Genomic DNA, 230,686 nt, shown 5'->3' with positions numbered 1-230,686 from the left:
GCCTCGTCGAAGAAGATGAACTGCTCCATCGGGCTCAGTCCGCGCCCGCCGTACTCCTTGGGCCAGCCCACGCCGAGCCAGCCGTCCGTGCCGAGGCGGCGGATGGTTTCGCGGTAGAAGCGCTTCTGCACGGCCGGGTCGGCGTACCGGGCGTAGGAGTGGTCGGGCACCAACTCGGCGAAGTAGCCGCGCAGTTCGGTGCGCAATCGCTGTTGCTCTGGCGTGTACTCGAGATGCACGGCGCCTCCTGGCTCCCACTGACTGAGCTGGTTCTCCCGGGCTGGTCGGCGCACACGGTAGAACGCGTTGCAGAAATTGGGAATGCCGGTGACGCTTTCACACTGGTCGGACCTGAGGCCGAGCGTCGCTCAACGCAGCGTGGCGACGAAGTCCGCACACTCCTGGGCGCATTCACGGCAGGCCTTCACCGCGTTCTCCGCCCCGGCGTACTCCTCGAAGACACGTGCGCTTTCCAGGCAGACCGTCCGGCACCACTCCACCTGGGCGCGGATGCCGGCCTCGTCCTGCTGAAGCTGCTCGGACAGCACACGGCAGGTCGCGTCACAGACCTCCGCGCACAAGATGCCCTCGCGCCGGATGAGTTGCTCTTCCTTCGGCCCGTCCGGATCCATGCAGCTCGCGCGCAGCGCGCAGGCCCGGGCGCATTCGGTACAGGCCTGGGCGCAGGCGAAGCGGGCCTCCAGAAACCGGAAGAGCTCCCGTTGGGATGTCGTTGTCGTCACAACACGCGGGTAGCCGAAGAGAATCGCGTCAAACCCGGCAGCGGAGAGGTACTGCGGTTGGGACCTGCCCCGCCGGGATCGGCCGGACAGGTCCTAGGTCGTGTCCGCAAAGTGGGTTGGTCGTTGGTCTGTTCGTGGTGCGTCGTCATGAGTTGACTGATGAGTCGTGGGCGGTGATCGGGCCGTTGCTCGCTCCGCCGCGGATGGGCCGTCCGGTGCGGGACCGCCGTCAGGTGGTCAACGGCATCCTGTGGAAGCTGTCGACCGGGGCGGCCTGGCGGGACCTGCCCGAACGGTACGGGCCGTGGAAAACGGTCTACGAACGCTTCCGCCGCTGGTCCGCCGACGGCACATGGGACCGGCTGCTGGCTCACGTCCAGCAGCATTCCGACGCCGTCGGCGCGGTCGACTGGACGATCGTGTGCCTGGACTCCACGACCGTGCGGGCCCACCAGCACGCCGCCGGGGCCCGAAAAGGGGGCCGTGGCCGGGCGAGGCGATCGGCCGTTCCCGCGGCGGACTGACCACGAAGATCCACCTGGCCTGCGACGGCCGGGGCCGGCCGCTGGCCTTCACCCTCACCGGCGGGAACGTCAACGACTGCACCCAGTTCGAAGCAGTGATGGCCCGGATCCGGGTGCCGGGATGCGGGCCGGGGCGACCCCGGACCCGGCCCGAGCGGGTCGCCGCCGACAAGGGCTACTCGTCCACGAAGATCCGCACCTACCTGCGCCGACGCGGGATCAAGGCAGCGATCCCGGAACGCATCGACCAGATCAACGGCCGCATCCGCCGCGGCGAGAGCCTCTGCCGCCTCGACAAAGCGGCCTACCGGCGCCGCAACCTCGTCGAACGCTGCTTCAACAAGCTCAAGCACAACAAAGCCCTCGCCACCCGCTACGACAAACGCGCCCGCCACTACCAAGCCCTGGTCACCATCGCCTGCCTACGACTCTGGCTCCCCTGACATTGCGGACACGACCTAGGCGTCCGCCGCCTCCTGCGAGATCCGCTCGAACTGCGCCCCCATCGCCTCGGCGAGCGCGTGGGCCGCCGACAGCGGACGGACCATGACCATCAGGTCGTCGATCCTGCCGTCCTCGTCGAAGTGCAGGAAGTCGCAGCCGGTGATCTCCTTGTCGCCCACCTTGGCCTCGAAGACCAGCGCGTGGTCGCGGCCACCCGGGTCGCCGAATTCGCGTACGTAGCGGAAGTCGGTGAACACACGGGAGACGCCGCGCAGGATGGCCCCCGTGATCGCCTTGCCCGGGTAGGGCTTGAAGACCACGGGACTGGTGAACACGACGTCGTCGGCCAGCATGTCCTCGATCGCCGCTATGTCGCCGGCCTCCACAGCCTTGCGGAAGGGGTGCATCACGCCCACCTTTCATACTCAACTAATTGATTAGGTGCGGAACAGATTAGTCGCGGGGATGGGCGACGTCTAGCCTGGGGGCATGGCATTGCGCAACGCGGTCATGGCCGCGCTTCTGGAGGGCGAGGCGTCGGGGTACGACCTCGCCAAGGGGTTCGACGCGTCGGTGGCCAACTTCTGGATGGCGACCCCGCAGCAGCTGTACCGCGAGCTCGACCGCATGGAGTCCGAGGGGCTCATCGAGGCCCGGCTCGTACGGCAGGAGCGCCGGCCGAACAAGCGGGTCTTCTCCCTCACCGAGGCGGGCCGCAGCGCCCTGCGCGACTTCACCGCCGAGTTCCCGAAGCCCACGGCCATCCGGGACGAGCTGCTGGTCAAGGTCCAGGCCGTCGACTCGGGGGACGAGGAGGCCGTACGGGCGGCCATCGCCGAGCGGCTCGAGTGGGCGCGCGCCAAGCTGGCCCGTTACGAGCGGTTGCGCGACCGCCTCCTCGACGGGCGCACCGAGGACGAGTTCCTGGCGGGCAGCGAGCGCGTCGGCCCGTATCTCACGCTGATGCGAGGACGCTCCTTCGAGGAGGAGAACATCCGGTGGGGCGAACGGGCCCTGCGCGTTCTGGAACAGCGCGCATCGGTGCGGCAGCAGGCCGGGCCACTGGATGTCCTATGACCCCCGGCGGGTTCCCTATTGGTCCCCCGGCTCCGAGCGGCATAGCGTCGAGGACATCGCCGCCCTGACGACACGAATACAGGACGATCTGGATGCAGACCGTCGGAGCGTGCGAGTGAAGCAGTTCGGATTCCCCGCCCATGCCCGTCAGGGCCGCACCCCCCGGAGACACGCACCATGTCGAAGATCCTTTTCGTGCTGACCGGCGCCGACCACTGGACGCTCGCCGACGGCACCCAGCACCCGACCGGCTTCTGGGCCGAGGAGGCCGTCGCCCCGTACGAGGCGTTCAAGGCCGCGGGCCACGAGGTCGTCGTCGCCACGCCGGCCGGCGTCGTGCCGACCATGGACAGGGCGAGCCTCGCGCCCGAGTTCAACGGCGGGCAGGAGGGCGCCGACAGGATCGAGAAGGCGGTCGCGTCGATCGACGAGCTCCACAAGCCCGTCAAGCTGGAGGAAGTGGACCTGGACGGCTATGCCGCGGTCTTCTACCCGGGCGGCCACGGTCCGATGGAGGACCTCGCGGTCGACGCCGAGTCCGGCCGGCTTCTCACCCGCGCACTGGAGTCGGGCAAGCCGCTCGGTGTGGTGTGCCACGGCCCGGCGGCGCTGCTCGCAGCCACCGGCCCGGACGGCGCCAACGCCTTCGCGGGCTACCGGCTCACGGGCTTCACCAACACCGAGGAGACGCAGGCCGGGTTCGCCGACAAGGCCAAGTGGCTGCTCCAGGACCGTCTTGTCGAGGCGGGCGCCGATTTCCAGGAGGGCGAGCCGTGGGCCCCGTTCGTAGTCGTGGACCGCAACCTGGTCACGGGCCAGAACCCGGCGTCCTCCGCCCCGCTCGCTGCCGAACTGCTGAAGAAGCTGGCCTGAGCGACGGGCGGCGACCGGCTCGACGAGGCCCTGGAGGCCGCCGGCCCGTTCGTCGGGTCGCCGCCCGCGTCCGAGGTCAGGCCGTCTCAGGCCCCTCGTCGAAGCTGGCGAAGTAGGCGGCCGCCATGTCTTCGTCGGCGTGCCCCTGGGCGGCGGCACGGGCGAAGCGTTCAGCGGAGGCTGCGGCCACGTCGAGGCGCACACCGTTCTGCTCGCCGGCCTCGACGATCAGGCGGGCGTCTTTGGCGGCGGTGGACACGGCGAAGGCGGCCGGCGTCAGCTGGTCGTTGAGGATGAGGCCGGCCTTCGCACGCAGGTAGCCCATGTCGAGCGGGCCACCCTCGATGGCGTCGAAGAAGCTCTGCGGGTCCACTCCGAGGGCCTTGGACAGGGCGAGGACCTCGCCGACCGCGTTGGTGGCCGCGAGGACCCAGCTGTTGGCGACGAGCTTGAGGCGGGTGGCGCTGCCCGCCGCGCCGTCCTCGCCGGTCCACACGGTGCGGGCGCCGACCGCGTCGAACACCGGCGTCACGGCGTCCCGGTCCTGGCTCGGCCCCGCGGCCAGGACGAGCAACTGCCCGGCCTCCGCGGGCTGCCGGGTGCCGAGCACCGGGGCGTCGTAGAAGACCAGCTCGTTCTCGCGGGCGAAGTCGGCCAGCTCGCCGACGGCCTCGATCCCGGCGGTCGTCGACTGCACCCACGCAGTACCGGGGCGCAGTGAAGGCGCGGCCTGCCGCATCACGTCCAGGACGGCTGCGCCGTCGTACAGGATGGTGAGGACGACACCGGCGCCCTGGACCGCCTCGGCGGGGGTGTCGGCGACGTACACGCCGTCGGCGGCCAGCGGCTCGGCCTTGTCCCGGCTGCGGTTCCAGGCCCGGACGGTGTGCCCGGCGCGAGCGAGGTTGCGGGCCATCGCGGCCCCCATGATCCCGGTGCCCAGGACACTGACAGTGAGCTTGTCGGTCATGTCATCAACTTCCTGATCCATGTGGTGCGGTGGTTGCTGCCGTGCCGTGACGGTCGTGCCGGAAAGAGACGTTACGACTTGGCGGCGGCGCCGACGACTCCGTCGAGCCAGGCCGACACGGGGATTGATCCCGGGGCACAGGGCCACGCTGCCACGGCCTGAGAGCGGCGGCCGAATGGCCGGCCCGGACACGCCACCGACTCGCCCCCCTGAACCGCTCGGCATCGAAGCCCGGCGTCACTTACGCGGCGTGGCCCACCCGAACAGAACACTTGCCTAAGTCAATCAACCCACTTATGGTTGAGTGAGTTAAGCAAATCCGCTCCCCCGACCGGAGGCTCCGCCATGCCCGACGCCCTTGCCCGATCCGCCGAGGTCGGAGGTTCCGCCCCGGCGAAGTCGAACGCCGTGGTGGCGGTACTGGCCCTCGCCGGGATCGTCGTCTCGCTGATGCAGACCCTGGTCATCCCGATCGTCCCGGAGCTGCCGAAACTCCTCGACGCCTCGGCGTCGAACACCATCTGGGCGGTCACCGCCACACTGCTCGCCGCCTCCGTCGCCACGCCGGTCGTCGGCCGCCTCGGGGACATGTTCGGCAAGCGCCGCATGCTCCTGGTCAGCATCGTCCTGCTGGTGGCCGGTTCGGTCGTCTGCGCGCTGAGCGACTCCCTGGTCCCGATGATCGTCGGACGGACCCTGCAGGGCCTGGCCGCAGCTGTCGTGCCGCTCGGCATCAGCGTCATGCGCGACGTGCTGCCCGCCGAGCGGCTCACCAGCTCCACCGCCCTGATGAGCGCCTCACTGGGAGTGGGCGGCGCCCTGGGTCTGCCCTCCGCCGCCTTCATCGCCGACCGCTTCGACTGGCACATCCTGTTCTGGACCTCGGCCGCCCTCGGCGCCGTCGCCTTCGCACTCGTCCTGGCCATCGTGCCCGAGTCGAAGGTGCGCGCCGGCGGCCGCTTCGACCTGATCGGTGCCATCGGCCTGTCGACCGCCCTGGTCTCCCTGCTGCTGGCCGTCTCCAAGGGCTCCGACTGGGGCTGGACCAGCGGCACCGTCCTTGGACTGTTCGCCACCGCGGTCCTCGTACTGCTGGCATGGGGCGTGTTCGAGCTGCGTACCGCCCAGCCGCTGATGGACCTTCGCACCCTCGCCCGCCGTCAGGTGCTCTTCACCAACCTCGCCTCGGTGGCGTTCGGCTTCTCGATGTTCGCGATGTCCCTGGTCCTGCCGCAGTTGCTCCAGCTGCCCGAACAGACGGGCTACGGCCTCGGCAGGTCCATGCTGACCGTCGGCCTGGTCCTGGCTCCGCAGGGCCTGGTGATGATGGCGATGGCTCCGCTGTCCGCCGCGATCTCCAAGACCAGGGGCCCGAAGATCACCCTGATGACGGGCGCGGTCATCGTCGCCGCCGGCTACGGCCTGAACATCCTCCTGATGTCCGAGGTCTGGCACCTCGTTCTGGTCTCCTGCATCATCGGCGCCGGTGTCGGCTTCGCCTACGGCGCGATGCCCGCACTCATCATGGGCGCCGTGCCCGCCACCGAGACGGCCGCCGCGAACAGCCTCAACACCCTGATGCGGTCCATCGGTACCTCTTTCGCCAGTGCACTCGCCGGCGTCATCCTGGCGCAGATGACCACCGATTTCGGCACCACCGCCCTGCCCTCGGAGAACGGTTTCAGGACAGTCATGGCCGTCGGCGCCGGTGCCGCCCTCCTCGCCCTCCTCCTCGCTTCCTTCCTCCCGCGTCAGCGCGCCGCCGCCGCGCAGGAGTCGTCCCCCGCCGCAGGTTCGGACGGCGAGCAGGCCGAAACCGCGCAGGTGTCCGAGGCGAAGGCGTAACATCCCGCGCCGGGTGCCTGCCCGACACCGACCGCCTGGCGGTCGCCGGCCCGCCCACGCGGGAGGCGACCGCCAGGCGCCCGTGCACCCGTACCGTTCCACCCGCTTCACCCGTTCCACCAGCGACCATTGGGGAGTCATCGATGACGCCAGCCACGTCACCCGAGCCGGCAGACGGTTCCACCCAGCCCATAGTGCGTACCTCCGCCGGTGCGGTGCGCGGGCGCCGGGAAGGCAGCCTGACCGTCTTCCGTGGCATCCCGTTCGCTCAACCGCCGGTGGGAGAGGCGCGGTTCCAGGCGCCGCGCCCCACCCGCCCCTGGGACGGAACACGGGACGCGTTCGCCTTCGGCCCGCCGCCCCCGCAGGAGTCGGGGTTCCAGGGCCGCGACCTGTTGCTGAACTCGCCCACGGGCGACGACTGGCTGACGGTCAACGTCTGGACCCCGGCCCCGGACCCTGCCGCCCTCCGCCCGGTGATGGTGTGGATCTACGGCGGCGCCTACAAGCTCGGCCACTCGGGCAGCCCCGGCTACGACGCCAGGCACATCGCCCGCGACGGCGACGTGGTCGTGGTCACCCTCAACTACCGTGTCGGCATGGAGGGGTTCGCCCGCATGGACGGGGCGCCCGCCAACCGCGGCCTGCTCGACCAGGTCGCGGCCCTGGAATGGGTACGGGAGAACATCACGGCGTTCGGCGGCGACCCCGGTCAGGTCACCGTCTTCGGCGAGTCGGCCGGAGCCGGATCGGTCGCCTCGCTGCTGGCCATGCCGAGCGCGGCGGGACTGTTCCGGCGGGCCATCGCGCAGAGCGTGCCCGGCACGTACTTCTCGGACGAGCTGGCCCACGACATCGCGGCCGCCCTCGCCGCGGAGGTGGGCCTGCGTCCGACGGTCGCCGACCTGTCCACGGTGGACCCACGCCAACTGCCCGCCGCAGGAGAGGCGTTGAGCGCCAAGATGCGCCAGTACGAGGATCGGTGGGGGCAGGTCGTCCCCACGCAGACCCCCTTCTCCCCCGTCGTCGACGGCGAGGTCCTGCCGACCACCCCCTGGCAGGCGCTGGCGGCCGGCGCGGCACGGGACGTGGAGCTGATCGCCGGGCACAACAAGGACGAGTTCCGGCTGTTCCTCGCCCTCGGCGGACAGCTCGGGAAGATCAGCGACGAGCAAGCGGCGGCGGCACTGCGCATGTTCGGGCCCGGACCGGACGGCGAGCAGGCCTACCGTGCCGCCTTCCCGGACGCCTCCCCCAGCGACCTGTACGAACGGGTCCAGACCGACTGGCTGTTCAACATGCCCTCGCTGCACCTGGCCGAGGCCCAGACAGCCGGCGGCGGCCGCGCGCACGTGTACGAACTGACCTGGCCGGCCCCGGGCAACGGCGGTGCCCTGGGCGCCTGTCACGGCCTGGACATTCCGCTGCTGTTCGGCACGTTCGACGCCGACATCGGCGCCCTGCTGTTCGCCAGCTCCGAACCCTCACCCGAGGCCGAGGCGTTGTCGTCCCGCTTCCGCGCGGCCTGGACCGCGTTCGCCAGGACGGGCGACCCGGGCTGGCCCTCGTACGACACCGAGCGGCGACTCGTCCAGGTCCTAGACGCGGACCCGCACGTCACCGCCTACCCGGAGGAAACCTCCCGTCGCCTCTGGCAGGACCACACCTTCCTCGCCATGCCGCTGATCAACTGATGGCGGACGGAACGAGACCGCGCGATACGCACTACGTGGTGTGATGAAGACGTGAGCCGTGCCGCAGAAGAGACCAACCGACGCATGCTTCGGGCACGGGATGCGATGGACGGCGCCTACGCGCAGCCACTGGACGTCCCGGCCCTGGCCCGGATCGCCCATGTGTCGGAGGCACACTTCACGCGCACCTTCCGGGCCACGTTCGGCGAGACGCCGCACCGCTACCTGCAGCGGCGCCGCGTCGAGCGGGCGATGTTCCTGCTGCGGGAGACCGATCGCAGCGTGACGGACATCTGCTTCCAGGTCGGCTTCGGCAGCCCGGGAACCTTCAGCCGCACGTTCCGCGACATCGTCGGCCGGTCACCGAGGACGTACCGCAAGGAAAAGGAAACGGCGGCCGCCACCGGCGTACCGACGTGCTTCACGATGGCGTGGACGCGGCCGACCGACTGACCGTGCGCACGGCCGGTACCGTCCGTCGAAAGAGCAGTTTTGGATAAGTTTTCGTCCGGCCTGCCCAGTAGCGTGATGCACATGTTCACCGCGATCACACACTCACAGATTTACGTCCTCGACCAGGACGAGGCTCTCGACTTCTACGTCGGCAAGCTTGGCCTGGAGGTCAGCGCCGACGTCGACATGGGCTTCATGCGCTGGCTGACCGTCAGCGTCCCCGGTCACCCGGAGCGCCAGATCCTGCTGGAGAAGCCGGGCCCTCCGGCGATGCCCGAGGAGACGGCGCAGCAGGTCCGCGAGCTGGTCACCAAGGGTGCGATGGGCGGCTCACTCATCTTCAGCACGGACGACTGCCGCAAGACGTACGAGACTCTGCTCGGCCGGGGCGTCGAGTTCACCGAGGAGCCCACCGAGCGTCCGTACGGAACCGACTGTGGCCTCCGCGACCCCTTCGGCAACAGCATCCGTTTCACCCAGCCGAAGGCCTGAGGGCGGTCCCCACCCCTCGGGATGGGTTGAACGGCAATGGGCCGACCGTCCGGGCCGCACGCCCACGGTTGGCCCATTGGGGCGGATCCGTCAGGCGGAGGGTCCGACTTCGACAGCCGCCTCGGCGTGCGTGACGAAGTCGTCGACCAGCCGATGGAAGAGCGTGGCGAGCTGCCGCAGGTCCTCGGACGACCAGTCCGCGAGAGCCACTTGCATGCCCCGGCGGCTCACCTCTCGTATGCGCTCGGCCGCTGCCAGTCCGACGTCGGTGAGCTGGATGAGATGCGCACGGCTGTCGTCGAGATCCTGGATGCGGATCACGTAACCGTCCTTTTCCAGCTGCCGTAGCTGCCGGCTGACGTGGGAGGCTTCCACGGACAGCCGGACCGCCAGCACCCCGGGCCGTACCGGCTCGCTCTCGGCGATGCTTCGCAGGATCGCGGCCGCGGCCCGGTCCAGGTTCAGCCCGGCCACTGCCATCAGACGCTCGTGCTGCCGGGCCCGGCCGGCCAGGTACGCGACGCGGGTGAGGGCCTGCTCGATCGCGATCACGTCGGTCGAGACAGGCGCTGCGGGTGGCGGTGTGGACATGAGCCCACGGTAACAGATACTTGCCTTAGTTAAGCAATCTCGCTATGGCGGCGCCGGTCGCCGATGCGCAGGTTTCGCTGGAGCCTTCGGTGCGCCAGGCGTCGGGGACGGTCACGGTCACCTTCGTCGAGGTCTTGTCCGGCCCGGCTCCGGCGGCTGTGCAGATCAGTTGGGTGAGGGCCGTTTCGGTCAGGCGCCTGGTGCCCACAGGGAGTTCGACCGTCACCCGCCCGCCGTCCGTCCCTACCGTGGCGTCCCCCGTCAGCCGCGGAAGCTCGGTGGTCATGCCCCTACGGCGCTCCGTGACGTCCGGCCCCTCCAACACCGCCTCCACGGCCGTCTCGACGCCGACCGGACCGATGACGACCTGACGATGGACGGCGACCACGGCGCCTTCGCTGACGAAGTAGAGGAGCTGGGCGGGCCGGATGCCGGTCGCGGGCTCCCCGGTCTCCACCACACCGGTCTCGGGGATGCCGCAGGAGGAGAGCAGGAGGGCGGTCGCGAACAACAGCGCGGGCCGCGACGACCGGAGTGCAGGGCTCATGACTCCCCCTGTTTCAGGGACTGTCGCGGAGGCTGTCGCAGGGGTATCTCGACCGTGAAGACGGCGCCGCCCTCCGCCCGGTTCGCCGCGCGGACCGTACCCCCGTGCAGGTGGACGTTCTCTGCCGTGATCGAGAGTCCGAGGCCGCTGCCCTCTGTTCTGGTCCGGGCGGTGTCCGACTTGTAGAAGCGGTCGAAGACGTGCGGCAGGACGTCGGCGGGAATGCCCGGCCCGCTGTCCAGCACCTCGATGACCGCCCACCCCGTTTCGTACGCGTCCGGCGAATCCCTTACGTGCAGGCGCAGTTGTACGGGCTGTGCCCCGTGCCGGAGCGCGTTGCCAACCAGGTTCGCGACGACCACGTCGAGGCGGCGCGGGTCGACCCGGCCGCGCAGTTCGCCGGGCTCGGGGAGCCGGGTGTCCACCGAGTCCAGCCAGGCGCGGGAGGCGAGGGTGCGCCGAAGGGACTCGGCGAGGTCGAGGTCGTCCAGTTGCAGGCCTGCCGCGCCCGCGTCGAAGCGGGAGATCTCCATCAGGTCGTCCACCAGGCGGGCCAGCTTCACGGTTTCCCCGCTGATGAGCCGTACGGCCGTGGCGGTGTCCGTGGCGAGGCGGGCCGCGTCCTCGTCGAGGATGTCGGTGACCGCCGACATCGCGGCCAGCGGGGTGCGCAGCTCGTGCGACACGTCCGCGACGAAGCGGCGGGCGCGGGCCTCCATGCGGCGCAGCTCGGCCACGGACTCCTCCAGCGCGGCGGCGGTCTCATTGAACGTGTGTGACAGGTCGGCGAGTTCGTCGGAGCCGTTGACGGCCAGCCGGGTGTCCAGGTGGCCCTCGGCGATGCGGCGGGTGGCGCGGCGCAGCTCCCGTACCGGGCGCAGCACGCCCCGGGCGGCCAGCAGGGCGAGCAGCACGGCCAGGCCCAGCGCGGGCACGACGGCTCGTCCGATGGCGGTGACCAGGGCGTCGACGTACCCCTGTTCGCCGGTCTGCGGCACCGTCAGGAAGACCGCGATCCCGGACGCCGGGTGCTCACTGGGGGTCTCGAAGGTGACCGGCATGCCGACGACGAGCGATGAGTGGCCGTCCGTCGACACCCGCTGGAAGACGGCGGCGCGGCGGGAGCCCACGGCCGACCGCATCGCGGACGTGAGCTCGGTGAACCCGTCCTCGGGCGTGGAAGTGCCGCGCAGCTCGCGATAGGTGGCCAGTACGCGCCAGTTCTGCCCCGGCTCCGCGCGGGCCACCTCCGTGGCAGCCCACTCCAGATCGGCCTGGCTCGGGGGGTAGGTGATGCCCGCGGAAATGGCGTTGACGTGATACCGGAGGCGCTTGATCACTGCGTCCTGGCTCTGTTGGAGCACTCCGGTACGGGCCTCCCGGAAGGTCAGGGCGCCTGTCGTCAGGGTGGCGACGGCTGCGACGAGCACGAACGCCACGAGCAACCGGCCACGCAGACCGCGCAGCAGTGGCTTCACCGGGACTGGAACCGGTAGCCGAAGCCGCGCACGGTCTGGACGTAGCGCGGCTGCCCCGCCGGCTCGCCCATCTTGGTGCGCAGCCGCTTGACGCAGGCGTCCACCAGCCGTGAGTCGCCGTGGTAGCTGTGCTCCCAGACTGCTTCCAGCAACTGCTGCCGGGAGAACACCTGGCCGGGCGAGGCCGAGAGCGTCAGCAGGAGCCGCAGTTCGGAAGGGGCGAGGGAGACCGGCACGCCCTGCCGGGTGACGGTCAACCCGGCCCGGTCTATGGCGAGTTCGCCGCGCTCGCCATGGGCCTCGATCTTGGGTATGCCGCCGTCGGCGGGCGCGCCGTCGACGCGACGCAGGACCGCACGGATGCGGGCCTCCAGCACACGTGCCTGAACCGGCTTCACGACGTAGTCGTCCGCTCCAGCCTCCAGTCCGACCACGATGTCGATGTCGTCGCCCCGGGCGGTCGCCATGATGATCGGCACCTGGTCCTCGATACGGATCCTGCGGCACACCTCAAGGCCGCTCATACCGGGCAGCATCAGATCGAGCACGACGACGTCCGGCCGGAACGACCGCAACAGGGCCAGTCCGTCCTCACCGGTCCCGGCGGCACCGACCTCGTGCCCCTGGCGGCGCAGCGCGAGCAGGACGCCCTCCCGTACGGCGCGGTCGTCTTCGATGAGCAGGACACGTGGCATGTGATCAGTATCCGTACGGCTCAAGGGGCTTGAGGCGGGGAAGGCGTCCGACCGGGGAACTGTTACGGGACGATCACATTGCCCAGTCACGGCGGTTGACGTCGACGCCTCCGGCACCAGCGATCGGGCGTTATGTTTTCGTTACCCTCCGGGCCAGGTCCCATCACATGGCGCACACAGCCTTGGCGGCCATGACCACGACCGCTCAGCGTGCGAAGCCTTCGACCTCGCGATCCCACCGTCGTCGCAGAGGCCCCGCGCACGCCGGCGGCCACGGCCGGAAGCGGAAAGGGCCCCTGTGGGGAGGCCTGGCCGCGCTCGCCGTGTTCGCCTCCGCCACCGCCCTGGCCGTGAACTGGACGTCACCCGCGGCCTCCGGAACCGACGACCGCCCCGCTGCCGCCGCAAAGCCCTCACGGCCGACGCCGGACCGGACCGTGAAGCCGAGCGGCACCGAGGGCAGCGAGAAGGCCGGCACGAAGCCCAGCGGGACGGACGCCACAACTCCGAAGCCGCCCCCTCCCTCCCCCTCCGTCTCCTCCTCGCCCTCCATCCCGTCCTCGGGTCCCGGCACGTTCACCACCGCCGGAGGTGGCAGCGAGACCGTGGGGAAGGGCAGCCGGCTGCTGCGCTACGAGGTCGTCGTCGAGGACGGCCTCACGCAATCGGCCTCCGATGTCGCCCAGCAGGTGGAGGGCATACTCGCCGACGCGCGCGGCTGGACGGCCGACGGCGAGTCCGCGTTCCGGCGTGTCTCCGGCGGTACGCCCGACTTCGTCGTACGGCTCGCCACGCCGGGCACGGTGGACGAGATCTGCGGCAAGTACGGGCTGGACACCGGCGGCGAGGTCAACTGCAGCGTGGGCAAGGACGTTGTGGTCAACCTCAGGCGGTGGCTGCTGGCGACTCCGGTGTACGCCGACGACGTGGACGCCTACCGGGCGCTGATCATCAACCACGAGGTCGGCCACTTTCTCGGTCACGGCCATGTGACCTGCCCAGGCGCGGGCAAGCCGGCTCCGGCGATGATGCAGCAGATCAAGGGAATGCACGGCTGCACCCCCAACGTCTGGCCGTACGACACCAAGGGACGGCTCATCACCGGACCTGCCGTGTCGTGACCGGCCGAGGTCGGCGACAGCAGGACGAGGCAGGGGCAGATCGTGTTCGCGGGGATGACCAAGGCCTAAGGCAACCGCATGGTGATCGATCACGGTGCCATCGGCGGAAGGCGGCTGGAGACGACGTACAGCCACCTTTCGTCCATACAAGTCGGCACCGGGCAGAGTGGCGAAGCCGGCACCGTGATCGGGTTCGTCCGCTCGACCGGTCTGTCGACCGGGCCGCACCTGCACTTCGAGGTGCTCTTCGACGGGACGTACACCGACCCGGTGCCGTGGCCGGCCCTCGGCCCCTGACCGCGGACGGCGGTCAGCGACTTCGGGTTGCGCCGCGCCGACGTTGTTCGGGCTGTGCCGGGAACGGGGCGAAGGTGTCTTCCTCGTCCTCCAATGGCGCCAGCTCGACGGTGTAGCGCGGCTGCAGGAACAGATCGTGGTACTGCGGCGTGTCGGGCGAGCCTTCTGCGTTGTCTATGGGCTGCGCGGGATCGCGGTGGGAAGAGGAAGCGGGCATGCACAACCATCCGGAGTCGAGGGCCACGCGGATTCAAAGCGGAGCTGTCGACCGGTGGATACCGGTACCTGCTTGCCCCGTGCGCGACAGGCCTATTAGATCGTATTGGCGGTGGAAGGACGGCAGCGCACGCTGCGGAGAGTCGGTACTCGTACGACACCGGTGACGAAAGCCCGTGTCAGCTCCCCCACGACGGCGAAGGCAAGGGACAGATTGACCGACCGTATCCGGCTTTTTCACACCGACCTCGGTGTGAGCCCCGCACCCGCCCTGCTGCTCGTGCACGGCTGGGGCGGCGACGGGCGGGAGTGGTCGCCGCATGCCGAGACGCTGGCCGACCGGTTCCGGGTCGTCGTGCCCGACCTGCGCGGGCACGGCCGTTCCGAAGTGCCGCTGACCGGCAACACTCCGGTGGAGATGGCCGATGACCTGGCCGCCCTCACCGAAGCGCTCGGTACGGGGCCGGTGATCGCCGTGGGGCACTCCATGGGAGGCCAGGTCGTCAACCTGCTCGCCGTCCGGCACCCGCACGCCGTACGCTCCGTCATCGCGCTCGATCCGGCCCACGGGGCGCACGGCGCGGAAGTCGACGGAATCCCGGCCCGCCTCGCCGACTACCGCGAGAACGGTTCCCGCGCCGCGGCCGCCTTCGTCGCCGGGGCCTTCGGGCCCGACGCCCCGCGCGGGCTGCGGACCGCCCACATCCGCACCGTGCTCGGCACCCCGGATCACGTCATCGCCCAGGCGTACGCCGGTATGTACACCGATTCCGGAGCGGTCGGTGTCCGCCCGCACAGCGAGGCGTATCTGCGCGAACGCACCCAGCGTGCGCTCACCGTGTGGACGTCGGCCTCGGCCGCCGCCTGGGAGCGCGGCACCCTGCATGTGCCGGGCTCCCGCGTCGACCACTGGCCCGGCACCGGGCACTATCTGCACGAGGAACGCCTCGACGAAACCATCCGGCTCATCCGGGACTGGGCCACGGAGACCGTCGGCCTGTCGTGACTACGCGCACGGCCGGCCCGGATAGTCGTCGGTCTCGTGTACGCCCGCCTCGCGCATCCTGCGCAGAACCTCGTGCAGGACCGGCTCACCGCCAATGTCCACCGGGCAGTTGATCTCCCTGTCGAAGACCAGGGTCTCCCCCGCCGTGTTCCAGAGGACCCAGCGATGCCGAAGCATGTCGTCCTCCCAGAGGTGCGCGTAGCTCTCCACAACGGCCGCCTTCCTGGTCACGACACCGGCCTCCCGGTCTCGCGGCCGTCGACATAAGTCGCCGCCACCTCGATGTCTCCGATGCGCGAGGTTTCGACGCGCCGGGGGTCGTCGCCGAGCACGACCAGGTCGGCGAACTTGCCCGGAGTGAGGCTTCCCAGGTTGTCCTCCCAGTGGCAGGCGAACGCACCGGCGACCGTGTAGGCGCGCAGGGCCTCGTCGACGGTGACGCCCTCGTCCGGGCCGATCACCTGGCCGGACTCGGAGGCTCGCTCGGCCATGAACTGGATCGCTCGCAGCGGGGATCCGTCCGTGACAGGGCGGTCGGAGCTGCCCACCAGCGTGATGCCGTGGTCCAGGAACGCCCGGCCACGGTAGAGCCACGAGGCCCACTCCTCGCCCATGATCGCCGCGTAGTCGTCGCCGAAGTAGCGCAGGAAGCTGGGCTGGACCACCGCACTGATGCCGAGTCGCGCGAAGCGGGGGAGCTGGTCGGGGCGGATCAGGCCGGCGTGCTCGATGCGGTGCCGGGCGCCGGGGCGCGGCCGGAGGCGCTGGGCCCGTTCCAGGGCGTCCAGGGCGATGTCGGCCGCACGGTCGCCGATCGCGTGGACGGCGAGCTGCCACCCGGCGAGGTGCCCGTCCACGATCATGTCCGCGAGCTTGTCCGGGTCGTCCTGCAACTGGCCCGTGTGGTCCAGCCCTTCGTACGGACTGCTGAGCGCGGCGGTCCGGGCCATCATGCCGCCGTCGGTGTAGATCTTCAGCGCGCCCACGGACAGCCGGTCGTCGCCGAACCCGGTGCGCAGGCCGAGGTCGAGGGCCCGGGGAATGCCGTCGGACTCGTGCGCGGCGACCGGGCGCAGCCGGTCCGCGGACACCATGAGCTGCACGCGCAGCGGCAACAGGCCCTTTTCGCGGGCCAGTTGGTAGGCGCCGAGCTCAACGGGGCTGTGGCCGAAGAGGGCTCCGCCGATGCCTGCCTCGGCGCAGGCGGTGACGCCCTCGGCCAGGCAGGTGCGGGCGGCCCGTCCGATCGCCTCGGCCAACTCCTCCTGGGAGTACGGGAGGCGCAGTGCGCGGGCGGCCCCCATGGCGCCTTCGGCGAGGAAGCCCTTGTCGTGCGCGATGTCGGCGGGGAGCAGATCGAGAACGGCGGAGTTGACGACACAGCCGTGTCCGGAGTCGTGCATCACGAACAGCCTGTGCCCGTGGCTGACCTTGTCCAGTTCGGCGGCGGTGAGATGGCGCCCCAGGGCCCGCTGGTCGTAGCCGGCGATGCTCACCCAGGTGCCGGGCGAGCTCTTCCGGGCGACGGCCTCCTCCACGATGGCGAGCACGTCGTCGATCCGCGTGCACCCCCCGATGCTCGGGGTGTTCTGCTTGAACCCGGTCCAGGCCAGGTGGACATGGGCGTCGATGAACCCGGGCAGCACGGTGGCGCCCTGCAGGTCGATCACCTCCCGGGCGGGCAGAGAGGTCACGGCCTCGTCGAGGCCCACGATCCGGCCCTGCCAGATGCCCAGGTCGTGGGCGACCGGGTGGTCCGGGTCCATGGTGAGGAAGCGGGCGTTCGTCAGTCTGGTGCTGAGCAACAGCGGTGTCCCCCCAAGGGAGTTGACCGGCCCGGTCGCGAAGCGAATCGGCCGCGTCCTCGGGTCAGCCCTCCATGGACGCCGTGAGGGACCGGGGGCGCAGATCGGTCCAGCTGGCCTCGACGAAGTCCAGGCATGCCTCTCGGGTGTTCTCGTTGAAGACGATCGTCCACCCCCCGGGCACCTCGGCGAAGGACGGCCAGAGTGAGTGCTGGCCCTCCTCGTTCACCAGGACCAGGAAACGGCCTTCGGTGTCGTCGAACGGGTTGGTGCTCATGTTTCATTGCCTCCTCGGGGCCGAGGAATACCGTGATTAGGTTAGGCTCGCCTAATTAGAAGGAGCTTAGCCTTTCCCCCTTCTCTCTCACAAGGAGACGTTCATGCGTCCCGTCTCCGGCCGCGCGGCCGATATGGAGAACGTCTTCGTCGACTTCGGAATGTCCGGAGACCCTGGCTCCGAGGAGTTCTGGGCGGCGGCGGGGACACCCGCGTCGAAACCTGCCGACGACGGCGGCTGGTCGACCCTGTTCCTGTGGCGCGGGTCTCCGGCGAGTATCGAGTTCGAGAGCTGGTCGGATCCGGTGCCCATGCACCGATGGGGCGACACTGACTGCTGGTACGCCGAGGTGCGCATGCCCGCGCGGCTACGGGTGACGTACCAGTTCCTGGCGGGCGACGCGGCGTACGCCGACCCGTTCAACCCGGTCGGTGCGGGCGGTGACCGGTCCATCGCCGCGACCCCGGACGCACCGGCCCAGCCGCACTGGCCCGTCGTCGGCGCTTCCGACGTGCTGCCCGTCCCGGACACCCGGCTCCGCTGGAGCAGCGAACGGCTCGGCGGGCGGCGCACCGTGCGAGTCCACCCGGCGGGCGGCGGCGGACCGGTGGTCCTGCTGCTCGACGGGGACGACTGGCTGTATCTGCACCCGGCGACGACCGCGTTCGACTCGGCCGTCGCCAGTGGCGAGATGCCCCCGGTCACCCTCGTCTTCCTTCCGACCAGGGACAGGCAGGCCGAGTTCGGGTGCAGGCCCGAGCTGTGGGAGGCGGTCCGGGACGAACTCCTGCCGCTGGCCGCGGAATCCGGCGTACGCGCCGACCTCGACCGGCTGGTGGTCGCCGGGCAGAGTCTCGGCGGGCTGAGCGCGGTGTACGCGGCGCTGGAGTTTCCGGACCTGGTGTCCCGCGTCGCCTGCCAGTCGGGGTCGTTCTGGTGGACGCCCGACGCCATGGGCCTGGCGGACCCGTTGGGCGGCCCGCTCGGCGGATCCATCGCCGCGCGATTGCGGGACCGTGGTCCCGAACTGTCCGGGCTGCGGGTCGCGTTCGACGTGGGTGAACACGAGACGCGGATGCTGCCGCACTGTGAGCCGGTCGAGGCCTTGGCCGCGCAGGCGGGCGCGGCCGTGCGCGTCTCGCGTTCGGCCTCCGGCCATGACCGGGCGGGGTGGCGGCATGCCCTGCTCAGGGATGTGGCCTGGGCGCTGGGCGCTCCGCGAGGAGCAGCGTGATTGTCTGCGGGCCCGGTGGGGGCTGGTCGCGCAGTTCCCCGCGCCCCTGACGGGGCGCGTCTCGCCCGGGCCGCTCAGCAGTTCACCGCGCCACCGCCGAGCAGTAAGCCTCGTCCTTGGCCAGGAGGTTGCGGTGGGTGTCCTCGGCTGTGATGACGCCTTCGTTCAGTACGAGGACCCGGTCGGCGGCGTCCAGGAGGGCCGGGCTGCTGGTGAGGACGAGGGTGGTGCGGCCTCGGCGCAGCTTCGCGATGTTGCGCGCGATGAGCTGTTCGGTGACCGCGTCGACGGCTGTTGTCGGGTCGCGCAGGACCAGGACATCGGTGTCGGCGGCCAGGGCGCGGGCCAGGGACAGCCGTTGGCGCTGGCCCCCGGAAAGGTTCGCGCCGCGGTCGCGGACGCCGTAGTCGAGTCCTTCGCGATGGAGGGCGACGACGTCGGTGAGCATGGACGCCTCGACGGCCTCGGGGACCGTCCTGCTGGTGCCGGACGGGTCGATGTTCGTACGGAGGGTGCCCGCGAAGATCTCCCCGTCGTAGGGGTTCACCAGGAGGTGTTCGCGGACCGCCTCGATCGACAGGTCCGCGAGCTCCTGCCCGCTGACCCGTACCACTCCCTCGTACGCGTCGGGCGGCACGTTCATGGCGAGGATCGACGCCAGGTCGGCCGCCGCGCGCGGCTGGTAGGCGGCGATCGCCACGAACTCGCCGGCGGACACCCGGAACTTCACCTTGCGCAGGGACCCGTACCGGACGCAGTCGATCTCGAGGTCCCCGCCGGCGACCGGGAGTTGCGTCCCCGGGGTCGCGACCTGCGGCGCGGACAGCACCAGCGCCATCCGCTGGGCCGAAGCCCGCGCGATCATCACGTACTTCGGCATCTCCGAGAAGAGTTTCAGCGGTTCCATGATGAACTGCGCGAGGCCTACGGCCATGACGAGTTCCCCGATGGTGATCTGGCCGTCGAACGCCAGCCAGCCCGCCGTCAGGGTCACCGCCACGGCGAGGACGGCGTTGAGGGCCAGCGCGGTGCCCGCGTACACGCCGTTCACCTTGGCGACGGTGATCGACTGGTGCTTCGCCTCCGTGCTGACCTTCCGGTAGGACCGGAACGCCGCGTGGTTGCCGCCGAAGCCGTGCAGCGGGCGCAGGCCGATGATCAGGTCGGCGACCTTCGCGCCGGCCCGCGCCACTCGGGCCTGCTGTTCCTGGGTGCTGGCGCCGATCCGCTTGGACATCACGCTCAGGATCGACAGGATCGCGACGGTACCCACGATCACCAGCAGGCCGAGCCGGATGTCGGCCAGGCCCAGCGCGACCGCCGCGACCAGCACCGCGACCAGTGAGCTGATCAGCAGCGGCACCACCTCGATGATGTCGGCGGTCTGGTCGGCGTCCTCGGTGGCGATGGTCAGCACCTCGCCGGACTTGAGGTCGACGTCCCTGGCCACCGGCTGGAGCCCGCATTCCGCGACCCGCACCCGCCAGCGGTGCGCCTCGGTCGTGTTGGCCTTCTGCAGGACGCGCATCCCGAACCGCCACGACAGCGACACGGTCGTGATGATCACGGCCAGCCCTGCGATCGACAGGGCGAGCGAGCCGAGGCTCCGGTCCTGCAGCGTGTGCTCGACGATCAGGCCGAGCGCGATCGGGAAGGCGGTCTCACCCGCCTGGTACAGGCCCATGAGGACGGTGCCCGAGACCATGGCGCCGACATTGCGACGCAGTGCGGTCCGGAGGATGTCGGACCCCGGTCGGGGCCGCTGCGTGTCAGGAGTTGTCATCGAGGTGGCGGGCAATCGCTTCCGGGGTTCGCAGGGTGAGCAGTTCACGGATCGTGATCACAGGACCGTACTCCCGGCGGAGCAGCCCGATCAGCCGCACCGCCAGCATGGAGTGCCCTCCGAGGGACACGAAGTCGCTCACCGCGCTCACCTCGTCGTCGTCCAGGTCCAGTGCCTCGGCGAAGAACTCGCACACCAGGGTCTCGGTCTCGGTCTCCGGGCCGCGCTCCCCCGCCGTGGTCAGTGCGCCCAGCGGCTTGGCCTCCGGCAACGCCTTCGTATCAGCCTTCCCGTTCACTGTCAGCGGGATGCTGTCGACCTGGGCGTAGTGCGTCGGGCGCAGGAAGTCCGGCAGCCCGGCGCCCACTTCGGCGGCGACCGCCGCCAGGTCGGAGCCGTCGAGGACGAGGTAGGCGGCCAGCCGGTACGCGCCGTCGACGCCGGGGTCGGGCTGGGCGACCGCGGCGATGAACCGCACCGCCGGGTGCGCCGCGAACGCGGCCTCGACCTCGCCGAGTTCGACCCGGTGCCCGCGAATCTTGACCTGCTGGTCGGTGCGGCCCAGGTACATCAGGTTCCCGTCGGGCCGCCGGAGCACCAGGTCCCCGGTGCGGTACATGCGCTCGCCGGGTTCGCCGAACGGGCAGGCAACGAAGCGGTGCGCGGTCTGCGCGGACTGTCCGAGGTAGCCGCGCGCGATGCCGATGCCCGACACGTACAGCTCGCCGGGAACTCCGTCCGGAAGCGGGCGCAGCCACGGATCCAGTACGTACACGTCGGTGTTGTCGATCGCCACGCCCACCACCGGGTCCTGGCACTCGAAGGTACCGACGCCGAGGGTGTTGATGGTGTACTCGGTGGGCCCGTACAGGTTGTAGCCGACCGTCCCCTCGGTCTCGGCGAGCCGCTGCCACAGCGTCGGGGTGACGGCCTCGCCGCCCAGTAGCACCAGTGCCGGCCGCCGTGCCGGGTTGTCCAACAGGCCCTCGGCGACCAGCTGTTGCGCGTAGGTCGGGGTCACGTTGATGACGTCGATCCCGTATTCGAGGCAGTACTCGACCAACCGGGGTGCGTCACGCCGCAGTTCCTCGTCGCAGATGTGCACCTCGTGGCCGTCGGCGAGCCACAGCAGTTCCTCCCAGGACATGTCGAACGCGAACGACACGGTGTGCGCGATCCGGAAGACCCGGTGCTCGTGCTCGGCCAACACCGGCTCGAAGATGCGGCGCTGATGGTTGATCAGCATGTTGGTGAGCCCGGCGTACTCGGTCACCACGCCCTTGGGCTTCCCGGTCGATCCGGAGGTGTAGATCGTGTACGCGGGGTGCCGCAGGCGGTTCGGGTCGTCCGGCGCGAACGTCACGAACGGCTCGGCCTCGGGCAGGGGTTGGTCCAGCTCGATCAGGTCGCCGGTCAGCCGGGGCGAGACGGCGGTCACGGTGAGGATCACGTCCGGTCGGGCGTCCGCGACGATCGCGGCGATCCGCTCGTCCGGATGGTCCAGCTCCAGCGGCACGTACGCCGCGCCGGTGCGCAGTACGGCGAACAGCGCCACGATCGAGTCGAGGGAGCGCGGGACCGCGAGAGCCACTGTCTTCTCGGGGCCGATGCCACGCCGGGCGAGCACACCGGCCACCGCGCGGCTGCGGTCCCGGAGTTGGGCGAAGGTCATGGTCGAGCCGTGGGCGACGAGCGCCACCCGCTGCGGGTCGCGGTCCGCCGCCCGGTCGAACCGGTCGACGACGGTGTCCGTGCCGACGTCCGTGCGTTCGCTTGGCTCGGGCTCCGTCCCCAGCCCCCGCAGCGCGCCCACCGGCCCGGTCGCCCGTGCCAGGTCTTCGAGCACGCTCAGGTAGTCGTCGAGGAGACTACGGGCGCTGCCGGTGTCCTCGTCGCGGAACTCCAGCTTGACCGTGAGCCGTTCGCCGGGCGTGACGACCCACGTGAACGGATAGTGGGTGGAGTCGTCGGCCTTCACCGAGGTGATGCCGTGCCTGGCGTTCATCTCGGCGAACGCGTCCATGTCCAGGAAGTTCTGGAGCACGAACAGGTTGTCGAACAGGGTGTCGTGCCCACTGGCCCGCTGGATCTCGCCGAGGCCGAGGTGCTCGTGCTCCATCGCCTCGACCCTGGCGGTCTGCACGCCCGACAGGTACTCGCGGACCGTGTCGTCCGGCCGGGCCCGCGTCCACATGGGCACGGTGTTGAGCAGTACGCCGACGATGTCGGAAAGACCCTCGCCCTCCCGGCCGGATACGGTCACGCCGAACACGGCGTCACTGCGGCCGGTGTGTGCGCCGAGGAGGAGGCCGAACGCGCCTGTCAGTACCGAGTTCAGCGTGACGCCGTGCACCCTGGCCGCTTCCCGCAGCAGTTCCGACTGTTCGGCGGTCAGCGTGTGTACGAGCGCCCGCGGCAGGTCGTCCGACAGGGACGGCGCCACTCCGGCGAGCAGCGTCGGGCCCGGGAGGCCGGTCAGGTGTTCCGCCCAGAAGCGTTCCGATACGGCGGAATCCTTGGCGTCGAGTGTCCGGGCGTAGTCCTCGAAGCTCGGCGTGGCGGGGGCAGGAGCCGGGGGCTCGCCCTCGACGACGGCCTGATAGGCGTCGAACAAGTCCCGCAGCATGATCTCGCGGGACCAGCCGTCCCACAGCAGCAGGTGGTAGCTCAGCAGCAGACCGTCGCGGCCGTCGGGCAGGCGCACCACGGTCAGCCGGATCAGTGGCGGTTCACCCGGGTCGAATCCCGTGTCGCGGTCCCGGGCACGCAGGGCTTCGACTTCCGCTTCCGTTTCCAGACCGATCGTGCGGACATCGACCCGCCGGCCCGCTTTGAGGGTCTGTACCGGGTTTCCGTCGTCGTCGGTGGTGAAGCCGGCGCCGACGACCGGATGCCGCGCGATCACGTGCGCCATCGCCTCGGCCAGCGCGTCGGCGTCCAGACGCCGGTCGAAGGTGAAGTAGTTCTGCGCGACGTAGTGTCCGGCCGAGCCCGCCATCTGGGCCTGGAAGAACAGGCCCCGCTGGAGCGGGGTGACCGGTGCCGTGCGCTCGGCCGTCGCGGAGGCGTCCGCGATGCGTTCCAGTGCGCTCAGCCAGTGCTCGGTGATCTCGTCGGGGATGCCTTCGGCGAGGGTGAAGTCCGCGTGCAGGCTTCCGGTGGCCGCGTCGGTCCACGCGTTGACCTCGACGGCGTACGGGCTGCCCTGATCGCCGCCTGCGAGGTGCAGCGCCTGGGACTCGCTGCCCCGGCCGAGGTAGTTGAACAGCACCTGCGGGCGGGCGTTCAGCAGGGGGGCCGTCTGCGGGTTGAGGTACCTGAGCCTGCCGTAGCCGACGTGCCCGCGCTCGTCCGGCTGGCGTTCGGCGACCTCGCGCGCCGCCGCGACGGGGTCGGTGTGCGCCGTGAGCCGCACGGGCGCGATGGCGGTGAACCAGCCGACCGTACGGGTGTAGTCGTGGTGTTCCCGCACCGGGACCCGGCCGTGCCGCTCCAGCTCGATCGCGAGATCGGTGGGCGATTGCTGAATGTGTGTCAGCGCGGTTCGCAGCGCTCCGCACAGCAACTCGGTGAGACCGACGCCTAGTGCGACGGGTGCGGTGCGCGTCACGCGGTCGCTCACTTCGGGCGCGAGCACGACAGTGGTCTCGCGCAGTCCCTCGGCCGAAGGCAGCCCCTCGACCGCGGGCAGCAGCGCGGGCGCCTGGAGCGTGGTGATCCAGTGCCCGAGGTCGTCGATCGCGTGGGTGGACTGGATCGCCAGTGCTTCGGCGTACTCGGCATAGGACGTGGTCGGCGGTGCCAAGGTCGCCCCGCGCATGGCGGCGGCCAGGTCGTCGAGGAGGACCAGCCAGGACACCGAGTCGACGACGAGGTGGTGCACGGTGACCACCAGGGTCCGGCTCGCCGCGAGCCACGTGAACGCGATGACTTCCCCGGATTCGGGATCGAGCCGTCCGGCGGCTTCGTTCGCCGCGATCGTTGCGTCAGTCGTCGAATCGGTCGTCGCGCCGGCCGCTTCCGTCCGTACGACCGTGACCTCGCGGACGGGTTCCGTACGCAGTGCCCACACCCCGTGCTCGACACGCAGCCGGAGCCGGAGGACCGGGTGCGCGGCCACGACGGCGTTCGCGGCGCGCTGCGCATCGGTAAACCCGGTTCCCTCGGGGGCCACCAGCGCCCTGGCCTGGGCGAACCAGGCGAGCGATCCGCCCAGTTCGCGCTGACGCAGGATGATCGGCGTCGGCGTCAGCGGGCCGTCCTCACGGTGGGCCGGCGCGGGCGTGACGGCCTGCGGCGTGCGCGTGCCCAGGTGTTCGGCGAGCGCGCGCGGAGTCCTGAACAGGAATACGTCCCGTGGCGCGATCGGCAGGCCCAGCGCCCTGGCCCGGTTGATCACGGTGATGGCGACAATGCTGTCGCCTCCGGCCCTGAAGAAGTCGGTGTCGGCATCGACATCGGTGCCGGGCAGCGCCGCAGCAAAGATGTCGACGAGACCGACGAGCACGGACCCAGTCGCCGCACTCGTGAAGTCCGGTGCGGTATCGCGCCCCGTAAGGGGCGCGGGGAACTGCGCGACCAGCCCCCACCGGCCCGCAGGCACATCACCCTGCTCCCAGCGGAGCGCATTCGCCCGCGAGGTCAGCGCCTTCCGGTCCAACTTGCCGTTGACCGTCAACGGCAGCGCGTCGACCGGCAGCACCCGCCCGGGCACCATGTGCGCGGGCAGCTTCGCGGACAGGAGGCCGGCGAAGTCGCCGCGTACCCGGCCCACGACGTGCGCGACCAGATGGTCGCCACTGTCCGCCACGGTGACGGCCACATCGACCACGCCGCCGAGTTCCCTGATCGCAGACTCCACCTCACCCAACTCGATCCGGAATCCCTTGAGTTGGACCTGATCGTCGGCGCGCCCTGTGAACTCCAGCTCACCGTCGAGCGTACGGCGGGCGAGGTCGCCCGTGTGGTACATGCGTGAGCCGTCGCCCACGAAGGGGTTCGCCACGAAGCGTGCCGCGGTGAGCCCGGGCCTGCCCAGGTAGCCGAGCGACACCTGGTCGCCGGCCACGTAGATGGCACCCACTCGGCCCGGCGGCACCGGCCGGAGCTGGTCGTCGAGCAGGTGGATGACCAGTCCGGGAATCGGGCCGCCGATCGGGCTGACGTCGTCGCCGAGGTCGAAGTCCGCGTCGGTCAGCACCCGGTGGGTGACGTGGACCGTCGTCTCGGTGATGCCGTACATGTTGACCAGCTCGGGCGAACGGGTGCCGTGCCGCTCGACCCAGCCGCGCAGCCGCCCGAGATCCAGCGCTTCGCCTCCGAAGACGATCCGGCGCAGCGCGGTGACCGGCTCGCCGGCATGCCGGTCGGCCTCGATGAACTGGTAGAACGCCGACGGGGTCTGGTTGAGCACGGTCACTCCGCGCTCGCGGACCAGCCGGTGGAAGTCGACCGGGGAGCGCGTCAACCCGTACTCCGGCACCAGCAGTTCACCGCCGTGCGCCAGCGCGCCCCACAGCTCCCAGACCGCGAAGTCGAAGGAGAAGGAGTGGAACTGGACCCACACGTCGTGCGGGCCGAAGTCCATGTCGGGCCGGGTGTTCGCGAGCAGTGTCACCACGCTGGAGTGCGGGACGACGACACCCTTGGGCCTGCCGGTCGATCCGGACGTGTAGATCACGTACGCGGGGTCGTGCGGGCCGACCTCGGGCTCGGTGGTGTCCAGCGGCAGTTCGTCCCCCTGCACGAGCACGCGGGCCGGCACGCCTGCTCTGGCCAGCAGTTCCGTGAAGCGGTCCCGCTGCGCACGGTCCACGAGCACGACCTGCGGGGCGGCGTCGGCGAGGAGGTACTCCAGCCGTTCGTCCGGGTACGCCAGGTCCAGCGGCACGTAGGCGCCGCCCGCGGTGACGATCGCGACAAGGGCGACGACCTGTTCGAGGGAAGCGGGGATGGCTACGGCGACCCGTTTGCCCGGTCCGACACCGGCCGCGCGCAGGGCCGAGGCCAACTCGCTCTTAGCGTCCGCCAGTTCGCCGTAGGTCAGTGACCGGGTACCGCCGTCGAGAGCACATTGGGTGACGGCGGTGGCTGCGGGGTCGCGATTCGCAGCAGCGTCGAACAGCCCGCCCAAGGTCGTCGGGGTGACCCGCACGGGAGACCGGTCGCCCTCGGGCACCTGGTCGTCGACCAGAGCCACCAGGTCGACGACCAGGGCCTCCGGCCGGGTGAGCAGGCAGGTGAGGTTCCGGGTGAACGTGCGCAGGATCTCCTGGGCCCTTGCCTCCCCCAGCAGTTCGCCGTCGTAGATCAGGTTGAAGCGCGGACGGCCGTCGACCGCGCGCTCCACCACCAGCGTCAACGGGTAGTGCGGGGCGCCTTCGTTCACGATGCCGCATATGACCAGCGTGTCGTCGGGCCCCCGCAGGGCGTCCAGATCGGTCGCGACGTCGAACACCACCAGGGTGTCGAACAGCGGGCCGGCACCGGCCCTGCGGCCGATCCTCGCCAGTGAGACATGCTGGTGCGGCAGTACCGCGCTCTGGTGTTCCCGTACCGAGGCGAGCAGTTCGCGCGCCGTGGTGGTACCGGCCCACCGGGCGCGCACGGGGATCGTGTTGATGAACAGACCCACCATGTGCTCGATGCCGGGCACCTCCGCGTCGCGCCCGGACACGGTGGAACCGAACACCACGTCGCTGCCGTGCAGGATGCCGCCGAGGGTCATCGCCCAGGCGCTGTGCACTGCCACGCTCAGCGGCACACCGGCCGACCGGACGGCCGCGTCGATGCCGTCCCCGGGCTCCACGGCGGTGTCGGCGAACCGGTCGGACGGGGTGTGCCCCTCGGCGACCAGAGAGGGGCCGGGCAGTTCCGCGAGCTGATCGCGCCAAACCCGGTCGCTCTCGTCGTCGTCGCGTTCGGCTAGCCAGCGCACGTAGTCGGGGAAGCCGCCGGTCGCGTACACGGTCCCCGGTGCGTGGTACTCGGTCAGCAGCGCGCGGAGCATCGGCGGCACCGACCAGCCGTCGGCGATGATGTGGTGCACGGTCTGCACCAGGACGTTCCGGCCGGAGCCCGCGCGGATGAGCGTGTACCGCATCAGCGGTCCGGTGGCCAGGTCGAACCCGGCGCGGCGGTCCCGCTCGGCGTGGTCGCGTATCTCGTCCTCGGTGATGCCGGGACGGTCCAGGACGGTGAAGGGCGCCTCCACTCCGCTCTCCAGTACGGAGACCACACGGCCGTCGGTGAGGGCAACGAACCGCGCGGCCAGGTTGGGGTACAGCGTGAGCAGCCGGGTGGCGGCCGCCGCGAGCCGGCCGGCGTCCACCTCGCCGTCCAGCGTGAGCAGTTGCTGCTCGACGTAGGCACCCGCCGAGTCGTCGTCGAAGACCGAGTGGAAGTACAGGCCCTCCTGCAGTGGGGTCAACGGCAGGATGTCCCGCAGCGCCGGGCCGTCCAGGACATCGACATCGGCCTGGGTGAGCGGCACCAGGCCGAAGTCACTGGGAGAGTGGCCGCCGTGGTCGAGCGCGGCGAGGGCGGCCAGGGCGCCCCGGAAGTACTCGCCGACGGTCGCGATGTCCTCGTCGGTGAACATCCCGTCGGGCCAGGAGATGGTGGTGACCAGTTCGTACTCGCCGGTCGAGGCGGGTTCGGCGATCGCGTTGAACTCCAGGGCGCGCGGCAGGCGCATCCTCGGGTCGCGCTTCTCGCCCAACTGCCCAGTGGTACCGGCGAGTTGCCAGTCCCCGGATGCGCCCGCATCGAAGCGGCCCAGGTAGTTGAACAGCACCTGCGGTGCGGGCGCGTCGAACTCCGTGTGGGTCAGGTACCGCAGGGCACCGTAGGAGACGCCGTTGTCCGGCACCCGGGCGAGGTCTTCCTTGACCGCCTTGAGCGCGGCGGCGAGGTACGCGGGTGCGGTGAAGTCCCCCGCCGCGCCGGGGTCCACGGTCACCGGGAACAGAGTGGTGAACCAGCCCACGGTCCGCGACAGTTCCGGCTCGAAGCCGGCGGTGCCCGCCACGAACTGTCCTTCGCGGCCGTGGCCCTCGAGTTCGATGTGGGCGAACGTCTGGTGCTGCCCGAGGTCGCGGCGCCACCGGGCGAGGGCGACGGCGAGCGCGGTCAGCAGTACGTCGTTGACGCCCGCGTGGAACTTCGCGGGAATCTCGCCCAGCAGCGCGGCCGTGACATCGGGGCCGACCGAGACGGTCCGTACCCGCTCCCCCGCGACGGTGTCGGCTTCGGACAGCGCACGCCTGCCCAACGGCCCGTCCGCGCCTGGCAGCGGACGCCAGAAGTAGGCGCTCTCCGCGTCGAACGCCGCGCGCTCCAGCAACTGCGTCCAACGCCGGAACGACGTGCCCACCGGGAGCAACTCGATCGGCGCGCCCGAGGCGAACTGCCGCCAGGCCGTGGCCAGGTCCTCCATCAGGACCCGCCAGGACACGCCGTCGACCACCACATGGTGGACGGCCACGACCAGCTGCCGTGCTTCGCGGCGCCAGACGGCACGCAGCATGACGCCGCCCGCCGGGTCCAGCCCGTCGGTGGCGAGCGCGACGCACTCGTCGAGCGGTCGGTCGCTCTCCTGCCACCCCGCGGGAGCCTGCTCCGTCTCCGGGATGTCGAAGCTCCAACGGTCGCCGCGCACCAGCTTTGCGCGCAGCATGTCGTGCCGCCCGAGCACGGCGGAGAGGATCGCGTCGAGAGCGTCTGCGGTCAGCTCCGCAGGGGCGTTCAGCACCACCGACTGCACGAAGCCGTCGATCGCGTCCGTGGTCTCGCCGAGCCACTGCACAATGGGCGATCCCACGACGGAACCGGTCGCGACATCGCCGTGGTCCACCGTGGAGACGTCTTCACGGCTCGCCACCGCCGCCAGCGCCCCCACCACGGTGTTGCTGAAGATCTGCCGCGTCGTGACGTAGAGACCCGCATCGCGCAGCGCGCTCAGCAGCGAGATCACCAGAATGCTGTCTCCGCCGAGTTGGAAGAAGTCCTGGTCGACACCGACCTCGTCCAGCTGCAGCAGCGCCGCGATCGCCGCGCACACCACGCGCTCGTTCTCGGTGCTGGGCGGGACGATCGAGCCCGTCCCGACGGCGGGCTCCGGCAGCGCGTTCCGGTCGAGCTTGCCGTTCGCGGTGAGCGGGAACTCCGTCATCACGACGATGTGGGCGGGCACCATGTACTCCACCATGTGCTCGGCGGCCCACGCCTTGACCTCGACCGCCCGCAGGGCCTCGCTGCCGGTTGCCGGGATCACGTACCCGACGAGGTAGGTGCCGCCCGCCGCGTTCTTCTTCGCGACGACGCATGTGTGCCGTACGCCGGGATGCTCGGCGAGACCGACCTCGACATCCTCGATCTCCAGCCGCATCCCGCGGATCTTGACCTGGTTGTCGGCCCGGCCGAGGAAGTCCAGCGACCCGTCCGGGGCGAACCGCGCGAGGTCGCCGGTCCGGTAGAGCCTGGACCCGTCACCGGCGAAGGGGTTGGCGACGAACCGGGACGCCGTCAGGCCGGGCGCGTTGACGTAGCCGCGCCCCAGGAGGAACCCGCCCACGTACAGCTCGCCGCCGACTCCGACCGGGACCGGCCGCAGCTCGTCGTCCAGCACGTACAACTGGGTGTTGGGGTTGGCCTTGCCGATCGAGGTCGACAGGCGTTCCGCCGCACCCCGGTAGATGACGTGCGAGACACCGATCGTCGTCTCGGCCGGGCCGTAGCCGTGGTACATCGGGATGTCGAGCCGGGTGCGGAACCGCTCGTACAGCTCCGGGGTCAGCACCTCGCCGCCGCACCACACGTGCCGCAGGCTGTCCAACTGCCCGGAGTCGCCCGCGATCTCGAGGAGCACGTCCAGCATGGACGACACCAAGTACGTGAAGGTGACGCGCTGTTCGGCGATCACGCTGAGCAGGTGGTGGGGGTCGCGTTCGCCGCCGGGCCGCAGGACCACGAGTCTGCCGCCGCACACCAGTGGCAGGAAGATCTCGTTGACGGAGATGTCGAAGGACAACGGCGCCTTGAACAGTGACGCGTCGTCGTGGCCGAAGCCCAGGATCTCGTCGACCTGCCACAGCAGGCGCTCGCTGATCGCTTCGTGCCGGATCATCGCGCCCTTGGGACGGCCGGTCGAACCGGAGGTGAAGATCACGTACGCCAGGGCGTTGCCGAGGACGGTGACCCCGGTCTCCTCGACGGGGTAGGAACCGAACCGCCAGTCGCCGAGGTCGACGGCCACGGCTTCCGGTTCACCCGAGTCGTGCTCGCCCGAGTCGTTGAGCTGCAGCACGACCCCGGCGTCCTCGATGACGACGGCTCGGCGGGCGGCGGGCCACTGCGGATCGAGCGGCACGAACGCGCACCCCGCCTGGAGCACGGCGAGCAGGCCGATCACCATGTCGGCGGAGCGGCCCAGCGAGATGCCGACGGCCTGTTCGGCGGTGAGTCCGCGTTCGATCAGATGGTGGGCCAACTGGCTGGACCGCTCGGCTGCCTGACGGTAGGTCAGGGACCGGTGCTCGTCGACGATGGCGACGGCGTCCGGCCTGTTCCGCGCCTGCTCACGGAACATCTCCACGATGGTCGGGCGGACCCGGTCGGCGCCGGTGTCGTTCCACTCGCTCAGGGCCGCGAGCCGCGCCGCCACGCTGGACGGGCCGACGGTGCCGATGGGCCGGTCCGGGAAGTCGGCCAGGTCGTCCAGTGCGAGTTGCGCATCGGCCGGCCCGATGTCCGCCGGGACGGCGATGCTCCGGCCGTCCGCGCCGACCTCCCAACTGCCGGGCCCGGCACCGCCGTTGTCGATCCAGCCGAGGACGTCGGCGAACAGAGTGCCGGGCTTGAGGTCGATGCCGTCGGGGCCCTGGCCCGTCGCCCAGTACGACAGCGCGATGGCGCACGCTTCGGTGATGGTCCGGTCGGAATAGTCGCCGGTCCGCCGGCGCACGTCGGTCAATCGTGTGGGGGAAAGTTGTACGAGACGAGCGCTCGGTTCCATCATCGAAGACTCAGCACCCTTTCACAGACTGAAAGTTAGCCTAACCTAAGTTAGGTTTGCCTAACTGCCCTCTCGCCAGGCCCGCCACAGCCGCGCGTACCGGCCGCCCAGAGCCACCAACTCCTCGTGGGTTCCCTGCTCCACCACGCGTCCCGCGTCGAGCACGGCGATCCGGTCCGCCGCCATCGCCTGGGTCAGCCGGTGCGCCACGAACAACGTGGTCCGGCCCGAGCACGCGGCCCGCACGGCCCGCTCCAGTTCGGCGGCGCCCTCACTGCCCGCCTCCGCGGTCGACTCGTCGAGCACCACCACCGGCGACCGGCCCAACGCCAGCCGGGCCAGGGCGATCTGGGCGACCTTGGTGACGTCCAATCGCTCGCCGCCCTCGCCGACCATGGTGCTCAGCCCGTCGGGCAGCGCATCGACCCACCCGTCGGCGCCGACGGTGCGCAACGCCTCCATCAGCTCCGCGTCGGTCGCCTCCGGCGCGGCCAGCCGCAGGTCGTCGGCGAGCGGCCCGGCGAACACATGCGTCTCCTGCGTCAGGATGCTCACCAGGGCCCGGGCTCCGGCCTCGTCCAGGCCGGCGAGGTCGGTCGACCCGACGCGTACCGACCCGGCCTGTGGGGTTCCGATGCCGGCGATCAGCGCGGCCAGGGTCGACTTGCCCGCGCCCGTCGCGCCCACCAGCGCGAGCGATCCGCCGGCCGGGATCGTCAGGTCGACGTCCCACAGGACCGGCTCCTCGGTGTCGGGATAACGGAACGTCAGCCCCTCCACCGTCACCGGGTACGACACGGCGTCCGCCGACGCGACGGCCGAGTCGCCCACCAGCCGGTCCTCCGCGTCCTCCCCCAGCACTCCGACCAGCCTGGTCAGGCTCGCGCCCGACTTCTGCGCCTCGTCGAAGGTGAACATGATGGCCCCGAGCGGGGTGAACAGCCGGTGGAACATCAGCGGGGCCGCCGACACCTCGCCCAGGGTGGCGGCGTCGGCCTCCAGCAGGGCGTACCCCACCACGAGGATCAGGACCAGGCCGATGAACTCGGCGCGGTTCTCCCTGCCGACGAACCGGCCGAAGAACCGGAACACCTCGATGCCGAGATCGCGCACCCGCCACGACTCACGGGTGACCTTCTCGCGGAAGGCGTCCTCGAGACGGTACGCACGGACGGTGTCTATCCCGTTCAGACCGCTGATCAGCGCCTGCGCACGGTCGGCCTGGGCCACCCGCTGCTTCCGGTAGAGCGGGGCGGACCTGGGGAGATACCAACGCAGGGCCAGCCCGTACGCGGGCAGCGCACCGGCGCCCGCCAGGCCGAGCCGCCAGTCGAGGCCGAACATGCCGACCGTGGCGATGAAGACCAGGACTCCCGCCGAGAACACCGTGGGGATGGCCGTTCGGATGCCCCTGGACAGCACGGCCACGTCGTCACCGACCCGGGACAGCACGTCTCCCCGGCCGACCTGTTCGATCCGTGCGCTCGGCATACCCAGTACCGCCCGGACGGCGCCTTCCCGGAGCCGCGCGAGCAGATCCGCGCCCAACCGTCCGATCAGGTAGGTCGACACCGCGGTGGCTGCCGCGCCGAGCAGCGCGGCGGCCACCATCAACGCCCCGACCGTGACCAGGACCGAGCGCGGTTCGCCCTCGACCACTCCGTCGACCACCCGGCCGAGCAGCAGCACCGGGAGTACCTGGAGCGCCGCGCCGGCCACCGTGGTGAACACGGTGGCCGCCGTCAGCCCCGGCACCTCACGGCAGTGCGCCGCGACCCACCGGGACGCCTCGCGTCCGGAAGCCGTACGCAGGACCGCCGGGGCGACGCCCGTGTCCGTGCCGCTCACACCCGGGCCATGGCAGGCCGGGCACAGGTCGCGTCGATCAACATCTTTAGCCGGCCGCCGACTTGACGAGCTCGTCGATCGCGTACGGCATGGACAGCAGGGTGCCCTGGGAGATGGCCGCGCCGATCGCCGGGCCCTCACTGTCGAGCAGGTACGACACCTTGCCGTTCTTGACGGCGTCCAGGTTGGTGAACAGCTTGAACTTCTTCAGCGCGTCCGTGTCCGCCTTGTCGTTGATGACGAAGATGCGGTCGACGTCCACCAGGTCGACGCGCTCGGGAGAGAGCTTGGTGTAGAAGCTGCCGTCCGCGATCTTGTCGATCTCGGTCTGGTACTTGAAGCCGATCCCCGTCAGCAGCCGTCCGCGGACGTCGGTGGAGGTGAACGGCGCCACCGAGTCCTCGTACCAGGACAGCCCCACGGCGGTCTGGCTCGCGAACTCGGGGTGCGCCGCCTTGGCGGCGTCGAGCTGGTCCTGGATGCCCTGCACCATCTTCTCGCCCTCCTCAGCCTTGCCGAGTGCCTTGGCGATGTGCAGCGCGTTGTCCTGCCAGGGCGCGCTGAACAGCTCCTTCTCGGTCTTGGTGCGGCCCACCGTCGGGGCGATCTGGGAGAGCTTGTCGTAGGCGGCCTGGTCGACCTCGGAGTAGACCGCGATGATCAGGTCCGGCCGCAGGGCGGCGATCTTCTCGTAGTTGGGGCCGGAGTCACCGTTGCTCATGATGACCTCGGGCTTGGTGTCGCCCCACTGGTCCTTCACCCAGGGCCACTGGGTGTTGATGTCGGGGCTCTGGCCCGCGGGGTTGGGGTACTGGTCCACCATGCCGACCGGCTTGATGCCGAAGGCCAGGACGGTCTGGTCGTCCGTGTAGCCGACGGTGACGACCCGCTCGGGAGCCTTGGTGACCTTCGTGGATCCGAACGCGTGCTCCACCGTGACCGGGAAGACGCCGGCCGCGGTGGTGGACGAGGGCTTGTCACTCGTCTCGTCCGCGGAGTCCGAACCGCATCCCGCGAGGAGACCGACACCGAGGGCCACGGCGGACAGTACCGCCGCCAGCCGCCGCGAGGACTTCATCAGCTTTGTTCGATGGAGCTGCATCCGGAAATCCCTTGCTCTCGCGCCGTCCACTGCGCCCTTTCCTGAGGGCAGGCAAACCTTATCGCCCCAAGTGAGGCTAGCCTAGCCTTACTTGCGCCTGAACTTGTGTTTTATCTGTGCCCCGACTGATCGAGCTGGACGTGCGCGCGGCCGATCGGCACGACGAGCGGCCGGTCGCCCACCGGATCGTCAATCACCTTGGCCCGCAGCCCGAAAGCCTCGTGCAGCAGCTCGGCGGTGATCACGTCACGCGGATGCCCCTGCGCCAGGATCGACCCCTCCCTCATCACGATGAGGTTGTCGCTGTAGCGCGTGGCCAGATTGAGGTCGTGCAGCACCATGACCACGGTGCACCCCGACTCGTGCAGGTCGTCCACCAGGTCGAGCACGTCGATCGCGTGCGCCAGGTCCAGGTAGGTGGTCGGCTCGTCGAGCAGGAGCAGGTCGGTTCCCTGAGCCAGGGTCATCGAGATCCAGACGCGCTGGCGCTGCCCGCCCGACAGCGAGTCGACCGGGCGGTCGGCCAGATCGGACACCCCGGTCATGGCCAGCGCGCGCTCCACGACGGCCGCGTCGTCAGAGGACCACTGCCGCAGCCAACTCTGGTGCGGATGGCGCCCCCTGGCGACCAGGTCGGACACCGTCAGCCCCTCCGGCGCGACCGGCGCCTGCGGCAACAGGCCGAGCTTCTTCGCCACGTCCCTGGTCTTGAGCTTGACGATGTCGTCGCCGTCCAGGACCACCGTCCCCTTGGCCGGCTTGAGCAGCCGCGACAGGGTCCGCAACAGGGTTGATTTCCCACAGCCGTTGGGGCCGATGATCGTGGTGATCACCCCGGGCGGGATCGCCACATCGAGATCGTCGATGACCATCCGGCCGCCGTACCCGACCGTGACCCCCCTGGCTGCCAGCCGTGAGACGCCTTGGGCCACGGACTCGATCTCGGTGACGTTCTGAGCGACCACAGGGCCCCCTCGTATTTAGGTGTGCCTAACCTTTTTAGCAGCCAACAGCTATCTGAGGTTCGCCCGCACCAACAGATAGACGAGGAAGGGACCGCCGATCGCCGCGGTCACCACGCCGACAGGGAGAGTGATGGGCAGGGCTGTGCGCGCGACCAGGTCCGCACCGATCAGCAGCAGCGCTCCCACCAGTCCGGAGGCCACCATCGGCGGTGTGGGGCACCGCGCCAGACGCATCGCCACCTGCGGCGCCACCAGCGCGACGAACGGCACCGGGCCCGCGGCGCCCACCGCCACACCGGCGAGCAGTACCGCGCACAGCAGCAGGACCGCCCGCACCATCGTGTACCGGACGCCCAGGCCCGCGGCGACCTCGTCGCCGAAGTGCATCGGCTTGAACTGGAACGCGACGCAGGACACGACGACCAAGAGGACGAGGGTGCACCAGAACGCCACCCGGACCTCGTCCCACGACCGGCCGTCCAGTGAGCCGACCAGCCACGCCTGGGCCCGGGCCACGTCCCTGATGTCGGCCGTGACGAGCAGCCAGGTCGTGATCGCCTCCATCACGGCGCTCACCGAGATGCCGATGAGGATGAGCCGGAAGCCGTCGATCCCGCGCCGCCACGCCAGGAAGTACACCAGCAGACCCGTGCCGAGACCGCCGGCCAGCGCCGCGGCGGACAGGCCCACGGAGTTGACGATCGCCGCTGCGGTCCCGCCCGACACCGTCACCAGGAACACCGCGACCGCGCTGGCTCCCCCGGTGACCCCCAGAATGTCCGGACTGGCCAGCGCATTGCGCGCGATGGACTGCGTGATCGCCCCGGACACCCCCAGCGCGATCCCCACGATGAGCCCGGCCAGGGCACGCGGCATCCGCAGATCCATGATCACGAACTCGTCGACCCGCTCGCCCTGGCCCAGGATCGTGGAGATGACCTGGGGCAGGGCGATGGGGAAGTCCCCGACGCCGATGGACACGCAGAACATCAGGAAGGTCGCCGCCGCCAGCAGCAGCGTGACGAACACGATCCAGGGCCGCCACACGAACGACACGTGGCCGAGCCGCACGCCCGGCGCCACCGATGGCTTCAAGTCCGTCCCGTTCATGCGTTCTTGAACTTTCCGCGCCACACCAGTACCGCGAAGAACGGGGCACCGAGGAGAGCGACGACGACACCCGCGTCCAACTCACCCGGCCGTACCACCAGGCGCCCCACGATGTCGCAGACCAGCAGGATTATGGCGCCGAGCAGACCCGCGTACGGCACCAGCCAGCGATAGTCCGGCCCGGTCAGATAGCGGGCCACGTGGGCCACCATGAGCCCGAGAAACGCGATGGGGCCGCACGCCGCCGTCGTCGCGCCCGCCAGCAGGGTGATGGCGACGATGCCGATGGTCCGGCTCAGCGCGAGGTTCACGCCCAGTCCCCGTGCCACGTCGTCCCCCAGGTTGAGCAGGTTGATGGCGGGCAGCGTGGTCAGCGCCAGCAGCAACCCGGCGGCGATGAACGCGGTCACCGGCCAGATGACGTCGAATCCGACGCCGGCCACGGATCCCGCGTTCCAGAACCGCAGCGCGTTCAGCGACGCCTGGTCCGACAGCGCGACCGCCGTGGTCATCGCCGCGAGGAACACCGCGATCCCCTGCCCGGCAAGGGCGAGCGTCAACGGGTTGCCGGCCCCTCGGCCGATGCTCGCGAGACCGAACACGACGACACCGGCGACCGCCGCCCCAAGGAAGGCGAACCAGACGTACTGGAACGGGTTGGAGAACCCGAACACGGCGATCACGGAAACCACGGCGAACGAGGCGCCCGCGTTCACCCCCAGCAAGCCCGTGTCCGCGATCGGGTTGCGGGTGTATCCCTGGATCAGCGCCCCGCCGACCCCCAGCGCGATGCCCGCCACGATCGCGAGCACCGTCCGGGGCACCCGCACGGTCTGCACGATGAGCCTGATCTCGGTGAGCCGCTGGTCCGAGTCCTGCGGTCCCGCGAACAACCCGTGCCACACCTCGCCGGGGCTCAACGCGCGCGCACCGACAGCCAACGACACCGCCCCCGCGGTCACGAGGATCGCCACAAGCATGCCCAAACCCACAACCCGCCTACGACGGGCCTCTGTTGTGCCCCTGGGCGCGAGGCGCTCAACTGCAGTCATGCCCATGTCGACGTACGTTATCCCTTTGGTTTCACGGGGTTGCACAGGGCTGCCGCGCCCGCCCGGTGCGGTGCACCGGGCGGAGCGCGGCGGTGTGGGGGGTGAACCGGTGAGCGGCCTAGCCGGCGGTGCTGCCGGTTCCGTCGGCGACCATCCGGGCCTCGTCGGATGCGGGCTTGAGGCCCCGGTCGAGGAGCGAGTCCAGGATCTCGCCGACCCTGATGGCGGTGTTGGACAGCAGAGACGACGTGATGCCGTGCGTGTGCTCCGTGCCGCCCTGCAGGTAGATGCCGCAGCGCAGGTCGGGATCCGTCGTGATGCGGTAGTCACGTTCGACGCGGACGCGGCCCTCGTCGTCGCGGAGGCAGCGGTCCGCGACCTCGCCAAGAAGGCCGAGGGAGTCTGCCTGGCTGTAGCCGGTGGCGAAGACCACGATGTCCGCGTCCAGGAGAGTCTCCTCGCCGGTGACGAGGGACTTCACGGTGGCACGGACCATGTCCGGCCTCTCCTTGACGTCGGCCAGCCGGGACACGTTGAGGAAGCGCAGCCGCTCGGTGCCGAGCACCTTCTCCTGGTACATCTGCCGGTACAGGTCGTCGATCAAGTCGATGTCCACCACGGAGTAGTTGGTGCTGCCGTGGTAGTCCATCAGCCGGCGCTTGACGTCCTCGGGCGCGGCGAAGTATTCGTCGACCGCCCCGGGGTCGAAGATCCGGTTGGCGAAGCTGCTGTCGTCGGCGGGGCTGTAGCCGTAGCGGGAGAAGACCGCGCAGACCTCGGCCCGGGGGAAGCGGCGGTGCAGGTAGGCGACGTTCTCGGCGGCGCTCTGCCCGGCGCCCACGACGACGAACCGGTCGGGCGAACTGCCCTCCAACCCGTCGACCTTCGCCAGGAGTTCGGAGCTGTGCCAGACGCGGTCGCCGCGCTCCACGCCCTCCGGCATGAGGGGACGCAGCCCGGTGCCGAAGACGAGGTTGCGGGCCCGGTGGACCGCGAGCCCCTCCGCCGACCGGACCGTCACGTCCAGGTACTCCACGACTCCGTCACGGACGAAAGGCGTGACCCCGACGACCTCATGACCGTAGGAGACCATGTCGTCGACCTTGGCCGCGGCCCACTCGAAGTAGTCGTGGAACTCCACCCGCAGCGGGAAGAGGCTCTTGTGGTTGATGAAGTCGATCAGCCGTCCCTTGCTCTTCAGGTAGCAGAGGAAGCTGAACTCGCTGGCCGGGTTCCGGAGCGTCACCAGATCCTTGAGAAAGGACACCTGCATGGTCGCGTCGTCGATCAGCATGCCGCGGTGCCAGCCGAAGCGCGGCTGCTGCTCGAAGAATTGAGCGGTGATCGCCTCCTGCCTGCCGGCGCGTGCGTTGTGCTCGCTGAGTGCGATCGCCATGGCCACGTTGGACGGGCCGAAGCCGATGCCGATGAGGTCATGGACCAGTGGTGCGCCACCAGGTAGAACCTGCGACATGTCACTCCCATTGTGCGGGGCAGTCGCCTGCCAGGCGTGGGGGAAAGTGCGAAATGCGGGCACGCCGACAGAGCGGCTCACCTACAACTTAGGTGAGCCTAAGCTAATCCTGTGAAGGTGTCGATAGGGCACGTCGAGTGCCGGACGGACATCAAGGCCCGCCAACTGGGGCGCTATGTACAGCCGTTGTAAACTAAGGTAAGCCTTGCTTTACTGACCGCTGGTCAGCCCCCTGCTTCGAGGAGGAACCCCATGCGGGTCGTCATGTTCGGTTACCAGACCTGGGGGCACCGCACCCTGCAAGCTCTCCTGGACTCCGAACACGACGTGGTGCTTGTCGTGACGCACCCCAAGAGCGAGCACGCGTACGAGAAGATCTGGAGCGACTCGGTGGCCGACCTCGCCGAGGAGCACGGCGTCCCGGTGCTGATCCGCAACCGCCCTGACGACGACGAGCTGTTCGAGCGCCTCAAGGAGGCCGACCCGGACATCATCGTGGCCAACAACTGGCGTACGTGGATTCCCCCGCGCATCTTCGACCTGCCGCGCCGGGGCACACTCAACGTGCACGACTCGCTGCTGCCGAAGTACGCCGGCTTCTCCCCGCTGATCTGGGCCCTGATCAACGGCGAGTCCGAAGTGGGCGTCACCGCGCACATGATGAACGACGAACTCGACGCCGGCGACATCGTCCGGCAGGAGGCGGTACCGGTCGGACCGACGGACACCACCACCGACCTCTTCCACAAGACCGTCGACCTCATCGCCCCGGTCACCGTCGGCGCACTGGCACTCATCGCCGCCGGCCAGACGGAGTTCACCAAGCAGGACCGCTCCCAGGCGAGCTTCTTCCACAAGCGGGCCGCCGAGGACATCCGCATCGACTGGACCTGGCCGGCCCAGGACCTGGAGCGCCTGGTCCGCGCCCAGTCCGAGCCGTACCCCAGCGCCTTCACCTTCCACAAGGGCAAGCGACTCGAGGTCCTCGCCGCCGTGGTGTCCCAGGCCCGCTACGGCGGTACGCCCGGCCGTATCTTCTACCGCGAGGGAGACGGCGTCGTGATCGTCGCCGGAGCCGACGCGCGCACCGGCCGCAACCACGGCCTGGCCATCACACGCGTACGGACCGAGGACGGCCGGGAGCTGTCCGCGACGGAGTACTTCACCTCCATGGGCGGATATCTGACCAGCCGTCCCTGACGGGCCGGGCCCACCGCGGTCCCGCGGTGCGGGAGCGCTCAGGAGCAGGCGCCCTTGAAGACGTCGACCTGGCCCGCACTGCTGTTGGCCACCGCGATGTCGCGTACACCGTCACCGTCGAGGTCGGCAGCCGCCGCGTCATAGGCGCCGGTCGCGGAGAGCTCGGCGAGCTGGGTGAGTTCGCCGGTCTCCGAGCCCTGGAAGAGGGTGACGGAGTTGCCCTTGAGGGACGAGACGAGGACGTCCGTGATGCCGTCTCCGTCCAGGTCGGCGGTGCCGACGGCGACGGGCAGGCTCGGTGTCGTGTACTCGGCAGCCGTCTCGAAGGTCCCGTCTCCCTCACCGAGCAGGACGTCCAGGGTGTTGGAGCCGTTGCTGACGGTGGCAAGATCGGTCGTGCCGTCGCCGTCGAAGTCGCCGTGGGCCAGGGAGTACAGCCGGGAGGCGGTGGCATACCCGGTGGCGGATCCGAGACCGCCCGTGCCCTCGCCGAGCAGGACACTCACCCCGTCGCTGCCGACACTGGCCGTGGCCACGTCCGCCGCTCCGTCGCCGTCGAAGTCGGCGACCACGATTCCGTGCGGCTGACTGCCCGTCGCGGTGTCGCCCTGGTCGTCGAAGGTGCCGTCGCCGTTGCCGAGCAGGACGCGTACGGCGTTCGGGCCCTGTTCGGCGACGACCAGGTCCGCATTGCCGTCGCCGTCCAGGTCACCCGCAGCCAGGGCACGCGGCGCCTCGCCCACCTCCAGAGCCGTAGCCGCTCCGAAGCTGCCGTCCCCGTTGTTCAGCAGGATGCTGACCTGTGCGCCTCCGAAGTCGGCTGTGGCGAGGTCGGGGTGCCCGTCGCCGTCGAAGTCGGCGACGACCGTCTGGTAAGGATGGGTGCCGACGGCGTATGTGCTGCCGGTGGAGAACGTCCCGTCGCCCTCTCCGGGCAGGACCGTCACCGAGTCGGCGTCGAGGTTGGCGGCCACGATGTCCGTCGTACCGTCCCCGTCGACGTCCGCGAAGACGAGGTGACGGGTGTTGGTCGAGGCCGTCGCGGACGTGTCGAGCCGACTGTAGGAAAGGCTTCCGTCGCAGTCGCCACTGGTGGCGGAGGCCGGTCCCCCGGCGCCCAAGCAGGTCAGGGCGAGCCCGGTGGCACCCACCACGGCGACACGGTACGTACGAGCGTGCTTCTTGCGGTTCATGCGGCTCCTTGGGCTTGCGGATGACTACGGATGGACGGCTCGTACGACTACGACTGGTCGGCCGCGACGCGGATGCCGACCGTGGGATATCCCCCGCTGCCGTCGCGGCCCTCGCCGCGGTAGCTCGTGGTGCAGCTTCTGCCGGTCGCGTACCAGGAGCCGCCGCGTACGGCGTTGACCTCCTGCCCGGCCTCGGCGCCGTTGGTGGCCGTGATGATGCTGGAGGTCCACTCGAAGCAGTTGCCGGCCATGTCGTAGGCGCCGTAGGAGCTGACTCCGTCGGGATACGCGCCGACGGACGAGGTGTTGCCGCCGCTCGCGGTCAGCTCGTCGAAGACGTCGGTGTAGACGAACCCGGTCCAGGTGGAGTGGTCGATCCACCCGGTCACCCCGCCGGTCGAGGTGACGGCGATGATGTCGGAGATGGGCTCGCTCTCGCCGTACCGGGTGGAGTTCTCGTTGTTGTACGTCGCCTCGGTGGAGCCGTGGTTGGCCAGGTAGTAGGCCGCGCACACGGCGTTGTAGTTGTAGTTGCTGGTGAGCGTTCCGGAGGTGTAGGTCGTCCCGGCGGCGTTGCCCCACGGGTAGGTGTACGCCTCGGGGCCGCGCGCGGCGTTCTCCCACTCGGCCTCGGTGGGTATCCGGAAGGTCCAGCCGTCCGCCTGGCCGGTGAGCCAGTCGCAGTAGGCCTCCGCGTCCTCCAACGAGACGTGCAGGACGGGGTGTTCACCCTTCCCGGACGGGTAGTCGGCACCGTCCCAGTACGACGGTGCCGAGCGCGATGAGTCGTCGAGGAACGACTTGTACTGGGCGTTGGAGACCTCGTACGCGCCGAGCCAGTACGGGGAGTCGACGGCGGAGGCCTCGCCCGCGCCGTGGTTGTTGGACAGGTCGGCGGCGAAGACGAAGGACGGGTCGGCGGGGACTTCGACGAGCGTCTGCCCGGCGGCGGTCGTGATCGCCGAGGCCTCCGAAGACGAACTCGCCGAGGCGCGCAGCACAAGTGCGGTACCGAGCAGCCCCGCCGCGCCCGCGCCGCCGAGTGCGAGCAACTTCCTTCTGCTGAAACGGGGTTGACGCATAGGTGTACCGGTCATGAGGTGACCTTCGGGGAGAGGGAAGAAGAGGGAGTGGGGCCGACCGCGCGGCGGGGGGGTGCCGCGCGGCCGGCTGTCGGACATCGGAGGGATGGGGCGGAGGGACTCAGTCCGCGCTGACTCCGATGGTGAGCGTCGCGGCGTAGCCGTCGGAGACGGAGCTGCCCAGGGCGGTGAGGGTCAGCAGACCGGACGAGGCGCCGCCGCCGTCGTAGACGGTGTCGTCGTCGAGCGAGGTCTCCTTGGTGGTGTTGGAGGAGTACGGCGACAGCTGCTGGACCTGGGTGTTGATGGTGGCGTCGAAGAAGAGCTGGCCGGTGTGGATGATCTCGCCGCCGGTGTACGAGTCGTCGGTGAGCGTGACGTCGGTGTGGACCCGCAGGTGGACGTGGACGGCGCGGGAGATGTAGTGACCGGGCCATATCGAGGTGATCGAGGCCTGGCCGTTGGAGTCGGTGATCTGCCCGCCGCGCAGGAAGGTGCCGTCGTCGTCCTCCGAGTGGCCGTTGCGTCCGACGAATCCGGAGTACTCGCCCAGCGTGTCGGCGTGCCAGATCTCGACCAGCGCGCCCTCCAACGGGGCGCAGCTGTTGGCCTCGTCGACGACGGTGAAGGTGTACTCCACCGGAACGCCCGACTTGCCCTCGGTGATGTCGGTGCGCACCAGGGCGCCTTCCAGCGCGTACGGCCCTTCGGTGACCTCGGCGGTCAGCGAGCAGACACTGCTGGACGCGGCGGCGGTCGCTGTCGCCGAGGCCGAACGGGTCGGCCGGGCCGCCGCGGCGGCCCGGCTCTCGGGGGTCGCGGACGCCGTCGCCGCGAGGCCGAGCCCGGCGACGGCCGCGACCGCTCCGCCCACGGCGATGACACGACGGCGGTGCACGGTGTCGGAGGCATGGTGCATCTCTTGGTCCTGCGGCTCCGCAGGTGAGTTGTTCGCCATGGACGCGGGAACGTAGGAGCGTCCTCTATGACCCAGGTGTCACTTGACTGTCATTTCGATGTGTGCGCCCTCGCGCCATTCCTTTTCCGGTCATCCTCAGCAGACTGTCGACAGTTGAGCCGATGAATGACGTCAGAACTCTTGACCGGGCTCTTGTGTCGACACTAGGAAGGTGGTGGGGCACTTCCCGGCCTCGTACGACGCCCTCGGACAAGGAGGTCAAACGTGACCGGCAGGCTCCACGGCAAGGTCGCTCTCGTCACCGGCGCGGGCGCCGGGATCGGTCAGGGGTGCGCGCTGCTCTTCGCCGAGCAGGGCGCGACCGTCGTCGGCTGCGACATCGATCCCGTCGCGGCCGAGCACACCCGGAAACTGGCCCACGACAGTGGGCTGGATGTCGCGGTGCTCGCACCGCTCGACATGGCCGAGCCCGCCGACGCCAGGCGGTTCGCGGATGAGGCGTACGTCCGGCACGGGCGCGTCGACGTCCTGGTGACCGCGGGCGCCATCGCCCCGCACATGGCTCCCGCCTCCGGCATGGACTTCGAAACCCAGTGGACGCCGACCCTGCGGGGTGAGGTCGACGTGGCCTTCCTGCCGGTGCAGGCCGCCTGGCCGCACCTGGAGGCGTCCGGCGGCGGCTCGATCGTCAACTTCGCCTCGGTGAACGCCTTCCGGGGCAGCGGGAACTTCGGCATGGTCGCACACTGCGCCGGGAAGTCAGCCGTCCTCGGACTGACCCGCCAGCTCGCCGTGGAGGGCGGCCCGCTGAGCATCCGGGCGAACACCATCTCGCCCGGCATGGTGCGCACTCCCGCGACCGAGTCCGCCGGGGCCCACGAGGGCGCGGCACAAGAGGCGCTCCTCGCCCGAATTCCGCTGGGCCGGGTCGGCAGGCCCGAGGACATCGCCTGGTGTGCGGTCTATCTGGCGTCCGACGAATCGGCCTGGGTCACGGGCGGCAACTTCCCCGTGGACGGCGGAGTGCTCGCCAAGTGACCATCCCGAGACGCCTGTACGTCAGGACGCAGCCCGGCGTCTGCGCGTGGGCTTGCGGGTCCGGGCGGCATCCTGTTCCAACTGCTCCTCCACCGCCCGCAGCGCGCGGACCGTCGCCCCCGCGATCAGGGCCGAGGCCAGCTCCCCGTCGCGCTCCTCGCAGGCCTGCAGCAGCCGTTCCTGGTCGTCGATGCTGTAGGCGAGGCGGCCGGCGCGGGTCAGGCTCAGATGCCGCAGCATCAGGGTGCGCAGCGCCAGCGAGTCCAGGATCTGTTTCAGCGTGGCATTGCCGACGATCTCGGTCATCCGCTCCTGGAGCTGCACATGGCTCCAGAAGTACGCGTCCACGTCACCGTCGTCCGCCAGTGTCCGCATCCGCTCGACGCGGCTGCGCAGCCCGGCCAGTTCCTCGTCGGTGGCCCGGTCGACCAGCAGCCCGGCGAGCATGGACAGGAGTTGGCGCCGGACCTGGTAGATGTCCCGGATGTCCTGCAAGGACGGCGCTGCGACCCGGGGTCGACGGCGCGCCTTCATCTCGACGAGGCCTTCCTGCTCCAGGAGCATCAGCGCCTCGCGCACGGGAGTGCGGCTCGTGTCGAACCGCCGTGACAGATCCACGCTGTTGAGGTCCTGACCGGGTTCGAGGCGCCCCTCGATGATCCCGGCACCGACCCATTCGGCGATCTGCGCGACGAGCGGTTCACGCCGGTCCCGAAGCCGCAGGAGAAGCCCGAGTACGGGGTGCGTGTCCTGATCGGTCATGCGGCGAATCTCCCTGTCCGGCCCGCGCTCGCTGGTCTGGTCCATACGCACAGGCAATCCAACGGTGTCGACACTATCTCACTCGTTGGCCGAAACATGACCCGGTTCACCGTGACCTGTCGACAGCCACTCACAGTTCAGGAGGAACGATGCGAAGCGAACGAATCACAACCACCCCCGGTACGGGGCCGAGTCGACGCGCCGTCGTAGGCGGCGCGGCACTGGCCGCGCTCGCGGTGGCGGGCGCCGGCTCCGGCACTGCCGAGGCTGCCTTGGCTGCCGCTCAGGAAGATGCGTGGCAGCCGGTTCCCGTTCCCGATCAGGTGCCGGTGACGGAGTATCAGGTCCCCGTCCCGGGGGACGGGAGCCTGTGGTGCTGGGACACCGGCGGCAGCGGGGAGGCAATCGTACTGTTGCACCCCGGTTCGGGCAGCGGCGAGAGCTGGCCGTACCAACAGCCGGTGCTGGCGCGTGCGGGGTTCAGGGTGATCGGCTACTCGCGGCGCGGGGCGTACGGCTCGGTGGCCGGGACGAAGACCGCAGCGGACACCGCTTCCGGGGACCTCAACACCCTCGCCGACCATCTCGGCCTGGGCCGCTTCCACCTCTCCGGCTCGGCGGCCGGCGGCCCCGTCGCCCTGGACTACGCCCTCTCGTATCCGGACCGGCTGCGCAGCCTCACCGTCTCCGGCAGCATCATGGGCATCCAGGACGCCGAGTACCAGGAACTGACCTCCGCGCTGCAGCCCGACCCGTTCGGTGACATGCCCGTCGACTTCAAGGAGTTGGGGCCCTCGTACCGCGGCGGCGACCGGGACGGCGTCGCGGCCTGGCTGGCGATCAACGCCCGGGCCAGGACCGCCGACGCGTTCGCGCAGTCGCTCGCGCATGAGATCACCTGGGCGGCTCTGGAGACGCTGACCCTGCCCGTCCAACTCATCACCGGGGACGCCGACTTGTACAGTCCGCCCTCCGTGATGCGCCTCAACGCCGGGCACCTGAGCGACTGCGAGACGCACGTCGTCCGCGAGGCGGGCCACAACCCGCACTGGGAACAGCCCGCCGCCTGGAACCGGCTGCTGCTCACCTTCGTGAAGCGGCACGGCCGCAGGCGTTAGATCTCCAGGGCGACCAGGAAGCGGGACACCATGTTGTACGCGGCTGCGGTGGCGGTCAGTTCCACCAGTTCCGGCTCGCTGAAGTCGGCCCGCAGGGCGTCGAACAGTTCCTCCGGGACGTGAACGTCGCGGGTCATCGCGTCGGTGTACGCGATGACCCGCCGCTGCCGTGCGTCGAGCCGCGGGTGCGCGGCGGCGTGCTCCTCGCGCACCGCCGTGAGCTGGGCGTCGTCGAGACCGGCGCGGCGGGCCTCGGGCTCGTGCGCGGTCCACTCGTACGCGGCCCTGTTGAGGACGGCGACCCGCAGGATCACGAGTTCCCGGATGTCGGCGGGCAGGGCGATGCGCTGTCGGATCGCACCGAGCAGGCTGTTCCAGCCGTCGGCCAGCTGCGGGCTGTGCAGCAGCATGCGGTCGAGCGGGTGCAGCGCGCCGCCGCGCCGCTCGCGGATGCGCGCGGCGATCTCGCCGGCGCCGTCGGTCTCCGGCAGTCGTGCCATGTAGCGTTCCTTTCGAGAAGGCATCCCAAGGGGGCTGCTGTCACAGTGGGCGAGGGATCCGCGCCAGGAGCCGCATCGCCTCCAGCCGGTCGAGGACGCCCGCCTCGACGGTGTCGCCGAACACCATCACCTCAGCGCCGGTGAAAGCCGGCCATGCCGGCAACCCGCCCCCGTTCGGGTCCCCCGTACCGGCGAAGCGGGCCCAGGCGTCCGCCATCGTGCGCGCCAGTTCGCGGTCCGTTTCGCTCCAGGGCCAGGCACGCTGGTCCAAGTTGTCGAGCACATAGGGGAGTTCGGCGGTGTGGTGGACGCCGTAGTCCGGCAGGCCGTCGGGTGGGGGCGCCAGGTCGAGCCGGGGTGGGAGCGGTGGGGTGCGGGCGAAGCGGTACATCCACGTGCGGGCCGATTCCCGGTGAGCGTTCGCCCACTGCCACACGGGGTGAACGAAGCGACTCTCTCCGGTGAACTGCCGTGCGGTACGCCGGGCTTGGTCGATATTCCGTACGGGGTACACCTCGTCGGAGCCGGGCTCCACCGGAAGTCTCCGCAGGGCGTCCAGCGAGTTGTACACGGATCCCTCGTCGAGGTTGGTGCCCACGAGCAGCGGTACGGCGTGCTGTCGCCCGGCCGCAAAGACCTCGTCGGTGGTCTCGGTCAGCACGCGGCCGTCGACGATCGGACCGAAGTGTCCCTTCAGGATCAGTTCCACCCCGCCGAGACGCCGCAGTCCGGCGATGCTCCGGTCCCCGAACTCCTCCGCCCAGCGCAGCCCTTGTTTCTGCGCAGCGGCCTGGTCCGGCAGCGGCCCTTCGGCGCGCCCGACGCCCGAGGCGCTCTGGCCGATGGCCGCGCGGAAGAGGGGCCAGGCCGCCGTCGACGCCATGAGGTGGCAGATGTGCGCGGCGCCGGCGGAGTTGCCCGCGAGGGTCACCCGGTCGGGGTCGCCGCCGAAGGCCGCAATGTTCTCGCGGACCCACGTGAGGGCGGCGACGATGTCGAGGAGCCCGTAGTTGCCGGCTGCGCCGAGGTCGTCCTCGGCGGCCAGTTCGGGGTGGGCGAGGAAGCCGAGTGCGCCGAGCCGGTGGTTGAGGGTGACGACCACGAGGCCGCGACGGGCCATCTCGCGACCGTCGTGGACATCCTGGCCGCCGTGCCCGTAACGATTGCCGCCGCCGTGGATCCACACCATCACCGGCAGCCCCGCCGACGGCTCAGGCGTCCACACATTCAGGTAGAGGCAGTCCTCGCTCATCACCAGGGCCCGCCGGTCGGCGAAGTTGGTGTGGTACATGATCGAGTCGCGGGGCGGCTGCGGCTGGAGGGGGGCGGGGCCGAAGTAGTACGCGCTTCGCTCGCCGTCCCACGCGGGGGCCGGCCGGGGCGGCCGCCAGCGCAGCTCGCCGACCGGCGGCTCCGCGAAGGGGATGCCTCGGAAGACTGCCACTCCGGCGTCCCACTCCCCCACGAGCCGTCCGGAGTTCGTACGGGTCCGGATCACCGGGCCGCCTTGTGCAACACGCCGTCCTTCATGATCGCCACCAGCCGGTGGCGGTCCTGGAGGATGCGGATGTCGGACAGGGGGTCACCGTCGACGAGCACGAGATCGGCGAGGAACCCCGGCCGGATCAGGCCGAGTTCGTCCTCCATCCCCATGATCTGGCCGCCGTACTGAGTCGCGGCCCGCAGAGCTTGTGCGGGGGTGAAGCCGAACCAGTCGACGAAGAGTTCGAGGTCATGGAGGTTGCGGCCTACGGGGTTCCAGGCGAAGCCGTAGTCGCCGCCGGGGACGACCCGCACCCCGCGCCGGACGAGTTCGGGCACGACCTGGCGTACGGCCTTCGCGGTTGCCTCGACCTCCATGCCGGGCTCGGGTTCGCTGTCGGCCTCGTACAGGTTGGCGTGGATGATGCCGGGGGTCGGCGCGACGAAGATCCGGTCGCGGGCGGCCTCCAGGAGGTCGAGTGCCTCCTCGTCGGCGAAGGTGCAGTGGTAGACGGCGCGTATGCCGTGGCGTACGGCCATCTTGATGGACTCGGCTGCGTGTGCGTGCGCGGTGAGCCAGACGCCACGCCACTGGGCGGCGAGGGACGCGGCGGCCACCTCCTCCTCCGTGAACTGCACGATCCGCGAGGTTCCCTGGACCACCGCGCTCTCGCCGGAGAGCGACAACTTGACGATGTCGACGCCCAGTACGGCCATGCTCTCGACGAAACGGGAGACCGACTCCGGGTCGGAGGCGCGGCCGGCGGTGCCCGGGAAGTCGTACACGCCGGGCTCGACCATGCCGGCGCTGCCCTCCCAGGACGCGGCCTTGAGGCGCGGCCCCGGCATCCAGCCCTCGGCGAACGCCTTGCGGGCCGCGGTCTCCGTACGGGGCAGCCGGTTGCCTCCCGAGTACGCGCTGGTGATGCCGTGGTCGAGCAGAACGCGGCCGGCGTGCGCCACGAGCAGGGCCTTCTCCTCCTCCGGTTCGTCCCGGCGCAGGGACCGGTGCTCGACCGTGGAGCCGAAGCCCAGGTGCGCATGGGCGTCGATCAGGCCGGGGATGAGGGTGCCGCCGCCTCCGTCGATCACGCGGGCCGCCCGCCGCTGGTCGGCGGGGATGTTGTCGGCCACGGCGGCGATCCGGTTGCCCTCGACGAGGACCTCCGCGGGCAGGGGATCGCGTCCGGTGCCGTCGAAGACCCGGACGTCGGTGAAGAGGGTGGGGGTCATGGCGTCCTCCGGAAATGGTGCCGCATCTCGCCGACTCCGCCGATACGGCTGACCAGTTCGTCGTCGGGGGTCAGAAAACGCTGCGGCACGCGGCGGTTGCCGACACCCGCCGGTGTGCCGGTGAAGATCAGGTCGCCGGGCAGGAGCGTGCAGAAGTCGCTGAGATAGGAGACGAGTCGGGGTATCGGGAAGATCATGTTGCCGGTGCGGTCGTGCTGCACGGCCTGTCCCGACAGTTCGCAGGTCAACTCCAGGTCGTCCCGGTCCGGGACCTCGTCGAGGCTGACCAGCGCGGGCCCGATCGGGCCGAACCCGGGGTAGGACTTGCCAAGCGAGAACTGGGCCGGTCGGCCCGCGAGTTGGCTGATCCGCTCGGACAGGTCCTGGCCGACGGTGAGCGCCACGACCGGATCCCAGCCCTTCTCCACCGGTACACGATGGGCCTCTCGGCCGATGACGGCGACCAGCTCCAGTTCCCAGTCGACGTGTCCTGGTGGCAGCTCGATCGTGGCGTACGGGCCGGTGAGACAGGTCGGGAACTTGGTGAAGACCAGAGGCGCGGCCGGTTCCTCGTATCCCGCCTCCGCCGTGTGGGGGCGGTAGTTGAGGGCGACGGCGAAGATCTGGCGGGGGGCCCGGACGGGGGCCTCCAGGTCGGCCTCGTCGTACGGGCGCGCGAGCGAGGGGTCGGCTCCCGGCGCCCAGGCGGCGAGGTCGTCCCACTGCTCGAAGAGATCACCCGTGAAACGGCCCTCACTGGCGGCGGCCACATCGATGGCGCCTTCCGGAGTCAACAGCACGGTACGACCGGCGAGTTGTGCGATTCGCATACCGGATCAGACCCACTGCTCGGCGGGCGGTTCCGGAGTCCCGTACGCGTCCTGCCAGGACACCACCGGGTTGCGCAGGACACCCAGGCCCTCGATCTCGGCCTCGACGACGTCACCGGGGCGGAGATAGTTCGCGAAGGGGTCCGCGGTGCTCGCCGCGACCCCGGCGATGGTGCCGGTGGTGATGATGTCGCCGGCGCTGTAGATCTGCGGCGAGTGGTAGGCGACCAGTTGCGGGATCGACACCGACATGCGGGAGGTGTTGGACTTCTGGCGTACGTCGCCGTTGACGCGCAGCTCCATGTCCAGGTTGTGCGGGTCGTCGATCTCGTCCGCGGTGACGATGTAGGGGCCGATGGGGCAGAACGTGTCGATGCCCTTGGAGAAGGAGAACACCCCCGACTCCATCTCCTTGCGCTGGATGTCGCGTGCGGTGATGTCGTTGAAGACCAGGTATCCGGCGATGTGTTCCGCGGCCTGCTCGGCGGAGAAGAACTTGCCGGGTCTGCCGATGACGACGGCGAGTTCGAGCTCGTAGTCCATCTCCCGGGTGAGGTTCGCGGGATACACGACCGGCTCTTCCGGACCGATGATCGCGTCCACGTTCTGGAAGAAGACGATGCCCTTGTTGACCGGGTGGGACCAGTCGACACGGACCAGGTCCTCGTGGTGCTCCCGGAAGTTGCCCGCCGTGTGGAAGAACTTCTTCGGCACGATCGGAGCGCGCAGGCGCACCTCGGCGAGCGGGAACGTCCGTCCCGTCTCGCCCACTTGCCCCTCGCGGTCGAAGAACGCGCGAGTCGACGGGACATCGAGTTCCACAACGGTCTCGCCGTCGAGACGACCCACGAGCCCCTCGTCGAACGTCACCAGCTTCATCAGAACCACTCCTAACTGTCGACAGTCAGCCTGCCCAGCACGCCATTCAACGTCAAGAGTCGCGCAAAGTGTGGACACAAATCACAGCCGTGGCTTACGGTCCGGACATGCGGACGACATGGAAATTCGCCGGTACGCGTGCCTTGGTCGCGGGTGCCGGAGGGATCGGCGCGGCGGTGAGCACGGCGCTTGCGGAGGCAGGCGCAACGGTGCTCGTCCTCGACGTCGATGAGACCAAGTTGGGCAAGCTCCCCCAGGGAACAGGCGCGGGCTCGGTGAACGGCCTCACCGCCGACCTCACTTCGGCCGCCGCCTGCCGTACGGCCGTCGACAGATCCGTACAACTACTGGGCGGCCTCGATGTGTTCGTGCACGCGGTCGGTGTCAATGACCGCAGGCCGGTCCTCGACACACCCGACGAGGTGTGGGAGCGGCTGCTCGCCGTCAACCTCAACAGCGCGTTCTGGCTGGGCCGCGCCGTCGGCGCGGTCATGGTTCCGGCCGGTCACGGGCGGATCGTCTTCCTGTCGTCCGTGTCCGGGGTGCTCGCACACAAGGACCATGCGCCGTACGCGGCCACCAAGGGCGGCGTCAACCAGCTCATGCGGGTGATGGCACGCGAATGGGCCGCCGACGGAGTCACCGTCAACGCCGTGGCGCCCGGCTACACCGAGACCGACCTCACGCGCGCCTATCTCGCCGAGCCCGGCAGGCGCACGGCCATGGAGGCGCTCGTACCGGCCGGGCGACTCGGCCGGCCCGACGACCTGACGGGGCCGGTCCTCTTCCTCTCCTCCGACGCGTCCGCGTTCGTCACCGGGCAGGTGCTGTACGCCGACGGCGGGCGGACTCTCGTATGACCTGCGCAGCACCGAACCTTCTGCTCACTCGAACGGAGATCCCATGACTGCCGTCCCCGAACGCTTCACCGGCAAGACCGTCCTCGTCACCGGAGCCGGCACCGGATTCGGCGCCGAGATCGCGGTGCGGGCCGCGCGGGAGGGCGCCGATGTCGCGATCCACTACCGCAGTTCGCGCGAGGGTGCCGAGGCCACGGCGGAGCGCGTCACGGCGCTCGGCCGCAAGGCCGTCGTCGTACAGGCCGACATCTCCGAGCACGCGCAGATCCAGCGCCTGGCCGACGAGGTGTGGGCGCACTTCGGCCGACTGGACGTGGCCGTCAACAACGTCGGCGATGTGGCCCGCGAGCAGATGTCCTGGCGGGACATCACGGAGGAGTCCATCGACCACGTCCTCGCCGTCGACATCAAGGGCACGCTGCTGTGCACCCATGAGTTCGGCGCGCGGATGCTGAAGCAGGAGGGCGGCGGCGCCATCGTCAACATCGGCTCCACGGTGGTGGTGCGTGGCAGCGCCCGCGCCCCGCAGTACGCGGCGGCCAAGTACGGCATCATCGGCCTGACCAAGTCGTACGCGCATGCCTTCGCGCCCGACGTCCGCGTGAACGTCTTCGCGCCGGGCTTCATCGAGACGAAGGCCACCCTCGGCCGCGAGGACTGGCGGAGCGGGCGAGGTGAGCAGCTGCGCGCGGCCACACCGATGGGGCGCATTCCGGGTCCGGAGCAGCTCGCGGGCACGGCCCTCTTCCTCGCCACGGAGGATGCGCAGCACATCACCGGTGGGTTCCTTGTCGCGGACGGCGGTTACAACATGATCGGAGCGTAGGCGCTCCGCTTGGGGGCGCGGGTTTTCGGCTGCGGGTCGGTGGGGGCTGGTCGCGCAGCTCCCCGCGCCCCTTACGGGCGGGCGCTCCTGCCCCTCCCAATAAATACTCCGGCCCCCGGGATTCGGTTCGCATCCACCCGGGGGCCGGTCTTTCTTGCTGTCTCGCTACGCCACAGTCAGCGTGAGCGACCCGGTGTAGGTCGTGCCCGGGGTGATGGCCGTTGCCGTGCCATCCACCGTCAGGGTTACGGTCCTGCCCGCCGGGGCGGTGACGGAGGCGCCGGAGCCGATGGTCAGCGCGCTGAGGTAGGAGGTGCCGGCGACCGTCCAAGTGGCGCCGTTCTTCAGGGTCACGATGACACCGTTGTTGACCACCGCCTGGGCGGTGTTGGTCACCTCACCGATCTCCCGGTACTCGGCCACGGTGATGGTGGAGACGCTGTGCTTGGTGGCGGACGCGGAGATGACACCCTCGACGGTGGAGGCGTCGAAGGTGAGCACCAGGTTCTGGCCCTGCAGGTTCGCGTTGCCGCCGCCCCGGACTGAGTTGTAGAAGTCGCCCTTCAAGGAGATGTCCGTGAACGTGGCGGCCGAGTCCGCCGTCTGGGCGCTGGTGGTGACCCAGGTCGACGACTTGGCGGGACTGCCGGTGGGCTCCGTGTAACTGCCGATCGTCTCGCTGCTCCACGGCTTGCCCGACACCTGGACACTGCTGGGCCGGTCGGTATCCATCAGTTGGAAGATGACCCCGTTGCCGGCCTCGATCGTGGCGCCGTCGGAACCGTCCACGGAGACGGTCGCCGCGGAGGCCTTCGAGAGGAAGGTGGTCTTCCCCGTCCTGACCCGGGTCCCGCCGTCGATGGTCACGGCCGAGGCGCCGTACCACATGAAGCCGAAGCGCCCGGAAGTGAGGTCGTTGGACTGCACGGGCAGTGCGGCCAGCTCCCGGCTGGTCAGCCCGAGTTCCAGACCCGTGTTCAGCTCGGCGACCGCCGCCTTGGTGCTGTCGCCGTAGTGGACGGTCCCGCTCCAGGTGATCAGCACGTAGTCGCCGACGTCGTAGCGCGAGCCGAGGATGTGCTCGGTCACATTGCCGATGGCGTACGACCCGTAGCCGACCCCGCCCGTGTTGGCGATCTCGCTGTTGATGACGGTCAGCGTGCAGTTGCTGCCGCCGTCGACGGACAGCGCGCCCCAGTTCTCGGACGAGACCCGGGAGTTGATGTAGCTGGCCCTGGTGTTGGCGCCCAGCAGGTTGGTGGTCCGGACGTTGCCCGACAGGCCGAGCATCCAGGGCACAGTGATCATGTACTTGGTGTCGCCGGTGCCGGAGGCGGGGTACTCGTCGGGCACGGTGCCGTCGGCGCAGTGGAGCGTGGAGTTCTTGACGATGACATTGGCGGTGGCGTCCGCGACGACGGCGGTACGGACCACGCCCTGGTTGCTGATGGTCGCGCCGTTGACGACGAGGGTGGTGCCTTCCCCGGTGCCCTGGACGGAGGCGCCGTATCCGATGAAGTCGTTGCGGCCGTTGCCGACGAAGGCGATCTTGGGGTTGGTGAGGGCGTAGCTGCCGCCGCCGGTGACGTAGACGCCGTTGAACGCCTCGCCGTTCGAGGCGAGGCGGATGCCGGTCGCGGCGGAGTCGGTGGCGCAACCGCCGCGTACGTTCGCGAGGACGGACTTCGCCTTGTCGACGCCGTCGGAATCCACGTAGATGGCTTGGCGGAAGGGGAAGGTGAGAGTGCTGAACGCGAGCTTGTTGGACTCGGCCACGGTGATGACGACATCGCCCCGGTAGGTACCGGCGGCGATCGCGGTCGCCGCTCCGCCGTAGCCGTCGGTCAGCAGCGCCAGCTCGCTGCCGGTCTCCACGCTGTTGACGGTCAGGCTCAGGTTGTAGCCGTCGGGGGCCGCGAGGACGCCGCCCTCCTCAATGGTGAGGGAACTGAGTTTGGTGGTCGCGGTGACCTCGACGGTCTCCCCGGAGCCGACGGTGAGCGTCGCACGTGTGGTGGCGGCGCGGGCGGCGGTCGGGATGGCGAGGGCCGGGGCGAAAGCCGCGGCCACTGCCACCAGCAGGGCGCGGGGACGGGCTCTGAAGGTGACTTCACGCTCGGCGAGGGACTTCTTGTGATCCACCGTGAACTTCCTTGTCTTCAGGTGTTTTCGGGCAGGGGGGAGTTGTGGCTGTGCAGGGTTGAGGTGTTTTCGGGCAGGGTTGAGCGGCGGAGTGGGACGGTGGCGAAGGGGCGCCTGCCTCAGGCGCGGTCGATGAGTTCGATGAGGTTTCCGTACGGATCGGACACGAACGCCATCCGGGCGCCGGGGCGCGGAGCCGGGCGCGGGCTCATCCGCACGCCCGCTCCGGCCACGACGAGTCGGTCGAACGCGGCGTCGACCTCGGCCGGGGTGTCGACGCGCAGGCAGAGGTGGCCGAAGCCGAGCGTGGCCGCGGCTTCCAGCGGGGTGTCGGCGGCGAGTCCCGGCGCGGCGTCCGGGCGGTGGAGCAACTCGAGCCGCCATCCGCTGTCATGACGGAGCATCACTCCGCGCAACTCCGTGCCCGGGACGGCGAACGCATGCTCCTCGGTGAGGTCCAGGGCCGCGCGGTACCACCTGGTCGCGGCTGTCAACTCCGGCACGGAAAGGCCCACATGGTCGAGGCGCACGGTCAGACCACCCCCGTACGATCCGCCTTGACGGCTGTGTCCGGCGTGGCTGCCGGGTCCGGCGTGGCTCCCGTATCCGGGGCGCGCTCCCCGCGGATCCGGGCCAGCACCCGGGTGCGCAGCTCGGTGAACCGGGGATCGGCCCGGGTCGACAGCTGATCGCGCTCGCTCCCGAGGGGAATGGTCAGCGTGTCGAGGACGGCGGTCGGCTTCCCCCCGAGGACGATCACCCGGTCGCCGAGGTACACCGCCTCGTCAATGTCGTGCGTGACCACGACGACCGTGATGCCGAGGCGCCGGCGCAGCTCCAGCGTCAAGTCCTCCAGATCGAAGCGGGATTGGGCGTCCACCGAGCCGAATGGTTCGTCCATCAGCAGGACCGGGGCGTCGTAGGCGAGTCCGCGCGCGATGGCCACCCGCTGCTGCATGCCGCCGGAGAGCTGCCAGGGGTACTTGTCGGCGACGTCGGGCAGGCCGACCGCGGCAAGGCACTCCAGGGCGCGCCGCTTGCGCTCGGCACGCCGTACGCCCCTGCCCTGCAGCGGGAACGCCACGTTGTCCCAGACCCGAAGCCAGGGCAGCAGCGAACCGCGGTAGTCCTGGGAGACCACGGCGATGTCCGCGTGCGGCTCGGTCAGCGGCTGTTCTCCGTAGCGCACCGTTCCCGATGTCGGGCGGGTCAGCCCGGCGAGGCAGCGCAGCAGGGTCGTCTTGCCCGCGCCGGAGGGGCCGACCACGCACACCGACTCCCCCGGGTCCACGCGCAGGGTCAGTCCGTCGAGGACCCGGTGTTCCTGCGAGCCCTGTCCGAAGCTCATTCGGAGGTCTTCGACATACAGGCTGGATCCGCGTGTCATACGACGACTCCGTTGCTCTTCTCGATGGTGTCGATGCTCTCGATGGTCGCGGTCTTCGCCGGACGGGCCCGTGGCGCGCGTTGGTGGTACCAGCCGAGAAGGAGGTGCTCGCACAGCAGGAGGAGCACGCTCAGCCCGTATCCGAGGATGCCGATCAGGATGGTGCCGGCCCAGGTCTCGGCGACGTGGAAGCTCGATCCGCTCTGCAGGATGAAATTGCCGAGTCCGTCGGGCGATCCGTAGATCTCGCTGACCACCATGAGGACGACGGCTATGGACAGTGCGACCCGGATACCGGCCAGGATCTGCGGCAGCGCCCCGGGCAGGATCACCCGGCGCAGGCGCAGCCGCCACGGGATGCGGTAGCCGCGCGCGGTCTCGTGCACGGCCGGGCTGATGGCCCGCACCCCGCTGACGGTGTTGAGGAGGATGGGCCACACCGAGCCGAGGAAGATCAGGAAGACCTTCGGGCCCGAGCCGATTCCCAGGGTGAGGATGATGACGGGCACGAAGCCCACGGTCGGTGTCGCGCGGGCGAAGTCGAGCAGCGGGCCCGTCGCGAGGCGCAGGGTGCGGATCTCTCCGATGACCAGCCCCGCGCCCACCCCCACCACGATGGCGAGGGCCAGCCCGAGCACGATGTTGCGCAGGCTGAACAGCAGGTCGCCGAAGAGGCCGCCGTGCGCGAGCTCCGTCCACAGGACGTCCAGGACTTCGGTCAGCGGCGGGAAGTAGAAGCTGGTGCTGCCCGCTGTCGACACGATCAGGACGGCGAACACCACTACAGGGAGCCACAATTGACGCAGTATCGGTTTCCAGGGCACAGGTCACTCACCTCCCGCGAGGGCGGGCGGACGCCAGCGCAGCAGCCGGTGTTCTGCGAACTGCGCGAGCAGCGTGATGGTGTGGCCGATGGCGCCCGCGGTGAGGATGCAGGCGTAGGCCCGTGCCGACGCCCCCGCCTGCTGCGACTCCATGATCATGTGTCCGATGCCGGGGAGCGTGGTGAGCACCTCGACGCCGATGGCCACGAGCACGGAGGTGGTCGCCGCGAGCCGTAGCCCGGTCATGATGGACGGCGCCGCACCGGGCAGGATCACGCGCCGAAAACGCAGCAGGCGCGGGATGCGGTAGCCGTGCACGGTCTCGCGGATCGACGGGGGGACGCTCTGTGCCCCGTACTGGGCCTGCAACAGCACCGGGAAGACGCATGCGATGAAAACGACCGTGGCCTTCATGCCCGGCGTCGAGCCGAGCACCAGCAGGAAGACCGGCAGCAGGGCGATGACGGGGAAGGAGCGCAGGATCTCCATGAGCAGCCGGGAGGACTCCTCGGCCGCCGCGTACACCCCGGTCACCAGTCCCACCGGGATGCCGACGGCGACCGCCACCACCAACCCGGTGACCGCGCCGCGCAGAGTCTCACCGACCGCCTGCCAGAACGCGCCGCTCCCCGCGAGCTGCCAGAAGGCGACGGCGACAGCACGTGGGCCCGGCAGGGCCGTCGAACTGACCAGCCCCGCCGCGGCGATCAGCGCCCACAGCGCCAACACGGCGGCCAGCGCGCCGAGTTGAAGCAGTCGGACCCGCGCCATCGTGCTACTCCTCACTGGAGGTCGTGGTCGGCGCCTGGTCCCAGTACAGGGCTTCGTCCGTGGGCTCCTTGTCCAGCAGCTTGAACTCGTTCATCTTCGTGATGACCGTCCGCATGACGGTGGTGTTGAGCTGGGTGTCGTAGTACGCGGTCTCCTGCTTGTCGATGAAGGCGGCGTCCAGCTGGGTGTACTTCTTGTCGATCGCCCGTACCGCGTCGGGGTTTTCGTTGGCGTAGGTGATCGCCTTGCCGACGGCGTCGATGAACTTCTTCGCCGTGGCGCCGTTCCCGGCGAGGTACTCCTGGCTGGAGAACAGCAATCCCTGGACCATGCCCGGCAGTTCGTTCATGCCCTTGCCGATGACGTTCAGCTTGTCGCTCGTCCTGGCGGCGGCGAAGAACGCGCCGAAGGAGTACACGGCGTCGGTCTTGCCGGAGGTCACGGCGTCTGTGAGTGAAGTGGTGGGCAGGGCGACGAACTTGACCTTGGCCGGGTCGCCGCCGTCCTTCTGGACCAGGTACTCGACGATGAACTGGATGGTGCCGCCCAGGGCCGAGAGCCCGACCGTCTTGCCCTCCAGGTCCGAGAAGGTCGTGATGGCGCTGCTCTTCTTGACCAGCAGCCCGTCCGTGGGGTCGGTCTTCGTCGTCGCGGACTGCAAACCGGTGACGATACGGAGCGGCATGTCCTGGGCCGCGCCCTTGAGGAAGCCCGAGCTGTCCGTCATGGCGAACTGGGCCTCGCCGTTGAGGACGGACGGCGCGTTCTGCGAGGTGTCCTGTGCACCCGCCTTGATGGTGACGTCCAGTCCCGCGTCCTTGAAGTAGCCCTGCTGCTGGGCGATGTAGAGCGGCTCGAAGATGGCGCCGTTGGAACGCAGGACGGTGACCTTGGCCTTGCCGTCGGCGGTCTTCGCCTCGTTGGTGGAGTCACCGCCGCAAGCGGTGGCGGTGAGGGACAGGGCAGCGGTCAACGCCGTGAGGGCGAGGACGGTACGGCGCCGCGGGTTTCTCGAAGTCTCCATGTAACGGTTCTCCTTCAGGGCGGGCTTCAGTGCGTCCGGGCGGGTGCCGCGGCGGCGTAGGCGGTGGTGGATTCCCCGGCGGTCATGTACGTCCGGAACAGTCCGTCGGGGTCGTACTCGGCCCGGATCTCCTCCAGGCGTGCGGCGTTGCTCGGGCTGAGCCCGTGGTCGAAGCGGTCGGCGAGGTTGTTGTCGGAGAACTGCAGCCCCTTCGACAGGTGCTGGATCGCGGCGAGTTCACCGTGTGCCCACCGCTCGTGGGCGAGGTCCTCGGCCGGGTCGGTCCAGCCCGCGTTGGGCGAGAGGTACACCTTGGCCTGGCTGGACCAGCAGGCGTCGGCGCGCTCCGGATGGTGACCCCAGAGCATCCACAGCACATGGCTGGTGGTGTCCGGGATGGAGTCGAACAGCGGCCCGGCCGCGGCCAGGATCCTCTCCACAGGACCGTCGGCCCAGATCCCGTCGAGCGCCCAGCGCATCCCTGCCGGGGTGAGCCGGTCGGCGGCGTCGTACAGCTCCGCCATGGTCGTGTCCTGGGCGACCACCGCACGGACGGCCCGGTCCCGGAAGGGCGCGTCCTCCAGTGGGGCGAGCAGGTTGTCGCCCGTCTCGGAGAAGGCGGTCGCCGTGATGGAGACCGTCTTGCGGTGCGGCCCCGGCGCGCTGTGCCCTCCTGGGGGCAATCCCCCGGACCCCCACCCCACCTTCGCCGAGAACTCGACCGCGGGCGAAAGGCTTTCGAGCGTGTCGTACGCCCAGGCCAGCACCTCGTCGCGCAGTTCGAGCGGATAGCTGTGCACGGTCCGCAGGATGCGGCGTGGTCGCTCGTGGAGGCGGAGGTGGAAGCGGGTGACCACGCCGAAGAAGCCGGGCCCGCTCCCCCGCGCCGCCCACAGCAGCTCGGGGTGCGAGGCGTCGGTGGCGTGTACCAGGGTGCCGTCGGCCAGCACCACGTCGATCGCCTCGATGCTCAGGCAGGCGGGGCCGAGCCGGCGCGAGTTCCAGCCGTAGCCGCCGCCGAGGACGAACCCGCCGATCCCGACCGTCGGTGCGTGTCCGGTAGGGAAGAACAGGCCGTGCGGCTCCACGGCTTCCACCAGCGCGGGCCCCTTGGCGGCGGGCTGTACGGCCGCGGTACGGGCCACCGGGTCGACGGATATCTCCTGCAGCCTCGAGAGGTCGAGGAGCATTCCGCCGTCCCGCACTCCGTTGCCCACCCAGCTGTGGCCGCCGGAACGGATACCGATGATCAGCCCCTCACGGCGGGCCAGGCGTACGGCCGCCACGACGTCCTGCTCGTTCTCGGCGAGCACGATGACGTCCGGGTGGCGGGCGGGCTTGCGTTCGTTCCAGACGGCGTCGAGGCGAACCTGTTCGTATGCCTCGTCACCGCGCCGGATGAGGCTGCCCTGAGACAACTCAAGCATGGCCGTTCTCCTCACGCGGGGTTCGAGTCGGGACACTACTGTCGACACTTTCGGCCTTCAAGGGGTGTGACAATGAAATGCCTGCCATCTCTGCCGACACTAGCGAGTTGACGGGAAGTCGAAGAGGTCCGCCGGGTTGTGGACCATCAGCCGCCGCAAGTGCCCGGGGTCGGGGGCGATCCGCTCGATGAGATCCACGAGCAACCCGTCGTCCGGTGCGTCACCGGTGATGTTCACGTGCGGATAGTCGGTCCCCCACAGCACCCGCTCGGGCGCGTACGCGACGAGGGAGGCAGCCAGCTCGACGGCGTCGGTGTACGGCGGCCCCTGCCGGGAGACCCGGTCGACCCCGCTGACCTTCAGCCACACGTCCCCGGTGTCGAGGAGGGCGCGCAGGCTGCGCAGAGCGGGGCTGTCCCGTCCGGCGGCAAGGTCGACGCGCCCGATGTGGTCGACCACCGCCCTGCCGGGCAGCGCACGCACGAGGTCCTCCAGCACGGTGATCTCCTCACCCCTGACATGGAGTTGGGCCGCCCAGCCGAGCCCGTCGACGCGCTCGAGGACCGAGTCGATCTCGGCACGGGTGGGCGGAGTCCGCAGATGGGGCAGGAAATTGAGGCGGAAGGCCCGCACCCCGGCTCGGTGCAACTCCTCGATCTCGGCCCGTGTCGTCGACTCGCCGATCAGCGCCACCCCGCGCAGCCGGCCGCCGCCGGACTTCAGCGCGTCCAAGAGCACGCGAGGGTCGTGGCCGTGGCACGAGGACTGCACGATCACGGCCCGGGTCAGTCCCAAGTGGGCATGCACGGCGAAGAGTTGCTCCTTCGGCGCGTCGACTGGGGTGAAGGTGCGGTCCGGGTCGTACGGGAAGACGTCGGCCGGGCCGAAGATGTGGCAGTGGGCGTCACAACTGTCCGGCGGGAGCGCGAGCGTGGGCGTGCGGGGCGCCGGGTGCGGGGGCGGGCAGCCGGGCGAGGGCGTCAACTCGGGTGCTCGGACGGCGTGCCGGGTCGCCGAGGGCTCAGTCACAGCGTGCCGTCATTCCGCCGTCGACGACGATTTCCGTGCCGGTGACGAAGCGGGCCTCGTCGGAGGCGAGGAACAGGGCGGCGTACGCCGTGTCGCGGCCGTCACCCATGAAACCGAGCGGGATGCGGGCCTGCCGCTGCGCGAGCAGCTTCGCCACATCGCCGCCGGCCCGCTGCCCGGCGAGACGGGCCTCGACCATCGGGGTGTGCAGCTGTCCGGGGACGACGGTGTTCACCCGGATTCCGTCGGGGGCGAACTCGACGGCGGTCACCCGGGACAGCTGGATGACGGCCGCCTTGGCCGCCGCGTAGCCGACCTGGGCGGCGCCGGTCCAGCGCAGCCCGGACGCCGAAGCGGTGTTGACGATCGCCCCGCCGCCGCCGCGCCGCATCACCGGAATGACGTGCTTGCAGGCGAGAAAGGCGCTGGTGAGATTGGTGCGCAGTTGGCCGTCCCAGTCCTCCAGGCTCAGTTCGACGGCGCCGCCCGCACGCGAGCCGCCGACATTGTTGACCAGGATGTCGATCCGCCCCGCCCGCTGCTCGCACTCGGCGAAGAAGTCCTGGACGGCGGCGGGTTCGGTGACGTCGAGGACCGCGGTGTGCGCGGTGCCGCCCTCGTTCCGGATCTGCTGTGCGGTCAGCTCCAGGGACTCCTTGTCCCTGTCGGTCAGGAAGACGGTGGCGCCTTCCCGGGCGAAGATCACGGCGGTGGCGCGGCCGTTGCCCCAGCCGGGGCCGACGCTGCCGGCGCCGCTGATGACGGCGATCCGGCCGGCCAGCCGGCCGGGGGGCCGCGGATCGGGCGCGTCTTGGGTCACGGGGATCTCCCTCGGTCGGAGCAGGTCGGATCACTGGGACAGGCCTCGCAACCGGCAGGTGAGGCACCGGTCGTCGAGCGGCCGGCGGATGAGCCGCCAACCGCGGAAGCCGACGGGCAAGCCGCCGGGCCTGTCGACAGTCTTAGCCAGGTGTCGACAGAAAGTAAACATCTAGGCATTCGAAGCAGCTCTATTGCCTTTAGTGTCGACAGGCGGCTTGGATGGAGTCTGAGGACGAGTACCAGAGCCACGCCCGGAGGACGTCCATGGAGAAGCCGCCCGTGTTCAGCGCCGAGGAAGTCGCCCGGTTCCGCGAGGAGTTGGGGGCGCGGCGCGCTCCCGGCGCGTACGAACCCGGTCGCTGGTCGGTCAGTCCGCTCAACCGGCGTCCGGACGTGGTGGGTTCACTGCCGCGGACCGTACGGCTGCGGGACGCGACCCTGCGCTCGGTCGAGACCCTGCCGGGTGTCGTGGCGTCCGTCGAGGCGAAGGAGGCGTATCTGCGCCGGCTGGTCGGCACCGGAGTGGCCGAGGTCGTCACGGCCGGGATCGCCGGCCGTGACGACAGCGCGCTCAAGGCCGAGGTGGACCTGGTGAAGAGCGAGAACCCTCAGTGCCGGGTCGTGTGTCCGCTGATGCGCTCGACGGACGACATCGACCGTGCGGCCGAGGCGGGTTACGACGCCGTACAGGTATGGGTGCAGGGCTTCGGCGAGACGTCGCTCGTCTACCAGCCCGCGATCTACGGTCAGGCGTGGCGTGGCGAGGACTGGCGCACCCCGCAGACGCCACGCGGCCGGACCGACGTACTCGCCCGCGCGGCCCGGCTGATCCGCCACGCACGCACCCGCGGCCTCGATGTGATCGTCCCGCTGCTGATGGTCTCCTACCTCACGGAGGAGGTCCACGAGGAGTCGGTCGCCGTGCTGGCCGAGGCGGGCGCCACCGAACTCACCCTGTTCGACGGGCCCGGCGCCATGAGCCCGGAGGCATACGCACATCTGGTCCGTCGGACGCGGGAGTTGGCCCCGGATGTCGAGGTCGGACTGCACCCGCACAACACGTTCGGCCTGGCAGTCGGTTGCGCGGTGGCCGCCGTGCGGGCCGGCGCGGCGGTCGTCGAGCTGTCGGTCAACGGCTACTGCGGTGGTCCCGGCAATGCCGACCTCGCCGCCACGGCCGTCGCCTTCGAGGCCCTCTACGGCGTCCGGACCGGGATCAGGACCGAGCGGCTGACCGAACTCGCCCGCGCGGGCGAGACCCTGACGGGCTATCAGCCGGCCTGGAATCACCCGGTGACCGGCACGCACGCCTTCTGCTGGGGCGGCATGGACCTCATCACCCAGGAGACGGAGGTCGACCCCCTCCTGCACAACTGCTTGGAGCCCGCCTTCGTCGGCAACCACCGTCTGGTCCCCTTCACCCCCGACAGCGGTCCCTACACCCTGTCCGACAAGCTGACGGCGCTGGGCATCGACCTCACGCACGCCCAGGTCGAGGAAGTGCTCGCCAGAGCGAAGGAGTTGATGGCGAGCAAGGACCGCCTCCTCACCGACGAGGACCTGGCAGCGCTCGCCGGTGAGGTGCGATGAGTTTCCGGACGCGGGCGGATCCAGCCACTTGGACTGTCCCTCCACATCGTCATGCGTGACGGCAGTCAGCTCTTGCCGAGGAGACGCCAGATCTGGTTCTTCTTGGTGCTCAGTGCGCTCGCCGCATCGCAGGTCCACTGATGGATCTGCGCGCCGGCCACGGTCGAGACGTTGCTGACGTCGACGCACTTGCCGCTGTGGACGGCGACGAGCTGGTAGTCGTGGCCGTTGCCGAGCGCGGTGACGGGGTTGAGCGTGAACTGCTGGTTGGTGGCGCCGTTGCAGGTGTATTGGATGACGGCGGCGCCGTCGGCACTGGACGCGCCCGAGACGTCCAGGCACTTGCCGCTGGTCCCGTTGACGACCGTGTAGGTGTTCGTCTTGCCGCTGACCGGCTTGAAGTCGAACATCTGCTGGTAGCCGCCCTCGCAGTAGTACTGCTGGTACTGCGTGCCGTTGGCGGTGGAGCGGTTGGTGTCGTCAAGGCACTGGCCGCTGTTCTGGCTGACGGCGACCGTGGAGACGGTGGTGTTGGACGGAGGCAGCAGGGTGACGGTGTAGCCGTCCTTGGCGTTCGTCCACGGGAGGCTCACGGAGGCGGCGTTGCCGCTGACCGCGAGGGTGGTGTCGGCGATGGTCTCCGGGCCGGCTACGGCGGCTCCGCTGTTGTACGGGATGCGCTGGACGACGGCGCGGACCTGGCTGTTCTCCACGACGGAGGTGGTGTTGAGCCCGGTCAGGTTGACGGTGACCGTCCCCGTGTTGCCGCTGCTGCCGAGCAACACCTTGGCGTTCTTCGCGGAGTTGTCCTTGGTCGCCAGGCCGTCGGTACCGGTACCCGGGATCAGGTTGACGATGTTGCCGGTCTGGGAGCCGTAGTACCGGTACATGAACCACTCGCCGAGCGGCAGGTACTGGCCGGCGCTGTTCTTGGTGAGCAGATTGGCCTCGTAGTCATGCAGGTTCGTGCCGGAGGCCCAGTTGCCGCGCATGCCGTCCGCACCGGCCCGCTCCAGACGGCCGATGAACCAGGCACCGCCGCCCGGGGACTGCATGGACAGGGTGGCGTACTCGTTGATCTGGTACGGCCGTGTGTTGGTCAGCCCCGCCGCGGCAAGCGTCGAGTTGGCGCGGCCGACGTCCGTGACCGGGTCGCCGGGCTCGTCGTGCCAACTCCAGATGTCCGGGGCCACGTTGTTCGCCTTGACGTAGGTCAGGTACGTCGTCCACCAGCTGTTGGAGGAGTTCGGCTGGCCCGCGATGCTGGGGCCGACGATGAGCTGGGAGGGAAATGCGGCGCGCACCTTGGCGTGGAAGCGCGACCACATCTGCAGGAACTGCGTCCGCGACGCGCCCCAGAATCCGCTGCCGTCGGGCTCGTTCCACAGATCCCACTGAACGGTCATGTTGTTGGCGCGTACGTCCCCGATGAGCTGGGTGACGAAGTTGTCGAACTGCGTCCAGTCACCGTTGTCACCGGGCCAGCCCTGAGTGGTGGTGCCGTCGGCGCCCCACAGGTCGTGCGGCAGCAGCACGAAGGTGCCGCCGAGGGCGGCGGTGCGCTTGTACTGGGCCAGGGTGGAGGCCCAGCGGGTCTGGTAGTCGGCGAGGCTGGTGGCGTAGCCGCCAGTGTTGAGCTGAGCGCCCCCGGCTCGCATGAAGTGCCACTTGATGTCGGTGAAGAAGTGGTCCTGGGGCAGCGAGCCGTTCGGGGTCATCCCGTAGATCGTCCCCGAGGCGTGGTACGTCGGAGCGCCCCCGGCGGTGGCGAAGTCGACGGTGACGGAGGTGTCGGCGGCGCGTGCCGTGGTCGCGGGGAGGGTGGCGGCGGCGAACGAGGCGAGGAGCGCCGCGATCACGGCGGTCCTGCGGCGTATCGGGACAGCTGGTCTGCCGGGGCGTCCGGCTGGGGCAGGGAAGCGAGATATGCGCATGTGCGGGTCTCCCGAAGGGGGTACTGCCCGGGCGCGAGTCGCCCGGGGGGTCTGTCAGCCGCCGACGGCCTCCGCGGTCTCGGCGCGCCTCAGCTCGTGGGCCTCGGCAAGGAGGAGGTAGCTGCTGGCGGTCCAGGTGTAGGCGCGGTCGCGCAGGCCCGCGCCGGTGAGGGCGTCGAAGTTCTCCGCGAAGCCCGAGGTCTCGCACAGGGCCCGGAAGCGGGCGCTGATCTCGTCCGCGAGACGGTCGTGGCCGGCGCGGCGCAGGCCGTCCTCGATCAGGACGGTGGACGGGGCCCAGATCGGGCCGCGCCAGTAGCCGTCGTCCAAGTAGTGCGGTGAGGTGGGCAGTTCGGTGGCGAGGCCGTACGCGGTGAGGTGGGCCTCGATGCGGTCGGCCAGCGCGTCGCCGATGCTCTGGGGCAGGTGCTCGCCGAGCACCACGGGCATCAGGTCGAGCAGACTGGAGCTGGTCCAGGTGGCCCCGCTCTGTGCCGAGCGGGCGACGAATCGGTCGCCGGTCCACAGCTCTTCGAGCATCGCCGCTTGCGTGCCGTCGGCCGTTCGCGTCCACCTGCGCGCGTCGTCCTGCAGCCCCAACGCATGTGCGAGTTCGGCGAGTTCGCGCATCTGCAGCACGAGGAAGGCGGCCAGATCGGCGCTGACGATCACACGCTCGGGGTCGAAGGTGGTCGCGTTGTCCCAGCCGCTGTCATTGCCGTGCTGGTAGTGCGGGAGCGCTGCCCCGGGTGCCCGCCGCATGGTGAGCCAGAAGTCCGTCCAGCGGGCCAGCCGGTCGTACACCTCGGTCAACTCCGCCTCGCCGAGCGGCTTGGGGAGCCGTCGACGCAGGTGGCGCAGGGTCCAGCCGTGGATAGGAGGCTTGACGAAGTTGTAGAGGATCTCCGAGTGGGCCACCGAGTCGGGTAGCGCGCCGGTCTCGTCCTGGTGGTCGAAAGGCAGGGCGAACTGGTCCAGGGCGAGTCCGGGGCTTCCAGGGGCCAGGGCAAGGGCGTTGAAGCAGTGGTCCCAGCTCCACACCTTGTCCATCCAGTGCTTCGACATCAGCACCGCGGGCCGGGTGACGAAGCCCTGCGGCCGTACGGTCGCGGACCACAGGACATACGCGGCGAGTTCCGCGGCAGGCGTGCCCGACGAGCGCCAGGGCGCGACGGTGTCGACGAAGGAGGAGAAGGCGCCGTGCGCGGCGTCCACGACCTGGCCGAAGGATGCCGAAGACGCGTACGGGCGGCGCGCGGTCTCGTACTCCTCGACCGCGGCCTCCCAGACCGCGCTGGCCTCGGCGCCGATCGTGACACCTCGCGCGGCGCTGCCCAGCGTCTGCGTGCCGGACGCCTCGGCCACGGTCCCCGACAGCACGGTGACGCGGTAGCGCCGCCCGGTCTCGTACGAGGTGAACACATACGCCCCCGTGCCGGGTTCGCGGTAGAAGTAGGTGCCGCTGAACGGGGTCAGCACGGTCGCCGCCGCGCCGATGCGCAGGCCCAGCCCGTCACCGCGCAGGCGTACGGTGTCCGGCGACTCGTAGGCGAGGTCGATGCGGCCTTCGGCACCGATCCAGCTGAGCTGGCTTGGCGTCGCGTGCGGCCTGGTGGCGGCGCGATCCCCAGTGGGCAGGTCGAGCGGGAGGAGACGCAGCACGGCGTGCATGCCGTGCTGGTGCGAGACGAGGTGAAGGTCTTCGGCGATGGTCTTCTCCGCCACCACGGGCGAAATACCGAACCATGACCCGCGGGTGCTGAACGGGATGTCGTGGACGGAGAAGGCCGGGCCGGACGGGGCGGCGGTCATGCAGCGTGACTCGTTTCTGGAGCAGGGGTGATCGGCTCTTGGGCGTGCAGGAATGACGGGCCGGCCAACAGGTGGACCGTGACGGGGTGAAGAGGAGTCAGTCCTTGACGGCGCCGGCGGTCACGCCGGCGGCTACGTAGCGCTGGGCGAGGACGAGGATCACCGCGGCGGGCAGCGAGGCCACGACGGCGGTGGCCATGATGGCGTTCCACTCCTGGTTGTTGTTGCCGATGTAGTGGTAGATGCCGAGGGTGATCGGCTCGTGCGCGCCGCCGCTGGCGAGGGTGCTGGCGAAGACGAAGTCGGACCAGGACCACAAGAACGCGAACAGCGACACCGTGACAATGGCGTTGCGGCTCATGGGCAGCACGATCGACCAGAAGGTGCGCACGGGCCCGGCCCCGTCCGTCTTCGCGGCCTGGAGCAGTTCGCCCGGGATTCCGGACATGAACGCGGTGAAGATCAGCACGGCGAACGGCACGGCCAGCGTGGAGTCCGCGACGATCAGGCCGGGCACCGACTGGAGCAGGCCGAGGCTGAGGTAGATGGCGTAGAAGCCCATCGCCATGATGATGCCGGGGATCATCTGGGCGACCAGGAAGAGGAAACCGAGTACGCCGCCGCCGCGCGGGCGGAGTTTGGCCAGTGCGTAGCCGGCGGGAGCGGCGAGCGCCACGGTGAGGACGACGGTCCCCAGGCCGATGACGAAGCTGGTGCCGAGGTAGGGCAACTGCTGGTCCAGGACGGCTCGGTACCCCTCCAGAGTGCCGTGCACGGGGATCAGGTCCGGCGGGCTCTTGCGCATGTCCTGGTCGCGGGTGAAGGACACGTTGAGCATCCAGTAGACCGGGAAGAGCATCACCGCGGTGAACAGCACGCCGATGGCCGTCTGCCACCACGTACGGCTGGTGCTTCGGTTCATGACAGTGCCTGCTTCCGCTGGACCCTCACGTAGACCAGGCCGAACACCAGGGCGGCGACCACGAGCAGGTTGCCGACGGCCGCTCCGGGGCCGAAAGCGGGCAGCAGGTTGCCGAAGCCGAGTTGGTAGGACCAGGTGGCGAAGGTGGTGGAGGAGTCGGCCGGGCCACCCTTGGTCATGATCCAGATGATGTCGAAGACCTTGAGCGTGTAGACCAGGCCGAGCAGCAGAGTGATCGCGGACACCGGTCGCAGCAGCGGAAAGGTGATCCGCCAGAACCGCTGCCAGGCGTTCGCCCCGTCGAGGGCCGCCGCCTCGTAGAGGCTCGCGGGGATGGACTGCAGGCCGCTGTGGAGGACCACCAGATTGAACGGGACGCCGATCCAGATGTTCGCGACGATCACCGAGGCGAGCGACCAGCCCGGCGCGGTCAGCCAGTTCACCGGCCCTATGCCGACGGCGTGCAGTACGGCGTTCACGACACCGGAGTCGCTGTTGAGCATCCACGACCAGGTGGACGCCGAGACGATCAGCGGGAGCAGCCAGGGCACCAGGAAGAGGGCCCGCAGGATTGTGGAGAGCCGGAAGTGCTGGTTGAAGAAGACCGCGAGGGCCAGGCCGATGGCGTACTGGAAGACCAGACACACGGTGGTGAAGACCACGGTGTGGAGCAGGGCCGGGGCGAAGGTCGGGTCGTCGAGTACGGTGCGGAAGTTCTGCAGGCCCGTGAACGGCGCATCGCCCTGGACGAAGGACCGGACCGTGTAGTTGCGCAGGCTCAGGTCGATGTTGCGGTACAGGGGATAGGCGTAGAAGAGGACGAGGTAGAGGGTCACCGGGGCGAGGAATCCCCAGGCGGCCCACTGCTGGGAGGTGGGGCGGCGCCGTGCCCGGGGTGGTGCGGTGGGGGCCGCACCACTGGTGTGGCGCACGGGCCGCCGGTGCGGCACTTTCGTCGTGTGGCTCATCAACGGGCTCTGATTCCCGCTTACTTGACGGCGGACTGCGCCGCGGCCAACGCGTCCTTCGGCGACTGCGAGCCACTGAGGGCGGACTGGACCGCCTTCCACAACTGCTCGGAGATCTTCGGGTACTTGGTGCCCAGGTCGTCACTGGTGCGTCCCTTGGCCGCCTTGACCGCGTCGACCCAGGGCTTCAGCTCGGCGTTCGCCGTGACCTGCTTGTCCTGGACCTCGGTGGTGGGTGCCACGTAGGACAGCGTGGTGTCGGTGTTGAGGAGGTTGTCGGTGCTGGTCAGGCAGGTCACGATCTTCTGTGACGTCGTGTAGCGGTCGGTCTTGCCCTGGACCGGGATGGTGACGAACTCGCCTCCGGTCGGGGCGGCCGCGCTGCCGCCGTCGGCGGCGGGAACGGGGATGACCCCGTAGTCGAAGCCGGCCTTCGCGGCGTTGGCGAGCTGCCAGGTGCCGTTCTCGCTGAACGCGTAGTCGCCGGTCGCGAACTCCTGCCAGCTGGTCGTCTGGGTGTTGTTGAGGACCGAGTTCGGCGCGTAGCCGTTCTTCAGCCAGTCCTTCCACAGCGTCAGCGCGGAGACGGCCTGGTCGGAGTCGAGCGCGGTCAGCTGGGCGTCCGATCCCCAGTACCAGGGCAGGAACTGGAAGGTGCCCTCCTCCGTGCCGATCGCGGAGAACGTGATGCCTTTCTTGCCGGCCTTCTTGACCTTCGCCAGCGCCGCCGTCAGCGACTTCCAGTCCTTCACCGAGGCTATGTCCACCCCGGCCTGCTTCAGCACCGCCTTGTTGTAGTAGAGGGCGAGGGTGTTGGCGCCGATCGGCGTGCCGTACGTCTTGCCGCCCGACTGTCCGGCCGCGAGGAGGTTGGCGTCCGCCTTCGAGGTGTCCAGCTTGTTGTCCTCGGTCGTGGTGAGGACCCCGGCCTCGGCCAGCGTCGACACCACCGGGTTGTCGACGATGAGGACGTCGGCGGAGTTGTCCTGCTGGGCTGCCAGCAGTGCCTTGTTCGCGAGGTCGCTGGTGTCGAACGCGGTGCGCTTGATCTTCACCCCGGCCTTGGTGCCGCAGGCGTCGAGCAGCTTCGCCCACGCGGAGCTCTTGTCGAACTGCGGGTACGGGTCCCAGATGGTGTACGTGCCGCTGTCCGAGGCCTTGGTGCCGGTGCTGCCCGTACCGGAGGAACAAGCGGTGGCGGTGCCGGCGACGGCGAGGACGGTCACGGTCGCGGCGGTGAGGCGGAGCCGTCTTACGGAGCTGTGCATGGCACGTTCCTTTGTTTTCTGGCACGGGTGTGCTCAGGGCGGGTGACGGGGGAAGCGGGCATGCCGAACAGCCACGGCGAGCGGTGAGAGAGAACGGAGGATGCCCGTGATGCGTGGTCAGGAGGGGTGGTGCCGGAGGCCGAGGTCAGGTGGCCTCGGTGGACGGCCTGCCGGTGGCGGGCCCTGTACTGGCGCGTAGCGAGATGGGCGGTGCGAGCAGGTGGTGCCGGGGCGGCGCGTCGGGGTGGTCGAGCCGCTCGACGAGGAGGTCGACGGCGTGTCGGCCCATCGCTTCCGCCGGTACGTCCGCCGCGGTGAGCTGCGGAGTCACCGTCTCCGCCCACCGGCCTGCCACGACTCCGGTGACGGAGAAGTCGCGTGGTACGTGACGGCCGGCCTGGGCCAGCCCGCGGTACAGGCCGCCGAGTGCGGCCTCGTTGAGGGTGACCAGGGCCGTGGTGGCCGGATCGTCGTGCAGGATCTGTTCCAGACACGCCTGGCCGGACGGGGCGTCGTCCCCGCAGCAGTACGTCCGCACGGTCAGCCCGCGCTCGGCCGCGGCCTTGGTGAAGCCGTCAAGCCCGCGGTGCGCGGACTCGTATCCGGCCCGCAGCAACTGCTCGGGCCGGTTGACGAAGGCGACCCTGCGGTGGCCGAGGTCCGCGAGGTGATGAACGCAGGCCCCTGCCAGCGCGGTGTGGTCCAGGCCGACCCACCAGGTGCCCTCGGGATGCGCGGTCCGGCCGATGGCGACGGAGGGGAAACCGAGGGCGGCCAGGTGATCGGCCCGGTCGTCCTCCAGTCTGATCTCCATCAGGATCGCGCCGTCGACCCGCCGCTCCCCCAGCAGCCGCTGGAACGAGCGGTCGCTGTCGACGCCGCTGGGAGACAGCAGCACGTCGTAGTCGCGGGCCGCGGCCGCCTCCACCACACTGCCGATGAAGTCGAGTTGCATGCCGGTGTAGTGGTTGCCGGCCGGCGGAAAGACCAGGCCGATCGTGTTGGTCCGGCCGTTGGCCAGGGCGCGCGCACTGGCGTTGGGCTGGTAGCCCAGCTCGTCGATGACACGCTGGATCTTCCGGCGGGTGTCCTCCGACACGGGGCGCTTGCCGCTCAGCGCGTAGGACACGGTGCTCCGCGAGACACCGGCCCGCCGGGCGATCTCACCGATGTTCACGGGCACTCCTTGGTCGAACCGGTTCGATGCTGTGCAGGGGCAACGACCGGTCATCGAACCGGTTCGCGTGAAGTGAAGGTAGGAACAACCACTGCGGCTGTCAACACCTCTCACCACACCTCTCGTAACACCTCTGGAATCCAGGATGAGCTGACACGACTCCCCGCGCCAGAGGTATTGCCGCCGGATTTCCGCGGTGCTAACTTCCCGGCCCAGCAGCATCGAACCGGTTCGATGATGTTCGCCCAGTGTCCGAACCCGCATGGAAACCACGGAGACCTCAGTGCGACGAAAGAGAACGACGGGAGCCGGTGCCGCGGTGGCGGCGGTCCTGGCCACCCTGCTCGCCGCCCCTTCCGCCGGCACCGCTCACGCCGCGGACCCGGAACGGCTCGTCATCGATCTGGCCACCGACACCGGCGCCTTCCACGGCGGCGCGGCCGGCTCGCTGTACGGGATCTACGGCGACGGGGCACCGAGCCGCAACCTCATCGAGGGCATGCACCTGCGCACCGTGTCCACCAAGGCGCAGGACGGCCCCCAGCACCCGGGGGCGGACGCGCTGGAGGTCCTGCCACCGTTCGTGGACTCGGGCGGCAAGGACGTCTACATCTACATGACCGACATCTACCGCGGGTTCCCGTACCAATGGCCGGGCGACAGTGGCCCCGAGCGGCTCGCGGACTTCAAGGAGAAGATCAAGAAGCAGGTCGCCCAGGTCAGGACGATGGGCACCTACAAGGACAACGTCGTCTACGTCCCGTTCAACGAGCCCGAGGGGAACATGTTCGGCTCGGGCACGTGGAGCTACAACAACGTCTCCTGGCTCAACGACCCGCAGTACTTCTTCGCGGCCTGGAAAGAGGTCTACCACCTCATCAAGGACCTGGACCCGGACGCCCGGATCGCGGGCCCCAACACCTCTCTCCTCTTCGACCAGGTCAAAGGCTTCCTGCAGTACGCCAAGGCCAACGACGTCGTCCCGGACGTGATGACCTGGCACGAGCTGTCGAGTCCCGCCGCAGTCCGCACGAGCGTGGCGAAGTACCGGCAGTGGGAGCAGGAGGCAGGGATCGGACCACTGCCGATCAACGTCAACGAGTACGGCCACAACTACCACCTCTCCGTGCCGGGCCAGGTCGTCCAGTGGGTCTCCGCCATCGAGGAGTCCAAGATCGACGCCGATCTCGCCTACTGGAACATCGACGGCAACCTCAACGACTCGGCCGTCGACGCCAACCGGGCCAACGGCCAGTGGTGGCTGTTCAACGCCTACGGCCAGATGTCCGGGCACACCGTGCAGGTGACCGCCCCGCACCCCAACCAGCAGTACACCCTCCAGGGCGTGGCCACACTCGACACGAAGAAGAAGCAGTCCCGAGCGCTGTTCGGCGGCAAGAGCGGCAACGCGGACGTCGTCTTCAAGAACATCGACCCCAAGTTGTTCGGCACGACCGTGCACGCCACCGTGCAGGAGATCCCGTGGTCCGGGCAGGTCGGAGACTCGGCCCAGCCGCTGCGGCTCGCCGACCAGGAGGTCGCGGTCGGTGAGGACGGCTCGGTGACGCTGCCGATGACCGGCATGAACGAGATGTCCGCGTACCAGGTCATCCTCTCTCCGGGCGGCCACGGCGGGGCGCAGGCCCACCCCTCGGTCGGCTGGCGGGGGACGTACGAGGCGGAGAACGCCACCTACACCGGCAAGGGCTACTCCAGGAACGGGCCCGAGGGCACGCCGTCGAACGTCGGCAAGTTCGCGACCAGCGGCAACTACAACGTCGGCGGACTGCGCACCGGATCCGACGGGGTGCTCGCCTTCGACGTGGACGTCCCGCAGGACGGCACGTACGACCTCAACGTCTTCGCCAACTCCTACAACCTGTACGGCCTGGTGAAGGAGCAGGGCCCCACCAACGTCTTCCTCCGCGTCGACGGCACGGACCCGCAGGAGTTGCTCCTGCCACTCGGCTACAAGTGGGTGGTCTGGGGACACACCGACACCACCGTGGAGCTGACCGCCGGCCGGCACCGGATCACGCTGGCGGCGCAGGACGCGGACCTGGGCGTCATCAAGGGCGACGCGATCATCGACAAGATCGACCTGTCGCTGCGCGACGAGAACGTGGCCGGCCCCGCGATCTACGAGGCCGAGTACGCCACCCTCACCGGGACCCGGCCGCACTACACGGATCCGGGCGCCTCGGGGCCGGGCGCGGTACCGCTGCCCAAGGGCGCGTCCGCGACCTTCTGGGTCCACTCCCCCGACGACGGTGAGGCGACCCTCTTCCTCGACCACCTCGCCGGCGGCCGGGCGGAGGTCTCCCTCAACGGCGAGAAGCTCGACGTTGCCAAGCCGGGAGCCGGGAAGAAGGGCACAGACGTTCTGCGGGTGTTCCTGTCCGGAGGCATCAACAAGATCACCGTCACCGGCGCCTCTCACGGACTCGTGCTGGACCGGCTGCGGGTCGCACCTTCCAGCGGCACGCTTGTGACGAAGGTGTACCAGGCCGAGGACGGCACCCCGGGCGGGGCCGCCAAGGTCACCGACGCGTACACCTTCGCCAGAGGCGGCACGTCGGTCACCGGCGTCGGGGACGGCAAGGCCAACGCCCTCACCGTCGACGTCCTCGCCAAGCGGTCCGGGCGGCACGCGGTGACCATCCGCTACTCCAACGCCGAACAGGCACCGGCCACCCACTACAACCCCGACCCGATCACCCGCCACGCCGACCTCTCGGTCAACGGCGGACCGGCGCGGCGGGTGCTGTTCCCGACCACCTTCCACTTCAACGCCTTCCGGGAGCTGACCGTCCCGGTGACGCTGAAGAAGGGAACCAACCGACTCACCTTCACGGCTGAGGAACTGCCCGACTTCGACGGCGACACCTACAACCAGTACGACCAGCGGTCCCCGTACGCACCGGTGATCGACCAGATCGCGGTCACCCCACTGTCGGAGAGGTAACCGCAGGAGACGTACGTGACGCCGCATGCGAGACGCGGCAGGCACGGGCGGCCGTGATGGCCCGTGCCTGCCGCGCTCCTCGTGGGGTCGTAGCGGGTGTCGTTATCGACGAAGCGTTTGAGCCAGGTGACGCTGTATTTGACGACTGTGGTGTTGGCGCTGGCGAAGGTGAAGCGGTCGGCGCCCTTGAGCTCGACGAACGCCTTGTCGTGGTCGTTCGGCAGCGCGTTGTATGCGGGTAGGTGCGGTCTTCCTTTCCGCCGCCAATGTGAAGTTGTTGAGTGGCCTGGGGCCTGCGTTCATGGACGGAGTACAAACCGGACGCCGGTGACCACGTCCACGGGAGTGGTCCAACGACGGCAACCCAAGACGCAGCGGCGTGCGACCCTCACTCACCCGTTGGCGTCCGCGCACGTGACCCCCGCCCGCTCAGCATCGACACTTTCCAGAGCAGGCTTCCGAAACCGTCCCAGCGCACGTCAGCCACACCAGACAAACCAATGCTCACCTGCTCATCCCACCAGGAGGTACCCATGAAGATGCTCATCGACTTCTCGTAATTTGGTGCGGCCGCAGATCAGAACCATGCTGAGGACTCCAGCTCGCCCTTGCCTGGCTCCTGACACAGGGCGAGGACATCGTCCCCATCCCCGGCACGCGCAACCTCGATCGGCTCCAGGAGAACATCGGCGCCGCCCACGTCAGCCTCACCGATGCCGACCTCGCCCACATCAAGGAGATCCTGCCCACCGGCGGCTACGGCGCCCGCTACCCCGAAGCCATGATGCCGACCTGGAACTGAGCGGCCTGCTTGTGCGGGAACCGGATCCGAATCACTCCAGGAAGCAGCGACTGAAACTCATGCCCCGGGGCCGTTGGTCCCTCGCCGGCTGCGGTATGCACATCAGGTCCAAGCGCCCACCGGGATGAACGAGCTGTCGTCCTGGATGGGGGCGTCGGAGGCGGAGTACTCGTCCACCCACAACTGGTAGGAGCGGTGGCGGATGCAACGCGTGGGGAAGTTGTGGGACATCAGCCGGACCGACTCGTCCTGTGATCCGGTGACGGCGTGGAAGGTCGCGTCCTGCTTGAAGGTGTCCGAGCCGTCGCTCGCGTCCAGCCTGATGCGGAAGCTGTAGTGCCGTAGGTATCGGCCGTCGGCGCTGCGGAAGGAGAAGCCGGTGGCGTCCGCGAGGCCGGCCACCACCGTGAAGCCGGCCTGCTTCTTGACGGTGTCGCTGCTGTCTTCGGTGACCTGACCGAGGATGCCGAGCCCGTCGGAGCCGTAAGCGGCGTAGTAGTCCGGCACGTTGACGGACTGCAGCGACCGGGCCGCCCCAACGACCAAGGCGTGGCTGGGGTCCAGCAGGTCGTACGCGGTGAACACCTCGTCGATCAGGGCGTCTTCGTCGGCGCCGGGCTTCGCCCCCTCCGTCTCGATGCGGTCGAGTTCGGCGGTGAAGGCCGCGTAGCTCGCCTGCGTCCAGGCCGCCTGGTCGGTCTCGCGGGCTTGGGCGAGGACCTGGGCGAGTGTCTGCGCGGTGACGGTGAACTCGCTGAAGTCGGACTCCGCGGCCGTGCTGGAGGCGGCGGTCGTGAAGGTCCCCACGTCCTGGCCGGTCACCGCGCTCGCGACGGTGGCGGTGCCGACGGTGGTCCAGGTATTGCCGTCGGTGGAGCGGTAGCCGGTGTAGTCGGTACCGGAACGGACGAGCTTGAGCCAGGTCGGGTAGGTGGTGCTGCCGTCCGTCTCGATGCTGCAGTCGAGGGTTCCGTCGCCGTCGCTGTCCCACTGGAGCGCGACGCCGTGGCCGGGCGTCACGGAGAGCGTGAGGTACCCGGGCGAGGTGCCGGTGCCGGTGATGTCGTCGCGGACCATGATTCCGGCTCTTGCCCAGGCGGCGGTGGAGTCCTGCGAGGTCACCGCGACCGTGGCGATGGACGCCTTGGGCAGGGCACCGGTCAGATAGATGGCGCTGTACTGGTCGGTGCCGCCCCAGACGTCGGATCCGTCGCCGTAGATGGCGAGGTCGGTGCCGGACTGGCCGTAGGCCGCGGTGGCGGCCGTCGCCGAGGTGAACGTCTTGTAGGGGGCCTGGACGGGCTGTCCGAGGACGGTGGTCGCGCCCGCCGTCACGCTGACGTGGTCGAAGACGGTGGTGTTGAGGGCCGACGGGGTACGGGAGGTGACGGCGAGCCCGACGTAGAAAGGGGCCGAGCCGAAGGTGGAGATCGTGTCCCGGCCGATGACCGACCAGGTGGTGCCGTCGGTGGAGGCGGAGGCGGTGAACTTGTTGCCGCTGCGCTCCATCCGCAGCCAGGTGGGAGTGGCCACGCCGCTGCCGCTCGCGTTGGTGGTGGTCGTGCCGCCGGCCACCACCTGGCGGCGTACGAACTGTTTGACGCCGGTGTCGCCGCCGCCGGTGCTGGTCAGGATCGCGCCTGCCATCTGGCCGAACGGCGAGAGGGACTGGGTCATCAGCAGGCCGACCTGGTCGTCGTTGCCCGCGTTGGTCCGGCTCGCGACCCGGGCGATGAACGTGGTGTCGCCGGTGACCGGCAGGTAGGTGTACTGGGCGGTCATGCCCTGGCCGTTGACGTTGAGGTCTGTACCGGCGCCGCGCACGGTGAAGCTGGCGTCCGTGGCGTCGTAACCGGTGATGCCCGGTGTGCGCAGGGACACCACGCCGTAGATGCCCAACAGCCGTTCGTCCAGGACGTAGTCGCCGATGTCCTGGTACGACCACGGCGCGGGCGGCGGTGTCCCGACGCCGAGTTCGAGCGTCGCGGTGTCGGTGCCGGCGGCGTTGGTGGCCGAGATCCGGACGGTGAAGTCCCCCGTGCCCGTGGGGGTGCCGGAGATCAGACCGGTCGCGGCGCTGACGCTCAGCCCGGCGGGCAGTCCGGTGGCGTTGAAGGACGCGGGATCGTTGGAGGCGCCGATCAGATACTCGAACGGCACACCCGTGTTGGCGTACGCGGCTGACGCGCTGCTCAGTTTCGGCGCGGGCGGCGTCGGCATCGTCGCGTCGACCTCGGCCGAGACGGGGCCTGCCCCGCCCACGTTGGTCTTGGCGATCACGTAGTAGTAGGTCGTGCCGGGCGTCCCGGTGGGGTCGCGGTAGCCGGTGTGGACGCCGAAGCCCACCGGTCCCACGCCGGTGGCGATCGCCTCGTAGGGGCCGCCCGGTGAGGTGCCGCGCTTGACGGTGTAGCGGCCGGACAGGTCCGTATCGCTCCAGGTCAGCTCGATCGCGCTGGTCCCGGTAGTCGCCGCCAGTGCGGTGACGGTCCCCTTGGGCGCGGCCACCTGCCAGTGCGTGGAGGACTTGCGGACCACGGTGATGTTGTCGAAGGCCGCCGTTCCGGTCTCCGCGTAGGACTCCGCGACACCCAGGCACGAGCAGTTCACCAGGCCGACGTAGACGGTCGTGCCGAGGTCCAGTTCGGTGGAGCCGACCTCGGTCCAGTGCACGCCGTCCGGGGAGATCGAGCCGGTGAACGTGTTCTTGACGCGCTCAAGGCGCACCCAGTAGGGCATCCGCATCCGGTACCCGTCGCCCGCGGCCTCCACGTAAGGGGCCGACAGCGGAGTCGCCGAAGCCGGCAGTGACCCCAGATTGGAGATCGGGTACGAGGCGGCCGTCGAGATCGCGGTCTGCTGTGCGGGCGGAACCGGGGTGCTGCCGGTCGCCGAGGTCGTCGCCCCGGTGGCGTCGCGGGTGGTCCACACCCCGCTCCAGGCGGCGAGGGTGAGGCCCTGGAGCAGCATCGCCGCGTGCGCCGAGCCCGCCGCCGTCGAACTGCGCATCATCACGCCGACCTTGCCGTACTGCGAACTGAGCGGGTACACCACCCGCGCGGTGATGGTCACGTTCCCGCTCAGCGACATCTGCGCGATCCGGAAGCTGTCGGCGGTGCCCGCGATGTCCGCGCCGCTGGCCTCCAGCGTGAACCGCTCGCCGTCGAAAGTCGTCAGCCCCGACGCCTGAACGGTTCCCACATTCCGCGACGACCAGTTGCTGGGCAGACCGGCCGTCGCGCAGGCCTCCAGAGAGGCCACACTCGTGCCCACCGCGTTGGTGGCAGTGACCGTGTAGTAGTACGTCGTGCCGATGGTGACTTCGAGATCGGTGTACTTCGTGGCCGTCAGCCCGGTGGCGATCGTCTGGTACGTCCCGCCGCTGGTGCTCGCCCGCGCGACCGAGTACGTCGCCGCCGAGGTGGCGCTGGCGGGGTCCACCGACCCCACCCAGGCGAGGTCGACGGAGTCCGATCCGTTGCTCGCGGTCAGCCCGGCCGGAGCGCCGGGGGGCGCGACGGGAGTCGACGAGGTCGGCGCCTCGCGCGCGCAGGTGAGTGTGCCCCAGGACGGGTGGTCCTGGTCGTAGCCCTCGACGAACCGGGCCCCGCCGGTGCCCCGGAAGACCGCCTGCTTCGTGTACGGCGCCGGCAGGCCCAGCACGCTCACGTAGTGCGCGTAGGCCAGTTCGAAGATGGGGCGGGACAGACCCCGTACGAGGGTGGTGACCTTGGTCTTGATGTATTTGCCGGTGCGGTCGAGGTCGGCCACGAAGCTCACGTCGTCGTTGCCCAGGTTGTACTTCGCGTCGTACTCGTAGCCGGCGAGAATGCGGTTGCCCGCGAAACCGAAGAGGTCGACGCCCTGGTTCCACGCCACCTGGGCCGCGCCGGCGAGCAGGCCGAGGGCCAACTGCTCGTGCGTCTGGTCCCGGCCGCTCTCCTGGCCCTGCCCGGACGTGTTGATGATCCGGTGCCTGATGCTGCCGTTGCCCGCACCGGCGGCGGCGTACCGCACCGCGTCCTCGAACATCACGCGGTCGTCGCAGAAGACGCCGATGCCCAGGACGGTCTGGATGATTCCCGCGTCCCAGCCACCGTTGGCGAACAGGGCGTAGCCGGACTGGGCCTTGTACCAGACGTCCTTGAGGGACTTCTCGCACCGCGCGATGTCCTCAGCCGCCCAGCCGTCGTAGCCGGTGTGGCGCAGAAGCTCCGCCGCGTTGACGAACTTGAACCCCTGCAGGGACGCCCCGAGTTCGCCGTCCGCGCCGGTGATTCCCTCCAGGCTCCTCGACCAGATGTTGACGATGTCCCGCGCCTTGTCCGCGTACCGGACGTCCTGCGTGATGTACCACATCAGGGCGTTCTGGTAGGCCGCGGCGGCGTCATTCGGCGCCTGGTCCTGGTAGTTGTACGGGCCGCGTCCCCAGGTGGTGATCTGGCCGGTGTTCGCCGCCGTGTAGTCGTAGGAGGACCGGCTGTCCGCGGCCATGGCCTGGTATCCCGAGTAGACCGGGTCCTCCTGGGCGGCGACCGCGGTTCTCATACGGTCGAGGTCCTCCTGGGTGTGCAGGATCCCCGGGTGGGCGAAGGTGAAGCCGGCGGCCCCGTCCTCCACGGGTATCTCGGCGTGCGCCGTGCCCGACGCGAGGAGTGTGGTGGGACCGGCTGCGGCGACAACGGATGCGGTCATGGTCCCGGTGCCGCCCAGGAACGACCGGCGGCTGAAGCGTCTCGCCATGTCAGCCCACCACCAGGGTGAGGGTCCGGGTGCCGGTGCCGACGGCGTTGGTGGCACTGAGCTCGACGGACGAGGTGCCGGTGTCCGTGGGCTTGCCCGAGATGGCTCCGGTGGACTTGTTCACGGTCAGGCCGTCCGGCAGGCCGGTGGCCGCGAAGGCGTACGGGTGGTTGGACGCCTCGATGGTGTAGGCGAAGTCGGAACCGGCGTTCCCGGTCACGGAGTCCGCGCTGCTGATCGCGGGCAGCACTGCGGTGAGCGAGGCCCCGGAGTCGACGAACTTCAGGTTGGAGACATGCTCGTTGGTGTACATCGGGACGAAGTCCGAGGTCTTGTACCAGGAGGCGTGGCCGTCGGTGTCGGAGACGAGCGTCCCGTTGATGACGAGGTTCTCGAAGATGACGTCCTTGATGGCGTGGTCCGCGTCGTAGCCCACCATGTGCGAGGTGGAGGCGTGGGTCCCGGTGTAGCTGAGGTCCTTGATGTAGACCATCTCGATGCCGCGGCCGGCGGAGGTGTTGTACGACTTGTTGAACATCACCCGCATGTTGATGAGTTGTCCCCAACGGAAGTCCTCCACGCGGACGTCCTCGATGCGGACGTTGCGGATGAGGTTGCTGTCCCCGGCGTTGAGTGCGAAGCAGCCCTGGTAGTCGAGTTGTGGTTCGCGATGGTCGAGGATGTCGATGTTCTTGAAGGTGACGTTCTCGATGGTCTCGGGGTTGTCGGTGTTGCCGTGCGTGCCGATGTTGACCGGGTGCGCCACGTCGGCCCACAGCGTGGAGTTCTTGACGACGATGTTGCTGCTGTCGCCGACGAAGTCCCAGCGATGGTTGTAGACGGCGACGCAGTCGTCGGAGTTGCGCATGAACACGCCGTCGATCACCACGTCCTGGCAGCAGAACAGGTCGATGCCGTCGCCCCAGCCCGTGGCGGACATCGAGCGAAGGTTGCGGATGGTGAGGTTCTTGGTCTGTCCGGCGCTGATGGAGTGGCCCCAAGGGAGCATCATCGTGACGCCGTCGATCTCGATGTTCTCGCAGTAGTCGACGCCGCAGGCGCCCCCGTTGGGTGCCTCGTAGACCAGGCCCCGGCCCAGCAGCTTGGCGTTCTGGACGTGGTCGAAGACGACGCGTGCCTTGAGCACCGCGCCGCCGGCCAGGTAGACGGTCTTGCCGCTGGGCACCGTGACCTTGCCGTCCGAGGGGGCGTGCACGCCGGGGCCGAAGTAGATGACGTCCGGGTCGTCCTCGCTGGGCGGATTGGTGTCGATCGCTCCGGCGAACAGCTGGAGGTTGTCGAAGAGGTCCTCGTTGAACTCGATGGACAGGTTGCGCGGTTCGGTGAGGCTGAAGGTCAGGGTGCCGCTGCTCTTGTCCAGTTTGTGCGCGATGTCGTACGAAGTGGGGCGAATCCTGGCCTTCCGAGCCGTGTCCTGGGTGTAGGTGACCGAGACCTGGACCTCGCCCGAGAAGTCGAAGTACGCCATGGACGAGTTCTGTGTGGTGCCGCTTCCTGTTCTCGGATCGATGGTCATGAACCTCGCGCGGTAGACGTCGACTGCCTTCCAGGTGCCGCCTGGGGTTCTCACCTTGACGGCGAAGCTGTCGTTCGTGGCGATGTCGTCGGGGATGGAGTAGGTCGCCACTTGGTTGGCGGAGTCCGATGCGTCCGCCGCCTGCACAGGGCTCGTCAGGCTCGACACGTAGCCGGCGACGGCTACGGCACCAGCGGCGTGCAACAGCGTCCGGCGTGACAGGGGGGATTCGGGGAGGCTCATGTCGGGGGTATCCCTTTCTGGGGGCCGCCGCCCGCGGGGAACTCGGGCGGCGGCTGGATGGTGGGCCGGGTTGTGCGATCAGGCCCAGGCGGTGACGGGGGTGAAGGAGCTGTCGGCCGGGAAGGTGCCGGAGACGAGGTCGTAGGTGTCCACCCACAACTCGTAGTTCCGGTGGCGGATGCAGCGGCCAGGGAAGTTGTGGGACACCAGACGCACCGATCCGCTCGTGGAGCCGGCCAGTGCGTAGAAGGTGGCGTCCTCGTTGAAGGCGTCCGTGCCGTCGCTGGTGCCCAGCTCGACGCGGAAGGCGTAGTGGCGCAGATAGCGGCCGTCCGACGCCCGGAGGGAGTAGCCCGCCGAGTCGGCGAGGCCGGCCACGATGGTGTAGCCGGCCTGCTGCTTGACCGTCGACGAGCTGCTGGAGGTGACCTGAGTCAAGGCACCCAGGCTGTCGGTGCCGTACGAGGCGTAGTACGTCGGGTAGTTGACCGACTGGAGGGAGCGGGTCGCCCCGGTGGGCAGGGTGGTTCGGGTCTGTTCGGTGGAGGTCAGCTGGGTGAGGCCGAGGTGGTCGTAGCCGCCGCTCGTCGAGCCGTAGTCACCTCCCCCGCCCTCGGGTTCGACGATCTTGGCGAATGCGGCGGTGTTGGGTACGAATAGGCCCCTGCGCACGGCGTAGTGGTTGTACAGCTGCGCCCAGATGGGCCGGACCTGAGCCCGGCTGGCGGTGGACGGCTCGGTGAAGGTCTGCCAGCCCTCCCAGACGCCGGGGGCGCCGTAGTGCCAGGTGTAGTCGGTGAAGGGGACGTCCTCGCCGAGGTTGTAGCGGGCGACGTACTCGATCGCCTTCATGAAGCGGTTGCTGTCGTAGCCGTACAGGTCGTAGCCCTGGTGCCAAGCCATCTCGCAGATGCTGGCCATCAGGCCGATGCCCAGCATGGAGTGCCCCTGGTCGCGGCCGCTCTCCTGCCACTGCGCCAGGCCCTGGTCGTTGTACACATAGGGGATGGCGTTCGCGATGGCGCCCATGCCTGCGCCGGACTGGAAGTACGTGATGGCCTGGTCGATCTTGGCCTGGTCGTCGCAGAGGATGCCGGTGGCCAGGACGCAGGCGATGTTGCACAGGTCCCAGCTGGCCCAGTAGTTGGTGATGTACGCACCGTTGTGGTTGACCAGGAAGTCGTTGCTGAGCGGGTAGAACACGTTCCGCATCAGGTTCTGGAACGCGGTGAGGTCGAAGCCGCTGTAGCCCCGCATGATCTCGGCCGCGTTGGCGAACTCGTAGCCGTAGATGCCCGAGGACAGGAACCGGTCGGCGGAGCCGTCGAGCGTCGTGAGCGTGGACGACCAGGCGTTGAGGATGTCGCGGGCCGCGTTGCCGTGCTCGCCGGCGCCCTGGATCTTCCAGCGCAGCGCGTTCTGGTAGGCGGCTGCGATGTCGTTGTACAGGATGCCGTAGTTCTCCGGGGTGCCGGAGCCCCGGTAGATCGTCGCCTGCGGGTTGGCCGTGTAGGTGGGCAGCGAGTGGGAGTTGGCGATCAGCACGGCCCAGCCGTCCTGCCAGGGCTGGGCGGCTGCGCTGACCTTGGAGGCCATTCGGGTGAAGTCGGCTGCGGTGTGCAGCATTCCGGGGTGGACGACCGCGGCCGAGGCCGGGCTCGCCGTTAACAGCGGGCTGGCGAGGGCTGCGACGCCGACACCGGTGGCGGCTTTCAGTAGGTTGCGACGGGTGGTGCCTTTCGGCTGTGCGGCTCTTTCTGTCACGTCGGGCTCCTTTGCCCTTCGGTGGGGTGTTGCGGATCCGTCAGGACGGCACGTCGCCGCCCCGCAGCGCGGGCGTACGATCCGCCCGCAGACTCAGGCCGAATGCCGCGTCCCGCTCGCAGCACAGCCGGCCGTCTCGCACCGTCAGCGGGGCGGCCTGAACGCAGGACCGCTGCCCGTCGGCGGGGTGTGTGAAGTAGAAGAGGTACGCGTCGTCGCCCTGGGAGAGCGCGAAGGCGTGATGGCCGATCGCCTCGTCGCCCGGACGGCTGCCCCTGCCCGCCAGGAGCGGCTCGTCCTGCCGCACCCAGCTGGTCAGGTCGTCGGAGCGGTAGACCAGCAGCCCGGACCAGAAGTCGGTGATCATCCAGTAACTGCCGTGGTGCGAGAAGACGTTGGGCCCTTCCTGTGCCTGGTCGTCCAGTGCGCGGCCGAGGGGCCGCCAGTGGAACAGGTCGGGCGAGTCCGCCGCGTGGATGCGGTTGCCGTCGGCCTCGTCCTTGTGCCACATACGCCAGCTCCCGTCGGGCAGTGGCCATACGCAGGCGTCGATGCCCCGGTCGCTGGACAGGTCCAGGACCGACTCGAAGCGCCAGTTCAGGAGGTCCTGGGAGGTGTGGTGCAGGATGTGCCGGTCGGCGTCCCAGTCGGTGGGCACTCCGGGGACGTACGAGACGTACATGTGGTAACTGCCGTCGTGCCAGAGGATCTCCGGCGCCCAGTAGGTGTTGCGGCCCGGCTCGTGGGCCAGGCCCTGGGCGATGCCGCGGTAGGTCCAGGTACGGCCGTCGTCCGCGCTGGTGGCGATGCCGATGTCGGTGCCGTGCACCCAGCCGACGCCCTCGGTGGTGAGGTTCGCCCGGCGGGCGGTGTAGAACATCCACCAGTCGCCGGACTCCCGGTCGCGGATCAGGGTCGGGTCGGCGGCACCGTCGTGGACCGGATCCCGGAAGAGCGGGGCGGCGGGGGCGAGGGGCGAGGTCACTGCTGGGGCTCCTTCTCGGTTCTGGGCGGGCGGACCGGGGGCGGCGGCGCTTGTCAGGTGTAGAAGTTGCGCTGCCAGCGATGCTTGGCCAGGAGGGCGAACTGCTCGGCGGTCAGCGGCGGTTGGTCTCCGACCGCCGCGTTCCGCTCGACGTTCCTGACGTCGCGCATGCCGACGATGACGCTGGAGACGGCCGTGCCGCCGAGGGCGAAGCGCAGGGCGGTGCCCGCGATCTCGTCCGGTGCGATGCCCAAGTCGTCGACGATCGCGCCGACATGGCGGGCGACCTGGGCGGGCCTGTCGTCGCGGAAGTACCAGTTGCGCCAGTCGTCCTCGGGGAAGGTGACGCCGGGCTTGATCCGTCCGGTCAGGCCGCCCTCGTCCAGGGCGACCCTGGCGATCACGCCGACGCCGTACTCCTGGCAGGCCGGCAACAGGGCGTCCGACGGGGCCTGTTCGAAGATGTTGTAGATGACCTGGACGGTGTCCAGGACTCCGGTGCGGACGAGGGCGAGCGCGTTGTCCGGCTGATGGTCGTTGACCGAGATGCCGAACAGGCCGATCTTTCCCTCGCGTTTGAGGGCCTCGACGGTCTCCAGCCAGTCGCCGCGGCCGGTCCATTCGTCGTGCCACACATGGAGCTGGAGGAGGTCGATGCGCTCCAGGCCCAGCGCGGCGAGACTGGTCTCCACGCTCTCGCGGAGGTGCGATCCGGGGTAGGCGTCCATGGGGTCGACGCCGCGCGACTCGGGGCCGGCCGGGATCTTCGGTCCCGCCTTGGTCGCCACGAACACCCCGTCGGCGCCCGCCGCCCGCTCGCGCAGGGCACGGCCGATGACGTGCTCACTCCGCCCGTAGCCGCGGGCGGTGTCGATGAGGTTCACGCCGAGGTCGATCGCCCGGTGCAGAGCGCGAACGGACTCGGCCTCCGTCGCACCCTTCCAGGCGTTCTGCCCGATACCCCAGCCGCCGTAGCCGATCTCCGAGACGGTGATCCCGCTGCGGCCCAGCTCTCTGTAGCGCACGTCAGGCTCCCGTCACCTGGTTGGAGCCCGCCAGGCGGAGGACGGTGAAGGAGCGGGGTGGCACGGCGCAGTCGAAGGCGGCCCCGGCCTCAATGTCCGACGTGTGGGGTGTGCTGTCGCGGTCCGTGAACTCACCGGTCAGGACGGTCTTCTTGGCGCGGGTGGGGACGCGGTCCGTCCCGTCGAGACGGATGGCGGCCGTGACTTCGTCCGGAGTCAGGTTGGCGATCTTGACCAGCAGATCGCCGGAAATCGTGTCCCGCATTGTGGAGACGGAGAAGGTCTCGGGCGCGGTCCTGTCGTCCTCGGTCTCGTGGATCAGGACGTCGTCAAGGAAGCAGCGGAGAACCGGCCCGGCGACCTCGACCCGGATGTCGTACCAGCGGCCCGTCTCGATCGGCCCCGGCACCCGGTCGACGTCCTCGACGATGCCGTCGCACACGCGCTGGAGAGTGAGGCCCTGGTTGTGCCAGCCGCCCAGGCTCCAGACGTAGTGGTCGGGCGTGTCCACCGCGCCGAAGCCGATGACGAAGCCCTCCTCCCCCTCGGTCTTGCGCGCCTGGACGTCGAGGACGTAGTCCGATCCACCGCTGGTCACCCGGAGCCCTCGGTACTCGGCCCGGGTGTCGACGGTGCTGAGGCGCACGCCACCGCCGCGCAGCGGGTCCGGCGGAGGCGTAGCTGCCGGAGCGCCGGTCACGGTGTTCGGCAGGTACTCGTCCCCGTGGTGGGTGGAGTGCATGCGCTGCACGTGGTAACTCGGTGTCAGCCGTACGTCGGTGCTGTCGAAGTGGACGAGGTCCACGGTCCACTGTGTGTGGCCGGACCTGGCGAGCAAGGGTGCGTACGAGGCCAGGGCCACGATGTCGCCGTTGCGCTCCAGGGCGTTCATGTACGCCGCCTCGGCGAGCGCGTTGAGCAGGGTGTCGCCCTTGGACGCCCACTCGCCGAGGTACACCCTCGGGCCGCCCCGGTCGTAGGCGTCGTACCGGCCGGTGTTCTGGAGGAACCAGCGCGGGCTGAGGTAGGCGTGCTCGTCGACCACCGCGAGATCGAGCTTTCGTGCGAACTCCCAGCCCTCCCGGAAGTCGGCACCGGCCGGGTTCGGCCCTGCAGTGCCGATGACCTTGATGTCCGGATGCCGGTCCGCGAGCGCCGTGTGCAGCATCTCGAACCGCTCCCGGAACGCCGGGGTGATCTCGTCCTCGTTCCCTACGCCGAGGTACTCCAGGCCGAACGGCTCGGGGTGGCCGGCGGCAGCCCGCAGAGCGCCCCACGGGGAGTCGGCGGGCCCGTTGGCGTATTCGACGAGGTCGAGAACATCCTGGACGTACGAGGGCATCTCGTCTATCGGGATGCCCTGTTGGCCGCCCGGGGTGTTCTGGCAGCAGACACCTGCCGCCACCACTGGCAGCGGCTTCGCGCCGATGTCCTCGCAGAACTGGAAGTACTCGAAGTAGCCGAGCCCGGCGGACTGGTGATAGCCCCACAGGTTGGACTGCTGACGTCTCGTTTCGAGCGGGCCGACGGTGTCCTTCCATCGGTACACGTTTCCGAGCCCGAGGCCGTGGGCGACACAACCACCGGGAAAGCGGAGGAACTTGGGCTCCAGGTCCGCGATCGTCTGTGCCATATCGGCGCGCAGACCGTTCCGTCTGCCCCGGAAGGTGTGCTCCGGGAAGAGGGAGATCAGGTCGAGATGGACGGTGCCGGGGGCGGTGGCGAGCACGAGCAGCCGGGCATCGGGGTCGGTCGCGGTGGCGGTGAGTACCGCCTCGTGATGTGTCCAGGTGTCCTGCAGTCCGTCGAGCCGGACTTCGGCGTACGTGCCGCCGGAGCCGGTCAACCGGACGACCAGCGAGGTCAGTTCACCCTCCGGCCGTCGAGCGAAGAGACTCAGGGTGTACGAGGCCCCCGCCTGGACCGGGATGCCGTCGAAGCCGTGGTTGAGCAGGCCCACGCCGCCGCCCGGGTTGGTCACCTCCACCACCGCATAGTGGGGGTTGGCCGGATGGAGCGGGTCGGCCGTCTCCGTGCGCAACTCGCCGCGTCCGCCGCCGAGTTCCACCGCGTCCCACGCTGTCAGGGAGTGCCACCCGGGCGCGTCCTCGGCGGTGTACTCGAAGGAGCGGTTCTGGACAAGCTCGGCGTACAGCCCGCCGTCCGCCGCGTAGTTGATGTCTTCGAAGAAGGCGCCGAACAGATCCGGGCTGATAGGCCGTCCGGCACCGGGGCGCGCGTCGACACGGATCGTCGTACGGGATGTCGTACGGGTCGTCATCCGGCGCTCCCTGTGAACGCGGCGGCCACGGCGGCGCCTTCGCGGACGAAGACCGGGATGCGCTCCAGTGGCGCCGGCGCCTCCAACGTCGTGCCGCCCTCGTGGAGTTCGCCGGTGACGGAGTCGGTCCAGCGGGCGCCGGCCGGGAGGTAGACCGTGCGGGCCCGGGCGCCCGCCTCGGTGACCGGGGCGACGAGGACGTCGGGGCCGAGCAGGAACTGGTCGTCGACGCTCCAGGCGTGCTCGTCGTCCGGGAAGTCGAAGAAAAGCGGGCGTATGACGGGGGCGCCGGTGCGGTGCGTGGCCTCGGAGAGTTCCAGCAGGTACGGGCGGAGACGCTCGCGGAGGCGCAGATGCGCGCACAGGATCGGATACGCCTCCTGTCCGTAGGACCAGACCTCGTTCGGCCCGCCGGTCATGTCTGCGGAGAAGGTGGGCCAGTTGGGCTGTCGGTCGCCGTGCAGCCGCATGACCGGACTGAAGGTGCCGTACTGGAACCAGCGGACCATGACCTCCTGGTACGCCGGGTCGGTGGGGTCGCCGCCGCCGAAGCCGCCGATGTCCGTGTTCCACCAGGGGATGCCGCTCATCGCGACGTTCAGCCCGGCCCGCACCTGCTGTGCGAGGGACTCGAAGGTGGGGCGGATGTCGCCGGACCACAGGGCGGCACCGTAACGCTGGCTGCCGGCCCAGGCGGAGCGGATCAGGCTGAACGGGCGGTCGTCGCCGTCGTCCGCGAGCCCTTCTGCGACGGCCCGCGCCTGTGCGAGGCCGTACAGGTTGCCGACCTGGACGCCGGGACCCGCCGCATAGACCGCGCGGGCGGCCGACTCCGGGGTCAGGTCGGGTTCGCAGGCGTCCAGCCAGAAGGCGGCGACGCCCAACTCGCGGTAGTGCTCGCGCAGTTGCTGCCAGAGGTAGCGGCGGGCACCGGGTTCGGTGGAGTCGAGGTAGGCCATCGGCTGATGGTTCCCGCCGTGGCCGCGGGACGGCCAGGGGAAGGTCAGCAGGCCGCCGTGGCGGTCACCGACGAGAAGTCCCGCCTCGCGCAGAGCGGTGTAGTTGTCGCTTCCGGGCTCCACCGTGGGCCAGACGGACACGGCGAGCTTGACGCCGAGTGCCTCCAACTCCTTGACCATGCCCTCGGGGTCGGGCCAGTCGGTCCGGTCGAAGTCCCAGTCGCCCATGTGGGTCCAGTGGAAGAAGTCGCAGATGATCGTGGCCAGCGGCAGTCCGCGCTGCTTGTACTCCCGTGCCACGGCGAGGAGTTCGTCCTGGGTGCGGTAGCGCAGCTTCGACTGCCAGAAGCCCGTGGCCCAGTCGGGCACCAGGGGTGGATGGCCGGTGACGTCCGCGTACGCCCGCATGATCTCGGCCGGGGTGTCACCTGCCGTGATCCAGTAGTCGAGTTGGCGTGCTTCGTCCGCGACCCAGCGGGTCGTGTCGCCGCCCAGCTCGACCCGGCCCATCGCGGGGTTGTTCCACAGCAGACCGTAGCCGCGGGAGGAGTGCAGGAAGGGGATGGAAACGATGGTGTTGCCCTGGACCAGGTCGATCACCAGCCCCTTCTGGTCGAGGCGGCCGTGCAGATGCTGACCGAGACCGTGGACGCGCTCGTCGTCGTACGCCTCGAAGCTCTGCTCGATGCGGTAGGCACCGTCACCGAGCGGTGCGAACGTGCGTGGCTCCGGGTACCAGGTGTACGGGCGCTTGTCGGCGAGGAGTTCTCGGCCGGTCGCGGTGTGCAGGAAGCGCAGCTTGCCGTCCTGGTCGGCCTCGACGGTGATACGGCCGTTGACGAGCCGGGCGGTGCCGTCCGGGTGCGCGGTCGCGGTCGCGGTGGCGATGGAGTCGGGCGGAGGGATGTCGAGGGCCCCGGGCAGCGTTTCGTCGATTCCTTCTACGGTGCCGCCCCCGTCGGCGTGGGTGACACTGCTGCCGTCCAGGCTGCGGCCGGCGACCGTGTCGTCCGGGTTCCGGAGCGCTCGGGCACGGACCCGTACCGCGTGCGGGCCCCAGGGTTCGACGACGAGGATCTCGTGCGGGGCGCGCCGTTCCAGAGCGCCGTCCTGGGTGGTGAAGACAGTCATGGAGCCGGGGCTTCCTTCTCAACTCTGGGCGGCGGCCGACGCGTTGGCGCTGCCGGTGGCCAGGCGGATGACGTTCCAGGACAGCGGCGGCAGGGTGGAGGTCAGTACGTCACCGGTGACAGCACTGGCGTCGGCCGTGCGGGGAGTGACCCGTTCGGGGTCCGTCAGGGTGTTGCGGGCGTCGGGGTCGTCGCCGGTGAGCAGCAGATGCTCGACGACACGGACGGCACCGAGACCGCGGAGGTCCACTTCGAGCGGTAGTTCCCGGGTCAGGCCGCGGTTGACGGCGAAGACGGTGATCGTGCCGGCCTGCTCGTCGTGGACGGCCGTGGCATGCAGCAGGGGGACCTCACCGAAGCGCCCGGTGGTGTGGGTCGGGCTGTCCACCTCGACGCGCAGCACCCGGCCCCGGCCGTACTTCGACGCCTGGGCGAAGGGGAAGAAGGTGGTCTGCCGCCAGGAGGGACCGCCCGGCTCGGTCATGATCGGGGCGATGACGTTGACCAGTTGAGCGAGGGAGGCGGCGGTGACCCGGTCCGCGTGGCGCAGCAGGGCGATCATCAGTGAGCCGACGAGTACCGCGTCGGTGAGCGTGTAGTTGTTCTCCAGGAGCCGTGGAGCCTGCGGCCAGTCGTCCTGGGGACGGGACTCGGGCGGCGACTCGGGCTCGGTGTGCCAGACGTTCCACTCGTCGAAGGAGATCATCATCTTCTTCTGGGACTTGAGTGTGGCGCCCACATGGTCACAGGTGGCGACCGCCGCCTCGATGTACCGCTCCATGTCCACGGCCGAGGCGAGGAACGAGTCGCGGTCGGGGCTCTCGCCCTTCATCTCGTAGTAGGCGTGCAGGGAGACGTGGTCGACCTTGTCGTAGCACTCGGTCAGGACCGTCGACTCCCAGGTACCGAAGGTCGGCATCGCGAAGCTGGAGGAGCCGGCGACGACGAGTTCGAGGCCGGGGTCGATCATCTTCATGAGGTTGGCGGTCTCGCGGGCGACCTGGCCGTACTCCTCCGCGCTCTTGTGTCCGATCTGCCAGGGGCCGTCCACCTCGTTGCCGAGGCACCACATGCCGATGCCGAACGGCTCCTTGTTCCCGTGTGCGGCCCGGAGGTCGGACAGCTCGGTGCCACCGGGGTGGTTCGCGTAGTCGAGGAGCCGGCCGGCGTCCTCCACGCCACGGGTGCCGAGATTGACGGCCATCATCGGCTCGATGTCCGCCTTGGCGCAGAAGCCCATGAACTCGGCGAGGCCGAACTCGTTGGTCTCGGTGGAGCGCCAGGCCGGTTCCAGGCGCCGGGGCCGGCGGTCGACCGGGCCGACGCTGTCCTCCCAGCGGTAGCCCGAGACGAAGTTGCCGCCCGGGTAGCGGACCGTGGTGACGCCGAGTTCGCGGATGAGCGCGAGGACGTCCTCCCGCAGGCCGCTCTCGTCGGCGTCGGGGTGTCCGGGCTCGTAGAGACCGCTGTACACGCAGCGGCCCAGATGCTCGACGAAGGAGCCGTACAGCCGTGGATGGACGGTGCCGATGCCGAAGGCGGGGTCGAGGGTGAAACGGGCAGCGGAGGGCGAAGACATGCTGCGTCCTTGGGGATCGAGGAGGGGGCCGTTGCTTCAAGTACCCTTGTTTCAGGCGCTGTTGGTTCACGTGTCCTTGCTTCAGGCGCCGTTACTTCAGGCCCGAGGTGGAGACCCCGGTGACGAAGCCGCGCTGGAGGACGAAGAAGAGCAGGAGGACGGGGAGGATGTAGAGGACCGAGCCCGCCGCCATGAGGTTGTTGATCGGCGCCTGGTTGCTCTCGTTGACGTACTGGGTGGCCACGGCGACGGCCAGTGTGGTGTGGTCCGTGCTCAACAGCAGCGACGGGGCGATGTAGTCGCCCCAGACCCAGGTGAACGACAGCAGCATGCTGGTGGCGAGCACCGGCCAGGACTGGGGCAGGAAGATCCGCCAGAAGATACGGCCGTAGCCGCATCCGTCGACGATCGCGGCCTCCTCCAGCTCCCGGGGCATGTGGGCGAAGAACTGCCGGAACAGGAAGATCAGGTAGGGCGCTCCGGCCAGTCCCCAGAGAACCCAGGGCCAGTAGGTGTCGATCATCCCGAGCCTGGCGAAGATGATGTAGGTGGGGATGAGGGTGATCATCGCCGGCATCATCATCGTGGACAGCAGGACGCCGAAGACCAGCCGCTTGCCCCGGGCGGCCATGCGGGCGAAACCAAAGCCGGCCCAGGCCGAACTGAGGGTGATCAGCACCGAGTAGATGGTGGCGATGATCAGCGAGTTCCTGGCGTAGCCAAGGTAGTTGAAGAAGGTCAGGGCCTTGGAGAAGTTCCCGAACTGCCATTTCTCGGGCAGCCAGTGCACCGGGTAGGCGGCCATCTCCGAGTTGTCCTTGAAGGCGGTGACGACCAGCCAGCCGAACGGGCTGACGAACAGCGCGACCAGCGCGATGAGAACGAGGTAGAGGCCGGTGCGACGAGCGAGAATCATTTGTTGGTCTCCGGCTCGAAGTTGTAGAACACCGCACCGGAACTCAGCCTGAAGATCAGCGCGGTGACGACGAGGATCACGGCGAACAGCACCCACAGAAGCGCGGACGCGTAGCCGAAGCGGCCGTTGGCGAGATACTGCGCGAACACGTTGATCATGTACAGGTAGTTGCCCTGCGGCACCGAGGTGACCGCGGCGGGGCTCGGGTTCGCGGCGAGCAGCATCGGCATGATGCTCTGCAGTGCGCCGATGACGCCGGTGATGACCTGGAAGAAGATCACGGGCGAAAGGAGCGGGAGGATGATCCGCCGGAACGTCTGCCAGGAGTTCGCACCGTCGATGCGGGCGGCCTCAAGCAGTTCCTTGGGCATGTCCTGCAGACCGGCAAGCGAGATGATCATGGCGTTGCCGCAGCCCCAGAGCGTGAGCATGAGCAGCACGTACCGGGCGTAGGGATCGGCGAGCCAGGTGACCGGGCTTCCGCCGAGGAAGCCGAGGATCCCGTTGGCCGCGCCGGTGTCACGGTCGAAGACCATCTTGAAGGCCATCGCCGCGCCGACCGGCGGGAACACCGCGGGCAGGTAGAGCAGGGTGCGGTAAATGCCCCGTCCCCGAATCGGACGGTTGATCAGCACCGCGAGGGCGAGTCCGGCGATGATGCCGGTCGGCACGACGGCCGCGACGAAAATCCCCGTGCGGACCAGTGTGTCGCGGGTGACCGGGTCCGAGAGCAGTTCCTTGTAGTTGTCCAGGCCGATGAAGTGCGTGTTCGGCGAGATGCCGTCGGAGTCGGTCAGGCTCAGCCACAGCGCGTATCCCAGCGGATACAGAGTCAGGCCCAGGAAGCCGAGCAGCCACGGGGTGACGCTGAGCCAGAAGACCCGCTCCTGCTGGCGACCGCGGGCGCCGAGGCGGACGCGTGGCCGCCCGTCCGTCGGCCGGGAGGGCGGGGGCGGCTTCGCGGGCGCCTCGGCGAGCCGGCTCGTACTCGATTGATCGGTACTCGCCTGATCAGTACTCATGTGACCGGCACTCACTTGATCAGCTTCTTGCCGTTGGCGAGCTGCTTGTTGATCCCCGAATTCAACTGGTCCGCCAGCTTCGTGACGGAGGTGCTGCCCTTGATCGCCCCGGGAGTCAGCTGGTAGATCACGGCGTTCATGGCGTCCATCCGGATGTACGGGGTGAAGGGCAGCACGGAGAAGTAATCCAGCTCCTTGCTCTGCACCGCGTACGCCTCCTTCTGGAAGCCCTCGGTCTTCGGCAGGAGCGGGCGCAGGGACTTGAGCGCGGGGAGGCCGGCGCCGGTCTCGGCGCGCTTCTTGGCGGGCGCGCCGCCCAGGAAGTACTCCATCGCCTGCCAGGCCGCGTCCTTGTTCTTGCCGGCCTTGGGCATCCACAGGCCGGTGCCCGTGTAGCAGGTGCTCATCCGCTTGCTGCCGAGCTGGGGCGCGGGGGCGAAGCGCGCGGTGGCGGCGATCTTCTCGTCGGTGACGATCTGTCCGCCGAACCAGTAGCCCTGGGCCGTGATCGCCATCCTGCCGGCCTGGAACGTGGGCCAGTCCCAGCCGTTGGGGTCCGGGTAGGCGAGGGAGGGGGTGATACGGGACTTCGCCAGGTCGATGTACCAGGCCAGCGCGTTCTTGGCCGCGTCGCCCGTGAAGTCGACTTCGGAGTAGTCGTCGTTGAAGAGCTGTCCTCCGGCCTGAGTGGTCATGATCATGAACGTCTCGAAGGTGCCGCCCATGCTCAGCCCGTACGCCTTGGACTTCTTTCCGCTCGCCCCGAGTCGCTTGCCCACGTCGAGCAGCTTGTCGTAGGTCAGCGGCTCGGTCTCGCTGAGGTAGGGCTCGTCGGCCGCGTCGAACAGCGCGGTGTTGTACCAGAGCGTGTAGTTCTGGGAGTAGTCCTTCACCATCCCGTAGCGCGGCCCGCTGCCCTGCTTCTTTCCGTCCCACCGCCAGATGTCGTTGACCGGATCCAGGTCGGCGGCCTTGAGGACCGTGCTCTTGGCGAAATAGTCGTCCAGGTCCTGCGCGACGCTGTGCGAGGCGAGATACGGGGCGTCCGAGCCCTCGGCGCGCACGATGTCGGGTGCGCTGCCGCTGGTGAGCATGGCGGTCAGCCGGGTGAGGTCGTACTTGACCACCTTGAGGGTCATGCCGAGTGTCTTCTCGGCCTGCTTGATCTCGGCGGCCGTGCCCAGCTCGGTACCGCTCGACATGATGGTCAGAGTGGTCTTGCCCCCGGAGTCGCCCGAGGACACCGAGCCGGCACAGCCCGAGAGCAAACCGCCCGCGGTGGCCGCGGCGGCGACACCGGTGGAGGTCGTGAGGAACCGACGCCGTGACATCGGAGCACCAGTTGTGGACCGCATGACTGCTTCCTGCCTTTCCGGCTTCTTCGCAGGATTTCTGTTGACGGGGAGCGGGCACGGCGCGGCCGTGGGGAGGGCGCGTGGAATTCCCGCCTGACTGCGGTGGGGACGGTGGAATCGCGGGCCGTCGAGATCGGCTCCGCCTCACTCGGTGAAGGAACAAAGCTCTGTCACAGCACGGTTTTTGACCGGTCAAATGCCGCTGCGGAGTGACGTTAACTACGTGTGTCGGGAGCGTCAAGAGGTCGCGCACAACCGGTTTCTACTGCCGCCAGGAGGCTCCGAAAGGGGGTACCGGGCACCTTGACCGGTCTCCGAGGCCGCTGCAAGAATCCAGAACACAGGTCGTTTTACCGGTCAAATGAGAGGTGGACCCGCCCCGTGGTCACCATGGCCGACGTCGCGAAGCGCGCCGGCGTCACCAAGCAGACCGTCTCCAACGTGGTCCGAGGGCGCACGGTCGTCAGCCCGGAGACCAGGGCGAGAGTCGAGGCGGCCATCGCTGAACTGGGTTACACACCCAACCTGGTGGCCCGGAGCCTGTCCACGGGCACCACCATGACCATCGGCTTCATCGTGCCGACCATCGCCAACCCCTTCTACTCGGAGGTGGTGGAGGAGGTGGAGATGCTCCTTGAGGAGCGCGGTTATCACCTGTTGCTGGCCACGACCCGGGGTGACGGGGACCGCGCCCGGCGTCAACTGGCCACCCTCTCCAACCGGTCGGTGGACGCGCTCCTGGTGGCCGGCGACTTCGACATCGGCGAACAGCTGTCCCCGCGGAGCGAGTTGGAACTGCCGGTCGTTCTGTGTGCCTGGGAGATCGATCCTCCGGACACGCTGCCCGTGGTCACCATCGACTACGAGAAGGCCGGGTATCTGGCCGGGCGGCACCTCCGGAAGCTCGGGCACCGGCAGCTGGCGGTGATCGCGGACCTCCCGGCACACCGTGTCCGGGTGGCCGGCGTCCGGCGGGCCTTCGCCGAGGACGGGATCGCGGTCCCCGACGATCTGGTGTTCTCCGCCCCGGGAGCGACACCCGAGTCCGGCTACGAGGCGGCGCTGCGAGCCCTGCCGCAGCTGCGTACGACGGACCCCGTGACGGCCGTGTTCACCTCCACCGACGCCATCGCCCTGGGGGTGATGGAAGTCTTCCGGCACCAGGGACTTCGGGTGCCGGAGGACGTCTCGGTCGTCGGCATCGACGACATCCCCCAGGCGGCACACGCCCATCCGCCCCTGACCACCGTGGCTCTGCCGAAGCGTCAGATGGCCAGGGAGGCCACCGAGTTGCTGTGGCGAGGAATCGCCAACAGCAGGCCTGCGGCCCCCTCGCTGACCCTCCTGCGGCCCGAAGTCGTACCCCGCGCGAGCTCAGCACCGCCCGGCATCCACTGACTTCCGGTGCGGCGTCGAGAGCGCTGCCCCGCCCGGAAACCCCACGCGTCGAACCCTCCCCTCCCGGCGCGTGCGCCGCCATGCCCACGCACTCCCCCACTCCCCCCGTTGCCCGAAAGCGCACACCGTCCACTGCCCGAAAGAAGGCCCCCGCTGTGATGAGTGAGCCCACCGCACACGAATACCTGGAGAGCTTCGCACCGGGCCGCGGCCGCGAGCGGCCCCGAGCCGCCTTCACCTCCGACGCACCTGAACTGGATCTGACCGGACCCTGGCGCTTCCATCTGGCCGCAGGGCTGCCGCAGGTCGTCGAGGGTTTCCAGGAAGCCGGGTTCGACGACAGCGACTGGGACACGATCCCGGTGCCGTCCTGCTGGCAGATGGAGGGGCTGCCGGGCGAGCCGCGCTTCGGCCCGCCCGCGTACACCAACCAGGTCTATCCGTTCCCGGTGGATCCGCCGCACGTACCGGACGCCAACCCGACCGGCGAGTACCGCCGCGAGTTCTTCCGCCCCGACAACTGGCCCGAGGGCCGCACCCTGTTGCGCTTCGAGGGTGTCGACTCCTGTTTCGCCGTCTGGCTCAACGGCACCCTGCTCGGCGATGGCAAGGGCAGTCGTCTGCCCACCGAGTTCGACGTCACCGACGCCCTGCGACCGGGTCGCAATGTCCTCGCGGTCCGGGTACACCAGTGGTCGTCCGGCAGCTACCTCGAGGACCAGGACATGTGGTGGCTGTCGGGGATCTTCCGGCCCGTCACCCTGGTCTCCCGCCCGGTCGGCGCGCTGACCGACTTCTTCGTGCACGCCGACTACGACCACCTCACCGGCGACGGCACCCTCTCCGTGCGGACCGACGGCCCGGCCCTGCTCAACGTCCCCGCTCTGGGCATCGTCGACGCCGATCCGGCGGGACCGCACCCCGTCCCCGGCGTCGTGCCCTGGTCGGCCGAGCAACCACACCTCTACGAGGGCGAGTTGGTCACTGACGGCGAGCGGATCCCTCTGCGGATCGGTTTCCGGCGGATCGAGGTGGTGGACGGCGTCATCCTCGCCAACGGGCGGCCCCTGCTCTTCCGGGGCGTCAACCGCCACGAGTGGCACCCCGACACCGGGCGCACTCTCAGCCACGAGGACATGCTCACGGACGTACTCCTGATGAAGCGTCACAACATCAACTCCGTCCGGACCAGCCACTATCCGCCCGACTCCGCATTCCTCGACCTGTGCGACACGTACGGGCTGTGGGTCGTCGACGAGTGCGACCTGGAGACACACGGCTTCGGACTGATCGGCTGGCAGGGCAATCCGAGCGACGACCCGCGCTGGCACGAGGCGTACCTGGACCGGATGCACCGCATGGTCGAGCGGGACAAGAACCATCCCAGCGTGGTCATGTGGTCGCTCGGCAACGAGGCGGGCACCGGCACCAACCTCGCGGCCATGGCCGCCTGGGCGAAGGACCGCGACCCGGACCGCCTCATCCACTACGAGGGCGACTACAACTGCCCGTACACCGACGTCTTCAGCCTGATGTACGCCGACCACGGAGAGGTGGGTCTTCTGGGACGGGGCCAGGAAGCGGTCGCCGAGGACCCGGCACTGGACGCGCGACGTCGCCAACTGCCGGTCATCCTCTGCGAGTACGCGCACGCCATGGGCAACGGCCCGGGCGGTCTCAGCGAGTACCAGGAACTCTTCGAGGAACACCCCCGGCTGCACGGCGGCTTCGTCTGGGAGTGGATCGACCACGGCGTCCGGCGCCGCACCCCTCAGGGCCGCGAACACTTCGCGTACGGCGGCGACTTCGGCGAACCGGTGCACGACGACAACTTCTGCTGCGACGGGCTGGTCTTCGCCGACCGCACTCCCTCCCCCGGCCTCACGGAGTACAAGAAGGCCGTGGAGCCGGTGCGCATCACCGTCGACACCACGGTTGGGACGGTACGCGTCCGGAACCTGCTGCACACCCTGGACACTGCCCATCTGCGGTTCCGTTGGTCGGTCGAGGACAACGGACAGCCGCGCGGGGATGGAGAGTTGGCGCTGCCGCCGGTGCCCGCGGGCGCCGGCGGGGAACTGCTCTGGCCCGAGGCGCTCACCAAGCTCTGCGACGCCCCCCTGGAGGACGGCGAGGAGCGGTGGGTCACGGTCGTCGCGGAGCTCGCGGAGGACGAGTCGTGGGCGCCGGCCGGCCACGAGATCGCCTGGGACCAGGCTGCCGTCGTAGGCCCCACGCCGGACGTTCCACCGGTGGTCCGACCCGTGGTCCCAGTCCTCGCCAACGGCACGTACACCCTCGGACCCGCGGTCTTCGACGCCGTATCCGCAACGCTGACCGCACTGGGCGGCCTCCAAGTCGACGGCCCCCGCCTCGACCTGTGGCGCGCCCCCATCGACAACGACCTGCGCACCTGGAACGGCCCCCTCGCCGAGGCATGGCGCAAGGCCGGCCTCAACCGCCTGGAACACCGGCTGGTCGACCTCCGCCCCCACGACGGCGGCCTGGAAGTCATCACGCGCACCGCTCCCGCGGGCGCCGACTTCGCCATGCATACGGTCTTCCACTGGTCCGCCGACGCCGAGGACCCCGGCCTGCTCCAACTCACCCTGACCACCGAACCGGTGGGCACCTGGCCCTGCCCGCTCCCCCGCATCGGCATCCGCATGGCACTCCCGCACGACATCGAGACGGTCGACTGGTTCGGGCTCGGCCCCGGTGAGGCGTACTCCGACACCACCACCGCCGCCCGCGTCGGGCACTTCCACGCCGCCGTCGACGATCTCCAGACTCCGTACGTCCTGCCGCAGGAGAACGGCAACCGGCGCCAGGTGCGCCACGCCCGCCTCACCGACCCGGACGACGTCGGCCTGACCGTCACCGGGTACCCACACACCGATCTCACCGTGCGCCGCTGGACCAGCGAGGACCTCGACACCGCACAGCACACCAGCGACCTGCGCCCCCGCGACCGTGTGTACGTCAACCTCGACGCCGCGCACCACGGCATCGGCAGCGGCGCCTGCGGTCCCCGCACCCAGCCCCAGTTCCAGCTCGACGCCCGCCCGGTCACGCTGACTCTCGGCTTCCGCGCGTGCTGACGCTCTGGTACCGGCAGCCCGCGGAGGACTTCCTCGCGGCGCTGCCGCTGGGCAACGGGTCCCTGGGCGCGATGGTGCACGGACTCGTCGTACGGGAGCGGATCGACCTCAACGCCGACACCCTCTGGTCCGGCGGTCCCTCAGACCACAACGACGACGGGGCGGCCGCGCACCTTCCCGCCCTGCGCGAGGCGGTGCTCCGTGACCGCGACCATGTGCGTGCCGAGGAGCTGGCCACGCGGATGCAGGGGCCGTTCACGCAGGCTTACCAGCCACTGGGCGCCCTGCTGCTCGACCTGGACCACGGCGGGGAAGTCACCGCGTACCGGCGGGCGTTGGACCTGACCGAAGGCGTCGGCATGGTCGCGTACACCGTCGATGGCGTACGCCACACCCGCGAACTGTTCGTGTCGGCGGTCGCGGGCGTCCTCGCGATCCGACTGAGCTGTGACCGCCCGGGGGCACTGTCCTTCACAGCCCGCCTGCACTCGGCACACCCGGGATCGGCGCCGGGCGCGGTCATCACGGGCCGCGCCCCCACTCACGTGCACTTCGAGGCCACCGGCCCCGACGCCGTCACGTACTCGCCCGACGTGGGGACCGGATTCGCCGCAGGGCTTCACGTCCAGGCCGACCGGGACGGCGCTGTCGAGCGCACCCCGGACGGATGCCTACGCGTCACCGGAGCGACGACCGCCACCCTGCTCGTCGCCGCCACGACCGGATATCGGGGCTGGAACCACACCCCGCTCGGCCCGGAGTCCGGCCTGGACGCCGACGTCGTACGGCAGTTGGAGACCGCCTTCGCCCTTCCGTACGAGCGACTGCGCGCCGAGCACGCCGCCGACCACCGGGCCCTCCAGGGACGGACCGACCTGCGCCTGGACCACGACCCGGCTCTCGATGACCTGCCGACCGACGAGCGCCTCGCCGCGGTCAGAGCAGGCGCCGACGATCCGGGCCTGACCGCACTGCACTTCGCGTACGGCCGCTACCTGCTCATCGCCTCCTCCCGTCCCGGCTCCCAGCCGGCCAACCTCCAGGGCATCTGGAACACCGCGGTCCAGCCGCCCTGGCAGTCCAACTGGACCACCAACATCAACCTCCAGATGAACTACTGGCACGCAGAGACCACCGCCCTGCCGGAATGCCACGAGCCGCTCTTCGACCTGGTCGACGACCTCGCCGAGGCCGGCCGCCGCACCGCGCGGGCCTACTACGGCTGCCGCGGCTGGACCGCCCACCACAACGTCGACATCTGGCGCAGCACCAATCCGGTGCAGGGCAGCCCGAGTTGGGCCAACTGGCCGATGGGGGCGGCGTGGCTGTGCGCCCATCTCTGGGAGCACTTCCGGTTCACCGCCGATCACCGCTTCCTCGCCGAGCGCGCGTACCCGGCGATGCGGGAGGCCGCCGTCTTCCTCCTGGACTTCCTCGTCGAGGACACCGACGGACGGCTCGTCACCTGTCCCTCCACCTCACCCGAGCACCGCTTCCGGGCAGCCGACGGATCATTGGTCGCCACCGGCGCGGCGAGCACGATGGATCTCTGGCTCACCGGAGAACTCTTCGGGAACTGCCTCTCGGCGATCGGGGAGTTGGGCCTGCGCGACGAGATCGAAGACTCCCTGCGCACTGCCCGCGAACGGCTGCGCCCGGTGGCGTACGTGGCCGGGGAGCCGCTGCCCGAGTGGTGGGAGGACGTCGAGCCCGAGGACCTCGGACACCGCCATCTGTCCCACCTCTACGGCCTCTACCCGGGTTCGCTGATCGACGCCGAGGGCACGCCGGAGCTGTTCGCCGCCGCCCGCGCCGCCCTGAACCAGCGTCTCGCGCACGGCGGCGGGGGCACCGGCTGGAGCCTCGCCTGGGTCGCCGCGCTCGCCGCCAGGCTCGGTGACGGAGACCTCGCCCAGCGCAGCATCAACTCCCTTCTGGCGGGCTCCACTTCGGACAACCTCTTCGACCTGCATCCGCCGGAGCTGTTCCAGATCGACGGCAACTTCGGTGCCACGGCCGCCATGGCCGAACTGCTCCTGCAGAGCCACACCGGCGAACTACGGCTCCTGCCCGCGCTGCCGTCCGCCTGGCCGCGCGGTAGCGTCCGGGGCCTGCGGGCCCGGGGCGGCGTCGGCGTGGACCTCGACTGGCAGGACGGCGCGCTCACCGGTGCCCGACTGACCCTCACCGCACCGGGCCCTTACACGTTGACCGCCCCCACCGCCGGGCGCCTCCTGCGGGTGACGGACGGCGAGGGCCGGCCCGTCGCGGTGGACAGCACGCTCCTGCCGGGCGGGTTCGTGCGCACGGCCTTCACGGCAGTCGGGACATCGGTTCACCACGTGCGCCCTCGCCTGCGGTGACTGGCGGGGGCGCGATCAGGTCCAGGGCGCGACGACGGTGAAGGAACGGCTGGCGCGGAACGCGGTGGTGTTCTGGGCGGGGTCGACCCAGAGTTCGAGGTTGTCGCGGTAACGGAGGTAGCGACCGGGGTAGTTGTACGACTCCAGGGAGACCGACCCGTCGGTGGAACCGGGCCGGGCGCAGAAAGTGGCGTCCTTCCGGAAGACGGCCGATCCGTCGTTCGCGTCCAGTTGGATTCGGAAGGCGTAGTGGCGCAGGTATCTGCCTGAGGCGTCCTCGATCGAGTAGCAGTGGGAATCGGCCAGTCCGGTGACGAATCGGAAGGTGGCTTCCTGCTTCGCGGGCTCGGGACTGGTCGCGGCGACGGGACTGAGGAAGCCGAGATTGCCGACTTCACGCACATAGCGGCCGGATTGGTCGACCGATCGCAGGGCGTGGCGCCCGAGAAGCGTCGAGGCGGCCGTCGATGTCGGGGTGGCGGACGTCGTCGGGGTCGGCGGTGACGACGGGGTGGCGGACGATGTCGGGGCCTGGACCTGTGCCTGCGCCGCAGGTGGTCGTACGGGCGCGTCGGACCGTGTGTAGGCATACAGAGCGCCGGCACCAGCGAGGACCACCGCCCCGGCCGTCAACGTCGCCACCGGCTTGGTCGCCAACCTGCCCAGCACGTGTGCTACCCGGCCTGCGCTGTCGGGAGCGTGCGCGGTCCCACCCGCCGCCGAGGCCGAGGGCATCGACTTGGCCAGCAACAGCCCCGCCAGGCCGATCGGCACCGGCACCAGCGCGAAGCCGCCCAACAGCCCCTCCGCGGGGACCAGTTCGGAGGTGTTGAACAGGCACTGCGGGCAGTCGCGGACATGACGCGCCAGCCGCTTGCGCCACCGCGCGTTCGGCCGGCCGTCCCAGGAGGCCAGCTGCGCCTCCAGTTCCGCACAGCGCGGCGACGCGGCCAGAGCCCGCACCACGGCCCGCCCGGACTCCAGCCGCTCCTTGACCCGCTGCACCCGTACCGCGGCATGCTGCGGCGCGAGTTCGCAGGCCGCCGCGAGTTCGGCACGGGTCAGCTCCCCGGCGGCCTCCAGCCACCACAGCGAGAGCACCTCACGCTCCTCGTCCTCCAGCCAGCGGGTCGCCTCCACCGCCTCGCGCCGCTGTCCCGACAGGGCCAGCCGGAGAATGGCCAGATCGGCGAAGTCCGCCTCCGGGGCCGTCTCCTGGACAGCCTCGTCCGGCAGATCCGCCTGCGGCCGAACCTGCCGACCGCGCCACCGATCGCGGACCTGCCGTACGGCGATGGCAACCAGCCAGGACCGGAACCGCTCCGGTTCCTCCAGGCCCGACAGCCCGTCCAGGGCCCGCAGCATCGTGTCCTGGACCACGTCGTCGACGTCGCTGTGCCCGTCGAGGGCCCGCCCGACGATGTTGTAGACCAACGGCAGACAGGCCCGCACGAGGTGCTCCAACGCCTCCGGGTCGCCCGCCCGCGCCGCCACGACCACCGCGACGTCCGGCCGTTCCCGCACGTCCTGCGAGCGATCCCGTCCCACCTTGTCCCGCCCCACCTCGTCGACGAACGCCCGATGCTGACGTTCCGAAGGATGGCAGTGTGCCAGAGGCGTTCGAAACTCCCTTCCGCGGTTTCTGTTATCCGCGATCCGCCCGCACGTCTCCTGTGTGTATGCCGAATCCGACAGGAGCCAATTCAGTGTCAATGAGCCAGGACGACAGCCGACCGATGATGAGCCGACGCAGCGTGCTGCGGATCACGGGCGCGGCCACCGTGGCGGCCGGCCTCGGGACAGCCGCGGTCGGCGCCGCCGCCTCTCCCGCGACCGCCGCTCCCGCCTTCGCACATCCGGGGATGCTGCACACGCAGGCCGACTTCGACCGTATGGCCGCCAAGGTGAAGGCGGGCACCGGTCTGTGGAAGGAGGGCTACGCCAAGCTGGCGGGCAATCCGCGCGGGCTGAGCACCTGGAGGGCGAACCCGCTCGCGACAGTCATCCGCGGCGCAGACGGTGACAATGTCGCCACGCTCGCCTGGGACGTCCACGCCGCCTACCAGAACGCGCTGCGCTGGAAGGTCACCGGCGACACGGCCCACGCGGACGCCGCCCGCGACATCCTCAACGCCTGGTCGGCCAAACTCACCACGCTCGACGGCAGCGCCGACCGGTTCATCGCGGCGGGCATCCACGGCTACCAGTTCGCGAACGCCGCGGAGATCATGCGCGGCTACAACGGCTTCGACCTCGCCCGGTTCAAGAAGATGATGCTGGCCGTCTTCTACCCGATGAGCAGCAGCTTCCTCGCCAAGCACAACGGCGCCTACGACTCCAACTACTGGAGCAGTTGGGACCTGTTGAGCGTGGCGTGCGTACTGTCCGTCGGCATCCTCTGCGACGACCAGGACAAGGTCGACGAAGCCGTCACGTACTTCAAGACCGGCAAGGGCCTGGGCTCCGTCAAGAACGCCATCCCGTTCCTCCACCCCGGCGGCCTCGGACAGATGGTGGAGGTCGGACGCGACCAGGGACACGCCCTGCTGAGCGTGGGCCTGTTGGGCACCATCTGTGAAATGGCGTGGAACCAGGGCATCGACCTGTACGGCTACGACGACAGCCGCGTCCTCAAGGGCGTCGAGTACGCCGCCAAGTGGAACCTCGGCCACGACGTCCCCTTCACCTCCTGGACCTGGCACAAGGGCGCGCCCGGCTCGTGGGAGGGATGGGAGACGTTCACGGAAGCGTCCACGTGGTCCCGAGGTCAAGTGCGCCCGATCTGGGAAGGCCTCTACAACCACTACGTCAACCGCCGTGGCCTCGACGCCCCGTACGTGAGCGCTATGGCCGCCAAGGTCAGGCCCGAGGGCGGCGGCGGGGACTACGGAACCGGCGGCGGCCTCGACCACCTCGGCTTCGGCACCCTGGCCTTCACCCGGGACAAGGCGATCGTCTCCGCCACCGCGCCGACACCGTCCGCGAGTACGTCCGACACGGCGTCCACCTCCGACACCGGCGCCGCGAACCCTGCCGCCGACGCCTCCGACGGAACCCAGCCGCAGGGCGGCCGGGGCGAGGACCTCGCCGCCACCGGCACGGGCGGCATCGCCGCCGCAGCCGCCACCGGCGTCCTCGCCATCGCGGGCGGCTTCATCGCCCTGCGCCGCAGAGGCGCCCGCGGCAACAGCTGAACACCGGCCGACTCGGGCGGAATTACAGGCCGGGGCGGGTCGGCACTGTCCTGCGCGGTGCGCGCCGACAGCGCCGACCCGCCCCGGGCATGGGCCTGCAGTGGCACGCCCTACCCGATGGCGGGTTGTTCGCCGGTCGTGAGGTAGGCGATGACCATGTCGCCCAGCAGGGTCCGGTAGTGATCTCGGCGGTCCGGTGCGGTGAGGTCCCGTCCGAAGAGGGCGCCGAAGGTGTGCCGGTTCGTGATCCGGAAACAGCAGAATGCGCTGATCATCATGTGCAGATCGACGGCGTCCACCCCGGCGGTGAAGACCCCTTGTTCGCGGCCCGCGCGGAGAATCCGGTCGATGATGGCGATCACCGGGGCGTTGAGCGAACGCAGTGTCGGCGAGGCGGCGATGTGCTCGGCCTGGTGGATGTTCTCGATGCTGACGAGACGCATGAAGTCCGGGTGCGCCTCGTGGTGGTCGAAGGTGAGACCGGCCAGCCGACGGATCGCTGACACCGGGTCGAGATGCTCGACGCCGAGTTCTTGTTCGCTGTGCCGGATGCTGGCGTACGCCCGCTCCAGTACGGCCGTGAACAGCTGTTCCTTGCTGCCGAAGTAGTAGTAGATCATGCGTTTGGTGGTCCGGGTGCGGTCGGCGATGTCGTCGATGCGGGCGCCGGAATAGCCGATGCGAGCGAACTCCTCCGTCGCGGCCTCGAGGATCTCGGCCTGGGTCCGTGTGGCGTCCCGGGTACGTCTGGCAGCGGGCTGTCCCTCTGTCAGTGTCAGGGGCCGCGGGGGGACGGAAGCTGGCATGAGGTTCCTCACCGGGTGGGACTGCCGACGAGGTCGGCGAGGTCTTCGAGCATACGATCGATGTGCGGCTCGCAGCCGGTGAACAGCCGGAACGCGTCGGCGGCTTGGAAGACGGCCATGCCGCCGCCATCGAGAGTGCGGCAGCCGAGGGCGCGTGCCGTGCGGAGCAACTCGGTCTCCAGGGGGCGATACACGACCTCGGCCACCCACAGCCGTGGGTGCAGCAGCTCGGCCGGGATCGGCAGCCCCGGGTGGCCCGCCATACCGGTGGGGGTGGCGTGGACCAGGCCGTCGACGCGGGCCAGCTCGGCCGCCAGGTCAGGCAGCGGCGCGGTGCTCGCCCGGCCGGGCCCGAAGGTGCGGTTGAGAGCGGCGGCGAGGACGGCCGCGCGCGTCTGGTCGGCGTCCACGAGGACGAGCCGGTCGGCGCCGACGGTGAGCAGCGCGTGAGCGACGGCGGCCCCGGCCCCGCCCGCCCCGAGCTGCAGGACCGAACCGGTCGGTACGTCTGGCAGTCCGCGCGCGAAGGACTGGGCGAATCCGGTGCCGTCGGTGTTGTGCCCGATGGCGCGCCCGGCCCGGAAGACGACGGTGTTGACGGCGCCGATCTCCGCCGCCTCGGGCGCGAGGTCGTCCAGGTGCTCGATCACGAGTTGTTTGCAGGGGTGGGTGATGTTGAGGCCGTCGAATCCCAGGGAGCGGGCGGACTTCAGCAGTTCGCCCACGGCCGTGGCCGGCAGCACCAGTTCGTCGATGTCGATGATGCGGTAGAGCAGGCGCAGACCGTGCCGGTCCGCTTCCCGCTCGTGCAGGGCGGGGCTGAGCGAGGGGCCGATACCGGCTCCGATCAGCCCTGTGAGAAAGGAGGAACTCACGGTGGAGGGGGTCACGGTGGAGGAGGTCACAGTGATCGCGGGGTTCCTTCCGGCAATCGGAGGTTGGTGCGCCTGCGGCCGTCTGCACGGGGGCGGACGGCCGCAGGCGCGGCGGGGACGGGGGACAGGGTCAGACGGCCGTCGACTCCGCCGACTCGCGCTCGGCGGCCTGGGCCTGGCGCATGCCCGGCTTCATACCGAGCTCGGCGGTGGGCACGTTGTAGGTCTCGCGGGCGGTCAGCACGGCGATCGAGCTGACGGCACACATCGAGGCGGTGAGGATCCCGACAGCGACCCAGTTCTTGCCGTCGGAGCCGGAGAGCTGTGCCGCGTAGGTGACGGCGAATCCGGTGATGGCGAACCCGCACTGGGTGCTGATGGCCATGCCCGACAGGCGGACCCGCGTGTTGAACATCTCGGCGTAGAGCGAGGGCCAGATGCCGTTGGAGGCGCTGTACACCAGGCCCATGGTGGCTGCGCCGGCCAGGAAGATCAGCGGGTAGCTCTTCGAGGTCACGGCAGCCAGATAGACGAAAATCATGACGGCGCTGCCGATGGAGCCGATGAGGAAGACGGGCTTGCGGCCGATGCGGTCGGAGAGCTTGGCCCACATCGGGAGCGCGATCAGGGCCACCAGGTTGGCGAAGACACTGACCCACAGCATGGTGGTGCGGTCGAGGCCGACGGCACCGGTGGAGTAGGACAGCACCCAGACCCCGCCGATCGTGCTCACCGCCGCGATGAGCGCCGCCGAAGCCACCCGCAGCATGTCGGCCCAGTGGTCCCGGAGGAGTTCGACCACCGGCAGCTTGGCCACCTCGGCGCGCTCCGAGATCTCCTCGAAGGCCGGGGCCTCCTGCAGGTTGCGCCGGATGAAGTACGCGGCCAGGGTCACGAACGCGCTCAGCAGGAACGGGATGCGCCAGCCCCAGGTGAGCAACTGGTTCTCCGGGAGGGAGGCGATCGGGATGAAGACCAGGGTGGAGATGATCAGGCCGAACTGAGTCCCGTTGAGGGTGAAGCTGGTGAAGTAGCCGCGTTGGTTCTCCGGCGCGTGTTCGAGCGTCAGGGAACTGGCGCTGGACTGCTCACCCGCGGCGGACAGCCCCTGGAGGAAGCGCAGCACCACGAGCAGGACCGGGGCCAGCGTGCCGACCTGGCCGTAGGTGGGCAGGCAGCCGATCAGGAAGGTCGACAGGCCCATCAGGAAGAGCGTGAAGACCATGATCTTCCTGCGGCCGATCCTGTCCCCGAAGTGCCCGAGGAAGACGGCGCCGATGGGGCGGGCCGCGTAGGCCACACCGAAGGTCGCCATCGAGATCAGGGTCGCGGTGGCCGGGTCGTCCGGGTCGAAGAAGACCTTGGGGAAGACCAGCGCGGCGGCACTGCCGTAGATGAAGAAGTCGTAGTACTCCAGGGCGCTGCCGATCCATGCGGCGAGGGCCGCCTTTCGGTGCCCACTGGGTGGAGTCTTCGACTCCGAGGCGTCATCGAGCGAACGAGCGGTCACGTGTGCTCCTCTTTGAGTACCGCGAGTGCTCCCGTTGCGGGAACGGCCGGGGTGAGCGGGGACAGAGGGGGGACGAGCGCGGCGGACGACATCACAACTCGCTTACGGGGATGCCGTGTCGAGCGGACCTGCCGGATGGCTGGCGGGGATGGCAGCCAATTAACGTACTAGGAAGTTAATAGGGGACTGTGGGGTCACTTCCGGCCGACGTCAAGACATCCGGCGGAAATTTATTCGTCACGCTTCACCTCTTGCAGCGGAGGCGTCTCGCCGCTAGATATAACGAACCAGTGAGTACATTGATCGGCCACGAAGAGGTGGGCGCTTATGCCAGGGATACAGGTGGAGACCCTGCTGGGGCCCATCAGTGGCGCCGCGGAGGGCTGCCCGGTCCTCTCCTGGAAGGGCATCCCCTACGCCGCGCCTCCCACCGGGGAGCTGCGCTTCCGGCCGCCGGCTCCTGTCAAGCCCTGGACGGCGGTACGGGACGCCACGCGCTTCGGTCCCCAGGCGGTCCAGTTCACCCCGGCCTCCCGCGCCTCCGGCCAGGGCGTCGAGGGCGAGGAGAACTGCCTCACCCTCAACGTCTGGGCCCCGGCGGAGCCGGCCGCGCCCAGGCCGGTGCTGTTCTGGATCCACGGCGGCGCGTTCCTGCACGGCAGCGGCGGTCTCTATGACGGCGCGTGGCTGGCCGAGGTGTGCGACGCGGTCGTGGTGACCGTCAACTACCGGCTCGGCCCGCTCGGTTTCGTCGACCTTGAGCACCTCGGTATCGCCGACACCGCCAATCCCGCACTGCGCGACCTGGTCGCGGCCCTGGAGTGGGTGCGCGGGAACATCGCCCCGTTCGGCGGCGACCCCGGCCGGGTGACGCTCTCCGGCCAGTCGGCCGGCGGCATGCTCACCACCACCCTGCTGGCGGTCCCGGCCGCCTGCGGGCTGTTCCACCAGGCCCTGGTGCTCAGCGGCGCCGCCCGCAACGTCCACACCCCGGACCAGAACGCCGAGGTAGTCGACCGCTTGCTCACCGCCCTGGAGACGACCGCCGACCGGCTGGCCGACGTGCCGGTCCGGGCGCTGCGGGACGCCGCGGCGCACGTCGTGGCCGGCGCGGGCGACGAGGTGCTGCGCGGCGACGGCTTCTGCCCCGTGGTGGACGGCGCCGTGTTGCACCAGGCGCCGCTGGCGGCGGTCTTGAGCGGTGAGGCCCGGCACCTCCCGGTGTGGATCAGCCACGTCAGCCACGAGATGGACATCTTCCTCGGCCCCCCTGCCGCCCCGGTCCTGGCCGGCACGGACAGGGCCGGTCAGGCGGCCCTCGGCGAGCAGCGCTGGGCCGAGCTCGGGAAGGCGTACGTGTCCCTCCCCGAGGCCGGCCGCGACCCTCAACTCGACCTCCTGGACGACACGATGTGGCTGATCCCGGCCATCCGGCTGGCCGAGGCACAGCACGCGGCCGGCGGCCAGGTCTGGTTCAGCCGCTTCGACCACGTGCCCGGCCTGCCCCCGTACGACCGGCTCGGCGCGACCCATGGCGCCGACAACCGCTGCCTCTGGGCCCGCCCGCCCGCCTTCAACAACCTGGCCGGCCTGCCGCCCGCCCCGCCCATGGGCCCGGCCGACCTCGCCGTCACCGCGACGCTGCACCGAGCGGTGCGGGCCTTCCTGCACACCGGCGCCCCCGACTGGCCCCGCTACGAACCGGAGGACCGCGCCACGATGATCCTCGACGACCGGCCACGGATCGCATACGACCCCCGCCGCGAACGCCGCCTCCTCTGGGCAGGCCTGCCCGAGGACGCCGCCCCCTGACCCTCTCTCAAGATCGGCCGGAAGGGGCGATACAGGTACGGCCGACCGTCCGTCCCTTACCCTGGGCAGGGAGGCGATAGCGTGGCGACGGCCGGGTCGAAGTACGTGGTGCAACGCCTCGACGGGGTCCGTCAGGCCAATCTCGCGGTCGTGTCGCGCACGATCGACCGCCTCCGGATCGCATCGCAGACGGCGATCTCCGACGAGACCGGGCTTGCAAACGGCGCCGCGGCGAACCTGCTCGCGGAGCTCCGCCGGATCGGGCTGGTCGAAGATACGGAGATCGCCGGGACCGGCACCAGGGGACGACCCCGCCGGGCGGTGCGGCTGGCTTCCCGCTTCGCGCTGGCGGTCGGAGTCGAGGTGAGCGTCGAGGCAGTCGCTATCAGCGTCCGCGGTACGGACGGGGTCGAGTTGGCGAACAGCTACGCCCGCCAGGAGCGACGGCCGGACTCGCTGCCCGCGGCGGTGCTCGATGTCCTCGCGGAGTACGAGAAGCTACTCGGCACGACCGGCCTCCCGCCGCTCACGGCGAGCCTCGTGATCGCGCTTCCTGGCGTTGTGGCCTCACAGCACCTGCGGGTGCCGCCCTTCGGGTGGACCGACGTCCTGATCCCGGATCTCATCCGAACCGCACCCCCGACCGTCCGACGGCTCGCCTTCCTCAACGACGGTGACGCGGCCGTGATCGCCGAGGCCGCCCTGCGCCCGGAGGTCGAGTGTGTGGCCGCGATCCACGGCAGTGACGGCATCGGCGGCGGGGTCAGCCTGAACGGACGGCTATTCTCCGGTGCCGGCGGGGCCGCCGGGCAGTTCGGGCATGTGGTCATCGAGACCAGTGGGCGACCGTGCCACTGCGGCAACCGGGGCTGTCTGCGCCAGTACATCTCGACCACCGCATTCGCGGAGGATTTGCAGGAGGGGGCGACGCTCTCGGAGCTGGGTCACCGCGGTTACGCAGCGGATCTCGCCACGCGCGCGCGTCAGGGTGACTCGGCGGTCTCCGAGCGGGAACGTCGTGGATATGTCCGCGCTCGCCGTCGGCCGGCGGACGGCGAGCGGGCAGGAGCTGCGGGCCGGGGCGTTCAGCTCGCGGGAAGCACCCCAAGAGCCTTGGACGCCTTGGTGAAGGCCAGCGCCGCCATCTCGTCGACCGGGAGGTCCCGGTAGCCGGGGTAGTTGACCTCGATGCAGTACGGACCGCGGAAACCGCGTTCGTGCAGGCCCAACAGCAGTCCCTGGACGTCCAGTTCACCGTCGCCGGGCAGCAGGCGCCCTTGTCGTGCCTCGGTGAGGAAGTCGCCGTCCACGACGCGGCCGTCATTGAGCTGGACGGCCACGATCCGGTCGGGCGGCAGACCGTCGAGGTCGGCCAGGCTGGAGCGGGTGTTGTAGAAGTGCCAGACGTCGATCATCAGCCCGGCGTTGGGGGCGCCGGAGGCCTCCACCACCGCGCGGGCGGTGGCGACGTCCTTCAGCCCGGACCAGGGAAACGCCTCGACCGCGACACGCAGCCCGTACGCGGCGACACGGTCGCAGATCGTACGGAGCCTGGCACCCGCCGCCGCGATGTCGAGCTCGTCCCCGGTGAACTCGCCCGCCGTGACGTGATGCGGCCGGAACGCCCGGGCGAGCGCGCCCACGGCTGCGGCGGTGTCACCGCCACCGGTGCCCGCCGAGGCCCAGCCACTGAGGAACTCGATTTCCCGCAGGGCGAGTCCGTGAGTACCGAGCACGGCACGCATGGACGCGTCGCTCGCCCCGGCGACCCGCATCAGCCGGTAGTCGTCGGTGTGCAGGCCGATGCCGGTGAAGCCTGCGGCGGCCGCCGCGCGGCAGCGCTCCGCGAACGGCACTCGGGCGGGTTGCGCGAAGCCCGCGCCGGACAGGGTCACGAAGCTCGCGGTCAGCTCCCGCGTCATGGCAGCACCGGGGTGGCGTGGGAGTGGAAACTCGGGGGCACGTCCAGGCCCCAGGCGGTGGAGCGGCCCTGGCCCTCGGTGGTCCAGGTGACCGGCTCCCAGTCGGGGGCGAAGATGTGGATGCCGCCGGAGAACACCTCGATGCGGTTGCCGCCCGGCTCCAGGACGTAGAGGAAGAAGCCCTGGGTGCGCGAGTGCTTGGCCGGGCCGAACTCGATCTCGACACCCAGTTCGCAGAAGATGTCGGCGGCGCGGAGCACGTCCTCGCGGTTCTCGACGGCGTACGCGAGGTGGTGCAGCCGCCCGCTGACGCCGGGCACCGGTTCGCGGGTGATGGCGAGGTCGTGGGCCTTGTTCATCAGGCTGAGCCAGGCGCCGACCTCGGGCTGGCCGGGCGGGATCAGGTGCTCGCGGAGCTTGAAGCCGAGGGCCTCGCACATGATCTCTCGCGTGCCCGGTACGTCGTTCGCGAGGACGTTGATGTGGTCGATGCGCGCCGCGCCGACTCCCCGGGTGACGGAGGACTGGGGCTGGTTGGGCAGGTAGGAGGCCTTACCCGTCGGGGCTCGGTACTTCTCGGTCTCGTAGTAGAGCTCCATGCGCTGGCCGCTCGGGGCGATGAAGGAGTACGCCTTGCCGTGCCCGAAGTCCCCGTCGATCCACTCCCCGTCGACGCCGCGTTCCTCCAGCGCCGCGGCCCGGCGGATCAGGGCCTGCGGGCTCACCGCGCGCCAGGCGACATGACCGAGGCCGGCCCGGTCGGCGGCGGTCAGTTTCAGGGTCGTCAGGTCGTGGTCGCCCCAGGCGCGCAGATAGGCGCTGCCGCCGGATTCGTGCACCAGGTCGAGCCCGTAGACCTCGGTGAAGAAGGCCAGGCTCTGGTCGTACACGGGGGTCAGCAGCTCGGCGTGGCCGAGGTGGGCCAGTTCGTAGAGCGGCTCAGTCACGCTCGTTCTCCTTCGCCTTCTTTTCCAGCTCCGCGATGTCCGCCAGCACCTGGGGGCCGCGGTTGATCGCGGAGAATCCGGTGAACAGGAACGCCAGGTCGATGACGGCGTGCAGCTCGTCCCAGCTGGCACCGGCCCGTAGCGCGGCGAGGCCGTGCAGCTTGGCGGCGTCGCTGAGCTTGGCGTGCAGGATGCCGAAAAGCACCAGCTGGACGGTCTTCTGGTCCAGCGCCTCCGGATACATGACCATGTTGCGCAGTCGCTCCTGCGCCAGCAGCAGTTCCGGGTTGTCCTTCTCGGACGCCTCGAAACGGGAGGCGACGCGCGGCGGGACGAAGCCCAGCATCCGTTCGTACGTCGCCCGGAAGTCATCGATGCTCTCGGGGCGGTCATCGCTCATTGGGATGTCTCCTGTTCTGCCTTGGTGATGTCGCCCGCAGCCCAGTGCTCCGGCGGGATTTCGTGGACGAGGACTCGGATGGCCCCGTCGGGGGCGTCCAGGGAGTCCCGTACGGCGGCATGCACCTGGTGGATGAGGTCGCGGACCATCGAAGGAGGGCGTCCGGCGACGATGCTGATCTCGACGAGTGGCATGTCAGGCCCCGACCACCCGCAGGGTGCCGAGGTGGGTGAATTCGGCGCTGATCTCCCGTCCGGGCTCGACGAAGACGGCGTCGGTGAGGCCGCCGGTGAGCACGATCCAGCCGGGCTCGATGGCGATGCCGCGCGCGCCGAGGGAGTTCGCCGCCAGCGCGAGTGCCTCGGCGGGGTGGCCCTGTACGGCGGCGCCTGTCGCGGAGTCGGTGATCTCGCCGTCGATGCCGAGCAGGCAGCCCTCCAGCGCGAGGTCGAGACCCTCGGGCGGCAGGCCGGTGCCGCTGACAACGAAGCGCGACGACGAAGCGTTGTCGGCGACCACGTCGGGGAGGGTGAACTTGAAGTCGGTGAAGCGGCTGTCGATGACCTCGAAGCCCGCGTGCACGCTGCGGACGGCGGCGAGCGCGGTCGCGGCGGTGACGCCGGGCCCCTCAAGCCGCTTCCCCATGACGAAGACGATCTCCGGCTCGACGCGCGGGTGGATGAGATCGCCCATCGGGACCGGGACGCCTTCCGGGAGCACCATCGCATCGGTGAGCCAGGCGGTGAGCGGGGAGTCGATACCCATCCGCTGCTGCTTTGCGCGCGAGGTGAGGCCGAGCTTGACGCCGACCACCTGTTCGCCGCCGGCAACCTTGCGCTGGAGCAGCGCGTCCTGCACCTGGTAGGCGGTCGGCAGGTCGAGGTCGGGCCAGTCGTCGGTGATCTTGCCGCCGTCCCTGCGGTCGGTCTCGCGGCCGAGCAGCTCCGTGACGGCGCGGTCGATGGTCCAGTCGCTCATGCGGGTACGCCTTCCGAGGCCTTGGCCGTTGTCGTGGCGCGGGTGGAAAGGTCGATCGCCACGTCGATGATCATGTCTTCCTGGCCGCCGACGTACCCGGCCTCGCCGACCGCGCGCAGGATGGCGTGGGCGGGCACCCCGTAACGGTCGGCGGCGCGCTGCGCGTGCAGCAGGAACGAGGAGTAGACGCCGTGCCTGCCCTGTTCGATGGCCGGGCGGTCGGCGATGGGCAGCCGGGGAATCAGCGGGGTGAGCACCTCGTGCGCGGCGCGCAGCACGCCGTCCACGTCCAGGCCGGTAGGGACCCGCATCCGTTCGAAGACGGTGGCGAGCAGCTCGGTCGGCGAGTTGCCGGCGCCGGCGCCCAGCGCGCACAGGCTGCCGTCGATCTGGAGGGCGCCCGCCTCGTAAGCGGCGATCGAGTTCGCAACGCCGAGCGAGAGGTTCTGGTGGCCGTGGAAGCCGATCTGGGCGTCGTCTCCGAGCTCGGCGGCCAGCGCCGACACGCGGTCGGTGACGTCGGCGGGCAGCAGCCAGCCCGCGGAGTCGACGACGTACACGCACTGGCACCCGGCGTCGGCCATGATCCTGGCCTGCCTCGCCAGCGCCTCGGGACCGACCCGGTGCGAGAGCATCAGGAATCCGACGGTCTCCATGCCCAGTTCGCGAGCGGCCCCGAAATGCTGGACGGAGACGTCCGCCTCGGTGCAGTGGGTCGCCACCCGTACGATCCCCGCGCCCGCGTCATGGGCCCGGTGCAGGTCCTCGACGGTACCGAGGCCGGGCAGCAACAGGACGGCGATACGGGCCTGGCGGGCTTCGGCGACGGCCGCCTCGACGAGTTCGATCTCGTCCGTGTGTGAGAAACCGTAGTTGAAGGAGGACCCGGCGAGACCGTCGCCGTGGGTGACCTCAATGACGGTGACGCCCGCGTCGTCCAGGGCGCGGGTCACGGCCCGTACCTGGTCGACGGTGAACTGATGGGCTATCGCGTGACTTCCGTCGCGCAGCGTGGTGTCGGTGATGCGTACGGCCGGTCGGGGGTCCGTGGTCGTGTCCGCGGTCATCGGGTCACCGCCTTCTGTCGCCGGCTGATGAGTTCGCCGACGCGGACGGCGGCGGCGGTCATGATGTCGAGGTTGCCTGCCCAGGGCGGCAAGTAGTCGCCGTTGCCGCGGACTTCGAGGAATACCGCGACCCGGGCTTGCCCCTTCCACTCGGGGCGCGGGTCGTCGAACTGCGGCTCGGAGCGCATCTGGTAGCCGGGTACGTAGACCCGTACCTCCTCGACCATCCGTTGAATGGACTCGGTGATGGCGTCGCGGTCGGCGTCGGCGGGAATGGCGCAGTACACCGTGTCACGCATGATCATCGGCGGGTCGACGGGGTTGAGGATGATGATCGCCTTGCCGCGTCCGGCGCCACCGACGGTCTCGATCGCGTGGGAGGTGGTCTCGGTGAACTCGTCGATGTTGGCGCGGGTGCCTGGGCCGGCCGAGCGGGAGGCGATCGAGGCGACGATCTCCGCGTACGGCACCGGCACGACCCGGGAAACGGCGGCCACGATCGGGATGGTGGCCTGCCCGCCGCAGGTGATCATGTTGACGTTCGGTGCGGCCTGGTGCTCGGTGAGGTTGACCACCGGGCAGACGAAGGGGCCGGCCGCGGCGGGGGTCAGGTCGATGGCGGTGATCCCGGCCTCGGTGTAGCGGTCGGCGTTGGCCAGATGCGCCTTGGCGGAGGTGGCCTCGAAGACCAGATCGGGCAGCTCCGGCCGGCTGAGCAGCCAGTCCACGCCTCCGGCACTGGCTTCGACGCCGAGCTTCTCGGCTCGGGCCAGGCCGTCGGAGGCGGGGTCGACGCCGACCATGTAGCGGACGTCGATGTGCTCATTGCGCAGCAGCTTGACCATCAGGTCGGTGCCGATGTTGCCGGGCCCCACGATGGCGGCGGTGGCGGTCATGCGTCCTCCCCCTGGGTGCGGGCGAATCGTGCGGTGACGGTGCCCAGCCCGCCGAAGGTCGCGGTGACCGAATCACCACCGGCGACGGGCACGGCGGCGCAGACCGAGCCGGGCAGGATGACATGGCCCGGCTCCAGGGTTACGCCGAGCCGACCCACCGTGTTGGCCAGCCAGACCAGGGCGTTCAGCGGCGAGCCCAGTACAGCGCCCCCGGCACCGGTCCCGACGACCTCGCCGCGCCGGGTCAGTACGCAGCCGGACAGCCGCAGATCGACCGCACCCACCGGGACGGGGCGGCTGCCGAGCACCACGCCGCCGGCCGACGCGTTGTCCGCGACCGTGTCGATCAGGCCGATCTTCCAGTCCCGGATGCGGGAGTCGATGATCTCCAGGGCCGGCAGGACGTAGTCGACCGCCGACAGCGCCTGCGCGGCGTTCACCCCCGGGCCGGTCAGCGGCCGCTTGAGTACGAACGCGATCTCCGGTTCGACCTTGGGGCTGATGAACTCGTCCAGTCCGATCGGCAGGCCCTCCAGATGGAACATGGACTCCATCAGATGCCCGTAATCGGGCTGGTCGACGCCGAGCTGGCGCTGCATGGCCGCCGAGGTGAGCCCGACCTTGTGGCCCTGGACGCGCTGCTCGTCCTCGGTCCAGGTGCGGACCTGCTCAAGCTGGATCGCGTAGGCGTCATCGACCGTCAGCCCGGGGTGGGTCCGGCTGACCGGGTCGATCGGCTCGCGGCTGCGCCGCGCGGCCAGCAGCTCCTTCGCGACCACGGCGTGCGTGGCTTTGTCCATCTGCGGCTCTTTCCTCGGGTGATGGGCGATCTCCTCGCAGCATGTTGCGCCAGGTCCCACCCGGCAACCCATTGATCCGCTGAGCGGAACAAGATCAACCGTCTTCGTCTCCGGGTTGATCCGCTCAGCGGATCATCCGGCTTGCCCGCCCCTCGTCACGGGAGGACAGTCCTCCCGTGACGTGACACCCCACTGACTGGACGCTACGAAGGGAACGTCATCGCCCGACACCCCCTGGGAGCCCGCTCAGCTCTCGCCCGTGGAGGGGCTCGGCCCCCGCAACTCACGGCTTACGGCCAGCCCCGCCGTACGCACGGCGGGGCCCACCCGGCGCAGGTTCAGCCTCCCGCTCCAGCCCGAGATGGACATCGCCGCGACAGGCCGGCCGTCGGCCCCGAGGATCGCGGTCGCGACACACCCCACCCCGGGGCCGGTCTCCTCGTTCTCGTACGCGACTCCCGCGCCCCTGATCCGTTCCAGCTCACGCCGGAGCAGGCCAGGCACGGTGATGGTGCGCGGGCCCACCGGCGCGAGCCCGTGAGCGCAGACCGCGTCGACGGCCTCCGCATCACCGAAGGCGAGCAGTACCTTGCCCACGGCCGCGGCGTGCGCGGGCAGCCTGCCGCCCACCCGCGACCCCATCCTCGGGGCGTCCTTGCTCCGCAGGATCTCCACGTAGACCACCTCGGTGCCGTCCAGCACCGCCAGATGCACCGTCTGCCGGGTCGCCTCGCGCAGATCGGCCATGTACGGCAAGGCGATCGCACGCAGATTGCGGTGCCGGGAGGCCAGCTCGCCGTACTCGAACAGGCGCGTTCCCATGTGCAGAAGCGCGTCCTCGTTCTCGTCGCGTTCCAGGAACCCGTAACCGACGAGGTCGCGCACCAGACGGGAGGTCGTGGACTTCGGCAACCCGGCCCGGCGGGCGATCTCCGACACCCGAAGCTCGGCATGAAGCGCGTCGAAGGCGCCGAGCACGGCAGCGACCCGTGCGACACCAGAGTCAGGAATGTTCCGTTCAGCGGGACACATCGACGAAGCATGACGGGGGAACCGGACGGCATGCAAGCGTCTGCGTCGGCCTCGTCGGCGCGGGTACGGACATCGCCGTCACCCGGCTGTTCCAAGTGGTGGCAGCCCGTGACCTGCTCCTCCGGGCCGCACCGGCATGTGCGCGTTCCGGACAGGCGAGGCATGCGAGTGCGTCACGGGCCGCCCGGCCAGCACGAGCGGATGCCCCCACCATCAGTCACGGCTGCTCCTGCGCACGCACCGAGAAACGACCCTGCCCCATCCGACCCGCATGCCCGCATCGATGAAGGAGCCGCACATGCTCAACGCCACCACCGAGACCGCCCCCGGACGGACCGTCCTGTTCCTCAACGGCCCCAATCTCAATCTGCTCGGCGTACGCGAGCCCGACAAGTACGGTTCCACCACGCTGCGCGAGGTCGAGGAGACCGTGGCCAAGGTTCTGTCCGCACACGACCTGACCGCGCGCTTCGTACAGAGCAACCACGAAGGCGTGCTGGTCGACGCGATTCATTCCGCGCGCACCGAATGCAGCGCGATCGTCATCAACCCCGCCGCGTTCACACACACCTCCGTCGCACTCCGCGACGCGATCGCCGCCGCCGCTCTGCCGACCGTCGAACTCCACATCACCAACGTGCACAAGCGCGAGGAATTCAGGCACCACTCCTACATCTCGGCGGTCGCCGACACCCTGATCGTCGGCGCCGGCACACACGGCTACGTCCTGGCCGCGCTGCACGTCGCACATCTTCTCCCCGGCTGACTCACGCCCCGGGCGAGACTGCGCTCAAGGCTCACGGACCCCTCGCTCACAACCCTCACACGGGTGAGCTCCGGAGGTCGGAGCCGCTGGGGTTCAGCCCGTCCAGCCGTCCGCTCCTTGCAACTGCGCGCACATCTGGGTGAGTTGCACGTCCAGTACGGTGCAAAGACGGCTGAAGGTCCAGTAGTAGCGTGGGCGTCCTGTTGCTCTTCGCCAGCCACGACACCACAGCGAGCATGATCGGCCTGTCCACCCTCACCATGCTGACCCACCCACGTCAGCGCCAGAACCTCGTCGACCATCCCGAGAAGGTCGGCCCGGTGGTGGAGGAACTGCTGCGCTATCTCACCATCGTGCAGTTCGGCCTCGGCCGGGTCGCCAAGGAGGACGTGGAGATGGGCGGACAGCTCATCGGCAAGGGCGAGTTGGTCGTGGTCGCCATGCCAGCGGCGAACCGGGATCCCCGCGTCTTCACCGACCCCGACCTCCCCGACTTCGACCGCAGGATGACCCGCCGCCTCGCCTTCGGCATCCACCAGCGTCTCGTACAGAACGTGGCCCGCGCCGAGCTCAAGGCCATCCTCCCCCGCGTCTTCCAGCGCTTCCCCGACCTGAACCTTGCCGTCCCGGCCGACGAGGTTCCCATGGACACCTACGGCACCAACTACGCCGTACGACAGCTCATGGTCACCCGCTGACCCTGCCGAACCACGTGTCGGCTCGGCCTGCCGCCCTAGGGGCTGGGGGCAGCCGGCTCGGCCAGGGTGATCCTGCCTGGCTGCGACGCACCGCGACGAGACCTCCCGCCACGGCCAGGAGCCCAGGTCGTGGTGACATCCACCGCTGCCTGATCCGGCCGGGGGACGACGGCCGTGCCGGTCCTGCTGGTGGAGTCCGTCGCCTCCCGGCCGGCCCGTCGAGCCGACGCCCGACGCCCGACCGCTCGGCGCACCGCGCTCACGGCACCCGGCCCACCGACTGACGGATGACCAACTGCGTGCTCAGCACCACGTGGTCGTCCCCGGCGAGACGCTCCTCGCGTCCCAGCGCCAGACGTACGGCGGTACGGCCCAGTTCTTCGTACGGCACCCGGACCGTGGTGAGCGACGGCGTCAGGTCGGCGGCGAAGGGCACGTCGTCGAAGCCCACGACCGACACGTCGCCGGGGACGTCCAGACCGGCCTCGCGGAGGGCAGCGAGCGCTCCGACGGCCACCATGTCGGTGCCTGCGAAAACCGCCGTGAAGTCCAGTCCGGAGCGCAGGGCGTCCCGGGTCCGCCGATAACCCGAGACGCGGGTGTACGAACCCGAGCTGTCCAGTTCCCCGGCATACGGCACACCATGGGCCCGCAGAGCTTGGCGGTAGCCGGCCCGGCGATCCTCGGAACTGCTCTGCAGCGGCTCGCCACCGAGGAAGAGGATGCGCCGGTGGCCCGCCGTGAGCAGATGGTCGGCGGCCTGGAAAGCGCCTCCCTTGTTGTCGTACTCCACCACCGTGACCGGCAGCCCCTCGGGCAGCGGCGGGCGCCCGCACAGCACCAGCCGGGATCCGGCGGCGTCCAGGGCGGTGGCGTACTGCGCCATGCGCCGCTGATAAGCCTCGCTCGGAACCGCTCCGCCCACGAGGACCACTGCCGCTGCGTGTTGCTCTCGCATGAGCTGCACCAGGTCGTCCTCGCGATCCGTGTCGCCGTGGGTGGCACAGACCAGGCTCAACCTGCCTCGGGTGGCCGCCTCCTGCTCGACCCCGGCGGCAACATGGGCGAGCGAGGGGCCGGTGATGTCCTGGATGACCAGCGCGATGGGGCCCGCGACCCGGCCGGACAGTGCCTTGGCATGGACGTTCACGACGTAGTGAAGTGACTCGACCGCCGTCATGACGCGGGCCCGGGTCTCCTCGGACACCGGGTAGTTCCCGGCCAGTGTGCGGGAAACGGTTGCTACGGACACACCGGCCCGTGCCGCGACGTCTCGGATCGTGCTGGGCTTGTCCTGCCCGGCGCTGCCGCGCAGACGCTTGCTGTTCCCGGTTCGAGGACTCGTCGTACGAGCTCCGGTCTCCTGATCCGTCACAGCTCGACGTTACTGCATCGGAAGCCGCGTGAAGCGGGGAGCAACGAGAACTACCACCATCTCAACAGTAAACGTTTTCCGGGACGATCACTGAGGTGACTCCGGTTGGTCCGCCACTCGGTGAGGGCGTCGGCGTCGCGGAAGTATCCTTCACCAGGTCTTCCATACGTGCGTTGGTCTCGCTGTAGCCGCTCTGCTCCTGGCTTCGCACCGTAGTGAAAACAGCCACGTAGTAAGGGGGTTCATAAGCCTCGACGGGTGTGACAGGCGCTTCGGAGCGATCGCTCATGACGCCACGGTAAGGCAGGGTGCGCCCAAAGATCCGGCGTCTTTCCTGAACGGGGCCTGCTCCAGCGCGGTCGATCCAGGGAACGCGCCGGGCTTGCACAGCAAGGCGGGTGATCTCGCTGCGGCCTTCGAGGACGATCAGGTCGTCGGCGTGCGGCAACACCCGCGACCGGCGGCAGCGGAGACCCCACCGTCCGCGGTCTGAGCGCCCGGCCCGAAGGAGAACCCGCCTCAGGCGCTTTTGACGAGGTCCGACCACGCAACCCGGTGGGCGGGCTCGTCGCCCGCGGCGAGGCGTTCCAGCTCGTCGACCACCGTGCGGCCGAGGCGCTCCAGTTCGTTGCCGAGCGACCCGGCGATGTGCGGCGTCAGGAACACGTTCGGCAGCCGGTACAGCGGGGAGTCGGCGGGGAGCGGCTCGGGTTCGGTGACGTCGAGCACCGCACCGATCCGGCCGCTGACCAGTTCGTCGGCGAGTGCCACAGGGTCGACGAGAGCGCCCCGCGAGGTGTTGATGAGTACGCCGCCGTCCGGGATCAGCGCGAGCTTCGCCCGGTCGAGCATCCGGTAGGTCTCGGGGATGTCGGGGGCGTGCAGGCTGACGATGTCGCTGGTTCGCATCAACTCGTCGAGCGGAAGGCGTACGACGCCCAGCCCGGCGGCCTCGGCATCGCCCACGTACGGGTCGTACAGCGTGACCGCCAGGTCGAAGGGGCGCAGCAGTTCCAGGAGCCGTCTGCCGACTCTGGACGCCCCGATGATCCCGATGCGCCGGCCGAGGTTACCGATCGGCCCGTGGTCGCCCGGCGCCGGGTGGACGTGCTCGGTCCGGAAGCGTTCGCGCAGGCCGAAGGCGCCCTTCCCGGCGAACAGGATCGCCGCGAGGGTGTATTCGGCGACCGGAAGCGCGTTGGCCCGTACTGCGCTGGAGACGGCGATGCCGCGCTCCCAGACCGCGTCACCGAGCAGGCCGCGCACGCTGCCCGCGGCGTGCAGGACGGTCCGCAACCGGGGCGCGGCGGCCAGCGCGTCCACGCCGACGTGCGGACAGCCCCAGCCGGTGATCAGGATCTCCGCCTCGGCCATCGCGCGTACCGCTTCCGGATCGGCGAAGTCGCGTACGACCAGCGTGGGATCGACCTGTGCCACCTCCTGGAGCCGGGCCATCAGCCGGGGCGGGAACAGCTCGGGAAGGTGCACCGGGTCCATGACGAACAGGGCGCGTGGCAACGGTGACATGGGCATGGAGCTCCCGCTTCGGCCTGGGAAGGAGTGGAATCAGGAAGAAAACGTATTCCAAGCTACTGACGAGATCGTCGACAGGTCAACGGGTCCTCCGGCACTGTCGTTGACTTCCCATGGCCCGACAATCGCTCACCGAAATCAACAGGTTCGACAAATAACCAGCTCAAAGCCCATACAGAGGGACTGACAGGAGGGATCGGCGAAACACATGCGTTCCCGCCCCTTGTCGTCAGCCCTCCCTGAGCCCTACGGTCCCACAGCAAACGGTTACCGAATCATGTCGGGCCGCAGCCCTTCCCTCCCCTGAGCCGACCGCGCCGTCCCCCCATCGCAGCGCTGTCCCGTCCTTCCCCGGAGGACCTGATGAGTACCTTCCGCACGAGATCCGTCACCGGCGCGGCCGCCGCCCTCTCGCTGTCCCTCGTCCTTGCCGCCTGTTCCGGCGGCGGCGACTCGGACGCCGCCGCCGAGCCCAGCACCCAGGGCAAGGTGGGCCTGGAGTTCTGGAGCTGGACCGAGGGCATCGAGGCCCAGACCAAGGTCTGGAACAAGGAACACCCCGAGACCCAGATCAAGTTCGTGAACGCGGCCGGCGACACGGTCTACCAGAAGCTCCGCGCCGCGGTGACCTCCGGCGACGCCCCCTGCCTGTCCAAGATGGACGGGATGAACCTGGCGAACTTCGCCGCCGACGGGCTGCTCACCGACATCACGAAGATCGCCGCGAAGTACAAGTCGAGCTACACAACACCGGCCTGGAACGCGGTCACCCCCGGCGGCGCCACGTACGGCATTCCCACCGGCTCCTCCCCGCTGTTCACTGCCTACCGTGCCGACCTGTTCGAGAAGTACGGCATCGCGGCTCCCAAGACCTGGGACGACCTGATCACGGCAGGCAAGGCGGTGCAGAAGAAGGACAAGAACGTCAAGATCTTCAACATGGCGGGCGAGGACCCGAGCACCCTGGTCGACCTGTCTTGGCAGGCCAACGCACAGTGGTACAAGGTGGACGGCGACCACTGGGCCATCAACTTCACCTCACCCGAGGCGCTGAAGGCGGGCGACATCGTCCAGGAGTTGGTCGACAACAACCTCGCCTCGAACGCCTCGTACGCCGATCCGGGCGTCTTCAAGACCTGGGACCTCGGCAAGACCATCCTGATGACCACGTCCACCTGGCAGTTGCCGATCTACGACACCAACTTCCCCAAGTCCAAGGGCGAGTGGCAGCTCGCGGACGCCCCTCTCTTCGACACCGCGCGCCCGCAGACCTCCAGCAACTTCGACGTGACGGCCGTACTGAAGGGCTGCAAGTACCCGGACCGCGCGGCACAATTCGCGGCCTGGCTGTCCAGCAGCAAGGAGTCGCTGACCACGCTCACCGACCCCGCGTCCAAGTCCGGTCTCTTCCCCGCGGTCAACGACGTCTCCCCGTACGTCGACAAGATCATCCCGACCGACATGTTCAACGGGAAGTCGGACAGTGCGAACGTGATCACCACGGCCGCTTCGCGAGTGGGCGGCCAGTGGCAGTACGGGCCGGACTACGCCGCCATGTACTCCGAGATGCAGAAGCAGTGGGGCAAGGTCATGAAGAAGCAGCTCACCGTCAAGGCGATGCTGAGGCACCTTCAGGACTGGGTCCTCGCCGACCTGAAGAACAAGGGCGTCAAGGCCGTCGCGGGCAGTTGACCGGCCCCGCGCACCACTTCGACACCCGCACGTACCTCACCTGGAGACATCCGTGTCCACCCTGACGCGACCGCCCCGAGTCGCCGCCGGCTCCCCGGTCCGACGGTCCTCCCGCCGCCGGACCGGAAGGAGGGGAGCTTACAAGGGCGTACTCTTCGCCCTGCCCTTCCTCGTGGGCTTCCTGTTCACCTATGTCCTGCCGATCGCCTACGCCTTCGGCCAGAGCCTGCACGAGAAGAAGAGCAGCGGCCTCGGTTTCGGCCCGACCAAGGTCGTCTACACCGGCTTCTCCAACTTCTCGGCGGTCCTGTCCGACGGCGCCTTCTGGTCGAGCATGATGCGCACGCTGCTCTTCGGGCTCGTGCAGATCACCGTCATGCTGGCGATCTCGCTGCTGTTGGCGCTGCTCCTCGACGGGGTAGCGGCGCGGGCGGTGCGGTTCTTCCGGGCCGGACTGCTCATCCCGTACGTCGTCCCGAGTGTCGTGTCCACCCTGATGTGGCTGTTCCTCTACAGCCCGACGATCAGCCCGATCGTCGATGTCGCCGCCCGTGCGGGGGTGCATCTCTCGCTGTTCGGCGGCCTCAACACCTATCTGTCGCTGGGCAATCTGCTGACCTGGCAGGGCATCGGCTTCAACATGATCCTGATCTCCGCGTCGCTGCAGGCGCTGCCTCGCGAGCTGTACGAGGCGGCCCGGCTCGACGGGGCCCGCGAGTGGCGGATCGCCTGGTCGGTCAAGGTGCCCAACATCACCGGCATCCTGGTGCTGACCGGCATGTTCTCGCTGATCGGCCGACTGCAGTTGTTCGCCGAACCGCTGCTACTGAGGTATGTGGCGCCGGAGTCCATCAGCACCGACTTCACGCCGATGATGGAGATCTTCGACAAGGCGTTCAAGACCGGCAACTACCAGTACGCGGCGGCCGAGTCGCTGGTCCTGGCCGTGGTCACCGGCATCCTCGCCTTCGTCTTCTACCGCGTCACGAACAGGAAGATGTCATGAGCAGCGCCACCCGGGCGGCCCGCCCGAACAAGGCCGCCGGTGCCTCCGGTGGCGGGGTACGTCCCACTCGCGGTGCGATGGCCCTGACCACCGGACTGCTGATCGTCTTCCTGCTGTACTCGATCGCGCCCACGTGGTTCCTGCTGGTGTCGTCCACCAAGAACCAGACCGACCTGTATTCCACCTTCGGCCTCTGGTTCTCCGGCAACCACTTCGTCGACAACCTCCAGGCGATCTGGAACTACCACGACGGCGTGTTCGGGCGCTGGATCGGCAATTCCGTCCTCTACTCCACCGTCGGCGCGGCCGGCTCCACCTTCATCTCACTCGCCGCCGGGTACGGCATCTCGAAATTCGGCTTCCGGGGCCGGGGTGCCCTGTTCGCGGTCATCGTCGGCGCCTCGCTGCTGCCGAGCACTCTGCTCGCCTTCCCGCTCTACCTCGTCTTCTCCGACATCGGGCTCACCAACACGATCTGGGCCGTGCTGATCCCGTACTTCATCAACCCGTTCGGCGTCTACCTCGGCAAGGTCTACGCCGACACCTCCGTGCCCACCGAGCTGATGGAAGCGGCCCGGATCGACGGGGCCGGCGAGACGCGGATCTTCTTCTCGGTCGCGCTGAACCTCATGCGCACGGGTGGCGTCACGATCTTCATGCTCGACTTCATCAACATCTGGAACAACTTCTTCCTGCCCCTGTTCATGCTCAACGGCGAGCGCACCTTCCCCGTCACCCTGGGCCTCTTCTCCTGGGTGCAGCAGGCACAGACCGCCCGGGACATGAACACGCTCGTCCTCACCGGTTCCCTGCTGTCGATCATTCCGCTGGCGATCTTCATGTTCGCGCTCCAGAAGTACTGGCGCAGCGGAATCCTCATGGGCAGTCTCAAGTAAGACCGACCGGCAAATGGGGGGTGGGAGAAGGAGCGGGGCTGGGTGCGTGCAGCTGCAAGGCGGAGGATTGAGGCATGGCGGAGCCATGGTGATTGACGACAACGCCGCAGATGTGCGTGCCCAGCCCCGCGACGCCGCCCCCCATTTGCCGGTCGGTCTAAAGGACCGGCCGTGTCGCACGCACCCGGACGTCGCGAAGTACTCAAGTACGCCGGTACGGACGGCGTCGCCGTGCCCGGCCTCGGCCGGGCAACGGCCCCGCAGGCCACCGCAGCGCAGCCCGAGGACTCCCCCGGCCGGCGCGGACACTCGCTCCTGGACATCCTTGCCCTCGGCGACACGATGCCGCTCGAACCCGACGCCACCGTCCCTTCTGACGCACACGCCGACTTCGCGTACGCCGTCTACCGGGAAGACCCCCCAGTGACCGACCTCGGCCGCATCCGGCTCTTCTGCACCTGTCTCGGCCCTGCCCACGCCCCCGCTCTGCTCCTGGTGCACGGCTGGGGCGGCGACGGGAGGGAATGGTCGCGGCACGCCGAGGAACTCGCCGGAACGTTCCACGTCATCGTGCCCGACCTGCGCGGCCACGGTCGCTCCGAGGTGCCGCAGGACGGCAACACCCCGGTGGAGATGGCCGACGACCTCGCCGCTCTCGTCACCACCCTCGGCACCGGACCCGTGGTCGCCGTCGGGCACTCCATGGGCGGCCAAGTGGTCAACCTGCTCGCCGTCCGCCATCCGCAGACCGTACGGTCGGTCGTCGCCCTCGACCCGGCTCACGGCGCACACGGCAGCGAGGTCGACGGAATTCCCGGCCGACTGGCCGAGTACCAGGCGAACGGCGCCCTCGCGGCGGCCTCCTTCGTGGCCGGGGCCTTCGCGCCGGATGCCCCGGCCGGGCTGCGCACGGCCCACGTCCGCAGCATGCTCGGCACGCCGGACCACGTCATCGCCCAGTCATACGCTGGCATGTACGCGGACCCCGGCGCGGTCGGCATCCGCCCACACAGCGAGAAGTACCTGCGGCGACGCCCGCAGCCCGCGCTGACCGTGTGGACGTCCGAGGAAGCCGCGGCCTGGGAGCGCACCACCCTGCACGTGCCGGGCTCCCGCGTGGATCACTGGGCCGGAACCGGCCACTATCTCCACGAGGAGCGGGCGGAGCGGACGATCCGACTCCTCGGAGACTGGACGACGGAGACCTTCACGTCGGGCTCGTGAAGCGGGCTGCTCGCCTGCGCGCGGCAGGCGGGCAGCTCCGGCACGAGACCCTCTCACTGAACCAGTTGGACCAACTGCGGCGTGCGGTCCAGAACGGCCGAGCGAATACCGGCGGACGTGTCCCGCATGCAGGCCGTCCGCAGTTCATGGACCGCGCCCCTGGATGCGCTCCGCCCGGCGCCCGGTGACGACACCGCCACCGTCACCGCCCGGCAACTGCGTGATCTGCTCCAGCGATTGATCACGGCGGAGCACTGGCGCAGGGCGCCCCGGACGACCGTCCTCCCCATCGAGCTCACCGCACAGCCTCAGAACGAGATCACCGAGCAGTTTCGCTGCCGGACCACGCCGTCCCCGCGTGACAACTGCGCCCCGTCCGAGGCGGTCCGTCCGGTGCGTCGAGTGAGACCCGTGGATGACGGACGGCGCGTAGCAGCCCCTGCGCGGTGTTCACCAGAGCCCACTGACGTGGCCTTCCCGCAGGCAGTGAGGCATTCGCAACGCACCCGAAACCTCCACCCGGACCCGCGGACTTCATCTCCTGTACGGGCCACCTTCGGCGAATCGCAGCGGGCCATTGACACGTCCAGGGCCGTGAATCATTCTGGTCATACGATCTGGTCATTTGATCAGAAGCCGTCGGCGCAGGCTGCCGGCTCCGTCGCGACAGAGCGGCGATGCCTGGTCGGCCGGGGCCCGCACCCCCATGTCACACCCGTCGAACACACACCCACCTCGGTGCGAAAAGGGATGATCAGCGATGAGTGCTACCACCACGAACGTCACACTGCGATCGGTGCCGAACAGCACCCCGATCGAGGAAATCCTCGCGATCGTGGCTGACGACGGCGGCGTGATCATCAAGCAGTTCCTCACCCCCGACCAGGTCAGCCGGTTCAACGCCGAGGTCGAGCCCGCGATGCAGGCACTGAGCCCCGGCACGACGAACGAGATGGAAGGCATCGCCGACTTCCACGGAACGAACACCAAGCGGCTGACCAACCTCGTCACCCTGAGCAAGACGTTCCGCGAGGAGATCATCGACCACGAGCTGGTCAAGCCCCTCTCCGACGCCATCTTCAACGAGGAGTCCGGCTCGTACTGGATGACGACCGCCCAGGTCATCGAGATCGGCCCCGGGAACAAGGCGCAGCCGCTCCACCGGGACCTGGAGAACAACTACCCGTTCGTCGGAATGGGCCCGGCCGGCCCCATGGTCATGATCAACTTCCTGATCGCGCTGACCGACTTCACCGACGAGAACGGCGCCACCCGCGTCATCCCGGGCAGCAACCACTGGCCCGATTACGAGGACCGCGGCACCCCCGAGATGACCATCCCGGCCGAAATGCAGGCCGGTGACGTCCTGTTCATCAACGGCAAGGTCGCCCACGGCGGCGGAGCCAACCGCACCGCGGACTGTTACCGGCGTGGTGTCGCCTTCGCCCTGCAGCCCGGATTCCTCACCCCCGAAGAGGCCTACCCCTTCATCGTCGACCGCGAGCTCGCCCGGTCGCTGCCCGAGCACGTGCAGCGCCTCATCGGCTTCCGCTCCCAGTACCCCACCGGCTCCCCCGGCCTGTGGCAGGTCGACTACACCGAGCTCGCCGAGTACCTCAAGTTCTGACTCCCCTCGTCTGCAACTTGCACCAAGAGATCGACACGATTGGAGAGTCGGCCATGACCGACCCCGCTGTTTCGGTGGTACTCGAGGACGATCCGACCCCGCTCGTGCTGACGGTCGGCCGCACCCTTCGGGCCGGCACGCGTGACCCGGAGTCACTTCGCCTGATCGCGTCCCTCCGGGAGACGGTCGTCGTCAAGTCGAAGGACGACCCGCAGGCGGTCACCATCCGGTTCGGAGAAATCCAGGTCGGGGTTGGTCATGGCATCGCATCCGATCCGCACGTCGTGCTCACCGTCGACCTGACCGACCGCTTCGCCGTCGAGTCGGTCGACGGAGCAGAGCCCGACGCGCCGCTTGTGACCACAGTTCTCCGACTCCTCCAACCGCCGCTGCCGCACTGGCGGGACGCGGCTTCGCGGTTCTGGGAGATGACCTCCCGGGACCCCGGAATGCCACGGGAACTAGTCGTCGTATGTGAGGAGGAGGAGTTGGTCCTCGGCGGCGGTCTGCCGCGATACGTCCTGAGCGGCGAGGCCGAGAAGCTGTCCCGCGTGCTGTCGGGGACCGACGTGTTCCTCGACGAGGTCTACACGGGCTCACTGGCCGTTCGCGGCACCATGACCCAACTGTCCGTCATGGCGGGCGCTTCGCTGAAGGTGAGGTTCCATGCCTGAGAACATCGACGCCTGGCTCGCGGAACACCGCATCGACAGCGTCCGGATCGAAGGGACGAACCTCGAAGGCTCGTTCATCGGCAAGAACGTCTCGCCACGGAAGTTCACGTCCGGGCTCAAGTCCGGATTCGCCTTCGCCGACGTGGCGTTCGGGCTCGATCTGGGCAACGCCCCGCAGTTCGGGTTCGCCATGCCTTCCTGGCGGGGCGACCTCGCCGACATCTTCCTGCACGCCGACCTGTCGACGCTCGTCGAATGGTCACCCGGGCGGGCGTCAGTCATCGGCGGATTCTGGGACCCGGACGGCAATCCGGTGTCGGCATGTCCGCGCAACGCGTTGCAGCGGATGACCAAGCTGCTCGCCGAACGCGGATACGAGGCGAAGGTCGCCGTCGAGATCGAGGCCACCGTCTTCGAGGAGTCGATCCAGGAAGCCCGGAACAAGGGCTATCGCGGCCTCACTCCGCTGGGCGGGAGCGCCGGTTCGGCCTACCACCTCGCCAAGTCCAAGGACTGGGAGGACTACATGCTGGCGGTCGCCCGTCGGCTGGAGGAACTGGGTATCCCGTGGGAGGCCTGGGGCGACGAAGCCGCCTCGGGGCAGATCGAGTTCAACGTCGCACCGGCCGATCCGGTGACGGCCGCGGACTACTGGGCACGTACCCGTCAGGTCATGCGGGAGGTCGCCTTCGAGCAGGGCCGCTGTGTGACGTTCATGGCGAAGTGGTGCGACGAGTACGGGCAGGCCTCGCACATCAACGTCTCGCTGGAGCGGGACGGCGAGAACGCCTTCTACGACGAGTTCGGCCCGTCGCAGGTGATGACCCACTTCCTGGGCGGGGTCATGGCCACCCTGATTCCGGCGACCTCGTTCGCGCTCCCCGCGATCACGTCGTACCGCCGCCTGCAGGAACTGGAAGGACCGCCGACGACGGTCGCCTGGGGCGTGGCCAACAAGAGCACGGCGGTACGCGCCGTCGTGGGCCACCCGAAGTACTCGCGCCTGGAGTACCGGACGCCCGGCGCCGACGCCAACATCTATCTGGTGCTGGCCGCGGTACTGGCCGGCGGAGTGGCCGGGCTCGACGGCAAGATCGATCCGCCCGAGCCGTTCGACGACATGGCCTGGTGCCTTCCGCCGGGGATGCCAAAGATCCCGAACACCATCAGCAAGGCCGCGGAGGCACTGCGGGCCGACACGCTCCTGACCGGTGTTCTGGGTCAGGAACTCGTGGATTACTGGCTCGGCACGAGGCAGTGGGAATGGCTGCAGTTCCACACCACGGGCGGCGACCCCGACACGGGTCTCACCGAGTGGGAGTCCAACCGCTATTTCGAGCTGCCGTGATGGGGGCGACGATCGAGGCGGCGGTCCTCAACACCGCACCCGGCGCGCTGGAGATCGAGAAGCTCCAGCTGGACACCCCCGGACCCGATGAGGTGCTGGTCCGAGTGGTCAACGCGGGTCTGTGTCACTCGGATCTGCACGAGATCGACGGGACGTTCGAGACGGAGCCGCCGATCCTCCTGGGGCACGAGGCCTCCGGGGTCGTGGAAGCCACCGGTTCCAACGTCATCGGGCTGCGTACGGGCGACCACGTGGTGACCTGCCTGTCCGTGTTCTGCGGACGGTGCCGGTACTGCACCAACGGCCAGTTGACGTTGTGCGAGAACCGCAATGGACTCTCGCACGACAGGCCCAGGCCACGCCTGCTCAACGCCGCAGGGCAGCCAGTACGTCCGACAGCGGGGATCGGGGCCTTCGCCCAGGCCATGGTCGTACACCAGAACGCCCTCGTGACCATCCCCCAGGACATGCCTCTGGCCACCGCGAGCATTCTGGGCTGCGCGGTGACCACCGGACTCGGCGCGGTCTTCCGCAGTGCGCGGGTCCAACCGGGAACCAGCGTCGTGGTCATCGGTACCGGTGGCATCGGCATGGCCGCGATCCAGGGCGCGAAGATCGCCGGCGCCGCTCAGGTCATCGCCGTGGACATCGTCCCGGAAAAGCTGAAGGCCGCAGAGCGGTTCGGCGCGACCCACACCGTGAACGGGCGGGACGTGGATCCGGTCGAGGCGGTGCGCGAACTCACCCGCGGCGGCGCCGACTTCAGCTTCGAGGCCGTAGGAAACAGTGTCACAGCGGGACAGGCATTCTCCATGGTCGGACCCGGCGGCCTCGCCACGGTCGTGGGCATGGTGCCGGACACCGTGCCCATCGCCATCAAGGGCTCGGAGCTCTATCTCCAGGAGAAGCGGCTGCAGGGCTCCTTCATGGGATCCAACCAGTTCAAGGTGGACGTGCCCCGGTACGTCGACCTCTATCTGCAGGGACGGCTGCTGCTCGACGAGATGGTCTCCGAGCGCGTCACCCTGCGCGACATCAACAGCGGCTTCGCGTCGTTGAGTTCGGGCAACGCGACCCGGGTGGTCGCCGACATCGGGGAGATCTGATGCGACCGCTGGTGGGAATCACCGGACGCCGGCTGAGCGCGAGCCTGGTCCACGGCATGGACAAGAGGTTCGCCGGGCGTCACTTCGACTCGTTCTTCTCCGACTACGCGCGCTGTGTCGCCGAAGCCGGCGGCATCCCCGTACATCTGCCGTTCGAGGCGGGAACCGCGGAAGCGGTGGAGCGTCTTGACGGCCTGATCATCACGGGTGGCCAGGACGTCCACCCTCGCCTGTGGGGCGGGGACGACAGCACGGTGCCGGCCGACGCCGACCCGCGGTACGCCACCATGGCCCACGACGTCGAGCGCGACGCGTACGAGGCGGCGCTGATCCGCGCCGCGATCGACCGCGGCGTGCCGGTGCTCGGGGTCTGCCGGGGGCACCAACTGCTCAATGTGGCGCTCGGTGGCCGCCTCGTGCCCGACCTGCCGCCGAGCGCGGTGGAGCACTACTTGCCGAACGAGGCTCTGACCGACGGCGAACCAGATCACTTGGTGACGTTCACGCCCGGCTCGCTGGCCGCGTCGGTGTACGGCGAGAGCGCGCAGGTCAACTCCTGGCACCACCAGGCGGTGGACGCCCTTGGCAGCGGGCTGGTCGTCTCGGGGCGGGCCTCCGACGGTGTCGTGGAGTCCATCGAGCTGCCGGGTCGGCCCGTCCTGGGCGTTCAGTGGCATCCCGAATGGCAGGAGACCACCGACCCCGGCTTCGCCTGGCTGACGGCAGCCGCATCCGACAAACACCGCAACGCCGGTCTGGCCACGGCCCGTTGAGCCCGGTGAGCTCGTTGAGAGGAAAGCGATACCCATGAGCAGCACACGCAAGCCCGCACCCACGACGAAGGACGAATGGCTCGCCCTGCTCCAGTCCATACGCATTCCCCAGGGAATGTGGGTGGACGGCGACTGGGCGGGTGCCCGCAGCGGGGCGACCACTCCTCTCACGGCGCCGCGTGACGGCCAGGTCGTCGCGCACCTTCCGGCCGCCGACGAGGCCGACATCGACGCGGTCGTGAAGAGCGCGCACCAGGCCTTCGTCAGCGGCCGCTGGTCACGGCTCCAGCCGCGTGAGCGGGGCGAGGTGTTGATCCGCTGGGCAGACCTGCTGGAGGAGCACCGCGACGAGCTCGCGCTTCTCATAGCGCTGGAGATGGGCAAGCCGGTCACCGACGCCTGGGCCGTCGAGATGCGCACCGTCATCGGCCTCATCCGCTGGTACGGGGAACTCGCCGACAAGATCATGGACGAGTCTCCGCGCGGCCGGGAGAACGCTCTGGCACTGGTAACCCGGGAGCCCCTGGGGGTGATCGCGGCCATCACCCCGTGGAACTTCCCCATGACCCTGTCGACGTTCAAGGTGCCCGCCGCCCTGATCGCCGGGAACAGCGTCGTACTGAAGCCGGCCAGTCAGTCGCCCCTGTCGATGCTCCGCGCGGCGGAACTCGCCCACCAGGCGGGCGTTCCGGCCGGAGTGCTCCAGGTCGTCACCGGCAGCGGCCCGGTCACCGGCGCCGCTCTCGGCCGGCACCCGGACATCGCCACTCTGACGTTCACCGGCTCCACCGACGTGGGCAAGCAACTCCTGACCTACGCGGGCGAGTCCAACGCCAAGCCGGTCTGGCTGGAGCTGGGCGGCAAGTCGCCGAACATCATCTTCCCGGACGCCCCCGACATGGACGAGGCGATCAGGACGGCCGCCTGGGCGATCGCCTTCAACTCCGGTCAGATGTGTACGGCAGGGTCCCGGCTCATCGTCCACGAGTCCGTACGGGACGAGGTCGTCGCGGGTGTGGTCGAGCACCTCAAAGCTCTCCGCATCGGCGACCCCCTGGACCCGGCCACGCAGTTCGGCCCGCTGGCGAGCAGGCGCCACCGTGACGAGGTGCTGGCCGAGATCACCAAGGGCTCGGAGACCTCCGCCAAGCTCGTCCTCGGCTCCGACCAGCCACTCGACCAGCCCGGCTGGTACGTCGAACCAGCGGTGTTCGTCGACGTCCGGCCCGACGACCGGCTCGCCCAGCACGAGATCTTCGGTCCTGTCCTCTCCGTCCTCACCTTCACCGACGAGGCCGAGGCCATCGCGATCGCCAACAACTCCGACTACGGCCTGGGTTCGTCGGTGTGGACCGGCGATCTGAGCCGCGCCCACCGGATGTCGCGGGCCATCGAGGCCGGTCTGGTCTGGGTCAACTGCTTCGAGGAAGGCGACTACTCGGTCCCGTTCGGCGGGCGCAAGCTGTCCGGCCACGGCGCGGACAAGAGCGTGCACGGGCTGGAGAAGTTCACCGCCCTGAAGACGACCTGGATCGCGCTGTGAGAGCGACGCGGGTGAGCGTGCTCGGCATGGGCCTCATGGGATCGGCGGTGGCGAAAGCCTTCGTCGATGCCGGACACGACGTGGCCGTGTGGAACCGCACCCCGGCCAAGTGCGTGGCACTCGCGGACCAGGGTGCCCGGACGGTATGGACGCCGAGTGAGGCCGTGGCCTGGGGAGAAGTGACGGTCGCCGTGCTGTCCGACTACCGGGCGGTCGGGGAGGTCGTGAGGTCGATAGCCCCGGGGTGCGCGGCCGCCGGGACGGTGTTCCTCAACCTCACCACCGGGGACGCCGACGCGGCGGCGGACATGGAGAAGAGCTTCGCGTCCACGGGCATGACCTACCTGGACGGAGCGGTTCTGGCGTACCCCAAGGACGTCGGCACTACGGCGGACATCCTGGTCTCCGGCCCCGAGGCCGCCTGGCACACGTGCCGCGACGTACTCGCCGCGATGGGTTCGGGAACGGTCCATACCTCGGCGGCCATCCACGAGGCGAATGTCATCGACACCGCCGCCACGGGCAGCTTCTTCTGCACCGCCCTCGGCGCCTTCTACGAGGCGAGCGCCTACGCCTCCCACCACGGGGTTCCGGCGGACCGGCTCGCCGTCCACGCCCTGCGGTTTCTCGATCTGCTCCGCGCGGAGATCCCAGAGGGCGCGGGACAGATCATGTCCGGTGCCTACGAGACCGATCAGGCCACCATCCACACCTACGAGGCGGCGATGGCCTTGATCACTGACACCGCCCGTGCGATCGGCCACCCCGCGCACATCACCGCCGGATTCCTGGCGAACCTCCGGGCGGCACAGGCCGCCGGACTCGGTGACAGATCCCTCGCCGCCACCCATGAGGTCCTCGGGAGGGCCGGATGACATTCGTGACCCGTGAGATCCATCTGGCCTCCCGGCCGGTCGGCTGGCCCACCCACGACAACTTCCGCCTGGTCGAGACCGAACTGCCGGAGCCCGGCCCCGGGCAGATCCTCGTCCGCAACACCGTCATGTCGGTCGACCCGTACATGCGGGGCCGGATGAACGCAGGCAAGTCCTACATCCCGCCCTTCGCGGTCGACGCGCCCCTTGAAGGCGGGGCCGTCGGTGAGGTGATCAAGTCCTCCGACGACGCGTTCGCGGTCGGCGACATGGTCGTCCACGACCACGGCTGGCGCGAGCATGCCGTGGTCGACGCCGTACAGGCCACACCGATCGACACCGGCCGCGCCCCAGCCTCGGCCTACCTCGGTGTGCTGGGCATGACCGGTCTTACCGCATACACGGGCCTGGTGCGCATCGCCGAACTGGAGCCGGGCGACATCGTCTTCGTCTCCGGAGCCGCGGGCGCGGTGGGCAGCGCGGTCGGCCAGATCGCCCAGAACCTCGGTGCGGCCAAGGTGATCGGCTCGGCCGGCTCACCGGAGAAGGTCCGCTACCTCCTCGACGAACTCGGCTTCGACGCCGCCTTCGACTACCACGACGGACCGGTCGCCGAACAACTCGCCAAGCACGCCCCGGACGGCATCGACGTCTACTTCGACAACGTCGGCGGCGAGCATCTGGAAGGCGCGCTCACCCACATGCGGGACTTCGGCCGGCTCGCCCTGTGCGGCTCCATCGCGTCGTACAACGACGACAGCGCGATCCACGGGCCGCGCAATCTGGGACTCGCCATCGTGCGACGGCTGAAGCTCCAGGGATTCATCGTGTACGACAACGACGACCTGGCCGGTGAATTCCAGGCACGGGCCGCCGAATGGCTGGCGAACGACCAACTGACGTATCAGGAGACCTATGTGGACGGTCTCGATCATGCCGTGGACGCACTTCTCGATGTCTTCCGGGGTGCCAACCTCGGGAAGATGCTCGTGCGTCTCGCGCACTGAATCCCCTTGATGTCCCCCTGAAATTCCAGGTATTCCCGAGGAGTTCGGCATGCGGAGAATTCGAGCAGTCGTGTACGGCGCTGGCGCCATGGGTGCCCTGGCCACCAGGCTCATGACCGAAAAGGGCGTCGAGATCGTCGGCGCCATCGCGCGAAATCCCAGTAAGGTCGGCCGCGACCTCGGAGAGTTCGCCGGAATCGGCCGGCTCAACGTCCCGATCGAGGCGGATGCCGAACAGGTGCTGGCCACCCGCAGGCCGGATGTCGTCCTGCACGCGACGCAGAGTTTCCTGCCGGAGATCAAGGACCAGCTGGCGCTGTGCGTCCGCAGCGGCGCGAATGTGGTGACGATTTCCGAGGAGTCCTTCTATCCCTGGTCGTCCTCCCCCGGCATCGCCGCCGAACTCGACGCGCTGGCCAAGAAGAACGGCGTGACGATCACCGGCTCCGGCCACCAGGACTCCTTCTGGCTCCACCAGGTCAGCGCACTCCTGGGCACCGCGCACCGCATCGACTCCGTCTACGGCAAGGCCACCTGGAACGCCGACGAATACGGCGCGGAAATCATCCAGAGCAAGCACGTCGGGGAGACCCTGGAGCAGTTCCAGGAGTCCATCGCGTCCGAGCACCGCCCGCCGACCTTCGGCGGCAACCTGCTCTCGGCGCTGGCCCAGGCCACGGGCCTGACCCCGAAGGAACGGAAGACGGAGGTGAGCCCGGTCATCGCGGACGAGGACCGGTACTCGAACAGCATCGGCGTCACCCTCTCCAAAGGAACGGTGATCGGTTACTCGGACATCGACGTGATGACCACCGTCGAAGGGCCCACCTTCACCTTCGAGATGTCGGGCTACGTCTTCGGTGAGGGCGAGAGCGACATGAACCAGTGGGTCGTCAAGGGCGAGCCCGACCTCTACCTCGACAACGGCCGGGTCCCCAGCTACACGACGACCTGTACGCAGTGGGTGAACCGCATCCCGGACGTCATCAACGCCCAGGCCGGTTTCGTGACACCGGACCAGCTGCCCCCGCTCCGGTACCGGGCTCTGCCGATGCAGAACTACGTCGCCCCCGGGACTCTCGCGTAGCGCGCAGCCGTACCGGCACGGACATCCACTGAGATCGAAGGAGACACACATGACACGCACCGTCGCGGTGGTCGGGCTGGGACAGATGGGCCGCAGCGCTCTCGGCATCCTGCTCGACCGGCTCCCCGACACACAGTTCGTGGCCCTGGACCGGTCCGAGGAAGCGGTCAAGCACGCGGAATCGTTGGCGCCGGAGCGGGTGACCGGGCGGATCACCGACGTCTCGAAGGGCGAGGTGGACCTGACGGGAGTCGACGCCGTCGTCAATCTCACGGGCCCCTTCTTCGCCGGTTCCGACGCCGTGGCGCGCGCGGCACTGGCCGCCGGTGCGGCCTACGTCGACATCTGCGACGACGTCGAGGGGACCGAGGCCATCCTGGCCCTGGACGACGAGGCGAAGAGGGCGGGACTTCCCCTCATCACCGGGGCCGGCCTCTCCCCCGGCGTCTCCAACTGGATGGCCAGCCGCCTGCTGGACGCCCACCCCACCGCGGACGGCGTCCAGGTCGTCTGGCTCGTCCACGAGAGCGACCCGGGCGGTCTCGCCCCGCTGCGGCACATGCTGCACATGGCCGTGAGCACCTGCCCCGTCTATCGGGACGGGAAGTGGGAACAGTCTGCCGGTTTCGTACCGTCGACCGCCGCGTCGTACGCGTTCCCCGAGCCGCACGGTGTCATCGAGGCCTACGACACCGCCCACCCCGAACCGGTCACGCTGTCCCGGCACTACCCGCAGCTGACGTACGCGAGCTGCAAGGGCACGCTGCGGCCCGCCTGGGCCAACGCCGCCTTCTCCACACTCGGCCGGATCGGCTTCGGCCACACCGACGTCACGGTCGACATCAACGGCACGCAGGTGGAGCCGGCCGAGTTCCTGTGGAAGCTGATGTGGGCCCGCTACAACCGCAAGCCCGAGAAGCAGCCGAGCGCCTCTTCCGCGGTCCTCGTCCAGGCTCTGGCGGGCCAGGAGGTCCTCGGCTCCCTCGCGATCACCGACGACGCCCCGATGTCACGCACCACCGGACTCGGCGCCGCCGTGGCGGCGGTAGTGCTCCTGGACCACGGTGCCCTGCCGGGCGCCTGGGGACCCGAGGCACTGCGCTGGGACGTCGCACTTCCTCTGTACGAAGACATCCTTGTGTCCCTCGCCGGCGAGGGCTCCCGCATCACGCGCGTGCAGCCCACGCCCGCGGCCTAGTCCAAAGGTTGCCGCCACCATGCAGACAGAGAATCGGAGCGAGCCGGTGCGGACGCTGCCGGCTGCCTTGCGCGGCTGGGCGCGCGAGAGTCCGGACCGAGTGGCCCTGCGCCACGGGGCCGAGCAGCTCACCTACGCCGACCTGGACGCCAGCGTCGACCGCGTCGCCGGAACACTGGCGGCGCGTGGCGTGGCCAAGGGCGACCGAGTCGTCCTCATCGGTCAGAACAGCGTGGCCTGGGTCGTGGCGTACCTTGCCTGCCTACGCCTGGGCGTCGTCGTGGCCCCGGCCAACAACCGCCTGAACCCAGGGCAGTTGAGCGACCAGTGCGAACTGATCGAGGCGAAGGCCGTCCTCTACGACGCCTCCACCGCCGAACTCGTGCGGGACAGCGCGCAGTCGGACCGTGAGGTGATCGAGCTCGGCGAGCTGCTCGGCCGGGCCGACGAGTCGGCCGAGCCCGCGGCCCCTGCCCTTCCGGACGCGCCGACCCCCGACGACCTCGCCCTCATCAGCTTCACCTCCGGCACCACGGGTGTCCCCAAGGGCGCGATGCTGAGCCATGAGGCCCTGTTCAAGGGCGCCCTCGCGGTCGCCGAGTTCCACGGCAGCACTCAGGACGACAGCACGCTGATCCTCGTACCGATATTCCACAACACGGGATTCAACGACCAGTTCGGGCACATGCTCGTCGTCGGCGGCCGAACCCATCTGCTGACGAAGTACCGTACGGCCGACGCGATCGCCGAACTGCGGGAGCGGCCGGTCACCTTCCTCGCCGCGGTACCGAGCATCCTGCGCATGCTCATGATGTCCGAGGAGGCCGAGCACATCTACGGCCCCGCCTCGAAACTCTTCTTCGGCGGCAGCCCGATGCCCGCGGCCTGGATCGACGAACTCCTCGACCGGTGGCCGCACTTGCGACTCACCCACGCCTACGGACTGAGTGAATTCACCTCGATCGTCAGTTTCCTGCCGCACGAACTCGTCGCCTCCAAGGGCGAGTCGGTCGGCCTGCCGGCGCCGCGCGTACGGCTCAAGGTCGTGGACGACCAAGGCCGCGAACGGACGGCGGGCCGGACCGGCGAAGTATGGGTGGCCGGACCCACCCGGATGATCGGCTACTGGCAGCGGCCCGAGCTGACCAACCAGCGGTTCCACGGACAGTGGCTCCGCACCGGCGACCTCGGTTACCTCGATGCCGAGGGCCTGCTGTGGTTGACCGGGCGGGTCGACGACGTGATCAACCGGGGCGGGGAGAAGATCCTGCCGTCCTTCGTCGAGTCGTGCATCGCCCAGCGTCCCGACGTCGGCCAGGTCGTGGTGTTCGGCATCGAGGACCCGGTTCTCCAGCAGCGCGTGGCCGCGGCCGTCGAGCCTCGCCCGAACGCCGGGTTCGACGAGCACGCCGCCCGTGACCATCTCGTACAACGGCTCCCCGACTACGCCGTCCCCGAGCGGTGGGTCGTCTACAACAAGCTGCCGCTGACGGCCTCGGGGAAGGTCGACCGCCGCGAGGTCGCGCGACAGGTCTCGCAGCAAGCGGCCTCGGGGGCACCTGGCATGCTGTGAGCCCGAAATTACTGGCCTTTCCGGGTAGAATTGGTGATTTCAGAGCGGCTTTTTGATGCACACCTGAGGCTGTTTCCTGCAGTGGCTCCAAGGCGGCAGGTGATGGAGTGAGCGAGAGTGAACCTCGCGCCACAGGTCCGGACACCTCGGCGGAACGGGTCCGGGAAGCACGGCTGCGCCTGCTGAAGACAACCGACGGCCTGGGCAACACCGAGATGCTGCGACTCACCTTGCATCAGGCCGTGGCCGAGCTCGGCGGCCTCGGCGGCATGGTGCACCTGTCCGAAGCGGCGGACCCCGGGTTGCGCCTGGTGGCGGCCGTCGGGCTCCCTCGTGCGTTCGCCGACGCATGGGAGGATCTCGCCCCGGACGAGACGACGGCCCCCGTCCTGGCTGTCCGGACCTGCTCCTTCGTATGGCTCCGGGCCGAGCCGGGGCTCCGGTCCAGGACGCTTTCCGAAGGCACCGGCCTGGCAGCCGTCCCCCTGCCCGGCCCGGAGGGGCCGATCGGTGCGCTGTCCGTCCTCATGGCCACGCTCGGCGAGCCGGACACGGACAAACGGCTGTTTCTCCAGGTGCTCGCCGATCGGGCCGCCGAGCGTCTGCGGCAGTCTCCGCCGGCCCCGAGTCCGGTGAGCCCCGCCTGGTGGCAGGAGCCGTCCGGTACCCGTCTCCAGCACGCCATGCGGGCAGTCGAGGTCGGAGTCTGGGACTGGGACCTTCGCACCGGCGACCTGCTTATGGACGAGGCGGCGCTGGCCATGAGCGGACTGGACCCGGACACCTTCGACGGGCGGATCGAGAGCTGGACCGCGCACGTCCATCCCGACGACGTGCCCGTACTGGCCGCCGAGGTCGACAAGATCATCGCGGACCGGGGTGTCTTGAGCTTCGAGTACCGGTTGTGCCGACCGGACGGCAGCATCAGCTGGATCGAAGACCGCGGACAGCTCATCTTCGGCGAGGACGGAGAGCCGGTCCGCATGATCGGGACCGCCTGGGACACCACGCAGACCCGCATGGCCCGGGACTCGGTCGGCCGAGCGCTGCGGAACATGAGCGACGGGTTCTTCGCTGTCGACGCCGACTGGCACATCACCTATGTCAACGTCCAGGCTGAGCGATTCTTCAGCGCCGCCGGGAATCTGCTGGGCCGCGTGCTGTGGGAAGCCGTCCCCGCCGCCAGCGCTCTCGGCCTGGAAAAGCGGTCCCGGCAGGCCGTCGCCGACGGCACACCCGTCGGCTTCGACATCCAGTCGCCCGCCACACATGCCTGGTATCACATGAGACTCGTTCCGGTCCCCGGCGGCCTGACGGTCTACTTCACCGACGTGACCGAGCAGCGGGCGCACGAGGCCGAGCACGCCCGCGCCGAACGCGCCGCGGTCGAACGTGCGGCGCGCATGGAGGAACTGACCAGAGCGCTCGCTCAGGCGCTCACCGTGCAGGACCTGGTCCAGGCGATCGCGGATCACGTGCTGCCTCCGTTCGGCGCCACGGGGCTGATCATCCAGGCCGTCGAAGGCGAGCGGCTGCGCGCGGTGGGGGCAGTCGGGTACCCGCAGGAGTACATCGACCGTCTCGCCAGACACCGGGTGGCGGAGGTGTCGCCGGTCGCCGAAGTGCTCCGCAGTCTTACCCCCAAGTTCATTGCCTCCCTGGAGGAGTTCACCCAGCTGTATCCGGAGCTCGCCGACTACCTCACCGCCGGGCGGAAGCAGGCCTGGGCGTTCCTGCCGCTGGTCGCCTCGGGGCGTCCCGTCGGCTGCTGCCTCATCTCCTTCGCCCGTCCGCACCGCTTCACCGACGAGGAGCGGACCTTGTTCACCGCGCTGAGCGGGCTGATCGCCCAGTCCTTCGAACGAGCCCGCCTCTACGATGCCGAGCACACTCGCGCCCAGGAACTGCAGCGCGGCATGCTCCCCCGCGCGCTGCCCGTGCTCCCCACGGTCACCGCCGCCGCCCGATACCTGCCGGCCGGCGAAGGCATGGAAGTCGGCGGCGACTGGTACGACGTGATCCCGCTTTCCGGAGCCCGTGTCGCCCTGGTCATCGGCGACGTCATGGGCCATGGCCTCGCCGAAGCCGTCACCATGGGACGGCTGCGCACCGCGGTCCACACCCTCGCCGACCTCGAACTGCCCCCCGACGAACTCCTCGCACACCTCAACGACCTCGTCAGCGACCTCGGCGACGACTTCTACGCCACCTGCCTGTACGCGGTCTACGACCCCAGCACCCGGGTCTGCACCTTCGCCGGCGCAGGCCATCCACCGCCCGCCGTCGTCGATCCGGACGGCTCCGTACGCTTCCCCCGGTTCACCCCCGACCCACCTCTGGGCGCCGCCGGCCCGCCGTTCGAGACCGTGGAGTTCGAACTGCCCGAAGGCAGTCTGCTCGTGCTGTACACCGACGGCCTGATCGAGTCCGCCGACCGGAACATCGACGACGGCATGGCCCACTTGGCGCGGACCCTCACCGCCGCCGTGGCCGATCTCGCCCAGCAACCCTCGTCCGGGTCGACTACCGAAAAGCGGCGGACCGGCCCCGACCGCCGGGGGAATGCCGCCGAGGACGTCAGCCGCGTGTGCGACGCCGTCGTCTCCGCTCTGCTGCCCGCCCAGGAGCAGTCGCTCGACGACGCCGCGCTGCTCGTCGCCCGCATCCACGGCCTCCCCGCCGAGGACATCGTCTCCTGGCCCCTGCCCGAACACCCCACAGCGGCAGGCGAGGCACGTCGCCACGTGCGCGAGCAGCTGGATCAGTGGCACCTCGACGACCTCGCCATGACCACAGAGCTCCTCGCCAGCGAGCTGGTCGGGAATGTCATCCGGCATGCGAAGGGGCCTTGCCGACTCCGCCTGCTGCGTGGCCAGTCCCTCGTCTGCGAGGTCTCCGACGGCAGCCCTACGACGCCGCGCATCCGCCGCGCCTCGGACACCGACGAGGGCGGTCGCGGACTCCAACTCGTCGCGGCACTTTCCCATCGCTGGGGCGCCCGCTACACCGCCACCGGCAAGTGCATCTGGACCGAACAGCTCCTGCCGGAACCGCCGCTGGATCAGCCGGCGTACCTGTAGAAACCACGACCGCTCTTGCGCCCGAGGTGACCCGCGGCGACCATCCGGCGCAACAGCGCGGGAGGTGCGTACAGCGGCTCCTTGTACTCGTCATACAGCGTGTCGGCGATGGACTCGACAGTGTCGAGGCCGACGAGGTCGAGCAGCCGCAGCGGCCCCATGGGGTGGGCGCAGCCGAGTTCCATCCCACGGTCGATGTCCTCGGCGCTCGCCGAACCGGCCGCGACCATCCGCACCGCGGCCAGCAGATACGGCACCAGCAGGGCGTTGACCACGAAGCCCGAGCGGTCGGGGGCCTGAATGGTCACCTTGCCGAGCTGCTCGGTCGCGAATCGACGCGTACGGTCCAGAGTGTCCTGACTCGTGGTGAGGGCGGGGATCAGCTCGACCAGCTGCTGCACCGGTACGGGATTGAAGAAGTGCATCCCGATGACCTGCCCCGGGCGCTCGGTGGCGACCGAGAGATCGACGATGGGCAGCGAGGAGGTGTTGGTGGCCAGGACCGCGTGCGGATCGGCGACGACCTTGTCCAGGGTCCGGATGACGTTGGTCTTGATGTCCCGGTTCTCGGCAACCGCCTCGATGACGAACTGACGGTCCGCCATGTCCCCGAGGTCGTGGGTGAACGAGAGCCGGGCGAGGGCGAGGTCGCGTATCTCCTCGCTGAGCTTGCCGCGCTGGACGCCGCGGTCGAGGGAGTCGGTGATGCGGCGCCGGCCGCCATCGGCGGCCTCGGGGGTGGCCTCGGCGACGAGGACGTCGACGCCGCCGCGCGCGGCGACCTCGGCGATGCCGGAGCCCATCAGGCCGCAACCGACGACACCGAGACGGGAGATGGTTTCCATGGTGGAGTCCTTTGTGTCTTGTGTGTCTTACGGCAGGTTGCGGGCCATCACGATGCGCTGGACCTGGTTCGTGCCCTCGTAGATCTGGGTGATCTTGGCGTCGCGCATCATGCGCTCGACCGGGTAGTCGCGGGTGTAGCCGTAGCCGCCCAGGAGCTGGACGGCGTCCGTCGTGACCTCCATGGCCACGTCCGAGGCGAAGCACTTCGCCGCGGCGCCCTGGAAGGTGAGGTCCTTGTCGCCGCGCTGGGACTTCGCCGCTGCCGCGTACGTCAGCTGGCGGGCGGCCTCGATCTTCATGGCCATGTCGGCGAGCATGAACTGGATGCCCTGGAACTCGGCGATCGCCTTGCCGAACTGCTTGCGCTCCTGGACGTAGCCCTTGGCGTAGTCCAGCGCGCCCTGGGCGATGCCGAGGGCCTGGGCCGCGATCGTGATGCGGGTGTGGTCCAGGGTCTTCATGGCGGTGGCGAAGCCGGTGCCCTCTTCGCCGATCATGCGGTCGGCGGGGATGCGGACGTTGTCGAGGTAGACCTCGCGGGTCGGGGAGCCCTTGATGCCGAGCTTCTTCTCCGGGGCGCCGAAGGAGACGCCCTCGTCGGACTTCTCGACCACGAAGGCGCTGATGCCCTTGCTGCGCTTCGTCGGGTCGGTGACCGCCATGACCGTGTAGTACTCGGACTCGCCCGCGTTGGTGATCCAGCGCTTCACGCCGTTGAGGACGTAGAAGTCGCCGTCGCGGACCGCCTTCGTCTTCATGCCCGCCGCGTCGGAGCCGGCGTCGGGCTCGGAGAGGGCGTACGAGAACATCGCGTCGCCCTTGGCGAGCGGGCCCAGGTACTTCTTCTTGAGGTCCTCGGAGCCGGAGAGGATCACGGGGAGCGAGCCCAGCTTGTTCACCGCCGGGATCAGCGAGGAGGACGCGCACACGCGGGCCACCTCCTCGATCACGATCACCGTGGCAAGGGCATCCGCGCCCGCGCCGCCGTACGACTCGGGTACGTGCACGGCGTGCAGGTCGGAGGCGACCAGGGCGTCCAGGGCCTCCTGCGGGAAACGGGCTTCCTCGTCCACCGCGGCCGCGAACGGCGCGATCTTCGCCTCGGCCAGCGAACGGATCGCGTCACGGAGCATGTCGTGCTCCTCGGACGGGCGGTACAGGTCGAAATCGTGGCCCATGGGCACACCCTTCACGACGATCGACGGGAATGGCACTGAGTACCCCACGATAAGGGTACTCAGTGCCACAGACAATGTCGTGACGCCTGAGAGCCGGGTGTTATGTTCCACATCATGAGCGAGGAGCGGGGCACGCACAGTGACACCGGCGGGGCTGCGAAGCCCGCAATGCGGGAGTCCCTCATCGCAGCGGCCTTCCAGCTGTTCCTGGAGCGCGGATTCGAGCAGACCACGATCGACGACATCGTCGCGCTCGCGGGGGTGGGCCGCAGATCCTTCTTCCGCTACTTCCCCTCCAAGGAGGACGTGGTCTTCCCCGACCACGAGCGTTGCCTGACGGACATGACCGAGTTCCTCCAGCAGCAGAGCCCTGACGGCGACCCCGTGGCGCACGTCTGCGACGCCGCCCGACTCGTACTGCGCATGTATGCCGAGAACCCCGCCTTCTCCGTGCAGCGTTACCGTCTGACGAAGAAGGTGCCCGGCCTCCGCGCCCACGAACTGTCCGTGGTGTGGCGGTACGAGCGCACTCTCGCCGAGTATCTCCGTGCCCGATACGCCGCCCGGCCGGACGGAACGCTGCGCTCCGACGTCATCGCGGCGTCCGTGGTCGCCGCCCACAACCACGCTCTGCGCTCATGGCTCCGCTCAGGCGGCCGGGGCGACGCCATCAAGGACGTCGACCACGCGCTCGACTATGTGCGCGACACCTGGAGCGAGGACCCGGCCGGACGCGGAATCGACGGCCGGGACGACAAGGAAGACGTGATCGTGCTCATCTCCAGGCGCAAGGGTCCGATGTGGCGGGTCATCCAGGGTATCGAGGCTGCGCTCGACGAGGCATGATGGCACCGAGTACCCCAGGATGGGGAATTCAGTACCCTGCCAGCTCAATGTGACTACTTCCGCCTGCGTCGCGACTCCACGAGCAGTTCGATTGCCTCCCCCGCCAGGGCAACATCGGCATCCAACCGGGCGCGGTCGCCGTATCCATGCCATTGCAGACAAAGACCATCAAGATGCGAGGCCACCATTCGAGCAAGCGGCTTCACGAGTTCCGCGTCATCGTCGTCCCCCAGAGCCTTACGCAGCACCTCGGCGAACCGGTCGATGAAGAGGTCGTAGGCCCGGGTGGCCAACCCCGGATGCGTGCTCTCCTGCCGCAGCGCCCACATGTACAGGTCGAACTGCGCACGCGCGTAGCCGTCGTTCTCCAAGTACCAGTCCATCGTGGTGACCAGGAGTGACGCCGCAGTTTCCCCCAGGCCGGAGCTCTCCTTGCTCGCGCCGATCCGTTCGAGCAATTGATCTGAAGCGTGTTCAAAAACGGCGAAAAACAGCTGCTCCTTGGTATGGAAAACGTAATGCAGAGTAGCCAGAGGCGCTTGGGCCGCGTCGGCGATACGACGAGTCGTCGCACCGCGCACTCCACGCTCCCCAATCACCCGCACCGTTGCCTCGATGTAGTCCTGTCGGCGCTGATCCATGGGAACCCGAGCCATCCGAGGACCTCCCTGATCTTTTGTCTGAGTCATATGAACGAGTCGCTACGTAGTCTAGACCTCTACCGTCTGCGACGAGCAGACACATGTCCGGATCAGGCAGGCGACCTCCGCGTTCCCCAGCCGGGCGAGGAGTCGATCCTATGACTTGATCACTTGACCAGAACCTAGGGTGCTGAATACGGTGATGACCGCTGTCTCTTGCCGCTGCTGCCAGGAGGACGTTCATGAACGCCGTCTCCCACACTCCGTTGACGCCGCTGTCCTTCTTGGACAGGACGGCCCGCGTATGGCCCGACAAGCCGGGAATCGTCTACGGGAACAGGAGCCTGAGCTACGGCGAACTCGCCACCCAGGCGACCCGCGTAGCCCAAGCCCTTCGCGCGAGCGGTGTGCAGGACGGCGACCGAGTCGCCTACCTCATGCCGAACCTGCCCGAGATGCTCGTCGCGCACTTCGCGGTACCGCTGGCCCGAGCCGTGCTTGTCGCCGTCAACACCAGACTCTCCGCCGAGGAGATCGCCTACATCCTCGACCACTCCGGCGCGAAGGTACTGGTCACTGACTCGGCCTTCCTCTCCACGGTCGCGGCCGCCGTCCAGGACGTCACGACGGTCACCGAGGTCATCGTGTTCGAGGACACCGAGGCGGGGGTGGGCACGGACGCAACGGCGAGCGCGGCTGTCGGATCGCGGCTGGTGAGTTACGCCGACTTCACGGCCCGTGGTTCCGACGACCCCATGGACTGGTCGGTCGAGGACGAACTCGCGCCGATCTCCATCAACTACACCTCGGGAACGACCGGCCGCCCCAAGGGGGTCGTCTACACCCACCGGGGCGCCTACCTGAACTCCTTCGGGGAGATCGTCCACTCCTCCCATCACCAGGACAGCGTCTATCTGTGGACACTGCCGATGTTCCATTGCAACGGCTGGTGTACGCCGTGGGCGGTCACCGGCATCGGTGGGACACACGTATGTCTGCGCGAGGTGCGCGGCGACGCGATCTGGCAGCAGATCCGCAAACACCGGGTCACCCACCTCAACGGGGCGCCGACCGTGGTCACCACGATCCTGAACGCGGCGCAGGCCGGCCATCTCGACTACCGGCTGGTGATCACCACCGCGGGTGCGCCGCCGAGCCCCACGACGATCCTGCAGATGGAGCGCATGGGTTTCGGGATCGTGCACGTCTACGGACTGACCGAGACCTATGGCCCGTACTCCGTCTGCCAGGCCCAACCGCAGTGGTCCACCCTTCCACCCGACGAAAGGGCGGTGGTCCAAGCCCGTCAGGGCGTCGGCATGATCCAGACCGAGGGCCTGCGCGTCGTGGACGAGGACATGGTCGACGTACCGGCCGACGGCAGTTCCATGGGCGAGATCGTGATGCGGGGCAACAACGTGATGGCGGGCTACTACTGCGATCCGGAGGGCACTGCCAAGGCCTTCGGTGGCGGATGGTTCCACAGCGGCGACCTCGGCGTCATGCACCCCGACGGCTACGTGGAGTTGCGCGACCGCGCCAAGGACGTGGTGATCTCCGGCGGCGAGAACATCTCCACCATCGAGGTGGAACAAGCGCTGATGAGCCACGAGGCGGTCCTCGAGGTCGCGGTGATCGGAGTGCCGGACGAGAAGTGGGGCGAGCGGCCGAAGGCGTTCGTCGTACTCAAAGCGGGCCTGCAGGCCACCGAGGCAGAGCTGATCGAGCACGTGCGAACGAAGATCGCCCGCTATAAGGCTCCGCGGAACGTCGACCTCGTGACCGAACTGCCGAAGACCTCGACCGGGAAGATCCAGAAGTTCGCCCTGCGCGAGCCGGAGTGGGCCGGCCGCACTCATCGCGTGCACGGCTGATGAGGAGAGCGCGGCCGTGGCGACACCAGGTTGCGGACTCATGGGCTCCGCGCCGGCGAGGGCAGGCACGTCCCTCGCCGATCGCCGTCACCACGGCCGCCCGGTCGCCGTACGCCAGGGCCGCGTGATCCAGGTACGAAACGAGGTCGAGCGCCTCGAACGAGAGGTCACCGACCGTCAGTTGGGCCTCCGTTGCGGTCGAGGTGAAACAGGTCCCGGTCCCGTCCCGGAGTTCCGCCGCCAAGAACGAGCATGGGGGCTTGCCCGCTCGAACCTCATCGAGCGGACAAGCCCCCCGGGGCGCCCCACCACGAGCCGTCCCCCCTGACGGGCCGGTGGCGGGCAGTCGTGTATTGACCCGCGGAGTTGTTGACTCTCGACCTTGCCGTTGGTCTGCGGCCGGTAGGCGCGGGTGAGTTTGCCGGCCGCGCCGAGGTCGGTCAGGGCCTGGCGCCAGGCAAAGCTCTAGCGGGAGGGCCAGGCGTTGTTGGTCAGGACCCGTTCGACGCGGTCGATACCCAATGCGGCGAAGAAGGCCGCGGCCCGTCGCAGGAAGGCGGCGCAGGTGAGCGCCTTCTCTCTCGTGGGCGTGGATCTCGCTGTAGGCGAGACGGGTGCAACCAGCACTGCCGCAACGCTCCCTAGACCAACTGCACCCTGCGGTCCAGAACGGCCGAATGAATACCGACGGACGTCTCCCGCATGTAGGCCGTCCGCAGTTCGTGCGCTTTCCGGTATTCCTCGGTTGCGAGGGCCTCACGCATCTCCGTCTCCGACTCGAAGCCGATCCGCACGATCGCGTCGATCGGCTCCTCCTCCCCGTCCGTCACGAGGTCCGTCAGGTAGTACTGCACGTACTCCTTGACCTGGGGAAGCGCCACATAGGTCGGTCCGTACTCCAGTTCCATGAATCGGCGAAAGTCCTCCGTGGAAATCTCCGGGCGCTTCCTGATCACCGTCATCAGCCTGAGCATGTCGCTACCACCTTCCTGAACACCTGTTCATTGCAAGCTATCATGAACGGGTGTTCAATGAATCTGTGACCAAGACAGACAACCGCGACCTGCGCTCCGAACTCGTGGCCGCCGCGATCGGCATGCTGGCGGAGCCCCAAGCGGTGGCCGTTCCGTCGCTGCGCTCAATCGCCCGGGCCTGCGGGGTGGCCCCCTCGGCCGTGTACTGGCACTTCCCCTCCGAGGCGGACCTGCGCTCGGCGGTGCTCGACGCCGAATACGCCTCGCTGGTCGAAGCGGTCGAGTCGGCGCTCGATGCCGCGGACGAGGCCGACACCCAGCTGGTCGTCGCCGGCGACGCCTACATTGCCTGGGGCGCGGCCCACCCGGGCGCGTACCAGCTCCTGTTCGAGAGCGGTGACGCACTGCCGGAGACCAGAGCCGCGCACGGCCCCCGCCTCCAGGCGCGCATCGTCGAACTCGCGCGGCTCGTCGACCCGGACGCACCCTTCGCCTCCGCACTCCTGCTGTGGTCGGCATGGCACGGTGTCGTCTCCCTACGGCTCCACAAAACCGAGTGGAACTGGGGAATGACCGCACAGGACGCGAATCGCCGGCTGGTCCAAGCACTGGCAACCGGCAGGACCAAGACGACCAATGCGGACAGGCCCACCGCTCTCTAGGAAGCCGCCTTGCCCGTCGTAGCCATCAACAACTCGCTGTGACTGGCACTTTCACAACACGCTCCAGCCGGCCGGTCACTAGAATGCCGCCGCGGCCTGGGCGGAGGACGGGTCGCCCTCAAGCACGTAGTGCGGGTCGGTCATCACACCGTTGACCTCGATCCAGCCCATGAACGGCGGGCTCGCCTCGTAGCCGAGAAGGCGCTGGACACGGTCCGGCAGCTGCTTGACGACGTCGAGGGGAACAGAGAGGTACTGGTTCTCCTCCTGCCGGAGGTAGGCCAGGTCGAGGGTCAGGGTCAGCCCGGTCCGGGAGATGTCGGTGTTGTTGGTGCCGCCGGCGTGGTAGGTCGCTCCCAGCCAGATCAGCGCGGATCCCGCCGTCATCTCCGTCGGGACCGTCTCCTCCTGGCGGGGGCCGCGCTCGTCGTCCCACAGGTGGCTGCCGGGGATCACCAGAGTCCCGCCGTTGTCAGCGGTGAAGTCGGTCACGGCCAGCATGATCTGCACCCGGGCCTGGCGACCGCCCTCCGGGTGGCGCCACTGCCAGACCGCGTCGTCCCGGTGCAGCGGCTGAGAGCCCTCGCCGGGGTGGATGTCGATGAGCTGCGTCACGCCGATCTGGATGTTCGGAACCAGCTCCGCGCGCTCCTCGCCGAACCACACGGGGGCCGGGATCTGGAGGTAGCGCTCCGCGGCACCGTAGAACAGCGGGTGGGTGATGAGATCAGCCATGCGAGGACTGTGCTTGAACAGGGCGCCGAGCCGACGCGTCTTGGCTCCGGCGAAGTCGTCCTGCCCCCAGCCGACCCGTTCCAGCTCCGGCAGGAGGTCGGCCTTGATCGCGGCGAGGAGCTCGCTGTCGATGAAGTCCTTCACGATCACGCCGCCGTCACGCGCGATCACATCGCACACGTCATCCACGGTCGTGGTCGGTTCGAGTGTGGTGAGACCCATGGTGTTGCCCTCACAAGTTCAACGATGTTGTTCGCCCGGGCCCGGTGCGGCGGAGGGGGCGAGAGAGGTCGATGGCACAGTGCACACAACATGCAGATCAAATGACCAAGTCATTTGATCCGATCGTGGCCTCAGGATGAGCGGATGTCAACGGCGCGTGGGCACACATCCGGCCGGAGTGCGGAATACGTGAGCGCGCATCCCGCACTCCGGCCGCCTTCTCCAAGACTTGTGACTCCGATCCAAAACTGAACCGCTCACGGCCTGCCAGGGCAGTGGAGGATCCCTCTTGTCGCTCGGCGGGGGTGTGTCGGTCGAGTCGGGCCGGCAGATCGTCCAGGTCGGTGGTGGTGAACTCCTTCGGAAACACCGCGGTGAGACGGTCGATGGCCTTCTTCCCCCGGTGGGAGGAGCCGTTGTCGACGGTCCAGAGGACACCTCTGGCGCTTGCATAGGGCTCTTGGGTCATGACCTGAGTGACCATGGCCATGAAGGGCACGATTCCGGTCTTCGGCTCGCAGCGGCCGAAGACCTTCGCATGGTGGACGTCGTAGGCGGCAAGGTAGGCCACGGCACCGCCGCGGCCGTACTCGTGGTTGACGCGCATCGCCCGGGCCTGGCCCGGGGCCGGCGTCGGATGGCAGCGGGCTCGGACGAAGGTCTTCTCGTCGCTGGAGGCGACGTACCCGTCTGGCCCGAGCGGGACACCCTCGAACATGCGGGCGTACAGATCCAGAACACGCCGGACCTTGGCGCGAAAGTCCAGGTCGCGGATGGTGATCCAGGACCGGTACTGCCAGGGCTTGAGCACGTCCTCGCGCAGCCCGCCGGACCCGCGCCAATCTCCAACAGAACTCAGCGTTCCGCGACCGCCGACTCGAGCAGGGACAGAGTCCGGTTGTCCGCGTCCACGTGTGCGCGGACGCCGAGGGGCAGCGGCAGGTTCGGCGAGGTGTGGCCGAAGTCGACCTGGGCGAGGACAGGGATGTCACGCTGCGCCAGAACGTCGAGCACAACGTCGCGCAGACCGACCTGGTCTCCGCCGCCCTCGTAGGGCGTGACCTCACTCGGGATGCCGACCACCATGCCCGCGATCCGGTCCAGCACACCGGACAGTCGCAAGGCATGCAGGTCGCACCAGATCCGCGTGACCGGCCGCTGTACCTCTTCCCAGAACAAGACGGCGCTGTCGAACCGTTCAGCGGCCAGTGCGAATGGTGTCGCCTGCAACTGGACCAGGCGGTTCAGCAAGCCGCCGACCAGTGGTCCCTGCGCGCGGCCCGGCCGCCAGGTTTCCCAAGTCCCCCTTGCCGGCAGCACGCCCGGCGCCTCGGCCTTGGTAAGCACACGGGCGTAGAGGTCGACGAGTTCGGACCGACGGGCCTCGTCGCCCAACGTGTACCAATCGCTGCCGAAACCGTGGGTGACGATGTCGGCGTGGAAGCCGACGAGGCCGGTCTTGGCGTACAACGCCATGTGCAGCAGCGAGATGTCGCTGTAGCCGAGGATCGGCTTCGGGTCGGCCCGGACCGCATCCAGATCGATCAAATCGAGATAACCAATGGTCGCCTGGCCACCGGTGTGCGCGACGATGGCCCGCACCTCCGGATCCCGGAGCAGCGCATTGAGCTCGGCAGCCTGCTCCGCCGGAGCGCCCGCCGCCCACCAGCGGCTCCGCGCGGGGTCGACCATCGGGCTGACCCGCACGCGGAAACCCATCCGCTCCAATATCGCCACACCGCGAGCGAGCAGCGGCTCCTCACCGGGCTCGAGCTGGCCCGAGGGCGCGGTGACGACCACGAGATCGCCGGAACGCAGCGCACGGGGACGACGGACCGTAGGCATAGGGCCTCCTTGTTGATCGACAACGGCGGAGAACCACGCAGGTACCGCTGGTACCGCCTCCCCGACGTGGTCAAGCCAAGCCCCGGAATCCCGGCAGGGGCCCACCAACCGCCTCAACGCTGACACGACGGTGACCCAGGGATGGCGGGTGCCGACGAAGAGTTCGTCGGCACCCGCCGAGGACTCCTTCGGCTGTACCTGCCAGCCCCGCTTCGCCGTCCCAGACCACTAACGGATCGCTACGGAATCGGGCCCCGATGTCACCCCCTGAAGGACTTCCGGAGCTGACCACTAAGGCCGCGTGGCACTCTCGTCCCGACTCGCTACGAGGCCCCGTTCCTTCAAGGCCGTCAGCACTTGTTCGCCGATCTGCTCGGCGGAGCCGACGGCATGGATCGTCAGCAGCCTGGCGGCGTAGTGGGCAAGGAGCGGGGCGGTCTGGTTGCGGTAGATCTGTTGCCGGTGCCGGATGACCTGCTCGGTATCGTCCGCACGGCCACGGCTCAACAGCCTGCTCACCACGACGTCTTCGGGGGCGGTGAACTCCAGGACCGCGTCGATCCCGCCATCCGCGTCGGGGAGCATCGACCCAAGTTCTTCCGCCTGCCGCACGGTTCGCGGGAAGCCGTCGAGGAGGAAGCCCCGCTGTGCGTCCGGTTCTGCGAGCCGCCGGCGGATCATCTCGCCCGTGACGTGATCGGGGACCAGTTCACCCGTGTCGAGATACCGCTGGGCATCCTGCCCCAGTGGTGTCCGACGGCTGACGTGTTCGCGGAACAGCTCGCCGGTGGAGATGTGAGGGATGTCGAGATCGTTGCGGAGGATGGCCGCCTGGGTGCCCTTGCCTGCGCCAGGAGGGCCGATGAGTACAAGTCGCATCTGCGTACGGGTACCTTCCGATCAAGCCGCATCCATGACATGCCGGTACGGCGTCGCTCATGCCCAGTGGGGCGGGTTCCATCATCAACAGGCCCGGCCTGTAAGTGTCTACGCGGTCCCGCTCGTTGTCGCCTCCCCCGTAAACCGATAGTCACGGGGCTTGAATCGCTTCGTCTGCCACCAGTAGGAGACAGTCGTACCCGGCCACAGCGTGTCGATGCGGCCGTCCGCCGACTGGTACCAGCTGCGGCAACCACCGGATACCCAGACGGTCTTCTTCATCAACCGCTGAGTCTTGCCGTAGGCGCTCGCCTGAACCTCCGGGCGCAGTTCGAGAGCACGTGTCCCCTTCGTGCGCGCGTGCTTGATGGCGCCGACGATGTAGCGGGTCTGGGCCTCGATCATGAACACCATCGAGTTGTGCCCGAGTGCGGTGTTCGGGCCCAGCATCATGAAGAAGTTCGGGAACGCCGAGGTCGAGATGCCGAGCTTCGTGGCGGCGCCGTCCCTCCAGGCGTCCGAGATCTCGACACCGTCCCGCCCGAACACCTTCATCGGGGCGAGGAAGTCGGTGGCGGCGAAGCCGGTGCCGAAGACGATCGTGTCGACCCGGCGCGGTGAGCCGTCCGCCGCGACGACCGCGTCCGTCGTGATCTCGCGCAGGCCGGTCGTGACCAACTCCACATTGCTGCGCTGAAGCGCGGGGAACCAGTCGTCCGAAACGAGGCGGCGCTTGCACCCGGGAGCGTAGTCGGGGGTCAGCACGGCCCTCATCGCCTCATCGGGTACGGACTCCTCGATGAAGTCCAGCGCTCGTTGCCGGTAGCGCTCGACGACCTTGGGGTGCCCGAGGAACCCTCGGGCCAGTGTCTCGAACTCCCAGTACGTCGCCCAGCGTCGCAGCCGCTGTACGAGGGGCAGCCGACCGTAGACACGGCGCTGCTGCGGGGGAATCTCCGCATCGCCGCGAGGCGTCACCCAGTGCGGTGACCGCTGGAACACATAGAGTTTTTCGGCCTGTTCGGCCAGGTGGGGAACGAACTGAACCGCACTCGCACCTGTTCCGATCACCGCGACATGACGTCCGGTGAAGTCGTGGTCGTGATCCCACTGGGCAGAGTGGAACGCTTTTCCGTCGAAGGTCTCCAGGCCGGAGATCTCGGGCACCACCGGCTTGCTCAGCACTCCGGTCGCGTTCACGACGAACCTGCCCTGGATCGACTCGCCCGCCGCGGTGACCACGGTCCAGGTACCGGTCGTGTCGTCGAAGCGCATCTCCTCCACCTCGACCCCGAACCTGAGATGCGGACCGAGTTCGTAGACGTCGACAACTTGCCGCAGATAGGCGTGGAGTTCCGCCCAGGACGGGAAGTGCCGCGTCCAGTCCGGGTTCTGGCGGAAGGAGTAGGAGTACAGCACGCTCGGTACGTCGCAGGCGGCGCCCGGGTAGGTGTTGTCCCGCCAGGTACCGCCGACATCCGCGCCCTTCTCCAGAATGACGAAATCGTCGATCCCGGCAGCCTTGAGCTTGATGGCGGCGCAGAGCCCGGAGAAACCCGAGCCCACGATGACGACCGTGGAATGGTCGCCTTGGAGATGAGTCATGACCGTCCTCTGTCGACTGAGGGCCAGGGATGGTGTCCTCCGAGCCGCGACTTCCAGTGGGGTCGACGGCGAGGACTTCTGATCAAATGACCTGATCATACGATCAGAATGCGTGCCGCGCTTCCGCGTGTCAATGCCCGGAGAACACCGGGAGCCGCGGCGGCCGACCCCGGCCTAGCCGCCGAGCGCGTCGCGTAGCGCCGCGAGCAGTCCCGCGACGCGCGGATCCGGGCCTCCGGTCATCTCCGTCTTCAGAAGGTTCTGCACATACCCGAAGCCGACCCGGGCATCACGGTCGGCGAACCCGAGTGCCCCACCGACACCCTCATGCCCGAAGGAACTCCCGGACAGCATCGGCAGCCCTGCGGTGGGCAGCATGAACCCGCTGCCGAACCTCGCGTCCAGTCCGGTCACCCGGTCTCGCCCAGCGCTTCGCTCGGCGGTCGCGGCCGTGACCATGTCCTCGCCCAGCAGTCTCAGTCCGTCCACCTCGCCGACACAGGAGGCGTAGAGCCGAGCCACAGAGCGGGCGTTGGTGATGCCGTTCGCAGCGGGAAGCGATGCCCGGCGAACACTCGGGGTGTTCCACTCGTCGGCATCGGGCGTCCTCAGCACACCGTTGACGGTCATCGCCCGAGTCAGCAGCGATGACGGGTCCCCCGACGCTCTCCAGTCGCCGCCGATCGCTCGCCTCAGCTCCGGATCGGGAATCCTCTCCGCGAGCGAGGGGTCGGGCGAGGCAGCGGGGCGACCGGACAGCGGATCGTCGACCAGAGCGGCAACTCGGTGCTCCACACCGTCGGGCAGACCGATGAAGAAGTCGAGGCCCAGCGGACCGGCGATTTCACTGGAGAACAGGCGTTGGATCGTCCGGCCGGTGGCACGTCGAACCACCTCGTCGAGAAGCCAGCCGTACGTAAGGGCGTGGTAGCCGAACTCGGTGCCCGGCGCCCAGAGAGGTTCCTGTTCGGCGAGTGCTCGCGCTGCGACGCCGTACGCGAGGATCTCCGCACGAGTGAACCGGCCGTCGAGAACGGGCAATCCAGCCTGATGAGCGAGGATCATCCGGACCGAGACACCGCCCTTCCCATGACTCGCGAAGGCCGGCCAGTAGCGTGCGACGGGAGCGTCGAGGTCGAGCTCCCCTCGGTCGGCCAGCAGACAGCAGAGGACCGCCGTGGCACCTTTCGTCACTGAGTACGCCAGCCCGACCGTGTCCGCGCGCCACCGCTGCCCGGTGACGACATCGGCGAGCCCGCCCCACAGGTCCGCCTTCAACTCACCGTCGACATAGACCGCGCAGGACGCCCCCACCTCGCCGCACTGCGCGAAGTTCCGATCGAACGCCTCTCGCAGCGGCTCGAAGCCCGGTGCGACGAACCCCTCCGAGTGCATGGTCTGCGACTGAATCGACATGACGCTCCTCGCTGCGACTGGGGCGCCCACCGGTCCGAGTCTCGGTCCGAAGCCGGCACAGCCGACACCTGCCGCATCGGCGGACACGGGATGCACAGACCCCTTGCGGGGCGGCGAACGCCATCGTAATCTAATGACCTGATCAGATGACCAACTAGTGGTCCACTGTGGAACGGCCTCACCAGGCTGTCAACCCACCCCCGGAAGCAGACCCGCACTCTCCATTCCGGTCCCCAGAATTCGTGAGTTTTCTCGAAAACCTTGACAGGCCGCTTCAGTAGCCCATTACTAGGCCGACAAGATTCGCCAATGCCTCAGTCGGGGGGCGGGGCCATCATCAGAGAGTGTGCATATGAGTTCTGTGTCAGCGGCGAATGAGCCGAAAACTCCCACCGCAGCATCACCTCAGGAATCACAGCTCCGCGGAAATCTCGGCACCGCCCATCTGCTCTTCACGGTGCTCGCCTTCAACGCCCCACTCGCGATCGTCGTCGGGTTTCTCCCGGTGGTCATCGGCTACGGAAATGGGATCGGCGCGCCCATGGCGTTCGTCGCCGCCGGGGCGATCATCGCCCTTTTCGCCGCCGGATTCACCACCATGGCCCGGCACCTGCCGAACCCGGGGGGCTTCTACGCCTACATCACGGCAGGTCTCGGCCGGGTCATGGGTCTGGGATCTTCGTTCGTCGCGTTGCTCTGCTACTACTTCATGGTCATCGGTAGCTACGCGTACGGCGGCCTCGTACTGGAATCACTCGTGCGCGACACCTATCACGGACCCGATATCAAGTGGTGGGTGTGGGGTCTCCTATTGCTGGCGATCGTCGGAACGCTGGGCTACCTCAAACTCGATCTCTCAGCGAAGATTCTTTCCGTGCTTCTGGTCTGCGAGATCGTCATCGTCCTCGTGTATGACGCCTGTGTCGTGTTCCAGGGAGGCGCTTCGGGGCTCGGCACTTCGTCATTCACTCCGCACTCCATATTCTCCGGCTCGATCGGCATCGCCCTTCTTTACGGCATCACATGCTTCGGCGGATTCGAGGCGACCACCATCTTCCGCGACGAAGTACGGAATCCCGACCGCACGATTCCCCGAGCGACGTATCTCGTCATCGGCCTCGTCACCGTCTTGTATGCGGGCGGCGCGTGGGTGATGATCCAGGCCCTGGGCGCGGACAAGGTCGTCGCCGCCGCGGCCACCGACCCCACCGGGTCGTTCATCTCGAGCCTTGAGACATACAGCGGCCGCGTCGCCGTGGACATCGTGACCGTGCTGCTGAACACGAGCATCTTCGCCGCACTGTTGTCGGGCCACAACATCACGTCGCGCTACATGTACAACCTCAGCGCGGACCGCATCCTGCACCGCTCCCTCAGCCGGGTGCACGGCCGTCACGGCTCACCGCACCGCGCGTCCCTCACCATGAGCGTCTTGTCGCTGCTCGGGTTGGCCCCCTTCGTCGCCCTCGGGTCGGACCCCTCGAAGCTGTACGCCGTACTGGTCGGGATCTTCGGCTACGCGCTCATCGTCCTGCTCCTGGTCACCGGGATCGCCGTTCCCATCTACCTCAGGCGAAACCGGGTGGCCTGGGCGAATCCATGGAACTCGGTCATCGCTCCAGTCCTCGCGCTCGCCGGCCTCACCGTCTCCATGGTCCTGGCGACGCAGAACTTCAACCTGCTGATCAGCGGCTCGCAGTCGCTCGCGAACACGATGTTCGCGGTCGTGTACGGAACCTTCGCGGCGGGCGTCGTCCTGGCGCTCGTCTACCGGAAGACCAAGCCCGAGGTGTACGCCCGCATCGGCCGACAATAAGCGTGGACAAGGACGGTACGTGTGCTGACAACAGCGGCACACGTACCGTCATGCGTCGGCGAACGTCGCATCGCCCGGCCACCGGCCGGTGAGCATGCGGATCGCGTAGTCGGCGTAGGTATACGCGATCTGCTCGGCGCCATGCGGTCCGTCCGGACGGAACCATGCCGAGACGCCCATGCCCATGTCGAGAATCGCGTACGAGGCGAGCCGGGGTTCCACGACGGTGAAGTCGCCTTCGGCACACCCCCGTTCGATGACGGTGCGCAGTCCCCGCTCATAGGTCTGTCGCAGCCGCAGCACCTGGTCGCGGTAGGGCTGCTCCAGGTTCTCGATCTCACGGTTGCCTACGAACGCCTGCTCGCGATGTGCCGCGTGATAGCGGACATGCGCCTCGACGATCCGCCGCAGTTGTACGGACACGTCGCCGCCGGCGTCGAGCGCCGCCTGCTGGTCGGCGATCAGCGCCCGCATCGTCTCGACCATGATCTCCCCGAGCAGCACCTGCTTCGAGCTCACGTGCCGGTACAGACTCGGACCGCGGATGCCGATCGCCGCGCCGATGTCGGACATCGTCGTCGCACGGTAGCCACGTTCGGCGAACAGTCTCAGCGCCGCCGCGGAGATCGTCCGCGCGTCGACGGTCTGCTGCCTCTGCGGCATGTCGGCATCCCGTCCCGCCCGGCGCGACCCGTCTTCGTCATGAAGCGCCTCAGTCATGAGGTGAGGGTAACTGCTACTGATCGTTAGCCGTGGCGATGTGGCTTATTACTCATGACCCTTGACAACTCTCTGATCAAACGATCAGGATCGCAGCTAATGACCATTAGCTTATGAGGAGCGGCATGACAGTCCGGCGTACCGCGCTCGTCACCGGCGCATCCCGCGGAATCGGCAGAGCCATCGCGGAGCGGCTCGCGCAAGAAGGATTCGATCTCACCCTGTCCGCTCGTGCTGACGGGCCGCTCAAGGACGCCGCCAACCAACTGCGCGCCCATGGGGGTCGGGTGGAGACCGCGTCCGCGGACATGGCGGACCCGGAGCAGGTCGAGGCCCTCGCCGACACGCATCTCCAACTGCACGGCGGCATCGACGTCTTGGTGCTGGCCGCCGGTATGGGAACAGGCGGCGGGCTGGCCGCCTACCCCCTCCACAAGCTCGACACCATGATGGCGGTGAACCTCAGGAGCAACTTCCAGCTCACCCAGCGACTCCTGCCCGCGCTCCGTACGGCCGGATCCGCGCCGTCCGGACCGGGGGCGAAAATCATCGCCATCGCTTCGATCACGGGAGTCGTGAGCGAGCCAGGCCTGGCGGCGTACGGCGCCACCAAGGCGGCCCTGATCTCCCTCTGCGAATCGATCACGACTGCCGAGGGTTCCCGGGGTGTGAACGCAACGGCGCTGTCACCCGGTTACGTCGACACCGACATGGCGGCCTGGGTGCACGAACGCGTCGACCCCGCCACGATGATCCAGGTCTCGGACATCGCGGAACTCACCGTGGCGCTGTGCCGCCTGTCGCGGTACGCCGCAGTACCCAACATCGTGGTCACCAGGCCTGGAGAAACACTGTGGCGCGCATGACCACCGCAGGGGGAACCGGGGCCGGATTCGGCCCGGGCAACGACATGACGAGCCGGACGGAGTCACCGTAGATGGCCTTCGATTTCTCTCTTGCACCAAGAGTCGTGGAGTGGCGCGACAGGATCGCCGAGTTCGTGACGGACGTGGTCGTCCCTCGCGAGCAGGAGGCGTTCGCGCACGGCCTGAGCGACGAACTGCGCCGAGAACTGCAACAGGCGGCGAAGGCCGCCGGGATCTGGGCGCCGCAGGCACCGGCGAACCTTGGCGGTGGCGGCTTCCGCTTCGACGAGGCGGCCGTCCTGTTGGAGGAGGCCGGCACCAGTCTGCTCGGCCCTCTGGCCCTCAACTGCGCGGCCCCGGACGAGGGCAACATCCACCTGCTCAATGTGGTGGCCACGCCCGCTCAGCGGGAGAAGTACCTCGTGCCGCTGGTCAACGGCGACATCCGCTCCTGCTTCGCGATGACCGAGCCGCCGCCCGGTGCGGGCTCCGACCCGTCAGCCGTACGCACCCTGGCGACCAAGGTCGCCGGTGGCTGGAGCATCTCGGGTGAGAAGCATCTGATCACGGGGGCCGAGGGCGCCGCGTTCACGATCGTGATGGCGCGTGACGGCGAGAACAGCGGGGCCACCATGCTGCTGGTCGACACTGACACCCCCGGTTTCGCGGTGAAGGAGCATGCCCGCACCATCGACTCGACCATGGTCGGCGGTCACTGCCGGGTGCTGTTCGAGGACGTTTTCGTGCCGGACGACGCCGTGCTCGGTGAGGCCGGGCTGGGATTCCGGTATGTGCAGGTCAGGCTGGCGCCCGCTCGCCTCACCCACTGCATGCGGTGGCTCGGTGCCGCCCGTCGCGCGCACGAGATCGCGCTCTCCCGTGCGGTCGACCGGGAGTTGTTCGGACAGCGGCTCGCCGACCTCGGGATGGCGCAACAGATGATCGCCGACAACGAGATCGACCTGGTCGCGGCCCGAGCGCTGCTGTGGCAGGCCTGCTGGGAGGTGGCCGAGGGCGGCAAGGGCACCGAGTCGTCGTCGCGCGCGAAGGTGTTCATCAGCGAGGCCGTCGGAAGGGTCGTCGACCGCTCGGTGCAGCTCGCCGGAGGGCTGGGCACCAGCGAGGACCTGGTCATCGGCCGTATCTACGCCGATATCCGCGCCTTCCGTATCTACGACGGAGCCTCAGAGGCGCACCGTATGTCGATCGCCAAGCGGGCCGCACGCCGTGCCGGTACCGCCGAACACGGAAGCGGGGTCCGGTCATGAGCACCGATCTACCCGGCCTGCCCGCCGCGAACATCGAGAAGTGGCTTCAGGAAACGCTGCCGGATCTGCTGGACGGCGGTCCTTGGCAGGCCGAGCTGATCTCCGGCGGGCTGTCGAACATCACCTACCGGCTGCGCCTCCCCCACGGAACCGTCATCCTCCGACGGCCGCCGCTCGGCCAAGTGCTCCCCAGTGCGCACGACATGAAGCGTGAGTACCGCGTCCAGACCGCGCTCGCGGGGACCGCTGTGCCCGTGCCCCGGACGCTTGCGCTCTGCACGGACCCCGATGTCCTCGGCTGTCCCTTCTACGTCATGGCCGAGGTGCCCGGGGCGGTCATACGCACGGCGGAGGACACCGCCGGGCTCAGCCCCGAGGCGCGCTCGGCGCTGGCCGACGGTCTGGTGCACACCCTCGCGGACCTGCACAGCATCGACCCTTCGAGCGTCGGCCTGGCGGACTTCGGACGGCCACACGGCTACTGCGCGCGCCAGGTCTCCCGGTGGGGCGAGCAGTGGCGCCGCTCGCACACGCGCGAACTCCCGGACATGGACGTACTCCTGAACCGACTCTCCGACCACGTGCCGGAGAGCTCCGACGCCTCGATCGTGCACGGCGACTACCGCCTCGACAACACCATCGTCGACCTGAGCGGCCCGCCCCGCATCGCGGGCGTCCTCGACTGGGAACTTTCCACGCTGGGCGACCCGTTGGCCGATCTGGCCATGACGCTGACCTACTGGCACGACCACGACGACGCGGACCGCGAGCTGATTCCCGTCGCGGTGGGTGTCACTACGCAGCAGGGCTTCCCCGCCAGTTACGAAGTGGCCGAGAAGTACGAATGGTTGACCGGCCGGGACCTGAGCCTCCTGCCGTTCTACATGGCCTTCAGCGCGATGAAACTCGCCGTGATCCTCGAAGGCGTCCACGCCCGGTATCTCGGCGGCCAGACAGTGAGCGAGGGCTACGAAGGCGCCGGCGCGGCGGTCCCGGTCCTGGTCGCGAAGGCCCTTCGCGAGCTGCGCGTGATCGGGCGGGCGTAGGCGGCGGCACGGCCACGGGGCGGGAGCGTTCCTGTCCGCAGCCTTCATCAGGACCTCGGCCCGCAACATCGACTGGAGATCTCCGACAACACCACCTGGCCCTGGCGGCACCAGCTCACGGCCGCATTCGCCCGCCCTGCCCCGACCTGCCACCTGAGCAGCGAACCCGCCCCTGCCCGCCCACGACCGGAGGACCCAACGGGGTGGCGCTCAGTTCATGTACTTGTCGAACCATTCGATGAGCGGGTCCGGGTTGTTGGGGAAGAAGAGGTAGCCGTCCCAGCGGCGGGTGGTGCCGTGGATCCAGTGCAGTTTCTTCTCCTCGGTGGGGATGTTGTCGAAGATCGTCTGGACGTCGCCGGGCTTGGTGAGAGCGTCGTCGTGAACCTGGGCGACGAAGGTGGGCACGTGGCAGTTCTTGGCGTACTCGACGGGGGACATGTCGTCGATCCGGAAGCTGGTGATCAGCTGGATTTCGCGGTCTATGGCGTCGAAGTGGTCCTCGATGCCGAGGATTTCGGTGATCCGCTCGTAGAACGGGCGCAGTGAGACCGGCTGCGGGTTGACCATGCAGCGCACGTCCCGGAAGTACTCCGGGTGGTTGGTCATGGCGATGTAGGTGGCGTTGCCGCCGCAGCAGCGGCTGAACAGGCCGACCGTCATGTTCCTGGTGTCCTCGCGGGACTTGACGTAGCGCAGGGAGCCGACGACGTCGCGGGACTCGAAAATGCCGTTGGAGCCGAGTCCGCCGTTGCCGATGCCGCTGTGGCCGAAGTTGCGCATGTCGTAGGTCAGGACGTTGTACCCGGCGTCGTGGAGGTGCTTGTAGTCCGGCATGAAGTTGACTTCGAAGTCGTTGCCGCCGGCGCCGCCGATCTGCTTCCACGGCTCCAGTTGGGAGGCAAGGCCGTACCGGTTGAACCAGATCGGGTGGTTGCAGACGACGATCTTGTCCGACCCCTTGCAGGGGATGAACCATGCATCAAGCGGTACCCCGTCCAAGGACGGGAAGGTCACGTTCTCGTACTCCAGGCCGTACTCGTCCGGCCAGTGCAGGGTCGGCGAGCGGATCGGGCGCCCGAAGGTATTCGCGAGGTTCTTGACGAGTTCATCCACGTTCTCTGCAGCCATCAGTCTTCACCCTCTCCGTCACTGCTGCCAGGCTCGGCAGCAGTCACCACACTGAGCCTCCCCTCACACGAATCTTGAACAATCCTGCCGTTCTGGAACGATCCGCTCCTCAGGTGCCCCGAAGGTCACCCGGCCTCGCGCGCCGCGCGCAGAATGCTCGGCGTCACGTTCAGATGCCGCCGCATCGTTCTGGTCAGATGGCTCTGGTCGGCGAAACCCGCCGCCAGGGCGACCGCCGCGATCGGGGCGTCGCCATACAGCAGGGCCCGCCGCGCACACTCCAGGCGCTGCCGCATCAGGTACTGATAGGGGGCCTGGCCGGTGGCCGCGCGAAACATCCGGGTCAGATGCGAGGTGCTCACACCCGCTGCGGCGGCCAGCTACTCCAGAGTCACCTTCGACCCGAGGTCGGCCTGCATGTAGTCGATCACCGCCGCCAGCCGCCGCGGCGACAGCTCGCCCGCCCGCGCCTTGGGCCCGGCCTGTCCGGCACCGTACACCGCACAGGTGCGAACCAGGTGCGCGCCGACCGCCTGCATCAGAGACTGGGTGTAGAGCGAGTCGGCCGGACCCGGCTGCTCGTACTCCAGAACCAACCGCTCCACGAGCAACGCCAGCAGCGGATCGTCGAAGTGGAATCGCGCTGCCAGCTCCGCCTCTCCCCGTACGTCGCTCTCCGCCGCCAGCTGTTTCATCCAGGCGGGGTCGATGGCCAGCATCATCAGTTCGACGTCTTCTTCCCAGCGACACAGAAGCGCTCGCGTCGCAGCCGTACACCGTCCGAGCAGCGCAGCCCGGCCGCGAGCCCCGACTGCAGGGCGATCACGTGCTGGACAGAGCCTTGTCCGGCGGGGCCGTGTCCAGCGCCGCCGTCTCCCGCTGTACGGTCCGCTCGACCACGGCCTCGTCCAGCGACAGCGCACTACTGGAGAGGAGTCGCAAGTGTGGCTTGATACGCGAAACCGCCATATGACCATCTTCCACTTACAGGTCGCTTCCGCCCTATCGGATCATCGCCTCGGATCCAGTCGGCGAGGGCCCTTCATGAAGCCTGCGAAGCCGTTGCTGTGGGATAGCCGAACTCGGCCATCGCCAGACCGACCCGGATCAGGCACGGGAGTCGGACATGATCAGCCGATCTCGTCGAGGACCGGGCTGCGAAGCCTGGCCCACACTTGGGCCACCTGACCAGAGCGAGAACGATCATGCCAAGTGATATGACACCAACAGAGCAGTCCCAGGCAGCCTGGTACGCCCATGAGCGTCCAAGCCCGTGACCTTCACTGCCGCAAGGTCGATACTTTCCACAGATGGGCTCCCGCCGGCCCTCGTCCGACCAGCCCCAGAAACCTGACGACTCGTCACCAAAGTCAGCATTGGGTCAGCATCAGCCCCGCCAGAACCCGCTTCCGACCACCATGGACCGCCAAGATCGACGACTGACGTAACCCACCCTGACCAGCAAAGGCGCAGGTCAGGGACTCACCTGCTAGTGTCACCAGGAGGTACCCATGAAGATGCTCATCAACGTGGCGGAGACGGTGGTCGCGGACGCTCTGCGGGGTATGGCGGCAGCGCATCCGGAGCTGACGGTGGATGTCGAGAACCGGGTGATCGTACGGCGGGACGCTCCCGTGGCCGGAAGGGTGGGCCTGGTGTCCGGCGGCGGCTCGGGGCACGAGCCGCTGCACGGCGGTTTCGTGGGTCCCGGGATGCTGTCGGCGGCCTGTCCCGGCGAGGTATTCACATCGCCGGTGCCGGACCAGATGCTGCGGGCCGCGGCCGCCGTGAACAGCGGCGCGGGTGTGCTGTTCATCGTGAAGAACTACACGGGTGACGTGCTCAACTTCGACATGGCGGCCGAGCTCGCCGAGGACGAGGGCATCCGGATCGCCAAGGTCCTCGTCAATGATGACGTCGCCGTCACCGACAGCCTCTACACGGCCGGGCGGCGCGGCACGGGCGCCACGCTGTACGTGGAGAAGATCGCGGGCGCCGCCGCCGAGGAGGGCGCGCCGCTGGAGCGGGTCGAGGCGCTGGCCCGCCAGGTCAACGAGAGCTCCCGCAGTTTCGGGGTCGCCCTCAGCGCCTGCACCACTCCGGCCAAGGGCAGCCCCACATTCGACCTGCCGCCCGGGGAACTGGAACTGGGTGTCGGCATCCACGGCGAGCCGGGCCGGGAGCGGCGCGCGATGATGACCTCGCGGGAGATCGCCGACTTCTCGGTGCAGGCGATCCTGGAGGACCTCGACCCGCGCAATCCCGTGCTGGTCCTGGTCAACGGCATGGGTGCGACGCCGCTCCTGGAGCTGTACGGCTTCAACGCGGAGGTGCAGCGGGTGCTGACCGAGCGCGGTGTCGTCGTGGCGCACACCCTCGTGGGCAACTACGTCACCTCGCTCGACATGGCCGGCGCCTCGGTGACCCTGTGCCAGGTCGACGAGGAGCTGCTGCGGCTGTGGAACGCGCCGGTGAAGACACCGGGCCTGCGCTGGGGCGTCTGAAACCAGCTCCGCATCCGGTCAACGTTCGTACCACGCAAGGAGATTCCGTGCTCGACGCCGATTTCTTCCGCCGTTGGATGACGGTCACCGCCGCCTCCGTGGACCGCGAGGCGGAACGGCTCACCGACCTGGACTCGCCGATCGGTGACGCCGACCACGGCAGCAATCTGAAGCGCGGGTTCACCGCCGTGGTGGCCACGCTGGAGAAGGAGGCCCCGGACACGCCGGGCGCCGTCCTCATGCTCGCCGGACGGCAGCTGATCTCGACGGTCGGCGGCGCGTCCGGACCGTTGTACGGCACCCTGCTGCGCCGTACCGGCAAGGCGCTCGGGGATGCAGCGGAGGTCACCGAGGAGCAGTTCGCCGACGCGTTGCGCGCGGGCGTGGACGCGGTGATGGCGCTGGGCGGAGCCGCGCCCGGCGACAAGACCATGATCGACGCACTGGTGCCCGCCGTCGACGCGCTCTCCGGCTCCTTCGCCGCAGCGAGGGCCGCCGCCGAGGAGGGCGCCGCCGCGACGATCCCGCTGCAGGCCCGCAAGGGCAGGGCGAGCTATCTGGGCGAGCGCAGCATCGGGCACCAGGATCCCGGTGCCACGTCCTCCGCCCTGCTGATCGCCGCGTTGGAGGAGGCGGCCGGTGAGTGAGGCAGCAGGCTCCGCCGGCGCCCGCAAGCAGCTCGTCGGCATCGTGCTCGTGTCGCACAGTGCCGCCGTCGCCGCCTCCGTCGCCGAGCTGGCGACGGGGCTCGCGGGCGGCGGCACGACGGCTCCCGTCGTCCCGGCGGGCGGCACGATGGACGGCGGCCTCGGCACGAGCGCCGAGCTGATCTCCGCCGCGGCCGCCTCCGCGGACCGCGGCGTCGGGGTCGCCGTCCTCACCGATCTCGGCAGCGCGGTCCTCACCGTGAAGGCGCTGCTCGCCGAGGGTGACGAGCTCCCGGAGAACACCCGACTGGTGGATGCGCCCTTCGTCGAGGGCGCGGTGGCCGCGGTCGTCACCGCCTCGGCGGGTGCGGACCTCGCCGCGGTGGAGGCGGCCGCGGCGGAGGCGTACTCGTACCGGAAGGAATGATCTCGGCCCGCCGGGAGAGGCGGCTCAGTTCTCCTTGACGAACTTGCGCGCCAGGCTCTCCCCCAGCGTCACCGCTGCCCGGTGACTCTCGATGGGCGAGACCCGGGAGTCCTTGAACACCAGGTAGGTGACCCCCGAGCCCGTCCCGCCGCGGATCGGATCGGGGCGGATACCGAGGCCTCTGGCGGTGGCGTACGAGGCCTCGCCGATGATGTGGCGCGGGCCGATGTCGCCGACGACCGCGTACTGGACGCGGTCCCGGTAGATCACGGCGGCCACCGAACCGGCGCGGACGTCGTGGTCGCGGTGGTTCCAGATGCTGCTGACGCCGGGGACGACGATGTACGGGAGGGTCTCGGCGTCCAGCTGCTGTCCGTCGGACTGCTGGTAGGCGGTGGCGTCGGAGAAGAGCGGGTCGGTACGGCTGTTGCACCGCGGGCCGGGGCGGCCGTCGCAGTCGATGTCCATGTCTGCCTTCCAGAACACGGCGCCCCGTGTTCCACACACCGGGATGTCGGCGCGGGCACCGTCGTCACTGCGGTAGCGCCCGTTCGAGATCTGGACGCAGCCGCGTACTTTCGCGAGCAGGTCGGCGGCCTGAACGTTCCCCTCATGCACCGCCACGGGGGCGCTCGGGCGGGCGGCGGTGGGAAGCGCCGCGGAACCGGGGGCAGGAGCGAGCAGGGCGGCGCCGGCCACGGCCAGCGTCAGCGACTGGACACGCACGATGAGAGACCCTCTCCTGGGGGACATGGACGGTCACTCGCCCAAATTTGGTGCGTATCTGACGGTCCGTCCACTGGGAGGGGTCCGGACGGTGCACGGACGCCGCGACAGGCGGTGTGCGGCCGAGGGCCCGAGCCGCAGTCGGCTCCGGCCACTCGACCGCCTTCGCCGGCGCGGGAACAGCGACGACAGCGGTCCGCGCCGTGGGCATGAACTCCCCTGAGACAGGGGCGAGTTCACGCCGCGTCAAGAATCAGCATACGTACCCCGCGACGGTCCGACGAACGGCCACCGCCCTCTTGATGTGATCGCACCGGCGGTGTCCAATAGGTACAGACCAATCCCGTCGAGGGAAGGCAGGACCGTGCGACGCGTTCCCCACGCGCTGATCTGCGGCTCGCTGCTCGTCCTGACGTCCTGTGGATGGGGCGCGCAGAGCGACGACCAGGGCGGAAAGCTGCCCTCGGCACCGATGGGCGTCACCGCCGCGGCGGGCAGCGCGACCAGCGTGCACGTCATGTGGAACCGGGCTTCCGGGGATCCGGAGGTCACCGAGTACGTGGTGTACCGCGGCATGACAAAGGTCAAGGCAGTACCCGGTACCGACCACATGGTGGACATCACCAGGCTCAAGCCGTCCACGACGTACGTCTTCAATGTCCGCGCCCTGAACGCCGACGGAAACCCCGGACCGCCCAGCAAACAGGTCCGCGCCACCACACCGGCAGCGGTCGCGGCCGACGAAAGGGCCCCGACCAGCCCCGGCCGCCCGAGCGGAAAGACGGTCGGGAGCGGGTCGGTCCAGCTGTCCTGGGAGAAGTCGACGGACGACCGGGGCGTGGCCTCGTACGACATCTATCAGGGCGCCTCGAAGATCCACAGCGTGGGTGGCGGGCAGACCGCGACCGTGGTGACCGGGCTGCGGGCCGGCACCGGCTACTCCTTCACCGTGAAGGCGCGCGACGCGGCGGACAACGTCTCGGCCGCGAGCGACACCGTCCGGCTCACCACCGCACCCGGTTCCGACAGCGGAAAGGGCACCGCGCCGACCGACTTCCGCGCCACCACGCACCTCGCCGACGGGGCGTACTACCTCGATCTGTCCTGGATTCCGCCGGACGTGGACGGTGTGATCACGGAGTATCAGATCCATCTGGACGGGGAAGCGGCGACCTCGCTCGTCTGGGGTGGCACCGCGCCGAGCAAGGAGGCGACGTACAGCTTCTATGTGGGACGGGACGCCGATGTCACGCACCGGGTTCGGATGCGGGCGAAGCTGCCGGACGGCACATGGGGCGGGTACTCGCCGGAGCGCACGGTGACGACGGGCGCCGAGGGATAGTTCGGCGCCGGCGGGACGCACCTGAGCGGTGGCCGGGTGGGGCGACAGGCCGTCAGGCGTCGGCCGGACGATGGAATCCGTCACCTGCCCGGTCCCCGTCCGCATGCGGGCCGGGCCAAAGGCACGTTGGCTCTCACCTGAAGGCAGCACGGGCCTTGCCAATCCTCGGCGGCGCATGGGATGTACCGCCAACCGTGCCGCTGGAGGGCAGTCCTATGCGTACTACTCAGCTACTTCTCCGCTCCGGCCTGACCGTGGCCGCCGCCGCTGCGCTTCCGCTCACCCTGGCCGCTCCGTCGGCCGTCGCACTGGGTTCGGGGATCTCCGTGAGCACCAGCGGTTCCACGGTTTCGGTCACAACCAGTGCCTGTCCGAGCAATGGGAGCAGCTTCGGCAATGCCTCGTTGCTCTCCAGTGGACAGGGAAGTTTCGCCCAGGGGCGCCAGGTGGCCCTGACCGGCACGAGCACCAGTCAGGCTGCTTCCTGGTCGAGCGTGAGTGCCGGCACCTATACCGTCATCGTGGTCTGCCAGGACGGAACGACGGCGGGCACCCAGTCCATCGTCGTCTCGGCCACCGCCACCGCGACGCCCAGAGCCACCGCGACACCGTCGCTCGGGGTCATGGGCGGTTTCGGTGGAGCGGCCAGGGACTACGGCACCGCCACCCTGGTGGGCGGCGCGGCACTGGTGGCAACGGGCACCGTGGCGGGAGCCTGGTACCTGCGCCGCCGGGCCAAGCCGCACCGGCTCTGATCCGGGGTTCGTCACCACGGCGGCCGTCCACCCGACTCCGGTCGGAGGGACGGTCGCCTACTCGTGCGCGGGCAACTGCTCGAACTCCTCCAGCGCGTGGGTCAGCCAACGCGTCCAGAAGGTCTCCAGGTCGATACCGGCGCGCAGTACGAGGTGCCGCAGTCGGTCCTGCGCGGTGTCCTTCCCGGGCGGGAAGTCACGCGTCTGGATTCCCTCGTACTCCTCCAACTGCCGCTGATGCAGGTCGAGATGGCGGCGCAGGTCCGCCTCGATGCCCGCGGTGCCGACGACGGCGGAGGCGCGCAGCCTCAGCAGCATGGTGTCGCGCAGGGGCTTCGGGTCCTGAGAGGCGGCGGTCCAGCGGGCGAGTTCGTCGCGGCCCGCGGGCAGGACCTCGTAGCTCTTCTTCTGCCCGCGGGCCGGCTGCTCGGACTGCAGGGCGCGGATGTGCCCGTCAGCCTCCAGTTTTCCCAGCTCGCGATAGATCTGCTGATGCGTCGCCGACCAGAAGTAGCCGATCGACTTGTCGAACCGGCGGGTCAGTTCGAGGCCCGACGACGGCTTCTCCAGAAGGGCGGTGAGGATCGCGTGCGGGAGTGACATGGGGTCATCCTAGGGAGGGGTCGCAGGGCCCTTACAGTGCCGCCGCCAGCTCCGTGCCCTGCTTGATGGCACGCTTGGCGTCCAGTTCGGCGGCCACGTCGGCGCCGCCGATGAGGTGCACGCTGCCGCCCGCGGCGAGCAGCTCCTCGTACAGGTCACGGCGCGGGTCCTGCCCGGTGCACAGGACGATCGTGTCGACGTCCAGGACCTGGCTCCGCCCCTCGACGGTGACGTGCAGTCCGGCGTCGTCGATCCGGTCGTACTGGACGCCCGCGACCATGGTGACGCCGCGGTGCTTGAGTTCGGCGCGGTGGATCCACCCCGTCGTCTTGCCGAGTCCGGCGCCGACCTTGGAGGCCTTGCGCTGGAGGAGGTGGACGGTGCGGGGCGGGGCGGGCCGCTCGGGGGCGGCGAGGCCGCCGGGCCCCCGGTAGTCCATGTCGACGCCCCAGTTCCGGAAGTACGTCGCCGGGTCCTCGCTCGCCTTGTCACCGCTGTCGGTTAGGTACTCGGCGACGTCGAAGCCGATGCCTCCGGCGCCGAGGATCGCGACGCGGTCGCCGACGGGGGCGCCGTCGCGCAGCACGTCCAAGTAGCCGACGACGCTGGGGTGGTCGACGCCGGGGATCTCGGGGGTGCGCGGGCTGACGCCGGTCGCGACCACGACGTCGTCGTATCCGAGGACGTCCTCGGCGTCGATGCGGGTGTTCAACCGCACGTCCACGCCGTGCAGTTCGAGCTGTGTACGGAAATAGCGGATCGTCTCGTCGAACTCCTGCTTGCCGGGGACCTTGCGGGCCACGTTGAGCTGGCCGCCGATCTCGTGCGCGGCGTCGTAGAGGGTGACGTCGTGGCCGCGCTCGGCGGCGGAGACCGCGCAGGCGAGTCCGGCGGGACCCGCGCCGACCACGGCAACTCGCTTGCGCAGCTTGGTCGGTGAGAGGACGAGCTCCGTCTCGTGGCAGGCGCGCGGGTTGACCAGGCAGGAGGTGATCTTGCCGCTGAAAGTGTGGTCGAGGCAGGCCTGGTTGCAGCCGATGCAGGTGTTGATGGCCTCGGGCCTGCCCGCCTCCGCCTTGGCAACGAAGTCGGGGTCGGCGAGCATCGGGCGGGCCAGGGACACCATGTCGGCGTGGCCGTCGGCGAGCAACTGCTCGGCGAGTTCGGGGGTGTTGATGCGGTTGGTGGTGACCAGGGGGATCGAAACGGCACCCATGACCTTTTTGGTCACCCAGGTGTACGCACCGCGCGGTACCGAGGTCGCGATGGTGGGAATGCGGGCCTCGTGCCAGCCGATGCCGGTGTTGATGATCGTGGCCCCGGCGGCCTCGACGGCCTGGGCGAGGGTGATCACCTCCTCCAGGGAGGAGCCGCCCGGCACCAGGTCCAGCATCGACAGGCGGTAGATGATGATGAAGTCCGCGCCGACCGCTTCACGCACCCGCCGGAGGATCTCCAGGGGGAAGCGCGTGCGGTTCTCGTACGAGCCACCCCAGCGGTCCTCGCGTTTGTTGGTCTGGGTGGCGATGAACTCGTTGATCAGGTAGCCCTCGGAGCCCATGATCTCGACGCCGTCGTAGCCGGCCCGCTTCGCCAGGCGGGCGGCGCGCGCGTAGTCGTCGATGGTCCGCTCGATCTCGGCGTCGGTGAGCTCGTGCGGCGGGAAGGGGCTGATCGGGGCCTGGAGGGCGCTGGGCGCGACGAGGTCCTGGTGGTAGGCGTACCGCCCGAAGTGCAGGATCTGCATGGCGATCTTCCCGCCCTCGCGGTGCACCGCGGCGGTGATCTCCGTGTGCTGCTCCGCCTCCGCCTCGGTGGTCAGCTTGGCGCCGCCCTCGTACGGCCGCCCGGCCTCGTTGGGCGCGATGCCGCCGGTGACGATGAGGCCGACACCGCCGCGGGCCCGGGTGGCGTAGAACTCGGCCATCCGCTCGAAGCCGCGCTCGGCCTCCTCCAGGCCCACATGCATGGAGCCCATGAGCACGCGGTTGGGCAGGGTGGTGAAGCCCAGGTCGAGCGGGTTCAGCAGGTGCGGGTAACGGCTCATCGGGCGGCCCTCCGTGCGCGGTGTCGTGTGTCTGTTGTAAACGACGGGCCGAGCTTTATGCAACTAGTTGCACAATGAGGTCGCTCACTCGGCCGAGTCGAGGGAGAACGCGACATGCCGAGCGAGCGGAGTCGGCCGAGCGGCTAGACCTTGGTGCCGATCACGACGTTGGCGTACAGCTCGTCGGAAACGGCCAGTCGGCTTGCCAGGCCGCTTCGGGTGAAGGTCTCGACGGCCCGGGGTGCCTGGCGCTCGCTCGTCTCGACGAGGAGGCAGCCGCCCGGGGCCAGCCATTCGGGGGCCTCCGCGACGACCCGGCGCAGGATGTCGAGCCCGTCGGAACCTCCGTCGAGGGCGACGAGGGGTTCGTGGTCGCGGGCCTCCGCCGGCAGGAGTCCGACCTCGTCGGTGGGGACGTACGGCACGTTCGCGGCCAGTACGTCGACGCGGCCGCGCAGGGTGTCGGGCAGGGCGGCAAAGAGGTCGCCCTCGTACACGTGACCGGCGAAGGGCTCGACGTTGCGGCGGGCGCAGCGCACCGCGGCCGGGTCGATGTCGGCGGCGTGCAGTTCGGGCCCGCCGAGGGAGGCGGCCAGCGCGGCGCCCACCGCGCCGGAGCCGCAGCAGAGGTCCACGACGAGGGACACGTCCCTCGCCAGGGCGACCGCCTGGTCGACGAGGAACTCGGTGCGGCGGCGGGGCACGAAGACGCCCGGCTCCACGGCGACGCGCAGTCCGTGGAACCCGGCCCAGCCGAGCACGTGTTCAAGGGGAAGTCCCGCGACGCGCCGGTCAACCATGGTGGCGACATCGTCCGGGGTGCGAGCTGTGGCGAGGATCAACTCCGCCTCGTCCTCGGCGAAGACACAGCCGGCGGAGCGGAGCGCGGTGACAACGGAATCAAAGAGAGGGGACAGAAGAGGCATGGAAGCCGAGGGCCTTTCGGTGAGCCGAAGGGCGCTCTCGCGGCCGCCTACTGGCGGTGAGCCGCGTTGCCTTGAGGTGAGAGCACCCGACCTGACCAAGCGTTGATGGGTCCCACCTCCTGGGCAACTCTTTGGCTGGGGCGTTCCACAGCCGACGCGGCAACACTAACAGGAACGGTCAGACGGCGACCGTCTCCTCCAGTTCTTCCTCGGCCTCCTCGACGGGCTCCGGCTGTACGTGACCACGGGCGCGCCCCAGCTCCACGGCACCGGCGACGGCCGTGACCAGGAGGCCGGCCAGCAGCCAGGCGACCAGCGTCCAGAGGTTGCCGGACAGCCCGTCGCCGTCGAAGTAGAGGAGGCCCCGGACGCCCTCGACGAACCCGGCGCCGTTCCAGAAGGCGTGCAGGGTGCCGAAGAAGCCGTTCTGGAGCTCGGGCCTGAACAGACCACCGGAACTGGTGAAGTTGAGCATCACGAAGAGCACCATCATGGCGAGCGTGGTCCACCGCTTGAGGAACGTGTGGAGTCCGACGCCGATGAAGAGGATGCCCGCGGAGTAGAGCCAGCTCATCCCCCACACGCTCGCCAGGCCGTGGTCCGCGAGGTGGAACACCGGCCCGGCGAGCAGCGTGCCGATGACGCTCACGGCACCGGAGATGCCGACCGCCAGCAGCGCCCGAGCCCGCATGGGGAGCTCGCCGCCTGCGGCGCCGAGTGCGGCGACGGACGCGTACGAGCCGATGCTCAGCGCGATCAGCAGGAAGAACAGGCCCTGGCCCGTGGGGTCGTCGGCGGCCGGCGGGACGACATCGGTGACCTTCAGCGGCAGGCCCTCCTGGGCGGCGACCGGGGTGAAGACCTTCTCGACCGCCGTGGCTCCCATGTCGGACGCGGCAGTGGCGACGACCAGCTCCGGCGTCTTCGAGCTCGGGATGTACGCACCCGTGATGTCACGGGACTTGAGCAGGTCGACCGCTTCGGCGCGGCTCGCGACGGTACGGACGTCGAGCTTCTCCCCCGCCTCGTCCTTGACCGACTGCGCGAACACCTTGACCTCGGGTCCGCTGCCCACGACGGCCACGGGCAGGTGGTTCGGCTCGGGCGTGACGAAGGCGCCCATATAGGCGAGCCCCATACCGATGCACATCAGCAGCGGGGTGATCAGGTGCGTGAGCACATGACGCAGCGCCGGTGACCGCAGCCCGGTGACCATGCGAACTCCTACTTGGTCGACATATTGGTTGGCAAATACAACTCTCACTTCAAGTTGTACTATACAACTAGTAGCGCGAGGAGGTTCCCATGAAGGCAGCCGAAGAGCTTGATGAGACCGTTGTCACTGCCGCCGCCGACGCGGCCGTCGAGACCATCCAGCGCGAGATGACGTCCTTCGCCCGGCGGGCCAGGGCCACGGCGGGCCGTATGCACCCCGAGCTGTCCCTGGTCTCGTACACCCTGCTCGGGCATCTGGAGGAGCGCGGCGGCTGCCGTGCCACCGACCTCGCCGCGCACTACGCCCTGGACAAGTCCACGGTGAGCCGGCAGGTGGCCGCGCTGGAGCGGTCCGGGCTCATCGAGCGACGGCTCGACCCGGAGGACCATCGGGTGCAGGTGCTGCATCTGACGGAGACGGGCACGGAGATCCTCGCCCAGGTGACCGAGAGCCGCCGGGTGGCGTTCCGTGAGCGGCTCGCGGGCTGGCCCGAGGAGGATCTCGCGCGCTTCGCCTCGTATCTGCGGCGCTACAACGCGGCGGGCGGGGACGAGCCGGCCGGCGACCCGTCCGCGGATTGACCGGTCAGTGGCCCGTTCGCGGACTGGCCTGTCGGCGACCCGTCCATGCGCTCATGGGCGTCAGGACACCGCCACCTGCTCAGGCACACGCGCCGCGAGGAAGCGGGTCCTGCGGCGGAGCCGGAAGCCCAGGGACTCGTAGAGGCGGATGGCGTTGGTGTTGTTCGCGGCGGTGTGCAGGAACGGGGTCTCGCCGCGTTCGCGGATGCCGTGTGCGACGGCCAGGATCAGCCGGGTCGCCAGGCCCTCGCCTCGGAAGTCCGGGTCGGTGCAGACCGCGCTGATCTCGGTCCAGCCCGGCGGGTGCAGCCGCTCCCCCGCCATGGCGATCAGCGCGCCGTTCCGGCGTATCCCCAGATAGGTGCCGAGTTCGACGGTGCGCGGCAGGAAGGGTCCCGGCCTGGTCCGTTCGACCAGGTCGAGCATCTCGGGCACGTCGGCGGGGCCGAGCCGTACCGCCTCGGCGTCCGGGGCCGCGGCTATGCCGTCGTCGACCAGCTGAACGCCCTCCAGGTTGAAGGTCACCTCCCAGCCGTCCGGGGTCTGCCCGGTGAAACCGGCCAGTGGGGCTTCGCCACCCGGGCCGACCAGGGCGGCAAGGTCAGCCCAGTCGTCGGCGTCCGGGTCGTCGGGGAGGGCCAGCCACGGCGATACGTCCAGGGGGTAGCGCAGGACGCGGCCACGGCGTTCGGCGAAGTGGGCGTGCGGGCCGGTCAGGGCGCCGAACGCCGGATTATCCAGGGGATGTGCGCTCATCCGCCGACCTCGATCACGATCTTGCCGCGCGCGTGGCCGTCCTCGACCGTGCGCAGTGCCTCGCCCGCCCGGCCGAGCGGGAAGGTCTGCGTGACGAACGGCCGCAGCTTGCCCTCGACCACGAGCTTCGCCACCTCGTCGAGCACGGCGGAATTGCGGGCTCGTTCGACGGGCCCGCCGCCGAGCCGCGCGGCGGTCCTCCGGTCGGCGCCGGTGATCAGCTTCGCGGGGTCGCCGAGGAGCGTCGCCGCTGCTTCCTGGACCTCGCCCCCGACCAGGTCGAACACGCCGTCCACACCGTCCGGCGCCGCCCCGCGCAGCCGCTCCGCAAGGTCCGGCCCCGACGGGACGTGCACGGCCCCGAGCGACTCGACGAAGTCCTTCTTGGCGTCGCTCGCGACCCCGATGACACGCACCCCGAACGCGCGCGCGATCTGCGTGGCCGCGACGCCGACACCGCCGCCCGCACCGGTGATCAGCAGGGTCGCGCCTTCGGGCAGATCCAGCTGGCGGACTCCGTCGTACGCGGTCGCCGCCGCGACGGGCAGCGTCGCGGCGTCCTGATACGACAGCTCGGCGGGCTTGTGCGCGGTCACGGTCGCGGGAAGCAGGGCGTACTCGGCGTATCCGCCCGCCACCGGATTGCCGAAGACCTCGTCCCCGACGGCGAACCCGGTCACCTCGGCGCCGACCTCCTCGACGACCCCCGCGACCTCGTTGCCGAACACCGCGGGCAGTTCGCGTGCGGGGCCGCCCGGGCGGCTGTGGCCCGTCCGCTGCTTCCAGTCGACGGGGTTCACGCCCGCCGCGCGTACCGCGACGAGTACCTGGCCGGGACCCGGGCTCGGCCGGTCCTGCTCAACCAGTGCCTCGGCCTCGGGGCCGCCGAACCGCGTGAAGACGTACGCCTTGGGCATGTGCTTCCTCACTCTCCTTCGCTGTCACCGGTTGCCGGGACCACTGTCACCCGCTGGAGCCGTCGGGGCCACCGGCGTCGGCAGTAGCGGCAAGGAAGATCACGCCACAGCTATTCCCAGGCCTCGGGAGAGTTCATATGTCCGCAATGATCGGGGGCCCATGAGGGCCCGGGCATAGGCGGCGGCCACGTACGGTTGAATGCATAAGCACTGATCACACCCGACCCGCGGGCCACCGCTCCCGGCGGCCTGGAGGCACCACCCGTATGAACGTCACCCGAGGTTTCACCGGGCGCCCGCGCGTCCACAACGCCGGACTGCCGCCCGGCCAGTACGACGCGGGCGACGACTGGCCCGTCCTGTCCGCCGAGGTCACCCCCGACCTGGCGCCCCCCGACTGGACCTTCCGGGTCGACGGTCTGGTGGCCGCGCCGCGCACCTGGGACTGGGACGAGGCACACACGCTGCCCGCTTCGGCGTACGAGGGCGACATCCACTGTGTGACGAGCTGGTCGAAGTTCGGCGTGCGCTTCGGGGGTGTGTCCCTGGACGCGTTCCTGGACGCGGTACGCCCGGACGCGACCGCCACTCACGCCGTGGCCTACTCGCACACCGGGTACACCACGAACCTCCCGCTCGCCGATCTGACCGGCGGCCGCGCCTGGATCGTGTGGGAGTACGGCGGGAAGCCGCTGTCCGCCGAGCACGGTGGACCGGCTCGGCTGATCGTGCCGCACCTGTACTTCTGGAAGAGCGCCAAGTGGATCGCCGGCCTGCGGCTCCTCGACCACGACGAGCCGGGCTTCTGGGAGCAGAACGGCTATCACGCACGCGGCAACCCCTGGGAAGAGCAGCGCTACTCCGGTGACTGAGACGACGACCAAGACCTTCGTGCCGCACACCGGCTTCGCCGTGCCCGGGCGGATCGCGGTGAGTACCCGCGCCGCGGCCACCTGGCAGACCGCCACGCTCACCGAGATCCGCCGGGAGACGCCGTACGCCTCCACGTTCCGGTTCGCGGTGCCGCAGTGGATGGGGCACCTGCCGGGGCAGCATTTGATGCTGCGGCTGACCGCCGAGGACAGATATGTGGCGCAGCGCCACTACTCCATCGCTTCTCCGCCCGACGACGCCGGGCACGTCGAACTGACGCTGGACCATGTCGAGGGCGGCGAGGTCTCCGGCTGGTTCCACACCGTGGCCGAGCCCGGCGACACGGTGCGGGTGCGGGGCCCGCTCAGCGGCTTCTTCGCCTGGCCCGGCGACCGGCCCGCACTGCTCATCGGCGCCGGATCCGGTGTCGTACCGCTGATGTCGATGCTGCGGCACCACCGCGGGCAAGGTCTGGACGTGCCGCTGCGCCTGCTCGTCTCGGCTCGCGGTCCCGAAGAGCTCATCTACGCGCAGGAGTACGGCGAGGAGACGACGACCGTCTTCACGCGCAGCGCTCCGGATGGTGTGCCGGTAGGACGTATGGCGGCGACACATGTGGCGCCGCTCCTGGCCGAGCAGCCACCCGGTGGGTGGGAGGCCTATGTATGCGGCTCCAACGGGTTCGCGGAGCACGCGTCGCGACTGCTGGTGGAGGCCGGGCAGCCGGTGGACCGCATTCGTATCGAGCGCTTCGGCTGAGCGGTTCGTGTGGCGTTCTGCCACGCCTGCGCTGCGTTGCCTGCCCTGCGCCGCACTGCACTGCACTGCAGTTAGCTGTGCGGCACCACCGCCACCGGACACATGGCGTGGTGGATGAGTGAGTGCGCGGCGCGGCTCAGGCCCTCGCCCGTCCGGCGCCCGGTGACCAGCAGACCGGCCCGGTTGGACGCCCTCAGCAGCTGGTGCCCGGGGTGGCCGTAGATCACCTGCTCGGAGACGGGCGTCTCCGGGAACTTGTGGCGCCATGGCTGCAACGTGCTGGTCAGCACATGCCACTTGCCGTCCTCCCGCTCGTCCGGATGGCCGGGGACGGGCATGCCGGGCGCGTAGCCGCGCGGCGGGGGCAGGGTCCAGGTGTGCACGACGTGCAGCGGCGCGGAGCGGACGGCCGCGGTGTCGAAGGCGTACCCGATGAGGTCGTCGGCCGGGTGGCTCAGGTCCAGGCCGAGGACGACGGGGAGATAGGGAGCCGTGCTCGGCGGTGTGCCGTCGGCGGTGGGCATCCGTTCGTCCGCGGCGAGTTCGCCCGCGCGCACGACAACGACCGGGCGTGCGGCCCGGTCCGTGACGGCGAGAGCGACCGAGCCGACGAGGAAGCCCGCGAACCCGGTCAGGCCGCGTGAGCCGAGCACCAGGGTCTCGGTCTCCGCGGCCGCCGCGAGCAGGGCGGGAACGGCGGGCGCCTCGGTGCTGCGCGCGATGATGTTCAACGCAGGGTGTGCGTACGCCAGTTGGATCGCGGCCCGGTCGAGTGCGGTACGGGTGCGCCCGGCCGGGACGTCGACGTCCGGGATCCGTGCGGGCACGGCCGGTCCGGGCGATGCGTGCAGCAGACGCAGCGGGAGGCGGCGGCGCTGAGCCTCGCGGGCGGCCCAGTCCGCGGCGTCGAGACTCGCCCGCGAACCGTCGATGCCTACCGTGATGGTGCGGGTGCCGGAGTTCATGGCGCGTGCCTTTCGGGTGTCGGGGCGGGCGTCGAGGACGGCCGCCTGCCAGGACTTGCCGGTGGCGGGCGGGTTCCACAGTGGGCGCCGATCAGTCGTACGGGGGGACGGATTCCCTCGCGGGGGCACGGCCGGCAGGAGGCAAGGGCCTGGCGGCCCCGGAGAGGGCACACGTACGGTGTGATCATCCGCACCCGACACCAAAGGTGGTCCTTCATGGCCCTGTTCGACCTCCCCCTCGACGAACTCCGCGACTACCGCAGCGCGTCCGTCGAGCCCGAGGGCTTCGACACCTTCTGGGCCAAGACGCTCCAGGAGGCCCGCGAACACGAACTCGGCGCCCGTTTCGAGCCGGTCGAGACACACCTCAAGACCGTCAAGGTGTACGACGTCACGTTCGCCGGGTTCGGCGGGCACCCGGTCAAGGGCTGGCTGACACTGCCCGCCTGGGCGAACTCGCCGCTGCCCGTGATCGTGGAGTTCGTCGGGTACGGCGGCGGACGCGGCCTTCCGCACACGCATCTGCTGTGGGCCTCGGCGGGCTTCGCGCACTTCGTGATGGACACGCGCGGCCAGGGCAGCGCCTGGGGCGGCGGCGAGACCCCCGATCCGGTGGGCAGCGGGCCCGCGTACCCCGGGTACATGACCCGTGGTGTCGACGCCCCCGAGAACTACTACTACCGCCGGGTGTTCACGGACGCGGTGCGCGCCGTGGAGGCGGCCCGCTCACATCCTCTGGTCGACGAGGCGCGCACGGCGGTCGTGGGCGGGAGCCAGGGCGGCGGCATCACGATCGCGGTGGGCGGCCTGGTCCCCGACCTGGCGGCGATCGCGCCGGACGTGCCGTTCCTGTGCGACTTCCCCCGCGCCGCGACGCTGACGGACCGAAACCCGTACCGGGAGATCGGCAACTTCCTCAAGACGCACCGCGGCCGCACCGACGAAGTGCTGCGCACGCTCTCCTACTTCGACGGCGTGCACTTCGCCGCGCGCGGCCGGGCGCCGGCCCTCTTCTCGGTCGCCCTGGAGGACCAGACCTGCCCGCCCTCCACGGTGTTCGCGGCGTTCAACGCGTGGGCGACCGAGGACAAGACGATCGAGGTGTACGACTTCAACGACCACGAGGGCGGCGAAACCTACCAGGAGGCGGCCAAGCTGAGCTGGCTGTCCCACCTCGCGGCCGGGTAGGTCTCAGCCCGCCGTCCCCCGCGGTACGACCGTGGACAGGACTGCGGGCAGCGGGTACCAGTCCGCGGACACGACGCTGGCGTGCTGCCCGGCCAGCAGGGCGACCCGGTCGAGTGCCTGCTGCTGGGTGGGGTTGGTGCCGTCGATGGCCGGGGGCACGTTCTGGGCGTCGGTCATGACGACGAGGTAGTGCCGGTCGTCGTACCAGGCGGTGTCGATCGTGCCGTTCGCGTAGGTGGCGGCGTCGCCGTCGAACACGACGAGCCAGGGGCGGATCGTCGCGTCGGTGTAGCGGGTGCGGGGGTCGCCGGTGGCCGCCTTGTGCACGGCGGGGAAGGCGCCCGCCTCGCGCAGGCGTCCGGCGGCGGCGAGGTCGCGCAGATAGGTGGCGTACTCGCGGTCGGTCCACAGCGTGTCGAAGGGGTTGCCCTCCTCGACGGTGCCGGGGATCAGTTCGACGATGAACTTGCCGGCCAGGGCCGAGCGCGCGGGCCAGCCGTCGGCGCGGACGGCGGTGTCGAGGTCGGGGTGGGAGCCGACGACATCGGCGGGGCGGAGCAGGGCGTCGCCGAGCTTCGAGGTGAGCAGGGCGTCCAACTGGGCGGGACCACGGCCGCTGGTGCCCAGGAAGCCGTCCTTCATCTCTATCTTCAGCTGGATCGGGCGGTGGCCCGGGTGCGCGTCGTGCCAGGCCTTGATGTCGGCGAGGCAGCCGCCGAGGTCGCGGTTGGTGGCCTTGGCGCGCAGCTCGGAGGCGTTCGCGGCGTTCACGCAGTTGTTGTCGTTGCCGAGGGGGTTGCTGTGCGAGACCCGCCAGGAGGCCCCGAACACATTGGTCCACACGTCGAGTTCGAGCATTCCGGCGCCGGAGTCCAGGGCGTCGGCGAAGTACGGGTACTTCGTCTTCTCGTAGGCGTTGTGGACGCCCACGGATGTGCTGGACGAGTACGACAGGTCGGCGGCCGTCGCCTGGGGTCCCGTGGCGAGGGCCAGCACGGTCGCTGTGCCCACGGCGATCCCGGTCCGCGCCAGCACTTTCACGTGTCTCCGCATTGTCCCCATGCCTCCTGCGTCTGTTCGGTCAACTGGCCAGCACTGTAGGGGTGTTGGGTGGCCTGCGGGAGATCACGCGATGACGAATGCGGTGCGACCGCTTCCGCCCAGTCCGACCAGTCGGTACGTTCCAGCGGTATGTTTCAGCCGGCCCGGATCCGACTCCGGGCTTCTCTACGGGCAACGGAGGTCCCATGTCCCAGCACGCGCCGCACGTTCAAGGCCACTGCGACACACGCTTCTCGGCGGTGCGCACCGCGTTCGAGGAGAACTTCAGCGACCGCGGCGAGCTGGGCGGGGCGGTGACGGTCACCCTCGACGGCGAGAGCGTGGTGGACCTGTGGGGCGGCTGGGCGGACGCGGCACGCACCCGGCCCTGGGAGCGCGAGACCCTGGTCAACGTGTGGTCGACGTCCAAGGGCCCGACCGCCCTGTGCGCGCACATCCTGGCCGATCGCGGGCTGCTCGACTTCGACGCCCCGGTGGCCGCGTACTGGCCGGAGTTCGCGGCGGCGGGCAAGGAGTCGGTGCTCGTACGGCACCTGCTGTCGCACCGCGCGGGGCTGTCCGGACTCCGCGAGCCGCACACGCTCGCGCAGCTGCTGGACTGGGAGCTGACCGTCGAGCGCCTCGCGGCACAGGAGCCCTGGTGGGAGCCGGGGTCGCGGTCCGGCTATCACGCGATCACGTTCGGCCATCTGGTGGGTGAAGTGGTGCGTCGGGTCTCCGGGCTGCTGCCGGGTGCGTTCCTGGAGCGGGAGGTGACCGGTCCGCTCGGGATCGACTTCACCATCGGGCTGCCGGAGAAGGAGTCGGGGCGGGCGGCCGAGCTGGTGCACCCGCGGGCCGCTCCGACCAGTGAACAGGCGGCGGTCTACGCCCAGTTGGCGCCCGCCGCGCTGGCGGCTCTCACCAATCCGATTGTCGGCGCGACCGAGGCCAACACGCCGCAGTGGCGGGCCGCCGAGATCCCGGCCGCGAACGGCCACGGCACGGCCCGCGCGATCGCCGCGCTGTACGGGATCTTCGCCGGGCGTGGCTCGTACGGCTCACGGGAGGTGCTCTCACCTCAGGCCGCCGAGCGGGTGCGCGAGGGGCAGGGCAGTTGTCGCGACCTGGTGCTCGGTGCCGGGTTCGAGTACGAGACGGAGATCGGGCTCGGGCTGTGGCTGAGCGGGCCCAACGGTTCGTACGGGCCCAACCCGAGGGCTTTCGGACATGACGGCTTCGGCGGATCCTGCGGTCTCGCCGACCCGGAGGCGGGCATCTCCCTGGGGTACGTCATGAACCGCATGGGCCCGCACATCGCCGACGACCCAAGGAAGATGGCGCTTGTGGACGCCCTGTACAGCGCGCTCTGAACACTCCCGCGCCGCACGGGGGTGCGGGCTGAAATCGGCCGAACTGCCCGGCCGCTCTTCCCTGGTGGTTTAGACCAATGCTTAGATCTGGTCGCGCAGTGAGCCCGCACGGCTACGTTTCGTCACCACGTACGTCACCACTCAGGAGGGGCGCGGACATGGCCCGCACCGTCCACCCGTCCGACCACGAGCCCCGCTATTCGCAGATCGCCGCGCAGTTGCTCGGCGATCTGCGCGACGGGACCATTCCACCCGGTGAACGCCTGCCGGGAGAAAGGGAGTTGGCCAACCGGTTCGGCGTGAGCCGCGAGACCGTTCGGCAGGCACTGCAGATGCTGCGGCGCGGCGGTCTGGTCTCCACCGACCGGCGCGGCAGTCACGCGACACTGCCCGGCAGCACCGCGGAACACGTCCCGTCCCTCGACTTCCCCGTCGGGGCACAGACCACCGAACCGTGCACCGTCCACCGGACCACCGTGACCTGGGAGGCTCCCCCACCGGAACACGCGCACGCGCTGGGGCTCGCCCCTCGCCGGCCGACGCTGGTGCACCGCTACGAGTCGGCCGCCGCGGACGGAAGCGGACTGCGTACGGCCGTGACCTCCTTCTCCGCCGTCGCGGTGACCGAGGTCGAGGAGCTGGCCCGCTACCGCGACCGGGCCGACGGCACGGCGTCGGCCCAACTGAGGCGCGCCTACGACTGGATGCGCAAGGCGGGGCTGACCCTGCACCACCGGGACTCGATCACCCAGCTTCCCCGGTCCGTACTGGTCACCCGGCGCGTCCACGACCAGTACGACCGCCCGCTGGAGATCACCGACCTCGTGGTGAATGCCCAACAGGACGCCCTGGTCTACGAGTTCACGCTGCCGGCCGCGGGGTGAGGTCTCCGGGGCGGCGGAAGTACACGCGTACGGTGGAGCCCGCGGGCCCGAGATCCTCGGCGACGAGGTCACTCAACTGCCGTACCACCCACATCCCGTGGCCGCCCGCGGCCCGCTTTCCGGGCGGCAGATGACCGGGGAACCGCGCGGGCGCCGGGGAGTTGTGCGCGCCGTCGTCCGCGACCTCGCAGATCAGGTAGTCGGGGTCGCTGCGCAGCCGCAGCACACCTCCCCCGCCGCCGAACCGCACGGCGTTGGCGACCACCTCGTGCACGGCCGCGACCATGTCGTACGTCCGCTGCTCGGGCATTCCCGAGAGGCGGGCGTACGCGGCGACGGCCGCACGCAGGGCCGCCGACCGGCCGCGACCGAAGGGGATGTCGTCGGCGCCGTCGGGCAGGCGGCCCGCCATGGGGGTACCTCCCACGCCCTTAAGGCAGTGGGGGATGGCGGCGTCGCACTCGGCGTAGAAGTCGGCCGGGGCGGTGTAGCGGCTGCTGGAGGCCGAGATACGGGCGCCGAGGGCGAGTTCGGGATGGGTGCGGGTCGCCGTGTGCACGATGTCGGCGGGGACGGTCCGGGTGTCGTAGGGGCAGACGATCCAGTGGCCCGAGTCGGCGAAGGCGACGTTGAGCAGCGACTCGTAACGCGTCCACTCGCGCGCCTCGAACTCCGTGCGGCCGGTCCAGACCGGTTCGCCGATGATGCGGACGCGGCGGTCCGTGCCGTGGTCCGCGCAGTACGCGTGGTACTGGCCCAGGGTGCGGGAGGGGTAGCGGTACCAGTCGTCGGCGTCGACGAACTCGACGTCGTGGGCGCGAGTGCCGAGGGCTGATTCGAGGAGGGTGATGTTGTGGTCCTTGGCGACGGCGAGGACGGCGTCGCCCGAGTCCAGGCCGTCGAGGGTGAACTCGAGGGTCCCTTCGAGGAATTCGTCGTCCGAGCCGTAGCAGAGCGCCTGGTGGACGAACCCGGTGCGGGTCATGGCACTTCTTCTCCTTGTTCCAGACGCAGGCCGGGAACGCGGTCCCAGCCGGTCACCCGCATCACCCTCTGGACATGCGGGGCGACGCCGTACAGGACGAGGGTGCCGCCGCCCGCGTACAGGCCGAGTGCCGAGAAGACCAGCAGACGCAGGGCGCCGACGTCGACGAAGCTCAGGTCACGCAGGTCGAGTCGGGCGCGGATGCCGGTCGCGGTGCGGGCGCGGGCGCGGGCCGTCTCGTCGTGCAGGGCGCGGGCGACCGCGGTGACGTTCGTGTCGTCGATCTCCCCTGCGAGGGCCAGTCCGGGGGGTGCGAAGGTGCGGGTGATGGAGAGCAGGTCGTCCTGCCAGACGAGGTCGGCGGCGACCCGGCCGTGGTGCAGTCCGTCGAGCCGGGCCAAGTCGCCCTCGTCGAACACGCGTCGGTCGTACTGACAGATGCCGAGCACGGGCAGGGTGGCGAAGACGGGGTCGAGGAGCAGCTCACTGTCGTGCAGCATCTTCAGCCCCTTGTCCGCCCCGCCGCGCAGCACCTCCATGCTGACGCGCAGGCCGAGGAAGCCGTCGCCGACCGCGCGGCGCGCCTCGCGGCGGATCACCTCGTCCAGATCCCACAGTCCTTCGGGCGTGGCCAGATGCGGGTCGACCGCCAGCCCTCCGGCGGCGATCTCGTCGTCCACGGCGCAGCCGTGCGCCTCCAGGAAGGACAGGGCAAGCCCTGCGGGAATCTCTCCCGGGGTCAGCACGAGCCCGCGCTGCCCGCTGGCCAGTCCGTCGAGGAGGAATGCGGCGAGTACGGTCTCCCGCTCCTCGTCCGTGTCGTAGCCGAGCAGCAGATGGTCTCCGGAACGCATCTGCCCGACGACTCGCAGTGCCGGTACTACGGCCATCTCCCGCACCCCCCAAGGATTGGTGTGCTGGGACCCATCCACGCTACGCCGGAAGCGGGCCGCGCGTCAGAGGGTTATGGTGACCGCCATCCGGTCGGGTGAGGGGGAACGATGGCGGCCTCAGTACGCAAGGGCAGGACCGGCAATCTGCCCGCCGAGGCCAACGCCTTCGTCGGACGGAAGGGCGAACTCGCCGCTGTCTCCGGTCTGTTGGACACCAACCGTCTCGTCACTCTCACGGGCCCCGGGGGTGTCGGCAAGTCACGGCTCGCGCTGCGGGCGGCGGACCTCGCGCTGGAGGATTTTCCGGGCGGGGTGTGGCTCGTGGAGCTTTCGGAGCTGCAGGACCCGGGTCTGCTCACCAACGCCGTGGCGCAGGCCACGCGGCTGGCCGAGCAGACCCTGCTGCCGCTCCTGGAGGCGCTCTCGGAGCATCTCGCCCAGGCCCCGCTGCTGCTCGTCCTCGACACCTGCGAGCACGTACTCGACGAATGCGCGCGGGTGGTACAGGAACTCCTCGCGAGGGTGCCGGAGTTGCACGTGCTGGCCACCAGCCGGCAGCCGTTGGGGGTACCGGGCGAGCATCTGCTGACGGTGGCGCCGCTGCCGCTCGGCGAACGGGACGACGCGGTGGCGCTGTTCGCGACGCGCGCCGCCGCGGCCGTGCCGTCCTTCGCGCTGACCGACGCCAACCGGGCGGGCGTGGCCGCCGTGTGCGCCCGTCTCGACGGGATTCCGCTGGCCCTGGAGCTGGCGGCGGTACGCCTGCGCGGCTTCCCTCTCGACCGGCTCCTGGAGGGCCTGGACTCCCGCTTCGAGCTGCTGGTCTCGCCTGCCCGGCCGCGGCTCGCCCGGCATCAGACACTGCGTACGGCGATCGGCTGGAGCCACGAGCTGTGCACCCCGCTGGAGCGGCTGCTCTGGGCCCGGCTGTCGGTCTTCGCCGGCGGCTGGGACGTGGAGGCGGCCGAATTCGTGTGCCATGGCGGCCCGTTGGACGCCGAGGAGATTCTCGCGCTGCTCGCGTCGCTCACCGAGAAGTCGATCGTGACGCGTGAGGGCGACAGCGCGGCGGTGCGCTACCGGATGCTCGACACGGTCCGGTCCTTCGGCGCCGAGTGGCTCAGCGGTCTCGGCGAGGAGGAGGCCGTACGCCGTCGCCATCGCGACTACTTCCGCTGGATCGCCCGGCAGGGCGAGGCCGAGTGGCTCGGTCCCGGACAGCGGATGTGGGCCGAGCGGCTCACCGCGGAGCACGCGAATCTGCGGCTCACGATGGAGGAGTGCCTGGCTGCGCCGGAACCGGAGACCGCGCTCGAACTCGCGGGAATCCTCTGGTACTTCTGGTTCGCCTGCGGCTTCGCCGAGGAGGGGCGCGGCTATCTCGAACGGGCACTGCTCCGGGAGAGCGACGGCGGCCCCGAGTACACGCTCGCCATCTGGACACACCGCCTGGTCACCGTCGTACCGGACGATCTGGATGCCGCGGAGTCCGTGAGCGCCGCGTATGTGTGGCTCGCCGAGGAACGTCAACTGTCGGTACCCGCTCTCCCGTTGACCGGTGCGAGCCTGGCCGTGCGCGGGGAGTCGGCGCGCTCGGCCGTGCTGTACGGGAGTGCGCCGCAGGGGCCCGGGGGTGGCGGCGGCGCGGAGTTCTTCCAGCTGCTGACGCTCGCCGTGCAGGCGTACCTGCTGGCCGGCCAGGGCGCCTTCGAGCGGTGCGCGACGGTGGCCGAGCGGCTGAGCGCGGACTGCGCGACACGCGGTGAACTGTGGATGCGGGCCTGGGGTGACTTCTTCGTGTCGCTCTCCCGGATCGGCCTGGGCCACCCGGAGGAGGCGCTGCGGGCGGGACGTGAGGCGCTGGCCGCCAAGTGGCGGATGAACGACCGGCTGGGTGCCGCCGCGGTCGCCGATCTCCTGGTGGTCGCGGAGGCCTACCGGGGCGAGCCGGAGCTCGCCGCCCGGCTCCTCGGCGTCAGCAGACGCCTCTGGTACGCCGCCGGGCTTCCGCGGCTCGGTCACTCCGAGACGACCGTCTTCCGCCGGGAGTACGCCCGTCTGCTGCGCGCGGACCTTGGGGACATCCGTTTCGCCCAAGCCGTGCGCGAGGGCCACGACTTGGGCCCGGACGCGGCGGTGGCGCTGGCCCTGGGGGGCACGTGGCGGGCGGAGCCGTGAGGTCCGCGACAGGAAGCGTGCGGCTGCGGCGCCTTGCGTCACCCCGTGGCTCGGGTGATGTTCACAAAGCCTCCCGTACGGGGGCAGTAGCTCTCTGGACGACCCGGGCCTGCCGGGCGAGGGCCAGCAGCCTGCCGTCCGCCGACCACACCGTGCTGTCGTCGACGGCCCAGCCGCTGCCTGCCTGTTCGGTGCGGATACGGACCAGGGTCCAGCCGCGAGGGGCACCGTCGTCGAGCGCGTCGGTGAAGTGGACGGTCAGCTCGGCGGTCGGCACGGGGCGCGGGGTGCGCCAGTGCGCGTAGAGGCCGGGAGGCAGGACGTCGGTCAGGGTGACGACCGCCTCCGCGTCCAGGGGGCGGTCGTCGGCGAACCGCACCCAGGCGACGAGTTCGGCCTTCTCACCTCCGGCGAGTGGCAGGTCCTCGGTGGCGGGGCGTATCTCGACCTGTTTGGCGAAGGGCGCAAGACCCACGGGCAGGTCGAGGGGCGGGCAGTCAGGCGCTCCCGGCACAGCGGGCGCGGTGCTGCTCTCGTACGAGGGTCCCGGGCGGCCCGGACCGAACACCGCCGAGCCGACGAGCACCGGCCTCCCGTCCTGCTGTCCGGTGAACGTGCAGGTCGAGGCACGGCGCCCGGCCGACGGCACGGTCACCGTGAGCGGCAGGGGGCGTGCGTCGACCGGGGCCAGGAAGTGGGTGGTCAGGGTGCGTGCCGGGTGTTGCCCTGCGGCGGCCGCGCGATCCCGTACGGCGGAGAGCGCCGCCGCCGCGACGTGTCCGCCATGTGCGCCCGCCCATGACCACCACAGGGGGTCTATACGGGCCACGGCGTCGCTCGTGGCGTGCGTGCTGTCCGGTGGTGAGGCCCTCATCGCGTTTCCTCGCACGGTCGGGTTCCGTATGGGGCTCGAGTTATCAAGTTTGAGAACTCGATTCAGCAAGTTTGAAAAGCAGACTCACTATAGCCTCAAGAGTTGGAAAACCAAACCCTCACCAAGGCGAGCGTGCGCTCCAACCAGTCGACCTGAGCTGAGGTACCTACGCGGACGTCGGACCGCTTACCCGCGTGGCCACGACCATCCGGCACCGCGGGCTGTCGTCCGGGCGTCGGCCGAACTCGGGCAGGGCGTGCAACTCGACCTCGAACCCGGCCCGCTCCAGTTCCCGGCGTACATCGTCGAGCCGGAACGCCCGGTAGTACATGACGAACGGCGGACGCCAGACAGCGTTGCGCACCCGCATCACCAGGTCGAAGGCCAGCAGGGCCCAGTACGCGGGCGAGCTCGGCCGGGGCGGAGCCATGATCGGAAACGCGAAGCGCCCGCCCGGCCTCAGCACGGAGTGGACCTCGGCGAAGAGCCCCGGCAGCTCACGCGGCAGGAAATGGCCGAACGCCCCGAAGCTCACCACCAGGTCGAAGACGGGCGCGAAGGGCAGGGCACGGGCGTCACCGCGCACCCATCCGACACGCGGCGCGCCGTCGGGAAGCGCACGCCCCGGCGTCTTGGCTTCGCCACGCTCCGGCGCATTGGCTCCGCCATTCTCCGGCGCCTTGGCTTCCCCACGCCCCGGCACTTCGGCTTCCCCACGCCCCGGCACTTCGGCCTCGCCGCGCTCCCGCGCGCGAGCCGCATCCACGCGCCCCCGCCCCACCGTCAGCATCCCCGCGCTGATGTCGACCCCGGTGACGCTCTCCCGGCACAGCTCGCGGAGCACCTCCATGCCCGCGCCGGTGCCGCAGCACAGGTCGAGTCCACGGTCGAAGGGGCCGATCCGGTCCAGTGCCGTTGCCACGGCATCGAGGATCGAGTCCGGTGTCCGGAACGGGGTGTGGTCGAACTTCGGTGCGAGCAGGTCGTAGCCGTGCTCGACGGACGACAGGGCCTGCACGGCCAGTTCGCGGAGGGTGGGACCTTGCGGGGTGAACATCGCGCTCAGCATAGGGGCAGCGCGTGCCTCACGCGCCGGTCTAAGGTCCACTTCATGACTTCGTTCCGCCCCGCTCCCAGCTGGCTGGCCGACGCCGTCTTCTACCAGATCTATCCGCAGTCGTTCGCCGACTCGAACGGCGACGGCATCGGCGACTTCGACGGAATCGCCGAGCGCCTCGACCACCTCGCGTGGCTGGGCGTCAACACCGTCTGGCTCAACCCCTGTTTCGTCTCACCGTTCCGGGACGCCGGATACGACGTCTCCGACTACTTGAACGTCGCGCCCCGCTACGGCTCGAACGACGACCTCGCCAAGCTCGTCGACGAGGCGGGCAGCCACGGCATCCGCGTACTGCTGGACCTTGTGGCCGGTCACACCTCCGACCAGCACCCCTGGTTCACGGCCTCGGCGAACGACCCGGCCGACGACCGGTACATCTGGGCGGCCGAGGGTCCTGACGGAGGCCGCCCCGACGGCTTCGTCGACTCCCCCGGCACCCGCCCCGGCGCCTACCTGCCGAACTTCTTCGCCTTTCAGCCCGCCCTCAACTTCGGCTACGCGCAGGAGAATCCGGCCGAGCCCTGGCGTCAGCCGGTCGACGCCGAGGGCCCGCGCGCCAACCGTGCGGCTCTGGGTGCGGTCATGGACCACTGGCTGGGGCTCGGTCTGTCCGGGTTCCGTGTCGACATGGCCGCGTCGCTCGTCAAGGACGACCCCGACAAGACCGAGACGGCCAGGATCTGGACGGAGCTGCGCCACTGGCTGGACGACACGCATCCGGACGCGGTGCTGCTCTCGGAGTGGGGCGAGCCGGAGGTGTCGATTCCGGCGGGCTTCCACACGGACTTCTTCCTCCAGTTCGGCGGCCCCACCGACGGTCGCGCGCTGCGGTCGCTCTGGAGCAACAGCGAGGGCACGGTCAACGAGTCCTGGGACCCGCTCGACTGCTTCTTCGACCCGAGCGGCCAGGGCACGCCGGGCCTGTTCGTCGAAGCCTGGCGCAAGGCGTCGGCCGCCGTGGCCGACAGCGGCTTCATCTCCCTCCCGACCGCCAACCACGACTTCTCCCGCCTCAACTGCGGCCCCCGCACGGCCGAACAGCTCCCCGCCGCCTTCGCCTTCCAGCTCACCTGGCCGACTCTTCCGGCGATCTACTACGGCGACGAGATCGGCATGCGCTACGTCCCGGGCCTCCCCGACAAGGAGGGCAGCGTGCTGGGCCCGCGCTACAACCGCGCGGGCTCCCGCACCCCGATGCAGTGGGACGACGGCCCGAACGCGGGCTTCTCCACCGCCCCGGCCGACCGTCTCTACCTCCCGCTCGATCCGGCGCCCGCCCGCCCCACGGTCGCGGCACAGCGTGCCGACGAGACCTCGCTGCTCCATTTCGTACGCCGCCTCATCGCCCTGCGCACAGCGACACCGGAACTCGGCTCCGGCGGCTCGGTGGAGGTCCTGCATGCCGGCTACCCGTTCGTGTACGTACGGGGCGGGCGGTACCTCGTCGTCGTCAATCCGCAGCGGAATGCCGTGAGTTACGCGTACGACATCCCGGTGGCGCCACGGCCTCTGGAGGTGTCCGGCGTCCGGGTCGACGGCGGGACCGTCGCCGCGGAAGGCTTCGCGTACGGGATTTTCGACCTCGGCCGATAGCCCGGCGCAGACCGGTGCCCGGCATCCCGTGGGATGCCGGGCTCCCCCGTGGGGCGTCAGAGATCGCTCACTGAACGGTCAGGACGATCGCCCCGGAGTAGGTGCCGCCCGGCTCGACGGCGGTCGCCGTGCCGTCGACCGTCATGGTCACGGACTTGCCGCGCGGCGCCCGCACGGCCGCGCCGGCGGCGAGGGCCAGCTTGGTCAGGTACGACGTGCCGGTCACCGTCCAGGCCGAGCCGCTGTTCAACTGCACGACCACGCCGTTGTTGACGGCGGGCTGCACGGTGTTGGTGACCTCGCCCAGCTCGTAGAAGTTCGAGGCGTCGATCGTGCTGACGTGGTGCTTGGCCCCGGTCGCCGAGATGACGCCCTGGACGGTGGAGTCCTCGAAGGTGAGGAGCATGTTCTTGCCCTTGCGCATGCCGTTGTAGAAGTCGCCCTTCAGGGCGATGGAGCTGAAGGTGGCGGCGCCGTCGGCGGTGTGGACGGCGGTCACGTCGAAGGCGGAGTCCTTCGTCGGGTCGCCCGTGGGCTCGGTGTAGACGCCGGTGTTGAGCATCTTGCCGTCGACGTTCACCGGGCCCGGGTCGTCGAGCTCGATCATCTGCAGGATGATCCCGTTGCGCGGGTTGAGCCGGGCCCCGCCGGAGCCGTCCACGGTGATCGCGGTCTGCTGCCCCTTGTTGAGGAAGGTGGCCTTCTCGGAGTTCACGACCGTGCCACCGTCGAGCTTCAGCGTGCCCGCGCCGAAGAACATGTAGCCGAAGTGGCCGGAGTTGACGACCGTGTTCCGGACCGGGAGCGCGGCCAACTCGGCTGCGCTCAGCCCGAGTCCGAGCGAGGAGTTGAGTTCCGCAACGGCTGTCCTGGTGCTGTCTCCGTAGTGGACCGAAGCGGCGGGGCCCGCGATGATCGTCGCGTAGCTGCCGACGTCGAACCGCGAGCCGAGGACCCGGACAGTGGCGTCCCCGATGGCGTACGTGCCGTAGCCGTACGTGCCCGTGTTGCCGACACTGCTGTTGATCGCCGTCAGTTGGAGGCCGCGACCGCCCTCCACCGACAGGGCTCCCCAAGTCTCCGAGAACACCGAGGAGTTGATGTACGTGGCCTTGGTGTTCGCGCCGATCAGGTTGGTGGCGCGGACGTTGCCGTCGAGGCCGAGCATCCAGGGCACCGACTCCATGTACGGGGTCTCCACGGTCGCCTGGTAGTCGGCGGGCAGGACGCCGTTCCTCGCCCGGAGCTCGGAGTTCTTCACGATGACGTTGGCGCCGTCGTTGGCGATGACGGTGGTGCGGACCACGCCCTTGGTCGCTATCCGGGCGCCGTCCACGACGAGCGTGGTGGACGAGCCGGTGCCTACGACCGCGGCGCCGTAGCCCGCGAAGTCGCAACGGCCGTTGCCTGTCAGGGAGATGACGGGCTTCTGGAGCGTATAACTGGCGTTCTGCACGAAGACGCCGTCAAAGCACTCGCCGGTCGAGGTGATGGCGACGCCTTTGGCGAGGGTGTTGGTGAGTTTGCCTCCGCGCACGCTACTGAGGACCGACTTCGCGGTCACCACGCCGTCGGCGCCGACGTAGACGGCCTGCCGGAACGGGAACGTGAGGGTCTCGTACGTCACCGCGTTGGCCTCCGCGACAGTGAGGACGACGGCACCTCGATACGTGCCGGCCGAGATGAGCGTCTCGGTTCCGCCCGTCTCGGTGAGGAGTTGGCCGGTCTCCACACCGTCGACGGTCAGCGTGACGCTGTAGCCGTCGGGCGCGGTGATCCTGCCGCCTTCGGCGATGGACAGCTCGCTCACGCGCGTGGTCGTGGAGAGTTCGTATGTCTCGCCGGAGCCGACCGAGATCTTCGTGCCGGACGCGATTCTCGTCGGCGCGGCGGTGGCCGAGGCCGCCGGAACCAGCAGGGCGCCGGCCGTGGCGGTGCCTGCGATCAGGATCGAGCGTCGGGTGATCAGCGTCATTGCATGCCTTCCGAGGGTTCGAGTACGCCGTCGCGCAGGGTGACCGGCCGGCCGCCGGATACAGGGTGGCGAGGGCTCGGGCCGAGGCACCGAAGGTGCGCACGAGGGAGTGAATCAGCCCTGCACACCGGGGAACAGGAGCCGTGCGCACGCATATCGGAGCCCGATGCTTCGGATCGGGCCGCCCGCTTCATGGCGGTCACACAGAGTGTCCACAGGGCATGCGGAAAGGCGGGGTGGGCGACCGAAGTCACCCGCCCCGCCGTCGGGTTGGAGCATCCGGTCAGGCGGGTGCGATCATCCCCGCCGACAGATCGATGTCCGCTCCGCACAAGCCCGGCATGGCGAGCATCGCCACCAGCGCCCGGGCGACCTCGTCCTCCTCCACCAGCCGGTTCAGGGCCGCGCGGGAGGCGAAGTCCCGCTCGGCGGCCTCGACGGTGGTGCCGGTCAGCTCGGCGGTCAGACGAAAGTTTCGGTCCATGCGCGGGCCCCGAACCGGGCCCGGGGAAAGGGAATTGACGGAGACGCCGTACGGCCCGACCTCTCCCGCCAGTGTCCGGGTCAGGCCGAGGAGCGCCATCTTGGACGCGGTGTACGGGGTCCGGTTGAGCAGCGGCCGTTTGCCGCTCACGGATGCAATGTTCACGATGTCGCCGTGCCCGGCCTCGATCATCGGCGGCAGGAAGGCCCGGCACTGCAGGTACACCCCGCGTACGTTGGCCGCGAACACGTCGTCCCACTCGTCCGGATCGATGTCGGTGAGCGGCTTGACCGGGCCCGCGACGCCAGCGTTGTTGACGAGCAACGAGACGTCCTCGTCGATGAGTTCGGTGGCCAGCGCGCTCACCGACTCAGGATCGGAGACGTCACACACCGCCGTACGAGCCCGGCCGCCCTCCTTCACCACGCGGGTCGCCGCGTCCGCGAGCGCCTGTTCGCTCCTGCCGACGAGGATCACCTTGGCGCCGGATCCCGCCAGGGCTAGCGCGAAGGCCCGCCCCAGCGGTCCGCCGCCGCCCGTGATCAGCGCCGTACGCCCGCGCAGTGTCATGCGCCGTTCCAGGGCAACTCGTCGCCCGCGGCCTTCGCGGCCCGTACGTCACCGGAGCGGGCGTGTCCCTCGAACAGCTCGACACGCGAGGCGCGCCCGCACAGCCGGCCGAGCAGTTCCTGCGACCCGGTGTCGGTGACCTCCTGGTACGTCACCGTCTTGAGGTATTTCCCCACCCACAGACCGCCGGTGTAGCGGGCGGCACCACGTGTGGGGAGCACATGGTTCGTCCCGATGACCTTGTCGCCGAACGACACACAGGTGCCCTCGCCGAGGAAGAGAGCGCCGTACTGGGACATGCGTGTCAGGGCCAGCCGCGGCTCGGCCGTCAGGACCTCCACGTGCTCGAAAGCGAACTCGTCGGCGAGCGCGTACATCTCGTCGACGGTGTCCACGACGTGCACCTGCCCGTGGTCGCGCCAGGCGGGCCCGGCGAAGTCACGCGTGGGCATGCCGGGCAGGAGGCGCTCCACTTCGGCGATGGTCTTCTCGGCCACCTCCCGGGAGGTGGTGATGAGGACGGCCGGGGAGTCAGGACCGTGCTCGGCCTGGGAGAGCAGGTCGACGGCGCAGACGAAGGGGTCGGCGGCCTGGTCGGCGAGGACCAGGATCTCGGTCGGGCCCGCGAACAGGTCGATCCCGATCTCGCCGAAGAGCTGCCGCTTCGCCTCGGCGACGTACGCGTTGCCGGGCCCGGCGATCAGGTTGACCGGCCGCATGGTGTCGGTGCCGACGGCCATCGCGGCGACGGCCTGCACCCCGCCGAGCAGCCAGATCTCGTCCGCGCCCGCGAGGTGCGCGGCGGCGACGGTGGCCGCCGGGATCTCGCCGTGGATCGGCGGCGTACAGGCGACGACGCGCGGGACGCCGGCGACCTTCGCCGTCACGATGGTCATGTGCGCGGACGCGGTCAGCGGGTAGCGGCCACCGGGTATGTACGCGCCCGCCGCCCGCACCGGGATGTGCTTCTGCCCGAGCCGCACGCCCGGCAGTGTCTCCACCTCGAACTCGCCCATGGAGTCGAGTTGGTGGCGGGCGAAGGAGCGCACCTGGTCCTGCACGAACCGGATGTCGTCGATCACCTGCTGCGGGACCGAGGCGACGATCTTCTCGATCTCCTCGGCGGAGAGCCGGAAGGAGTCGGGGCTCCACTTGTCGAACTTCTCGGAGTACGCGCGCACGGCGGCGTCACCGCGCTCGCGGACGTCCGCGATGACGCCCGTCACGGTCTCGCGCACCTGGTCGAGCGAGGCGGTGACCTCGGCCTTCGGGACGGCCTGCTTCATTATCGTTGCCACAACTGCGGCCCTTCTGCGGGGTAGTCGGATCAGACCGGCGGAGCGACGAACAGCACGTCCGGGTCGTTGAACTGCTCCTTGGCGACCGACTCGCTCATCGGGTCGGCGGTGCCCCACTGGTCCTGGGTGACCGGATCGTCGACGTCATGGCGGCCGGGGTGCCACAAGTCCTCTTCGAGTACGGCGAGTTCGGTCGTGTACTCGACGGTGTTGCCGTGCGGGTCGTGGAAGTACGCGAAGGTGTTGTCGCCCGCGAGATGCCGGCCGGGCCCCCAGGTGAGGCGGGTCCCGGCGCGCAGCGCGCGCCCGGTGCCGCGCATGTACTCCTCGACCCCGCGCATCTCGAACGAGGCGTGGTGCAGGGAGACATGGGGGCCGCGCGCGATGGCGAAGGAGTGGTGCAGGGGGCTGCACCGCAGGAAGTACATGAGGTCGCCCATGTGCGTCGAGTACAGGGTGTCGGTGAGCCGGAACCCGAGGTGCTGGACGTAGAAGTCCCGCAGCCCTTCCGGGTCCTGGGAGTTGACCACGCAGTGCGACAGCCGGACGGGGATCGCCTCGCGCTCCTCGATCCTGCGATGGGTACGGGTCTCGACGTCCGCGGACACCTCGACGACACGCCCGTCCGGGTCGAAGAAACGGAAGCCGTATCCGCCGCCCGGGGTGTCCAACACCTCTGGTTCGCCGATGAGTTGGATCCCTGCCCGGCCGAGCCGTACATGCAGCTCGTCCACGGCGGCCGGCGAGACCGCGCCGAACGCGACCAGGTCCATCCGCTTCCGCTCGTCCTCGCGGATCCGGACGATGTACTGCTCGGGGCTGCCCTCGGCGGCGAAGAACGCGATACCGCTGTCGTTCGCGACCTCGGTCAGGCCCCAGGTGGTGCCGTAGAAGGCGCGCTGCGTGGCGAAGTCCGGTACGGCCAGGTCGACATGGCGCAGATGGGTGATGGGCTGGAAGCTCATGCGTGGCTCCTGACGGTGTTGCGCTGGTGACCCAGGCCCGTGATCTCCGACTCCACGACGTCCCCGGGCTTGAGGAAGACACCCCAGTGCGCTCCATTGCCTGCCGGGGAGCCGGTGAGCAGCAGGTCGCCGGGGAGCAGGGTGGTGGTCGTGGAGACGTACGCGATGAGCCTCGGGATGTCGAAGATCATGTCCTTGGTGGACTCGTCCTGCCGGACAACTCCGTTGTGGCGCAGGGTGATCCGCAGGTCGGAGGGATCCCCGGCGAAGGCGGCCGGCACCAGGAAGGGCCCGGTCGGAAGGAAGGTGTCGGCGTTCTTGGCGGTGAACCAGTCGGTGCCGATGGCCTTCAGGTCGGGCCGGTAGAGCCGGTCGCGGGTCGTGAGGTCGTTGCAGATGGTGTACGCGGCGACATACTCCATGGCCTCCTCGGCGGGGATGTTCTTGCCCGACTTGCCGATGACCAGGGCGAGTTCGAGTTCCCAGTCGTGCTGTTCGCCGAGCGCGGGCAGCACCACGTCGTCGTACGGGCCGCAGATCGCGCGCGGCGAGCCGAGGAAGACGTACGGGACGCCGCTGCGGATCCGTTCGTCCATCATTTCCTCGGCGTCGGCGCGCGCTTCCTCGGGTGTGGCGCCGTGCACGCTCTCCTTCTCGGCGGCGACCAGATCGACCACATGCTTGCGGTAGTTGGCGCCGCTCTGCAGGATCTGGCCGGGCTCGACGGGGGCGAGGACGCGGAGGTCGGCGAGGTCGTACCAGCTGTCGTCCGGCTCGACGGCGAGGAGCTCCAGACGGGGGAAGAGGGCGTCCCAGTCCTCGACGACCGCCCGCACGGACGGCGCCAGATCGGAGAGGCTGCGTACTCTCCGCCCGACGACGAGGCCCGGGAAGGCGCCGAATCCGTCGGCTGCGAAGGTGCCGAGCGCGAACGGTCCGGTATGGGTGGGGAGTCGGTCGGGCACGGGTGCTCCTCGCGGGGATGGGTGGCGTGTCACCGACGCTAGGCAGCGCACGGGGTGCGGCGGAAATAGCGATCCGCGATGCCTGGCATCAGGGCCCCGGGCGCCCCGTGATCAGCGGCCCATCGTCGTACGGGATGGATGACGTGCCCCTTGCCGATGCCTCGATCCGTTGACCCTGCATCCGGGCTCCCAGCAGGCTCGGAGCACCGTCTGACCCGAGGAGATGCGCGTGATCGTGGAGCATGCCGAGCTGACCGTGGTGGCCGGCCGTGAAAGGGACTTCGTGGCCGTCTTCGAGAAGGCGCGCGAGGTGCTCGCCGAGGCCGACGGCTTCCGCTGGACCGAGCTGCTGCGCTGCGAGGAGCGGCCACGGACGTTTCTGCTGCTGGTCGGCTGGGAGTCGGTCGAGGCCCACACCGTGGGGTTCCGCGAGTCGGAGCGCTTCCAGCGGTGGCGGGCGCTGGTCGGCCCGTTCTTCGCCGAGCCACCGTCGGTCGAGCACTTCCGGCTGCTCGGCGACCGCTTCGCCGGCTGACCGCGCCACTCCTCTTCTACGTTCGCAAGGGCCGGCTGACCGTGCCACTCCCCCTCTTCTACGTTCGCAAGGATCGCCCATGCCCGTACAGAAGGTGCTCGTCGTCGGCGGCGGCATCACCGGAAGCGTGCTGTCCCTCGCACTCGCCCAGCGCGGCGTCGAGGTCGAGCTCGCCGAGATAGCGCCCCAGTGGTTCGGTGTGGGCCACGGCATCACCATCCAGGGCAACGCCCTCAAGGCGCTGCGCTCCGTAGGCGTACTGGACCGGGTGCTCACCCGCGCCGTCCCCTTCGACCGGATGCGGCTGCGCCGGGCAGACGGCGGCCTGATCGCGGAGCTGCCCACCCCGCACACGGGCGGCGACGAACTCCCGTCGACGGCGGGCGCGCTGCGCTCGGACCTCCAGAACGCGCTGTGCGACGCGGTGTACGCGCACGGGGTGCGGGTCCGTCTCGGGCTGAGCGTCGAGAAACTCGACCAGTCCGCCGATCACGTGGACGTCACCTTCACCGACGGTTCCGCCGGACGCTACGACCTGGTGGTGGGCGCCGATGGCATCAACTCCGCGATGCGCTCGCTGATCGGCATCACCACCGAGCCCCGTGCGGTCGGCATGTCGATCTTCCGGGTGGTCGCGGAGCGCCCGGCCGAGATGGACTGCGCCGAGGTCTACTACGGCGGCCCGCGCTACAAGGCCGGCTACTCCCCCATCTCGGCGGACCAGTGCTACGCCTATCTCCTCGACGAGAACCTGGACGCCTCGCTGATCGGGCCGCGCGCTCCCCTGTCGCTGCTGCGTGAGCGCGGCGCCGGGTACGGGGGCGTGTGGGGCAAGATCCTCGCCTCGTTGCCCGAGGACACGGCGGTGGACTACCGGTGGATCGAGGCGATCCTCGTCGACGAGCCTTGGCACCGCGGCCGGACGGTGATCATCGGCGACGCGGCGCACGCCTGCCCGCCGCTCATCGCCCAGGGAGCGGCGATGTGCGCGGAGGACGCGGTCGTACTCGCGGAACTGGTCACCGGTGCCGAGCCGCTCGACCAGGCGCTGGACACGTTCATGGCGCGCCGGCTGCCCCGGGTGCGGGTCGTCCTGGAGAACTCGCTGCGCCTCGCCGACTGGGAGATCCACCCCGACACACCGGGCGCCGACCCCGGACGGATCATGTCCGAGACCCTGGACTATCTGACGGCGGCGGCATGAGCACCCCCGTCGTCGACTTCCACGGCCATCTCGCGGTCCCCGCCGCCGACGCGCTCTGCGCGGGAACTCCGGGCCTCGCCGCCGAGCTGGCAGCCGAACAGCGGGCGCACTCCTCCGCGTCGCTCACCGTCAATCGCGCCCAACTCCAGCGCCTGGCGCCCAAGTTGACGGACGTCACCGTCCGGCTTGCCGACCTGGACGCGATGGGCGTCGACATCCAGGTGGTCGGCCCGATGCCGATGCACCACTACTGGGCGGACGAGGATCTCGCCGTACGCCTGGCCCGTACCGTCAACGAGGCGGTGGCCGCGCACTGCGCCAACGCACCCGAGCGGCTGTACGGCCTGGGCACGGTCCCGCTTCAGCACCCCGACCTCGCCGTCGCGCTGCTCGACAGGGCGGTCACCGAGTACGGCCTGTACGGGATCAGTGTGTCCACCACCGTCGACGGCCGGGAACTCGCCGACCCGGCGCACGACGCGGTGTGGCAGAAGGCCGAGGAGCTGGGCGCCGTCGTGTTCGTGCACCCCTGGGGCTGCTCGCTCGGTGAGCGGCTGGCCGGGCACTATCTGGGCAACACGGTCGGCCAGCCCGTGGAGACGACGGTCGCGCTGTCGCATCTCATCTTCACCGGCGTCCTGGACCGTTTCCCCCGCCTCAAGCTGGTGGCCGCGCACGGCGGGGGCTATCTCCCGACGTACATCGGCCGCTCGGACCACGCCTGGCACGTGCGCGAGGACGCGCGCGGCTGCGCCGAGCCGCCGAGCGCGTATCTGAAGCGGATGTGGTTCGACGCGCTGGTCTACACCCCGCGCGCCCTGCGCGCTCTCGTCGAGGAGGTCGGCGTGGACCGGGTCGTCCTCGGCACGGACTTCCCGTTCGACATGGGGGTCGACGATCCGGTGGCACGGCTGGACGCCGCCGACCTGTCACCGGCCGACCGTGCCGCCGTCGCCGGGGGCAACGCCCTCGACCTGCTCCTGAAAGGACGTATCCGATGAGCCTCGGTCCCATCGAGGAAGAGCTCGCCAAGGCCCGCTCCGCGTACCGCAATTGGGGCCGCTGGGGCGAGGACGACGTGCTGGGCACGCTCAACCACATCGACGACGCGATGCGCGCCCACGCCGCGGGCCTGGTCCGCCGCGGCCGGTCCTTCTCGCTCGCCCAGGAGTTCAACGAGGACGGCCCGCAGCGCGGCTTCCGCGGCCGTATCAACCCCGTCCACTATATGAAGGACACCGGCTCCGACGCGGCCGCCGGGACGCAGGGGTTCCCGCACGGCTTCGGCGGCGCCGACGACCATGTCGTGATGCCGCTCCAGGCCTCAACGCAGTGGGACGGGCTTGGCCACATCTACGACAACAAGCAGGCGTGGAACGGCCGTCCGTGCACCATCGTCAACGGCGACGGCGACTCGGTCACCGGCATCGAGCACATGAGGAACGCCTTCACCGGCCGCGGTGTCCTGCTCGACGTGGGCCGCGCGGTCGGCGACGAACACGGCGAACTCCCGGACGGATTCGCGATCCTGGAGGAACATCTGCGCGCCACGATCGAGGCCCAGGGCGCCACCTCCTCCGTACGCCGCGGAGACCTGGTGCTCATCCGCACCGGGCAGTTGGGCAGGGTACGGCGGCTCGGCGAGTGGGGCGGGTACGCCGCCGGGGACGCCCCGGGCCTCTCCTTCACCACACTCGGCTGGCTGCATCGCACGGAGATCGCAGCGATCGCCTCCGACACCTGGGGACTTGAGGTACGCCCGTACGAGTTCCCCCAGCCCGCGATGTCTCCGCTGCACCAGATCGCGATCCCCAACATGGGTCTCCCGCTGGGTGAGATGTGGGACCTGGAGGAGCTGGCCGAGGACTGCGCGGCGGACGGCGTCCATGAATTCCTGCTGGTCGCGGCGCCTCTTCCGGTGACCGGCGCGGTCGGCGCGCCCGTCAATCCGATCGCGGTCAAGTGAGTGCCCCGATGAACACCGACAGGTTCTCCGGCACGCTCCACTTCCCCGGTGACGAGGACTTCGAGGAGGCGTGCTTCGGGCCGGTCTTCAACGCCCGTCGCCCGTCGGACCGTTCACCGGCGGCCGTACTGAAGGCGGTCTGCGAGCAGGACATCGTCGAAGGAGTACGGCTCGCCGTCGAGCGCGGCTGGCAGGTCGCCGTACGCTCCGGAGGGCACAGCTGGGCCGCCTGGTCGGTGCGTGACGAGGCGCTGCTGATCGACCTCGGGGGCTTTCGGGAGCTGTCGTACGACGAGACGACCGGGATCGTGACAGCGACGCCCAGCGTTCGGGGCGGCGACGAACTCAACCCGTATCTCGGTGAGTTCGGGCGGTTCTTCAACGGCGGGCACTGTCCGTCCGTCGGCATCGGCGGCTTCCTGCTGCAGGGCGGGCAGGGCTGGAACGCGCGCGGCTGGGGCTGGGCGGCGGAGAGCATCGTCGCGATCGACGTCGTCACCGCCGAGGGCGAGCTGCTGCGCGCGGACGAGACGCGGCACAGCGACCTGTTCTGGGCGGCGCGCGGTGCGGGGCCTGGCTTCTTCGGGGTGGTCACCCGCTTCCACCTGCGCACCCGCCCGTTGCCGAGGCACCTGGCGCACACCGTGCACGCCTACCCGCTCGGCCTCTTCGACGAGGTCATGACCTGGCTGCACGGCATGCACCAGACGGTCTCCGACCTGGTCGAGATCGTCGCGCTCACGCAGACTCCACCAGGTCACGAGGGACCGGTGCTGCTGGTCACGGGCGTCTCGATGACCGACACGCCCGAACAGGCCGCCGAGGCGCTGGCCCCGTTGCACGCCAATCCGTACGCGGACCGGGCGCTGTTCCGCGTCGAGGCCCAGCCGACCACGCTCGCCGAACAGATCCGGAACCAGCGCCTCGCCAACCCCGAGGGTCACCGCCATCTCGTCGACAACGCCTGGCTGACCGGGCCCGCCGCCAAGGTGGTCCCGGCGATCCGCAAGGCGTTCACCGAGCAGCCCACCCCCCAGACCTTCACCATCTGGTTCTCGATGTCCCCGCTGCGCCAACTCCCCGACATGGCCTTCTCCTTGCAGTCGGAGATCTATTGCGCAACGTACGTCATCCACAACGACCCCGAGCGGGACGCCGAGCTGCGGGCATGGCTCGACGACGCGATGGCGCTGATGCGGCCGATCACCGCGGGCCAGTACCTCGGGGACTCCGACTTCACCGTGCGGCAGCTGAAGTTCATGGGCGACGCGCAATGGCGGCGGCTCCAGGAGATACGAGCCGTGCGCGACCCCAAGGGACTCTTCGCCGGCTATCTGAGCGCGGGCACCGTCACCAACACCAACCACTGGGAGCAGCATGCGGTTCGCGACATATGAACACGAGGGCGTGGAGCGCGCCGGCGTCGTCCGCGCCGGGATCATTCATCCGCTGCCGCCCGGCACCACCGTCCTCGCGCTCATCGAGCGGCAGGAATTGCACGACGCGGGGGCCGAAGCCCTTGCCACGGACAGCGACTTGACCGTTGATCAGGTACGGCTGCTGCCTCCGCTGAAGCCCCCGTCCATCCGGGACTTCGTCGGTTTCGAGGCGCACATCGAGGGCGTGGCCAAGTCGCTGGACGGTCTGGAGCAGGTGCCCGAGGAGTGGTACAGGGCACCGAACTTCTACTTCACCAATCCGCACGCGGCGTACGGCGCGCACGACAACGTGCCGATTCCCGCGGGGTGTTCGGTCCTCGACTTCGAGCTGGAGGTCGGCGCGGTCATCGGTCGCGGCGGCCGGGATCTCACGCCCGAGGAGGCCCATGAGCACATCGTCGGCTACCTCGTGTTCAACGACTGGTCCGCGCGCGATCTGCAGAAGCCGGAGAAGAACCTCGGCCTCGGCTTCTCCAAGGGCAAGGACTTCGCCAACACCCTCGGCCCGTACCTGGTCACCGCGGACGAGGTGGCGGACCGGCTCGATCCTGACGGCTTCCTCGACCTGGAGATGACCGTCACGCTCAACGGCGAGCTGATCGGCCGAGACACCCTGGCGAACGTGTCCTGGACCTTCGGGGAGATGGCGGCGTACGCCTCCCGCGACGCCTGGGTGCGCCCCGGCGACATCCTCGGCTCGGGCACCTGCGGCTGGGGCGCGCTCGCCGAGTTCTGGGGCCGCGTCGGGGAACGCACGCCCCCGCCGCTGAAGCCCGGCGACGAGGTGACGCTCACCGTGGAGCGCCTCGGGGGCCTGTCCAACCGGATCGTGCCCGGGCGCACGGACGTGTATCTGCCGCGAGCCCGCAAACGGGGCCGGACGCCCCGGCCGTAGCGCTCCCCCTACCCCTTACGACCTGCACACATTCAGGGATCCGATGGCTGCTATCGGATCCCTGTGAGTTCCCTCCCGGCCCCTTCCTCGACGGGAAACCGGTCGTTACGCTCCGGTTTCACCGAGCTTCAACGACGCGGCCGGAAGGAAACACGCATGGGTCTCGGAGCAATCGACCTGAATCTTCTGGTGGCGCTGGAAGCCCTCCTGGAGGAGAAGAACGTCACGCACGCCGGGGTCCGGCTCTCCACCAGCCAGTCCGCGATGAGCGGCTCGCTCGCCCGGCTGCGGCGGCATTTCAACGACGAGCTGCTGGTGCGGGTGGGCCGGGAGTACGAGCTCACGCCGCTCGCGGAGCGGCTGCTTCCCGTCGTCCAGGCCTCCCTGTACAAGGCCGAGGAGGCGATGTCGCTCACGCGCAGCTTCGACCCGGAGCGCAGTCGGCAGCGCTTCTCGGTCGTGATGTCGGACTACGTGATGACGGTGTTCATGGAGCCGCTGCTCCGGGTCATCGCTCGTGAGGCACCCGGCGTCCGCATCGACTTCCATCCGCTGGTGCACGGGCAGCCCGAGAGCGAGACGCATCTGCGCTGCCACGACCTGATGGTGGTGCCGCTCGGCTACCGGCTGCCCGGGATCAGCGAGGCGGTGATGCACGACCGGTTCGTGTGCATCGTCGACCCCGACAACCCGCGCCTGGTCGACGGGCGGCTCACGCTGCGCGACCTCGCCGAACTCCCGCACGCCGCCTCGGCCTTCGGCAAGAGCCTCACCCCCGCCGACCGCCAGTTGGAGACCCTCGGGATCACCCCGCGGGTACAGGTCAGCGCGCCAGGCTTCAGCGTGCTGCCGTTCCTGGTCGGCGGCACCGACCTGGTCGCGATGGTGCCGGAACGGCTCGCGCGACGGTACGAGGGGTTCGCCCGCTGTGTCACCGTGCCGGCGCCCTTCCCCGACGTACCCCTGGTGGAGGCCATGTACTGGCACCACAACCGGCACTCGGACCCGGCGCACCGGTGGCTCCGCGAGACGCTGCGGAAGGTGGGGGCGGCGCTGGACGAGCCCGGGCGGCCGGAGGCGGTCGAGATCGCCGACGTGGATGCCAGCCATGAGGAACGCGCGTTTCCGGAGCTGGCCCCGGCTTCCTAGCGTGGAGCGGGAGCGCCCACCTTTCCGGTGGCCCGCAACCCCCTTGGAGGAAGCCGTGAGCCGTGCACGTCTGGCGGGCCGCACCGTCGTCATCACGGGAGCCGCGCAGGGCCAGGGTGCCGCCGAGGTGGCCGCCGCGGCCCGCGAGGGCGCCACGGTTCTCGCGACGGACGTACTCGACGACCTGGGCGAGAAGCTGGCCGCGTCCCTGCGCGCCGACGGCCTGGACGTGCGCTACGAGCACCTGGACGTGTCGTCCCCGGACGACTGGTCAGCCCTGGCCTCGTCCCTTCCGGCCGTGCACGGACTCGTCAACAACGCCGGGATCCCCATGCGCGCCCGCCTCGGATCGGTCGAACTCGCCGACTGGGAGCGGGCGTTCGCCGTGAACACCACCGGACCGATGCTCGGCATCCAGGCCCTCGCCCCGCTCATGGGCGAGGGCTCCTCCATCGTCAACGTAGGTTCGGTCGCGGGTCTCACCGCCCATCACGCGGTCGCGTACACGGCCAGCAAGTGGGCGCTCCGAGGACTGTCGAAGGTGGCCGCCCTGGAGCTGGCCCCGCGCGGCATCCGTACGAACGTGATCCACCCCGGCTATATCGAGACCCCGCTGATGGCGACGGCCAACCCGGTGTTCACGCGGGCGCACCTGTCGATGACTCCGCAGGGCCGCCCGGGCACCTGCGACGAGGTGGCGCCGCTGGTCGTCTATCTGCTCTCCGACGAGTCCTCGTACGTGAACGGCGCGGAGATCACCGTGGACGGCGGCTACTCGGCGCACGGCGGGGTGAAGGCGATCACGAACGCGCTCGACGCGCGGTGACGACGAGGGGCGGCGGTCCACCCAGCGCGCCGATACGGTGCCGCCCGGGCTTCAGTCGCGCGGCCAGGGACGCCCGTCGAGACGCTCGACATCGCTGTTCAGCCGGCTGAGATAACCGGCGAACTCGGCCACCTCCTCCGCCGACCACTCGACCATGACCTTCTCCAGACCGCTGATGTTCTCCGCCCGGTCGGCGGCCAGACGGCGCTCGCCCTCAGTGGTGATGGCGAACTTGCGGGCCATGCCCCCCTCGGGGTCGGGCATGCGCTCGACGACCCCGTTCCGCAGCATGGCGGCGGTCTGCCGGTTGAGGGTGGAGGTGTCCAGGCCGAAGGCCGCGCTGAGCTGGCCGATGGACATCGGACCCTCGACCTGGATACGGCTGAGCAAGAGATAGGCACTCCGGTCGAGGCGCCCCTCCATACCCCGTGCGCGCGGGGTGAGCAGGGCCATGTACCGCCCGAGCAGCATGGTCTCGAACTCGATCAGGTCAAGGGGCTTGTCCACGCGACGCTTCCTTCGGCTCCTGGCTCGCTTCCCCGCAGGGAAGCCACCTCCCCCGACAGTTATACCAGGCACGATGTGTATGATGCATGCGACGTGCACGATGCATATGGCTTGCATGATGCATCTCGCCATGATCCGGAAGAGCAACAGGGAGTACCCCCGTGGACAGTTCCAAGCCCACACCCCGCTCCGGCGGTGTTGTCGGCATCCTCGCCTTCGCGGGCATCGTGGCCGCGCTGACGCAGACCCTGGTCGTGCCGCTCATCGGGGAGCTGCCGACCATGTTCGACACCTCCCCCTCGAACGCTTCCTGGGTGATCACCGCCACCTTGCTGGCGGCTGCGGTGGCGACTCCCGTCGCCGGACGCCTCGGCGACATGTACGGCAAGCGGCGCATGCTGCTCGCCTCCCTGGTCCCGCTCATCCTGGGCTCGGTGGTCTGCGCCTTGTCCTCCTCGGTGGTCCCGATGATCGCCGGGCGCGGTCTCCAGGGCCTGGGCATGGGCGTGGTGCCCCTGGGCATCAGCCTGCTGCGTGACGTGGTGCCGGCGGAGAAGCTCGGCTCGTCCATCGCGATCATGAGCGCGTCCATGGGTGTGGGCGGCGCACTCGGCCTGCCGTTCTCCGCGGCCATCGCCGAGAACGCCAGCTGGCGCGTGCTGTTCTGGGTCGTCGCCGCGCTGGCTCTCGCGGTCGGCACCCTGATCGCGTTCTTCGTGCCCGCGGGCCGCGAGAACTCCTCCTCGGGCAGCTTCGACGGGCTCGGCGCAATCGGCCTCGGCGCCGTGCTGGTCTGCCTGCTCCTCGGTGTCTCCAAGGGCGCCGACTGGGGCTGGGGAAGCGGCACCACACTCGGACTGCTCGGCTCCGCGATCGTCCTGCTGCTGGCCTGGGGCCGGTGGGAGCTGCGCACCGGCGAGCCGCTGGTCGACCTGCGGGTGACCGCCCGTCCGCAGGTGCTGATGACGAACGCGGCCTCGATCCTGGTCGGGTTCGCGATGTACGCCCAGTCGCTGGTGGTGCCTCAGCTGCTCCAGCTGCCCGAGGCCACCGGGTACGGCCTGGGCCAGTCGATGCTGGCCATGGGCCTGTGGATGGCCCCGGCGGGCCTGATGATGATGGTGATGTCGCCGATCGGCGCCAAGTTGTCCGCCGCCAAGGGCCCCAAGGTCACCCTGTCCGTCGGAAGCCTCATCATCGCCGTGGGCTACGGCATCTCCCTGCCGCTGATGAGCACCGGTTCCACCTGGGGCCTGCTGGTCGTGACCATCGTCTGCAACACCGGCGTCGGCTTCGCCTACGGCGCGATGCCCGCCCTCATCATGAGCGCGGTGCCCCAGTCGGAGACCGCCTCGGCCAACAGCTTCAACACCCTGATGCGCTCGATCGGCAGCTCCGTGTCGGCCGCCGTGATCGCTGTCGTCCTCGCGCAGATGACCACGGACTTCGGCGGCTACGCCCTGCCGTCCGAGGACGGTTTCCGCGTCGCCATGCTAATCGGCTGCGGTGTGGGCCTCGGGGCGGCGATCCTCGCCTTCTTCATTCCCGTCCGGGCGGCGGCCGCGGAGCTGGAGCCCACCGCCACGTCGGACTCCACTCCCGAGGCATCCGAGGTCAAGGCCTGACCTGCTTCATCCCTCGGATCGGCCGCCCCACGACGGGGCGACCGATCCAAATCCGGAGCGTGGCGCTCAACCGCCCAGCCGGAGACCGGCGAGCCAGACGTCGGGCCCGCCCGGCTCACGGTCGGGTGTCCTGCCGTCGAACGGCGCATCCCGCCCCGGAGGCCGGCGCCGGAGCAGGGCGAACACCTTCCTGACACGCGGGGTTGGGACGGTGGCGGACATCGGGCCTCCTGTGTCGTCGGGTCCTTGCACCCCACCGACGAACACGCCCTAAGCCGATCGACACTCCGCGAGCCGCCTCTCCAGGAACCGCCGCTCCGCCTCGTTCTCCACCAACTCCAAGGCCCTGCCGTACGCCTGGGCCGCCTCCGCCGTACGCCCGCCGCGGCGCAGCAGATCCGCACGGGTGGCCGGCAGCAGGTGATAGCCGTCCAGCTCGCCCTCCCCCTCCAACTCCGCCACCAGCGCCAGGCCCGCCTCCGGCCCCTCCGCCATACCGACGGCCACCGCGCGGTTCAGCCGCACCACGGCGGAGGGCACGAAGCGGGCCAACTCCCCGTACAGCGCCGCGATGTCGGCCCAGTCCGTCTCCTCGGCCGTGGCGGCGGTGGTGTGGCAGGCCGCGATGGCCGCCTGGATCTGGTACGGCCCCGGACGTCCGCGCCGCAGGGCCGTCTCCAGCAGGGCGGCGCCCTCGTCGGCCGCGGCCCTGTCCCAGCCCGTACGGTCCTGGTCCTCCAGCGTCACCAGCTCGCCCGTCGCGTCGACCCGTGTGCCGCGCCGGGCGTCGTGCAGCAGCAACAGCGCGAGCAGACCGAGCACTTCGGGTTCGTCGGGCATCAGGCGGGCGAGGACGCGGGCGAGCCGGAGGGCCTCCGCGCACAGGTTCGTGCGCAGCAGATCGGCCCCGGACGTGGCGGCGTACCCCTCGTTGAAAAGCAGGTAGACCACGCCGAGGACGCCCGTCGTGCGTTCGGGCAGCAGATGCGCGGGCGGTACGCGGTAGGGGATGCCCGCGTTGCGGATCTTCCGCTTGGCGCGGACCAGGCGCTGCGCCATCGTCGCCTCGGGGACGAGGAAGGCGCGGGCGATCTCGGGTGTGGTCAGCCCCGCGAGGGTACGCAGCGTCAGCGCCACCCTCGCCTCGATCGGGAGCGCCGGGTGGCAGCAGGTGAAGATCAGCCGCAGCCGGTCGTCCCCCACTTCACTCTCGTCGTCCGAGCCGTCCTGGTCGTACGGCCCCTCGTCCCGTGCCAGCACAGCCGCCTCCCGCAGCTTCGCCGCGCCCGCCGCCTCCCTGCGCAGCACGTCCAGGGCGCGGTTGCGGGCCGTCGTGGTCAGCCAGGCGCCGGGGCGGCTCGGCACGCCGTCGCGCCGCCACCGGTCCAGGGCCCGTGCGAAGGCGTCCTGCGCGCACTCCTCGGCGAGGTCCCAGTCGCCGGTCACCCGGATCAGGGTGGCGACGACCTGGCCCCACTCCTCCCGGAAGGCGGCGGCAACCGCCTCCTCGACGTCGTTCACCGGCGGCTCACTCCCAGACCGGACGCACTTCGACCGAGCCGCCGCCCAGCGCGGCGGGGTGCCGCGAGGCGAGCGAGATGGCCTCGTCGAGGTCGGCGACCTCGATGATGTCGATGCCCGCGACGTACTCCTTGGACTCCACGAACGGCCCATCGCTGAGCAGCACTTCGTCACCCTGTACGCGGACGGTGGTGGCGTCGGTGGCCGGCCGCAGCCGTGCGCCGCCCTTCACGATGTCGCGGCCGCGCACCTCCTCGATGTACGAGAGGAAGCGGGGGTCGTCGGCGATCTCCTGGGGGCTGAGCTCCTCGCCGCCGACGGGGGTGCAGATGAACAGCGCGTACTTCATGACCGGGCCTCCGTGATTCCGGCGTCGAACGGAACCGAGGTGTGCTGGTGGACGATCTGCCAGCGGTCGCCGGCGGCGCGGTAACCGGTGGTCACCCGCGCCGTTGCGTCCAGGGGCTCACCGGTGACGAGCGTGGCGCGCATCCGCACGAGCGCGTGGCTGAACGCGACGCTCTCGTCGACCCGGACGCGGAAGTCGAGCACCTCGCGCTCCACGGGTCCGGTCAGCGTCGAGAACCACAGCTCCTCCGCCTTGCGGAGCGCCTCGATCCCGCTCTGCTCCAGGCCGCTCACGGGGTGGAAGACCTCAACATCGGGCGCGTAACAGGCCATCGCCCGGTCGAAGTCCCGCTCCCGGCCGGCCGCGGTGAGTTCCGCGTCGATCCGGCGGATCTCCGCCTCGGCGTCCTCGTCGTCCCAGAACGCGCGCACCTCCATGGCGCCGATGGTCGCCACGGGGTGCTTGGCAGCGGCCTCGACGGCCTCCTCCAGGGTGTCGCAGTCGAGGATGTCGTACCCGGCGATGTACTCCTTGGTCTCCGCGAACGGCCCGTCGGTGCGTAGCACTTCGCCGTCGCGTACGCGGACGGTGACCGCGTCGGCGGGGAGCCGCAACCGGTGGCCGTGCAGCCGTACGCCGCGCTCGGCGCCCAGTTCCTCGACCCAGGGTTCGACGGGCGCCATGCCGGAGGCGTCGACGGTGTCGTCACCGCAGACCAGCAGCATGTACTTCATGGTTCCTCCTGGTGCTCTTGAGCTTCCACACCCCACCGACGAACGGGCAGGCGCCGAATCGACACCCTTCCAGGTTCTCTTGCGCATGGACGGACACACGAGGGAGCCGGGGCGTTCGGCCCCGGCTCCCTCCTCGTATGCCTATGTACTAGACGGCCGCCGCCTCCGCCGTCTCACCTGTGACGCCGACCGTCGAGCGTGCGGTGTTCTTCCGCACCAGCAGCAGGGTGACCAGCGCACCGAGCAGTGAGGCACAGCCGCAGATCACCACGCCGATGGCCATGCCGTGGCCGAGCGCGGTCTGGGCCGCCGCCCTGGCGCTGTCGCTGCCCGCGTTCACCACGGCGAGGGGACCGGCCGCCGCCTCCATGCCCGCGTCCGCCCCGCTGAGCTTGCCCACAAGGGCCGAGGACGCGGCGCTCATCGCGATGGTGCTGATCACGGCCGGGCCGAGGCCCTGGCCGAACTCGCGCACCAGGCTGGTGGCGCCGCTGGCCATCCCGGTCATGTGGATCGGTACGGCGTTCACTGCGGCCGAGGTCAGCGAGGACACGACGCAGATGAAGCCGATGCCGAGCAGCAGCACCGGGCCGATGAAGGCGGCGAGGGAGGTCGTGGTGATGGGGAGCGCGGCGATCCAGAACTGTCCTGCGGCCATCGGCAGCAGGCCGCCCATCAGGAGCCAGCGGGCGTCGACGCGGGTGAGCATCTTGCTGAGCACCGGCGCAAGGAGCAGCGGGATCAGCTGGAGGATCACGAACGGCATGCTCGCCCGCAGCGCGCTCAGGTGCATCACCGCGCCGAGCCGGATCGAGACGCAGTACGCGGTGCCGATGAAGCCGAACATGCCGGCGAGCGCGACGACGGCGGCAGCGGCGAACGACGGGATCTTCAGCAGGTCCAGGTTGAACATGGGTGAGGCGGCGCGGGTCTCCGCGACGATGAATCCGACGAGGGCCACGGCCGCGAGGGCCAGCGAGCCGACGATCGCCGGGCTGCTCCAGCCGCGCTCGCCGCCCTCGATGATGCCCCAGAGCAGAGCGGTGAGACCGACGGCGATGGTGATCTGCCCAGGCCAGTCCAGGCTGCGGCCCTCGGGGGCCTTGGAGTCGGTGACCAGCTTCCAGCACGCGACCGCGACCACCAGACCGAGGACGACCGGTGGCACGAACGCCCAGCGGAAGTCGGCGACCGTGGCGAGAATCCCGGAGGACAGAGGGCCCACGGCGGAGGCGAGCGAGATGCTGAGCGCCCAGGTGGAGACCGCCTTCGCACGGTCCTTCCCGTCGGGAGTGGCGGCCGCGATGACGGCGAGGGAGCTGGGGAAGAGCGCGGCGGCACCGACACCCGCGAGAGCCTGGCCCGTCCACATCATGGTGATGTTCTGCGCGGTGGCGTTGAGGAGTTCACCGAGCGCGAGGACCAGCCCGCCGAGCACCAGCAGGCGCTTGCGGCCGAACAGGTCTCCCAGTACACCGAAATTCAGCTCGAGAATCGCGGTGGGCAGAATGAAGGCGGAGGTCACCCAGGCCACCTGGGAACCCGAGGCCCCGAAAGCGGCCTGAATTTCCCCGTTGATGGGAGAGGGAACGGTAATACACAACTGCGCCGCGGCCACTGCGAGACAGCAGGCTATGAGTGTCCCTCTGTCCAGTCTTTTCAGGGAGTTCAAGGAGATCGAATCCGTCATCGTACGTGCCCTCACTCTGCGTTCTTCAGATGGTCGTGCTCGACGTTTTTCTCTATGAGTTCGATGAGATTTCCCTCGGGGTCGGTGACCCAGGCCATGCGAATACCGGGTTCGGGGGACGGCCCCGGCTCCATGGCCTCACCCGCTCCGTGGGCCACCAGGGCCGCGTGGACGGGGTCGAGTTCAGGGGTGGTGACCGCGAAGTGCCCGTATCCCTCGGTGAGGGCGGCGGTCAGCGGGTCGGGCGCGCGCAGCCCGGGCGTGGAGCCGGGCCTGGCGAGCAGTTCGAGGCGCCAGCCGTGCGGATGCTCCAGGACCACGGCGCTCAGCCCGGGCCCTTCGAGGGTGAACTCGAAGACGGTCTTCAGGCCGAACGCCTTCTGGTACCAGGCGGTTTGGGCAGGCAGGTCGCGTACGTTGACGCCCACGTGGTCGAGTCGTGTGGTCACGGGCGCTCAGCCCGCCATCGCGCTGTCGCCGCCGTCGACCATGAGGTTCGCGCCGTTGACGAACGCGGCCTCCTCGGAGCAGAGGAAGGCCGCGGCCCGCGCGATGTCCTCGGGCTGCCCCACCCGCCCGACCGGGATCCGCGCCTCCAACTGCGCCTTCGGCCCGTCGGGATCGTCGAGGAAGGGCGCGGTCGCGGACGTACGGGTCATGCCGGGCGAGATCGTGTTGACGCGGATGCGGTGCGGGGCGCCTGCCGCGCACAGGTGCTTGCTCATCGCCAGCACCCCACCCTTGGCGGCGCCGTGCGGCACCATCGGCATGAACGGCGCGCCCCGCACCGCGGCCACCGAGGCGACGTTGAGGACGGCTCCGCCGCCGCGGGCGATCAGGTGCGGCCAGGCCGCCTGCGTACAGAAGTACGGGATGTCGAGCTCGTTCCTGATGGTGAAGTACCAGTCCTCGGCGGGCATGGTCTCGAACGGCCCGTTCCGCAGGGCGGAGGCGTTGTTGTAGAGGATGTCGATCCCGCCGAAGGCCGCGATGCCCGCGCCGATCCACTCCCGGGCGCCCGCTTCGGTGGACAGGTCCACGGGGGCTAGGGATTTCATGACTCCGCCGGCCTTCTCGACGAGTTCGACCGTTTCGGCAGCGGCGTCGGAGTCGATGTCGCAACCGAATACGGTGGCGCCTTCGTCGGCGAATATCTGAGCCGCGGCCCGCCCCATTCCAGCCCCCGTGCCGCTGATGAAAGCGATTTTCCCGGCCAGTCGACCCATGATTGCCATGTCCCTTGTCCAGTGCCGCCGGTGTGCGGTGCTGGAAGCGTAGGTACGGCCTTTGACCAGAACAAGAAAAGGGTCGGCTCAGGGCCATCGCGGTGTCGTATGGCTGGTATGCGCGGCGTCAGCCAGGGGAGGTTCCCGGGCGGTCGATTCCGGCCGCGTCGCGCCCGGCGGCCGGGTAACCGGGAAGGACGATCGCGCCTTGGCCGGCCGTCAGCGGGCCCTCTCGGGCCGTACGGTCAACCCGGCGCCCTCGAAGGGCTGTTGAGCGGGCTACGGGCGTCGGACATGTCGGTGAGGGCGTCACCCGACGTCCAGCACCGCCTTCCCCCGCAACCGCCGGTTCCCCAGTGCCTCCACCGCGTCCGCGATCTTGTCCCACGGCCCGCGCCAGCCGACCTGCACGCGCAGCCTCCCCGCCGCGACCAGGGCGAGCAGCCGGTCCAACTGCGCCCGGCGGTCGGTGAGTCCGGCGCCGTTGTAGACGGAGACGATCGTCTTGGGGGTGGGGCTGCCCAGTGTGGAGCCCACGGGGAGTGAGGCTTCGTGTCCGGCGGCCCAGCCGACGCTCTGGAGGCTGCCACCGGGGGCGAGCAGGCCGTAGGCGGCGACCAGTTGATCTCCGCCTACCGTGTCCACCACCACGTCGACCGGGAGGGTCACCCCGCTGAGCCCGATCGCCACCTCGTCCGCCCCGAGCTCGGCGAGACCACGGGCGCTCTCCTCGGAACCGGCCACTCCGATGACGTACGCGCCGCCGAGCGCCGCGAGCTGCACCGCGAAGCCCCCGACGCCACCTGACGCGCCGGTCACCAGCACCCTGCGGCCGAGCAGCGACCCCGCCTGTTCCAGGGCCCGCAGAGCCGTGCCCGCGGCGACCGGCAGCGTGGCCGCCGCGCCGAGCTCGACACCGTCGGGCACCACTGCCACGTCCGCCACATCCATGGCCCGCAGCGCGCCGAACCCGCCGCCTTCCGCGAATCCCACCACCCGGCTGCCGACGGCAGGGCCGGTGCCGTCCGCGGAGGCCGTCACGACGACCCCTGCCGCGTCGAAGCCGATGACCTCGCCGGGCGCGGCCCGCTCCGCGAAGAAGAGCTCGGCCGCGTTCAGGGACGTGTGCCGGACCTCGACCAGGACCTGCCCTGGCCCGGGTACGGGATCAGGGGCGTCGCCCAGGCGCAGCCTTCCGAGTGCCGTGGGATCAACGATCAGTGCGCGCATGCGAGGACCCTCTCTCGTGGTCGGCGACTCGACACCCACCAACTCGCGCCGATCCGGAGTTCTTCCCGCCGCTCCCCGGCCGCGCACGATTGGATGTCCCCATGACCGAGATGGACGGCGGGCACCGGAACGGACGCGAGCACGAGCACGAGCACGAGCGGATGATGCGGGCCAACCAGGCCAACTGGGACGCGCGTACCCCCGTTCACCTCGCCAGTCGGTTCTACGGGCTGCACGAGAAACTCGACCCGGCCCGCTGGTTCGCCGCCTTCGAGTGGGAGGACCTCGGCGAACTCGCCGGCCGCGACGTGCTCCACCTCCAATGCCACCTCGGCACCGAGACGATCGCCTTCGCCGAGCGCGGCGCCCGCGCCGTCGGCCTCGACATCTCCGAGGCCTCGGTGGCGGCCGCTACCGACATCGCGGCACGGGCGGGCGCCGACGTCGCGTACGTACGGGCCAATGTGTACGACGCCGTCGAAGCTCTGGGCGGTCGGCGGTTCGACGTCGTGTACACCGGCAAGGGCGCCCTGTGCTACCTGCCCGACCTGGACCGCTGGGCCACCGCCATCGCCCAACTCCTGCGCCCCGAGGGGCGGTTGTACATCGCCGAGTTCCATCCCCTGCTCAACTCGCTGGGCCCCAAGCCGGCGCCGGACGAGGGTGGTGAACTGCGTTTGCGGCACGACTACTTGGGCGGCAGGGACGCCGTCCACCGGGACGCGACGTACACCTACACGGACGGTCCGGCCGTGCGCGGCGCGACCGACAGCTACGAGTGGATGCACGGGCTGGACGACGTCATCAACGCGCTGATCGGGGCGGGCCTGCGCATCCGGCGGCTGCGGGAGAGCGACGAGCTGCCCTGGCCCCGGTGGCCGCAGATGACCCGTACCCCGTCCGGCTGGTGGCGGCTGCCGGAGACCGAGCCCCGCATCCCGCTGCTGTACGGCCTGCTCGCGGGCCACTGAGACACACATCACAGCCGATCCCGGCCATGGGGTGCTACAGTGCGATCAGCACTTGTGTACGCCCCGTCTCGGGCGCCGGTGTTTATCTCATCTCTTCCCGCTGACACGCCCGTCGACTTCCGACCGGCGGAACAGCTTTCCAGCACATCACTTCTTGAGCACGGCCACAGGCAGTTCCTGCCGTCCGCCGTACGCGCTGTGATGTCTCCCCGCCGCACGGATGCGTGAGCACGCCGCCTCCCCCGGCACACCCCCCTCCCTTCCTCATGACCTCATGAACCCGTCCTTGAAAGGACCACCCATCATGACCACCACACTCGAACACCCTCCAGTACGACAGCAGCAGCTCCCGGCCCAGGCCACCGGTGTCCTCGACATCGCGCACAACGGGCAGGGGTACCTGCGCGCCGCCGCGAGCTGCCTCCCCACGCCGACCGACGTCCAGGTCTCCGCCGCGCTGATCCGCCGTTACGGCCTGCGCAAGGGCGACACCGTCGAAGGCGTACGCGGCGGGCCCCGCGCCCTCGCCGAGGTGGAGCGCATCAACGGGCGTACGCCCGAAGAGCTGCGCCACCGCCCGCACTTCCGTGACCTCACCCCGCTGCACCCTCGCGACCGGCTCCGCCTGGAGCACCCCGCGAGCGGTGTCGCCGGACGCCTCGTCGACCTGGTGTCACCGGTCGGCAAGGGCCAGCGCGGCCTGATCGTCGCCCCGCCCAAGACCGGCAAGACGGTGCTGCTCCAGCAGATCGCCGCGGCCGTCGCGGGCAACCACCCCGAAGTCCACCTGATGGTGCTGCTGCTCGACGAGCGGCCCGAAGAAGTGACCGACATGCGGCGCTCGGTCCGGGGCGAGGTCTTCGCCTCGACCTTCGACCAGGCGCCCAAGCAGCACATCGCACTCGCCGAACTCGTCATCGAGCGCGCCAAGCGGCTCGTCGAGCAGGGCGAGGACGTCGTCATCCTGATGGACTCGCTCACCCGGCTGTGCCGGGCGCACAACAACGCGGCCTCCTCCGGTGGCCGCACCCTGAGCGGCGGCGTCGACGCGGCCGCGGTGCACGGCCCCAAGCGGTTCTTCGGTGCCGCACGCCTTGCCGAGGAGGGCGGCTCGCTGACCATCCTCGCCACCGCCCTGGTGGAGACCGGCTCCCGTGCCGACGACTACTTCTTCGAGGAGCTCAAGAGCACCGGCAACATGGAGCTCCGCCTCGACCGCACCCTGTCCTCCAGGCGGGTGTTCCCGGCCGTCGACATCACGCCGTCCGGCACCCGTCGCGAGGAACTCCTCGTGCCCGCCACCGAGTTGAACACCATGCGAGGACTGCGCCGCGCCCTGCAGACACGGGACGGACAGACCGGCCTGGAAACCCTCATCGAGCGGATGCGCGCCACCCCGGACAACGCGTCCTTCCTCCGCCAGGTCCAGCCCACGCTGCACGCCTGACCACTGCCGTCCGCACCTCCCGCGTGCGGCATCCGGGTGCTCGATCCCGCCGTTCGGGCCTGGCACCCCGGCGTACGGCATGTACGTTCCTACGTTTGCGGAATGACCATCGGATTCTCTTCCCGCGCCGCCGTCCGCTGTTCCGCCGTCTGTGTGGCCGGGGCCCTGGCCCTCGCACCGAGTGCGGCCGCCGCCCGAGCCGGCACGGACCCGGGGACACCTAGAGCCTCGGCCTCGCAGCCGCCGCTGTACCGGGCCGGGACGCAGGTACGGCCAAGAGCCGGAGCCCCCGAGGTCCCCGAGGACGTCTCCGCACTGTCGTGGCTGGTGGCCGACGCCCGCACCGGCGGAGTGCTCGCCGCGCACAACGCGCACCGCAAACTGCCGCCCGCGAGCACACTGAAGACCCTTTTCGCCCTCACGGTTCTCCCCGTACTGCCCGGCGGCATCCGGCACACCGTCACCGAGGAGGAACTGCAGGGCATCGGCGACGGCAGCAGCCTGGTGGGCGTCGCCGAGGGACGCACCTACCGGGTGGCGGACCTCTGGCGCGGTGTCTTCCTCAACTCCGGCAACGACGCCGTCCACGTGCTCGCCGCGATGAACGGCGGCTGGCGCACCACGGCCGCCCGGATGCAGGCCAAGGCCCGGGCCCTGGGCGCCCTCGACACACACGTCCGCTCCCCCGACGGATACGACACCCCGGGGCAGGTCTCGTCGGCCTACGACCTGGCGGTGTTCGGGCGGGCCGGGCTGCGCAACGCCGACTTCGCACGGTACTGCTCCACCGTCGAGGCCATGTTCCCCGGTGGGGGCGGCTGGTCCTTCGAGATCGAGAACACCAACCGGCTGCTGACCGGCGCCGACGGGGTGGAGCCGTACCCGGGCCTGATCGGCGTCAAGAACGGCTCCACCAGCAACGCGGGCAGCACACTCGTGGCCGCCGCGCGCCGGGGCGGGCGCACCCTGATCGTCACCGTGATGAATCCTCAGGCGGGCGGCGGGTTCACGGTGTACGAGGAGGCCCGCTCGCTGCTCGACTGGGGTTTCAAGGCGTCCGGGCGGGTAGAGCCCGTCGGGTCGCTCCTCGACACGCGTCCCGTGCCGGCGGCTGGACCCGCCGCCGCCCTGCCGGTCGCGCTGCCCGCGACCGACGGACCCGGCTGGCCCGCGGCTGCCGCGATCGCGGGCGCGGCCTGTCTCGGCGCGGGAATCGTCGCCCTGGCCCTGCGGATCAGAGTCGGCCGGCCGGCGCGCGGCTGACCGACCGGCAGCCACAGCAGCAGCCCGAGCGTGATCCACGTATACGCGTTGCTGCCGACGAAGCCGTCGACGCCGGACGCGTCGTCGAACCACAGCCACACCACGCTGGTGCACAGGATCGCGTACAGGATGCCCGCGACCCGCAGCCGGCGCCTGCGCAGCAGCACGGCGAAGGCCGGCAGCAGCCAGACGAGGTGGTGCACCCAGGTGATCGGGCTGACGAGGCAGGCGGTGAGGCCGGTGAGGGCGAACGCGGCCGTCCAGTCCTCGGCGGCCACCGCACGGGAAGTCCGCCAGGCCCATACGCACAGGACCACCAGGGCGGTGGCCGCCCAGAGGGCCTTGCTCGGTTCGCCCGGCGCGGCGAGCCGGGCCAGGACGCCCTGCAACGACTGGTTGGAGACATAGCCGAGGCGTCCGATGCGGTCCGTGTCCCACAGCGCGTGGGTCCAGTAGAAACGCGAGGCGTCCGGCGCCACCCAGGCCGCAAGGGCGGTGGCCGCGGCGGCGACGCCCGTGGCAACTCCGGCGGCACGCCAGCGCCTTGCCAGCAGCAGCATGCCGATGAAGATCGCGGGGGTGAGCTTGATGGCCGCGGCGAGGCCGATACCGACGCCCGCCCGGCGGCCCCGGCCGGTGGCCAGCAGCCACAGGTCACTCAGGACGAGGGCCAGGAGCAGCAGGTTCACCTGGCCGAAGGTGAAGGTGTCGCGGACCGGTTCGAACAGGGCCAGCAGGCAGGCCGCCAAGGCGAAGCCGAACCAGCCGTAGCGGCGCAGCGCGGGCCCGACGAGGATCCACACCACGGCTGCGAGCGCGGCGAGGTTGAGGAGCAGTCCGATGGCGATCGCGGTGTGCAGTCCGACCAGCGCCATGGGCAGCATGCTGAGGGCGGCGAACGGCGGATAGGTGAAGCCGTACGTCGTCCCGGGCACGAGGTAGTCGTAGATCCGCCCGTCGTGGTGGGCCCAGGCGTCGATCGTCCCGTAGTAGACGCGCAGGTCGAACCAGTCGCGCAGGAGCGGCACGGTGGCGGTGAACACGGTCACTGCGGCGGTGAGTCCCAGTACCAGGAACAGGCGTCCCCGGTCCGTACGGGGAAGTCTCGGAGTAACGCGGGGAAGTCCGGGAAAGGAGCGCGGGCGTCTCATGCGGTGCGCTCCAGTACCGGCGCCTGCGCCGCTTGATGGGCCTGCCAGAGGACGACGAGGGCGAGCAGTCCGCCGGAGACGGCCAGGATCACCTGTTCGGCGTCCGGCGCGTACCCGCTCGGCAGCACGGCGAGCGCGAGGACTCCGCTCACGGCCGCGACCCGGTGGCGCACCGAACCGCTGGGCGCCGCCGCGGCGATGAGGAACAGCCCCCACAGCGCGTACCAGGGCCGGATCGCCGGACCGAACACGGCAACGGCGGCGAGGCTCAGGCCCAGTGCGTAGATCGGTCCCGGCCTGAGGCGCAGCCATATGAACAGGACGATGAGTACGGTCACCACGATTCCGGCCGTGTGCCAGGCGGGCAGGGCCAGCGGTGCGAGGCCGCTGCCGAGTTTCTCGAGTAGGGTGCCGGTGGCACGGCCGAGCAGGCTGGTGAGCGACCAGTTGTGCGGCGACACGGGGGTCTTCAGAGCCGCGATCCAGCCGTAGCCCGTGCCGGTGACGGTGGTCACCACGACGGTGGTGGCGAGAGCGGCGACGGCGGTGGTCAGGGTGGAGCGCACCACCCCCCGCCGCCCGCGCAGCGCGATCACCGCAAGCAGGCCGAGCGCGGCGGGCGCCTTGACCAGTGCCGCGAGGGTGATGAGGACGACGCCCACGACCGGCCAGCGGCCGCGCGCGGCCACCAGTCCGGTGCCGAGCAGTCCGAGCATGATGGCGTCGTTGTGCGCTCCGGCCACCAGGTGCAGCAGGACGAGGGGGTTGAGCGCGCCCAGCCACAGCGCGGCGGCCGGATCGGCTCCGCTGTGCCGGGCGAGCCGGGGCAGCGCCGCCGCCATCAGGCCGACACCCAGCAGGGCGACCAGACGCATGCCGAGCAGTCCGGCCGGGAGCTCCCCGCGGGTGAGGCCGGACAGTGCGGAGGCGACGGCGAGGAAGACCGGGCCGTACGGCGTCGTGCTCTGCTGCCACACCGGCGCCACCTCGTCGGCGAGCGGACCGCCGAGCTGCGCCGGGCCGTGCGCGTACACGTCGATGTGCGCGTCGACCATCGCGCCCTGCGCGAGATAGCTGTACACGTCGCGGCTGAACAGCGGTGGCGCGAGCAGTAGCGGTGCCGCCCAGACGGCCAGAACGAGCAGCAGGGACCGCGGAGTCGGCGGTTCGGGGCCGCGTACGACGGTGCCGAGCAGCGCCCAGGCCGCTATGAGCAGGACGACGCCGAAGTACACGCCGACCAGGCCGAGTACGGCCTCGGCGGACTCGGGGGCGAGAAACTCCCGCGCGGGCAGGGCTCCGGCCGTCTCACCGCCGAGAGCGAGAAAGGCGGAGCCGGCCAGACCGAGAGCCTGACAGCGGCGGAGATCGACGGGAAAAGCCATGGCCAACACTCGAGAAGCGTGTCAACGCCGAGTGGCCGTAAAGCGACGTACTTCTCTCCGGACGGCGGCCTGCGCGTGACCTCCGTGTGAGATCCGCGCGACCAGGACCGGTTCCGGGCACGGACAGCCCCCGCCGGGACGGCGGATCAGAAGACGGACACGCCTGTCAGCGTCGTGAACCGGTCGAGAGCCGCGACGCCCGCCACCGAGTTCCCGCTCTGGTCGAGACCCGGACTCCACACGCACAACGTGCACCGCCCCGGCACGACCGCGATGATCCCGCCGCCCACACCGCTCTTGCCGGGCAGCCCCACGCGGTACGCGAACTCGCCCGCCGCGTCGTAGGCGCCGCAGGTGAGCATCACCGCGTTGACCTGTTTGGCCTGGGTCTGGGTGAGCAGCCGGGAGCCGTCGGCCCGGAGGCCGTGCCTGGCCAGAAAGCCGGTGGCCAGCGCGAGATCGGCGCAGGACGCCTCGATCGAGCACTGCCGGAAGTACTGCTCCAGAAGCACCGGCACGGGGTTGTCGATATTGCCGTACGACGCCATGAAGTGGGCGAGGGCCGCGTTGCGGTCGCCGTGCGCGGCCTCGGAGGCGGCGACGTCCTTGTCGAAGGTCAGGTCCTGGTTGCCGCTCTCGGCGCGCAGGAAGGCGAGCAGGGACCCGGCCGCGTCTCCGGTCTGTGTCTGCAGGCGATCGGTGACGACGAGGGCTCCCGCGTTGATGAACGGGTTGCGCGGGATGCCGTTCTCGTACTCCAGCTGCACCAGGGAGTTGAAGGCGTTGCCGGAGGGCTCGCGGCCGACGTGCTCCCACAGCTCGTCGCCCTCGCGGGTCAGGTCGAGGGCGAGCGTGAACACCTTGGTGATGGACTGGGTGGAGAAGGGCACCCGCCAGTCCCCCACGCCGTAGACCGTGCCGTCGAGCTCGGCGACGGCCATGCCGAAGCGGCGCGGGTCGCAGGCGGCGAGCGCCGGGATGTAGTCGGCGGGCCGCCCGCGGCCGGGGGTCTGCGCGATCTCGGTGGCGATGCGTTCGAGGACCGGCTGAAAGGTCAGCGACGGGGACATGATCACCATTGTGCCGTCCGGCCGGTCCCGGTGCTCATCGGCTCAGAGCGCCCGCGGGGCGGTCCCCGAGGTGGCCTTCGGGGTGCCGCTGCCCGCGAGCACCTCGGGCCGGAGCAGTGCCTCAAGGCGTTCGGCGGGCAACAGGCCCTTCTCCAGGACGAGTTCGGCGACTCCGCGGCCGGTGGCGAGGGCCTCCTTGGCGATGTCGGTGGCCGCCGTGTACCCGATGTGCGGGTTGAGCGCGGTGACCAGGCCGATGGAGTTCTCGACCGCCGCGCGGAGCACCTCCGTGTTGGCGGTGATCCCGTCGACGCACCTCTCCGCGAGGGTCAGGCAGGCGGCACTCAGGTGCGTGATGCTCTCCGAGAGCGAGTGCAGGATGATCGGCTCGAACGCGTTGAGCTGGAGCTGTCCCGCCTCGGCAGCCATGGTGATGGTGACGTCGTTGCCGATCACCTCGAAGGCGACCTGGTTGACGACTTCGGGGATCACCGGGTTGACCTTGCCTGGCATGATGCTCGAACCGGCCTGCACGGGCGGCAGGTTGATCTCGTTCAGCCCGGCGCGCGGCCCGGAGGACAGCAGCCGCAGGTCGTTGCAGCTCTTGGACAGCTTGACCGCGATCCGCTTCAGCACGCCCGACATCTGGACGAACGCGCCGCAGTCCTGGGTCGCCTCGACCAGATTGGCGGCGGTGACCAGCGGCAGCCCGGTGATGTCCGCGAGATGGCGGCGCGCCGACTCCGCGTATCCGGCGGGGGCGTTGAGCCCGGTGCCGATCGCGGTGGCCCCGAGGTTGATCTCGTGGATCAGCTCGACGGCCTCGGCGAGGCGGAGCCGGTCCTCGTCCAGCATCACGGCGTACGACGAGAACTCCTGGCCCAGTGTCATCGGCACCGCGTCCTGGAGCTGCGTACGCCCCATCTTCAGGACGTCACGGAACTCGACCGCCTTGCGGGCGAAGGCATCCTGGAGCACGGCCATCGCCTTGAGCAGCCCGCGTACCGCGAAGACCGTGGCGACCTTGACCGCGGTCGGGTAGACGTCGTTGGTCGACTGGCCGAGGTTGACGTCCTCGTTGGGGTGCAGATGCAGGTAGTCGCCCTTGGCGTGGCCGAGGAGCTCCAACGCCCGGTTGGCGACCACCTCGTTGGCGTTCATGTTCGTCGAGGTGCCGGCGCCGCCCTGGATGACGTCGACGACGAACTGGTCGTGCAGTTCGCCGTCCCGGATCTCCCGGCAGGCCGCGACGATGGCGGCCGCCTTGCGGGGCTCAAGGAGGCCGAGTTCCTCGTTGGCGCGAGCGGCGGCCTCCTTGACTGCGGCGAGGGCGTCGATCAGGTGCGGGTAGGCGGAGATCGCGGTACCCGTGATGGGGAAGTTCTCCGTGGCGCGCAGGGTGTGGATCCCCCAGTACGCCTCGGCGGGTACGTCACGGTCTCCGAGCAGGTCGTGTTCGCTGCGGTGGGCTACGGCGACGGTGATCATGGCTGAGCGGTCCTCTTTCGAAGGGGGAGGCGTAGAAGAATGGGTAAGCGGCAGCGGACCTAGGGGCGCGGGGAACTGCGCGACCAGCCACAACGGCCCCGCACCCGCCCCACAACCCTCGTCGCACGGCGCTCAGGCGCACATGTCATGCGCCGGCAGCGGATCAAGCGCACGGGCAGGGCGGACGTGACCGACCACCACGCCACCCCCGAGCAGCGGCGCACCGCCGAACTCGGCAAGGGCTGCCGGGTCGACCCCGGCCCGGACCAACGCAGCCGCGGTCACCGGAACCCGCGCCCGATCGGCCCCGTCGGCAATCTTCACGGCGACAGCCCGACCATCCGGCAGCGCCGCGACCTGCACACCTTCGAAGCCGTCCTTGGCGAGCAGCCCCGGCACGGCCCGCATCAGCGCGGCGACATCGCGCCCGGAGCCGGAGGCCATCTCGGCGTGTTCACGCATGGCGTCGGCCACCATCGCCTCGGGGGTGCCCGGGGCCGCGGTGGTGATCCGCGCAGCGGCACGCGCGAGCCCGTGCAGTGAGACCGACAACAGGGGCGCCCCGCAGCCGTCGACGCTCACCCGCGCGATCGCCTGCCCGGTGAGGTCCTCGACGATCTCCGCGATGGCCTGCTGGAGCGGGTGCCCGGGGTCGAGGTAGTCGTCGAGCGACCAGCCGTTGAGCTTGGCGGTGTACAGCATGGCGGCGTGTTTGCCCGAGCAGTTCTGCGCGAGCCGGGAGGGCATCCGTCCCTCACGGACCCAGTCCTCGCGTACGACCGGGTCGAAGGGCAGGTCCCGGACGTTGCGCAGCTGGTCCTCGCGCAGTCCGGCCAGCTCCAGGATCCGCCGGGTGCCGGCCAGATGGCGTTCCTCGCCGGAGTGGCTGGCCGCGGCCAGCGAGAGCAGCTCGCCGTCGAGCGGCAGTCCGGCCCGCAGCATCGCCGCGGCCTGGAGGGGTTTGAGTGCCGAGCGCGGGTAGAAGGCGGCCTCGATGTCGCCGATCTGCAGCTCCACGCGGCCGTCGGCGGCCAGCACGACGACCGAGCCGTAGTGGATGCCTTCGATGACTCCGCCGCGTACGAGATGGGCGACGGGTGCGTGCAGGGGCTCGCGGATCACCGGAGCCGCCGCGAGTGAACTGCCGTACCTGACTGCCTGGTTCACGCGTCCGCTCCGTCGCGTATCCCGGCGACCCGGCGGCGCACTCCGTACCAGCCGGCGACGAGAGCCGCCGCGATCAGCGGGAGACACAGCACGGTCGTCCGTCCGGCGCCCCCGTCGGCGTACATCAGAACGAGCACGGAGAGCAGGAAGCCGATGGTCACGACCTCGGTCCACGGCGAACCGGGGAGGCGGTAACTCGGCCTGGACAGCTCGCCGTTCTCCGTCTTGCGCCAGAACAGCAGGTGGCAGAGCATGATCATGCCCCAGGTGGCGAGGATGCCGATCGCCGCGAAGTTCAGCACGATCTCGAAGGCGTCGGCGGGCACGACGAAGTTGAGGCCGACGCCGAGTACGCAGATGCCGCTGGTGAGCAGGATCCCGCCGTACGGGACCTGGCTGCGGCTCATCACTCCGGTGAACCTCGGTGCGGAGCCGGACATGGCCATGGAGCGCAGGATGCGACCGGTGGAGTACAGGCCGGAGTTGAGCGAGGACATGGCGGCGGTGAGGACGACGAGGTTCATGACGCCGCCCGCTGCGGGGATGCCGATGTTCGACAGGACGGTGACGAAGGGGCTCTCTCCCCCGGTGTACTTGTTCCAGGGCAGCAGCATCGACAGGAGGAGCACGGAGCCGACGTAGAAGATGCCGACGCGCCACATGATGGAGTTGATGGCCTTCGGCATGATCTTCTCGGGGTTCTCGGTCTCGCCCGCCGCGACGCCGACCAGTTCGACGGAGGCGTAGGCGAAGACGACGCCCTGGATGATCAGGAGCATCGGCAGCATGCCGTTGGGGAAGACGCCGCCGTTGTCGGTGATCAGGGACGGGCCGGGAGCATGACCGTCGACGGGGTGCTGAGTGACAAGGAGGAAGATACCGATGAGCATGAACGCGACGAGTGCGCCAACCTTGATGATCGCGAACCAGAACTCCAGTTCACCGAACATCTTCACCGATATGAGGTTCACGGTGAGGACGACGGCGAGCGCGATGAGCGCGATCACCCACTGCGGGACGTCGGAGAACATGCCCCAGTAGTGCGTGTAGAGGGCCACGGCGGTGATGTCGGCGATGCCGGTGGTGGCCCAGTTGAGGAAGTACATCCAGCCCGCGATGTACGCGCCCTTCTCGCCGAGGAACTCACGGGCGTACGAGACGAAGGCGCCCGACGACGGCCGGTACAGGACGAGTTCGCCGAGCGCGCGGACGACCAGGAAGGCGAAGAGGCCGCAGACCGCGTAGGCGACGAACAGCGAGGGCCCGGCGTCGGCGAGGCGGCCTCCGGCGCCGAGGAAGAGGCCGGTGCCGATGGCTCCGCCGATGGCGATCATGTTGACGTGCCGGGACTTGAGCGACTTGCTGTAGCCCGCGTCGCCGGCGTCGACATGGCCGGTCGCCGCGTGCGCTTCTTGTTTCAGGGACTGCTCGCTCACGCCTCGGGTCCGCCTTTCGTGGGGGTGTCCGTGCGCTCGGGGTGCACGATGGAGGTGAGGGTGTTCTCGACGCGGTCGAGGTGGTGGGACATGGCTTCCACCGCGTCGTGCTCGCTGCCGTCGATCAACGCCTCGACGATCGCGCGGTGTTCGCGGTTGGACTGCTCGCGGCGGTCGCCGAGTTCGTTGAGGAAGGCCGACTGGCGGGCCAGTGCGTCCCGGATCTCTTCGATGACCCTGCGGAAGACCGGGTTCTGGGAGGCCTCGGCGACGGCGATGTGGAAGATCGTGTCCATCGCCACCCACGCGGTGGTGTCGATCTCACGCTCCATCCGCTCCAGGAGATGCGCGAGGTGGTCGAGGTTCTCCGGGGTGCGGCGCACCGCCGCGTACCCGGCGACGGGGATCTCGACGTGGCGGCGCACTTCGAGCAGGTCGCTGGCCGCGTAGTCGCCGAAGGTGGGGTCCTCAACGGTGTTGGCGAGCACGAAGGTGCCCTTGCCGGTACGGGAGACGGTCAGGCCCATCACCTGCAGGGCCCGTAGCGCCTCGCGGAGCACGGGGCGGCTGACCTCCAGGCGGCGGCACAGCTCCGCCTCGGAGGGGAGCTTGTCGCCGATGGCGTACTCGCCGCGCTCGATGGCGCTGCGGAGGTGGGTGAGCACCGCTTCCATGGCGCTGACGCGCCGCGGTACCGAGCCACCTGTCTGGCTGTCTGACAGGTTCACGGAGGTGATACTCCGGGGAACGGGAGGCGGCTGTCAAGGGTGGAAGGCGTGAGAGCCGGTGCCCGAGGAACGGGCACCGGCTCTCATACCGCGGGCGGATTCACCGTCGCACCGTCGCAGGACTCAGCTGAGCACACCCGCCCCGAGCAGGCCGAACAGCGCGACGCCGATCACGAGCCGGTAGATCACGAAGGCGTTGAAGGAGTGCTTGGCGACATACTTCAGCAGCCAGGCGATGGAGCCGTACGCGACCACGAAGGAGACCAGCGTGCCGACGACGAGCGGGGCCGCGCCGACCCCCGTACCCAGGGCGTCCTTCAGCTCGTAAAGACCGGCGCCGGTCAGGGCGGGGATGCCGAGGAAGAAGGAGAGCCGGGTGGCGGCGACGCGGTCGAGGTCCAGGATGAGCGCCGTGGACATGGTGGCGCCGGAGCGTGAGAAGCCCGGGAAGAGCAGGGCGAGGATCTGGGAGCAGCCCACCAGCATCGCGTCCTTGAACGAGGTGTCGTCCTCGCCGCGCTTGTGCCGGCCCATCTGGTCCGCCGCCCACATCACGCCGCTGCCGACGATCAGCGAGGCCGCGACCACCCACAGCGAGGCGAGCGGGCCTTCGATGAGCGGCTTCGCCGCCAGTCCGACGATCACGATCGGGATGGTCGCGTAGATGACCCACCAGGCGAACTTGTAGTCGTGGTGGTAGCGCTCCTCGCGGTCGCGCAGGCCCCGCCCCCAGGCGGAGAGGATCCGCACGATGTCCTTGAAGAAGTACACGAGGACGGCGGCGATCGCGCCGACCTGGATGACGGCCGAGAACCCGACCACGGCGTTGTCGTCGACGGGGATGCCCATCAGCCCTTCGGTGATCTTGAGGTGTCCGGTGGAGGAGACGGGGAGGAATTCGGTCACCCCCTCGACTGCTCCGAGGACGACGGCCTGACCGACGTTGATGACGCTCATGGGATCCAGTTCTGGGAAGTTGGCCGACAGTGCTGTCGACCGTCCTACTACGTGCGGGCAAGCGTCCTTCGCCTACGACCACACAGTCTGCGCGACGGAGACCCCCGCGAACGCCGCTCCGAGGCCCGCCGCGACGCTCGCGATCACGTTCGCCGCGGCATGGAACCCGGCGCCCGTCTCGGTCAGCCGCAGCGTCTCGTAGGAGAACGTCGAGTACGTGGTCAGCGCCCCGCACAGGCCCGTGCCGATCAGCAGCTGCAGGTGGGAGGAGGCATGTCCCGCCGAGGCCGCGCCGGTCAGGAGGCCGAGGATCAGACAGCCCGTGACGTTGACGGCGAAGGTGCCCCAGGGGAAGACCGAGTCGTGTCTCAGCTGCACCGCGCGGTCGGTCAGATAGCGCAGCGGCGCGCCGACCGCGGCACCGATGATCACCAGCAGCCAGTTCACAACTACCTCTTACCTTCCTTGCCCGTTTCGCCCTGCTTCGGCTCCCGTCCGACGTATCGGATGACCTCGCAGTCGTCGAGGATCACCAGCCCCTCGGTGACGAGTGCGTCGAGCGTCGGCAGGAAGGCGCGTACATGCTCCTCGGTGTCCACGATCACGACGGCCACCGGCAGGTCCTCGCTGAGCGAGAGCAGCCGCGAGGTGTGGATCAGCGAGGAGGCGCCGAAGCCCTCGATACCGCGGAAGACGCTCGCGCCCGCGATGCCTGCCGCGCGGGCGCGGTGCACGATCTCCGTGTAGAGGGGCTTGCGGTGCCAGGTGTCGTTCTCGCCGATGAAGATCGTCACGCGCAGGGCGCGACCCGTCAGCCTCGTCATCGCTGCCTCCGCCTGGTCATCGCCGTCTCCGCCCTGGTCATGGCCGCCTCCGACTCGTCATCGCCGCCTCCGTGCCAGTACGCGGCGTGCTGCCGCGACCGCGAGCCAGACGGCCGCAAGCGCCGCGAACAGGGTCGCGGCGAGGTAGCCGAGACCAGTGCCGGGGTGCCCCTCGTCGACCAGTTTCTGAATGTCGACGGCGTATGTCGAGAAGGTGGTGAATCCGCCGAGCACCCCGGTGCCGAAGAACGGCCGCACAAGCCGGTGGGCCGCCCACACCTCGGTGACGACCACCATGAAGACGCCGATCACGGCGCAGCCGACGACATTGACCCAGAACGTGGCCCAGGGGAATCCGCCCGTCTGCGCGGGCCACAACAGCGACGCGCCGTAGCGGGCCGTGGCGCCGATGGCGCCGCCGAGCGCGACCATCGCGACCACCGGTCCCTGGCCGTGCCACGGGGACACCGGCCGCGCGGGAATCCCGGCCCGGTCGACTCGCTCTGGCCGTGGGACTGTCATGTGCGTACGTCTCCTACTCGCCGGGGCCCGGTCGCCCGAGCACGCTCCATCGCAAGTAGGGACCGTTGGCGGCACCGACACCGCGGTTCGGGTACGGCGGGCCCCACCGCCACGCCGCGAGGCAAGATCGCGGCCGGTGAACAGCGTAACGCCGGGTAGGCAGGCCCCGCACACCCAACCGGGGCCCCGGAGGCTCCTACCAGCCCTTCTCGAAGAAGTGGCTGACCTCGGCGATGCGGTACTCGTCGCGGCGGTAGAAGGTGCGACGTCTGATCTTCTTGGTGCGCAGCAGCCCGATCCCGGTGAGGAGGTCGAGGTGGGTGCGCGCGGCGTTCCGGCTCACGCCGAGCTTGGCGGCGAGGGTCGCCGAGCTGATGCCGTCCTCGACGAGGTCGCCGCCCCGCTGCGGCGGAAAGTGCGCGACGGGGTCCCGGAGCCACTCCAGGATGTCCATACGTTGTCCACTGACGGGAACCCTCAGCATCTCGTCCCCCTCCGTCAAGGCGGTCTCCCGCTACTGTGCCGCAGCCCGGGGCGACACGCACGGGCTTCGGCGACGCTCGCAGGGGCCGAACGGTCGGGGGAACGCCGAGGGCCCGGCCGCCGCGGCGGCCGGGCCCTCATCTGCTCAGCGGTGGCTGAACCACGACATGGCGGGCAGCGCCTTGTCGTCGTAGCCGAACAGGGCCTGGTTCTCCCAGCCGTTGCCGGACGCGGAGTCCGTCGGGTCCCAGCCGTTGCCGGTGACAGCGGTCCAGGTGGATTCCCAGTAGAAGATGCCGAGGCCGCGTCCGTTCGGGACGGCCTCCACGATGCTCGCGACGTCCTTCATCCACTTCGTCTGCCCGGCCGTCGAGGCCGCGTAGCCCGAGACCAGCTCACTGGTGAGGTCGATGATGTTCTCGGTCGAGTCCTCGCTGTCCAGGCGGAACGGGTAGGCCGTCTCGGCGAGGTAGACCGGCTTGCCGTAGCGGGCCGCCGCGTCGTCCAGGGTGGTCTGGAAGTCGGCGAGCGTTCCGTGCCAGTAGCCGTAGTACGACAGGCCGATGACGTCGAACTTCACGCCGTTGGCGACCGCGCTGTCGAACCACCAGCGGGTGCCCGCGAGGTCACCGCCCTTGGCGAGGTGCAGCGCCACGGTGGT

Annotated in this window: 197 protein-coding genes and 4 pseudogenes (2 of these 201 running past the window's edge); 75 read left to right on the top strand and 126 right to left on the bottom strand. The window is 69.5% G+C overall.

Annotated features, from left to right (window positions below; translation table 11 throughout):
• Both OG266_RS43110 and OG266_RS43105 read right to left on the bottom strand, forming a co-directional pair.
• Nucleotides 1-239, bottom strand: partial view of an acyl-CoA dehydrogenase family protein gene (locus tag OG266_RS43110; protein ID WP_371552296.1) — the start only. 940 nt of this gene lie to the left of the window's left edge; only the first 239 of its 1,179 coding nucleotides appear in the window; its start codon is at nt 237-239; its stop codon lies beyond the left edge, outside the window.
• 129 nt (nt 240-368) lie between these two features.
• Complete coding sequence (locus OG266_RS43105) at nt 369-743, bottom strand: ferredoxin (RefSeq protein ID WP_266470179.1); 375 nt, start codon at nt 741-743, stop codon at nt 369-371.
• 137 nt (nt 744-880) lie between these two features.
• On the opposite strand from OG266_RS43105, the gene OG266_RS43100 reads away from it, so the two are divergent.
• Nucleotides 881-1,710 (top strand): IS5 family transposase gene (locus OG266_RS43100; protein ID WP_371552654.1). Its coding sequence is split into 2 segments (ribosomal slippage): nt 881-1,238 and nt 1,238-1,710, totalling 831 coding nucleotides; the frame shifts between segments, so codons are not numbered across the junction.
• A gap of 15 nt (nt 1,711-1,725) precedes the next feature.
• Here the strand turns inward: OG266_RS43100 and OG266_RS43095 are convergent.
• On the bottom strand, nt 1,726-2,118 hold the full coding sequence (locus tag OG266_RS43095) for a nuclear transport factor 2 family protein (protein ID WP_371552295.1): 393 nt from the start codon (nt 2,116-2,118) through the stop codon (nt 1,726-1,728).
• 82 nt (nt 2,119-2,200) lie between these two features.
• On the opposite strand from OG266_RS43095, the gene OG266_RS43090 reads away from it, so the two are divergent.
• Nucleotides 2,201-2,788 (top strand): PadR family transcriptional regulator, encoded by a 588-nt coding sequence (locus OG266_RS43090; RefSeq protein WP_371552294.1) that lies wholly within the window; start codon nt 2,201-2,203, stop codon nt 2,786-2,788.
• Between the two features lie 177 nt (nt 2,789-2,965).
• The gene (locus OG266_RS43085) at nt 2,966-3,661 is read left to right on the top strand and encodes a type 1 glutamine amidotransferase domain-containing protein (RefSeq protein ID WP_371552293.1); all 696 of its coding nucleotides are present in this window, start codon (nt 2,966-2,968) and stop codon (nt 3,659-3,661) included.
• Nucleotides 3,662-3,737: 76 nt separating this feature from the next.
• Here OG266_RS43085 and OG266_RS43080 read toward each other — a convergent pair whose 3' ends face one another.
• A complete protein-coding gene (locus OG266_RS43080) occupies nt 3,738-4,631 on the bottom strand; it encodes an NAD(P)-dependent oxidoreductase (protein ID WP_371552292.1) in 894 nt (297 codons plus the stop codon).
• Nucleotides 4,632-4,976: 345 nt separating this feature from the next.
• Here OG266_RS43080 and OG266_RS43075 point away from each other — a divergent pair, with 345 nt between their 5' ends.
• From OG266_RS43075 to OG266_RS43060, 4 genes are all read left to right on the top strand, one after another.
• Complete coding sequence (locus OG266_RS43075) at nt 4,977-6,476, top strand: MFS transporter (protein ID WP_371552291.1); 1,500 nt, start codon at nt 4,977-4,979, stop codon at nt 6,474-6,476.
• Nucleotides 6,477-6,619: 143 nt separating this feature from the next.
• The gene (locus OG266_RS43070) at nt 6,620-8,170 is read left to right on the top strand and encodes a carboxylesterase/lipase family protein (protein ID WP_371552290.1); all 1,551 of its coding nucleotides are present in this window, start codon (nt 6,620-6,622) and stop codon (nt 8,168-8,170) included.
• Between the two features lie 51 nt (nt 8,171-8,221).
• Entirely contained in the window at nt 8,222-8,623 is a 402-nt protein-coding gene (locus OG266_RS43065; protein ID WP_371552288.1) for a helix-turn-helix domain-containing protein, read from the top strand.
• A gap of 81 nt (nt 8,624-8,704) precedes the next feature.
• Complete coding sequence (locus tag OG266_RS43060) at nt 8,705-9,115, top strand: VOC family protein (RefSeq protein ID WP_266470171.1); 411 nt, start codon at nt 8,705-8,707, stop codon at nt 9,113-9,115.
• Nucleotides 9,116-9,205: 90 nt separating this feature from the next.
• Here OG266_RS43060 and OG266_RS43055 read toward each other — a convergent pair whose 3' ends face one another.
• From OG266_RS43055 to OG266_RS43040, 4 genes are read right to left on the bottom strand one after another with little or no spacing between them, the layout of a single operon-like run.
• Entirely contained in the window at nt 9,206-9,706 is a 501-nt protein-coding gene (locus tag OG266_RS43055; protein ID WP_371552287.1) for a MarR family winged helix-turn-helix transcriptional regulator, read from the bottom strand.
• Nucleotides 9,707-9,731: 25 nt separating this feature from the next.
• Entirely contained in the window at nt 9,732-10,253 is a 522-nt protein-coding gene (locus OG266_RS43050) for a hypothetical protein (protein ID WP_371552286.1), read from the bottom strand.
• Entirely contained in the window at nt 10,250-11,731 is a 1,482-nt protein-coding gene (locus tag OG266_RS43045) for a sensor histidine kinase (RefSeq protein WP_371552285.1), read from the bottom strand. Before OG266_RS43045 ends, OG266_RS43050 begins: the two co-directional genes overlap by 4 nt.
• Complete coding sequence (locus tag OG266_RS43040; RefSeq protein WP_266470167.1) at nt 11,728-12,426, bottom strand: response regulator transcription factor; 699 nt, start codon at nt 12,424-12,426, stop codon at nt 11,728-11,730. The genes OG266_RS43045 and OG266_RS43040 overlap by 4 nt, the downstream gene beginning before the upstream one ends.
• Nucleotides 12,427-12,617: 191 nt before the next feature.
• On the opposite strand from OG266_RS43040, the gene OG266_RS43035 reads away from it, so the two are divergent.
• Nucleotides 12,618-13,547, top strand: coding sequence for a DUF3152 domain-containing protein (locus OG266_RS43035; protein ID WP_371552284.1), 930 nt, complete (start codon nt 12,618-12,620; stop codon nt 13,545-13,547).
• A 27-nt stretch (nt 13,548-13,574) separates the two neighbouring features.
• Nucleotides 13,575-13,844 (top strand): annotated as a pseudogene (locus tag OG266_RS43030) (M23 family metallopeptidase); the annotation flags it as partial.
• Between the two features lie 13 nt (nt 13,845-13,857).
• On the opposite strand, the gene OG266_RS43025 reads toward OG266_RS43030, so the two are convergent.
• The gene (locus tag OG266_RS43025) at nt 13,858-14,088 is read right to left on the bottom strand and encodes a hypothetical protein (protein ID WP_371552283.1); all 231 of its coding nucleotides are present in this window, start codon (nt 14,086-14,088) and stop codon (nt 13,858-13,860) included.
• Between the two features lie 225 nt (nt 14,089-14,313).
• Between OG266_RS43025 and OG266_RS43020 the strand changes: the two genes are divergently transcribed.
• Nucleotides 14,314-15,066: an alpha/beta fold hydrolase gene (locus tag OG266_RS43020; RefSeq protein ID WP_371552282.1), complete on the top strand. Its 753-nt coding sequence runs from the start codon at nt 14,314-14,316 to the stop codon at nt 15,064-15,066.
• On the opposite strand, the gene OG266_RS43015 is transcribed toward OG266_RS43020, so the two are convergent.
• The 3 genes from OG266_RS43015 to OG266_RS43005 all read right to left on the bottom strand — a co-directional run bounded on the left by OG266_RS43015 (nt 15,067) and on the right by OG266_RS43005 (nt 17,148).
• A complete protein-coding gene (locus OG266_RS43015) occupies nt 15,067-15,297 on the bottom strand; it encodes a hypothetical protein (RefSeq protein WP_371552281.1) in 231 nt (76 codons plus the stop codon). It lies immediately after the preceding gene.
• Nucleotides 15,294-16,871: an amidohydrolase gene (locus OG266_RS43010; RefSeq protein ID WP_371552280.1), complete on the bottom strand. Its 1,578-nt coding sequence runs from the start codon at nt 16,869-16,871 to the stop codon at nt 15,294-15,296. The genes OG266_RS43015 and OG266_RS43010 overlap by 4 nt, the downstream gene beginning before the upstream one ends.
• A gap of 64 nt (nt 16,872-16,935) precedes the next feature.
• Nucleotides 16,936-17,148: an MbtH family protein gene (locus OG266_RS43005; RefSeq protein WP_371552279.1), complete on the bottom strand. Its 213-nt coding sequence runs from the start codon at nt 17,146-17,148 to the stop codon at nt 16,936-16,938.
• A gap of 103 nt (nt 17,149-17,251) precedes the next feature.
• On the opposite strand from OG266_RS43005, the gene OG266_RS43000 reads away from it, so the two are divergent.
• A complete protein-coding gene (locus OG266_RS43000; protein ID WP_371552278.1) occupies nt 17,252-18,382 on the top strand; it encodes an alpha/beta hydrolase-fold protein in 1,131 nt (376 codons plus the stop codon).
• An 82-nt stretch (nt 18,383-18,464) separates the two neighbouring features.
• On the opposite strand, the gene OG266_RS42995 is transcribed toward OG266_RS43000, so the two are convergent.
• The 8 genes from OG266_RS42995 to OG266_RS42960 form a co-directional block, all read right to left on the bottom strand.
• Entirely contained in the window at nt 18,465-20,165 is a 1,701-nt protein-coding gene (locus OG266_RS42995; protein WP_371552277.1) for an ABC transporter ATP-binding protein, read from the bottom strand.
• Nucleotides 20,152-31,182 carry an amino acid adenylation domain-containing protein gene (locus tag OG266_RS42990; RefSeq protein ID WP_371552276.1) on the bottom strand — a complete coding sequence of 3,677 codons (11,031 nt, stop codon included), beginning with the start codon at nt 31,180-31,182 and terminating at the stop codon, nt 20,152-20,154. Before OG266_RS42990 ends, OG266_RS42995 begins: the two co-directional genes overlap by 14 nt.
• A gap of 57 nt (nt 31,183-31,239) precedes the next feature.
• On the bottom strand, nt 31,240-33,027 hold the full coding sequence (locus tag OG266_RS42985; protein WP_371552275.1) for an ABC transporter ATP-binding protein: 1,788 nt from the start codon (nt 33,025-33,027) through the stop codon (nt 31,240-31,242).
• Between the two features lie 46 nt (nt 33,028-33,073).
• Nucleotides 33,074-34,129 (bottom strand): iron-siderophore ABC transporter substrate-binding protein, encoded by a 1,056-nt coding sequence (locus tag OG266_RS42980; protein WP_371552274.1) that lies wholly within the window; start codon nt 34,127-34,129, stop codon nt 33,074-33,076.
• A 110-nt stretch (nt 34,130-34,239) separates the two neighbouring features.
• Nucleotides 34,240-35,094 carry an ABC transporter ATP-binding protein gene (locus OG266_RS42975; protein WP_266470146.1) on the bottom strand — a complete coding sequence of 285 codons (855 nt, stop codon included), beginning with the start codon at nt 35,092-35,094 and terminating at the stop codon, nt 34,240-34,242.
• A gap of 48 nt (nt 35,095-35,142) precedes the next feature.
• Complete coding sequence (locus OG266_RS42970; protein WP_371552273.1) at nt 35,143-36,204, bottom strand: FecCD family ABC transporter permease; 1,062 nt, start codon at nt 36,202-36,204, stop codon at nt 35,143-35,145.
• Complete coding sequence (locus tag OG266_RS42965) at nt 36,201-37,262, bottom strand: FecCD family ABC transporter permease (RefSeq protein ID WP_371552272.1); 1,062 nt, start codon at nt 37,260-37,262, stop codon at nt 36,201-36,203. Before OG266_RS42965 ends, OG266_RS42970 begins: the two co-directional genes overlap by 4 nt.
• Nucleotides 37,263-37,374: 112 nt before the next feature.
• Entirely contained in the window at nt 37,375-38,730 is a 1,356-nt protein-coding gene (locus OG266_RS42960) for a lysine N(6)-hydroxylase/L-ornithine N(5)-oxygenase family protein (protein WP_266470140.1), read from the bottom strand.
• 252 nt (nt 38,731-38,982) lie between these two features.
• Here OG266_RS42960 and OG266_RS42955 point away from each other — a divergent pair, with 252 nt between their 5' ends.
• Nucleotides 38,983-39,930, top strand: a complete 948-nt coding sequence (locus OG266_RS42955) for a methionyl-tRNA formyltransferase (RefSeq protein ID WP_266470138.1) — start codon at nt 38,983-38,985, stop codon at nt 39,928-39,930.
• A gap of 38 nt (nt 39,931-39,968) precedes the next feature.
• Here the strand turns inward: OG266_RS42955 and OG266_RS42950 are convergent, their stop codons facing one another.
• From OG266_RS42950 to OG266_RS42940, 3 genes are all read right to left on the bottom strand, one after another.
• Nucleotides 39,969-41,123, bottom strand: coding sequence for an FG-GAP repeat domain-containing protein (locus OG266_RS42950; RefSeq protein WP_371552271.1), 1,155 nt, complete (start codon nt 41,121-41,123; stop codon nt 39,969-39,971).
• A 47-nt stretch (nt 41,124-41,170) separates the two neighbouring features.
• On the bottom strand, nt 41,171-42,220 hold the full coding sequence (locus OG266_RS42945) for a formylglycine-generating enzyme family protein (RefSeq protein WP_371552270.1): 1,050 nt from the start codon (nt 42,218-42,220) through the stop codon (nt 41,171-41,173).
• A 106-nt stretch (nt 42,221-42,326) separates the two neighbouring features.
• On the bottom strand, nt 42,327-43,163 hold the full coding sequence (locus tag OG266_RS42940) for an intradiol ring-cleavage dioxygenase (RefSeq protein WP_371552269.1): 837 nt from the start codon (nt 43,161-43,163) through the stop codon (nt 42,327-42,329).
• A gap of 225 nt (nt 43,164-43,388) precedes the next feature.
• On the opposite strand from OG266_RS42940, the gene OG266_RS42935 reads away from it, so the two are divergent.
• On the top strand, nt 43,389-44,162 hold the full coding sequence (locus OG266_RS42935; protein WP_371552268.1) for an SDR family NAD(P)-dependent oxidoreductase: 774 nt from the start codon (nt 43,389-43,391) through the stop codon (nt 44,160-44,162).
• Nucleotides 44,163-44,183: 21 nt separating this feature from the next.
• On the opposite strand, the gene OG266_RS42930 is transcribed toward OG266_RS42935, so the two are convergent.
• A complete protein-coding gene (locus OG266_RS42930; protein ID WP_266470128.1) occupies nt 44,184-44,924 on the bottom strand; it encodes a GntR family transcriptional regulator in 741 nt (246 codons plus the stop codon).
• A gap of 149 nt (nt 44,925-45,073) precedes the next feature.
• Here OG266_RS42930 and OG266_RS42925 point away from each other — a divergent pair, with 149 nt between their 5' ends.
• The gene (locus OG266_RS42925; RefSeq protein WP_371552267.1) at nt 45,074-46,042 is read left to right on the top strand and encodes an alpha/beta fold hydrolase; all 969 of its coding nucleotides are present in this window, start codon (nt 45,074-45,076) and stop codon (nt 46,040-46,042) included.
• Here the strand turns inward: OG266_RS42925 and OG266_RS42920 are convergent.
• Genes OG266_RS42920 through OG266_RS42900 form a run of 5 tightly spaced genes read right to left on the bottom strand, consistent with a single transcriptional unit; the run spans nt 46,039 to nt 50,966 of the window.
• Nucleotides 46,039-46,542: a carboxymuconolactone decarboxylase family protein gene (locus OG266_RS42920; RefSeq protein ID WP_371552266.1), complete on the bottom strand. Its 504-nt coding sequence runs from the start codon at nt 46,540-46,542 to the stop codon at nt 46,039-46,041. The two genes, OG266_RS42925 and OG266_RS42920, sit on opposite strands and share 4 nt — an antisense overlap.
• A 40-nt stretch (nt 46,543-46,582) precedes the next feature.
• On the bottom strand, nt 46,583-48,040 hold the full coding sequence (locus OG266_RS42915) for a carboxylesterase/lipase family protein (RefSeq protein WP_371552265.1): 1,458 nt from the start codon (nt 48,038-48,040) through the stop codon (nt 46,583-46,585).
• Complete coding sequence (locus OG266_RS42910; protein WP_371552264.1) at nt 48,037-49,257, bottom strand: amidohydrolase family protein; 1,221 nt, start codon at nt 49,255-49,257, stop codon at nt 48,037-48,039. The genes OG266_RS42915 and OG266_RS42910 overlap by 4 nt, the downstream gene beginning before the upstream one ends.
• Complete coding sequence (locus OG266_RS42905) at nt 49,254-50,087, bottom strand: fumarylacetoacetate hydrolase family protein (protein WP_371552263.1); 834 nt, start codon at nt 50,085-50,087, stop codon at nt 49,254-49,256. Before OG266_RS42905 ends, OG266_RS42910 begins: the two co-directional genes overlap by 4 nt.
• A 6-nt stretch (nt 50,088-50,093) precedes the next feature.
• Nucleotides 50,094-50,966: a fumarylacetoacetate hydrolase family protein gene (locus tag OG266_RS42900; RefSeq protein WP_371552262.1), complete on the bottom strand. Its 873-nt coding sequence runs from the start codon at nt 50,964-50,966 to the stop codon at nt 50,094-50,096.
• Nucleotides 50,967-51,073: 107 nt separating this feature from the next.
• On the opposite strand from OG266_RS42900, the gene OG266_RS42895 reads away from it, so the two are divergent.
• On the top strand, nt 51,074-51,826 hold the full coding sequence (locus OG266_RS42895) for an SDR family NAD(P)-dependent oxidoreductase (RefSeq protein ID WP_371552261.1): 753 nt from the start codon (nt 51,074-51,076) through the stop codon (nt 51,824-51,826).
• A 43-nt stretch (nt 51,827-51,869) separates the two neighbouring features.
• Nucleotides 51,870-52,652 (top strand): SDR family NAD(P)-dependent oxidoreductase, encoded by a 783-nt coding sequence (locus tag OG266_RS42890; protein WP_371552260.1) that lies wholly within the window; start codon nt 51,870-51,872, stop codon nt 52,650-52,652.
• Nucleotides 52,653-52,817: 165 nt separating this feature from the next.
• Here OG266_RS42890 and OG266_RS42885 read toward each other — a convergent pair whose 3' ends face one another.
• The 9 genes from OG266_RS42885 to OG266_RS42845 form a co-directional block, all read right to left on the bottom strand.
• On the bottom strand, nt 52,818-54,794 hold the full coding sequence (locus OG266_RS42885; protein ID WP_371552259.1) for a hypothetical protein: 1,977 nt from the start codon (nt 54,792-54,794) through the stop codon (nt 52,818-52,820).
• Nucleotides 54,795-54,913: 119 nt separating this feature from the next.
• Nucleotides 54,914-55,324, bottom strand: coding sequence for a VOC family protein (locus OG266_RS42880; protein WP_266470113.1), 411 nt, complete (start codon nt 55,322-55,324; stop codon nt 54,914-54,916).
• A gap of 2 nt (nt 55,325-55,326) precedes the next feature.
• The gene (locus tag OG266_RS42875; protein ID WP_371552258.1) at nt 55,327-56,181 is read right to left on the bottom strand and encodes an ABC transporter ATP-binding protein; all 855 of its coding nucleotides are present in this window, start codon (nt 56,179-56,181) and stop codon (nt 55,327-55,329) included.
• Complete coding sequence (locus OG266_RS42870) at nt 56,178-56,978, bottom strand: ABC transporter permease (RefSeq protein WP_371552257.1); 801 nt, start codon at nt 56,976-56,978, stop codon at nt 56,178-56,180. Before OG266_RS42870 ends, OG266_RS42875 begins: the two co-directional genes overlap by 4 nt.
• A 30-nt stretch (nt 56,979-57,008) precedes the next feature.
• Nucleotides 57,009-57,776: an ABC transporter permease gene (locus tag OG266_RS42865; protein ID WP_266470108.1), complete on the bottom strand. Its 768-nt coding sequence runs from the start codon at nt 57,774-57,776 to the stop codon at nt 57,009-57,011.
• 4 nt (nt 57,777-57,780) lie between these two features.
• Entirely contained in the window at nt 57,781-58,800 is a 1,020-nt protein-coding gene (locus OG266_RS42860) for an ABC transporter substrate-binding protein (RefSeq protein WP_329549409.1), read from the bottom strand.
• A 26-nt stretch (nt 58,801-58,826) separates the two neighbouring features.
• The gene (locus OG266_RS42855) at nt 58,827-60,227 is read right to left on the bottom strand and encodes an FAD-binding oxidoreductase (RefSeq protein WP_371552256.1); all 1,401 of its coding nucleotides are present in this window, start codon (nt 60,225-60,227) and stop codon (nt 58,827-58,829) included.
• A gap of 99 nt (nt 60,228-60,326) precedes the next feature.
• Nucleotides 60,327-61,256, bottom strand: a complete 930-nt coding sequence (locus OG266_RS42850) for an amidohydrolase (protein ID WP_266470104.1) — start codon at nt 61,254-61,256, stop codon at nt 60,327-60,329.
• Complete coding sequence (locus OG266_RS42845; protein ID WP_266470102.1) at nt 61,249-62,076, bottom strand: SDR family NAD(P)-dependent oxidoreductase; 828 nt, start codon at nt 62,074-62,076, stop codon at nt 61,249-61,251. The genes OG266_RS42850 and OG266_RS42845 overlap by 8 nt, the downstream gene beginning before the upstream one ends.
• Nucleotides 62,077-62,342: 266 nt before the next feature.
• Here OG266_RS42845 and OG266_RS42840 point away from each other — a divergent pair, with 266 nt between their 5' ends.
• The gene (locus tag OG266_RS42840) at nt 62,343-63,668 is read left to right on the top strand and encodes a hypothetical protein (RefSeq protein WP_371552255.1); all 1,326 of its coding nucleotides are present in this window, start codon (nt 62,343-62,345) and stop codon (nt 63,666-63,668) included.
• A gap of 65 nt (nt 63,669-63,733) precedes the next feature.
• Here OG266_RS42840 and OG266_RS42835 read toward each other — a convergent pair whose 3' ends face one another.
• The 6 genes from OG266_RS42835 to OG266_RS42810 form a co-directional block, all read right to left on the bottom strand.
• Complete coding sequence (locus OG266_RS42835; RefSeq protein WP_371552254.1) at nt 63,734-65,527, bottom strand: RICIN domain-containing protein; 1,794 nt, start codon at nt 65,525-65,527, stop codon at nt 63,734-63,736.
• Nucleotides 65,528-65,656: 129 nt separating this feature from the next.
• Nucleotides 65,657-67,414, bottom strand: a complete 1,758-nt coding sequence (locus tag OG266_RS42830; RefSeq protein ID WP_371552253.1) for an amylo-alpha-1,6-glucosidase — start codon at nt 67,412-67,414, stop codon at nt 65,657-65,659.
• Between the two features lie 97 nt (nt 67,415-67,511).
• Nucleotides 67,512-68,336, bottom strand: a complete 825-nt coding sequence (locus tag OG266_RS42825) for a carbohydrate ABC transporter permease (RefSeq protein WP_371552252.1) — start codon at nt 68,334-68,336, stop codon at nt 67,512-67,514.
• A complete protein-coding gene (locus OG266_RS42820) occupies nt 68,333-69,304 on the bottom strand; it encodes a carbohydrate ABC transporter permease (RefSeq protein ID WP_371552251.1) in 972 nt (323 codons plus the stop codon). Before OG266_RS42820 ends, OG266_RS42825 begins: the two co-directional genes overlap by 4 nt.
• 20 nt (nt 69,305-69,324) lie before the next feature.
• The gene (locus tag OG266_RS42815) at nt 69,325-70,572 is read right to left on the bottom strand and encodes an extracellular solute-binding protein (protein ID WP_371552250.1); all 1,248 of its coding nucleotides are present in this window, start codon (nt 70,570-70,572) and stop codon (nt 69,325-69,327) included.
• A 145-nt stretch (nt 70,573-70,717) separates the two neighbouring features.
• Nucleotides 70,718-71,749, bottom strand: coding sequence for a LacI family DNA-binding transcriptional regulator (locus OG266_RS42810; RefSeq protein WP_266470089.1), 1,032 nt, complete (start codon nt 71,747-71,749; stop codon nt 70,718-70,720).
• A gap of 283 nt (nt 71,750-72,032) precedes the next feature.
• On the opposite strand from OG266_RS42810, the gene OG266_RS42805 reads away from it, so the two are divergent.
• Together OG266_RS42805 and OG266_RS42800 are read left to right on the top strand one after the other, a co-directional pair.
• Complete coding sequence (locus tag OG266_RS42805; protein ID WP_371552249.1) at nt 72,033-74,714, top strand: cellulosome protein; 2,682 nt, start codon at nt 72,033-72,035, stop codon at nt 74,712-74,714.
• A 598-nt stretch (nt 74,715-75,312) separates the two neighbouring features.
• A pseudogene (locus tag OG266_RS42800) lies at nt 75,313-75,516 on the top strand (aldo/keto reductase); the annotation flags it as partial.
• Nucleotides 75,517-75,618: 102 nt separating this feature from the next.
• Here OG266_RS42800 and OG266_RS42795 read toward each other — a convergent pair.
• From OG266_RS42795 to OG266_RS42745, 11 genes are all read right to left on the bottom strand, one after another.
• Nucleotides 75,619-80,259 (bottom strand): AbfB domain-containing protein, encoded by a 4,641-nt coding sequence (locus tag OG266_RS42795; RefSeq protein WP_371552248.1) that lies wholly within the window; start codon nt 80,257-80,259, stop codon nt 75,619-75,621.
• A 1-nt stretch (nt 80,260) separates the two neighbouring features.
• Nucleotides 80,261-82,039, bottom strand: coding sequence for a putative Ig domain-containing protein (locus OG266_RS42790; protein ID WP_371552247.1), 1,779 nt, complete (start codon nt 82,037-82,039; stop codon nt 80,261-80,263).
• 78 nt (nt 82,040-82,117) lie between these two features.
• Complete coding sequence (locus OG266_RS42785) at nt 82,118-83,803, bottom strand: AbfB domain-containing protein (RefSeq protein ID WP_371552246.1); 1,686 nt, start codon at nt 83,801-83,803, stop codon at nt 82,118-82,120.
• 40 nt (nt 83,804-83,843) lie between these two features.
• The gene (locus OG266_RS42780) at nt 83,844-84,788 is read right to left on the bottom strand and encodes a glycosyl hydrolase (protein WP_371552245.1); all 945 of its coding nucleotides are present in this window, start codon (nt 84,786-84,788) and stop codon (nt 83,844-83,846) included.
• A 53-nt stretch (nt 84,789-84,841) separates the two neighbouring features.
• Entirely contained in the window at nt 84,842-85,813 is a 972-nt protein-coding gene (locus OG266_RS42775) for an aldo/keto reductase (protein WP_371552244.1), read from the bottom strand.
• Nucleotide 85,814: 1 nt separating this feature from the next.
• Nucleotides 85,815-88,094 (bottom strand): alpha-L-arabinofuranosidase C-terminal domain-containing protein, encoded by a 2,280-nt coding sequence (locus OG266_RS42770; RefSeq protein ID WP_371552243.1) that lies wholly within the window; start codon nt 88,092-88,094, stop codon nt 85,815-85,817.
• Nucleotides 88,091-90,184, bottom strand: a complete 2,094-nt coding sequence (locus tag OG266_RS42765; protein ID WP_371552242.1) for a TIM-barrel domain-containing protein — start codon at nt 90,182-90,184, stop codon at nt 88,091-88,093. Before OG266_RS42765 ends, OG266_RS42770 begins: the two co-directional genes overlap by 4 nt.
• 18 nt (nt 90,185-90,202) lie before the next feature.
• A complete protein-coding gene (locus OG266_RS42760; protein ID WP_371552241.1) occupies nt 90,203-91,762 on the bottom strand; it encodes an alpha-N-arabinofuranosidase in 1,560 nt (519 codons plus the stop codon).
• Between the two features lie 91 nt (nt 91,763-91,853).
• Entirely contained in the window at nt 91,854-92,678 is an 825-nt protein-coding gene (locus OG266_RS42755) for a carbohydrate ABC transporter permease (protein WP_266470070.1), read from the bottom strand.
• A complete protein-coding gene (locus OG266_RS42750; RefSeq protein WP_371552240.1) occupies nt 92,675-93,700 on the bottom strand; it encodes a carbohydrate ABC transporter permease in 1,026 nt (341 codons plus the stop codon). Before OG266_RS42750 ends, OG266_RS42755 begins: the two co-directional genes overlap by 4 nt.
• 11 nt (nt 93,701-93,711) lie before the next feature.
• Complete coding sequence (locus OG266_RS42745) at nt 93,712-95,055, bottom strand: extracellular solute-binding protein (RefSeq protein WP_371552239.1); 1,344 nt, start codon at nt 95,053-95,055, stop codon at nt 93,712-93,714.
• A gap of 390 nt (nt 95,056-95,445) precedes the next feature.
• Between OG266_RS42745 and OG266_RS42740 the strand changes: the two genes are divergently transcribed.
• The 3 genes from OG266_RS42740 (at nt 95,446) to OG266_RS42730 (ending at nt 101,917) form a co-directional block, all read left to right on the top strand.
• Entirely contained in the window at nt 95,446-96,453 is a 1,008-nt protein-coding gene (locus OG266_RS42740) for a LacI family DNA-binding transcriptional regulator (RefSeq protein WP_266470065.1), read from the top strand.
• A gap of 158 nt (nt 96,454-96,611) precedes the next feature.
• Complete coding sequence (locus OG266_RS42735; RefSeq protein ID WP_266470063.1) at nt 96,612-99,554, top strand: glycoside hydrolase family 2 TIM barrel-domain containing protein; 2,943 nt, start codon at nt 96,612-96,614, stop codon at nt 99,552-99,554.
• Complete coding sequence (locus OG266_RS42730; protein ID WP_266470061.1) at nt 99,548-101,917, top strand: glycoside hydrolase family 95 protein; 2,370 nt, start codon at nt 99,548-99,550, stop codon at nt 101,915-101,917. The genes OG266_RS42735 and OG266_RS42730 overlap by 7 nt, the downstream gene beginning before the upstream one ends.
• 15 nt (nt 101,918-101,932) lie before the next feature.
• Here OG266_RS42730 and OG266_RS42725 read toward each other — a convergent pair whose 3' ends face one another.
• Nucleotides 101,933-103,465 carry a sigma-70 family RNA polymerase sigma factor gene (locus tag OG266_RS42725; RefSeq protein ID WP_266470059.1) on the bottom strand — a complete coding sequence of 511 codons (1,533 nt, stop codon included), beginning with the start codon at nt 103,463-103,465 and terminating at the stop codon, nt 101,933-101,935.
• 164 nt (nt 103,466-103,629) lie between these two features.
• On the opposite strand from OG266_RS42725, the gene OG266_RS42720 reads away from it, so the two are divergent.
• A complete protein-coding gene (locus tag OG266_RS42720) occupies nt 103,630-105,111 on the top strand; it encodes an alginate lyase family protein (protein ID WP_266470056.1) in 1,482 nt (493 codons plus the stop codon).
• A 110-nt stretch (nt 105,112-105,221) separates the two neighbouring features.
• On the opposite strand, the gene OG266_RS42715 is transcribed toward OG266_RS42720, so the two are convergent.
• From OG266_RS42715 to OG266_RS42705, 3 genes are all read right to left on the bottom strand, one after another.
• Complete coding sequence (locus tag OG266_RS42715) at nt 105,222-105,917, bottom strand: TetR/AcrR family transcriptional regulator (protein WP_371552237.1); 696 nt, start codon at nt 105,915-105,917, stop codon at nt 105,222-105,224.
• Between the two features lie 8 nt (nt 105,918-105,925).
• Nucleotides 105,926-106,822, bottom strand: coding sequence for a shikimate dehydrogenase (locus tag OG266_RS42710; protein WP_371552236.1), 897 nt, complete (start codon nt 106,820-106,822; stop codon nt 105,926-105,928).
• A gap of 100 nt (nt 106,823-106,922) precedes the next feature.
• Nucleotides 106,923-108,302 carry an MFS transporter gene (locus tag OG266_RS42705; protein ID WP_371552235.1) on the bottom strand — a complete coding sequence of 460 codons (1,380 nt, stop codon included), beginning with the start codon at nt 108,300-108,302 and terminating at the stop codon, nt 106,923-106,925.
• 327 nt (nt 108,303-108,629) lie between these two features.
• Here OG266_RS42705 and OG266_RS42700 point away from each other — a divergent pair, with 327 nt between their 5' ends.
• The gene (locus OG266_RS42700) at nt 108,630-110,114 is read left to right on the top strand and encodes a carboxylesterase/lipase family protein (protein ID WP_371552234.1); all 1,485 of its coding nucleotides are present in this window, start codon (nt 108,630-108,632) and stop codon (nt 110,112-110,114) included.
• A gap of 81 nt (nt 110,115-110,195) precedes the next feature.
• Nucleotides 110,196-111,284: an ROK family protein gene (locus tag OG266_RS42695; RefSeq protein ID WP_371552233.1), complete on the top strand. Its 1,089-nt coding sequence runs from the start codon at nt 110,196-110,198 to the stop codon at nt 111,282-111,284.
• On the opposite strand, the gene OG266_RS42690 is transcribed toward OG266_RS42695, so the two are convergent.
• The 9 genes from OG266_RS42690 to OG266_RS42650 all read right to left on the bottom strand — a co-directional run bounded on the left by OG266_RS42690 (nt 111,200) and on the right by OG266_RS42650 (nt 118,156).
• Nucleotides 111,200-112,036 carry a sugar phosphate isomerase/epimerase gene (locus tag OG266_RS42690; RefSeq protein WP_266470045.1) on the bottom strand — a complete coding sequence of 279 codons (837 nt, stop codon included), beginning with the start codon at nt 112,034-112,036 and terminating at the stop codon, nt 111,200-111,202. The two genes, OG266_RS42695 and OG266_RS42690, sit on opposite strands and share 85 nt — an antisense overlap.
• The gene (locus tag OG266_RS42685; protein ID WP_266470042.1) at nt 112,033-112,983 is read right to left on the bottom strand and encodes a VOC family protein; all 951 of its coding nucleotides are present in this window, start codon (nt 112,981-112,983) and stop codon (nt 112,033-112,035) included. The genes OG266_RS42690 and OG266_RS42685 overlap by 4 nt, the downstream gene beginning before the upstream one ends.
• Nucleotides 112,976-113,383, bottom strand: a complete 408-nt coding sequence (locus OG266_RS42680; protein WP_266470040.1) for a carboxymuconolactone decarboxylase family protein — start codon at nt 113,381-113,383, stop codon at nt 112,976-112,978. Before OG266_RS42680 ends, OG266_RS42685 begins: the two co-directional genes overlap by 8 nt.
• The gene (locus OG266_RS42675) at nt 113,380-113,577 is read right to left on the bottom strand and encodes a tautomerase family protein (protein WP_371552232.1); all 198 of its coding nucleotides are present in this window, start codon (nt 113,575-113,577) and stop codon (nt 113,380-113,382) included. Before OG266_RS42675 ends, OG266_RS42680 begins: the two co-directional genes overlap by 4 nt.
• A 1-nt stretch (nt 113,578) precedes the next feature.
• Entirely contained in the window at nt 113,579-114,361 is a 783-nt protein-coding gene (locus OG266_RS42670; protein ID WP_371552231.1) for a 2-keto-4-pentenoate hydratase, read from the bottom strand.
• Nucleotides 114,358-115,428, bottom strand: a complete 1,071-nt coding sequence (dmpG, locus tag OG266_RS42665) for a 4-hydroxy-2-oxovalerate aldolase (protein ID WP_371552230.1) — start codon at nt 115,426-115,428, stop codon at nt 114,358-114,360. The genes OG266_RS42670 and dmpG overlap by 4 nt, the downstream gene beginning before the upstream one ends.
• A complete protein-coding gene (locus OG266_RS42660; protein WP_371552229.1) occupies nt 115,425-116,324 on the bottom strand; it encodes an acetaldehyde dehydrogenase (acetylating) in 900 nt (299 codons plus the stop codon). The genes dmpG and OG266_RS42660 overlap by 4 nt, the downstream gene beginning before the upstream one ends.
• Entirely contained in the window at nt 116,321-117,124 is an 804-nt protein-coding gene (locus OG266_RS42655) for a 2-keto-4-pentenoate hydratase (protein WP_371552228.1), read from the bottom strand. The genes OG266_RS42660 and OG266_RS42655 overlap by 4 nt, the downstream gene beginning before the upstream one ends.
• A gap of 246 nt (nt 117,125-117,370) precedes the next feature.
• Nucleotides 117,371-118,156 carry an IclR family transcriptional regulator gene (locus tag OG266_RS42650; protein ID WP_371552227.1) on the bottom strand — a complete coding sequence of 262 codons (786 nt, stop codon included), beginning with the start codon at nt 118,154-118,156 and terminating at the stop codon, nt 117,371-117,373.
• 298 nt (nt 118,157-118,454) lie between these two features.
• Between OG266_RS42650 and aroQ the strand changes: the two genes are divergently transcribed.
• Together aroQ and OG266_RS42640 are read left to right on the top strand one after the other, a co-directional pair.
• Nucleotides 118,455-118,922, top strand: a complete 468-nt coding sequence (aroQ, locus tag OG266_RS42645; RefSeq protein WP_371552226.1) for a type II 3-dehydroquinate dehydratase — start codon at nt 118,455-118,457, stop codon at nt 118,920-118,922.
• 191 nt (nt 118,923-119,113) lie between these two features.
• The gene (locus tag OG266_RS42640) at nt 119,114-119,620 is read left to right on the top strand and encodes a cytochrome P450 (protein WP_371552225.1); all 507 of its coding nucleotides are present in this window, start codon (nt 119,114-119,116) and stop codon (nt 119,618-119,620) included.
• A gap of 259 nt (nt 119,621-119,879) precedes the next feature.
• Here OG266_RS42640 and OG266_RS42635 read toward each other — a convergent pair whose 3' ends face one another.
• The 3 genes from OG266_RS42635 to OG266_RS42625 all read right to left on the bottom strand — a co-directional run bounded on the left by OG266_RS42635 (nt 119,880) and on the right by OG266_RS42625 (nt 122,528).
• Nucleotides 119,880-120,995, bottom strand: a complete 1,116-nt coding sequence (locus OG266_RS42635) for a LacI family DNA-binding transcriptional regulator (protein ID WP_371552224.1) — start codon at nt 120,993-120,995, stop codon at nt 119,880-119,882.
• Between the two features lie 61 nt (nt 120,996-121,056).
• Nucleotides 121,057-121,284 carry a hypothetical protein gene (locus tag OG266_RS42630; protein ID WP_371552223.1) on the bottom strand — a complete coding sequence of 76 codons (228 nt, stop codon included), beginning with the start codon at nt 121,282-121,284 and terminating at the stop codon, nt 121,057-121,059.
• Nucleotides 121,285-121,514: 230 nt separating this feature from the next.
• A complete protein-coding gene (locus tag OG266_RS42625) occupies nt 121,515-122,528 on the bottom strand; it encodes a hydroxyacid dehydrogenase (protein WP_371552222.1) in 1,014 nt (337 codons plus the stop codon).
• A gap of 363 nt (nt 122,529-122,891) precedes the next feature.
• Between OG266_RS42625 and OG266_RS42620 the strand changes: the two genes are divergently transcribed.
• The 16 genes from OG266_RS42620 to OG266_RS42545 all read left to right on the top strand — a co-directional run bounded on the left by OG266_RS42620 (nt 122,892) and on the right by OG266_RS42545 (nt 143,237).
• A complete protein-coding gene (locus OG266_RS42620) occupies nt 122,892-124,220 on the top strand; it encodes an ABC transporter substrate-binding protein (protein ID WP_371552221.1) in 1,329 nt (442 codons plus the stop codon).
• 52 nt (nt 124,221-124,272) lie between these two features.
• A complete protein-coding gene (locus tag OG266_RS42615; protein ID WP_371552220.1) occupies nt 124,273-125,226 on the top strand; it encodes a carbohydrate ABC transporter permease in 954 nt (317 codons plus the stop codon).
• On the top strand, nt 125,223-126,122 hold the full coding sequence (locus tag OG266_RS42610) for a carbohydrate ABC transporter permease (RefSeq protein ID WP_371552219.1): 900 nt from the start codon (nt 125,223-125,225) through the stop codon (nt 126,120-126,122). The genes OG266_RS42615 and OG266_RS42610 overlap by 4 nt, the downstream gene beginning before the upstream one ends.
• Before the next feature lie 171 nt (nt 126,123-126,293).
• A complete protein-coding gene (locus OG266_RS42605) occupies nt 126,294-127,346 on the top strand; it encodes an alpha/beta fold hydrolase (RefSeq protein WP_371552218.1) in 1,053 nt (350 codons plus the stop codon).
• A 760-nt stretch (nt 127,347-128,106) separates the two neighbouring features.
• The gene (locus tag OG266_RS42600) at nt 128,107-128,973 is read left to right on the top strand and encodes a phytanoyl-CoA dioxygenase family protein (RefSeq protein WP_371552217.1); all 867 of its coding nucleotides are present in this window, start codon (nt 128,107-128,109) and stop codon (nt 128,971-128,973) included.
• A 53-nt stretch (nt 128,974-129,026) separates the two neighbouring features.
• On the top strand, nt 129,027-129,647 hold the full coding sequence (locus OG266_RS42595; RefSeq protein WP_371552216.1) for a hypothetical protein: 621 nt from the start codon (nt 129,027-129,029) through the stop codon (nt 129,645-129,647).
• Entirely contained in the window at nt 129,640-130,995 is a 1,356-nt protein-coding gene (locus tag OG266_RS42590) for a glutamine synthetase family protein (RefSeq protein ID WP_371552215.1), read from the top strand. The genes OG266_RS42595 and OG266_RS42590 overlap by 8 nt, the downstream gene beginning before the upstream one ends.
• Nucleotides 130,995-132,101 (top strand): Zn-dependent alcohol dehydrogenase, encoded by a 1,107-nt coding sequence (locus tag OG266_RS42585; RefSeq protein WP_371552214.1) that lies wholly within the window; start codon nt 130,995-130,997, stop codon nt 132,099-132,101. Before OG266_RS42590 ends, OG266_RS42585 begins: the two co-directional genes overlap by 1 nt.
• Nucleotides 132,101-132,874: a gamma-glutamyl-gamma-aminobutyrate hydrolase family protein gene (locus OG266_RS42580; protein WP_371552213.1), complete on the top strand. Its 774-nt coding sequence runs from the start codon at nt 132,101-132,103 to the stop codon at nt 132,872-132,874. The genes OG266_RS42585 and OG266_RS42580 overlap by 1 nt, the downstream gene beginning before the upstream one ends.
• A gap of 34 nt (nt 132,875-132,908) precedes the next feature.
• Nucleotides 132,909-134,417 (top strand): aldehyde dehydrogenase, encoded by a 1,509-nt coding sequence (locus OG266_RS42575; RefSeq protein ID WP_371552212.1) that lies wholly within the window; start codon nt 132,909-132,911, stop codon nt 134,415-134,417.
• A complete protein-coding gene (locus tag OG266_RS42570; RefSeq protein ID WP_371553162.1) occupies nt 134,402-135,292 on the top strand; it encodes an NAD(P)-dependent oxidoreductase in 891 nt (296 codons plus the stop codon). The genes OG266_RS42575 and OG266_RS42570 overlap by 16 nt, the downstream gene beginning before the upstream one ends.
• Nucleotides 135,289-136,299, top strand: a complete 1,011-nt coding sequence (locus tag OG266_RS42565) for an NADP-dependent oxidoreductase (RefSeq protein WP_266469988.1) — start codon at nt 135,289-135,291, stop codon at nt 136,297-136,299. The genes OG266_RS42570 and OG266_RS42565 overlap by 4 nt, the downstream gene beginning before the upstream one ends.
• Before the next feature lie 49 nt (nt 136,300-136,348).
• Nucleotides 136,349-137,386: a dihydrodipicolinate reductase gene (locus tag OG266_RS42560; RefSeq protein ID WP_266469986.1), complete on the top strand. Its 1,038-nt coding sequence runs from the start codon at nt 136,349-136,351 to the stop codon at nt 137,384-137,386.
• Nucleotides 137,387-137,435: 49 nt separating this feature from the next.
• Nucleotides 137,436-138,584, top strand: coding sequence for a saccharopine dehydrogenase family protein (locus OG266_RS42555; protein ID WP_266469985.1), 1,149 nt, complete (start codon nt 137,436-137,438; stop codon nt 138,582-138,584).
• Between the two features lie 19 nt (nt 138,585-138,603).
• Entirely contained in the window at nt 138,604-140,157 is a 1,554-nt protein-coding gene (locus OG266_RS42550; protein ID WP_371552211.1) for a class I adenylate-forming enzyme family protein, read from the top strand.
• 107 nt (nt 140,158-140,264) lie between these two features.
• A complete protein-coding gene (locus tag OG266_RS42545) occupies nt 140,265-143,237 on the top strand; it encodes a SpoIIE family protein phosphatase (protein WP_371552210.1) in 2,973 nt (990 codons plus the stop codon).
• On the opposite strand, the gene OG266_RS42540 is transcribed toward OG266_RS42545, so the two are convergent.
• Nucleotides 143,219-144,082 (bottom strand): 3-hydroxybutyryl-CoA dehydrogenase, encoded by an 864-nt coding sequence (locus tag OG266_RS42540; RefSeq protein WP_266469979.1) that lies wholly within the window; start codon nt 144,080-144,082, stop codon nt 143,219-143,221. The genes OG266_RS42545 and OG266_RS42540 overlap by 19 nt on opposite strands.
• Before the next feature lie 27 nt (nt 144,083-144,109).
• Nucleotides 144,110-145,261, bottom strand: coding sequence for an acyl-CoA dehydrogenase (locus OG266_RS42535; RefSeq protein ID WP_266471013.1), 1,152 nt, complete (start codon nt 145,259-145,261; stop codon nt 144,110-144,112).
• Between the two features lie 114 nt (nt 145,262-145,375).
• On the opposite strand from OG266_RS42535, the gene OG266_RS42530 reads away from it, so the two are divergent.
• A complete protein-coding gene (locus tag OG266_RS42530) occupies nt 145,376-146,107 on the top strand; it encodes a TetR family transcriptional regulator (RefSeq protein WP_371552209.1) in 732 nt (243 codons plus the stop codon).
• 53 nt (nt 146,108-146,160) lie between these two features.
• On the opposite strand, the gene OG266_RS42525 is transcribed toward OG266_RS42530, so the two are convergent.
• The gene (locus OG266_RS42525) at nt 146,161-146,748 is read right to left on the bottom strand and encodes a TetR/AcrR family transcriptional regulator (protein ID WP_371552207.1); all 588 of its coding nucleotides are present in this window, start codon (nt 146,746-146,748) and stop codon (nt 146,161-146,163) included.
• A gap of 242 nt (nt 146,749-146,990) precedes the next feature.
• Between OG266_RS42525 and OG266_RS42520 the strand changes: the two genes are divergently transcribed.
• The gene (locus OG266_RS42520) at nt 146,991-148,622 is read left to right on the top strand and encodes a long-chain-fatty-acid--CoA ligase (protein ID WP_266469977.1); all 1,632 of its coding nucleotides are present in this window, start codon (nt 146,991-146,993) and stop codon (nt 148,620-148,622) included.
• Nucleotides 148,623-148,997: 375 nt separating this feature from the next.
• Here OG266_RS42520 and OG266_RS42515 read toward each other — a convergent pair.
• Both OG266_RS42515 and OG266_RS42510 read right to left on the bottom strand, forming a co-directional pair.
• Nucleotides 148,998-149,238, bottom strand: a pseudogene (locus OG266_RS42515) (IS481 family transposase); the annotation flags it as partial.
• Nucleotides 149,239-149,263: 25 nt separating this feature from the next.
• Nucleotides 149,264-149,596, bottom strand: a complete 333-nt coding sequence (locus OG266_RS42510; protein ID WP_266469976.1) for an EthD domain-containing protein — start codon at nt 149,594-149,596, stop codon at nt 149,264-149,266.
• 65 nt (nt 149,597-149,661) lie between these two features.
• Between OG266_RS42510 and OG266_RS42505 the strand changes: the two genes are divergently transcribed.
• Complete coding sequence (locus OG266_RS42505; RefSeq protein ID WP_371552206.1) at nt 149,662-150,258, top strand: TetR/AcrR family transcriptional regulator; 597 nt, start codon at nt 149,662-149,664, stop codon at nt 150,256-150,258.
• 78 nt (nt 150,259-150,336) lie between these two features.
• On the opposite strand, the gene OG266_RS42500 is transcribed toward OG266_RS42505, so the two are convergent.
• From OG266_RS42500 to OG266_RS42475, 6 genes are all read right to left on the bottom strand, one after another.
• Nucleotides 150,337-151,215, bottom strand: a complete 879-nt coding sequence (locus OG266_RS42500; RefSeq protein ID WP_371552205.1) for a phytanoyl-CoA dioxygenase family protein — start codon at nt 151,213-151,215, stop codon at nt 150,337-150,339.
• 97 nt (nt 151,216-151,312) lie between these two features.
• Nucleotides 151,313-152,026, bottom strand: a complete 714-nt coding sequence (locus tag OG266_RS42495) for a hypothetical protein (protein WP_371552204.1) — start codon at nt 152,024-152,026, stop codon at nt 151,313-151,315.
• A gap of 44 nt (nt 152,027-152,070) precedes the next feature.
• The gene (locus OG266_RS42490; protein ID WP_371552203.1) at nt 152,071-153,060 is read right to left on the bottom strand and encodes an LD-carboxypeptidase; all 990 of its coding nucleotides are present in this window, start codon (nt 153,058-153,060) and stop codon (nt 152,071-152,073) included.
• Between the two features lie 291 nt (nt 153,061-153,351).
• Nucleotides 153,352-153,939 (bottom strand): adenylate kinase, encoded by a 588-nt coding sequence (locus tag OG266_RS42485; RefSeq protein ID WP_371552202.1) that lies wholly within the window; start codon nt 153,937-153,939, stop codon nt 153,352-153,354.
• A 108-nt stretch (nt 153,940-154,047) separates the two neighbouring features.
• Nucleotides 154,048-155,544, bottom strand: a complete 1,497-nt coding sequence (locus OG266_RS42480) for a flavin-containing monooxygenase (protein ID WP_371552201.1) — start codon at nt 155,542-155,544, stop codon at nt 154,048-154,050.
• A gap of 174 nt (nt 155,545-155,718) precedes the next feature.
• Entirely contained in the window at nt 155,719-156,960 is a 1,242-nt protein-coding gene (locus OG266_RS42475; RefSeq protein ID WP_371552200.1) for a serine hydrolase domain-containing protein, read from the bottom strand.
• A gap of 352 nt (nt 156,961-157,312) precedes the next feature.
• On the opposite strand from OG266_RS42475, the gene OG266_RS42470 reads away from it, so the two are divergent.
• The gene (locus OG266_RS42470) at nt 157,313-158,776 is read left to right on the top strand and encodes an APC family permease (protein ID WP_371552199.1); all 1,464 of its coding nucleotides are present in this window, start codon (nt 157,313-157,315) and stop codon (nt 158,774-158,776) included.
• Between the two features lie 48 nt (nt 158,777-158,824).
• Here the strand turns inward: OG266_RS42470 and OG266_RS42465 are convergent, their stop codons facing one another.
• A complete protein-coding gene (locus OG266_RS42465) occupies nt 158,825-159,496 on the bottom strand; it encodes a TetR/AcrR family transcriptional regulator (protein ID WP_266469961.1) in 672 nt (223 codons plus the stop codon).
• Nucleotides 159,497-159,621: 125 nt separating this feature from the next.
• Between OG266_RS42465 and OG266_RS42460 the strand changes: the two genes are divergently transcribed.
• The 3 genes from OG266_RS42460 (at nt 159,622) to OG266_RS42450 (ending at nt 162,676) form a co-directional block, all read left to right on the top strand.
• Nucleotides 159,622-160,362, top strand: coding sequence for an SDR family NAD(P)-dependent oxidoreductase (locus OG266_RS42460; protein WP_371552198.1), 741 nt, complete (start codon nt 159,622-159,624; stop codon nt 160,360-160,362).
• 71 nt (nt 160,363-160,433) lie between these two features.
• Nucleotides 160,434-161,630, top strand: coding sequence for an acyl-CoA dehydrogenase family protein (locus OG266_RS42455; protein WP_371552197.1), 1,197 nt, complete (start codon nt 160,434-160,436; stop codon nt 161,628-161,630).
• On the top strand, nt 161,627-162,676 hold the full coding sequence (locus OG266_RS42450; protein WP_371552196.1) for a phosphotransferase family protein: 1,050 nt from the start codon (nt 161,627-161,629) through the stop codon (nt 162,674-162,676). Before OG266_RS42455 ends, OG266_RS42450 begins: the two co-directional genes overlap by 4 nt.
• A gap of 210 nt (nt 162,677-162,886) precedes the next feature.
• On the opposite strand, the gene OG266_RS42445 is transcribed toward OG266_RS42450, so the two are convergent.
• The 3 genes from OG266_RS42445 to OG266_RS42435 form a co-directional block, all read right to left on the bottom strand.
• Complete coding sequence (locus OG266_RS42445) at nt 162,887-163,807, bottom strand: alpha/beta hydrolase family protein (RefSeq protein ID WP_371552195.1); 921 nt, start codon at nt 163,805-163,807, stop codon at nt 162,887-162,889.
• Nucleotides 163,808-163,932: 125 nt separating this feature from the next.
• The gene (locus OG266_RS42440) at nt 163,933-164,169 is read right to left on the bottom strand and encodes a helix-turn-helix domain-containing protein (RefSeq protein ID WP_371552194.1); all 237 of its coding nucleotides are present in this window, start codon (nt 164,167-164,169) and stop codon (nt 163,933-163,935) included.
• A gap of 18 nt (nt 164,170-164,187) precedes the next feature.
• The gene (locus OG266_RS42435) at nt 164,188-164,529 is read right to left on the bottom strand and encodes a hypothetical protein (RefSeq protein ID WP_371552193.1); all 342 of its coding nucleotides are present in this window, start codon (nt 164,527-164,529) and stop codon (nt 164,188-164,190) included.
• Between the two features lie 789 nt (nt 164,530-165,318).
• Here OG266_RS42435 and dhaK point away from each other — a divergent pair.
• From dhaK to OG266_RS42420, 3 genes are read left to right on the top strand one after another with little or no spacing between them, the layout of a single operon-like run.
• On the top strand, nt 165,319-166,311 hold the full coding sequence (dhaK, locus tag OG266_RS42430; RefSeq protein WP_329549351.1) for a dihydroxyacetone kinase subunit DhaK: 993 nt from the start codon (nt 165,319-165,321) through the stop codon (nt 166,309-166,311).
• A gap of 47 nt (nt 166,312-166,358) precedes the next feature.
• On the top strand, nt 166,359-166,958 hold the full coding sequence (gene dhaL / locus OG266_RS42425) for a dihydroxyacetone kinase subunit DhaL (protein WP_266469947.1): 600 nt from the start codon (nt 166,359-166,361) through the stop codon (nt 166,956-166,958).
• The gene (locus tag OG266_RS42420) at nt 166,951-167,385 is read left to right on the top strand and encodes a PTS-dependent dihydroxyacetone kinase phosphotransferase subunit DhaM (RefSeq protein WP_371552191.1); all 435 of its coding nucleotides are present in this window, start codon (nt 166,951-166,953) and stop codon (nt 167,383-167,385) included. Before dhaL ends, OG266_RS42420 begins: the two co-directional genes overlap by 8 nt.
• A gap of 24 nt (nt 167,386-167,409) precedes the next feature.
• Here OG266_RS42420 and OG266_RS42415 read toward each other — a convergent pair whose 3' ends face one another.
• Complete coding sequence (locus tag OG266_RS42415; RefSeq protein WP_371552190.1) at nt 167,410-168,111, bottom strand: glycoside hydrolase family 75 protein; 702 nt, start codon at nt 168,109-168,111, stop codon at nt 167,410-167,412.
• 364 nt (nt 168,112-168,475) lie between these two features.
• Between OG266_RS42415 and OG266_RS42410 the strand changes: the two genes are divergently transcribed.
• Entirely contained in the window at nt 168,476-169,453 is a 978-nt protein-coding gene (locus OG266_RS42410) for a fibronectin type III domain-containing protein (protein ID WP_371552189.1), read from the top strand.
• A gap of 215 nt (nt 169,454-169,668) precedes the next feature.
• On the top strand, nt 169,669-170,208 hold the full coding sequence (locus OG266_RS42405; protein WP_371552188.1) for a hypothetical protein: 540 nt from the start codon (nt 169,669-169,671) through the stop codon (nt 170,206-170,208).
• Between the two features lie 57 nt (nt 170,209-170,265).
• Here the strand turns inward: OG266_RS42405 and OG266_RS42400 are convergent, their stop codons facing one another.
• The 4 genes from OG266_RS42400 to OG266_RS42385 form a co-directional block, all read right to left on the bottom strand.
• Complete coding sequence (locus OG266_RS42400) at nt 170,266-170,811, bottom strand: PadR family transcriptional regulator (RefSeq protein ID WP_266469938.1); 546 nt, start codon at nt 170,809-170,811, stop codon at nt 170,266-170,268.
• Between the two features lie 31 nt (nt 170,812-170,842).
• Nucleotides 170,843-172,858, bottom strand: a complete 2,016-nt coding sequence (locus OG266_RS42395; RefSeq protein WP_371552187.1) for an FAD-dependent oxidoreductase — start codon at nt 172,856-172,858, stop codon at nt 170,843-170,845.
• 143 nt (nt 172,859-173,001) lie between these two features.
• Complete coding sequence (locus OG266_RS42390; protein WP_371552186.1) at nt 173,002-173,784, bottom strand: putative protein N(5)-glutamine methyltransferase; 783 nt, start codon at nt 173,782-173,784, stop codon at nt 173,002-173,004.
• Nucleotides 173,785-173,962: 178 nt separating this feature from the next.
• Nucleotides 173,963-175,000, bottom strand: a complete 1,038-nt coding sequence (locus OG266_RS42385) for a hypothetical protein (RefSeq protein WP_371552185.1) — start codon at nt 174,998-175,000, stop codon at nt 173,963-173,965.
• Between the two features lie 89 nt (nt 175,001-175,089).
• On the opposite strand from OG266_RS42385, the gene OG266_RS42380 reads away from it, so the two are divergent.
• A complete protein-coding gene (locus OG266_RS42380; RefSeq protein ID WP_371552184.1) occupies nt 175,090-175,581 on the top strand; it encodes a MarR family winged helix-turn-helix transcriptional regulator in 492 nt (163 codons plus the stop codon).
• A 60-nt stretch (nt 175,582-175,641) separates the two neighbouring features.
• Here the strand turns inward: OG266_RS42380 and OG266_RS42375 are convergent, their stop codons facing one another.
• Together OG266_RS42375 and OG266_RS42370 are read right to left on the bottom strand one after the other, a co-directional pair.
• Complete coding sequence (locus OG266_RS42375) at nt 175,642-176,337, bottom strand: GNAT family N-acetyltransferase (protein WP_266469930.1); 696 nt, start codon at nt 176,335-176,337, stop codon at nt 175,642-175,644.
• Complete coding sequence (locus OG266_RS42370) at nt 176,334-177,254, bottom strand: NADP-dependent oxidoreductase (RefSeq protein ID WP_371552183.1); 921 nt, start codon at nt 177,252-177,254, stop codon at nt 176,334-176,336. Before OG266_RS42370 ends, OG266_RS42375 begins: the two co-directional genes overlap by 4 nt.
• A 266-nt stretch (nt 177,255-177,520) precedes the next feature.
• Here OG266_RS42370 and OG266_RS42365 point away from each other — a divergent pair, with 266 nt between their 5' ends.
• On the top strand, nt 177,521-178,126 hold the full coding sequence (locus OG266_RS42365; protein WP_371552182.1) for a sulfite oxidase-like oxidoreductase: 606 nt from the start codon (nt 177,521-177,523) through the stop codon (nt 178,124-178,126).
• Nucleotides 178,119-178,886, top strand: a complete 768-nt coding sequence (locus OG266_RS42360) for a ferredoxin reductase (RefSeq protein WP_371552181.1) — start codon at nt 178,119-178,121, stop codon at nt 178,884-178,886. The genes OG266_RS42365 and OG266_RS42360 overlap by 8 nt, the downstream gene beginning before the upstream one ends.
• Before the next feature lie 71 nt (nt 178,887-178,957).
• On the opposite strand, the gene OG266_RS42355 is transcribed toward OG266_RS42360, so the two are convergent.
• The gene (locus tag OG266_RS42355; RefSeq protein ID WP_371552180.1) at nt 178,958-179,980 is read right to left on the bottom strand and encodes a universal stress protein; all 1,023 of its coding nucleotides are present in this window, start codon (nt 179,978-179,980) and stop codon (nt 178,958-178,960) included.
• An 87-nt stretch (nt 179,981-180,067) separates the two neighbouring features.
• Here OG266_RS42355 and OG266_RS42350 point away from each other — a divergent pair, with 87 nt between their 5' ends.
• A complete protein-coding gene (locus tag OG266_RS42350; protein ID WP_371552179.1) occupies nt 180,068-181,039 on the top strand; it encodes an acetylxylan esterase in 972 nt (323 codons plus the stop codon).
• A gap of 3 nt (nt 181,040-181,042) precedes the next feature.
• Here OG266_RS42350 and OG266_RS42345 read toward each other — a convergent pair whose 3' ends face one another.
• A complete protein-coding gene (locus OG266_RS42345) occupies nt 181,043-182,101 on the bottom strand; it encodes a phosphatidylinositol-specific phospholipase C domain-containing protein (protein ID WP_371552178.1) in 1,059 nt (352 codons plus the stop codon).
• A gap of 185 nt (nt 182,102-182,286) precedes the next feature.
• Here OG266_RS42345 and OG266_RS42340 point away from each other — a divergent pair, with 185 nt between their 5' ends.
• Both OG266_RS42340 and OG266_RS42335 read left to right on the top strand, forming a co-directional pair.
• The gene (locus OG266_RS42340) at nt 182,287-183,453 is read left to right on the top strand and encodes a serine hydrolase domain-containing protein (protein WP_266469915.1); all 1,167 of its coding nucleotides are present in this window, start codon (nt 182,287-182,289) and stop codon (nt 183,451-183,453) included.
• Between the two features lie 158 nt (nt 183,454-183,611).
• A complete protein-coding gene (locus tag OG266_RS42335; RefSeq protein ID WP_371552177.1) occupies nt 183,612-184,337 on the top strand; it encodes a GntR family transcriptional regulator in 726 nt (241 codons plus the stop codon).
• Here OG266_RS42335 and OG266_RS42330 read toward each other — a convergent pair.
• Entirely contained in the window at nt 184,315-185,322 is a 1,008-nt protein-coding gene (locus tag OG266_RS42330; RefSeq protein ID WP_371552176.1) for an anti-sigma factor RsbA family regulatory protein, read from the bottom strand. The two genes, OG266_RS42335 and OG266_RS42330, sit on opposite strands and share 23 nt — an antisense overlap.
• The gene (locus OG266_RS42325) at nt 185,319-186,212 is read right to left on the bottom strand and encodes an MEDS domain-containing protein (protein WP_266469910.1); all 894 of its coding nucleotides are present in this window, start codon (nt 186,210-186,212) and stop codon (nt 185,319-185,321) included. Before OG266_RS42325 ends, OG266_RS42330 begins: the two co-directional genes overlap by 4 nt.
• Before the next feature lie 111 nt (nt 186,213-186,323).
• Between OG266_RS42325 and OG266_RS42320 the strand changes: the two genes are divergently transcribed.
• Nucleotides 186,324-188,393 (top strand): AAA family ATPase, encoded by a 2,070-nt coding sequence (locus tag OG266_RS42320; protein ID WP_371552175.1) that lies wholly within the window; start codon nt 186,324-186,326, stop codon nt 188,391-188,393.
• A gap of 61 nt (nt 188,394-188,454) precedes the next feature.
• Here the strand turns inward: OG266_RS42320 and OG266_RS42315 are convergent, their stop codons facing one another.
• Nucleotides 188,455-189,267 carry an acyl-CoA thioesterase gene (locus OG266_RS42315; RefSeq protein WP_371552174.1) on the bottom strand — a complete coding sequence of 271 codons (813 nt, stop codon included), beginning with the start codon at nt 189,265-189,267 and terminating at the stop codon, nt 188,455-188,457.
• A 166-nt stretch (nt 189,268-189,433) separates the two neighbouring features.
• Entirely contained in the window at nt 189,434-190,324 is an 891-nt protein-coding gene (locus OG266_RS42310; RefSeq protein ID WP_371552173.1) for a class I SAM-dependent methyltransferase, read from the bottom strand.
• A 54-nt stretch (nt 190,325-190,378) separates the two neighbouring features.
• Here OG266_RS42310 and OG266_RS42305 point away from each other — a divergent pair, with 54 nt between their 5' ends.
• Nucleotides 190,379-191,980, top strand: coding sequence for an alpha-amylase family glycosyl hydrolase (locus tag OG266_RS42305; protein WP_371552172.1), 1,602 nt, complete (start codon nt 190,379-190,381; stop codon nt 191,978-191,980).
• Between the two features lie 67 nt (nt 191,981-192,047).
• Here the strand turns inward: OG266_RS42305 and OG266_RS42300 are convergent, their stop codons facing one another.
• The 5 genes from OG266_RS42300 to OG266_RS42280 form a co-directional block, all read right to left on the bottom strand.
• Nucleotides 192,048-193,955, bottom strand: a complete 1,908-nt coding sequence (locus OG266_RS42300) for a hypothetical protein (RefSeq protein WP_371552171.1) — start codon at nt 193,953-193,955, stop codon at nt 192,048-192,050.
• Nucleotides 193,956-194,238: 283 nt separating this feature from the next.
• The gene (locus tag OG266_RS42295) at nt 194,239-195,009 is read right to left on the bottom strand and encodes an SDR family NAD(P)-dependent oxidoreductase (protein WP_371552170.1); all 771 of its coding nucleotides are present in this window, start codon (nt 195,007-195,009) and stop codon (nt 194,239-194,241) included.
• Nucleotides 195,006-196,307 (bottom strand): histidinol dehydrogenase, encoded by a 1,302-nt coding sequence (gene hisD / locus OG266_RS42290; protein WP_371552169.1) that lies wholly within the window; start codon nt 196,305-196,307, stop codon nt 195,006-195,008. The genes OG266_RS42295 and hisD overlap by 4 nt, the downstream gene beginning before the upstream one ends.
• 29 nt (nt 196,308-196,336) lie before the next feature.
• Nucleotides 196,337-197,272: a VOC family protein gene (locus OG266_RS42285; protein WP_371552168.1), complete on the bottom strand. Its 936-nt coding sequence runs from the start codon at nt 197,270-197,272 to the stop codon at nt 196,337-196,339.
• Nucleotides 197,269-198,237: a fumarylacetoacetate hydrolase family protein gene (locus OG266_RS42280; RefSeq protein ID WP_371552167.1), complete on the bottom strand. Its 969-nt coding sequence runs from the start codon at nt 198,235-198,237 to the stop codon at nt 197,269-197,271. Before OG266_RS42280 ends, OG266_RS42285 begins: the two co-directional genes overlap by 4 nt.
• A gap of 229 nt (nt 198,238-198,466) precedes the next feature.
• Here OG266_RS42280 and OG266_RS42275 point away from each other — a divergent pair, with 229 nt between their 5' ends.
• The 8 genes from OG266_RS42275 (at nt 198,467) to OG266_RS42240 (ending at nt 206,251) form a co-directional block, all read left to right on the top strand.
• Nucleotides 198,467-198,772 carry an antibiotic biosynthesis monooxygenase gene (locus OG266_RS42275; RefSeq protein WP_371552166.1) on the top strand — a complete coding sequence of 102 codons (306 nt, stop codon included), beginning with the start codon at nt 198,467-198,469 and terminating at the stop codon, nt 198,770-198,772.
• A gap of 79 nt (nt 198,773-198,851) precedes the next feature.
• Nucleotides 198,852-199,976: an FAD-dependent monooxygenase gene (locus OG266_RS42270; protein ID WP_371552165.1), complete on the top strand. Its 1,125-nt coding sequence runs from the start codon at nt 198,852-198,854 to the stop codon at nt 199,974-199,976.
• A complete protein-coding gene (locus OG266_RS42265) occupies nt 199,973-200,977 on the top strand; it encodes an amidohydrolase family protein (protein WP_371552164.1) in 1,005 nt (334 codons plus the stop codon). The genes OG266_RS42270 and OG266_RS42265 overlap by 4 nt, the downstream gene beginning before the upstream one ends.
• Nucleotides 200,974-201,942 (top strand): cyclase family protein, encoded by a 969-nt coding sequence (locus tag OG266_RS42260; RefSeq protein WP_266469882.1) that lies wholly within the window; start codon nt 200,974-200,976, stop codon nt 201,940-201,942. Before OG266_RS42265 ends, OG266_RS42260 begins: the two co-directional genes overlap by 4 nt.
• Nucleotides 201,943-201,950: 8 nt before the next feature.
• Nucleotides 201,951-203,339, top strand: a complete 1,389-nt coding sequence (locus OG266_RS42255) for an FAD-binding oxidoreductase (RefSeq protein ID WP_371552163.1) — start codon at nt 201,951-201,953, stop codon at nt 203,337-203,339.
• Nucleotides 203,320-204,276, top strand: coding sequence for a fumarylacetoacetate hydrolase family protein (locus tag OG266_RS42250; RefSeq protein ID WP_371552162.1), 957 nt, complete (start codon nt 203,320-203,322; stop codon nt 204,274-204,276). Before OG266_RS42255 ends, OG266_RS42250 begins: the two co-directional genes overlap by 20 nt.
• Before the next feature lie 156 nt (nt 204,277-204,432).
• Nucleotides 204,433-205,425: a LysR family transcriptional regulator gene (locus OG266_RS42245; protein WP_266469877.1), complete on the top strand. Its 993-nt coding sequence runs from the start codon at nt 204,433-204,435 to the stop codon at nt 205,423-205,425.
• A gap of 55 nt (nt 205,426-205,480) precedes the next feature.
• Nucleotides 205,481-206,251, top strand: coding sequence for an SDR family NAD(P)-dependent oxidoreductase (locus tag OG266_RS42240; RefSeq protein ID WP_371552161.1), 771 nt, complete (start codon nt 205,481-205,483; stop codon nt 206,249-206,251).
• 51 nt (nt 206,252-206,302) lie between these two features.
• On the opposite strand, the gene OG266_RS42235 is transcribed toward OG266_RS42240, so the two are convergent.
• Nucleotides 206,303-206,758 (bottom strand): MarR family transcriptional regulator, encoded by a 456-nt coding sequence (locus OG266_RS42235; protein ID WP_329549311.1) that lies wholly within the window; start codon nt 206,756-206,758, stop codon nt 206,303-206,305.
• A gap of 161 nt (nt 206,759-206,919) precedes the next feature.
• Between OG266_RS42235 and OG266_RS42230 the strand changes: the two genes are divergently transcribed.
• The gene (locus OG266_RS42230; protein ID WP_371552160.1) at nt 206,920-208,383 is read left to right on the top strand and encodes an MFS transporter; all 1,464 of its coding nucleotides are present in this window, start codon (nt 206,920-206,922) and stop codon (nt 208,381-208,383) included.
• Between the two features lie 66 nt (nt 208,384-208,449).
• On the opposite strand, the gene OG266_RS42225 is transcribed toward OG266_RS42230, so the two are convergent.
• The 8 genes from OG266_RS42225 to OG266_RS42190 form a co-directional block, all read right to left on the bottom strand.
• A complete protein-coding gene (locus tag OG266_RS42225) occupies nt 208,450-208,605 on the bottom strand; it encodes a hypothetical protein (RefSeq protein ID WP_266469870.1) in 156 nt (51 codons plus the stop codon).
• Between the two features lie 48 nt (nt 208,606-208,653).
• Nucleotides 208,654-209,904: an RNA polymerase sigma factor gene (locus OG266_RS42220; protein ID WP_371552159.1), complete on the bottom strand. Its 1,251-nt coding sequence runs from the start codon at nt 209,902-209,904 to the stop codon at nt 208,654-208,656.
• 7 nt (nt 209,905-209,911) lie between these two features.
• Complete coding sequence (locus OG266_RS42215; protein ID WP_266469866.1) at nt 209,912-210,253, bottom strand: YciI family protein; 342 nt, start codon at nt 210,251-210,253, stop codon at nt 209,912-209,914.
• Entirely contained in the window at nt 210,250-210,987 is a 738-nt protein-coding gene (locus tag OG266_RS42210) for a nuclear transport factor 2 family protein (RefSeq protein WP_371552158.1), read from the bottom strand. The genes OG266_RS42215 and OG266_RS42210 overlap by 4 nt, the downstream gene beginning before the upstream one ends.
• Before the next feature lie 148 nt (nt 210,988-211,135).
• Nucleotides 211,136-212,677 carry an MFS transporter gene (locus tag OG266_RS42205; protein WP_371552157.1) on the bottom strand — a complete coding sequence of 514 codons (1,542 nt, stop codon included), beginning with the start codon at nt 212,675-212,677 and terminating at the stop codon, nt 211,136-211,138.
• 11 nt (nt 212,678-212,688) lie between these two features.
• Nucleotides 212,689-213,126, bottom strand: coding sequence for a VOC family protein (locus OG266_RS42200; protein ID WP_266469862.1), 438 nt, complete (start codon nt 213,124-213,126; stop codon nt 212,689-212,691).
• A gap of 6 nt (nt 213,127-213,132) precedes the next feature.
• Nucleotides 213,133-213,912, bottom strand: a complete 780-nt coding sequence (locus tag OG266_RS42195) for an SDR family NAD(P)-dependent oxidoreductase (RefSeq protein WP_371552156.1) — start codon at nt 213,910-213,912, stop codon at nt 213,133-213,135.
• A gap of 300 nt (nt 213,913-214,212) precedes the next feature.
• Nucleotides 214,213-215,133: a zinc-binding dehydrogenase gene (locus OG266_RS42190; protein WP_371552155.1), complete on the bottom strand. Its 921-nt coding sequence runs from the start codon at nt 215,131-215,133 to the stop codon at nt 214,213-214,215.
• Nucleotides 215,134-215,243: 110 nt separating this feature from the next.
• Between OG266_RS42190 and OG266_RS42185 the strand changes: the two genes are divergently transcribed.
• The 3 genes and pseudogenes from OG266_RS42185 to OG266_RS42175 all read left to right on the top strand — a co-directional run.
• Complete coding sequence (locus tag OG266_RS42185) at nt 215,244-216,104, top strand: class I SAM-dependent methyltransferase (RefSeq protein ID WP_371553160.1); 861 nt, start codon at nt 215,244-215,246, stop codon at nt 216,102-216,104.
• A gap of 304 nt (nt 216,105-216,408) precedes the next feature.
• Complete coding sequence (gene rho, locus OG266_RS42180) at nt 216,409-217,551, top strand: transcription termination factor Rho (RefSeq protein WP_371552154.1); 1,143 nt, start codon at nt 216,409-216,411, stop codon at nt 217,549-217,551.
• A gap of 102 nt (nt 217,552-217,653) precedes the next feature.
• Nucleotides 217,654-218,529, top strand: a pseudogene (locus OG266_RS42175) (D-alanyl-D-alanine carboxypeptidase family protein); the annotation flags it as partial.
• 11 nt (nt 218,530-218,540) lie between these two features.
• Here the strand turns inward: OG266_RS42175 and OG266_RS42170 are convergent.
• The 13 genes from OG266_RS42170 to OG266_RS42110 form a co-directional block, all read right to left on the bottom strand.
• The gene (locus OG266_RS42170) at nt 218,541-219,965 is read right to left on the bottom strand and encodes a glycosyltransferase 87 family protein (protein WP_371552153.1); all 1,425 of its coding nucleotides are present in this window, start codon (nt 219,963-219,965) and stop codon (nt 218,541-218,543) included.
• Complete coding sequence (gene mptB, locus OG266_RS42165; RefSeq protein ID WP_371552152.1) at nt 219,962-221,350, bottom strand: polyprenol phosphomannose-dependent alpha 1,6 mannosyltransferase MptB; 1,389 nt, start codon at nt 221,348-221,350, stop codon at nt 219,962-219,964. Before mptB ends, OG266_RS42170 begins: the two co-directional genes overlap by 4 nt.
• Nucleotides 221,351-221,496: 146 nt before the next feature.
• On the bottom strand, nt 221,497-222,429 hold the full coding sequence (locus OG266_RS42160; RefSeq protein ID WP_371552151.1) for a glutaminase: 933 nt from the start codon (nt 222,427-222,429) through the stop codon (nt 221,497-221,499).
• Nucleotides 222,430-222,462: 33 nt separating this feature from the next.
• Complete coding sequence (aspA, locus tag OG266_RS42155; protein WP_371552150.1) at nt 222,463-223,908, bottom strand: aspartate ammonia-lyase; 1,446 nt, start codon at nt 223,906-223,908, stop codon at nt 222,463-222,465.
• Nucleotides 223,909-224,040: 132 nt separating this feature from the next.
• Nucleotides 224,041-225,075, bottom strand: coding sequence for an asparaginase (locus OG266_RS42150; protein WP_371552149.1), 1,035 nt, complete (start codon nt 225,073-225,075; stop codon nt 224,041-224,043).
• Complete coding sequence (locus OG266_RS42145) at nt 225,072-226,511, bottom strand: amino acid permease (RefSeq protein ID WP_371552148.1); 1,440 nt, start codon at nt 226,509-226,511, stop codon at nt 225,072-225,074. Before OG266_RS42145 ends, OG266_RS42150 begins: the two co-directional genes overlap by 4 nt.
• The gene (locus tag OG266_RS42140; protein WP_266469844.1) at nt 226,508-227,239 is read right to left on the bottom strand and encodes a FadR/GntR family transcriptional regulator; all 732 of its coding nucleotides are present in this window, start codon (nt 227,237-227,239) and stop codon (nt 226,508-226,510) included. Before OG266_RS42140 ends, OG266_RS42145 begins: the two co-directional genes overlap by 4 nt.
• A 123-nt stretch (nt 227,240-227,362) precedes the next feature.
• Nucleotides 227,363-228,196, bottom strand: coding sequence for an undecaprenyl-diphosphate phosphatase (locus OG266_RS42135; RefSeq protein ID WP_371552146.1), 834 nt, complete (start codon nt 228,194-228,196; stop codon nt 227,363-227,365).
• 72 nt (nt 228,197-228,268) lie between these two features.
• Entirely contained in the window at nt 228,269-228,643 is a 375-nt protein-coding gene (crcB, locus tag OG266_RS42130) for a fluoride efflux transporter CrcB (RefSeq protein WP_371552145.1), read from the bottom strand.
• Nucleotides 228,644-228,645: 2 nt separating this feature from the next.
• Entirely contained in the window at nt 228,646-229,020 is a 375-nt protein-coding gene (locus OG266_RS42125; RefSeq protein WP_371552144.1) for a DUF190 domain-containing protein, read from the bottom strand.
• Nucleotides 229,021-229,077: 57 nt separating this feature from the next.
• Nucleotides 229,078-229,542, bottom strand: a complete 465-nt coding sequence (crcB, locus tag OG266_RS42120) for a fluoride efflux transporter CrcB (protein WP_371552143.1) — start codon at nt 229,540-229,542, stop codon at nt 229,078-229,080.
• 196 nt (nt 229,543-229,738) lie between these two features.
• Nucleotides 229,739-230,026, bottom strand: coding sequence for a winged helix-turn-helix domain-containing protein (locus OG266_RS42115; RefSeq protein WP_266471001.1), 288 nt, complete (start codon nt 230,024-230,026; stop codon nt 229,739-229,741).
• A gap of 144 nt (nt 230,027-230,170) precedes the next feature.
• A protein-coding gene (locus OG266_RS42110; protein WP_371553158.1) for an arabinogalactan endo-beta-1,4-galactanase crosses the window boundary here: on the bottom strand, nt 230,171-230,686 show its end. Its footprint extends 1,053 nt past the window's final position; the window shows 516 of its 1,569 coding nt (coding positions 1,054-1,569); its start codon lies off the right edge, out of view — the gene reads right to left on this strand; it ends in the stop codon at nt 230,171-230,173.

The sequence above is a fragment of the Streptomyces sp. NBC_00554 genome, from assembly GCF_041431135.1.
Taxonomy (GTDB): Bacteria; Actinomycetota; Actinomycetes; order Streptomycetales; family Streptomycetaceae; genus Streptomyces.
The sequence above is the reverse complement of the archived record's forward strand: the minus strand, read 5'-3'. Positions and strand labels throughout refer to the sequence as shown.

Bases quoted from the DNA above. Each gene is read 5' to 3' on its own strand.
- rho (WP_371552154.1), top strand. From the start codon at position 216,409: ATGACCACCACACTCGAACACCCTCCAGTACGACAGCAGCAGCTCCCG.
- OG266_RS42225 (WP_266469870.1), bottom strand. From the start codon at position 208,605: ATGTCCGCCACCGTCCCAACCCCGCGTGTCAGGAAGGTGTTCGCCCTG.
- OG266_RS42600 (WP_371552217.1), top strand. From the start codon at position 128,107: ATGAGTGCTACCACCACGAACGTCACACTGCGATCGGTGCCGAACAGC.
- OG266_RS42700 (WP_371552234.1), top strand. From the start codon at position 108,630: ATGCCAGGGATACAGGTGGAGACCCTGCTGGGGCCCATCAGTGGCGCC.
- OG266_RS42500 (WP_371552205.1), bottom strand. From the start codon at position 151,215: ATGGGTCTCACCACACTCGAACCGACCACGACCGTGGATGACGTGTGC.
- OG266_RS42390 (WP_371552186.1), bottom strand. From the start codon at position 173,784: ATGCCTCTTCTGTCCCCTCTCTTTGATTCCGTTGTCACCGCGCTCCGC.
- OG266_RS42295 (WP_371552170.1), bottom strand. From the start codon at position 195,009: ATGACACTGCGCGGGCGTACGGCGCTGATCACGGGCGGCGGCGGACCG.
- OG266_RS42400 (WP_266469938.1), bottom strand. From the start codon at position 170,811: ATGTCACTCCCGCACGCGATCCTCACCGCCCTTCTGGAGAAGCCGTCG.
- OG266_RS42365 (WP_371552182.1), top strand. From the start codon at position 177,521: ATGAACGTCACCCGAGGTTTCACCGGGCGCCCGCGCGTCCACAACGCC.
- OG266_RS42325 (WP_266469910.1), bottom strand. From the start codon at position 186,212: ATGGCCGTAGTACCGGCACTGCGAGTCGTCGGGCAGATGCGTTCCGGA.
- OG266_RS42680 (WP_266470040.1), bottom strand. From the start codon at position 113,383: ATGAGCGATGACCGCCCCGAGAGCATCGATGACTTCCGGGCGACGTAC.
- OG266_RS42825 (WP_371552252.1), bottom strand. From the start codon at position 68,336: ATGAACCGAAGCACCAGCCGTACGTGGTGGCAGACGGCCATCGGCGTG.
- OG266_RS42170 (WP_371552153.1), bottom strand. From the start codon at position 219,965: ATGAGACGCCCGCGCTCCTTTCCCGGACTTCCCCGCGTTACTCCGAGA.
- OG266_RS42320 (WP_371552175.1), top strand. From the start codon at position 186,324: ATGGCGGCCTCAGTACGCAAGGGCAGGACCGGCAATCTGCCCGCCGAG.
- OG266_RS43035 (WP_371552284.1), top strand. From the start codon at position 12,618: ATGACCACGACCGCTCAGCGTGCGAAGCCTTCGACCTCGCGATCCCAC.
- OG266_RS42160 (WP_371552151.1), bottom strand. From the start codon at position 222,429: ATGGTGATCATGTCCCCGTCGCTGACCTTTCAGCCGGTCCTCGAACGC.
- OG266_RS42185 (WP_371553160.1), top strand. From the start codon at position 215,244: ATGGACGGCGGGCACCGGAACGGACGCGAGCACGAGCACGAGCACGAG.
- OG266_RS42875 (WP_371552258.1), bottom strand. From the start codon at position 56,181: ATGACACGCGGATCCAGCCTGTATGTCGAAGACCTCCGAATGAGCTTC.
- OG266_RS42910 (WP_371552264.1), bottom strand. From the start codon at position 49,257: ATGACCCCCACCCTCTTCACCGACGTCCGGGTCTTCGACGGCACCGGA.
- OG266_RS42510 (WP_266469976.1), bottom strand. From the start codon at position 149,596: ATGCTCAGGCTGATGACGGTGATCAGGAAGCGCCCGGAGATTTCCACG.
- OG266_RS42195 (WP_371552156.1), bottom strand. From the start codon at position 213,912: ATGGCAATCATGGGTCGACTGGCCGGGAAAATCGCTTTCATCAGCGGC.
- OG266_RS43040 (WP_266470167.1), bottom strand. From the start codon at position 12,426: ATGCCACGTGTCCTGCTCATCGAAGACGACCGCGCCGTACGGGAGGGC.
- OG266_RS43075 (WP_371552291.1), top strand. From the start codon at position 4,977: ATGCCCGACGCCCTTGCCCGATCCGCCGAGGTCGGAGGTTCCGCCCCG.
- OG266_RS42840 (WP_371552255.1), top strand. From the start codon at position 62,343: ATGGAGAAGCCGCCCGTGTTCAGCGCCGAGGAAGTCGCCCGGTTCCGC.
- OG266_RS43060 (WP_266470171.1), top strand. From the start codon at position 8,705: ATGTTCACCGCGATCACACACTCACAGATTTACGTCCTCGACCAGGAC.
- OG266_RS42895 (WP_371552261.1), top strand. From the start codon at position 51,074: ATGCGGACGACATGGAAATTCGCCGGTACGCGTGCCTTGGTCGCGGGT.
- OG266_RS42305 (WP_371552172.1), top strand. From the start codon at position 190,379: ATGACTTCGTTCCGCCCCGCTCCCAGCTGGCTGGCCGACGCCGTCTTC.
- OG266_RS42855 (WP_371552256.1), bottom strand. From the start codon at position 60,227: ATGCTTGAGTTGTCTCAGGGCAGCCTCATCCGGCGCGGTGACGAGGCA.
- dhaK (WP_329549351.1), top strand. From the start codon at position 165,319: ATGAAGATGCTCATCAACGTGGCGGAGACGGTGGTCGCGGACGCTCTG.
- OG266_RS42115 (WP_266471001.1), bottom strand. From the start codon at position 230,026: ATGCTGAGGGTTCCCGTCAGTGGACAACGTATGGACATCCTGGAGTGG.
- OG266_RS42330 (WP_371552176.1), bottom strand. From the start codon at position 185,322: ATGACCCGCACCGGGTTCGTCCACCAGGCGCTCTGCTACGGCTCGGAC.
- OG266_RS42745 (WP_371552239.1), bottom strand. From the start codon at position 95,055: ATGCGGTCCACAACTGGTGCTCCGATGTCACGGCGTCGGTTCCTCACG.
- OG266_RS42585 (WP_371552214.1), top strand. From the start codon at position 130,995: ATGGGGGCGACGATCGAGGCGGCGGTCCTCAACACCGCACCCGGCGCG.
- OG266_RS42450 (WP_371552196.1), top strand. From the start codon at position 161,627: ATGAGCACCGATCTACCCGGCCTGCCCGCCGCGAACATCGAGAAGTGG.
- OG266_RS42765 (WP_371552242.1), bottom strand. From the start codon at position 90,184: ATGACTGTCTTCACCACCCAGGACGGCGCTCTGGAACGGCGCGCCCCG.
- OG266_RS42470 (WP_371552199.1), top strand. From the start codon at position 157,313: ATGAGTTCTGTGTCAGCGGCGAATGAGCCGAAAACTCCCACCGCAGCA.
- OG266_RS42655 (WP_371552228.1), bottom strand. From the start codon at position 117,124: ATGGACAAAGCCACGCACGCCGTGGTCGCGAAGGAGCTGCTGGCCGCG.
- OG266_RS42480 (WP_371552201.1), bottom strand. From the start codon at position 155,544: ATGACTCATCTCCAAGGCGACCATTCCACGGTCGTCATCGTGGGCTCG.
- OG266_RS42210 (WP_371552158.1), bottom strand. From the start codon at position 210,987: ATGAAGTACATGCTGCTGGTCTGCGGTGACGACACCGTCGACGCCTCC.
- OG266_RS42860 (WP_329549409.1), bottom strand. From the start codon at position 58,800: ATGGAGACTTCGAGAAACCCGCGGCGCCGTACCGTCCTCGCCCTCACG.
- aroQ (WP_371552226.1), top strand. From the start codon at position 118,455: ATGCTCAACGCCACCACCGAGACCGCCCCCGGACGGACCGTCCTGTTC.
- OG266_RS42490 (WP_371552203.1), bottom strand. From the start codon at position 153,060: ATGCCTACGGTCCGTCGTCCCCGTGCGCTGCGTTCCGGCGATCTCGTG.
- OG266_RS42405 (WP_371552188.1), top strand. From the start codon at position 169,669: ATGCGTACTACTCAGCTACTTCTCCGCTCCGGCCTGACCGTGGCCGCC.
- OG266_RS42525 (WP_371552207.1), bottom strand. From the start codon at position 146,748: ATGGATCAGCGCCGACAGGACTACATCGAGGCAACGGTGCGGGTGATT.
- OG266_RS42250 (WP_371552162.1), top strand. From the start codon at position 203,320: ATGCGGTTCGCGACATATGAACACGAGGGCGTGGAGCGCGCCGGCGTC.
- OG266_RS42590 (WP_371552215.1), top strand. From the start codon at position 129,640: ATGCCTGAGAACATCGACGCCTGGCTCGCGGAACACCGCATCGACAGC.
- OG266_RS42820 (WP_371552251.1), bottom strand. From the start codon at position 69,304: ATGAGCCACACGACGAAAGTGCCGCACCGGCGGCCCGTGCGCCACACC.
- OG266_RS42520 (WP_266469977.1), top strand. From the start codon at position 146,991: ATGAACGCCGTCTCCCACACTCCGTTGACGCCGCTGTCCTTCTTGGAC.
- OG266_RS42755 (WP_266470070.1), bottom strand. From the start codon at position 92,678: ATGATTCTCGCTCGTCGCACCGGCCTCTACCTCGTTCTCATCGCGCTG.
- OG266_RS42565 (WP_266469988.1), top strand. From the start codon at position 135,289: ATGACATTCGTGACCCGTGAGATCCATCTGGCCTCCCGGCCGGTCGGC.
- OG266_RS42865 (WP_266470108.1), bottom strand. From the start codon at position 57,776: ATGGCGCGGGTCCGACTGCTTCAACTCGGCGCGCTGGCCGCCGTGTTG.
- OG266_RS42715 (WP_371552237.1), bottom strand. From the start codon at position 105,917: ATGCCAGCTTCCGTCCCCCCGCGGCCCCTGACACTGACAGAGGGACAG.
- OG266_RS42395 (WP_371552187.1), bottom strand. From the start codon at position 172,858: ATGAGCCGTTACCCGCACCTGCTGAACCCGCTCGACCTGGGCTTCACC.
- OG266_RS42945 (WP_371552270.1), bottom strand. From the start codon at position 42,220: ATGACCGGTACACCTATGCGTCAACCCCGTTTCAGCAGAAGGAAGTTG.
- OG266_RS43090 (WP_371552294.1), top strand. From the start codon at position 2,201: ATGGCATTGCGCAACGCGGTCATGGCCGCGCTTCTGGAGGGCGAGGCG.
- OG266_RS42205 (WP_371552157.1), bottom strand. From the start codon at position 212,677: ATGACGGATTCGATCTCCTTGAACTCCCTGAAAAGACTGGACAGAGGG.
- OG266_RS42930 (WP_266470128.1), bottom strand. From the start codon at position 44,924: ATGACCGATCAGGACACGCACCCCGTACTCGGGCTTCTCCTGCGGCTT.
- OG266_RS42135 (WP_371552146.1), bottom strand. From the start codon at position 228,196: ATGAGCGTCATCAACGTCGGTCAGGCCGTCGTCCTCGGAGCAGTCGAG.
- aspA (WP_371552150.1), bottom strand. From the start codon at position 223,908: ATGATCACCGTCGCCGTAGCCCACCGCAGCGAACACGACCTGCTCGGA.
- OG266_RS42940 (WP_371552269.1), bottom strand. From the start codon at position 43,163: ATGGCGAACAACTCACCTGCGGAGCCGCAGGACCAAGAGATGCACCAT.
- OG266_RS43095 (WP_371552295.1), bottom strand. From the start codon at position 2,118: ATGCACCCCTTCCGCAAGGCTGTGGAGGCCGGCGACATAGCGGCGATC.
- OG266_RS42960 (WP_266470140.1), bottom strand. From the start codon at position 38,730: ATGTCGCAGGTTCTACCTGGTGGCGCACCACTGGTCCATGACCTCATC.
- OG266_RS42315 (WP_371552174.1), bottom strand. From the start codon at position 189,267: ATGAGGGCCTCACCACCGGACAGCACGCACGCCACGAGCGACGCCGTG.
- OG266_RS42735 (WP_266470063.1), top strand. From the start codon at position 96,612: ATGAGTGAGCCCACCGCACACGAATACCTGGAGAGCTTCGCACCGGGC.
- crcB (WP_371552143.1), bottom strand. From the start codon at position 229,542: ATGACAGTCCCACGGCCAGAGCGAGTCGACCGGGCCGGGATTCCCGCG.
- OG266_RS42650 (WP_371552227.1), bottom strand. From the start codon at position 118,156: ATGTGTCCCGCTGAACGGAACATTCCTGACTCTGGTGTCGCACGGGTC.
- OG266_RS42310 (WP_371552173.1), bottom strand. From the start codon at position 190,324: ATGTTCACCCCGCAAGGTCCCACCCTCCGCGAACTGGCCGTGCAGGCC.
- OG266_RS42550 (WP_371552211.1), top strand. From the start codon at position 138,604: ATGCAGACAGAGAATCGGAGCGAGCCGGTGCGGACGCTGCCGGCTGCC.
- OG266_RS42445 (WP_371552195.1), bottom strand. From the start codon at position 163,807: ATGGCTGCAGAGAACGTGGATGAACTCGTCAAGAACCTCGCGAATACC.
- OG266_RS42555 (WP_266469985.1), top strand. From the start codon at position 137,436: ATGACACGCACCGTCGCGGTGGTCGGGCTGGGACAGATGGGCCGCAGC.
- OG266_RS42465 (WP_266469961.1), bottom strand. From the start codon at position 159,496: ATGACTGAGGCGCTTCATGACGAAGACGGGTCGCGCCGGGCGGGACGG.
- OG266_RS42125 (WP_371552144.1), bottom strand. From the start codon at position 229,020: ATGACGAGGCTGACGGGTCGCGCCCTGCGCGTGACGATCTTCATCGGC.
- OG266_RS42560 (WP_266469986.1), top strand. From the start codon at position 136,349: ATGCGGAGAATTCGAGCAGTCGTGTACGGCGCTGGCGCCATGGGTGCC.
- OG266_RS42905 (WP_371552263.1), bottom strand. From the start codon at position 50,087: ATGCGAATCGCACAACTCGCCGGTCGTACCGTGCTGTTGACTCCGGAA.
- OG266_RS42575 (WP_371552212.1), top strand. From the start codon at position 132,909: ATGAGCAGCACACGCAAGCCCGCACCCACGACGAAGGACGAATGGCTC.
- OG266_RS42900 (WP_371552262.1), bottom strand. From the start codon at position 50,966: ATGAAGCTGGTGACGTTCGACGAGGGGCTCGTGGGTCGTCTCGACGGC.
- OG266_RS42675 (WP_371552232.1), bottom strand. From the start codon at position 113,577: ATGCCACTCGTCGAGATCAGCATCGTCGCCGGACGCCCTCCTTCGATG.
- OG266_RS43085 (WP_371552293.1), top strand. From the start codon at position 2,966: ATGTCGAAGATCCTTTTCGTGCTGACCGGCGCCGACCACTGGACGCTC.
- dmpG (WP_371552230.1), bottom strand. From the start codon at position 115,428: ATGACCGCGGACACGACCACGGACCCCCGACCGGCCGTACGCATCACC.
- OG266_RS42740 (WP_266470065.1), top strand. From the start codon at position 95,446: ATGGCCGACGTCGCGAAGCGCGCCGGCGTCACCAAGCAGACCGTCTCC.
- OG266_RS43050 (WP_371552286.1), bottom strand. From the start codon at position 10,253: ATGAGCCCTGCACTCCGGTCGTCGCGGCCCGCGCTGTTGTTCGCGACC.
- OG266_RS42965 (WP_371552272.1), bottom strand. From the start codon at position 37,262: ATGGGCATGACTGCAGTTGAGCGCCTCGCGCCCAGGGGCACAACAGAG.
- OG266_RS42760 (WP_371552241.1), bottom strand. From the start codon at position 91,762: ATGTCTTCGCCCTCCGCTGCCCGTTTCACCCTCGACCCCGCCTTCGGC.
- OG266_RS42245 (WP_266469877.1), top strand. From the start codon at position 204,433: ATGGGTCTCGGAGCAATCGACCTGAATCTTCTGGTGGCGCTGGAAGCC.
- OG266_RS42335 (WP_371552177.1), top strand. From the start codon at position 183,612: ATGGCCCGCACCGTCCACCCGTCCGACCACGAGCCCCGCTATTCGCAG.
- OG266_RS42370 (WP_371552183.1), bottom strand. From the start codon at position 177,254: ATGCCCAAGGCGTACGTCTTCACGCGGTTCGGCGGCCCCGAGGCCGAG.
- OG266_RS42995 (WP_371552277.1), bottom strand. From the start codon at position 20,165: ATGACAACTCCTGACACGCAGCGGCCCCGACCGGGGTCCGACATCCTC.
- OG266_RS42215 (WP_266469866.1), bottom strand. From the start codon at position 210,253: ATGAAGTACGCGCTGTTCATCTGCACCCCCGTCGGCGGCGAGGAGCTC.
- OG266_RS42790 (WP_371552247.1), bottom strand. From the start codon at position 82,039: ATGAGCCTCCCCGAATCCCCCCTGTCACGCCGGACGCTGTTGCACGCC.
- OG266_RS42830 (WP_371552253.1), bottom strand. From the start codon at position 67,414: ATGACCGCCGCCCCGTCCGGCCCGGCCTTCTCCGTCCACGACATCCCG.
- OG266_RS42690 (WP_266470045.1), bottom strand. From the start codon at position 112,036: ATGACGCGGGAGCTGACCGCGAGCTTCGTGACCCTGTCCGGCGCGGGC.
- OG266_RS42460 (WP_371552198.1), top strand. From the start codon at position 159,622: ATGACAGTCCGGCGTACCGCGCTCGTCACCGGCGCATCCCGCGGAATC.
- OG266_RS42380 (WP_371552184.1), top strand. From the start codon at position 175,090: ATGAAGGCAGCCGAAGAGCTTGATGAGACCGTTGTCACTGCCGCCGCC.
- OG266_RS42435 (WP_371552193.1), bottom strand. From the start codon at position 164,529: ATGATGCTGGCCATCGACCCCGCCTGGATGAAACAGCTGGCGGCGGAG.
- OG266_RS42535 (WP_266471013.1), bottom strand. From the start codon at position 145,261: ATGGGCCACGATTTCGACCTGTACCGCCCGTCCGAGGAGCACGACATG.
- OG266_RS42285 (WP_371552168.1), bottom strand. From the start codon at position 197,272: ATGAGCTTCCAGCCCATCACCCATCTGCGCCATGTCGACCTGGCCGTA.
- OG266_RS42530 (WP_371552209.1), top strand. From the start codon at position 145,376: ATGAGCGAGGAGCGGGGCACGCACAGTGACACCGGCGGGGCTGCGAAG.
- OG266_RS42920 (WP_371552266.1), bottom strand. From the start codon at position 46,542: ATGGCACGACTGCCGGAGACCGACGGCGCCGGCGAGATCGCCGCGCGC.
- OG266_RS42670 (WP_371552231.1), bottom strand. From the start codon at position 114,361: ATGAGCGACTGGACCATCGACCGCGCCGTCACGGAGCTGCTCGGCCGC.
- OG266_RS42540 (WP_266469979.1), bottom strand. From the start codon at position 144,082: ATGGAAACCATCTCCCGTCTCGGTGTCGTCGGTTGCGGCCTGATGGGC.
- OG266_RS42485 (WP_371552202.1), bottom strand. From the start codon at position 153,939: ATGCGACTTGTACTCATCGGCCCTCCTGGCGCAGGCAAGGGCACCCAG.
- OG266_RS42620 (WP_371552221.1), top strand. From the start codon at position 122,892: ATGAGTACCTTCCGCACGAGATCCGTCACCGGCGCGGCCGCCGCCCTC.
- OG266_RS42610 (WP_371552219.1), top strand. From the start codon at position 125,223: ATGAGCAGCGCCACCCGGGCGGCCCGCCCGAACAAGGCCGCCGGTGCC.
- OG266_RS42795 (WP_371552248.1), bottom strand. From the start codon at position 80,259: ATGGCGAGACGCTTCAGCCGCCGGTCGTTCCTGGGCGGCACCGGGACC.
- OG266_RS43055 (WP_371552287.1), bottom strand. From the start codon at position 9,706: ATGTCCACACCGCCACCCGCAGCGCCTGTCTCGACCGACGTGATCGCG.
- OG266_RS43005 (WP_371552279.1), bottom strand. From the start codon at position 17,148: ATGAGCACCAACCCGTTCGACGACACCGAAGGCCGTTTCCTGGTCCTG.
- OG266_RS42950 (WP_371552271.1), bottom strand. From the start codon at position 41,123: ATGAACCGCAAGAAGCACGCTCGTACGTACCGTGTCGCCGTGGTGGGT.
- OG266_RS42580 (WP_371552213.1), top strand. From the start codon at position 132,101: ATGCGACCGCTGGTGGGAATCACCGGACGCCGGCTGAGCGCGAGCCTG.
- OG266_RS42345 (WP_371552178.1), bottom strand. From the start codon at position 182,101: ATGGGGACAATGCGGAGACACGTGAAAGTGCTGGCGCGGACCGGGATC.
- OG266_RS42630 (WP_371552223.1), bottom strand. From the start codon at position 121,284: ATGAGCGATCGCTCCGAAGCGCCTGTCACACCCGTCGAGGCTTATGAA.
- OG266_RS42720 (WP_266470056.1), top strand. From the start codon at position 103,630: ATGAGCCAGGACGACAGCCGACCGATGATGAGCCGACGCAGCGTGCTG.
- OG266_RS42350 (WP_371552179.1), top strand. From the start codon at position 180,068: ATGGCCCTGTTCGACCTCCCCCTCGACGAACTCCGCGACTACCGCAGC.
- mptB (WP_371552152.1), bottom strand. From the start codon at position 221,350: ATGGCTTTTCCCGTCGATCTCCGCCGCTGTCAGGCTCTCGGTCTGGCC.
- OG266_RS43000 (WP_371552278.1), top strand. From the start codon at position 17,252: ATGCGTCCCGTCTCCGGCCGCGCGGCCGATATGGAGAACGTCTTCGTC.
- OG266_RS42375 (WP_266469930.1), bottom strand. From the start codon at position 176,337: ATGAGCGCACATCCCCTGGATAATCCGGCGTTCGGCGCCCTGACCGGC.
- OG266_RS42660 (WP_371552229.1), bottom strand. From the start codon at position 116,324: ATGACCGCCACCGCCGCCATCGTGGGGCCCGGCAACATCGGCACCGAC.
- OG266_RS42475 (WP_371552200.1), bottom strand. From the start codon at position 156,960: ATGTCGATTCAGTCGCAGACCATGCACTCGGAGGGGTTCGTCGCACCG.
- OG266_RS43080 (WP_371552292.1), bottom strand. From the start codon at position 4,631: ATGACCGACAAGCTCACTGTCAGTGTCCTGGGCACCGGGATCATGGGG.
- OG266_RS42260 (WP_266469882.1), top strand. From the start codon at position 200,974: ATGAGCCTCGGTCCCATCGAGGAAGAGCTCGCCAAGGCCCGCTCCGCG.
- OG266_RS43070 (WP_371552290.1), top strand. From the start codon at position 6,620: ATGACGCCAGCCACGTCACCCGAGCCGGCAGACGGTTCCACCCAGCCC.
- OG266_RS42970 (WP_371552273.1), bottom strand. From the start codon at position 36,204: ATGAACGGGACGGACTTGAAGCCATCGGTGGCGCCGGGCGTGCGGCTC.
- OG266_RS42300 (WP_371552171.1), bottom strand. From the start codon at position 193,955: ATGACGCTGATCACCCGACGCTCGATCCTGATCGCAGGCACCGCCACG.
- OG266_RS42815 (WP_371552250.1), bottom strand. From the start codon at position 70,572: ATGCACAGCTCCGTAAGACGGCTCCGCCTCACCGCCGCGACCGTGACC.
- OG266_RS42270 (WP_371552165.1), top strand. From the start codon at position 198,852: ATGCCCGTACAGAAGGTGCTCGTCGTCGGCGGCGGCATCACCGGAAGC.
- OG266_RS42980 (WP_371552274.1), bottom strand. From the start codon at position 34,129: ATGCAGCTCCATCGAACAAAGCTGATGAAGTCCTCGCGGCGGCTGGCG.
- OG266_RS42925 (WP_371552267.1), top strand. From the start codon at position 45,074: ATGCGAAGCGAACGAATCACAACCACCCCCGGTACGGGGCCGAGTCGA.
- OG266_RS42340 (WP_266469915.1), top strand. From the start codon at position 182,287: ATGTCCCAGCACGCGCCGCACGTTCAAGGCCACTGCGACACACGCTTC.
- OG266_RS42385 (WP_371552185.1), bottom strand. From the start codon at position 175,000: ATGGTCACCGGGCTGCGGTCACCGGCGCTGCGTCATGTGCTCACGCAC.
- OG266_RS42455 (WP_371552197.1), top strand. From the start codon at position 160,434: ATGGCCTTCGATTTCTCTCTTGCACCAAGAGTCGTGGAGTGGCGCGAC.
- OG266_RS42750 (WP_371552240.1), bottom strand. From the start codon at position 93,700: ATGAGTACTGATCAGGCGAGTACCGATCAATCGAGTACGAGCCGGCTC.
- OG266_RS42955 (WP_266470138.1), top strand. From the start codon at position 38,983: ATGCGGGTCGTCATGTTCGGTTACCAGACCTGGGGGCACCGCACCCTG.
- OG266_RS42190 (WP_371552155.1), bottom strand. From the start codon at position 215,133: ATGCGCGCACTGATCGTTGATCCCACGGCACTCGGAAGGCTGCGCCTG.
- OG266_RS42990 (WP_371552276.1), bottom strand. From the start codon at position 31,182: ATGATGGAACCGAGCGCTCGTCTCGTACAACTTTCCCCCACACGATTG.
- OG266_RS42770 (WP_371552243.1), bottom strand. From the start codon at position 88,094: ATGACGACCCGTACGACATCCCGTACGACGATCCGTGTCGACGCGCGC.
- OG266_RS42255 (WP_371552163.1), top strand. From the start codon at position 201,951: ATGAACACCGACAGGTTCTCCGGCACGCTCCACTTCCCCGGTGACGAG.
- OG266_RS42265 (WP_371552164.1), top strand. From the start codon at position 199,973: ATGAGCACCCCCGTCGTCGACTTCCACGGCCATCTCGCGGTCCCCGCC.
- OG266_RS42625 (WP_371552222.1), bottom strand. From the start codon at position 122,528: ATGCCCATGTCACCGTTGCCACGCGCCCTGTTCGTCATGGACCCGGTG.
- OG266_RS42890 (WP_371552260.1), top strand. From the start codon at position 51,870: ATGACTGCCGTCCCCGAACGCTTCACCGGCAAGACCGTCCTCGTCACC.
- OG266_RS42595 (WP_371552216.1), top strand. From the start codon at position 129,027: ATGACCGACCCCGCTGTTTCGGTGGTACTCGAGGACGATCCGACCCCG.